The following is a 230686-nucleotide window of genomic DNA, read 5'->3' as shown; positions in this document are numbered from 1 at the left end:
CTTTAACATTTCTGCGACTCGATTGACGGGCATTTCTCTTTCAATCAGCGCCAATGCCATGGCTTCAAATAATAGAGTAAAACCACTCTCTGGGCGAGCTCACGGGACTTCTACAGTACGAACTTTTCCTTCGACTGTTGTTATCCTGGGAACAGCGCAGTGTAGATAGCAAGTATGCTCAAAGAAGTTCAAGTGCTGCCATTGTCGATCGACAGTATCATACACGGGACAGAGAGTGTCCGATTCATCGGTAAAACGTGCACCCGATTCAAAACTTATCTGCAAATGAAGCTCGTTTTGCTCTGAACTGTTGTCATTTGAAAAGGTGATTTCTTCAACTTTCCAAGGCGATTGTAGGCCTAAAGCCTGACTAAATAAAAATTCACTATTCATGCGACTATTATCGCATTACCCACTACAAATCACATAGAGCCGATAAAATAGATGAAATCATCACTCTGATGCCAACAAAAGCGCGCCAGAGAGAGATCAAAAAAGAATTTCCTCAGATGATCTTTGTACCGCTAAAGATACGTCTCATCAAATATGTCATTGATGGCACGAGTTACTGTATTGGCACCACGCTAATGGATAAGCAATACACCATTGATGCGTTGAAATCGGTCTATCATGATCGCTGGGGCATTGAGGAGCTTTATAAAGTGAGTAAAAACCTGATTGAGGTTGATGATTTTCATGGGCGCAGTGAGCGCACGGTCAAACAAGAACTGTACGCTCACTTTGTGTTGATCACCATGAGTCGACTCTGCGCGAGGGCCTCTGAGCATTTACTGGCGAGTTTGCTGAATCTTCCTGTCGATGAAGAATCAGAGGCAGAGCAAACCATTCAGGTGAACTTTAAAAATACATTAACGACCGTAGCCCGACATCTTGAGGAGATTTTGTATGCACCCAGTATTTACATCAATCAGGTGATGACTGAGTTGGTTTGTTCAATTTCACGTTACTATCACAAGAAAAGGAAGGGGCGTCATTACGCAAGAGAATCGAAACAGTCAGCACAGCAATGGAATACGCGGAGAAATAGCGCTTGATTTTTTAACATAAGAATGTGGGTTGGGTTGAAGTTTATCTGATTCTTAACCGAATAGGAGTGTTTCTTAAACGAATGACATTGAACACATTACCTGGCAAGAGTTGAGAGACGAAGATAAGTTCGAACAGCTTCTGCCAGGGAAAAAGCGGCTGATAGATACTGTCAACATGATCGCTTATCGGGCAGAAACAGCAATGGCCGCTCTGCTAACCTCACCGACAATCGACTTTCCGATGGCAAGGCAACTATTACAAACGCTGTTTGTGACAGAAGCAGATATATTACCCGATAAAGTAAAAAAACAACTTCGGATACGTGTGCATAGTACTTCCCGACCTGCAAGTAATAAAGCAATAGAAAAGTTATTTGAACAACTTAATCAAACGGAACTCAATTATCCAGGAACCGATCTGCGCTTAATTTATGAGCTGACTTCATCCGCAAAAAATTAGGAAATGGTCTCAAATTAGTTTCGTCTGAATCAAGATGTCTGAGGCTACGCAGTTCAGTCCACCCCTTCCCCCTGTACGTAGCTTTCCCACGCTCCGAGTACTATGAGTGAATCTGACTCCCACACCGTCGTCAACCATCCTTCTTTTGGTTGGGTAGGCTTACCTGATATGAATAACTCAGGAACGGAATGGATCTCGCAAGTTCTCTGTCACTTCTCTCTGCACATGTCACGCCTATAGACACCGACAAATCCTCCAGAATCTCACCTTTACGATTCTTTTGTGTTGGCTTCCGTTTTCCCGAAAACGTCGCCATTTGCTTTTTATCGTCTAACGATACTAAAATAGCTTCAGGGATATGCGGATCCCCTGTGACCTATGCAGTTCTCTGTGTACGCTTCGTCTTCTTTGTTCGCTTTTTTGTAGCAGTCGTAACTGCTAACAACGCTCCGCCGAAGACGCAACACTCGATACTGGTGGTTGGTTAAACCTTATGAAACTAATACAATAGCTTCTCCAGACAAGGACTTTCACCTTGCAAGAAATGACAAGCTTCGCTTGCCGCACCGGGAATGACGAGTTTTTCAATATACTGTTTTTAATGTTTTATTCTCTTATGGCTGAGAGTTGTACGTAATCAGGTAGTTATATGCAAATTAAAAATATAGACTAAAATACACCTTCATTTATTTGATAGCACTAAGGAAAAAGCACCCGGATGTCAGAAACCAGATCTAGCGATAGCCTTATCGCCATACAACATTTAAAAACCTATGTCAGTGAGCAAATTATTGGTCAAGATGTTCTAGTCGAACGCATGTTAATAGCCTTGCTAGCAGATGGACATATATTAGTGGAAGGCGCGCCTGGTCTGGCAAAAACTCGCGCGATAATCGCGCTAAGCAAAGGCATACAGGCAGATTTTCATCGTGTGCAATTTACGCCTGATTTATTACCTGCAGATTTGACCGGTACAGAAATTTATCGTCCGGAGCAGGGTAGCTTTGAATTTCAGAAAGGCCCCTTGTTTCACAACCTGGTATTAGCAGATGAAATAAACCGTTCCCCCGCAAAAGTTCAGGCTGCTTTATTAGAAGCCATGGCGGAACGACAAATTACCGTGGGCGGGGAGACCTATCCATTACCCCCGTTGTTTCTGGTTATGGCAACGCAAAACCCGATTGAACAAGAAGGAACCTACCCTTTACCCGAAGCTCAGCTGGATCGCTTTTTATTACATGTAAAAATTGGCTATCCACAGGCTGAACATGAAAAGCTGATTCTAAATCTGGCACGCAATGAGGCCATGCAAATAAGCCCATCCAGCAAACAGAGCAGCAAACCGATCAGCCAGGACAGCCTTTTTGCAGCACGCCAGGAAGTGCTAAACACCTATATGGCAGATAATCTGCAAGATTATTTATTACAAATCATACTGGCCACCCGCAACCCGGCCGCCTATGGTGAAGATTTAGCCAGTTGGGTGCAATATGGTGCCAGCCCACGAGCGAGTATTGCGCTAGATCGTTGCGCCCGCGCCAAAGCCTGGTTAAATGGTAAAGATTTTGTCGCACCCGAAGATATACAGGATATCGCCTTTGATGTGTTGCGCCATCGAGTGATTTTATCTTATGAAGCCGAAGCTGAAGGCATTAGCAGTGATGATTTTATCCAAGAATTAATTGCCAGGATTGCGGTTCCCTAGACCTAGAAACCGCAGGTGACCGCTATAAAACACTCTTAAGTGACGGAATATTACATAATGAACGCAAAGACTTGTTACCTGTTGGGTGAAAATACCCCGCTACACGGTTTTGTGAATAAATCTGAGCACCAAATACTGCGATACAACTCTTGCCAAGGGCTACGGCCATTGCCTGCGAGCTCTGCCTTGTCTTGCGCACGCAGATTTCCCACAATCCGTGCTCCACTTCGGTTTCTAAGTTAATGGAAAAACAAACCAACAGCGAATTGGTTAGCGTGAATCTGGATATGCTAATTAAGCTTGCCAAGCCAGCAGCTTCCTTAAAACTGTTTCGCTCACGCATACGTGCGCCGCAAAGCGGTGGCTATTTATCCCGTACCAAGGGGCGAGGTATGGAGTTTGATGAAGTGCGCATGTATCAGCCGGGTGATGATATACGCAGTATCGACTGGCGGGTTACGGCGCGTACCGGTAAAACACATACCAAATTATTTCGCGAGGAGCGGGAGCGGCCGGTATTTATCTCGGTTGATTATCGCGCCTCAATGCAATTTGCTACGCGCGGGGTTTTTAAATCAGTACAGGCGGCAAAGCTGGCAGGTTTATTAGCCTGGATAGCAGAACGCCATGGCGACCGGATCGGTGGACAAATTTTTAGCGATACAGCCTGTCGTGAATTAAAACCGCAAAATGGGCGTCAGGCAGTATTACATTTTTTTAATGCGCTGGTTAAAACAGAAACTCAACAAACAGCCATTAGTTTAGAGCAGGTTATCGGACGCTTAACGCATCATGTAAAACCCGGCAGTCTGGTTTATATCATCAGTGATTTTCGCGGCATTAACCCCGCGATTGAAAATTACCTGGCTAAAATAGCCAAGCATTGCGAAGTCATTATGATTCTGGTTTATGATCCCTTAGAAAGTCATTTACCCACAAAAGGCCGCTATCGATTTACCGATAATACGAGTGATATCGTCGTTGATACCGGTGATAAAAAAAGGATGCTGAATTATCAGCAGAAATTTCAACAGCACTGTGCATACCTACAAACGCTGGCGAAAAAGCTTAATATTCGTTTATTGCGCTGTGCGAGCAATGAAAAACCAGCAGAAGCATTAAGGTAAGGTAACGCGCAATTACTAACCCACCCATATTGCGTACGATTTTTGTTTGTCTTCAAAGCCTGCCCCGTACTTGATGCGGGGCGTAGAAATAGGCGCATAGCTAGCTACGTAACTATTTCTACAACGCAGAAGACGGACAAAAAGACCAGCAAGGTGGGTGGGGTATTTATTGCGAGTTGCCTAAGAGCAAGTAAGAGCATAGCCAGTCATATGATTTACTGTTAATATCGCAATAGAGTTTTTTTAACAAGGAGAATCATTGTGAAATTACTAAAGCTTATTACACTTGTATTTCTAACTAACGTCTTTATAAGTGCTAACGCTAACCCTAACCCTCCGGAAATGCGATGCCAAACAGACTCATACGGCAATAAAACCTGTCAGGATAATAGAGGCAATGCCTGGTTTGGGCGTACAGATTCCTCGGGTAATGAAACTTGGCGTGACAATAAAGGCAACACCATGACCGGTGTTAGAGATTCCTTTGGCAATATCACTTATAGAGATAGTGCGGGTAAAATTCGGGGCAGAGAGGACTCTTTTGGAAATAAAGCCTGGCAAGGAAAAGGTGGTAACGTTATTAAAGGTAGAACTGATTCCTTTGGCAATACTGATTACCGGGATAGCTCAGGTAATCTAATTAAATGTTACAAAGATTCATTTGACAATGAAACCTGTAGGTGAACTGATCGCCAGGCAAAAAAAATGCCTGATGCAAAGAGCATTAGGCATTATAAGGACATACAAATCACAAAGAGGAATTAATGTAACATTACTTAAAAGCGTTTAACTTTCTATAGGTTGAGGGTTACGTGCATAGCAAGTGTAAATAATACCTGCAACAGAGATTACCGTAAGAAGAAAAACACCGGTCACGGTAAATAAAATACTCGCAACGAATAAAGTCCCTACTAAAATATCTTTTTGGTAATTAGTCATTATCTTGGCCTGCCTATAAGAAAAATTAATCAACAACTGGATCTCACTATACAGCAGGCATAAAAGTACACAACACCCTAAATAATTGTTAGTTTGTTTCTTAAAAGGAAATAATTGACGAGACAGGGGATTTGAATTGACTTTTGCTGCTTATGGGCAAGACTCTAGCGTAAGGTGTTAATAGGTTTTGCCTGAAATACAGGCTAATATCAACTTATCAGGGAAAATTGACCTGATATTTAAAAAGACAGGCAAATGTGCCTGATGTGTACGGTAATATCAGGTTATCAGGGTGAATGTGCCTGATAAGCATATGTTATGTTTTCTGGTGGGATAGGGAAGGTGTTCAGAATACAAACTTAAATTGTACTGCATTATTGAGTACAATTGATTATATGTATGACGTATCCATTAAAAGAAAAGTACTGAAGAAGCTGAATAAACTTCCATTCTGGACTCAGAAAAAGATGGCGTTGCTTGCTAAGGATTTGCGAGATTTAGGTCCAGAACAACCAAGATGGCAGAATTATAGTAAGTTAAGTTCTATTGAATATCATTGCCACTTGAGTACATCATGGGTCGCGTGCCGGAAGCATGAGACAGATACAATCGAAATAGAGGTTTACTATGTTGGCAGTCGTGAAAAAGCACCATACTGATAGCCCATTATTTGAGGTCAAGGGTGAGATACCAAAGGACATCCTGAATTACTTAAAAGACAAATATCCCGAAGATATTGAAATTACAGAGGGGAAAGATGAATCCGTAAATCTATTTGATTCGGACTGGTTTTTAAATATAGGTGCCTCAATTACAACAGGTGAAACAGTAAAAATATACAGAGAAAATAATAACCTTACTCAAGCACAATTAGGCGAAAAACTCGGAAATTTCACTAGGCAAAACGTATCAGATATAGAACGTGGCACTCGTGGTATCAGCAAAGATATAGCTCGTAAACTATCAGCTATTTTCGATGTTAATATAGAGCGATTCATTGCATAAAAACATAACGAACAAGGTTAGATTGTGATCGCGAAGCGAGCCACAATTTGAACCGTTTGTTGAAAAAGAAAAAGGGTCAAAACCAATGGGGTGTGCGGCTGAGCAAGGTCGATAATTCCAGCAGGTGAAAGTCCCGCTCTGGCAAGGTAGGTCAACCGCCAGATAGTAAACATCGGGCAGGCGGAGGTAACTCCAAACGTCAAGCACGGTGGGCGGAAACGACGGGGTTAGGTCTTTGATTTATGATAAAAGGCATACAGTTTTTAAAAAAACCATAAACCAAAGCCCCTTTATGAAAATTTTGCGAGTGAAGATATGAAGATCCATTTAATTAGAGTATTCATCGAGCAAAACAATTTAAGGTTTGAAGAAGAAATAATTACAATATAAATAATAATGTATTTGACATGACAATGAGCCAAAAGACTACTCTAAGCTGGGAGATTCAAATCGTTGTTAGTATGTGTGTTGGCTATGGCATGTTGATGCTATGCCGTACTGTCATGGGTGTGGTGGGCCCAGCTATGTTACTGGACCCTGACCTGCAACTGGATACCGCAAGCTTTGGTGCAATATTAGGTTGGGGTACGGCCGGAAACCTGATGGGTAAGCTTACCAACGGTGTACTGGCTGATAGGTTGGGCGGAAGCAAAGTATTTATAGCCTCAGTTGGGTTCGCCGCGATTGCAACCTTTGCATTAGGCACCCTGTCGACTAATTCTGCATTTTTCGCACTTTATTTTCTCACCATATTTGCTAAGTCTGCTGGCTGGCCTTCGATGGCAAACATCATTCGTAGCTGGTTTACTCAGGACAAACATGGTCGTGTTTGGGGACTCATCGCAACAAGCTCACGCATCAGTTCCGTTGCAACAACTTTATTACTCAGTAGTTTGCTACTGGTGATGTCGTGGAGGGGCCTCTTTTTTATTGCAGGTGCTCTTGCACTTGTCATTGCGGTTATATTGCCGAAATTTTTGAAAAACGTGAGAAGTGATTTTAGTGAAGCTGATCCAGAATCTGACGAAGCATCCTTAAGATTATCGAAGTCGGCGGATGAGCATCCACTCAAGGAATCAGAGACATTAGCTGCCATTATATTCTTCGTAAAAAGCCCACGTTTCTGGTTGATCAGCCTTGGGGTTTCCTCCTTGGCGGTTCTGTTTGAATTCCAGGTATTTATTCCGATATACCTCAGTCAGACTTTTGCATTAATGCCTGCCCAGGCGGGTATGGCATCTGCCGCATTTCCGGCGGGTTGTCTGATTGCGGTGTTTTCAGGTGGTTTTATCTATGACAAATTGTCAAAGAAAAACATCGTTGTTGTGATGAGCGGTACACTGCTCGTCGCGATTCTATGCCTTCTTAGTTTGCGGTTTCTTGGTGCGAATGACTTTGGTGATCAATTTGAACTGATCATCACCATTGGTTTGATTTTTGTATTTGGTTTTGCCATATCACCCGCCTACTATATTCCAATGAGTGTATTCTCTATCAGCTTTGGAGGGCGGCACTGTGGTTTATTGGTTGGTTTGATTGATGCTTTAGCTTATTTTGGTGCAATGATATTCGATTTTGTTGGAGGAGCTGTTGCCAACAAAGAAGGTGGTTGGCAAGATTTTCTTCTTATTTTAATGGTGACTTCCATTTTGGCCACAATCATTATGACCACGTTTCTCTATCTAGATTACAGGGATGGAAAAGACGCTGCAGCTTAAGCAGCTTGTCCAATCCGTTAGAGATTAAACTCTTTATCGCAAGCACAGCACCTTACTGATTATGACTGCCGTCACATAGAGGCTGGTTTTTTGTCTCTTTACATCCACAAAAGAACAAGGTTTTTGGGCATCCTTCATTCCCCGCTTTAAGAACCAAAAGGGTCAGACTCGATTGATATCATCTATTTTCTTAAATAACTCTGAATGCCTATCTCCGCCACGTGACTTTGGTTGAACTTGCCTGGCAATTAAACGCTCTACTTTAGCCTTAAACCGGTCATCGCCAAGAACCCAGGCTTTATTTGTTGCGGCACGAATTTCCCCTATTACAGCTTCAGGGATATGCTGTAGAAATAATGCCTGATAACTTAGCCTGCAACCTTTAGGATTCTTTCCCAAAGCTTGATAAGTAGCATGGGGAGTTATCAACTCATTCTTCTCTCCCAAGGCATTAAACCGATAACTAGACCAAGAATACTCAGAAGGGTCTTTTACCATGTCTGCACGCACAGGATTTAATTCAATATACCGACTGCAGGTTAGCAAATAGCTTTCACTATCAATCAAAGTGGCCTTATAACGCCCTTCCCATAATGTGCCTGTTCGTTGGTACTGGAAGTTAAAATATTGGACATAATATCGACCGATATATTGCATCACTTTACTGATAGAATTTTCTGCATGTGGCGTTATCAATAAATGTACATGGTTTGTCATTAAGACATAAGCATGCAAATCACAGTCATATTTTTTACAAGCATCACCTAATTTTTGTAGATAATATTCATAGTCTTCATTCGATACAAAAATGTTATCGCGATTATTGCCTCGCTGAATTACATGCTGGGGTTGACCTTGAATAACAAACCGAGGGAGTCGTGCCATGTTTTCCAATTCCTGAATATTTTTAGTCTAGATTATAGTGGAGTATAGCACTTAAAGGACTTTCTATCGAGTCTGACCCTATAGAAAGGCGCGTTCTCATTTACTTATTTATAGGCTACTATAGCTCTCAATTAGCTCACCCCATTAAACCGTTAACTTTAGAAATATAAGTCCTTTATGAGATTGAAAGTTATTTTTTTGCTCCTTTATCTATGCTTTTTTATATCAGAACCTAGTCTTGCAAATGAGCAGCAAGGGTTTATTACAATTAAAGTTGATTTACAATCCCCCAAATCTCCACAAGCAGCGAAGATATGGCTACCGTATCCAGTCTCAGGGGAATATCAAGTAATAGAAGATATGGGTATTAAAGGTAATTTTGTAAACTCTAGCGTTTATAAAGAACCTAAAAGTGGAGTATTGTACTTATTTGCAGAATGGCCAAAAGAAGTCCACGAAAAAAATTTACAGCTAGGCTTTAAAGTAAGTACCAAAGAACGCCTAAATCGAAATTTACAAGATATCGGTGCGCCTGTCCCTGTTGAAATACAAAAATATTTGCAGACAGATTGGTGGATTCCCAGCGACGGGCGGGTTGTAGACATTGCTAATAGCATTAAAAAAGATAAAGCGGGTATTCTTGAAAAGGCACACGCTGTTTATGACTGGGTGGTTGAAAACACTTCGAGAGATCCCTCTGTTAGAGGCTGCGGCCTTGGTATTGTTGAAGTCACGTTAAGCAAATTAAGTGGAAAATGTGCAGATATTAGCTCTGTCTATGTGGCTTTAGCAAGAAATGTAGGTGTTCCTGCCAGAGAAGTTTTTGGTCTTAGGCTTGGTACAAAACCAGAGCAAGACATTACTGCTGATTATCATTGTTGGGCAGAATTTTACCTACCAGGTACAGGCTGGGTAGCTGTTGACCCCGCTGACGTAAGAAAAAAAATGCTGGTTGATGGCTTAGCATTAGCCGATGTAAAAGAGCTAAGAGAGTATTTCTTTGGTGCTGTCGATGCATACCGGATGGTTCTTGAAAGAGGAGGTAGAGGAATTACACTGCAGCCGGCCCAGCAATCTAAACCTGTTAATTATCTTATGTACCCGTATGCGGAAATTAATGGCAAAGAACTAGATTATTTTGACCCGGAAAGCTTTCGGTATTCGGTGCAATTTAAGCAACTATAGCAGGAAGAGATAGTCTAACACTTAAGTTTGACCGCGAGAGTTAGCTATTTTATTTTGATAAAAGTGTCGAAACCAACTCCATAAGAGGTGTATTCTGTTGATATTTTCTTTTTCTTGAATAATTCTGAATGCATATCCCCCACCCGGTTTCAATGCTGTTGGCTTAAGCCCTCTCTTGCTGGAGAGGGTTGGGTGAGGAGGATAAAATCAAGCATTTATAATCCCCTCATCCCAACCTTCTCCCTCTGGAGAAGGAGCCTATTCTTAAGTCAACATCATTGCCATCCGATTTTGGCTGAACTTGCTTAGTTATTAATCTCGCGACTTTTTTAAATATACTGATTTAGGAGAAAAATATGTCCGATATGATTTCAGGTAGTGGAACTTGCCTTTGTGATGCTGTTCGTATTACTGCCAAAACCATTAGCACAAGCGTAGGTGCGTGCCATTGTAATATATGTAGAAAATGGGGCGGCGGGCCTTTTCTATCTGTTGATTGTGGTACAGAAGTCTTGTTTGAAGGTGAGCAGAACATCTCTGTATTTAGTTCATCTGAATGGGCAGAGCGGGGCTTTTGCACTCAATGCGGAACTCACCTTTTTTACAGATTAAAAGAAACTAATCAGCACATAATGCCTGTAGGATTATTTTCTAATGGTGACCAGGCTTTCACTTTCGACCACCAAGTATTTATTGAGGAAAGGCCAGCATTTTACTGTTTTGCAAATAAAACAAATGATATGACGGGCGCTGAATTATTTGCTAAATACTTACCTATACCAGAGTAAACCATTAGCCTACTTAGGAACGCGCACGGAATAAGTTGAGCATCTGGCGCAGGATTTTTATTCGTATTCAAGATGTAGAAACAGGCGCATAGCCAGCTACGTAACAGTTTCTACAACGCAGAAGACGGATAAAAGGACAAGTCAGTTGCTTAAGTTATTTCGTGCGCGTTCCTTAGGAGCGAGAATTCAATAATACCCGAGTCTGACTTGTTCCTGCCTACGCAGGAATGACGTTTATTTTGACTCTACAAGCGTACTAGAAAAACAGTTTCGTAGCCTCACGGCGCCAGTTTTCCTAGTACGCTTGTGATGCCAAAATTCTGCGTCATACTTGCGGATATTATTTAATCCTCGCTCCTTAGTCTTAGGGAGATGGAAAGAAATAATCATCCAAACGAAGTAAGCTTGTGTCTCAATAATTTATAATAATGAATTCTGAATTTATTCTCACACTAGGCAGATAAGCTTGTTGATATTAACAGATAGCATTATAGGTTGGATTATAAATACAGCCCATCGTTTAAAAGGCTCGGTACGTCGTATATTCATGGCTGAAACGGTGGAGCTACTAGGCTCAGGTGGTGCAAGTATTGCTGAAGAAAAACTAGGATGGAATAGAGGCACTATCCGAAAAGGACAATATGAACTTGAAACTCAGCCCATAGAAGATAATTTTTCAGCGAGAGGGCGTAATAAAAGTGAAGAGCATTTTCCTCATCTACTTGATGACATAAAAAAAATTGCTGAACCGGAGTGTCAAACGGATCCCTCTTTTAATTCCTGTCGATTATATACCCGGCTAACGGCTAAAGAAGTTAGAAAACGTTTACTGGAGATTGATTATTACGATGAAAAAACATTACCTTGCTCAAAAACTATCAATACAAAATTAAATGACCTGAGTTACCATCCAAAAAAGGTACAAAAAACAAAGCCTCATAAGAAAATCAAGGAAACGGATGCAATTTTTGAACAAGTTCATTCAGTCAATGGAATGGCAGATATCAACCCAAAAGAGATTCGTATATCAATTGATGCCAAAGCAAGAATGAATATAGGAAATTTTTCACGGGGAGGACGAAATCGGGTTTTAACAAAAGCAGAGGATCATGATTTAGATGTTAAGGAAAAGTTAACTCCTTTTGGTTTTTATCTGCCTGAACATGATGATTTTTTCCTTTTCTTTACAGCAGGCTATGCCAGCAGTGATTTCATCGTTGACCGATTGGAAGAAATTTGGCCAGAAATTCAAGAAAAATATGGAGTAGATATTCTGACAATTAACGCTGACAATGGTATGGAGAACAGTAGCTCCAGAACTCAGTTTATAAAAAGGCTTGTGGAGTTTGCTGAAAAAAGCAACATAAAGATAAAACTGGCCTACTACCCTCCTTATCATAGTAAATATAACCCAATTGAACGAGTATGGGGAGCCTATGAAAATCATATTAGTGGCGACATAATGGATACAGTTGAAACAACTTTAAAATTTGCCAAAAGTATGACCTACAATGGCAAAGCACCTATTGTTAAATTAACAGAAAAAATATATGAAACAGGAGTAAAGGTAGGTAAAAAAGCAATGAAGACGTATTATCAGTTTGTTGACCGAATGCCATCGTTGGAGAAATGGTTTTTGACCATTTCTCCTGGTTGTTCTGGATGATTATTTCTTTCCATCTCCCTTAGCATTGGATAAACGAATGCATTAAATTGCTTAAACATTATTAAAAACAGCATCATTCGTTTAAAATAGATCAATTAAATAATCTACGCTGTTTATAATCAGGTACGGCTTTAAAAGCCCCGTGTTGCCATCATAAAATAAACCTCATGACACCAGAACAATTTCAATCTTATGCCGATCAAGGCTACAATCGCATTCCTATTGCACGTGAAGTGTTGGCTGATCTGGATACTCCGCTGAGTGCGTATCTTAAGTTAGCAGATGGTGCTTATTCCTATCTTTTTGAGTCGGTACATGGTGGAGAGCAGTGGGGGCGCTATTCTATTATCGGGCTACCGTGTCAATCAGTGATAAAAATTTTCGCTAATGAAATTCGTATCGAAGAATCAGGCGAGCTAGTAGAAAGCTTTGAGCACGATAACCCACTGGTCTGGATTGAAGAATTCAAGCAGCGGTTTAAAGTGCCAGATATCGATACACTGCCTCGTTTTAACGGCGGTCTGGTCGGCTATTTTGGCTATGAAACCATAGGTTATATTGAGCCACGACTCAAATCAAAGGGCAAGGAAGACCCGATAGGCAGCCCGGACATTTTATTGATGATCTCTGAAGAAATATTAGTCTTCGATAACTTATCTGGCAAAATGATGCTCTTAACGCATGCCGATCCAGCACAGGAAGATGCTTATCAGAATGCACAGGCGCGTCTTGATGATTTGATTATCAAGTTACGTGAAATCAAAGCAAAAACTAATAATGAGCACTCTCCCAAACACGTCAATGAAGCTGATTTTATCTCTGGCTTTACTGAACAAGGCTTTAAAGATGCGGTATTAAAAGCGAAAGAATATATTATTGCCGGGGATGTGATGCAGGTGGCTTTATCACAGCGTCTGTCGATTCCATTTGCGGCTGCGCCGATAGATTTATATCGTGCGTTACGCTGCCTGAATCCATCGCCTTATATGTATTACCTCAACTTGGAGGATTTTTATATTGTCGGCTCCTCGCCTGAAATTCTGGTTCGTCTAGAAGATGATATGGTTACCGTTCGACCGATTGCTGGTACTCGCCCACGCGGTAAGACGCCTGCTGAAGATATCGCTTTGGAAAAAGATTTATTATCCGACCCTAAAGAATTAGCAGAACACCTGATGTTAATTGACTTAGGGCGTAACGATGCAGGGCGTGTGTCCAAAATTGGTAGCGTAACACTCACCGATAAAATGATGATAGAGCGTTACTCACATGTCATGCACATCGTGTCCAATGTCACCGGGGATTTACAAGCTGATAAAGATGCCTTTGATGTGCTGGGGGCTACCTTCCCTGCCGGGACGGTAAGCGGAGCGCCTAAAATTAGGGCAATGGAAATTATTGAAGAGCTGGAGCCGGTAAAGCGCGGCGTATACTCAGGCGCGGTAGGCTATATATCCTGGTCGGGCAATATGGATACGGCAATCGCCATCAGGACGGCAGTGATAAAAGATAAAACCTTACATATACAAGCTGGAGCAGGGATCGTTTATGACTCAGTACCCCAGAATGAATGGGATGAAACAATGAACAAAGGGCGGGCAATTTTTCGTGCAGTTACCATGGCTGAAGCTGGATTAAACGGGGGCGGCTCATGAGTGCGTGTAAAGTTGTAATGGTCGATAATTATGACTCTTTTACCTACAATCTGGTGCAATATTTTGGCGAATTAGGTGCCGATGTCACGGTGGTACGTAATGATGAAGTCAGTATTGATGATATACGCGTCTTAAATCCGGATAAAATTGTTATTTCCCCGGGGCCTTGTACACCGAAAGAAGCTGGTATTTCTGTTGAAACTATTCTCGGTTTTGCCGGAAAATTACCGATTCTTGGTGTTTGTCTTGGGCATCAAAGTATTGGTCATGCTTTTGGCGGCAAAATAGTACATGCTAAAAGTATTATGCACGGTAAAGTTTCACCTGTTTACCATAATAATTGCGGTGTGTTTAAGGACTTGAATAATCCTTTTACGGCAACGCGCTATCATTCGCTGGTGATTGATCAGAATACATTACCAGACTGCCTTGAAGTCACTGCATGGACCCAGGATGCACAAGGAAATATTGATGAAATCATGGGCGTGCGCCATAAAGAGCTAGATATCGAAGGGGTGCAATTTCATCCCGAATCAATCTTGACTGAGCATGGTCACGATATGTTGCGTAATTTTCTGGAAAAATAAATCTAGGGTGCATGTTTTGCACCTTTTCGTTTGCGAAAAAAAACGGTGCGTAAAATGCACCCTACTAAAACAATGAATATACAAACGGCCTTACAAACAGCCCTGAATAAACAGGACCTTACTCGCGCTGAAATGCGTGATGTTATGCGTAGTATCATGAGCGGTGAGGCTAGCGCTTCCCAAATAGCAGGTTTTTTAATTGCCTTGCACTGCAAGGGCGAAACGATTGAGGAAATTATTGCTGCTACCGAAGTAATGCGTGAGCTGGCATCCAAAGTTACCATCCAGGGTGAGCATATTATTGATACCTGCGGAACAGGTGGCGATGGCGCGAATACTTTTAATATCTCAACGACCTGTGCATTTGTCGTTGCTGCGGCTGGAGGGACCGTTGCCAAACATGGTAATCGTTCGGTTTCCAGTCGCTCAGGTAGTGCAGATGTACTGGAAGCGGCTGGAGTTAATCTGGAACTATCTGCCGAGCAGGTTGCGCAATGTGTGAATAGCATCGGCGTAGGTTTCTTATTTGCGCAAAAGCACCATGGGGCAATGCGCCATGTCGCTGCTCCGCGTAAAGAAATGGGTGTGCGCACATTATTCAATTTACTGGGCCCATTGGCAAACCCAGCAGGTGCTCCCAACCAACTGATTGGCGTTTTTGACCAGCACTGGGTAGAGCCGCTAGCACATGTATTAAAAGTATTAGGAAGTGAACATGTATTGGTAGTCAATGCTGATGATGGTTTAGATGAAATCAGTATAGCGAGCAATACTTCGGTTGCTGAATTAAAGGCTGGAGAAATTAGCCGTTATTCCATTAGCCCAGAACAATTTGGCTTGCAACGGGCTGATTTATCAACACTTGCAGTCAATAGCGTAGAAGAAAGTTTGTCCGTGCTGCAGGCTGTGCTAGATAACCAGCCCGGCCCTGCACTAGATATTGTCGTGTTAAATGCCGGTGCCGCTATTTATGCCGCAAACCTGGTAGATTCACTCTCGGCAGGTATAACTAAAGCTCAGCAAGTGATCGCTTCAGGTGCCGCAAAAGCAAAGCTAAATGCATTAGTCAATTTTAAACCGGCCTAATTTTACTATTTCCTTAACCCTAGAAAAATCAGTTGCTCACGGTTTCTAGCACAAGTTATTGATTCCACTGCACTTCCAAAAAATTCCCGATTAACCTACGGGTGAATCTAAGATTTTTTGAAAGTATTATATTAATTCAATATCTTGCACTATAATTTTGCGCCCAACTGATTTTTCTAGGTTAATATACAAGGGCGTGGATTAGCCCGCTGTTACATAATTTGAAAAAATTGGCGGGCTAAAGCCACGCCCTACAACACAAATATACCTATGTCTGATACCCCCGATATTTTAAAAAAGATACTTGCAACTAAAGCAGAAGAAGTGGCAAAACGTAAAGCACGTATGTCCATTGCGAATCTAGCTGACATTATCAGCGATACTGAATTGCCACGTGGTTTTGCCCGGGCGCTGCAGGATAAGGCGGCGAATAAAAAGCCTGCGATTATTGCTGAAGTCAAGAAAGCTTCTCCGAGCAAAGGGGTGATCAGGGAGAATTTTAAGCCTATCGAAATTGCCCAGGATTATGCAATGAATGGAGCAACCTGTCTGTCCGTATTGACGGATAAAGAATATTTTCAAGGTGGCGAGGTTAATTTACAACTGGCTAGACAGGCCTGCCCTTTACCTGTATTGCGTAAGGACTTTATGATTGATCCTTATCAGATTCACGAGTCCCGGGCGTTAGGCGCTGATTGTATTTTATTAATTGTGGCGGCTTTGGCTGATGATCAAATGCATGAGTTAGCGGAAATGACAACGCAATTGGGCATGGATATACTGGTTGAGGTTCATGACCAGGTAGAAATGGAGCGAGCATTAAAACTGGATACGCCTTTGATGGGTATTAATAACCGTAATTTAAGAACCTTCGAAACGTCACTACAGACTACTCTTGAATTACAGGCGATGGTGCCTGAAGATCGTATGGTAATTACCGAAAGTGGTATTCACACGCCAGAAGACGTACGTTTAATGATAGATAATGGTATATACACATTCCTGGTTGGCGAAGCTTTTATGCGCGCCGAGCAACCTGGCGCAAAAATGCGCGAGCTTTTTTCTTTGTAGGTTGGGTAGAGGTACGAAACCCAACAATCTAGGCCCCCTTAAGCCCTCTCTTGCTGGAGGGTTGGGTGAGGAGAATAAAATCTACATTTATAATCCCCTCATCCCAACCTTCTCCCCCTGGAGAAGGAGCTTACTATTAAGTCAACAGCATTGGGCAAAAGACCCCGCTTCCGAATGGTCGATTTTCTGCCAATGATAAGTCGAAGGTATTTATTCCCCAGCAATACCTTGCTTAAAAAATTAGGCTTTGTATTTATCCATAGCTTTAATAATCGAAAGTGCTTCGGCGACAACAAGCTTGGCAGCGTCATCCAGTTCGTTATTTTTATAGATCTTCTCGAGTAATCCTTCTTCAACCAGGGCTTCTTTTATCCAGCGTTTGACCATTCTATAATTACCCGCAACTTTTGCTTCTTCGCCCGTTGCCGGGTTCTTCATCATAACGGTACGTAATTCAATTTTGGGCGCTGCTAATTTATTTGTTTTAGGTTCAGCTTTAGCTTTCGGCTTGGGTTGGGCTTTAGCTGGTTGGGGTTTTTCTGAAGGAGTAGGTTTTGCAGCTGTGACAATTTCTTCAACAGCTTTCGATTCATTGTTTGTTGATTCAGGCTCAATCGGCTTATCTACTTCTTCAGTGTTACTCTGGACTTCACTGTCAGGGCTTTTAAACATAAGGTACCCTACATACACTATAACTAAAACAAATATGATCTCAAACATGCCTCTTCTCCCAAGTTTATTATTATTTTGAATGTGTAAAGTTGGAGTATAGGTCAAACTTACTAATTACACCAGAATCTATTGTATATAGACCCAGACAGAAAGATTCCCGGCTCAATAATTAATTTCAACTCCAGAATTAATCTTCGGTTTTATGGCAATAGAATCCTAGAAAAATCAGTTGCTCACGTTTTCTAGGACAAGCTCTTGATTCCACCGCACTTCCAAAAAATGTCCGCTTAACCTCAGACCACCTGAACTCTAGGATAATAACTTGATACCAATGATTAACAGGTAGGTTGGCGCTGAGTATACGAAGCCCAACAATCACTGTGCAATATCATGTTGGGCTTCGTATACTCAGCGCCAACCTTGTATTTTAGTGTCATCTAATTATCTTGTGAAAACGGTAAGTTTTTGATTTATTTATGTCGAGATCAGGTGTTCTGAACCCACGGCTAATTTGTTCTAGCTATAAAGGGTAAGCATGGTAATGAGTTACACCCCAAGATGAACAAACCCATGAAAAGCATGTATAGTTTCTATCCAGTTTCTTGAGATAAAACGATGCAACTCAACCAAATATCAGTCAGGCCCATTTTAAAGCAAGAAGAACCAAAATATCAGGATTTGATGGAGGCCCAGCATTACTTAGGTGCTATTCCAAAAATTGGTGAAACCCTTTGGTATGTGGCCTATTCTGAAACAGAATGGATTGCACTGATCAGCTTTTCGGCCGCCGCATTAAAGTGTGCGGCTCGTGATAGCTGGATAGGATCAGACATCTTGATTCGCTATCCTGAAAGAAATCCATTAAAACTTAAACTAGGCAATATAATTAAAGGGTTAGGGAATTATTGTCAAATGATTGATATTTTCAGCTAAAGAAATGAAAACGGTACTCATTTAGGTTAAACTAAGCCCTCATATCATACGAGGTATTCAATTAATGCAGCAACTCATGCTCCCAATAATTCCTCAGGGTACGACTATTATAAATGGTCAGGTCAGTGTTGATAACCGAAATGATGAGTGGTTTTATTTCCTCGGCGGTATCCCGATCTATTCTCACCAGGCTGACAATAAGAGATTATTTAGACTTCACACCTCTCAACTCATCAATACCGGCTCCTGTCGTTCAATCGATATTATTACAACCTTTGGTGTCTCTAAAAGTAGTGTTATGCGCTCATTAAGGCAACTACGAGAAAAAGGGGCTGATTCGTTTTTTGAACCTCGCCCGACTCGCAAGGGAGGACCACTCTTTACGCTTGAGGTTTTGCAGCAAGCTCAGGAATATCTGGATCAAGGTATGACGCCTAACGAAGCCGCTAAAGAATTAGGCATCCGGGCAGATACCTTTCGCAAGGCGATCAGTGATGGACGTTTAAAAAAAAGTCTGCCGTATCAATAGACCCCAATGATGGCAGTACCAAATCAGCCCGTGATATTATTGATGCCAGTGCAGCCGAGTCACTCGGTACGGCCTGCACTCGAGTAGAAGAGCGAATCCAGGCGGCTTTGGGTGAGCAGGAAAAGGGAGCCTCAATCGAATTCGAATCCTGTTTAGATGTTCCTAAAGGCGGTGTGTTATGTGCATTGCCCGCGTTACTTAGCAATGGCTTATTAAATGACATTGAGCACCACCTTGGCAAACTGACAGGTTATTATCAAACCTTTCATATCCTATTGCTACTCGCCTTTATGGGACTATGTCGCATCAAAAATGCCGAACAACTTCGCGAGCATGCACCGGGTGAATTCGGCAAACTACTTGGCCTGGATCGGGTTCCCGAAGTGCGCTGTTTAAGAACCAAAGTAAAAGGACTGTCTGATCCAGAATCAGTTGAAAGCTGGGCGGCCGACCTCAGTCGACAATGGATGGAAAATGAACCAGAGGCAGCAGGAACACTCTACATAGATGGTCATGTCCGTGTCTATCATGGACACTTGACTAAACTTCCCAAACGGCATGTTTCACGCGAAAAACTCTGCTTACGGGGTATCACCGACTACTGGGTTAATGATGGTACGGGGCGTCCCTTCTTTGTCGTTGAAAAAACGGTGGATCCGGGCTTACTAAAAACGCTGGAAGAAGATATCGTCCCCCGATTACTCAAAGACATTCCGAATCAACCGAGTGCACAAGCATTACAGCAAAACAAACAAGCCTGTCGTTTTATCCTGGTGTTTGATAGAGAAGGCTATAGCCCCGCATTCTTTAGAAAGATGTGGGACAAGCATCGTGTCGCTTGCATGACCTATCATAAATTTCCCACCGAAAATTGGCCACTGGACAATTTTTCCAGTCAGGAGATCACCCTACCGAGTGGTGAAAAAGTCATCATGAAACTCGCCGAACGAGGCAGTCTGGTTGGAACCAAAAAACAGGCGATGTGGATGAGAGAAGTGCGCAAGTTGACTGATTCTGGTCACCAAACCAGTATTATTACCACAGCCTATGAACTAGAGTTGACGGCTGTTTCTGGGCGAATGTTTAGCCGGTGGTGCCAAGAGAACTTTTTTAGATATATGAAGCACCACTATGGGCTAGATATGCTACAGGAGTATGGAATAGAGCCACTATCCGATACCCAAAAGGTGGTCAACCCTGATAGGCGCCAACAGGAAGGACAGCGTAATTCGATACAATCCAAACTCAATTACCGTCTATCTCGATTTGCAGCGATGGAACTTCATCCGGTGATTAAAAAAGATGAAACGGAAGATGTGAAATACAAGAAATGGGAAAGAAAACGAGCAGAATTACTCGAAGAAATAGAGCATTATGAAAATGAACTAAAAACCATCAAGGAAAAACTAAGCCAAACGCCCAAACACATTACCTGGCAAGAGTTGAGAGACGAAGATAAGTTCGAACAGCTTCTGCCAGGGAAAAAGCGGCTGATAGATACTGTCAACATGATCGCTTATCGGGCAGAAACAGCAATGGCCGCTCTGCTAACCTCACCGACAATCGATTTTCCGATGGCAAGGCAACTATTACAAACGCTGTTTGTGACAGAAGCAGATATATTACCCGATGAAGTAAAAAAACAACTTCGGATACGTGTGCATAGTACTTCCCGACCTGCAAGTAATAAAGCAATAGAAAAGTTATTTGAACAACTCAATCAAACGGAACTCAATTATCCAGGAACCGATCTGCGCTTAATTTATGAGCTGACTTCATCCGCAAAAAATTAGGAAATGGTCTCAAATTAGTTTCGTCTGAATCAAGATGTCTGAGGATGGAGTTATCGCCACCAAACGGGCCGCTTAAAACTGATTGCCAACAACAGCCGTTTTTTGATATTACCGACGAGGCATGATAAAAACCTAGGATCACGCCTCCTTTCACTGTGCCTTAAACGCTTATCCAATGATTGGGTTGAAAAGTATGGACACCCTATTTTGTTGGTCGAGACCTTTGTCGATCCAAAGCGATTTCATGGAGGTGTTTATCGAGCCAGTAACTGGCAGGCTATTGGTTACACGAAAGGGTTTCGCAGGGTAACAGACGGTTACTCTGCTCAAACAGAGCACAAAAAGCTGATTTTCGTTAAGCCACTTCATCGTCGAGCACAATCTGTTTTATCTCACACTATATTAAGTCATCATTTTTTATTAGGTGAGGTAAAAATGAAAATAACGCGTCATCAAATGCGTTCATTACCGGATTTCTTCAAGGAAATTAATGATCCCCGTAGAGCCCAAGGGCGACGCCATAGAATACAGACTGTTCTGGGAATAGCCGCTGGAGCTGTGTTATGCGGCATGAGGAGCTATGAATCTATTTTTGACTGGGCTGAAAGCTTATCTCAAAAGTCCAGAGCGCATTTTCGTTGCCGTTATGATAAAGGCCGTTATGTGATTCCAAGCCTAAGCATTTTTAGAAATATCTTAGTAAGAGTAGACCCGAATGAACTTGACGCAGCCTTTAATGCCTGGAACAAAGCCTATGCCCAGGATGACAACTCACTCGCAATAGATGGCAAAGTCATGTGTAATGCGATTGATGAATCAGGGTGCCAAACACAAATAATGAGTGCTGTTGGGCATACCACAGGAATTTGCTACGCCCAAAAAAAGTAGGTACTTTGCCTGTTGGAGATGGGTCGGATGAAGTTAAGCAAACCAATGAAATAACATTTGCTCCGAAATTATTAGATACACTACCGATTGAAAATAAAGATATCACCAGCGATGCTTTGCACACCCAGATTGAATTCGCGCGTTATTTAGTAGAACAACGAAAAGCGCATTATTATTTTAGTGTCAAAGGAAACCAGCCGACACTGCTTGATGATATTACCACCTACTTTTCAAATGATAGCCGTTTGGCAGATTATGAAGACAAAGTGTCTGTCGGGCACGGACGAATTGAGATTCGTAGAATCTGGGTCACATCGGAATTAAGTGAGTATGTATTATTCCCTCATGTTGCCCAGGTTTATCGCATAGAACGAGAAATAACGGACAAGAAAAGTGGAAAAACATCACTTGCGACCGCTTACGGTGTGACCAGCAGAACAAAAAAAGACGCAGATCCGAAAACCATCTTATATAAAGTTCGAGGTCACTGGTCTATTGAAGTCAGTCATTATATTATTGACTGGGTTTTTGATGAAGATCGCTCAACAATTCGTACCGGTTATGGCCCTGAGAACATGACCCGTCTTAGGCGCTTTGCTATCGGATTAATAAAATCAAAAGTTGAGAAAGGGATTTCAAAGAAAATGAGGCAACTCAATAAGAATACCAGAGCTGTTTTAGACTATTTGAAAATTACAAAAAATACCAGGAGGCCTTGTGCCGCATAAGGTTTAGAATATGAACAAATTAACCCTGGTTCTGAACCTATGGGTGAAGCTAAAATTTATTGAAAGTGTTACATTAATTCCATATCTTGCACTATAAATTCGCGCTCAACTGATTTTTTCTAGGATAATGTAGTAGAAGCCCTGAGCAGAAGTGAATAATGATTGGCTATCACGAGCTGGATGTGGAACATGCTTGTGTAGCAAGTTGATTATTGAACTGTGAATAGGAAACATAGTTCCTTATCAATCAGTTGCATAAAATGGCGCGCCCGAGACGATTCGAACGTCCGACCCCTGCCTTCGGAGGGCAGTACTCTATCCAGCTGAGCTACGGGCGCTTATTTTGAAGTCAGTATTTTAACGTATCAGCGAGTTTTACGATAGCATCGATTTCAAATGTGCCAGATTCGCTTTGCCGCGTACTTTCTGCTCGGCTTCATCAACCGGTTTTTTACTCGGCCACTCTAAATCTTCTTCTGGCAATTCGGCTAGAAAACGACTGGGTTCGCTTTCTGTAATATCGCCGTAACGCTTACGATGGGTACAATAACTAAAGGTACAGGTGTGTTGTGCACGGGTTATTCCTACATAAGCCAGGCGGCGTTCTTCTTCTATATTGTCAGTATCGATACTGTTTTGATGAGGCAGAATATTTTCTTCGATACCAATTAAAAATACATGCGGAAACTCCAGACCTTTAGCCGCATGCAACGTCATTAAACTAACCTGATTATCCGCCTGCTCATCCTGATTACGATCCAGTATATCCATTAATTGTATTTTAGCAACAATTTCATCCAAGCCTTTTTCCGCTCCATTTTCAGTATCACTTTTTGCAATTCGCTCAAGCCATTCAACCAGTTCAGTGACATTTTTAATTTTACGTTCTGCAGCCTGCGGCGTATTGCTGTTTTCATGTAACCATTGGTGGTAATTAATCTGCTGTATAAAACTGTTCATTTCAGCAAATGTATCACCGGATTGCATGGCTGCTGCAGTCCGGTTTGTCCATTCACAGAATTTTTGTAAGCGAGCGAGTGCTGCCTGGGGGAGCTTTTCTCTAACGCCCATTTCTGCGCAGGCACTGAACAGGCTGATTTGACGTTCATTAGCATAAGCACCCAGCTTTTCTAATGTGGTCGGGCCAATTTCACGACGCGGGGTGTTAACTATGCGTAGAAAAGCGGCATCATCATCTGGATTGACAAATAATTTTAGATAACTGAGGATGTCTTTAATTTCTGCATAGGCAAAAAAGGAAGTGCTACCATTAATAAAATACGGCACATCAAACTCACGTAAGCTTCGTTCAAATAACCGTGATTGGTGATTACCTCTATATAGAATGGCGTAATCGCCAAACTCTGCGCCAGTTTTAAATTTATGATGCACGATTTCCGAGACGATTTGCTTGGCTTCTTCATTATCATTTTTATGCGTTAATACGCGCAGTGGCTCGCCAAAGCCCATATCGCTCCAGAGTTTCTTTTCAAACGCATGTGGGTTATTGGCAATTAGCTGGTTAGCTACTTTTAATATACGGCCAAAGGAGCGGTAATTTTGCTCCAGTTTAATCACCGTTAAGCGTGCATAATCTTTTTGCAGTTGTGCCAGGTTTTCTGGCTGCGCACCCCGCCATGCATAGATAGACTGGTCATCATCACCGACGACTGTAAATTTCCCTAGCTTGCCAACCAATAATTTCACCAGTTGGTATTGGGTGATATTGGTATCCTGATATTCATCAACCAATAAGTAACGAATTTTATTTTGCCATTTCTCCAGAATCTCGGCGTGGTTTTGCAATAGTAAGACCGGCAATAAGATTAAATCATCAAAATCCACAGCGTTGTATGCTTTTAAACTGCGAGTATAGTCAGCATAGATTTGTGCTGCGACACTCTCTTCACCACTAGCCTGACTGAAAGCTTGTTCGGGAGTGATAAAAGCATTTTTCCACTGGCCTATTTTGGCGCAATACATATCCACGCTATCACTATCGTAATTTGCATTGCCATGGGTAATCAGGTTTTTCAGTAGAGTGATTTTATCCTGTTCGTCAAATAAAGAAATGCCTGCCTTATATTGCAAAGTTTTATGTTCTTTGCGCAATATATCCAGACCCAGTGAATGGAAGGTTGAGACCCGCAGGCCGCGCAGTTGTTTATCATCTAATAATTCACTCACCCGTTGTTTCATTTCCCGCGCGGCTTTATTGGTGAAAGTTAAGGCAGCAATATGCCTTGCAGGCAAACCTTGCTTAATCAGGTAAGCTATTTTTTCGGTGATTACGCGGGTTTTACCACTACCGGCACCTGCCAGGACGAGTAAAGGATGATCGATGGTTTTTACGGCACGTTGTTGTTCGGGGTTGAGTTTTGGCATTAAGGTTGGCGGTCTAGTTTGCGGTAGCCGATGGCTTCACTTAAATGGGGGATTTCTATTTGTGCTGAGCCTGCTAAATCGGCGATAGTACGCGCCAGTTTTAATATTCGGTGGTAAGCGCGATGAGACAAGCCAAAGCGGTTCATTGCCTGTTCGAGTAATTGATGTCCTTTCTCGGACAATGTACAAATCTGCTTTACTTCTGCTGCTGTGAGTTTACTATTCGCTTTGCCCGAGCGTGCCATAGCAATATTACGCGCCTGGATTACCCGCTGGCGTATGCTTGCACTGCTTTCTTCGCCTTCAGGCGAGCCTTTGCGTAGCACTTCATGCGATACACGGGGAACTTCAAGGTGCATATCAATTCGGTCTAATAAGGGGCCGGAGATTTTACCACGGTAGCGGGAAACTTGTTCCGAAGTACAATGACAACGACCTGAAGAGTCACCCAGATAACCACAAGGGCAAGGATTCATTGCGGCAATCAGCTGGAATCGTGCCGGAAAATCTGCTTGTCGAGCCGCACGGGAAATAGTGATATGCCCAGTTTCTAAAGGCTCGCGCAAGACTTCCAGTACTTTGCGATCAAATTCTGGTAGCTCATCGAGAAATAATAAACCATTATGCGCCAGAGATATTTCTCCAGGCTGAGGATTACTGCCACCACCGACTAAAGCGGGCGCAGAAGCCGTATGATGAGGCGCTCTGTACGGAGGTTTCAGCCAGTTATGTGCATCAAAACGGGTATCACTAATTGAAACAATCGCGGCGCTTTCCAGGGCCTGTGCTTCGGTTAACTGCGGTAAAATACTGGGTAAGCGAGATGCCAGCATGGATTTTCCCGTACCTGGTGGACCTAGCATCAAGATGTTATGTAAACCTGTTGCAGCAATTTCTAACGCACGTTTCACGTGGAACTGTCCTTGAACATCGGCAAAGTCCAGATCGAGACTATGTATTGCACTGTCGGGTATTTGAGCTGCTTGAGTAGGGAGCCTTTGCTGGCCATTTAGATGCGCGCAAATTTCTAATAAATGTTGTGCAGGGAAGAGTTCTGCATTTTGTACCAATGCAGCTTCTGATACATTTTCTAATGGTAAAAACAAGGCTCTCTCGGCATCTCGCGCTTGCAGTGCAACAGGCAATACACCATTGACACTACGCAGTTCACCTCCCAGGGATAGCTCGCCTATGCTTTCATATTTGGCAAGCTCCATAGTCGAAATTTGCCCTGATGCGGCGAGAATGCCGAGTGCAATCGGTAAATCAAAGCGTCCGCCTTCTTTGGGTACATCTGCAGGGGCCAGATTGATAGTAATGCGTTGCATAGGAAACTGGAAATGCGAGTTAATAATTGCACCCCGTACGCGATCTTTACTTTCCTTAACGGCTGTTTCTGGCAAACCCACCAGATTTAGCGCTGGCAAGCCATTGGAGATGTGCACTTCCACTGTTACCAAAGGCGCATTAATTCCCGATCGACCTCGACTATAGGCAATGGCAAGTGACATCCTGAATTCCTTGACGGTTGATTAAAGTGTAAAGTATAAACTCTTATTCAGTGGGTTCACACACCTTTTATTCTGCTGCTTTTATAAACCTAAAAACCGCAGTTGAACGCTAAAAAACACTCTAAGTATTTGAATGTAAATCATAATTACCGTAACAACTTATCACCTGCAGGGTGAACAGACTCCGCTTCACGGTTTTGTGAATAAATCTGAGCGCGAAATACTGCGTTACAGCTATTGCCAAGGACTACGGCCATTGCCTGCTAGCTGTGCCTTGTCTTTCGCACTCAGATTTTCCACAAAATCCTTGCTCAACTGTGGTTTCCAGGATAAAGAAGTATAGTATTAATCAACGAGAAGTTGTCCATTCGGCAAGGATAATAGGCACGATCGAAACTAATAGTAAGGTTGTACCCATAGTCGCCAAGGGTAGCAATATTTTTTCATGCCGATACCAGAAATTATCTTCTGCCACTTCCAGGGCTGCTTTTGCTTCCTCCTCGTGCCCCACCATCTGTCGGGTTAATAAATGGTTAAGCGCAACAGGTGGGGTAAGATAGCCCAGCTCAAAAGAAACCAGCGTAATCATCCAGAAATGTACTGGATTGATGCCGTTGTTATAGGCGATTTGTGCAATCGTACCAGAGACCAGAACCACGGCCCCAAAGGGATCCATAATCATTCCGATAGCAACTAATACCACAATCAGAAACCCCAGCGTCATCCAGATTGAAGCAAACGTAGTCGGAATGTTACTTAGCACTCCGGAGCGCTCAATGACTCCTCCCAGCGCAAAAGAAAGCCCCATTAATAATAGTAAGGCACCGATATGAATGCTCGCCTCGGATGAAGCCATTCTTATCGTATATTCAAATTTATGCGCATCTTTTTCCGGGGAGGCAATTAATACTAGCCGCACAAAAAATTTTTCGTAAATAATCAGGCCAAGAATAATGACTGGCAATATGACGGGTGCAGTAAATTCGTCCATGCTGACATTTAAAAGATAGATATAAGCCAGAGAAATAAATAGCACAATCAGAGCATAAGGGAATAAAGGTACGAGTGCGCGCAGAAAAGGTTTAAATGCTTCTCGAGCCGGAGCGAGGTGCAGTCTTTCACGCTTGGTAATAAGCACAAACACTAGAAAAACGACGGCAGTCGTCATAAAGGTTTTAAATCCCCAGCTAAACAGCTGGTCGGTAACCACCTCTTTATTTAAAGCAGCGATCAATACGACTAACAGGCACGGGCGCAGCACCACTCCGGCACTTCCCGTCATGGCCGTTGCCGCTAAGGCGAGTTGCCTGCGCGCGCCAACTCGCCGCAACTCTTCATACACAATTGCACCCATGGCGATGATAATGATCCCCGATGCACCGGTATAAGCAGTCGGTACAGCCATTACAATCAAGGCGACAAAAGCGAGTAATTCGGGGGACATGCGCCAGGGTATAAAGATTTTAAAAACCAGGTCGCCTAATTGTGTGCGTTTTAATAACATCCCCACCCAGATATACAGGCCGATATTCAGGAATAAACCTGCTTGATCAAATAACAAGCTAAAAAATATGGCCGCGCCAGCCCAGTGATTTTCCAGCAGAAAAAAATATCCGCCAACAAAAAAGCTCATATAGATATACAAGGGAATCGATAGCATGGCATGTAACAAACTATCGCTACTTTTAGGCACATTTTTAAATTGCCGGGGTTTAATGATCTGGTATAAATTGACTGCACTTAAGCCCGCAAAGCCGGCAATTAGCAACAGGTATATTTCCGGATGATCAACCGTGGTTGCCGATTGATAAACACTGCTTCTATACCAGTAGGCAGAGAGTAGCAAAGTGAGATTACCGAGTAACTGAGCGAGGGTCGAAACTGTATGTTCTTGTTTCGATATGATGGGTCTAAAAGCAATGTGATGTTGCTTGATAGTACAAGTAACCGCACAAATAAAAATAGTCAGTATCAAGATAAGCCGCTGTTTTTCCGAGGCAAACAGGCTGATTGCTGCAACACTGGTTTCCAGAGTGCGAAAAATGATAACTGGGAGGGTAACTCTATGCTGATTTTTCTCTGCTATAGCGTGTTTTTTTTGGCACAACAGACGAGATTTTTGTAAGGAAGTGAGGGTTGCCTGGCGATTAAAAGGTTCTGCTTCAAAAAGATCCTCTAATTCGCCCTCGGCGCCCGTTTCAGATTCCAGTTTATTGAGTTCAGCTTGGATATCTGGATCTGGGTTGCAATCGGGAGTGGAAATATCCGTTCTAAGGGTAAAATAATCCTGCCATAGGGTTTCGCCTACATTCAGTAGGCGCGCATGCATTAGCTCACTATTGCCGGCGATAATAACCGCTATTAATAGCAAAAAAACGGGCAGGGTAGATAGCCATTCTCGACAGCTACGTAATTTGATAATTTCCAGCATAATCTTTAGGAAAGCATACGGCTTAGCTATTCTTTGTCTGCCGCTGTACATTCAGATTGCTGCGGGTCTTTTTTGCAGCGTAGCATGCGCATTAGTTTTAACATTTTAGCGTTATAAATGCCTTTATCCCGCAGCCTGATACGTGATTGCCTGAAGACTTCCAGATATCCGATGGCATCTGCCTCTGGCACAGATATCCACATTCTGGCGGGAATAGTTGCTTCGTATTTTTTTATCAAATCGACAGCTAAATCGAACTGGCTAAGAGAAAACTCACGGGATTTTTGCCCATAGCCTTGCGGAAAAGCAGCTTTGCGTATCACTACTTGCATCGTCAGTTGCACCAGAGAAAAATTGATAATACCGCCATTTGGCTCGAGCCCTTTATACAGCTCCATCGCTTCATAAACGATGGCAGGACCATAAGTAATGTCCACCGATCCATTATTAAATTTGCTATACATATTAGCGATTGAAGTACTTACCGGTGAGCCACCAATAAAATTCACCATTTCAACTTGAGTCGGATCGGAATCTAAAATAGCAATGCGTTTACCGGCTAGTTCTCCGACCGTATCAATAGTGCGGTCATTAACAAACATATAACCGGCCCCTGCAGGGAAAATAGCGACCACCTCATAAGGATCATTGAACATTAGTTTGGCCGCTTTTGGGCCGCTGATAGTGGTAACCACTGACTTTAAGTGATCATAGGTTGGCATGGCACCTATGGCATCCAGGCTACCGGTAAATGAATTAAACTGACGCGCGCGAATGCCGGTAAAACTTACCGCATCACACAAGCCTGCTTTAAAGTCTTCTGCGGCTACGCGCTCGCTGGTATAAGGTTTAAGTTCTAGTTCTACTCCCCAGGCCAGGGCAGCGGTTTTATAATCTTTCATCTGGGAAAAAAAAGGCCCGTTTGCACCTAATAAATCAAATACGCACATTTTTTTAGGTACGGCCTGGGCGGTAGCCATGCTGATTAGCAATAACAAAAAAGTGAATGATCGGTAGGTGAAAAATTTATTTATTATCATTATTATATTTTCCTGATTTCGGGCTTAAACCGCCAACAAGTTGAACATGGATACCGGAAAAAATCAAAGTATATCAATTATATCCACGGTGTCCGTTGTATCATTCGGGTCATCCCAGAAAGTACCTAATCCAGCAATCGGCGTACGCTTTCCGGTAGCCTCAGTCCATAGAGTATCGGAGATAGCTTGCAGTTGCAGAGTAGCAACTTTATCTAGAAATAAATAATCGGGATTCGCAGGCATACTGCTTCTGGTCGCAACATTTTCGCGGATAATGGCTTTAACGCGCTCAGTATCACCCAGCCCTGTGTAAATTTTTGCCGCGATTACCTGAACAATACGCACACCCTGCTGTAAGCCAATTTGCATGGCCTGATCCAATACCATTGATGGCTTAATGCCCGCAGGTCGATGGCTGGGAAAACTGATCCAGATAGCCGATTGAATAGCGTCGGGTATGCCCCACCATCGCGCGTTGTCCAAGCAGCCTGCTCCTCGCCCCACTTTCAGGCTTATATCTAGAGGTACTTTAGCATTGCCTTCGGAGGCAAGATCATTCAAGACAGCCTGCAAACCATCCATTAACCCAACCAGCCAGTAAAACTCATCATTCCAGTTAGCAAACTGAGGGCACTTATTTCCCGGCATTTCAGGATAGGCCAATTCTAGATTAAGATAGCCCTTTAGCTGCCTTTGTGCAGCGAGATTGAGATACCTTTTTTGCAGGATTCGGGCATCCTGCGCCTCGGTGACATTTTTAACATGTAGGGCACGAATATATCTAAGGGAGATGGAAAGAAATAATCATCCAGAACAACCAGGAGAAATGGTCAAAAACCATTTCTCCAACGATGGCATTCGGTCAACAAACTGATAATACGTCTTCATTGCTTTTTTACCTACCTTTACTCCTGTTTCATATATTTTTTCTGTTAATTTAACAATAGGTGCTTTGCCATTGTAGGTCATACTTTTGGCAAATTTTAAAGTTGTTTCAACTGTATCCATTATGTCGCCACTAATATGATTTTCATAGGCTCCCCATACTCGTTCAATTGGGTTATATTTACTATGATAAGGAGGGTAGTAGGCCAGTTTTATCTTTATGTTGCTTTTTTCAGCAAACTCCACAAGCCTTTTTATAAACTGAGTTCTGGAGCTACTGTTCTCCATACCATTGTCAGCGTTAATTGTCAGAATATCTACTCCATATTTTTCTTGAATTTCTGGCCAAATTTCTTCCAATCGGTCAACGATGAAATCACTGCTGGCATAGCCTGCTGTAAAGAAAAGGAAAAAATCATCATGTTCAGGCAGATAAAAACCAAAAGGAGTTAACTTTTCCTTAACATCTAAATCATGATCCTCTGCTTTTGTTAAAACCCGATTTCGTCCTCCCCGTGAAAAATTTCCTATATTCATTCTTGCTTTGGCATCAATTGATATACGAATCTCTTTTGGGTTGATATCTGCCATTCCATTGACTGAATGAACTTGTTCAAAAATTGCATCCGTTTCCTTGATTTTCTTATGAGGCTTTGTTTTTTGTACCTTTTTTGGATGGTAACTCAGGTCATTTAATTTTGTATTGATAGTTTTTGAGCAAGGTAATGTTTTTTCATCGTAATAATCAATCTCCAGTAAACGTTTTCTAACTTCTTTAGCCGTTAGCCGGGTATATAATCGACAGGAATTAAAAGAGGGATCCGTTTGACACTCCGGTTCAGCAATTTTTTTTATGTCATCAAGTAGATGAGGAAAATGCTCTTCACTTTTATTACGCCCTCTCGCTGAAAAATTATCTTCTATGGGCTGAGTTTCAAGTTCATATTGTCCTTTTCGGATAGTGCCTCTATTCCATCCTAGTTTTTCTTCAGCAATACTTGCACCACCTGAGCCTAGTAGCTCCACCGTTTCAGCCATGAATATACGACGTACCGAGCCTTTTAAACGATGGGCTGTATTTATAATCCAACCTATAATGCTATCTGTTAATATCAACAAGCTTATCTGCCTAGTGTGAGAATAAATTCAGAATTCATTATTATAAATTATTGAGACACAAGCTTACTTCGTTTGGATGATTATTTCTTTCCATCTCCCTAAGCTCTTCTTCGTTGGCCTTAAATTCCGCACAACTACCGGATAAAAAATCAAACATTACCGCTAGTTTATAGGGAGAGGCGTTGATCTGGGAAAGGCTGGGAACTAATAAAGTTAACGCTTCTGCCATGACGCAGCCCATTGCTACATCATCAGTTTTTAACACATAGGGTACGGCTTGATCTTCGATAAATCCGACTAACAGTTTCCCCGAGTTGTTAATCACCAGCATCGAGGTGGCATACAATAGCAGCAGGGTCAGCACTAGCCATTCCAGCCTATGATACAACTTTTGTCGAGTCTGTATTTTCATCATTATTACTCGCTAGGCTTGCATTCAGCATTGTTCATTTGATTATACTTCGCGCGGTCACGGATGCGGAAAATATAGTGAGCTGATTTTTGTCGATAGCAAGACGCTGAAACTGACGTATGGCTAGCTACGTAACGGTTTCAGAAGCGTAGCTATCGGCAAAAACTCAGCCGCTAGAAATCTGCATCCGTAACTGCGCAAAGTATAGCTCAGCGTAAGCTATTTATTCTCTATTTTTAGCGCTACATTCAGCCAACTGAGGGTCTTGCTGACAACGTGCCAGGCGCATAACCCGCAACATTCTTGCATCATAAACCCCTTTATCTCGCAGTGAGATACGGGTTTTTCTATAAATATCGTGATATCGCTCCTTATTATCTGCAGAAATACTTAACCAGCGCTGTGCTGGAATTCTATCTTCATAGCCTTGCGCAAGTAACACGGCTTTATCAAATTGACTCAGTGCGTATTCACGTGATTTTTGGCCAAAGGTATGCGGAAAAGCGGCTCTGCGAATAATGATTTGTAAACTGAGCTGTGCAACCGGGAAGCGAATAACACCGCCATTTTCCTGCAAGCCCTTATGTAGCTCCATTGCTTGATACACAACAGCAGGGCCATAGCTAACATCAACCTGCCCGGTATTAAATTTAGTATACATTTCTGCAATTGACGAGCTTAGGGAGGGCGTGCCCAGCAAACTAACTAATTCAGTCTGTGCCGGGTCATTATCCATCACTGCAATACGTATGTCGCTATGGCTACCCTGAGCATCAGCATATAGCCTGAGTAAAGATCGATCATTAACAAAGAGATATGCCGCACCCATAGGGATAATTCCTGCCACTTCATAGGGCTCGTGAATCATTAATGGCGCAGCGCGTGGGGTACTAATCGTGCTGATAATTGTTTTTAAATGGGTATATGAAGGAAGTGCCCCCATCGCATCTAGAGTCCCGGTAAAGTAGTTGAAATGGCGCGCCTGAATGCCGGTAAAGCTAGCCGCATCACACAACCCGGTGCTTAAATCTTTTGCTGCCTGTACTTCACTGATATAAGGCTTAAGTTGTAACTCAACTCCCCAATCCAATGCAGCAATCTGGTAATCTTTCATCTGCGCGTAGATCGGGCCATTTGCGCCTAATAAATCAAATACGCACAGGTTTTTTTTATCAGCCAGCACAACAAAGTTACTGGAAATTAAAAGGGCAAACAGCAACACCCTGGAAAAGTAATCAATTCTTCTTTTCATACCTGTCAGTCCTCATTTGATATGTCGCTCAAAGTAATTCGTCGATATCAATGGTCTCCACAACCGTACCTGTATCATCCCAAAAAGTCCCGAGTCGACCCAGAGGCGTACGTTTTCCAGTGGCCTGTGTCCATAGGCGATCAGAAATTGCCTGAATTTGCACTCGGGCAACCTGGTTGAGAACTTCAAACTCAGGATTTTCCGGGGCTGATTCGCTTAACGCGGCATAACGACTAATAATCTGCTTTACTTCTGCAATGTTCCCTTGCCCCAGATAAACCTGCGCCGCTAAGACATGGGCAACTCCCATTCCTTGCTCTGCGCCCACTTGCATGGCTTGTTGCAAAACTTCTTTAGGTGATTTATTCAGAGGTTCATTACCCGGAATTGCTATCCATATAGCCGCCTGAATAGCGTCGGGCACTCCCCACCATTGCTGGTTATCTATACAAGCAGCTCCGCGACCTACTTTTGCGGCAATATCCATAGGCACTTCAACACTGCCTCCAGAAGCTATATCATTAATAATCGCCTGTATGCCATCTAATAGGCCAAGCATCCAGTAGAGCTCCTCATTGTCAGATGCAAACTCAGGGCATTCACCGCCGGGTTCAGAGATAGCTGTTACCAGAGCACGATATCCGGTTAATTGCCTGCGTGCAGCCAGCCCCAAAAGCCTTTGCTGAGCAATACGCGCATCCTGAGCTTCAATAGAATTCTTAGCATAAATCGCGCGCAAATAGCGCAACTCTTCGTCCTGTGCCTTGAATTCAGCGCAGCTACCCGCGACTAGATAAAACAGAATGGCAAGCTGGTCAGGAGGCGTCGTAACTCTGGAAAAACTTAATAGAAAGGGTGTGAAAGCTTCAGCCATTGAACATCCCAGAGCGACATCATTACTCGCCAGCATATAAGGCACGCCCTGATCTTCGGCATAACTCAGGAGAATATCCCCAGTGGTTTTATACGCCATAGTACAGGCGTTTAGAAACAAGGATGAAGCAAGTAACAAGAATAAAGGATATTTTTTTTTCAAAGCGATAGCCCAATCTATTATAGGAATAAGATGTCTTTCTTGAATTTCATTCTAACTCATAAAGCGCTCGCATAGATAAAATGTATTTTACTTTCGCCTAACACTCTTTTCAGGGATAATGGGGGATTTTGTAAAGCTAGTTTAATTCCCTAAGCGCATGAAACAAAAGTTAGAAGCTCTCTTATCACAGGCTGTTGAGGCTCTGAAAACAGACGGAATTTTAGAGCAAGAACTCAAGCCACAAATCAATATTGAGCGAGCGCGTGATCAGCAGCATGGCGATTTTGCAACTAATCTGGCAATGATGCTGGCAAAACCGGCGAAAATGAATCCACGTCTGTTAGCGGAAAAAATTATAGCAGTTCTGGCTCCAGATGCGGCAGTAAGCAAGGTTGAAATTGCAGGTCCCGGATTTATTAATTTTTTTATAGATCCTAAAGCGCAGTACCAGGTTATTACCAGCATTCACGAGCAAGGGAATAAGTTTGGCCTAAGTCAGATTGGTGCCGGTAAAAAGGTACAAGTCGAGTTTGTTTCCGCTAACCCTACCGGCCCTTTACATGTCGGTCATGGTCGAGGTGCGGCTTATGGGTCGGCTGTTGCTGATTTATTAGCTGCGGTTGGTTTTGACGTAGAACGTGAATACTATGTGAATGATGCGGGCCGGCAAATGGATATTTTGGCGGCAAGTATTTGGTTGCGCTACCTGGAAGAATGTGGCGAAGTGCTGACTTTTCCGAGCAATGGTTATCGGGGCGATTATGTACGCGAGATTGCAGCCAACTTGCACCGCGAATCAAATAATGAATATCGTCATCCGGTCAATCTGGTTTTTGAAGATATTCCGGCTGATGAACCGCAAGGCGGCGATAAAGACACACATATTGATGCCTTGATTGCACGTGCTAAAACCCTATTGGGTGACAAGCAATATCGCAATGTTTTTCAGGCCGGTTTAAATGAAATATTAGCCGATATACGCCATGATTTAAGCGAGTTTGGAGTTTCTTTCCAGAAGTGGTTTTCAGAACGTCAGTTGATGGACGATGGCTCTATAGATGAAGCGCTTAAACGCCTGGGCGAAGCCGGATATTTATACGAAAAAGAAGGCGCTACCTGGTTTGCTTCCAGCAAACTAGGTGATGAAAAAGACCGCGTCGTGGTGCGTGAGAATGGCCAAAGCACCTATTTCGCTTCGGATATAGCCTACCATATGAATAAGCTGGATCGGGGCTTTGAGCAAATAATCAATATCTGGGGAGCTGATCATCATGGCTATATTCCTCGTGTGAAAGCAGCCATGCAGGCGCTGGGCGCAGATACCGAAAAGCTAAAAGTGTTGCTAGTGCAATTTGCAGTATTATACCGGGGTGGAGAGCAAGTGCAGATGTCTACCCGTTCAGGCTCATTTGTTACGCTGCGCCAATTGCGCAATGAAGTAGGCCAGGATGCAGCACGCTTTTTCTATATAATGCGTAAATCCGAGCAACATATGGACTTTGATTTAAAACTAGCTACGTCTAAAACCAATGAAAATCCAGTTTTTTATGTGCAATATGCGCATGCGCGTGTTTGTAGTGTACTCAAGCAATTAGCTGAAAAAGGCTTGCAGCGTGATATTCAGTTAGGCGAAGAAAACCTGGACAAGCTCACTGCCGAGCAAGAAATTTCCCTGGTAAGTAGCCTAAGTCGATATCCAGAAGTATTAGAGAAGGCAGCTCTACAATACGAGCCGCATTTACTGATTAACTATTTACGTGAATTAGCGGCTGAGTTCCATACTTATTATAATGCCCATCAATTTATTGTAGATGATATCGTATTGCGTAATGCGCGACTGAATCTAATCTATTCTGTAAAACAGGTGTTAGCAAATGGCTTAAACCTGCTCAGGATTAATACGCCGGAAGCAATGTAATGGCAAGAGACTATAAGCATAGAGCAAATAAAACAGGTCAGGCAGCAAAGCGCCAGCCAGCCAATAGCAACAAACGAACACCCATTAGAACCAGAGCAAAATCGGCTAATTACCAACCTGGAGTACCACTATGGCGCTGGGTTCTAGTGCTTGGACTGGTGGGTTTATTTGCTTATTTTCTTTATAGTCTGTCTTTAACATCCACCTCTGAGCAACCGACGAGAGTCACTAAGCCACTGGCGCGGCAAGTAACAAAAATAGCGCCTAAACCAAAACCCAAGCCGGTCAAAAGTGCAAAAAAAGCAGCCGTAAAACAAGAAATTCAGTACGACTTTTACACCATTCTTCCTGAAGCGGAATTCGTGATTCCCGACCATGAAGTGAAAACTCGTAAACGCGAAGAGCGCGTAGGCAAGGCAAAACCAGGCGTGCAGTATTCTGTACAAGCCGGTGCTTTTCGTCACTATAAAGATGCAGACAGCTTAAAAGCCAAATTAATCATGATGGGCTTTACTCCCAAGATAGAAAAAGCCATTATAGGATCTGTTACCTGGTATAGGGTCAAGATGGGCCCATATAATCAACTGGCCTCAGTTGATGCCATCCAATCCCGACTTAAGTCCAATAATATGGATGCGCTGGTGATTGAAGTAAAAAAACAATAGCGTTTTCTGTCACGTTATATTCCGTAGAGCGGACTTCAGTCCGCAATTTATGCTATACCCTTTCTAATATTTCCTGAGTAAAAATGCTTGGGCTTTTTTCTTGCTATAAAAAGCTATTACTCTGCTGTTTTTATATATATTTTCAGGTAAAACCTGGGGGATATCATCCAATAAGGTGTCGTTTCTTTGTGTTGACATAGCATACCCTAGTGTCTAGACTGATGTTTGCTAATAGCGGCAAGTTTGCCTGATTTATAGGCTAATATCTATTTATCAGGGGAAATTGACGTGGTATTTAAAAAGACAGGTGAATGTGCCTGATAAGTATATAGTTAGCGTATAAAAAATGAGCAATATGGATATAAATACAGTTTTTGTTATTGGTGCTGGTGCTGGTGCAAGTAAGGAAGCGAACTTGCCGACGGGTCGTGAACTTAAGGACAAAATATCTCGCCTACTTGATATACGTTTCGACTTTCATCAGCAAGAGCATGGTGACTACCAAATAGTTAATGCACTGAGAGAGCTTGTGAAAGGTGAAGACGGAAAGAACGGTGACATAAACCCTTACATACATGAAGCGTGGCATATCAGAGATGCCCTTCCGCAAGCCATATCAATTGATAACTTTATTGATTCTCAGCGCGGTAATGAAAAAATTGCGATATGCGGAAAACTAGCAATTGTACGATCAATATTGGACGCTGAAAAAAATAGCATTCTTTTTTTTGAAAAGCATGGAAGAGAATCAGCAACCAAAAGCAACCAATAACCAAAAGGGGCAGACTCGATTGAAAAGCGAACATGTATAGAGTCTTTCCATGCAATATTACTCTGTCAACTATAATATAATTAGGAGTTTACTACGTGCTTGACCGAATGATAAGAGCCGTATGAGTCGAGAGATTCGTGAGACGCTTGGAGGAGGGTGCCCCTTGCTTACTCGACCAAGGCACTCCACTCGGACAAATTTACCGGTGAGTGCGGCGTTATGCAAAAAAGAACCGCTTCCAAAAACTTGAATACAATTTCTTTAAAGTATATACTTGGATAAACAAAATTAAAAGTATTGTGCTTGAGGTTTATTATGTTATCTAAGGTTCAAAAATGGGGAAATAGCCAAGGAATTAGAATTCCTAAAAATCTTCTTGAAAATTCCCATATAAAAATAGGTGAAGAAGTTACTATTTCAGCAAAAAATGGAAAAATTATTGTAGAGCCTACTCACAAGGTACGGGGCAAATATGATATCAAAGATTTGATTAGTAAAATGCCAAAGAATTATGAGGTAGAAGAGGAAAACTGGGGAACTCCTTTTGGCCGAGAGGTTTGGTAAATGCCGAATTATGCCCCCGAGAAAGGTGACTTTATTGTAGCAACTTTCGATCCACAATCTGGGCATGAACAAAAAGGGAGAAGGCCTGCATTAGTTATTAGCAATAGCTTGTTCAATGAAGCAACGGGACTTACTATTGTTTGTCCAATTACACATACAAATCGTAATATTCCTTTTCATATTGATGTTTCAGAAAAATCATCATTAACGGGTTTTATTATGGTTGAGCAGGTAAAATCAATTGATTATATAAGTCGTCGAGTAAAATTTATTGAAAAAGCAGATGATGAAATTTTAAATGAAGTTTTAAGTGTATTGGATGCTTGTATATATCAAAATACATAACGAACAAGGTTAGATTGTGATCGCGAAGCGAGCCACAATCTGAACCGTTTGTTGGACAAGCCCGGTAATGATAGTAGAAATTAAAGGAAACCAAAAGGGTCAGACTCGATTGAAAGCAAACCAGAACCAAAAGAAGCAAACCATGGGTCACAAAGTATGGGGTCTTTCCATGCGGCATCGTTCGGTCAATTATAATATAAATAGTCTGCCATAGGATAGGTTTAGCCTTCTCCAATACGAAATGAGTCTGAAAGTAACCTCGTATTCTAATATAGAATGAGTCTAAACTGACAAAACCAGATAATCTGTTCATGATGAAGGAATGAAAGCCATCATGAATCTTAAAGCACTAAAAAATACGGAAGAATTACAATCATTTTTGGAGGGATCACAAGCGGTTGCCTTTAGCCTGCCAGGTAAAAAGGAAGAGCGCTATGCCTTTATTCAATCTACCTTAAAACAGTTTCACTACCGAGCCATCACTAAACGGCAAAAAGGGGTTGTGATTCGGTTTTTACTGCAAGTAACCGATTATTCTCGGCAGCAACTAACACGACTGATTAACCAATACCTAAAGACAGGTGTTGTGCAGCTCAATAAAGTACATAAGCCCCCAGGATTCAAACAGAAATACGGCGCAACCGATGTCGCGTTATTAGCAGAAATGGATGAGCGATATGACACACCAAGCGGCGCCGTTATTAAAAAGCTTTGTGAACGAGCCTACTGCATTTTTAATGAAGATGACTATCAAAATATTGCCAATATTTCAGTCTCACATCTCTATAATTTACGGCACTCTGCGGGCTATCAGAAGCAACGAAGAACCTTTGATAAAACCAAGTCTAGGAAGGTTGACATTGGCGAAAGACGTAAACCAAAAGCAGAAGGTAAGCCTGGCTATATCCGTATAGATACGGTACATCAGGGCGATCAGGATGGTATAAAAGGCGTGTACCATATTAATGCCGTCGATGAAGTAACTCAATATGAAGTCGTCTTATCTTGCGAGCGGATTAGTGAACAATTTTTGCTACCCATTTTGACCGAAATGCTTGAAACTTTTCCCTTTAATATGAGGGGTTTTCATGCGGATAATGGCTCCGAATACATCAATCACAAAGTGGCTGAACTGCTTAACAAGCTCAATATTGAGCACACTAAGTCACGGTCAAGGCACAGCAATGACAATGCATTAGCGGAAAGTAAAAATGCCTCAGTCGTGCGTAAAATCTTTGGTTATAGTCATATAGAGAAAAAAAATAGGGGTCAAATAAAAAAATAGGGGTCAGGTCTTTCCATGCAACATCACTCTGTCAACTATAATATAAATAGTCTGCCATAGGGTATGGTTTAGCATATACAAATATGTTGTAGAAAGACCCTGATTTTCTACGCAATTTATGCTCTACCCCTTCTAATATTTCCTGAGTAAAAACACTTGAGCTTTTTTCTTTCTATAAAAAGCTAAAGCTAATACTCTGCTGTTTTTATAGATATTTTCAGGTAAAACTTTGAGAACATAATCCAACAAGGTGTCGTTTCTTTGTGTTGACATAGCATGCCCTGGTGGCTAGACTGATGTTTGCTAATAGCGGCAACTTTGCCCGGTTTATAGGCTAATATCTATTTATCAGGGAAAATTGACGTGGTATTTAAAAATGCAGGCAAATGTGTTTGATTTGTAGGGTAATATTAGGTTATCAGGGTGAATGTGCCTGATAAGTATATAGTTATAGGCTATGTACTCATTAAGTGTTGGTAATCACCTAAGTTATTGTTTTTATCTGATTCATAGTAATAGGTAAATGCCCGCAATCATTGGCCTTTAAGTCTTACCAACAGCTAATGCAGACATAGCCTAGTTATAACTACTAACTTCTTTACTCTTTGACGGCTATACGTTAATTGCGTATAGTTTGTATATGAGAGGAATATTTGTTGAATCAAGTTTGTTTGAGAAGTATCGAAGTGATTACTTATCTGATGAAGAATATAGAGAGTTACAAAATGAATTATTATCCAATTCTAAGAAAGGGGATGTAATTCAAGCTACTGGGGGATTAAGAAAAATTAGGGTAGCTTCAAAAAATAAAGGTAAACGAGGAGGTGCGCGAGTAATTTATTTTTATTTGCCTAGCTTTAAGCGTTTCTACCTATTAACAATTTATGCAAAGAATGAGGTCACAGATTTAACACCTCAAGAAAAAAAGCAACTTAAATTATTTGTAGAGGAATGGGTTAATGAGCAAACGTAATTTATTTTCAGAGTTATCTGTGTCACTATCTGAGGCTAAAAAGCATTCAGAGGGAAAATTAACTTTAAAAACAGTTCAAATTGAGGGTAAAGAGGATTTTATTATTCTACCTAGTGAAATAATAAATATTCGTAAACAATTCAATATGTCACGTGGGTTGTTTGCAACGTATTTACACACTTCATCAAGAACTTTAGAAAATTGGGAGCAAGGTAGAAGCAGTCCAAATGGACAGGCAACTACTCTTTTACGCTTAGTGCAAAGGCATCCAGAAACTTTGTCACAAATAGCCGCACTTTAAAAAAAAAGTTATAACCATCGCATCCACTTGACGCTTTTTACGTCAAGTGAAAGTTATGGGGGGCAGGTCTTTCCATGCAATATCACTCTGTCAACTGTAATATAAATAGTCTGCCATAGGGTAGGTTTAGCATATACAAATATGTTATAGAAAGCCCCCCCCCCCCCCCCGATTTTTTTCGGTAAATCGTAATAACTGGAGCTAGGAAAATCAAGTGATGAAATGAAAATATGGAAATAAAAGGAAAAAGCGAGGGTCATGTTAAAATCAAAAAAGATTTGAGTAGCTGTTAGAGAGGCCTACTTTAGAGGTTTTCTACAGCCTCGTTATGTGTTTAATAGTGATAACGTAGTTGCGCGATCAAAATATTGCCCTCAATCACTTTGTATACAATTCTGTGCTCATCATTGATACGTCTTGACCAAAAACCTGACAATGCATGCTTTAAAGGTTCAGGCTTACCAATTCCGTTAAAAGGACTACGTTGAATATCTGTAATCAACGAGTTATTCCTTTTTAATATAGCTTTATTAGTTTTTTGCCAGTAGAGGTATCTATCCCATGCTTTTGGTGCAAAAGTAAGGTTCATTCAATTAATTCTTGTTTCATACCTTTACCTGCTTCAAGCGCAGCAATTGACTCAAGTAAATCCCGAGTATTAGCAGGCGAACGGAGCAAATATGTTATTTCTTCCATAGCTTGATAGTCTTCTAAGGAAAGCATAACGACAGGAGATTCACGTTTTCTGGTTATAATTATAGGAGCATGGTCATTACATGCAAACCTGTTCCATAATTTTAGACAAATTAGCTCGGGCGGCTGTATAGCTTATAGCATCCATAAGAACCTCAGTTAATGATGTGTACAGAATAAAGTACGTATAGTATGGTGACACATGATAAAAAAATCCAGCTGATCGTTTAAAGCGTCATTTTTTTTGCAAAAAACCGAGCCTTTAAACGGCATTTGATTTAGGCGTTATAAGGCACAAGAATAAAAAGCATATGACAATCCCAAAGCACGATGACATCAGGGTTCCTGCGCTTCAGTTGCTCACAGAGCATGACTCTATTAAATTAAACGAATTTGAAGCTCCTCTGGCAAAACGATTCGGACTAAGTGAGGATGAACTTTCTCAAGAGTATGATTCAGGAAATGGCAAGATATTCTATGACAGAATATCTTGGGCTTTAAGCTATATGAATATGGCAGGTTTGGTTCAAAAACCAAAACGTGGAACTTATCAAATTAGTGACATTGGTAAAGTTCAATTAAGAACACCTGAAAAGATTAATTATTTTATTGAAACTCAAATAAAGCAAAGAGAACCTGTAAAAAAAGAAAAAACCTCTAGTGTTAAAATTATTAATGCAGCCCTCACGCCCCAAGAAGAACTTTACGGTTCATTCTCAAAAATACAATTATCTGTTTATAACGAAATAATTGATGTTATTTTAGATAAATCTCCACGAGAATTCGAAAAATTAGTTGTTACTTTATTGCAAAAAATGGGTTATGGAGGTGAAGTAAAAGCTGCTGGGATGGTTACACAATATTCAAATGATAAAGGTATTGATGGAATCATAAAAGAAGATGGTAAGCGCTCAACGAAGCACGTACTTGCCCTATTCAGGCGTATCTGATTTTTTAATATTCCAGGGCAACAAAGCCTCCACTTTATCAACCGTATCAGCATAAGGTAAAGCAGTGAGAACCTGCTTAAGATATGCATAAGGCTCCAGCCCATTTGCTTTAGCTGTTTCTATCAGGCTGTAATGTATTGCACTGGCACGAGCACCCGCAGGGGTAAGTACCCATGCAAAATTAATTTAACCTTTTATGCAAACTCTACTTTGTAATTCTTTCCAATATTAGACAGCACCTTAAATAATTCTTCCTGAAGAGAGGCATAGGATTCATAAGCTGAAAAAGGAAGCCATTCGTATTTTATTTTACGCCATATAATCTCGATAATATTTAACTCGGGTGAGTATGGCGGTATACGGTAAATGGATAGGTTTTTTTCTTTCCACCTTTCAAGGTTTTCATTAAATTCATTACTCGTATGAGTCGATGCATTATCAATAATAAGAGTTGTTGGTTTTTTAATCTGTTTAGCAAATTCATCAATACAAGCCACAACAACCGAAGTGTTTACACTCCCTTCAAAAACAAAAGAATCAAACCTGCAATCTCTGTTAACAAAACCTAATACATTAAGACGCTTGCTGTTTGAGCTTGGTATTTCAATCGTCTCACCTGACTGTTGCCAAGCATAAGGAACACAGGGTTCTAGTGTAAACCCCGACTCATCAAAGTAGCACAAATCAAGTTCATTCTCTTTATGTTGTTGTATTAATTCTTTTATTTCATCGGTTGCCAAATCAAATTTATCTTGATTACGCTTTATCCTTAAGGATTTTCTAACTCGTTTCCAAACAAGATCAGCTTGTTTACAAATACGTTTTATAGTATCAATGCTAACTGAAATGCCTAGATCTTCTTCAAATTTTGCTAGTACTGATTTTAATGATCTAGGAGATTTTTCAACTCTCTGGACTAAGCTTATTTGTTGTTTTTCAGTTAAAATACCTCGCCGTCCTCTTCCCTGACAGTCAACCAATCCATCGATTCCATTCTTTTCCCAGTTAGAAAACCAAGTGGAAACAGTTTGGCGGCATACGTTATAAATAGAACAAATCATGGGAACAGAATGCTCTTTGAAACTTAATAAAATAGCATGAGCTCGACTTCTACTTAAATGAAGTGGATGGTTTTTATGCATCACATTTAAAGCAGTAATTTCTTCTGGGAGTAGGTGTTTTATATAGAGCACAAACATTTAGAGTCAGCAAAATAATTGTTTATTATGACACCTTTTTTCGTTAAATTAATTTTGCGTAAGTACTTATCAGAAAATAACCAGGCTTTGCGCCCTATCACAAACGGGCGAATCGCATTTTCTGCCAGGATGTTGCTAATATTGAGTTCACCATGGGTGCAATACACATTGAGTTTTTCCCACTGGTTACTCAGGTAAGTCATTGCCTTTCCTGTCAGGCTATCTTTAGGTACTTTATGCTGGTTTTCTTCCAGATAGGCTTTGAGCTGGCTCAATACAGGAATGCTCTTCTCCTGGCGCTGCTGATATTTTTCATCCACTGACAGGTCTTTAATTTCTCGCTCAATGACATACAGTTTATTGATCAGGCTCAGCGCTTTACCTGCTTTTGAGGGTTTGTTATTTTGTCCCTTTTTGCGTTTAGGCTGTGCATTCTGGGCATCTTTAAAATAACGACGCGCATGATCCCAGCACCCCAGCTGGGTGATGCTGTTTTTTTGGCACACGGCATTGTACCCCGCATAGCCATCGGTTTGCAGATAGCCACTAAAGCCGTCAAGCAGGCGCATGGGGACGTCTCCACTACGAGAGGGATCGTATTCAAACAGGATGCTTTTTTCACCCGGTGGCCCGCCAAGCGTCACCCACATATATTTATCTGAGGTCGCTGGCCGCCCCGGTTCTTTTAATACCTGAACCCGCGTTTCATCAGCGAGTATGACTGCCCCTGTGTGTTGATGCTCTCGCATCAGGTTAATCAGGGGCTGAAGTTGTTTAGCCAGTGCGATCATCCAGTTTGCTAATGTCGCTCTGGAGATGTCACCCCCATAACGAGACAAGATGCCTTCTTGCCGATATAAAGGTAAGCCGTCAGCATACTTGGCGATAATAACAAAGCACATTAAACTGATGCTTCCCATTGCTCTGGCAATAGGGTGTCTGGGCATTTGTGCGGCTTTAACCTGGCGTTGTTTTTCGCCTTCAATCTGTTCGACAAAGACCGCTTTTTCCTGCATGTATTCAAGAACACGTACTTTAGCAGGAATAATATCCAGCTCTTCTTTCACTTTCGTGAAGAAAGTATCAATAGCGCCTTCTTTTTCTTCATCCGTTAAATGAATAAAAATTTGCTCGCGGGGTAACTTATCCGAAAAGGGTTTGCGTCCCGGCTTTTTCTTTGTGCCAGTAGAACTTGTCTGCTTATCGCCCTCAGGTGCTTCATCAGCTTCCTGGTCTAATTCCTCGCTGCTATCTGCTTCATTCTCTGCTTCATCAAACAAAGAGGATTGATGAGATTGTTCACTCGATGACCCAAAGCGTTTTATTTTAGATAAGCGTAGTACCTCTTCCAGAATAAGGATGCGTTTTTTCTGTTCGGAAATCACCCCAGACTTAACTTCAATCACACGCGTCAGTTCATCAATAGCCTCTTCTTTTTCAAGCAACAAAGCAACACTCTCCGACAGCAAAGAACCGGCTTTATCTTGTTGTTTTATATTTGAAATATCGGCTAAAATCATGGCTTTATTATAGCATTTATAGTGGCAATAATGAACACAAAAACAGCTAAAAAACAGACTCATATTGAAGTTTTTTATGACCCTTCATCGCGCTAATATCAAAGCCATCCAGCAACCAGTTTAACGGCTGTCCTGTTAAGGTTAATGTCTCTTCATCACCTTTAGGCCACTTAAATTTGTCTTCTACCAATGACTTGTAATAAAGGACAAAACCATTATCTTCCCAGAACAGACATTTAATCTTATTCCGCTGTTTATTCGTAAAGGCATAGAGAGCCCCCTCAAAAGGATTATGCCCTAACTCACATTCAACAATCGCCGATAGCCCTCGGTGTGACTTACGAAAATCAATGGGACGCCGATACAGATACACCTCCGTTAAAGACAGGGATGGACGCATAACAACCGTCACCGCAACAGCTCAAGCAGTGGTTGAATACACGACATAGTGTCCTGCGTAATACCTTCCAGACGTGTGCCATCATTAAATCGTAAGGATAATCCAATAGCTAGATCCGGTGAGATACCCTCGTCAACCCGAATGCGCGTAAATCCTGTAGGGGAAGTAGTAGGCTTTACAGTCGATTTACGTTTCCAGTAGCCGAACTTTTGCGGGCATAAATCATGTTGCCGACAATAAGCTGCCTGTGATTGGCCTGATGCCTGCCAGTGCTCTATGTGAATAGGCCAGAAAGTCTTTTCCTGTATTTTTTCTAACGCTGCCATTTAAAATTCCCCGTGGTATTTAACAATGGGGATAGTTTGGCATTAATCTGAGTTGCCGTGAAGTACGCTGACTATTGAGCGCTTACAGAAGATGTATTGGGTCTTGGTCGAATTCATATACAAGCTAAGCGCTATGCAAGAGAAAATACCATTGGAAGAGAGGAAGTTCAAAAATTCGTTGGTGCGCTAGCAGTTGCACAGTCAAACAAAGGTGTTTTTATCACAACCTCATTTTATTCAAAAGGTGCAATTGAATACTCTGAAAACCTCAATGGCACCACAACACTTGTACTGATTGATGGTAATCAATTAGCTGAATATATTTATCAATACAGCTTAGGCATGCAAACAGAGCAAACTATTGAGATCAAAAAACTTGATAGTGACTTCTGGGATTCCATAGACAATGCAGATAAAAGCGCCTTCTAACAATTGCATGAAAAAGCGGGGTTAGGTTTTGCAGTCAATCATTTTCTATTGTGATGCTCAAAAATGGCAAGACCGTTACGAATTGAATATACAGGAGCTTTGTACCATGTCACATCGCGTGGGGACAGGCGTGAGAATATTTCTCACTAAGATGATGATCGTGCACTGTGGCTAGAAGAGTTTCTCATAAGTCTGTCTGCGCTATAATTGGCGTGTCATGCTTGGTGATTAATGGATATGTAATGGTCAACAAAAACAGGACACTTTCCTATAACTACTCGCTCAAATTGTAATGGTGATTGATAACCAAGTTTTGAGTGAGTACGTTTACCGTTATAAAAAGCTACACATCAATAATGCTATCGATTGCTGCTTCTTTGGTTCTAAAGTTTTCGTAATTTAACGCCTCATGCTTAAGACTACGGAAAAAACGTTCTGTTGGTGCATTGTCCTAACAGTTGCCTTTTCGACTCATATTCTGCTGCATTTGCATGATATCCAGGTGTTGACGATACTCGTAGCTTGCATACTACAGGCTTAAGCCAAGGTGAAGCCTGTGATCGGCTTGATTGACATGAATAATACCCAACATCATGTTACCCAGAGTAACGACTACGCAAAAAAACGGGCCAAGTCTTTCAATGATACCTAAATCCTGCAAGCCCATATTTTGACTCTCATTAACCTGTCTAGCTAAGTGGTTATTAGGTTTTTACTGCCGCTTTGCCAGCCCTCTTTGTCCAACCGATCAAAATATCCAGATTTAAATCATAAATAGAGGAAATTTTTTGTATCGTATGGATATCCCCCGAGCCCAAGGCAATAAACACCCTGCCAACGTGCCATGACCTTTTAATCAAAGTGACTTAACTTCGGTTAATGTTAAGCGAGTAACCCCACCTTAACCCAATCATCCCATTCCTGTGGATAGAGCGGATCTGCAGGTGTTCTGACTCTCAGCTGATTATTGCCTGTGAGTAATTTTCCAGCCACCCGAATCAGATAAGTACGAAGTGTATCCGGCTCCCATTGGCACAACGTTTTGTTGCCACTCAATTGAGCCATCCAGCGCACGGTATTGTAGGCAAGAACGGCGCAATGAAATAATGCGGCATTAGCCAGAAATTGATTCGTTCTGATTTTACCTAAACCCATTTGTGATTTTGCTTCTTCAATCCATGTTTCGCACGTCGCTCGTTCACCATACTTCTTATGTGTTTGCCAAGGCGATAGAGGTTCAGTTGTTACATAACAAAAATAGTCATATTCTGCCGTATCCCAAAGCTCGGACTGAGGTCCTGTCACTTGTTTAGGGAGATGGAAAGAAATAATCATCCAGAACAACCAGGAGAAATGGTCAAAAACCATTTCTCCAACGATGGCATTCGGTCAACAAACTGATAATACGTCTTCATTGCTTTTTTACCTACCTTTACTCCTGTTTCATATATTTTTTCTGTTAATTTAACAATAGGTGCTTTGCCATTGTAGGTCATACTTTTGGCAAATTTTAAAGTTGTTTCAACTGTATCCATTATGTCGCCACTAATATGATTTTCATAGGCTCCCCATACTCGTTCAATTGGGTTATATTTACTATGATAAGGAGGGTAGTAGGCCAGTTTTATCTTTATGTTGCTTTTTTCAGCAAACTCCACAAGCCTTTTTATAAACTGAGTTCTGGAGCTACTGTTCTCCATACCATTGTCAGCGTTAATTGTCAGAATATCTACTCCATATTTTTCTTGAATTTCTGGCCAAATTTCTTCCAATCGGTCAACGATGAAATCACTGCTGGCATAGCCTGCTGTAAAGAAAAGGAAAAAATCATCATGTTCAGGCAGATAAAAACCAAAAGGAGTTAACTTTTCCTTAACATCTAAATCATGATCCTCTGCTTTTGTTAAAACCCGATTTCGTCCTCCCCGTGAAAAATTTCCTATATTCATTCTTGCTTTGGCATCAATTGATATACGAATCTCTTTTGGGTTGATATCTGCCATTCCATTGACTGAATGAACTTGTTCAAAAATTGCATCCGTTTCCTTGATTTTCTTATGAGGCTTTGTTTTTTGTACCTTTTTTGGATGGTAACTCAGGTCATTTAATTTTGTATTGATAGTTTTTGAGCAAGGTAATGTTTTTTCATCGTAATAATCAATCTCCAGTAAACGTTTTCTAACTTCTTTAGCCGTTAGCCGGGTATATAATCGACAGGAATTAAAAGAGGGATCCGTTTGACACTCCGGTTCAGCAATTTTTTTTATGTCATCAAGTAGATGAGGAAAATGCTCTTCACTTTTATTACGCCCTCTCGCTGAAAAATTATCTTCTATGGGCTGAGTTTCAAGTTCATATTGTCCTTTTCGGATAGTGCCTCTATTCCATCCTAGTTTTTCTTCAGCAATACTTGCACCACCTGAGCCTAGTAGCTCCACCGTTTCAGCCATGAATATACGACGTACCGAGCCTTTTAAACGATGGGCTGTATTTATAATCCAACCTATAATGCTATCTGTTAATATCAACAAGCTTATCTGCCTAGTGTGAGAATAAATTCAGAATTCATTATTATAAATTATTGAGACACAAGCTTACTTCGTTTGGATGATTATTTCTTTCCATCTCCCTTAGGTTGCTTTATCCTGACCGCGACAAACTGACGAGAGCGAGACCAGCCACCACAACGATATTGAAACTCGCTCTGCTCCCAACCGGGTCGGCCTTGTATGGCTGTCCAGGCCTGTTTGGCCAGCAATGCGTTCAAATTCTTAAGTTTAACCTTTATTAGATACCCATGCCCTCTGGTATCGAGAAATTCAAGCAAATCACCGACAAAATAACCACTGTCACCGCGAAAAATAATGCGCATCCGATTGGGCAAGTGTGCAAGTAACTGTTTGGTAAATTCTACAACACCATTGCTTGTAAAGGCATTGCCTGTCCGGAACCAGGCTTGTAAAATTTCTTTTGTTTCCGCTAGAAAAGCGAGTTGTGGATGGTATGAACGGGCACCTTTCTTTTTGGGGTTGAAGCCTTTGGCACTTCCTTCTTGTCGACCACAAACGGTGTCCACAGTTGAATCGACATCGACCCACTGGACGGATTGTATGCCAGTTTTCGATTTTCCGGAACGAAGCAATCGCCGCCAGTGTTGACCACGCAAAGTATGCGTGAGCGTTTCAAACTGGCTTATCTGCCTATCACTTACTTCTTTAAAGATCCGTAAAATTGTGGTTTCAACAGGAATCTTTATCCAGCCAGCTACTTTGCGCAGTACGCTATCTGCCCATACGGTCGTCACCTTTGCCATTGATGTTGCTCCCCCCATCATGCCAACCAACGTCAATAGAACCACATCAGATAAGTGATGGTCTGCATTTTCACCCCGCCGATGTGGAACGCTTTGTTTTACGGTTTTTTCAAAACCTATCCTGTCTAAATATTTCACGACGGGAATCAGTCCCGCCTGGCTTGTCAATCCATGTGCTGTAGATGTCATTTTTACCGTTCGGGTACGGTTTCTTACGTGAGATGAGGATTTTGATACTTTAGAGGGCTTCATTAAAACAATGAGATAGTGAAATCAGGAAAATGATATTATATCATTGTTTAATAAGGAGTTTTGTGGATTATTATGTATAATGCTTGCAGGATTTAGGTAGTAATAATAAAATATATATCTATATATAAACTATTATTACTATTAGCAGGTTATAGAGCTGTGGATAAGTAGTTTTTATATTTTAAAATCATATGGTTATCTTATTCATAACATTGTTATAAAGTTTAGATTAAGCTGTTGTAAAAGTGTTGCTTACTAAGGCCTTAATTTTTAAGTACAATTTAGCAACAGGCTTGTATAAGGCTAACTAACAGACTTATACACAATAAATAAGTAACAAATTTGTGCGTTAGTCTATTTTTAGTAAATAAGCTAACGTTAATACTCTTCCTTACAAACATCCTCAGATCAATGATATGCCTGCGTAGAGAATAAGTGCTACGAATATTGCGTATTCCGCAAGCTTTATATCGTGCTGCAAAATAATTTTCCGCTTAAATAGAGGTAGACCTGTTTGCCAAGAGATTTTCCTGAAAGAAGAATTAAGACTCTAGTCAAGAAAAAATAACGATAGTGTGTATTTATTTGTTCATTTTGCAGTATTCGCTACAAATTTCTTATCTAGCTTTTAAGTTGATTAAGCTACTAATATGATTTATAAGTAATTATAAGATATATATCTATATAAAACCTATTACTATTATTAGTCATCCGTAATCTTGTGGATAAGCTATTATAATAGTTTGTAATCAATTTCTTAGCTTGTCAGTAAAACTGTTCAAAAGGTTTGTTTAATTTGTATTAAAGCTGTTCACAAAAAACCTTGTAAAATTTCACTACAGATTAATAACACCTTTAGTAGTAGGCAACTAACAGATTTATGCACAAGCCAGTGTTACAGCATGGGTAATAAATAAGGTGCTATATGCTTTGCTATGACGGGTTGAGCTTTAGCATTAGGATGCAGTCCATCGTTTTGCATTTGAGATTTATCTAAAGCGACGTCTTCCAGAATAAAAGGGATGACGACTATATTATTAGTTGCTGCCACTTTGGCATAGCTGTTATAAAACATATCGGTATAGCGTTTGCCATAATTACTTGGGATACGCATACTTAAGAGTAAAGCTTGCGCACCCGATTTTTTTGCCTGTACTATCATGGCCGATAAATTCTGTTGCATGATTTTTAAAGACATACCGCGTAATCCATCATTAGCACCCAGTTCAAGTAGTACAATCTCGGGCTGATATTGTGCTAATAATTGCGCTAAACGTGCCAGTCCACCTGCCGTAGTATCTCCACTGATACTTGCATTATGTACTGAGTATTCTGGATGGCTGGATTGTAATTGTTTGGCCAGTATAGCGACCCAGCCATGTTGTGCTTCAAATCCATAGCTAGCACTGATACTATCTCCTAGAACTACAATTGACTTTGCCTGTATCAGCGTCGAATAAAACAACATAATTCCGATTAATATAATTTTAAGCATAATGAACTCCCAAATAGATAAAAATACATCAAGTATCATTCATGTCGATAACTTGTGTAAAACAGTGACGAGTAATAATAGCCCATTGACAATCTTGTCATCAGTAAGTTTTACAATCAAAGCTGCAGAAAGTGTTGCAATAATCGGCGCTTCGGGTTCCGGGAAATCGACTTTACTGAGTTTACTGGCTGGATTGGATGTAGCAAGTTCCGGAGCTATACAAATACTAGGCCAATCACTGGGTGAATTAAATGAAGATGGTCGTGCAGCATTGCGTAACCAGGTCATCGGTTTTGTATTTCAATCCTTTCAGTTATTAACTAATCTCAATGCGCTGGAAAATGTTATGTTGCCACTGGAATTAACCGGTAATAAACAGGCGAAAAAATTAGCAACAGAGTTACTGGATCGGGTAGGCTTAAGTCAGCGCTTAACGCATACGCCAAATCAATTATCGGGTGGAGAACAACAACGTGTTGCTTTAGCTCGCGCGTTTGTTACTCAGCCAAAAATCCTATTTGCAGATGAACCGACCGGAAATCTGGATAGTACTACGGGTGATTATATTATCGATTTATTGTTTGAATTAAATACAGAACATCAGACCACTCTGGTATTAGTCACTCATGACCAGCGTCTAGCAGATCGCTGTGAACGTACGATCGAATTACAAGCTGGGTGTATTGTATGAATGGTTTGCTATTGGCACTGCGGTTTTTACGCAGAGATAGTCGATCCGGTGAATTAAATTTATTGATGCTGGCTTTAATTATTGCAGTAGGAAGCTCTACAGCCATTAGTCTATTTGCTGATCGAATTAACCGCACCATGAATTATCAGGCAGCTGAATTTTTGGCTGCAGATTTAGTATTAACAAGTCCGGATCTCATAAATGAGGGTATTTTAAAAAAAGCTCAGGGCCTGGGTTTAAAACAATCTCAGGGGACAGGTTTTTCTAGTATGTTAATGGAAAATGATGAGTTTCTATTAGCAGCTGTAAAAGCCGTCAGTAAAAATTATCCTTTATATGGTTACTTAAAAATCAGGCAAGATAGTTATACTCAAGAACAAACGGTTTATCACGGCCCGGAAAAAGGAGAGGCGTGGGTAGAAGCACGAATTTTATCTGCCTTGAAACTCAAATTAGGGGAGCAATTACGGGTCGGTGAAAAGTCATTATTAATTAGCCAGATTCTTACGTATGAACCAGATAAGCAGGGTGATTTATATAGTTTAAATCCGCGAGTGATGATTAATGCAGAAGATTTATCTGCAACCCGGATTTTACAGCCGGGCAGTCACGTACATCATTTTTATCAATTTGCTGGTGATGAAACAAGTATTCTGGGTTTTAAGCGCTGGTTAAAACCGCACTTAGGTGTTTCGCAACGTATTATGGATGTATATGAGGATAGACCCAATCTTGGATCGGCTCTGAAAAAGGCGGAACGGTACCTGGGGTTATCCAGTATTGTGGTTATCTTAATTTCTGGTGTCGCGATTGCGATGGCAACACGGCGCTATACGGAAAGACATTTTAATAGTGCGGCCATTTTGCGTTGCTTAGGTTATCAACAAAATGCAGTGCTGCGATTATTTGTATGGCAATTTGTTTTTATTGGCTTGTGTGCAAGTGGTATTGGATGCCTGCTGGGCTGGGTAACTCAGGAATTATTATTGCATACCCTGCGTGAATTATTGCCGGCTCAAATTGCAGCTCCAGGTTTGCTGGCTGTGTTTTTTGGTTTAGTTATGGGGATAACGGTGCTGTTCGGTTTTGCTCTACCGCCTTTATTACGTTTAAAACAGGTATCGCCCTTGCGTATTTTACGCCGCGATCTGGAACCTTTGCCAAGTAGTGCATGGTTGGTTTATGGATTAGCAATAGCCTTGTTATGTATATTATTAACGCAATATACTGAAGATATGCAAATGACATTTAGTATTATCGGCGCATGCACATTGAGTTTATTGATAATTGCTGCTTTGGTATACCTTATATTAGGTGCAAGCCGCTTCTTGCTTAAGCATTTGAATTTAACCTGGCGTTTTGGTTTGCAAGGTTTGTCAAAAAACAGGCAGTCCAATATCGTACAGATTTTAGCATTCAGTATGACCTTGCTGGCAATCATACTCAGCTTCACAGTACGCTCGGACTTGATTAATGACTGGCAAAAGCAATTAGCAGATAATGCACCCAACCATTTTGCGTTAAATATTTTTGCAGAACAAAAGGACAGTCTGAAATTAGAATTAAATCAGCAGGGCGTAAGGGTTAGTGAATTTTATCCTGTAGTCCGTGGACGCCTGGTGGAAATAAATGCGGTACCGGTACAACAAATCGTGACTAAAGAATCTCAGGGTGAACGTGCAATTCATCGTGATCTAAGTTTAACCTGGTCGCAGGCTGCAGCAAAAGATAATAAAATTATGGCAGGCCAGTGGCCTGCTGAGCGTAAGCCTGGTCTGGTTTCTATAGAATTAAAACTGGCAGAGAGCCTTAAGGTTAAGATAGGTGACATGCTTACATTTTCTATTGGTAGCCAGCAAATGCATGCGGAGGTTGATAGTATTCGCAAAGTCGATTGGGACACTATGAAGCCTAATTTTTATATGATGTTTTCACCCGGTAGTATCGATCAGTTTGCACATACTTATATAACCAGTTTTTATTTACCTTCCGAAAATAAAGATATTTTAAATCAATTGCTTAAAAAATATCCGGCGATGACAGTATTAGATGTTGATCAATTATTACAGCAGATTAATCGCATTTTGACTCAACTGACCGCCGCAATTAATTATTTACTGTATTTTGCTTTGCTAGCTGGCTTTCTGGTGTTATTCGCTGCAGTTCAGGCTAGTCTGGATAGTCGAATCTATAGCGGTGTGTTAATGCGTACCTTAGGGGCGAAACGTAGTTTTTTACAAACAATACAGTGGATTGAGTTTAGTGCGCTGGGCTTCATAGCAGGAGTATTGGCAGTATTTATGTCACAACTGGTTATCTATGCTTTATATCATTGGGTATTGAAAATGGATTTTCATCTTAACCTGATTTTATGTTTAATATTTCCAATTGCTTCAGCTGTTTTTATTGGCCTAGCTGGTTTCTGGGGAACCCGATCCGTGGTTAACCAGTCTCCGATGCAAGTGTTGAGAGAGCTGTAGTTATACTTCGGGCGGTCACGCTACGGATTTCAAGCGGATTAGTTTTTTTGCGACTCGTAAGAGCTCGAAGAGAAACCCATCATTTTACGTGGGATTGATGGGTTTCTCTGCGCACCTAAAAGACAGGTGCTACGTTCTACCCATCCTACAGAATTGTGTGTACGCAGGTACTTAGCTAGCTATGCGCAAGTTTCAGCGCTTGGCTATCAAAAAAAATCAGTTCACTATACAACCGGATTGGTAACCGCGCGAAGTATATTTGCACAGCAATGTTGTGATTATTAATCACAAGATGCACTTCGTAACTTAATACCCTCTGGGCTGTAACGAAAAAGAAAATGTCCTTATTGATAAACAGGTAAAATGTCCTCATCTTAATATAAGTTATGCCTGAACTTAATTTGTACTCTTAAATTTATTGTACGAATTATTTGAACCCATGGAAATAATAGAGATTACACAATAATGAAAACAATGAAAATAGGCTTTATCGGTGGCGGTAATATGGCGAATAGTCTGATTAGCGGGTTAATTTCCAGTGGTCATTCAGCTCAACAAATTTGGGTTGCCGATGCGGATCAGGAAAAATCATCTAGCCTTGCCACTCGTATGCATATAAATACTTCGCCTACAAACGATGCATTAATCGCTGAAGTCGATGTCGTCGTGTTAGCTGTAAAGCCACAAGTGATTGCAACAGTCATTAAAAATTCCAGATCGAGCTTTGAAAAACAAAATTTATTAGTCGTTTCAATTGCAGCTGGTATCAATCAGTCTAGTTTAAGTAACTGGCTGGGCGTTGATAAAGCAATTGTGCGTTGTATGCCTAACACTCCTGCTTTAGTCCAAACCGGAGCAACCGGATTGCATGCAAATCAAAATGTAAGCGAAGAGCAGCATGATTTAGCAGAAAATATTATGCGCTCAGTAGGCATTTCAGTCTGGGTTACAAATGAATCAGAATTGGATGCGGTAACTGCAGTTTCGGGTAGTGGCCCTGCCTATTTCTTTTTATTAATGGAAGCAATGGAAAAATCGGCAATAGAGCTGGGTTTATCACAACATACGGCTCAGTTACTGATAGAGCAAACGGCTTTAGGTGCGGCTCGAATTGCACTGGAATCATCTGAATCACCAGGCGAACTTAGGAATCGGGTAACATCTCCTGGTGGAACTACAGAGCAAGCGATTAAAATATTTACACAAGGTGGATTATCAGAGTTGGTTAAAAATGCAATGCAAGCAGCCAATGACCGATCTATATCATTATCTAAAGAATTGGGAGCAGATTAATGGGTTCGACATATTTGAGTGATCCGATCATATTTGTACTGGATACGGTTTTTTCTTTTTATATTTTAGCGGTAGTATTACGCTTTCTTTTACAGTGGGTCGGGGGGGATTTTTATAATCCTATTTCACAGTTTTTAGTTAAAATTACTCATCCGCCATTACGGTTGCTGCGCCGTTATATTCCGGCCGTAGGTAAAGTAGATACTTCTTCTATTGTATTTGTTATTGCCTTGCAGATGTTTTCTGATCTGATTACTCTGACTTTAAAAGGCATCCCATTTAGCTTTGCTGCCTTGACTTTACTGTCAGTCAGTCAATTAATTTCTCTGGTTATTAATGTGTTTGTGTTTGCTGTTTTTGCACGTGCACTATTAAGCTGGGTTAACCCAGGTACTTTTAATGCAGCGTCTAATTTACTGTACAGTATTACGGAGCCATTACTGGCTTCTTGTCGACGCATGGTTCCTGATATTGGTGGTATTGATTTATCGCCACTTATTGTACTTGTTGGTTTACAGCTGGCCAAAATGTTAATTATTCCACCGCTACAAGAGTTAATTACTCTAGTTGGGTAAATAGGTTTGGCAGCATTTTTCTAGGTTTATTTTGTTGAGCCCATAGTATGGCTAAACATATACTTCGCATAGCCACGGTTGCGGTTTTCTAGCGGCCGATTTTTGCCGAGAGCAAAGCTTGACTGGTTATAAAATCCGCAACTGTCACCGCGCGAAGCATAACAGCTAATTATTAAGTGAAGAGGTTTGTAGTTTCTATCCGATGAAAAATTTCCGTATTTTTATAGGTTTAATATTAATTGCAGGCATGACTGTATGGCAACCTGTTGTGCATGCAAAAATGTATCGCTGGGTTGATGCTGAAGGTCATATTTATTATTCTGACAAAGTCCCTCCCAATAAATCAAAGCTAGAACGTAATGTATTAAGTGACAGTGGCAGAGTTGTTGAAACTCTGAGAGCTGCAAAAACTAAGGAACAGATTGCTTTGGAGAAAAGGCTGGCGATTTTAAGAGCAGAGCAAGAAAAGATTATAGCCAGGCAAAAATCAAACGATAAAGTCTTACTGAGTACTTTTCGTAATGTTGATGATTTACGTTTAACACTTAATAACAAGTTACTTTCGGTAGATGCGCAGAAACGTGTGTATGAAAAAAATCAGGAGAATTTAAGAGATAATTTAGCCAGGGCACGAAAAAAAGCTGCGCAGGCCGAACGAAGTGGTAAAAAAGTGCCGTCCACGATCTTAAATGAAATTGCCGAAATAGAAAAAAATATCGATGCAACTTATCTGGATATCAGTCAGGTTTTAGAAAAGCGCAAGGGAATAGAAAAAAAGTTTGATAAAGAAATTGAGCGATTTTTGTTTTTAACCAAAACCAATAAATCTAATGCAAAAAAAGTCAGTGATGAGATGGCTGAATTAAAGGCTGCCAACACACTGGGTTTATATAATTGTAAAGATGATAAAAACTGTCAACTCGCCTGGGAAGAAGCCAAGCAGTTTATTGTACTGAATTCTACCACGGGCATTAGTTTTTCTACCGATACCCTGATTATGGGTAACGAGCCCTTGAAGGAAACAGATATAAGTCTTTCGGTATCAAGGTCAACACGGAAAAATAATAAAGTCAGCATATTTTTAGATATACGCTGCCATATTTCCACTATGGGTACTGAACTCTGTTTAAGCAAGCAAGTAGATTTAATACGCCGTTCTTTCAGACCCTATGTAGAAAGTGCCGTAAAAAAAGTTAACCTATAATCCTAAAAACCGCAGTTGAACGCTAAAAAACACTCTAAGTATTTGTATAAAGCATAATGAACGTAACAACTTATCCCCTGCAAGGTGAACAGACTCCGCTTCACGGTTTTGTGAATAAATCTGAGCGTGAAATACTGCGTTACAGCTATTGCCAAGGGCTACGGCCATTGCCTGCTAGCTGTGGCTTGTCTTTCGCACGCAGATTTTCCACAAAATCCCTGCTCAACTGCGGTTTCTAGGATAAAGTTTTCAATGCAACACTTGTTCCTTAATAGCTCAGAGTTCTGGGCAATGCTGCTGACTTAAGCCCTCTCTTGCTGGAGGGGTGGGAGAGGATAATCGCCTCATCCCAACCTTCTCCCTCTGGAGAAGGAGATTATCAACAGCATTGAGAGTTCTGGGGAGTCAGGGAAATTTTCTGTAGCCTGTATGCAGCATGTGGAATACAGGATATTCGTGGCTCTTATTTCTCGCATTTTGTAAACTCTATGCGGGCTACGTCGGCTGAAGCTTATAGGTAATCAAGAATCAAACAATACTTCATTGTGTGTTCAAAGATGCAAAAGGTATAATAGTCGCTCATTTTTCTGACTATTGTTTTTTATGCATTCTATTCCAGATATAACATTTGTAGGCGGTGGCATAACTGCGCTATTAAGTGCGCGTTTGTTTGCTATCGCCGGAGCCAATGTCACTATTATAGAAAAGAGTCGGATCGGGCAAGAATCGTCCTGGGCTGGAGGTGGGATTTTATTGCCTCTGTATCCTTGGCGTCAGAAGGATGCGATTAGTCAATTGACCATACCCAGCATACAAGCCTACCCAGAATTAGCACAAACATTACATGAATCCACAGGCATCGATCCTGAATATACAGTAAGTGGTTTGTTAATGACTGAGCTTGCTGATCTAGATAAAGCCCGTGATTGGTGTGCTAAGTATGCTATAGACGGGTGTACTGCAAACCCTGCGCAACAGAAAATATTTCCTCAGTGTAAGGGTCGATCCTTATACCTGAAAGATATTGCACAGGTGAGAAATCCACGATTGCTTAAATCAATCAAACAAGACTTACTCCAGCGTGGTGTCAAAATTGTTGAAAACTGTAGCATTAATAAAATACAGATAAGTCATAACAGAATTACCAGTATTGCGAGCGCAGCGGAAAATTTTTCAGTTAACCATGTAGTCATAGCAGCGGGTGCCTGGACAGGAGACTTATGCAGGCAGTTATTTGCGCAGACAAAACAAGTTCAGGCGGACATTTTTCCGGTTAAAGGACAAATGTTGATCTTAGATGCTGCTGAAAATACGCTGGATACGATAGTACTGGAAGATGACCGCTATTTAATTCCGCGCCGTGATGGAAAAATTTTATGTGGTAGTACTGTCGAATATACTGATTTTGATAAATCGACATCGGAACAGGCAAAACAATCACTGGTTGATTTTGCCAGAAAATTATTTCCAGCCTTAGAATCAGCCCCGATTATTCATCACTGGGCTGGCTTACGTCCGGGTACTCAACTTGGTATCCCTTTTATAGATAAACATCCGGAAATTAGTAATCTTGCGATTAATGCAGGACACTTTAGAAATGGTTTTGCTATGGGTCCCGCTGCTGCGCAATTATTGTATGAAATAATAACTAACCAACCGACGTCAATCGATGCCGGATTGTATCAATTTTCAGCCAGTCATTAAAAGCTATGAATTACTACCCCTTAATAAAGCCCTTATTGTTCAAATTAGACCCAGAAGTAGCTCATTCGCTGACCCTAAAAGGTTTAAAATTTTCTCATACTGCTGGGCTAGATAAGATCTTAAATCCAGCTTTTATAGCAAAGCCGGTAACAGTCATGGGCTTAGACTTTGTGAATCCAGTGGGTCTGGCTGCAGGCTTAGATAAAAATGGCGATTATATAGATGCACTAGCCGGGCTTGGCTTTGGCTCTCTTGAGATTGGTACAGTGACGCCACTTCCGCAACCTGGAAACCCTAAACCACGATTATTCAGATTAGTGGAACACCAGGCGATTATCAATCGTATGGGCTTTAATAATCAGGGAGTTGATTATCTGATAGAACAGGTGAAAAAAAGTCAGTATAAAGGTGTGTTGGGGATAAATATAGGCAAAAATTTTGCTACGCCGATTGAAAAAGCGACAGACGATTATTTGATTTGTTTACGTAAAGCTTACCTTCTTGCAAGCTATATCACTATCAATATTTCATCGCCGAATACTAAAAACCTACGTCAATTACAACAGGGCGATGAAATTAAACAGCTACTCTCTGCTTTAAAGCAAGAGCAACTGCAGTTAGAACAGCAACACAATAAATATACGCCTATTGTGGTTAAAATTGCGCCCGATTTAAGTGATGAAGAAATTCAACATATAGCTGGACTGTTAGTAGAATTTTCGATAGATGGTGTCATAGCAACGAATACAACGCTAGAACGTAGTGCGGTTGAGGGTCATCCCCTGGCGGATGAAATGGGTGGATTGAGTGGCTCTCCAGTTAAACAGCAAGCAACGTATGTGGTAAGGCGACTAGCAGATGAATTGCAAGGGCGGTTACCCATTATTGCAGTGGGTGGCATTATGAACTCTACGGATGCTCAAGAGAAGCTTGATGCGGGTGCAAGTTTAGTTCAGTTGTATAGTGGTCTAATTTATCAAGGGCCGAACTTAGTAAATGATATTATGCGTGGCTTATCTTCAGAGCACCTGATCTCGGGGAATTTACTTTGAACCCAGTTTAAAGATCATCCTTAAATTAGTTCGCGGAAATCTGGTTTCTGTGCTATTAAGTTCATCACATAATTTATGTATCGCCACGTCATAACTCCGATTGGCCAAATGGTGTAGTCGTACCGTTAATGTACCTTGATCATGATCTGGAATCAGGTCTGCCTCGCTACTATAAATTGCCCGTAACAGACTGCGTACTTCATCAGGGCGTGAGAGCGTTTCGCGTAACAAATTGGCCATTGCCGTTTCAGCACGATAAGCAATCATTTTGATGGTATCGATGAAATGTTTACTTTTGGTGCTGAGTTGCTGAAATTGCTCCTCTTCGGGTAAATCTTTCACTTTAAGGTAATGTGGCGCTTGTTTTCGCTTTTCTTTGAGTGTCTTGATTTTCACCTGAAAGGCTTCAATGTCTTCCTGGCAGGCGGTCTTTTTTTGCAAGAAGGGCTCGACTTTGTCTGGCTCAATAGGCGTATCCAGCGTTAATGTCGCAAACCTGGCAAGCAGACGATTTAGTTTTCCCTGGCTGGATCTTATTTGGCTATCCAGTCGACGATATTCTGGATTAACCACCTTGACGGTATCGGAAACTGGTTCAATACAATAGTCAACAAGCTTATCTAATCCAAAGTGTTCACGGCAATACTTGAAGAAATTCTCCTGAGACCATCGGGCAAACATGGCAACAGCTAGCGGGATCATTTCTGAGCGATAGTCGGTTCCAATAATGCTGGTCTGGTGTCCCTTTTGAGAGAGTTTGCGTATTTCCCGTACCCAGAGACCATTACTTAAGCAGTGGCCTCGTTCTGCGAGCTTGAGTTGTGCTTGCTCTCCAGAAGATAAAGTGACCTGATAGGGTAAAAATTCTTCTTCCGGCCAGTTTTCTCCCGGGTATTTATGATAGGTTAAACAGGCAACACGCTGTGCTTTCATGCGTTTAAAAAAAGGCGGGCTGTAAGACTCTCTGTCACACACCAGTGTAAATCGATGCAATAGCGGATCGGACTCCAGCTCTTGGGCATTAACAAAAGTGGGAAGCCTTTTTTCGAGTTGCGGAAGGATGTCATTTTCAATGACCTTGATCATGCCCGGATCGACTGCTTTGTTAATGACCATAAAGGGTTGACCATCCATTGCATTAACCCAGTAATCCGTGGTTGCCCGCAAACAGAGTTTTTGTCGGGCTACGTGATGACGTGGAAGTTTGGTTTGATGTCCATTATAAACCCGGACATGACCATCAATATAAAGGATACTGGCTTGTTCAGGAGCACTCTGCATCCATTCTTTGCACAGTGCTTCACTCCATTGCAGAGGACCTTCATCTTGTGTGAGTTGTTTGATTTTACTCCGCAGGGTGCGGACTTCTGGAATACGGTCCAGTCCAATCAGTTTACCCCATTCTCCTGGCGCACTATAGCGCAAGGACTCAATGGACTTTACCCGGACAAGTGCGATAAAGGCCAGTATGATTAGCAGACTGTCTAATCCATAATAGCCTTTGCTGAGTTTAAAAAAGTTTTCACTGTATTTTAATAGCCCAGTGACTAATAAAGCGGGCAGTGCAAACAAAACACCGCCTTTGGGAACATCTTGCAGGGCTTGAAAATCAGGGGCAGCCGGTTCCTCTAATTGCCCAATACTGGCAGCCAGACGAGCATCGATATTCTGAGCCCCCATCCCCATGGGTGCCGCATTATCTTGCCCACTGCGCTCACTCTTAGTGCTTAATGTTTCTTTTTTTTTATTTTGTGCAAACGACCCGCACGAATTGATTTATTGAAGGTATCCCGCTTAATACCTAATTGATCGGCCACATCGCAAGGTTCTTGTCCTTCGTTTAATAATTGTTGGGCGTTTAGCAACACATCATCAGTCAAAACAGCCGCTCCTCGTGTTTTTTTCTCAGCATAAAAGCCTTGCACACCCTTTTCTTGATAGAGCTTAACGGCACGTTTAACACTAATGGGCGTTACACCAAAAGCACGAACGATATCCATTTGTTTGACATAACCGTTGGTATAGAATTGTGCGGTAATCATTTTGAACGAAGCATCATCATTCGCATCGTGAGTAAAAACGGGCAGAGTACCATAGAAATAGGTCACGCGGCCGTCTCGCTTTTCAACGGCCAAATCATGAGTTACTTCTGTAGAACCTTCTGGAAACATAGGAAGTTGTCGCTGAACCATGAGTTTTTTCCCGGCAGATGTGGACAGCGGTAGTCCAAGGATAATGTAAAAGGGGTATCATTACAAAATCTCATGTATGTGAAAAGTATTATCTGGTCTTTTAGAGCAAAAAGTTTGTTATTGATTGATTTTAAATATATTTATTTATTAAATAGGGCAATTTATCTAAAAATAGAGGTCAGGTGCTCTGATCTTAGGCCACTTGGAAACAAACAAAAATCCTGCGCCAGATGCTCAACTTATTCCGTGCGCGTTCCTAAGTGGATTGGAGCTGCAATAGTCTGGAAAAAAAAGGCTGCTAGAGTTAGAAACTTTAGCAGCCTTTTTTGTTGAATTTGGGGGAAGGGTTAAGGATTTAATTCAACTGAATAATCACCGAGTGGGCGGCGGAAAGCGAAATAATACGGAGTAACTACAAAGTTATCCCAGGTCGTTTTAAAAGCATCATGCGGTTCAGGGATACTCGCTAGTCCGGAGAACGGTGATGCAACAACAAAAAGTGCAAATCCTGTAATACTGCCTAGGACAGCGAAAGGGCGAATCACAATCTCGGAAAGAATCCCTTTTGTGGTAGAAGAGCCATCATCCATAGTAATTTCTGTAGCATTATCTTCATCTTCAGACTGCTCTAAGCTTGGATCAAAATCCTTTGCCGTAGCTGGCGTATTTTGCTCAGCTGCCTGCTCTATAGTTTGTGGCGTAATAGATTCGTATTGCTGTTCAGCAACAGCTGTCTGTTGGCTCAGACTAATAAAAGCTGCAATAAAAAAATAAGTCCTATATTTTTGCATAGTGTTCTCCTGATTTTGCTGAATATCAATTTAAATTGCTGTAGGTATTACAAGCTTCAAGTCAATTGCGCTTAGGAGCGAGAATTCAATAATACCCGCGTCATATTTGCGGATATTATTGAATTCTCGCTCCTTACTATAAAAAATTGAACAGTGATAGCAGAGTATATCTAGCGCTTCATGGATTCAAAAAATTCAGCATTCGTTTTGAAGTCTTTTAGTTTGCCAAGTATAAATTCAGAAGCAGCCATTTCATCCATGGGTTGCAGTATTTTGCGTAAAATCCAGGTTTTTTGCAGGGCTTCTGGATCAACCAGATAATCTTCACGACGCGTTCCAGAGCGGTTAATATTAATCGCAGGATAAATACGTTTTTCTGCGATTTTACGTTCCAGATGCAGCTCCATATTACCGGTACCTTTGAATTCTTCGTAAATCACTTCATCCATACGTGAGCCAGTATCTACCAGAGCGGTTGCGATAATTGTCAAGCTTCCGCCTTCTTCAATATTACGTGCTGCTCCAAAAAAACGTTTAGGTTTTTCTAATGCATTGGCATCCACACCACCAGAAAGTATCTTTCCAGATGAGGGAGCGACCATATTATAAGCTCGCGCCAAACGTGTTAAAGAGTCTAACAAGATAACTACATCGTGTTTATGTTCAACTAGGCGACGCGCCTTCTCAATAACCATTTCAGCCACTTGAACATGGCGTGTTGCAGGTTCATCAAAGGTACTGGAAATAACTTCCCCACGTACACAGCGTTGCATTTCGGTGACTTCTTCAGGGCGCTCATCAATAAGCAGAACGATCATATAGCATTCGGGATTATTTTCTGCAATGGCGTGAGCCAGGCTCTGCAGAATCATAGTTTTACCCGCTTTAGGTGGTGATACGATAAGACCACGCTGGCCTTTACCTATAGGGGAAATTAAATCAATGACTCGTCCGGTCAGGTCTTCACTACTGCCATCACCGCGTTCCATAATAAAACGTTTATTAGGAAATAAAGGGGTTAGGTTAGTAAAGAGGATTTTGTGTTTGGCATTTTCGGGGGCTTCAAAATTGATTTTTTCAACTTTGAGCATAGCAAAATAGCGCTCGTTGTCTTTCGGGGGTCTGATTTTACCACTGATGGTATCCCCTGTGCGTAAGCTAAAGCGCCGTATCTGGCTGGGTGAAACATAAATATCATCAGGACCCGCGAGATAAGAACTGCCAGGTGTGCGTAAGAAGCCAAAACCATCTTGTAATATTTCTATAACACCATCGCCATAGATATCTTCGCCGCTTTTGGCTTGTTTTTTTAGAATGGAGAAAATAACTTCTTGTTTTCTCGTTCGAGAAACATTTTCGATACCTAGGCTTTCAGCAAGTTCAATAATTTCAGTGATTGGTTTTAATTTTAATTCGGTAAGATTCATACAAGGATTGTTTAAAAAGAAGATATAGCATGGTTACTAACAGATAAAGTTAGCTTGGTATGTAAGATGCGGTTATTTTGATATGCAGAAGGCGCTTAGGAGGTTAGCACCAGATTTGTAGTATACGCATAAAAAAGGGAAGTAACAAATATTTATTGTTACTTCCCTTTAAAAATCTAATAATTGTAAACTCTAAATGTTGCCGTCGATGAACTGAGTTAGTTGTGATTTTGTCAGTGCACCCACTTTAGTTGCTTCAACATCGCCATCTTTAAATAGCATTAGCGTTGGTATTCCACGTACACCATAATGTGATGGTGTGGCAGGATTGTCATCAATATTCAATTTTGCAACAGTAATCTTACCTGAATACTCTTCAGAAATTTCATCTAAAACAGGGGCGATCATTTTACAAGGACCACACCATTCAGCCCAGTAGTCAACCAAAACAGGCGAACCGGCTTTTAAAACAAGTTCATCAAAATTACTATCCGTTACATGAAGGACCGAGTCACTCACGCTATTCTCCAAATTATTTTACGAGTGAGTAATATCGCTGTATCGCCCTAATTTGTCAATCTATTTTTTGGAAAATAACTATTTCAAATTTATATATATTTAGTATGGAAAAATATGGGTCAGTATTCTGCTGGAGCAATAGTATGAGTCTATAAAAAATCATAAGTTGCTGCTTTTACGGTTATTTTAAAAATTGTTAGCTGTAAAGGTAGTTTAGGTCAGTGTGTTTAAAGAATATGGGACAGCTTTAAAATTATCTGTAATTTACAGGTTTTAAGTCTTTGTATAATCCTAGAAAAATCAGTTGAGCGCGAATTGATAGTGCAAGATATTGAATTAATGTAACACTTTCAGAAAAATTTAGCTTCACCTATAGCTTAAGCGGATATTTTTTAGAAGTGCGGTGGAATTAAGAATTTGTGCTAGAAATCGTGAGCAACTGATTTTTCTAGGATAATTCGCGCGGTGACGGTTGCGGATTTTATAGCGAGTTGATTTTGGTTGAGAGCAAAGCTTGCCCCGTACTTGATACGGGGGCTCTGAAACAGCCCCATAGCAAGCTGAGCAACTGTTTCAGCTACACAGCTATTGGCAAAAATCGGCCGCCAGAAAATCGCAACCGTGGCCGTGTGAAGTATATATAAACTGGACAGTGCAAACTAGCGGCTATTGATGTATTCTATTCAAATGAAGACAACACATTTAACGGACACACGTTTCATCAACCTGGAACTTTCCAGCAGCATATTAAAGGGCTTGAAAGAAGCAGGTTTTGATCAATGCTCACCTATCCAAGACCAGTCCTTGCCAATCGCTCTAAGAGATAGAGATGTAGCAGGGCAAGCGCAAACAGGAACAGGTAAGACGGCGAGTTTTTTACTGGCCGCTTTCCAGCGCTTACTCAATGATAACAGCGAAAAAAAGAAATATCCTCGAGCGATTATTTTAGCGCCAACTCGTGAACTTGCGATACAAATTCACAAAGATGCACTGTTATTAGGTAAGCATCTGGATTTTAATTTAGCGCTTATCTATGGTGGAACAGACTATCAGAAGCAGTTAAAAGCAGTGCAGGGCAATGTCGATATCATCATTGCAACGCCTGGCAGAATTATTGATTTTTACCGACAAAAAGCATTTTCTCTAGATAATATTCAGGTGATGGTGCTGGATGAAGCCGATAGAATGTTTGATTTAGGCTTTATCAAAGACATACGTTATTTACTTAATCGTATGCCAAACCCTGAAAAACGTCTTAATATGTTGTTTTCTGCAACTTTGTCGTTCAAAGTTTCCGAGCTGGCTTATGAGCATATGTATCAGCCGGTCATGGTTAAGATAGAGTCGGAAGAGGTGACTTCAGAGTCAATTAATCAATTTGCATTTTGCCCTGCGAATGAGCAGAAAATACCTTTATTAATTGGCTTGCTTAATTCTCATACCCCATTGCGGAGTATTGTTTTTGTAAATACCAAACGTAGTGCGGAAAATTTAGCTGATTATCTTGCGGCTAATGGGCACAAAACGGCTCTGTTAAGTGGAGATGTACCCCAGGAAAAACGCCAGCGCCTCTTGGCTGATTTTCAGGAAAGCAAAGTGACCATTATGATAGCCACCGATGTTGCGGCACGGGGTCTACATATACCCGATGTTTCACATGTATTTAATTTTGATTTACCTCAGGATGCCGAAGATTACGTACACAGAATAGGTAGAACAGCTCGCTTTGGTGCAAAGGGAGAAGCGATCAGCTTTATCTGTGAAGAATACGCTTATTCTATGCCCGATATCGAAGACTATATCAGCCAGAAAGTACCTGTGCATAAAGTTACCGAAGATTTATTACCCGAACTAATCAAGCCAGCGCCTAGAGTTAGAACGCCACGTAAACAATATTCACCGAAAAAGTCTGCACCAAGAGCAAGAGTTCAGACAAAAGCGTAGGTTTTACTGAGCTGTCTTTTTTTATAGGGAAGATGCCATATAACATAACTTGTTAATTTTGATTCTTCTTTTTTCATTCATTCTCTTTATTTCCTTCATGGAAAAAAATATTAACCATCAAGCTACGAGCATGAGTTCTCTGAAATCATTAATAGCAGGAAACTCACTAATGGATCGAGGCTGCTTTTTAGAATCGGGCTGCTTAATGGAAATTAAATACTTAATACCAAAAGTTTGCGCAGAGCGTAATACTGCAAGGCTATCATCTACCATTAAAGTCGATCGTCTATCCCAGCCTTGTTGCTGTTGAAATGCTTGCCAGAATGCCTGATGCTCCTTGGCAAAACCGAAATAATGCGAACAAATAATTCCATCAAAAAAAGGCTGTAAACAGGTTTTCTCCATTTTTAGCGACAAACTATCGCGGTGGGCATTAGTAACTAAAAGCACTTGTTTGTCGCTTTGCTGTAAGGCACTTAAAAAATCTGTGACATGAGGAAAAACACTAATTAAGCCTGAAATTTCAGCTTTCAAACCGGCGATATCGAGTTTTAAAATTTCACTCCAGTAATCCAGGCAATACCATTCGAGCTTGCCTTCCATGCTCTTAAATAAAGGCAGTAGCACATCAGTGGCTTCCTCAATAGTAAGTTGGTTTTGAAGTGCATAGCGTTCTGGTATAAACTCTAGCCAGAAATGATTATCAAAATTCAAATCCAGCAAGGTACCATCCATATCCAGTAAAACTGTATTAATTTTGTTCCAATCGAGCATAACGAATAAGGTTAGATTGTGATCGCGAAGCGAGCCACAATCTGAACCGTTTGTTGGACAAGCCCGGCACGATAGTAGGAATTCATTTAATGCGCTCTATGAAAATAGCTTTTTGTTGATCAGCCCGACTGATGAATCGAACCTCTGTTTTTACCTGTTTAACTGAACTTTGAGCGTTGTCCATTGCAGTCAACTCTCAAAGTCCAAGTATCGGAGCAAAATTCTGCCTTAATCTCCGATTTTAGCCCAAGCAACTCCCTCAGCATTTAATCCGCTGATAGCCTGGGTCGAAGTGTTTAAATTTACATAAGCGCTAGTGATTCCAATTGTTAAGTTGGCAAAGGCTGAAACATTATTTCCACCCTGGGTATTTGCCGACGCCCAACAACCATCGCCCCGCCACAACATTTGCAACTGAATGCCGGCCGTACTTTGAGTGCACGCAATATCTTCGTCGGGTCAAACTTTAGCAGGGAGTGAATCAACTTAATAACACCCTTGCTATTCGGATGTAAAAAGCCATAATTGCGCGCACGACGAAAGCCTTTAGGCAAAACATGTTGCAGCACCAGCCACAGAAATTTAGCCCCCGATACCGTTTTGGTTTGATAGCGTTTGGTTTTGCTGTCTTGATAACGGTAGGTTACTTTGCCATTTTGGCAGGATAAGATATCCTGTTCACGAATCACACCACGATACAGGTATCGACCCAGATATATCAATGCTTTATCGCCTGCACCGACAAACTTACAATCGACCACCCATTTTTCCGGAATAGCTGTGGGAAATGGCAACTTTTCTTCGTTCATACGCGCTAGCATCTTTGCACGAAATACTTTTGCTAGTGCTTTATGATGAAACAGGTATTTGCCTTCCTTAGTGCGCCAGAGCTTCTTGATTTTATCCACGATTGCCGCAGGCATAATGACATGAATATGCGGATGATAATTTAATTCGCGTGAGTGTGTATGTAAGACAGCAATCGCCCCGGCATCGCCTTGCAACTGCTTATCATTTTTACTAAAACTCTGTAAAGTCGCCCAGGCACAGTCAAACATCATACTGTAAAGTAACCGCGGATGCTGCCTGGCTAACGACCTTAACTGCGCAGGTAAGGTAAAGGTATTCATAAAATAATCAGCAGGGACTTGTTTTTGTACCTGTCGTTCAATCCATTGTTGACTCTCATGATGTTGACAATGCGGGCAGTTACGCTGGCCACAGGAATGAGGCACAAAGGTTTGATAGTCACAGTCTGCACAGTTAACCTGCATCACAGGACTCAGCTGTGTCCGACAGCTCTTCATGGCATGTAATGCACTGATCTGATTGGAGCGTAAACGAGATTGATACTCGCTTAAAAAGTCAGACTGAAATTGATCAATCACTGCAGCTAGGGTTATCATGAAATCTGCCCCCAGTGAATAGAAAAGTCATTGACTAACTGATTAATGTGCAGCTCTGCATTCTCATCGGTAATATCGGTCAAATGCGTATAGCGAGCCGTGGTTACTAAACTGGTATGGCCCAGAATCTTCTGCAACTCAACTAAATCAACCCCGGCTTCTAACAGGTGAGTGGCGTAACTGTGGCGCAGCGAGTGGCAGGAAATCTTTTTTTTAGTCCCATTTCTTGCGTCACAAGACGGATTGTCTTCTGGATGCCACCGCGATCAAGGGGGGATTCAGCAAGATGTGCACCTTTTAGACCCCGGGCACGGTTGGGAAATACCAGCACTGGATTTTTATGCACAGCCCAAAACTTACGCAACACCTTCAAGGTATTCACAGGCAAAGGCACAAGCCGATCCTTATTGCCTTTGGCATTGCGAATATGTACCCGCATGCGTGTCGCATCAATATCACCTACTTTCAGGCTTAAGCCCTCGCCCAAACGTAAACCTAGACTGTAAATCGTAAAATAAAAAACTCGATAGCTTAGATTACGGGTCGACATAAACAGTTGTTGTGCTTCAACCACAGTGACAATATCGGGTATACGCGTACATCGTGGTGGTTTAATCATTAGCACATCAACCCACGGCTTTTGTAGCACATGTGTATAGAAAAACTTGAGACCATAGAGATCTAGTTTCACGGCACTCCAGGAAAGGCGGCTTAAAAGAGCATGAAAATAATCCACCAGTTGATCTTGCGTTAAGTTATCCAGATGCCCCTGAAAGTGTTCCCCGATACGGCGAATAGCGCGTGAATAAGCGTCAATGGTTTTGGGTTGCAGTCCCTTAAGCTTTAAATGCTTACAGTGCTGGATATAATAATGGTTGAATTTAAGCTCTATCGATGGTGTCATAACAGTGTAACCTCATTATTGTTAGTTGGATGAGCTTACAAGTTACCTGTTATGCATATAACAGGCAATGAGGTTACACTTTAAATTTAAGGGATGCGCTGTTTTTCTCCGCGATAGCGGCTTCGTCCAACAAAGGCTATAGTGATATTAAATAAATATTCACCACCATAACAAAAATGTCCGAAAAACCGAAGATACATAACAGAAAAATTGTCGCACAATCTAAATTATTCAGAATTGAATCCCTGGATTTAGAATTTAGCAACGGTGCGACTAGGCAATACGAACGTCTGATACGTGGCAGTGGAAGTAATGGTGCGGTGCTGATTGTTCCCATGGTTGATAATGAAACGGTTTTGCTGGTGCGCGAATATTCAGGTGGTGTTGAACGTTATGAACTGGGTCTGGCCAAGGGAAAAATAGATCCTGGCGAAAGCGCCTTACAAGCTGCAAATCGCGAACTCAAGGAAGAAGTAGGATATGGGGCGCATAAAATACAGCAAATTAGCTCCTTTTCAATCGCTCCTAGTTATATGGAACATATGACCGAGATAATTCTTGCTCAGGACCTATACCCTGAAAAGTTGCCGGGAGATGAACCGGAAGAGTTAGAAGTTATCCCCTGGAAACTGAATAATCTCACTCAATTAGTCAACAGTGGTCAGTGTACAGAAGCGCGGAGTATTGCGGCTTTATATATGGTTAGAGATTATTTGCTGCAATAACTCTGAATTAACCTAGAAAAATCAATTGCTCACGTTTTCTAGCACAAGCTCTTGATTCCACCGAACTTGTAAAAATGCCCGCTTAACCTATGGGTGAAGCTAAGATTTTTTGAAAGTAATACATTGATTCAATCTTAGAATTTGTTTGCGCTGTTTTAGCCTATAGATGGAAAAGCTGAATTTTGGGCAAAAAAAAATGCGTCATAACTGAGTTAAGGCGCATTCTAAGAGGAGGGTAAACTCTAAATCTCGTTTGGGAGTGCATTTAAGAGTTGCGTATATCATATCTAAGTTAAATGCAAATTAAAATGTGACAAATTGTCGCAGGGCCATTTTTTTCAAAAAATCAAGCATTATTTTTCCTGATTACCCATAACTCTCAGCTATAATTCGTCATTCCTGCATGCTTCTAGCAGGAATCTAGTTGGTTAAGCTAGATCCCCGATAAAAGACTTCGGGAGTGACTAGTTTGTTTGCATACTGATTATTCATGTTTTATTTTACTATGCTGAGAGTCATACGTAATCAGGTTATTTTTTGAACTGGATCACATTATTTGCCGGGTTTAGGTTGATTTCATCGATAATAATTCCAGGACGGGCATTGATAATATAACTGACAGCGTCTGCAACATCCTCTGCGACTAAGTGCTGGCTGTGATGTTCTCCGGGTTCAAAACTCAAAGGCTGGAAAAAATCTGTTTTTACCATACCGGGATTAATTAAAGAGACACGTACACTACTTTTTGCACATTCGTCTCTGAGTGCTTGACTAAATCCACGTAGGGCAAATTTACTGGCACAGTAAATCGAACCTTTGCGGCTCCCTGCCAATGCGGCCTCCGAGCCGATAAATATCAAATCTGCCAGAGGTTTTCTTTTTAAAGCAGGTAACAAGCCTTTGGCTAGAAAGCTCTGGCTGATAAAGTTTAGGTTCATTAATTCCTGTATCTGGGCAAATGAAAATTCTTCCAGACTGCTGAATTGTCCTTTACCGGCACTGAAAATAATGCTGTCAATAGCAGGATATTGTTTGCTTATTCGTTTGATATTATCAGCTAAGGCCGTTAAATTACTTAAGTCACACTCCACGCTAGAAAAACGAGGGTGCGCATGAACAAACTGCTGACAGTTTCTGGATAGGCCAATAACAGTATGTCCCTGATTTAATAAGGCCACTGCACAGGCACGCCCTATTCCTGAACTCGCGCCTGTTACCAAGATTGTGCGTTTTACATGCTGCATGGGAAAAATTTTTCTTCAGGAACATAACGCAGAAGTTCCTTGCTACAAAAATCCATCATTTCATCTTCGAGTGTGCTCTTATAAGACATCATTCCCTGGTTTGATTCCAGTGGACTGGCAAACAGTTTTTCGTCTGGATAGAGTTTATGTATTTTTTTAAAGTATTGATCGGGCAGGCGAAATACGCCTAAGCTTACTGAATGCAAGGTATCGGGGTTAATTTTCGCGAAAACAGTTTTAAATAACATTTGATAATGCTGCTGATAGTTGTCTTCATATACAATCGGGTCGAATCGGAGTCCGATCGGCCAGCCTTGTTGCTGTAATTTATTGAGTGCGTCTAGGCGTTTGGAAATAGTAGGGGCTTTATGCTCTAAAGCACGGGCAATTTCATCCGGGGTAAAACTAAAGGCAACGATACAGCGCTCAAATGCTGGAGTATCCAGAAGGTGCCGCACCTGGGTGCTTTTAGTACGCAGTTCCATCCAGGCATTCGGGATGGATCGGATAAGCGGTAAAAACTCTTGAGCAAAATCGGTGACTGGTTCTAAAGCAAGACTGTCGCAATCATAACCTGAAAAAAAGTGCACTGCTTCATCAGGTGTTGCGGCACAGATCCGCTCTATATCAGCAAAATAATCTTCGTAATTTACAAATAAAACATAATTCGCCGATTGATACATGCCCTGTAGAAAGCAATAACGGCAATCATAAAGGCAATTCAGCATATGTGAAAAATAGTAATTATGCTTGGCACCAATACCATAATTTGGTGGGGATTTGAGCATAAATCCACGGTATTTTTCAGCAAGAATTAAAGCGGGTTGCTGTTTTTGCAAACGGAAATTCTGTGCTTTAGGATTAAATACTTCGCCATAGCGCTCACAGGTGATTTTTCTCGCTTTGGGAAAGCGCGCACAAATAGCCAGTACTCTTGGGTGCTGTGCAATATTTTCTTCGATATAAATTGTTTCAATCATTTAAATAATTCATCCAGCGTTAATTCGTAGCTAGAAGAAAAGGTCTCTAAAAAGTAGCTAACTTCGGGTAAGTGAACCATGGCTTTTAATCGAGCTTCTACGTCTTTTTCAGCAATTGAAAACTCCTGATTGCCTGATGCCACTTCCATTTTGCATTTTAAAAAGGCAGCAATGGTATCAGCGGCTTTAATAACCTCTTTATGCTCTTTAGGTAACTCGTCCTCAATCATTGATATTCGGTAATCTTCTTTAAGGCCCTCAGGAAGTAGATTTAACAATTCATGCTCCGCTTTCTTTTCAATGGATTTATATGCTTTGGTTATTTCAGGCGAATGATATTTGATCGGCGAAGGCATATCCCCGGTAAGCACTTCGCTACAATCATGATACAGTGCTGCAACAGCAATTGCATTTACATCAAGATTGCCATCGAAATAGCGGTTTTTTATTAAGGCTAAAGCATGAGAAATAACAGAGACTTCCCAGCTGTGCTCCATGACATTCTCAGTAACGACATTACGCTTTAAGCCCCAGCGTTGCAGCCAGCGGATTTTACTTATGTAGGCGAAAAAATGGCTTTTCATAATTTTGGTCTATTTAACGTGGTCAAATAATTAATTGTTAATAATGATAACGACACGGAACAATAATCAAGGATTCATTCATTACTTTATAAGCGATTCTATGTTCACGATTAACACGTCTTGACCAATACCCAGTCCAATTAAGTTGATCACCTATTCCCTCAAAGGGCGTGCGTTGCATTTCTTTAATTAAGCTATATATATCACTATTCCATCACTTTCCTCTTAAAACTGTTTTGACCTGTGTAGGTAACATGATACCCCATAGCTTTATATCCTTTTTCGCGCTTTTGAAACATCCGCTGTAGCATCGGTAACGATGAATCCACATAATCAAATATCGTCACTAATGCTTTGCCTTCTGATTCACGGTGTATTCTTCCTGCATATTGGACTAATGTACCTTTCCAGGAAATAGGCATCGCAAGAAAAAGCGTATCGAGTCTAGGGAGATCAAAACCCTCTCCTATATATTTTCCTGTAGCGACAATCACCTGCGCTTCACCAAGTCGCTCAGTGGCTTCTTTGCGCTCTTTTATACGCATGGCACCTCTGAGGATAACTGTTTTAAAACCTTTATCGATTAGCTTCTGATTAAGTAGTTCTGCATGTCCACGCCGTTCTGTCAGCACCAATGGGCATTTTCCTTCTTTTACTTGCCCCGCTACATCATTAGTAATTTGCTTATTTCGCTCGCTATTCTCTGCAATCCAGCTATAAACATCAGCAATATGAAGTCTATTATCAAGTTGAGTAAGATGACTGGGGGGTTGGTGATATAACTGTTGCACAACAACCCGTTGTTCAAACTTCTCTTTGTGATCCGTTTTGACTTTATGTCGAATAGGGCCTGCCAACATAAAAATGATCTTTTGATGACCATCCTGCCTATCTGGAGTTGCCGTCAGCCCGAATACATATTTTGCCCGTACTTCATTCAGCACCATTTCAAAGCGCGGAGCTGAAACATGATGACATTCATCAATAATAACCAGCCCATACTCTTGAATTAATGGATCAACCGAGTTATCTTTCTTGTTGATGAAACTTTGATACGTCGCAATATCAATCTGACCGGATGGTTTTTTCTTGCCACCACCGATTATGCCGATGTCAGCACCCGTTAAAAATGACGCTAAACGCACCTGCCACTGATCAAGAAGCTGTCGACTGTGTGTCAGGATTAAGGTATTTACTTTTCTTTTTGCAATCATTCCGATTGCGGTGACTGTTTTTCCAAAGGCAGTAGGCGCATGTAAAACACCCGTCTGATGTTGCATCATTACATTAACAGCTTTGGCCTGTTCTTTCCTTAGTTTGCCTAGAAACGTTAACGCAATCAACTTCACCCCTTCCTGTCGTTTATCATCAAATTCTATCTGAATAGCTTGTTGCTCAAGTAAAGCAATAGTCTCATCAAGGCAACCTCTCGGTAATGATAAATAACCTTGCTCAATTCGCGCACAAGTAATATATCTAGGTATACCGTGAGTCGAAAACCGTAAGGCCTGGGTTTTAAAGAATACAGGATTAGAAAAGCTCGCCGAGCGTTTTAGCCTGGCAATCAAAACTGAAGGGAGCGCATCCAGTTTGATATATAAGTGATTAGCTAAGGTAATGCTTACAACTTCAGGGCAGTTATCGATTTGTGCGGGTATGATTGCCGCACCTTGATCCCAGGGCGTGGTTTCATCTATTACAGTTGTATTAGTTGCACTAATGCTGTTAATTATTTTATGTAACGTTACTTCTGAAACACGTTCTAAGTACTTACGCAAAATTAATTTAACGAAAAAAGGTGTCATAATAAACAATTATTTTGCTGACTCTAAATGTTTGTGCTCTATATAAAACACCTACTCCCAGAAGAAATTACTGCTTTAAATGTGATGCATAAAAACCATCCACTTCATTTAAGTAGAAGTCGAGCTCATGCTATTTTATTAAGTTTCAAAGAGCATTCTGTTCCCATGATTTGTTCTATTTATAACGTATGCCGCCAAACTGTTTCCACTTGGTTTTCTAACTGGGAAAAGAATGGAATCGATGGATTGGTTGACTGTCAGGGAAGAGGACGGCGAGGTATTTTAACTGAAAAACAACAAATAAGCTTAGTCCAGAGAGTTGAAAAATCTCCTAGATCATTAAAATCAGTACTAGCAAAATTTGAAGAAGATCTAGGCATTTCAGTTAGCATTGATACTATAAAACGTATTTGTAAACAAGCTGATCTTGTTTGGAAACGAGTTAGAAAATCCTTAAGGATAAAGCGTAATCAAGATAAATTTGATTTGGCAACCGATGAAATAAAAGAATTAATACAACAACATAAAGAGAATGAACTTGATTTGTGCTACTTTGATGAGTCGGGGTTTACACTAGAACCCTGTGTTCCTTATGCTTGGCAACAGTCAGGTGAGACGATTGAAATACCAAGCTCAAACAGCAAGCGTCTTAATGTATTAGGTTTTGTTAACAGAGATTGCAGGTTTGATTCTTTTGTTTTTGAAGGGAGTGTAAACACTTCGGTTGTTGTGGCTTGTATTGATGAATTTGCTAAACAGATTAAAAAACCAACAACTCTTATTATTGATAATGCATCGACTCATACGAGTAATGAATTTAATGAAAACCTTGAAAGGTGGAAAGAAAAAAACCTATCCATTTACCGTATACCGCCATACTCACCCGAGTTAAATATTATCGAGATTATATGGCGTAAAATAAAATACGAATGGCTTCCTTTTTCAGCTTATGAATCCTATGCCTCTCTTCAGGAAGAATTATTTAAGGTGCTGTCTAATATTGGAAAGAATTACAAAGTAGAGTTTGCATAAAAGGTTAAATTAATTTTGCATGGGTACTTAACTGAGATAGAAATCCCCACTGATCGGAATAAGGCTGCAATTGTTCATTTACAAATAGACTATTGCTCTGTTGTCTGGCTTGATATTGCAATGGCAATGCGATTAAATTTCCAAAACCACCTTCTGGCATCATATCCTGATTAGGAAATAAGCGATCATAGGACTCAAATGAGATACCGGGGTGAATTTCCATCGCTTTATCAAGCAGGCAAAAGCCTAAAGCTCGCGCCTCTTTAGCTAGTACAGGTTCAGAAAAAAAGATCCAAAGGTGTGCGCCATTCCCCGAGCGCGATATTTCTAGGGCATAGGGAATACTGAACGCCGCACAGGCTTGCGCCATCGCCTTAACTGCGGCTTGCCAGCCCGTTTTGTCAAAATCTGCCGCCAACAGATAACAGCGGTTGTTCTCAAGTAACGGATACAAGCCAACAACCTGCTTACCAGTGAGGTGATCATAAATAGCCTGCTCATCAAGTGCTTTGAAGCGTTGATAAGCACACTCACTACATTTAATTTTAGGCTTATTACATTTACCTGACACCCACTCGTTATAACAGGCAACAGAATAACCACTTCTCCCTTTCGAGTTTTGCCAGCGATTAGCAAATATATCGGTACGCCCTTTAAACAACTCTTTAAACAGGTGTACTTTTTGATCCGTGCTGAGCTGATTGGCCTCTGGTTTATCATGCTTACTTAAGTTATTAAGCGCATCCTGCCTTTGTAATAGCTGCTGCTTTTCATCTTCAAGCTGTTGAAGACGCAATTTTATAGAGTGCAGCTCTTTCTCTGTATTATTGTGTTTTAATTTCAAAGAATTAAATTCATTCATTGTTACTTAGACAAGCAATAATACTCTTGAAATATTGCAGCTTAATGTTGTACTGATTGGAGGTTCTGTTATTGAGGCGTTCTGAATACACAATATTTCATTTTTATCTTTGTTACTATCTTTTCCGAAATCTTATGATTAGAAGGGCATGTTAAAAACAGCATCCGGCTCCTAAATTCAATGAATACTATTATTATAAGACACCTTTGATGTTCGAATTTGAAAAAGGCCTAGGAACAGGTCATAATGACCATAAGAAAATACTAGGAGTTACCTATGACAACCACCTCTATATCTGTAGCAAAAGCCAAATCACATTTTTCAGAATTAATCGCCAAAAATCAGTATTCTGATGAACGATTTATTATTACTAAACGAAATAAAGCTGTTGCAGCATTGGTCAGCCTTGATGACCTTAAAATATTAGAACAATATACAGAAAAACAAGGCTTAGCAGCAATTGCAGGAAAATGGCAAGGTTTTGATGAGGTAGCTGATGCAATGGGAGAGATAGAAACTTTACGTGCGAATGGTGGAAAAGGGCGCGATGTTTCTCTTTGATACGGATACAATTACTAATATTGTAAAGCCGCGTCCGTCACAAAACTTATTACAAAAATTAGAAAAAATACCAAAAAATCAACAATACGTTTCTACGATCACCATTTCCGAGATTGTTTATGGAGCGGAAAAAAGCCAACGCTCTGAGTTTCACTTAAACAACCTGGAAACTATCTTCAGACATCTTGATTCAGACGAAACTAATTTGAGACCATTTCCTAATTTTTTGCGGATGAAGTCAGCTCATAAATTAAGCGCAGATCGGTTCCTGGATAATTGAGTTCCGTTTGATTGAGTTGTTCAAATAACTTTTCTATTGCTTTATTACTTGCAGGTCGGGAAGTACTATGCACACGTATCCGAAGTTGTTTTTTTACTTCATCGGGTAATATATCTGCTTCTGTCACAAACAGCGTTTGTAATAGTTGCCTTGCCATCGGAAAGTCGATTGTCGGTGAGGTTAGCAGAGCGGCCATTGCTGTTTCTGCCCGATAAGCGATCATGTTGACAGTATCTATCAGCCGCTTTTTCCCTGGCAGAAGCTGTTCGAACTTATCTTCGTCTCTCAACTCTTGCCAGGTAATGTGTTTGGGCGTTTGGCTTAGTTTTTCCTTGATGGTTTTTAGTTCATTTTCATAATGCTCTATTTCTTCGAGTAATTCTGCTCGTTTTCTTTCCCATTTCTTGTATTTCACATCTTCCGTTTCATCTTTTTTAATCACCGGATGAAGTTCCATCGCTGCAAATCGAGATAGACGGTAATTGAGTTTGGATTGTATCGAATTACGCTGTCCTTCCTGTTGGCGCCTATCAGGGTTGACCACCTTTTGGGTATCGGATAGTGGCTCTATTCCATACTCCTGTAGCATATCTAGCCCATAGTGGTGCTTCATATATCTAAAAAAGTTCTCTTGGCACCACCGGCTAAACATTCGCCCAGAAACAGCCGTCAACTCTAGTTCATAGGCTGTGGTAATAATACTGGTTTGGTGACCAGAATCAGTCAACTTGCGCACTTCTCTCATCCACATCGCCTGTTTTTTGGTTCCAACCAGACTGCCTCGTTCGGCGAGTTTCATGATGACTTTTTCACCACTCGGTAGTGTGATCTCCTGACTGGAAAAATTGTCCAGTGGCCAATTTTCGGTGGGAAATTTATGATAGGTCATGCAAGCGACACGATGCTTGTCCCACATCTTTCTAAAGAATGCGGGGCTATAGCCTTCTCTATCAAACACCAGGATAAAACGACAGGCTTGTTTGTTTTGCTGTAATGCTTGTGCACTCGGTTGATTCGGAATGTCTTTGAGTAATCGGGGGACGATATCTTCTTCCAGCGTTTTTAGTAAGCCCGGATCCACCGTTTTTTCAACGACAAAGAAGGGACGCCCCGTACCATCATTAACCCAGTAGTCGGTGATACCCCGTAAGCAGAGTTTTTCGCGTGAAACATGCCGTTTGGGAAGTTTAGTCAAGTGTCCATGATAGACACGGACATGACCATCTATGTAGAGTGTTCCTGCTGCCTCTGGTTCATTTTCCATCCATTGTCGACTGAGGTCGGCCGCCCAGCTTTCAACTGATTCTGGATCAGACAGTCCTTTTACTTTGGTTCTTAAACAGCGCACTTCGGGAACCCGATCCAGGCCAAGTAGTTTGCCGAATTCACCCGGTGCATGCTCGCGAAGTTGTTCGGCATTTTTGATGCGACATAGTCCCATAAAGGCGAGTAGCAATAGGATATGAAAGGTTTGATAATAACCTGTCAGTTTGCCAAGGTGGTGCTCAATGTCATTTAATAAGCCATTGCTAAGTAACGCGGGCAATGCACATAACACACCGCCTTTAGGAACATCTAAACAGGATTCGAATTCGATTGAGGCTCCCTTTTCCTGCTCACCCAAAGCCGCCTGGATTCGCTCTTCTACTCGAGTGCAGGCCGTACCGAGTGACTCGGCTGCACTGGCATCAATAATATCACGGGCTGATTTGGTACTGCCATCATTGGGGTCTATTGATACGGCAGACTTTTTTTTAAACGTCCATCACTGATCGCCTTGCGAAAGGTATCTGCCCGGATGCCTAATTCTTTAGCGGCTTCGTTAGGCGTCATACCTTGATCCAGATATTCCTGAGCTTGCTGCAAAACCTCAAGCGTAAAGAGTGGTCCTCCCTTGCGAGTCGGGCGAGGTTCAAAAAACGAATCAGCCCCTTTTTCTCGTAGTTGCCTTAATGAGCGCATAACACTACTTTTAGAGACACCAAAGGTTGTAATAATATCGATTGAACGACAGGAGCCGGTATTGATGAGTTGAGAGGTGTGAAGTCTAAATAATCTCTTATTGTCAGCCTGGTGAGAATAGATCGGGATACCGCCGAGGAAATAAAACCACTCATCATTTCGGTTATCAACACTGACCTGACCATTTATAATAGTCGTACCCTGAGGAATTATTGGGAGCATGAGTTGCTGCATTAATTGAATACCTCGTATGATATGAGGGCTTAGTTTAACCTAAATGAGTACCGTTTTCATTTCTTTAGCTGAAAATATCAATCATTTGACAATAATTCCCTAACCCTTTAATTATATTGCCTAGTTTAAGTTTTAATGGATTTCTTTCAGGATAGCGAATCAAGATGTCTGATCTTACTACCTGCAGTGAATATTATCGGCTTTGATACAAAAGCAGCTTATGTTTGCGGTCGTATCCGTGCAGAACTAGAGAAACGCGGCACACCCTTAGATTTAGCTGACCTTGAAATTGCATCTATTGCGATTGCACATAATTTAACCTTAATTACCAATAATGTACGGCATTTTGAGCGTGTGCCGTTGCTTCAATACGAGAATTGGTTGTGACAGAAAATTACTTGATAACTATACTTCACCCAACCAGAGAAGATAGAGAATTTCCGAGCGCGGTTAAATAATTTTTCTGTAGCGAGCTCTTAGGTTTTTCTTGCAGTGCCTCAGAGTGCCTCAGGAGTGCCTGGAGTGCCTCAGGGGTCTTTGGTTTATGGTTCTTGGCAATATCACTGTCTGAGGTGTAGTCATAAACCAAAGACCTCCCCTGGCGTTTCTAGCGTTTAAACCGACGTATTCGCCTTACGGGTTCAACTTACGATACACCGTACATTGTAGGTTGGATGAGATTTTTTATTGCGGAGCATTAAAAAACGAAATCTGACATCTATAAGGTACACGAAAATGTCGGATTTCGTTATCTACGCTCCGCTTGATAAGCCTACGTATTCGTCTTACGGGTTAAACCTCACTATCCGACAATCAGTGGTATTGTTAAGAATCATAAATCAAAGACCCCGGCGTTTTGACCCCGGCGTTTCAACGTAAGCGCTCAATAGTCAGCGTACTTCACGGCAACTCAGATTAATGCCAAACTATCCCCATTGTTAAATACCACGGGGAATTTTAAATGGCAGCGTTAGAAAAAATACAGGAAAAGACTTTCTGGCCTATTCACATAGAGCACTGGCAGGCATCAGGCCAATCACAGGCAGCTTATTGTCGGCAACATGATTTATGCCCGCAAAAGTTCGGCTACTGGAAACGTAAATCGACTGTAAAGCCTACTACTTCCCCTACAGGATTTACGCGCATTCGGGTTGACGAGGGTATCTCACCGGATCTAGCTATTGGATTATCCTTACGATTTAATGATGGCACACGTCTGGAAGGTATTACGCAGGACACTATGTCGTGTATTCAACCACTGCTTGAGCTGTTGCGGTGACGGTTGTTATGCGTCCATCCCTGTCTTTAACGGAGGTGTATCTGTATCGGCGTCCCATTGATTTTCGTAAGTCACACCGAGGGCTATCGGCGATTGTTGAATGTGAGTTAGGGCATAATCCTTTTGAGGGGGCTCTCTATGCCTTTACGAATAAACAGCGGAATAAGATTAAATGTCTGTTCTGGGAAGATAATGGTTTTGTCCTTTATTACAAGTCATTGGTAGAAGACAAATTTAAGTGGCCTAAAGGTGATGAAGAGACATTAACCTTAACAGGACAGCCGTTAAACTGGTTGCTGGATGGCTTTGATATTAGCGCGATGAAAGGTCATAAAAAACTTCAATATGAGTCTGTTTTTTAGCTGTTTTTGTGTTCATTATTGCCACTATAAATGCTATAATAAAGCCATGATTTTAGCCGATATTTCAAATATAAAACAACAAGATAAAGCCGGTTCTTTGCTGTCGGAGAGTGTTGCTTTGTTGCTTTGTTGCTTGAAAAAGAAGAGGCTATTGATGAACTGACGCGTGTGATTGAAGTTAAGTCTGGGGTGATTTCCGAACAGAAAAAACGCATCCTTATTCTGGAAGAGGTACTACGCTTATCTAAAATAAAACGCTTTGGGTCATCGAGTGAACAATCTCATCAATCCTCTTTGTTTGATGAAGCAGAGAATGAAGCAGAGAATGAAGCAGATAGCAGCGAGGAATTAGACCAGGAAGCTGATGAAGCACCTGAGGGCGATAAGCAGACAAGTTCTACTGGCACGAAGAAAAAGCCGGGACGCAAACCCTTCTCAGATAAGTTACCTCGCGAGCAAATTTTTATTTATTTAACCGATGAAGAAAAAGAAGGTGCTATTGATACTTTCTTTACTAAAGTGAAAGAAGAGCTGGATATTATTCCTGCTAAAGTACGTGTTCTTGAATACATGCAGGAAAAAGCGGTCTTTATCAAACAGATTGAAGGCGAAAAACAACGCCAGGTTAAAGCCGCACAAATGCCCAGACACCCTATTGCCAGAGCAATGGGAAGCATCAGTTTAATGTGCTTTGTTATTATCGCCAAGTATGCTGACGGCTTACCTTTATATCGGCAAGAAGGCATCTTGTCTCGTTATGGGGGTGACATCTCCAGAGCGACATTAGCAAACTGGATGATCGCACTGGCTAAACAACTTCAGCCCCTGATTAACCTGATGCGAGAGCATCAACACACAGGGGCAGTCATACTCGCTGATGAAACGCGGGTTCAGGTATTAAAAGAACCGGGGCGGCCAGCGACCTCAGATAAATATATGTGGGTGACGCTTGGCGGGCCACCGGGTGAAAAAAGCATCCTGTTTGAATACGATCCCTCTCGTAGTGGAGACGTCCCCATGCGCCTGCTTGACGGCTTTAGTGGCTATCTGCAAACCGATGGCTATGCGGGGTACAATGCCGTGTGCCAAAAAAACAGCATCACCCAGCTGGGGTGCTGGGATCATGCGCGTCGTTATTTTAAAGATGCCCAGAATGCACAGCCTAAACGCAAAAAGGGACAAAATAACAAACCCTCAAAAGCAGGTAAAGCGCTGAGCCTGATCAATAAACTGTATGTCATTGAGCGAGAAATTAAAGACCTGTCAGTGGATGAAAAATATCAGCAGCGCCAGGAGAAGAGCATTCCTGTATTGAACCAGCTCAAAGCCTATCTGGAAGAAAACCAGCATAAAGTACCTAAAGATAGCCTGACAGGAAAGGCAATGACTTACCTGAGTAACCAGTGGGAAAAACTCAATGTGTATTGCACCCATGGTGAACTCAATATTAGCAACATCCTGGCAGAAAATGCGATTCGCCCGTTTGTGATAGGGCGCAAAGCCTGGTTATTTTCTGATACCCCTGCGGGTGCTCGTGCCAGTGCAATACATTACAGCCTGATAGAAACAGCTAAAGCAAATGGGCTGGAGCCTTATGCATATCTTAAGCAGGTTCTCACTGCTTTACCTTATGCTGATACGGTTGATAAAGTGGAGGCTTTGTTGCCCTGGAATATTAAAAAATCAGATACGCCTGAATAGGGCAAGTACGTGCTTCGTTGAGCGCTTACCCAGATTCTTTAATATGATCCATGGTACAGGCTAAAAATCCGCCCGTACCGCAAGCAGGATCCATCACTTTTTCTCCTAATTTGGGGTTGACCATATCGACCATAAAACGGGTGACCGCTCTTGGTGTGTAAAACTCGCCTGAGTTACCTGATGATTGCAGGTCTTTTAAAATGGTTTCATAAATATCACCAAAGGTATGGCGTTCACTGGAAGAGTTAAAATCAATTTCATCGACCTTATTAACCACTTGGCGCAGTAGTGTGCCGTTTTTCATGTAGTTAAAGGCATCGCTAAAGGCTTATTTTGCAACAAAGCCACGCGGATTGCTGATGGATGTAGCATGTAGGTTTTTTATCCCTGGGAACAGCTTGCCGTTGATAAAGTCCAGCATGCCTTCTCCAGTAATGCCTTCTTTGTTACTCGCCCAATTACGCCAAAGTAATTCTTCTGGAATGGGGGGCTCGTAATTATCATCCATCATTTCTAATTCTTCTTCCTGCGCATCATAGATTTTCAGGAATAACAGCCATGCCATTTGGCCTATGCGCTGGGCATCGCCATCAACGCCTGCGTCTTTACGCATAATGTCTTGGATGGATTTTACGATATTAGAGACGGACATTCTGTTCCTGGTTTTTAGATTAAAAGATTTAGTCCACGAAAATCACGAACGACACGAAAGTTAAAACCACTTATCTTTTTATTGTTCGTGCTTTCCGTGTCTTTCGTGGACATATTATGTTCTTGGTTTTTTAGATTAAAAGATATTGTTCACGAAAAGCACGAAAGACACGAAAGTTAAAAGAAAAATATTTAATTCTTTTTTCGTGCTTTTCGTGTATTTCGTGGACAAATAGTTTTATAGCACAAGCCTCTGCACTGTTGCTTTTGGGTAACTGCCAAAGTTTACCAGTAATCCTAAGCGTATTTTTGTCGCTTTTAAATAATTCAATACTTGTGCTTCATGTTGCGGTGTTATTTTAGATAATGCTTTTATTTCAACAATAATAGATTCATGGCATATAAAATCAGGCACATATATTTGTTTTAATACTTCGCCTTTGTAAAATAAATTCAATTTTCTCTGCGCAACAAAAGGAATTGATTTGCTTGAGAATTCTTTTTCCAAACATTCTTGATAAACCGCTTCAAGAAAGCCACAGCCCATTTCCCGATAAACTTCAAATATCGCACCTTGTATTTGGTAGCATTCATCTTTAAACAAAATATCAGTAGCCATAAAGCTCACCTATAAAATTTAAACGTAAAAGATATTGTCCACGAAAAACACGAACGGCACGAAAGTTAAAAGACAAAGAAACATTTAATTCTTTTTTAGTGCTTTTCGTGTGTTTCGTGGACATGTTCCTGGCTTTAGATTAAAAGATATTGTCCACGAAAAGCACAAAAGACACGAAAGTTAACAGAAAATAAACATTTAATTCTTTTGTCGTGCTTTTCGTATATTTCGTGGACATCCCGTTTTTTTCTGGTGGTAAATAAAGTTATGCTGGCATGGGGAATTTGGCGTCAGCTAGAAACGCTTCTAGTTTAAAGCTTGTTATTGCGTTGGAACCGAGCTGTTTAAATAGCACTTCATTGGCAGCTGTTTCACATAACCATTGGCTCATATTTTTAGGCTGTTTATGCCTAAAGGCACGCGCTGTAAACAAGCCAACGCAGGTTCCTTTTTGTGGGTCACGAGCTGATGGATATACAAATGCTTCTACAGCTGATGCTCTCATGGCTGAACCTAACTGTTGAGACTCGGTGTACTGAGTGGGGCTAGATATTTCATGTTCATAATGATCAAAGGGAGGTTGATGCAAGCTAACGCCATGCTGTGATTGATAATCGACAGAAAATAGGGAATGCTCAGATCTGATTTGTTTTTTAATCGGCAAACCAGCCATTGAATTCCAAAACACAAACCGATAATAAGCTGATTCAGCCAGTGTGACATGGACACTTGAACCACCATAAAAAATACTGGGCTCATGAAGTCCACCAAAACGCGAACCCCATTTTAACGGTGGGTAACGAAAAGGCGTGGAGAGTAAGTAGTGATAAGCTGTTAAATCGTCCTTGTAGACGGGTTTAGTGTGCTCTAACATTTCTTCAAGCATGGCTTGTTCATCCAGCGTATCAACATAGCCTAAGGTGGCAACTTGCTCCTGACTTTCAACAAGCCGATAGAGAGTTCCTGTCAAACGCCTTATCTGCTGCACTCCGTTGCAGACATCCCATACCATCAGACTTTTCCCCGAATGGCATCAACAAACTGCAAAACCATCATTAGACCTTGAATACTTTCTATTTGTTTTGCTGGAATATCGCCGGTGACATGATTGTGAGTGTGCATAAAGTGTTTGATCCATTCTAAATCACCCCCTGTTAACGCAAACAAGGCTCTGGCTATTCGTACAACGAGAAGAGCGATCTCCCCTTGCTTGGACAAAGGATCAAGTGATTGATTTTGTTTTAGCCGGCTAATAGCGGTTCGATGCACACCTAATACTGCGGCTAACTCCGCTTGCTTTAAGCCTAATTGTTCGGCGGCGTTCAACACCGCTTTAGCCAGCACGGTTTCTTGTGTAGGACTAAGCTGTTCTAATGCAGACATAACGCACCTTTCTTATGTTCTATTTGCACATATTGTAGTTTAAATGTGCTTAGCTAACAATAATAAGGCAGTCATCTGTAAATAGATACAGATTTAAAATTAATGTCCACGAAATACACAAAAAACACGAACGTTAAAAGAAAACTTGATTACGTATAAGCTTCAGCCAATACTTAATCATACAAGGGTTGCTTTAAACCCTCCCCTGCATGGGAGGGCTAAGAGCAAAAGCCGTGTATTCTCCAAATTTAGCTGAAACTCATGGGTAATAAGGAAAGATAAAGAAAAAACATTTAATTCTTTTTTCGTGCTTTTCGTGTCTTTCGTGGACATGTTCCTGGCTTTTAGATTAAAAGGTATTGTCCACGAAAAGCACGAAAGACACGAAAGTTAACAGAAAAAAACATTTAATTCTTTTTTCGTGCTTTTCGTGGACACCTTTCTTATCTTTTTAGTGTATTTCGTGGACAAAAATACCGGATCAGGAATAAAGCACTTGCTCCAAGTCTTTAACCGCTTGTTGATATTGTGCTTTGCCACCGAAGCCTTTAATTAACTCTATAGGGCGACCCATTTCACTGAAGGGTTGTACTTTAAGGACGGCTAAATTTTCAATGGGGGTAATGCCTTCATCGGCATATTTTTCTAATAAGGCTTCCAATACTTTTTGTGCTTGCTCGCCATATTTGGTGAATATATCCCGTTTACGCACTTGATCTGCACGCTCTTTACGGGTTAAAGGCGGTTGACCATAAACGATATGGCAGATAAGATCAAAAGCGCCATAATCTTTACCTATCTCATCTTCTAAGGCTTGCCAGATAACACCCTGCTCTTCCAATTCCTCAATAACTGCTTGTTTCTGATCAGCATCATTCCATTTGCGCAAAAAGTCATTAAGGGTGGCGTATTCTTGTTTAACGGTTTTACTGGTGTAATCTTTAAGTGATTCGGTAATGAGTTTGCCGTCAGGTCCTATATATTGCACTCGCTCTGAGATAACTTTTACCGATACGCCTTTAACAATGTATTTTTTAGGGGGTTCACCTGCTCCTTCACCGCCATCATCTAAGCCGCCAAAGTCACCAGGATAACCATCATCAGAACCTTGTCCATTATTGGTATCGGTATCACCATTATCTTGCTCATCTTCAGGAGGAACGGTCGAGTCACCGCCTTTAGGTTTGTATATTACTTCTGCTTCGCCATCAAAGTCTTTATCTGCAAACAGTTCAGTGGCTTTTTTGAAATCCATAATGGTAAACCAGAGTTTGCCATAGTCTTCATCAATACGGGTTCCCCGTCCAATCACCTGTTTAAATTTGGTCATGGATTTGATACGCTGATCAAGCACAATTAATTTGCAGGTTTTGGCATCAACCCCTGTACTCATTAATTCAGAGGTGGTGGCAATAACAGGATAGGATTGTTCTGGACCGATAAAGTTATACAGCTCATCTTTTCCATCACTATCATCCCCCGTAATTTTCATTATATATTTACGGTTTTTAGCTACCTGTTCTGGATTTTCATTAATTAAAGCCTGACGCATACGATTGGCATGATCAATATCTTGGCAGAAGACGATGGTCTTGGCCATGGGATCTGTGGCTTTAAGATGGTCACTGATAATTTTAGCCACCAGCTGTGTTCTTTCTTCAATCACCAGTGTTCGGTCAAAATCTTTCTGGTTATAAATGCGGTCTACAATCAATTCACCATTTTTATCATATTGACCTTTTGTGGGTCGCCAACCCTGTAAGTCTTTATCCAGATCAATCCGCACCACTTTATAAGGTGCTAAAAAACCATCATCGATGCCCTGTTTGAGGGAGTAGGTATAAACAGGATCTCCAAAATAGGTCGAGTTAGAGATTTCTTCTGTTTCTTTGGGCGTTGCGGTTAAACCAATATGGGTGGCTGCTTTAAAATATTCAAGGATTTCACGCCAAGCTGAATCTTCTGCTGCACTGCCGCGATGACACTCGTCTATTACAATCAGGTCAAAAAATTCTGGGGAAAATCGTTTGTAGGCTTTCTGGTCTTCTTCAGGGCCTGTTATGGCTTGATAAAGTGACAGGAAAATTTCATAAGAGGTATCGACTTTGCGCCCTGTGATTTTGGTCATCGCTGACCCAAAGGGCTTAAAGTCATTGGTTTTGGTTTGATCAACCAGAATATTACGATCTGCTAAAAACAGGATGCGTTTTTTGATGCCTGCTTTCCATAGTCGCCAGATAATTTGAAACGCGGTGTAGGTTTTACCTGTTCCTGTAGCCATTACTAGCAATGCGCGATTTTCGCCTTTTACAACGGCTTCAATCGTTTTATTAATGGCATGCATTTGGTAGTAACGAGGAGATTTACCACTACCATCTTCATAATAATCTTGGGTAATCGTCTCTAACTCATGAGCTTGGTAGCCTTTCCATTGCTGATATTTTTGCCAAAGTTCGGTATGACTGGGAAATTCATCTAGGCTGAGTTCTTGTTCAACTTGAGGGTATAGGCCCGTTTTATCATGAAAGATAAAGCCATCACCATTGGAGCTGAAGATAAAAGGCACTTCAAGTAGGTCAGCATAAGACAGGCCTTGTTGCATACCTGCTGCTATCGGTAAGGTATTCTTTTTAGCCTCGATAATCGCCAAGGGCATATTAGGCTTATGGTAAAGCACGAAGTCGGCACGCTTGCCTTTACTGCGCAGTCCCATTTGTCCACGGACAATCACACGACCTGCGGTCAGGGTTACTTCTTCACGGATTTGAGAGTGAATGTCCCAGCCAGCTTTTTTTATAGCAGGGAGAATATACTTGGTGCAAATATCTCGTTCCGTAAGCTGTTTTTTGTCCATAAGTAAAAAGCATTGTGATTTATTAAAAAACCAACGTGGATTGGCTATCACTAACTATAGCACTGACAGTATTTTTGGGAAATAAAGCATTGAATATTTAGTGCCTGAACGAAAAGTCAGTTTTTTAAAAAAACATCACACCCAATCTACCATAATATTTTCCGATTTGGCTTAGTTGAGATAACAATCCACCCATTATTACGAATTTGCTCAGCACAATGCTATTGTGCCACTTTTCAGACATACTAATCCCTCAGTAAGGCCACTTTCTTTAAAAACTTAAGCGGCTTTCTTTTTTTCTTTGGCCAATCGTTGTCGTTCCATATCTCGTTTAATTGCGCCCACTTTTTGTATGTTCCTTGATAATACAGCCAGTGCGGTATAGCGTTCAAAACCATCAATTCCATGGTCCCGACATTGACTCAATCCATGAACCTGCAATGCATTAATGGCCGACTCAACAGCTGAGTGTTTCTTTTTGGCCTGTTTAAATTGATCGGCATATTCACGTTCCTTGTCCTTGACCGATAATTTCCCTTTTTTCGGCAAAGTCACTTCATCAAGTATCTCTTTCAGCCCACTTTGATTGCTCTTGCTATGAAAGCCTTTGTCAAAACTACACGCATTGAACGCTGGAAATTTCGCTTGTGTCGCTTCAACCATACCTATGGCTATTTTATCATCCGTTTCTTTTTGCATGACCTTATGATGCAGTATGAATCCGTGGTAGTCTTCAACTATACAGACGCGTATACCTAATTCAACGGGAACCCCTGCCTTGCCTTTGCTAATCCATTCGGTATGTGGCTGAAACAGGGAAAATACTTTTTCATCATGAGGGATGGTTTCTCCCTCAATCACGCGTCGTCTGATCTGATCGACTTGTCGATCGCCATGCTGGAGAAAGGTTTGCATCTTAAGCAATAGGACTTCTGGAACCTTATAGGTGCTTATTAATAACGCATAACTTTGAGTGACTCGGTTCAGGTACTTTTGAGCTAAATCAATATAAACCTGATGTGCGTTACAAATCAAATCGGCCTGAGCCCGTTTTTTCTTTTCGTCCTTCGAGGTGGAATGACGCAGCTTTTGAATCCGTCTATATTGTCGTTTGAATTCAGTGAGGTTATGTTTATGCTGCCGCCAATCGGGAAGGTCGTGTTCCTGGCACCAGTAAACACACTGACGGAATAAGACCCTCATCACATCGTAAAGCAAGTTAATGTCGGTTGGAAAGTGAACATCGGTTTTTAAGACAAATGAATCGCAACGCCCCTGAATGGATGCAGTGGACTCTAAATTAAGCAACTGATAACCCGAGCGAATGACTTCAGTATTAATGCGATCCATGATCTCAGGTGTAAATAACTTTAGATTATCTCTTAGGGTTTGTAAGCGATAGTTTTTGTCATCAAAAGTACCGTGCCCTAGCATCATTCTGAGCGTTCGATGTTCGTTGGCGAGTTCCTGGATACGATCGAAGTCAGCACCGAGTGCTACCCGTAAGGTGCCTAATACCAGAATACGCCACTGTTCCATGCCGGGACGACCTTTATTTGATGAGACGGCAGCTGTTTCATCACTGCCTTTTTTGTTCTTGCGCGGGATGACTTCTTGAAGAATTTTGAAAACAGCTTCTTTTAAAGGGCCAGTTGTATAGATGTGTTGCAAGCCCAGCAGGATGAGTGGAATATCATCGCGTGATGTGACATCAATGACGATGTTGGCAATATCGACTTGTCCTATTTCCAGTTGTGATGATATGACATTTCTCATGGTTTTTTTGCGGCGAAGTTTTGCTAATAGAGGGCTGATATTGAAGGCTCAGTATTTGCTAATGCACTTTTTGGATAACAAGACCTATTTAAAAACAGTGACTTATGTGTTTTGTATGAAAAATACTAAAATGGCGATTTTTTAATCTTCAATCGTTTTATTAGCTGTTATTATAGCATAGTTATCTGATTTTAAAGGGAATTTAGTTATTTCCGTTCAAGCACTATTTAAACTGTAATTACATCACCGTTCTATGCACCTAATTTGAATCTAAATATTATGGGTTAAATATCGTCACTTTGCCATAATGCCACGTCTTAAGCTTATAGCCATATATTCATTAAGAAAACCTAATCTGGCTACAAACTTAAAGCGGGGCAGCCCCTCATGCAAAAAAGTAGGGTGGACATTTTTTTGCCCACCCTACCTGGCTTTGAAGTTAAAAATAACATCAAGATTCCCTTCAATATGTAGTGCTACTAATGCGTTAATAAGGTTTTCTTGGGTACTTGCTCCACCTGATGATTTTTCTTCGATAAATTTGAGAAAGTCACAGCCTTTGAGGGCTTTTAAAAGGTCTTTTTTTAAATCACTCATTAGCCTATTTCCCTCCCTAATTTTTTCATTACTTTTAGTCTTCTTGAGTTTATATAAAATTCTATATAAACTAGGCCTAAATAAACAAGGAGATCAGCAGTGGCACTAAAATTTTATGAAAGCCCTTTTCATGCAACCGAAACAGCTGAATTAGCAAGCAATATGGTTTTGCGTACTGATATTACTATTATGATTAGAGATATTATTCAGCATCAAGGCTGGACACAGCAACAAGCCGCTGATGAGCTCTGCATAAGTCAGCCACGTATTTCAGATATTATAAATGGTAAAATAGAAAAATTTACTTTGGATTTCTTAGTGACCATTCTTGATGCTCTTGGGTTTAAAGCTCGCTTTACTTTTGGCGATATTGATAGTGCAAATATTGATATCAGGCGTGTTAAAAGCGAATCCATTTAGCTTTTTAACTCACTCTTAAGTTCTTTATACCTTGCTTTTGCAGTTTTTATGGCTTGCTGATCTACCCCATTCGCTGTTTTTTCAAATGAATGGAGTACGATGACAGTGTTTAAAAATTTAGCTATATAGATACACCTAAAAGCAGGATGCCCATTTATCTTCAACTCAATAACACCTGCTCCTATACTGCTTAGTGGCCGGATATTTAAAAAGGGCCTCTTGTTTTCCTGAATAGCTCTCAAACTTATTCCAAACTTAAGCTGTATTTTTTTTGGAAGGTCTTTATATTCTCTTTCAGCGGCATCATTAACAAATGCAAATTTCTTTTCAGTCACTATTCAGTCCTTAAAAAATAAATTCATTAATTGATGTAACGCATTGTTCATCAAGACTCAATGCATTTAGTAATGGACAGGGTTAAAGCCCTTTGCCCATTATGCTTTATATATCACTAGCCACACTTACTCTCCCCGCAATTCAAGCAGGTCATACAGCCATCCATCATAACTAATGCCTTAGTCTGGCACTTGGTACATAACTGCGCCTGTTCGGGAAAGTTGTCGCTTTCATCAGCTTGCTCACCATGTTTTGCTTCAAACTCTTTGCGTTTTTCGGCAAGAAACTGTTTCTGGTGCGCTTCCAGCTCTATGTCTTTTAACATGCCGATCTGCTTCATATGTTGCTCGATGGCATGGCCAATTTCGGCAACTAGAGAAGGCATATAAACACCGCCTTTTTTGAAATAACCACCTTTGGGGTCAAACACGGCTTTCAGCTCTTCGACCATAAAAGTGATATCTCCGCCTTTACGGAAAACCGCTGAAATAACCCGGGTTAATGCCAACACCCATTGAAAGTGCTCCATATTCTTGGAGTTAATAAAGACTTCATAGGGGCGGCGTTCTTCATGCTCGGTGCCCATATTTAGAATCATGTCGTTAACGGTTATATACAGCGCATGCTCGGATTGCGGGGTTTTGATTTTGTAGGTTGAGCCAAATAACATTTCCGGACGCAAAACATGTTCATCCATGCTAACGACATCCAGTGTCGCTTGCTCTTTTTCTGCTGCTTGCTTGTCTTCCTGGGTAACGACTTTATAGCCGACAATTTTTTTATCTATTTTTATGGTCATTGTTTTTTCCGCCTTAGAATTTTCCGTAATAGCCTTCTTTTAAGGCATCAAACAAGTTAGCTGCGCTATGCATTTCACCATCGTATTCAATTTCTTCATTGCCTTTCACTTCCAAAACATGACCATCTTCCAGAGTGAATTGATAGGTAGTGTTTTCCAGATCGGATTCTTTTACCAGTACGCCTTGAAAAGCTTCAGGATTAAAACGGAAAGTGGTACAACCTTTTAAGCCTTGGTCATAAGCATACATGTAGATATCTTTAAAATCCTCATAGGGATAATCGGTAGGCACATTGGCTGTTTTGGAAATGGATGAATCAATCCATACTTGCGCAGCCGCCTGTACGTCTACATGTTGTTTAGGGGTAACGGCATCGGCTGTTATAAAATAGTCAGGTAATTGCTCATCGTCTTTTTCGCTGTAGGGCATGGCCTTATCATTAACCAGGGCGCGATACGCGAGCAACTCAAAGGAAAATACATCGATTTTTTCTTTGCTTTTCTTACCTTCGCGAATGACATTGCGAGAATAATGATGCGCAAAGCTGGGTTCGATCCCATTACTGGCATTATTCGCCAGAGAGAGTGAAATAGTGCCGGTTGGTGCGATAGAACTATGATGCGTAAAGCGTGCGCCATATTCAGCTAATGCGGCTGCTAGCTCAGGTTCTTCCTGTGCAATTTGCTGCATATAACGGCTGTATTTTGCGTGTAATATTTTACCAGCGATTTGATCGCCGACTTTATAACCATCCCTCACCATTTCCGGTCGTTTATGCAGCATTGCCCCGGTGACTGTATACATTTTTTCTAATGCGGGAGCTACGCCTTTTTCTTTAGCCAGATCGAGAGCTTCTTTCCAGCCTTCTACTGCCAGGATTTTAGTGACTTCACTGGTAAAATCCAGCGACTTAGCATCGCCATATTGCATACCTAACATAGTGAGTGTTGAACCTAAGCCCAGATAACCCATGCCATGACGACGTTTTGAAATGATCTCTTCACGTTGTTTCTCTAAAGGTAAACCATTAATTTCGACCACGTTATCCAGCATACGGGTAAAAATGCGGATGGTTTTACGGTAATCATTCCAGTTAAAAGAGGCTTTATCAGTAAACGGGTTTTTTATAAACCGGGTTAGATTGATTGATCCTAGAAGGCACGAACCATAAGGTGGTAACGGCTGTTCACCGCAATTGTGTGCATGTAAGCCATTGGCATCAAAAGTATTGATGCCCGGGACCTGTATATCAAATACATCCTCAATACCATCATCAATAATGGCTTCAACTGTTGCGGTATAGCGTTCTCGGTTTAATTTACGCTTATAGTTAGATAAGGCGCTTTTAAGTTTTAATGATTTATTTATATCTGTAAAATCAACTAACTCCTGGAAGCTTACAAGATTTTCACCGCTTATAAGCAATTCATGTTGTGCTTTGATTTGATAGTCAGCATGCCCCCCTTTACCATCAGGCATTTGTTTGATACCCGCCGGGCGGCGATTACGATGGATGCTCGATTTAATTCCCAGACGCAATAACATACGTTGAACAGCCTCTAAACGATCTAAGTCTGACTGCGCTAAGCGAACACTAATACCTTTTTCTTGAGTGCCTTGAACACTTCCATCGGCATCAAAAAAACCTTGTAAAAATCCTTTGTAAAAATCACTGGATGCTGTTTCTATAGCGGGTGTAATTGATTTATTTCCTACTGACATGCCTAGCTCTTCAGCGAAATGTTTAAGCCCGGCAAAGCTCAGTCTGTATTCATTTCTACCGGTAATCTCTGACCATCCTTTAAAGTCACTACGTGTTTTAAACTCCTGGCTTGCGACAAGCACTTTATCCATAATCGCATTTACGCCCGAATTTATGCTATCAAAACCTGCATTAACCACCTGCGCATTTTTCCACACAGACAACACCGCTTTATCTTCTTTTAAAGTGCCATCACCCATTAATAAGCCAATTAAATAGCCTTGGTTTTCGCTATACACTCCCTGCCATGCACTGGGTCCCCGATGATCATTTAACAGCACTTGATCGCCTGTTTCTAAATCGCTAGCCGCACACCACTGTGTTTCTTGTTTATATCGAGTTTGGTATGTGACTTTACGCACTTGATGGTCTTCTGTTAAGCGTAAATTAAAACCTTCTTTAGTCATTAATTTGACAACTTTTTTTGTTGCCGTTTTAAAGAATCCTTCTGTGCCAGACTGATGTAAATTACCATCAACGAGTACATTTATTTGTTTCCCTAATAGGGAGCCTACTTGTCTTGCACCCTGTTCAGTTTGTACCCATGTATCAGCTGTAACGCATGGATTGGTCGCACGAATATCCTCACAGAACCAGTTATTATTCATTTCATTGACTTTATCAATCAAAATAAATCCAGGCTCAGCATAGTCGTAGGTTGAGGACATAATAATGTCCCATAGTCGACGAGCGGGCATGGTTTTGGCAATTTTACAGGCAACCAGGCCGTCTTCATTTTCAACATAACCTTCAGTATGCGGCAGGTCGCGCCAAATAATGACGGAATCATCCGCTTTATCCAGGCTTTCTTCTTCCCATTCTCTTTGCATAACGGGGAAAGATAACCGCCAGGCTTTATCTTCTTTAACTGCTTGGACAAATTCAGCTGTGATCAATAAAGACAAGTTAAATTGACGTAAACGACCGTCTTCACGTTTGGCGCGGATAAAATCGACTACATCGGGATGACCGATGTCAAAGGTCGCCATCTGAGCACCACGCCGTCCACCCGCAGAGGAAACGGTAAAACACATCTTGTCGTAGATATCCATAAACGATAGCGGACCAGAAGTATAGGCACCTGCCCCTGAGACATAGGCATCTTTAGGTCTTAGTGTAGAAAATTCATATCCGATTCCACAACCTGCTTTTAAGGTAAGTCCTGCCTCATGCACTTTACCAAGGATGTCGTCCATTGAATCGATGATCGATCCTGAAACAGTGCAGTTAATAGTGGAAGTCGCTGGTTTATGTTCGCGCGCACCTGCATTAGAAATAATACGCCCTGCTGGAATAACGCCCTGGCGTAAAGCCCATAGGAATTCTTTATAGTATTTATCCTGCTTGGCTTTACCTTTTTCGACACTGGACAAAGCCGTGGCAACGCGCTGATAGGTTTCATCTATACTGCCATCTATGGCGACACCGGATTTAGTTTTTAAGCGATATTTGGTATCCCATATATCTGCCGATGCATCCTGTAAGGGAATATCGGTAAAGGCATCCAAATCAGTGGCTAACTTTGTCGTCATATCTGTTCCTTGTCTTTGAGTGTTTTGTATCGACCTATTACTAAGGGTCACTACCTGTTGTTAATAGATATGCAATGAGCCCTTTTTACACCACAGCAGGTATGGATGTAATTTATTTGAGACTGCAGTATAGCACAATATGTAGTGCTAAAAAATACAATAAGCACTATATAAGGGATATTCTATGTGAAGTTGTCTATTAGACGTGGTTACGCGGTATTAACTATAAAACTCAGGGGAGGCGTAAAAAATCTTGAGTTTTTTCTGGTAATATCTCATTTGCAACGAACACAAGACTATTGGGCAAATAGAAAATAACAAAACATGAGAATCCAAAATCATTAAGTTAGGGGCGTTATGCAGGATGCGTTAAGGAAGGAAACGCATCTTTGTGTGTGATGCGCTTCGTTCCTCAGCACATCCTACAACTTTTAAGAAAATAACGTATCTTGAATATTCAACGATGAATGCAAAAGAACGTGCAAATGTTGCCGAGAAACTACTTTTTAGCCTTGATAGCCCAAACTCAAAAATTGATGCTCTTTGGGCAAAAGAAGCTAATTCTCGTGTTGAGGCATACAAAAAAGGTGAAATTGAAGCTATACCAGCTGAAGAAGTTTTTGCTAAGTACTAAAGTGAAGTAACTAGGGGACAGGTCTCCCATTGCACAAATTTATAATGATTCCGCTTTATTGATTGATCTGCTAACGGGCATCCTACCAACAGAAAAAATGCAGATAAGGCGGTCTTGCAATGCCATATTTATCAATTAACTATTACCTAACCTGCTGAGCGCAAACATTTTGCTTCTTTTATGGGTTCGTGGTTTACTCCAACTTAGACATTTTTTTCCAGTACTGCGAAATGTGTGCGCCTGGTTAGGCTAAAAAGAGTGTACTTATATGTAATGATGTATGGCAAAATAAGAGCAAGAATTAGAATGTCGAGAATTTATTAATGCCTGTAATTAGCCAATTTCTTGGAATAATCATTGTCATGTATTGGGATGACCATGCACCCCCTCATTTTCATGCGAAGTATGCAGAATATGAAATAACTGTAAATATTCGTACTGGTGTAATCGAAGGCAAATTTCTAAAACGGGCACTGCGTCATGTTATTGAATGGTATGAGATACACAGAGAAGAGTTAATTGAAAACTGGGAGCTTTGTCAAAATGATGAATCTCCAAAACCAATTGAACCATTGGAGTGATAGCTATGTTTCTTCATGTTACAAGTGCAAAATATTTGGAAGATTACAAAGTAGAAGTATCCTTCAATAATGGTCGGAAAGGCATAGCTGATTTATCAGATGCTTTGAATGGAAAGATGTTTGAACCTTTAAAAAATAAAACCGAGTTTTCAAAGTTAGTTATTGATAAAGAATTAGATACTATAGTTTGGTCTAATGGAGCCGATTTAGCACCCGAGTATATTTTCTTTAAAGCATTCAGAAATGAGCCAGAGTTACAAAATAAATTTAAAGAGTGGGGCTATCTAAGCTGAAAATAATAGGGCTAGGTTGCGAATTTTGGGGTTCCCACATTTTAACGGGTACTTTAAATTAGCTGACAAGATGAAAGCAAAAGATATATACTTATGGAATATATCTTTTATCAGGAATTAGGTTTATGCAAACAGCTAAATTATTTCAAAATGGTCGCTCACAAGCAGTACGCTTACCTAAAGCCTTTAGGATGGAAGGCAAAGAAGTTAAAATCTCTAAACAAGGTAATAAAATTATTTTAGAGCCTATAGAAACTTCTTGGAGTTCTTGGTTTAGTGCGCTGAATGAATTTTCAGATGACTTTATGTCCAACGGGCGTGAGCAGCCTGAGATGCAAGAACGTGATTGGAGTGACCTTGAATGAAAGCGTACTTGTTAGATACTAACATCTGTATTTATTTAATAAAGCAACATCCACCAGAAGTCTTGCAACGTTTTCAACAAATTCAGATTCAGCAATTACATATCCCTACCATTAGCATCTTTGAGTTGTATTACGGCATTGCAAAAAATAATTCACAGCAACGAAACTTAAAGGCTTTAGAAAACTTTATTGCACCACTAACGGTGGTAGACTTTAGTATTGAGGCAGCGAAAAAAGCCGCTTCAATTCGCGCTACGTTAGAAAAGCAAGGTAACACGATTGGCGCGTATGATATTCAGATAGCAGCTGTTGCCTCGTCTTTAAATATGACTTTACTGACTAATAATACCCGTGAATTTGAACGTGTTGAGGGGCTAAAGTTAGAGAATTGGGTTAATTAAGACGAACACCTTGTTCTTTGACTATTACAGACAGCACAAACTACATATTAAAGTAGCCTGTATCTTTAACACCTACGGCTTTGACCCAAGCTATGGATATATAATACGCAGTTATTAAAAATTACCCCAACACACGAGCCAGCTGACTTAGAAAATATGGCTCTATAAAGGCTAAAAGATGGGAGTAAAAAAGCTTTAGCTTTTTCCGCAATGCTGTTGTTTTAAATCCTCTCTTGCTGGAGAGGGTTGGGTTGGGTGAGGAGAATAAAATCATGCATTGATAATCCCCTCATCCCAACCTTCTCCCTCTGGAGAAGGAGTTTATTGTTATGTCAACGACGCGGGTATTTTTTGAAGTGCTGTGGAATCAGGAGCTTGTGCTAGAAATCATGAGCAGCTGATTTTTCTATAGGGTGCCTCTAATAATTAGGCTTGTTGTTCGAGTTCAAGGCGAATGTTTTTCGAGAGCCGCAGTGTATATGAAATACATGAGGATCGCAGAAAACCATTCAACGCTGAAATCGGGCAAAAAGACTATTATTAGAGGTGTCCTATATTTAATGGCACAAAATATACAGCAGACTAATCGCTACTAACGAATAAGGTTAGATTGTGATCGCGAAGCGAGCCACAATCTGAACCGTTTGTTGGACAAGCCCGGCACGATAGTAGGAATTCATTTAATGCGCTCTATGAAAATAGCTTTTTGTTGATCAGCCCGACTGATGAATCGAACCTCTGTTTTTACCTGTTTAACTGAACTTTGAGCGTTGTCCATTGCAGTCAACTCTCAAAGTCCAAGTATCGGAGCAAAATTCTGCCTTAATCTCCGATTTTAGCCCAAGCAACTCCCTCAGCATTTAATCCGCTGATAGCCTGGGTCGAAGTGTTTAAATTTACATAAGCGCTAGTGATTCCAATTGTTAAGTTGGCAAAGGCTGAAACATTATTTCCACCCTGGGTATTTGCCGACGCCCAACAACCATCGCCCCGCCACAACATTTGCAACTGAATGCCGGCCGTACTTTGAGTGCACGCAATATCTTCGTCGGGTCAAACTTTAGCAGGGAGTGAATCAACTTAATAACACCCTTGCTATTCGGATGTAAAAAGCCATAATTGCGCGCACGACGAAAGCCTTTAGGCAAAACATGTTGCAGCACCAGCCACAGAAATTTAGCCCCCGATACCGTTTTGGTTTGATAGCGTTTGGTTTTGCTGTCTTGATAACGGTAGGTTACTTTGCCATTTTGGCAGGATAAGATATCCTGTTCACGAATCACACCACGATACAGGTATCGACCCAGATATATCAATGCTTTATCGCCTGCACCGACAAACTTACAATCGACCACCCATTTTTCCGGAATAGCTGTGGGAAATGGCAACTTTTCTTCGTTCATACGCGCTAGCATCTTTGCACGAAATACTTTTGCTAGTGCTTTATGATGAAACAGGTATTTGCCTTCCTTAGTGCGCCAGAGCTTCTTGATTTTATCCACGATTGCCGCAGGCATAATGACATGAATATGCGGATGATAATTTAATTCGCGTGAGTGTGTATGTAAGACAGCAATCGCCCCGGCATCGCCTTGCAACTGCTTATCATTTTTACTAAAACTCTGTAAAGTCGCCCAGGCACAGTCAAACATCATACTGTAAAGTAACCGCGGATGCTGCCTGGCTAACGACCTTAACTGCGCAGGTAAGGTAAAGGTATTCATAAAATAATCAGCAGGGACTTGTTTTTGTACCTGTCGTTCAATCCATTGTTGACTCTCATGATGTTGACAATGCGGGCAGTTACGCTGGCCACAGGAATGAGGCACAAAGGTTTGATAGTCACAGTCTGCACAGTTAACCTGCATCACAGGACTCAGCTGTGTCCGACAGCTCTTCATGGCATGTAATGCACTGATCTGATTGGAGCGTAAACGAGATTGATACTCGCTTAAAAAGTCAGACTGAAATTGATCAATCACTGCAGCTAGGGTTATCATGAAATCTGCCCCCAGTGAATAGAAAAGTCATTGACTAACTGATTAATGTGCAGCTCTGCATTCTCATCGGTAATATCGGTCAAATGCGTATAGCGAGCCGTGGTTACTAAACTGGTATGGCCCAGAATCTTCTGCAACTCAACTAAATCAACCCCGGCTTCTAACAGGTGAGTGGCGTAACTGTGGCGCAGCGAGTGGCAGGAAATCTTTTTTTTAGTCCCATTTCTTGCGTCACAAGACGGATTGTCTTCTGGATGCCACCGCGATCAAGGGGGGATTCAGCAAGATGTGCACCTTTTAGACCCCGGGCACGGTTGGGAAATACCAGCACTGGATTTTTATGCACAGCCCAAAACTTACGCAACACCTTCAAGGTATTCACAGGCAAAGGCACAAGCCGATCCTTATTGCCTTTGGCATTGCGAATATGTACCCGCATGCGTGTCGCATCAATATCACCTACTTTCAGGCTTAAGCCCTCGCCCAAACGTAAACCTAGACTGTAAATCGTAAAATAAAAAACTCGATAGCTTAGATTACGGGTCGACATAAACAGTTGTTGTGCTTCAACCACAGTGACAATATCGGGTATACGCGTACATCGTGGTGGTTTAATCATTAGCACATCAACCCACGGCTTTTGTAGCACATGTGTATAGAAAAACTTGAGACCATAGAGATCTAGTTTCACGGCACTCCAGGAAAGGCGGCTTAAAAGAGCATGAAAATAATCCACCAGTTGATCTTGCGTTAAGTTATCCAGATGCCCCTGAAAGTGTTCCCCGATACGGCGAATAGCGCGTGAATAAGCGTCAATGGTTTTGGGTTGCAGTCCCTTAAGCTTTAAATGCTTACAGTGCTGGATATAATAATGGTTGAATTTAAGCTCTATCGATGGTGTCATAACAGTGTAACCTCATTATTGTTAGTTGGATGAGCTTACAAGTTACCTGTTATGCATATAACAGGCAATGAGGTTACACTTTAAATTTAAGGGATGCGCTGTTTTTCTCCGCGATAGCGGCTTCGTCCAACAAACGGGCCAATATCAACCTCATCAATTTGCTCAGGATCAAGGTATTGTTCAGCATATTGCCTATAAACCCCACTGCTTAAAAATAAGCGGAATATATCCGGGTCGATATGCTTGTCTTTTACCATAAAGCTCATGATGCGTATGGCTTCACTCAGCGTTTTAGCTTTTTTATAAGGACGGTCAGAAGCGGTCAGTGCTTCGAAAATATCGGCAACCGCCATGATTCTTGCGGTGAGTGGCATATCGCCACTATTTAGACGTTTAGGATATCCCGTGCCGTCCATTTTTTCATGATGCCCCCCTGCGATAGCAGGTACATCGGCTAAATGTTTCGGATAGGGTAGTTCCTCCAGCATAATGATGGTTTGCACGATATGATCATTGATCTTAAAGCGCTCTTCGGCTGTGAGTGTCCCGCGCTCTATTCCCAGGTTATACAGTTCACCACGATTGTATTTGTATTCAGGCGTATCGAGACGAAAGCCCCAGGGATTATCTTCTGCTATTTTGTCATTTTCCTCGCGCTCAATAATATGTTCTACTTTGTCTGCGAGTAATTTTTCTTCAACTGGCAAGTCTTGTTCCGGCGCTCTTTGCTTACGCAGCTTTTCTTCCCAGGAAATACCAATAGTATTATCTAAGGTTCTTAGCCATGTTGTACCGGCAATTTCAGTCAGCCGCTCAATTTTTTCAGCGGCCATAAATTCACCGCCTTCATTACACTCGGCAATAAATGCAAAATCCTCATCCAGCTTGTTTAATTCCTTGTCCAGGCCAGCACGCAGGGTACTTGCATCCCCGCCTTTGGCAACTTGTTGCCAATAACGAATTTCTGCATCGCGCTTTAAGACTTCGACGCGCATTCTGATTTCGTGAATCCGGTCATAGATAGTTTCTAACTTTGTGGCTTTGTCGACCACATATTCAGGTGTAGTGACTTTGCCACAATCATGTAACCAGCTAGCGATATGCAGAGACTCCCATTGCTCTTCGTCTAATTGAAAATCCTTAAAGGGCGCTTCATTACTAGCACAAGCAACTTGGGTAATCATTTTGGTTATTTCTGGTACCCGGGCGCAATGTCCACCGGTATACGGTGATTTTGAATCGATAGCGCTGGCGATCAGTTTAATAAAGGATTCCAGCAAGGCTTTCTGTAGCATAAGTAATTGGCGGCTTTCTATCGATACGGCAGCAAAGCCTGAGAGTGCCTGAACAAAGGAAAGGTGCTTATGATTGTGTTGGGTATCAGTCTGTTCTTTATATAATAGACACAGTAATCCGATACTCTCTTCCTGTCTATTGCGTAAAGGAAGTACAATCATCGTAGCGGCGCGAGTAGATAATTTGAGTAGCAATACATTCAGTCCACTGGGTAGTTCTGACGACAATTGAATCACGCTGCTTTGTTTATTATTTAGTGCACTGCCAAGTTCATTGAATTTATCAAGAAATTCAACAGGAATATCTTCCAGGTTTTTGATTTTATCAGCACCCATTTGCATAAAGCTGGGTTTTAACGTGTTTTCTTTATCGTTATATAAATAAGTAAGAGCGCCATCTGCTGCGCTGATCTGCATTGTTTGCTGGGTAATTCTCTGCAATAAAGCGTCCAGGTTTTTTTCATCCGCTAAAGAATGAATTAAAGATAAAAACTGGCTGATAGTCTCTTTCATCATATTCATTGCAGTAGCAAGCGCCGCAACTTCAGCTATCATGGAGCTGTTTTTTACGGGACTGGTAAAATCAAATTGACTGATTAATTCTGCTTCTGTTGCCAGCCGGCGCAAGGGTCTGGATATCTTGCGCGCAAATAACCAGACGATCGGGATAGTAAGCAAAATAATAACAGTTGTTATAAATAATGATTGCTGGCGAATTTTGATGGCTGAACTTAACAGTTCTTTTTCAGGAGAAACCATTAACACATAAAAGCTACTGCCTTCTGTCACCTGCATTTCCCGAATTCCACCTAACCAGGTTTCGCCATTAAAATCGAAGTTAAGCGATTGGGTCTCCAGGCTTAAATCCTGGCTTATAAAGGCCAGCACATCACTGCCTAATTCGGATAATTTAGCCATTTTGAATTGACCGTTATCGAATTTCATAAGTAGGCGATTGATATCTGTATAGATTAAAGCGTCACCGTTTTTCTGGAAAACTACCGTTTCAGATCGGGGTGTGGAATTTTGATGAACCAGAGTGCTGGAAAGTTGGTCGAGTGATATATCAGCTGCTACAACTATACCTTCATGTGCTGTCCGGGTAGTTAAGGTAACCCCGACTTTGCCTGAAAAATAAAATAAATAAGGTTGTGTGGTCGCTGCATCTTCATACTTGAATGCGAGTTTATACCAGGGCCGTTCGCGTGGGTCATAGTTTGTCTCAATGGCAGCATTGCGCGAAATTTCATTTAATGCGTCATCATAGAACAGGCGCAATAAAGAACGCTTGCCTTGTTCATCCGTATCAATAACATCGATGATATAACTTGATCCCTCAGGGGTAGAGAACGTGGTTTGTATATAAGTTGAACTAATCGGCCGGATAATAAAGAAATCACCATCAGGGTAGCCAACCTGAATCGCGGAGAGATTTGTATCATTTTTCAATACGCTCCTGAGAAGGTTTAAGGATTTCGGATCCAGCAGTGAATTTACCTGATCGATAGGGGTCTGAGCGACAAAGTTTATCGCCTGCTTAACTGACTTGCGCGTAGCGCTAAATTCCAGCGCAATGCGGGTGTTAATCTGGTCGAATACCTGGTCACCGGAAGCGATAAGAATCTCGGACGTTTTATGGTAGTTTTGCCAGGTAAGAATGCCCCCAAAAACGATAATCAGGGTAATAAATAAGGAGCTGGTGGTAAAATGCAGCGAGTAAGTAGAGTGTTTTTTTGAGTCTTGCATATGAGTCATCTCCCTGGGTTTAGGCTTGACTTCAATTCTAGTGATAGGGTGTAGCTTGCGCTGTAATCTTATTTAGAGCAAAACTAATTAACAATCTACACTAACCAGCAGGAGTAAAAAAGCTTTAGCTTTTTTACTCCTGACGGAATAGTTAAAGCTGTTCCCCTTAAGTTAGCGAGATCATCTTTCCCTTGATGAGGCTAACTACTAGCCTCCGGGGTTATATATTTCAGCCATTGTTGTGCAGATTTTCTGGTTTTACTGTAATTCAGAGCATGCGTAAATGCTTTATTTGCAGGTGTTATTTGCTCTGTTTCATAATAGCTAATGCCGAGTAAAATATAAGCTTCACCCGCACGCTTTAATCCGCCTTTTTTAAGTGCTTTTTTTAGCGCGTTAATAGCTTCTTGCCACAGTTCTTGTTCGATGTGGATTCGCCCCAGTTGCAGATATAGCTCTCCTTTTGCATGTAATGCAGACGCTTTTTCCAAAGCCTTAACCGCTTGATTATATTCTCTGGCACTGGTCCAGGCATTAGCAAGTAATTCCCAGTTTGCCGAGTTAGCATTTACGCTTTTGGCATCTAGCTCCCTGGCTAATAACGCAGCGGCCTGATAAGGTTGGTTGTTATAAAGAAATAAATTGAATAACTGTTTTATTTCACCTTCAGAATCGAGGAAGCCCTTTTTATACGCTAGATTTTTTATCGCTAATGCGTTATCAAATTGTTTTAATTGCTGAAAAATGGCTGCCAGCTGCTGCCAGTATTCCTTTTTATCCGGAAACAGAGCAATTAAGCGACGTAAAATGCTGGCCGCTTTAGGGTAATCTTCCAGCTCATAGTACAAAGCCAGATTCAGTTGTAACCAGCTTGCCTTGGGTTTTTTGGAATGTTTAATAACATGCTCTATGTATGGCAAGGCTTTACGGTATTGCTGTAATTGCGCATAGGCATTCGCTAATAGAATTCTAACCTGCGTGTCAGTTGTCTGAGGGTGTTTTTTTAACCAGGGAGCTAAGGTATCAACCGCTTTTTGATATTGTTCGGTTGCCATATACAGCTGCCCTAGGTTGAACAAGGTTTCCTGTTGTTGCTCTTCGGTCAATGCATTGCTTGCCAGAGCCTGCTCTAAATAGCTAGCGGCTGGCTTATACTTATTTTCCAGCGCATATACTGATGCCAGGCTGCGCAGGGTAATCGCTTGTTCATAACTATTTTTATCGGCCTCGGCCAGAATTTTTTGTAGTTTCTGTCGCGCTTTAGCGTATTCCTGTTTGGCAATTAACTTCTCAGCTTTATTAAGTTGCTTATAGGCCCAGGGAGAAACCGTTGTGGATTTTTTCTGTTCGGCACAAATTGTAGGTGCTGTGTTTAATAGACTGAGGCTGAGCAGAGCTATTGTCAGGCTATTCCTTATCAAGTTATTCATCGGGATAAGTTAAATTTTAAAGTTTGCGCTGCCCGCTGTTCATAGGCTTCACCGGCGATAATATGTGGCTTAAATTTCCAGCGTTTAATTGCTTTTAAAGCCGCACTATTAAAAATAGAGCTAGGTTGAGCAGCAACGACGACCGCATCTTTAACAGTACCTTCTTTGGTAATGGTAAATTCAACTTTTACCCAGCCTTCAATACGTCGATTAGCAGCGCGCATTGGATAGGTAGGTGGAATTCTTACCAGTGGAATTACATTGGTGCTGATTTCCCCCTTGCCTACTTGCAGCCCAGTCAATACCGAACCACCAAAGCTACTGCTCTGGATAGGGATATCCAGATTGGGCATATCCATATCGGGTATCTCGGTTTGCTTTACCTGGGCGCTGTGTAATTTTAGTTTGGGCTGTACCGGACGCTCTTTAGGTTTGGGTTTTTCAGGTACTAGACGATCTTTGCTTTGAGTTTTAGTATCACGCTTGCTCATTACGAATTCGGTCATGCGCAAGTTACTGGTATTATCCAGACTTTGCTGGTTATTGCTAATCATATAGTACATAGCCCAGAACAAAACGAGGGCAATGGCAGTTCCAGACAATAGCGCAAGTGTAAAACGAATCACTTTGATTCCGACTCTGTTGCAATGGCAGGGTTCATAATGCCAGCTAAACGTATTTGATCTATTACTTGAACCAGAGCTTGGGTCCTGGTGTCTTTATCCGCAGCAATAATGACTGAACCCAGAGGATTTTCCAGGCGTAAACGCGCGACATTGGCTCGTACGGCGCGAAAATCGACCAAGCGTTTATCGATCCACACATCGCCATTGGCTTTAATGCCGACAATAATATTTCCCTGTGGTTTGCTTACGCCCGTTGAGGCGCTGGGACGATTGACATCTATCCCGGATTCTTTGACGAATGAGGTCGTCACTATAAAGAAAATAAGCATGATAAAGACAATATCCAGCATGGGAGTCATATCTATATCGGCATTTTGTTCTGATGAAGAACGATTAGCTCTGCGACGCATAGTTTTATTTCTATATTATCTGTAGAGCGGACTTTAGTCCGCTAGTTATATAAATAGTGCAATGGAATGACGGACTCAAGTCCGCTCTATAGGGACTATTATGTTTTAATTAATGATATTTTAATAAATCAGCGAGGTGATGTGATTCATCACTGACTCGCTCTTCTATCAGCTTACTAAAATACAAGCCGGCGATAGCGATCACCATACCTGCCATTGTTGGAATGGTCGCCTGCGATACACCGCTGGCCATTGCCCGTGCATTACCTGTACCGGTTACAGCCATCACATCAAAAACATGAATCATGCCGGTGACAGTACCTAACAAACCCAGTAAAGGGCATAAAGTAATTAGCACTTTAATGGTGGAAACACTACGGTTCATCTGCATAAAAACTTCAGAAATCAATGCCTGGCGTATAAAAATAGCGTAGGTTGATTTTTTGTCCTCGCGCGCCTCCCAACGTTCCAGACAACTATCTCTCAGAGCAGGGTAATTTTGTCTAAAAAACAATAGCCGCTCGATAATCAGACACCATAAACAGATCGCGACTATTAAAATTAGCCATAAAACATCCCCCCCTGAATAGAGGAAATTACGCAGATCTTCAAAAAATGCGAGTTGCCTAGGCATTATTTACCTGCACGACGGCTCAATATGCCGGCACTTTGTTCATCTAAAATTTGCACTAATGCTTTACTGCGTGAAGCCAGCAAGTTGTGCAGGAACAGTAATGGAATGGCAACGCATAAGCCGAGCATAGTGGTCACCAACGCCTGAGAAATACCATCGGCCATAAGTTTAGGGTCGCCAGTTCCGAATAAACTAATTGATTGAAAAGTTGCGATCATACCTGTGACTGTACCGAGTAAACCTAGTAGAGGAGCAACAGCGGCGAATAGCTTAATCATTGATAGGCCTTTCTCCAGACTGGGTACTTCGCGGGTAATGGCTTCATCAAGAATCAGTTCCAGGGTTGCGGTATCGTCTGAAGAGCTTTGTTCAGTGGCGAATAGTACACGGCCCAGTGGATTATCATCTGAGACAGTTTCATTATGCATTTGCTGATGCATTTTTTTACCGGTAATAGACAGAATAACCAAGCGCAATATGGCATATAGAAAACCTAGCGCACCTAAGGCCAGAATAATATAACCCACAGCGCCACCCTGTTGAATACGCTCCATGGAATTCGGTGTCTGAATCAGCATACTCAGCATTACCCCCCGGGTTGGATCGATACCTAGGGGCTCGGATCCGGAATCAGCATGACTAAAAGTATCAATCAAATCGAGATACCTGCTGGCAGGCTGACGAGCCAGGCTAGTAAGCATATTTGTTTCTGGCGAATAATGTAAATACTCCCCGTTTGCAACAGCATTAAATGCACCGATACGTGTCACATCCGCTTCCTGCCTATTGCCACGAACTTGAATTTCATGTTTAAAGCGTACCACTTTCCCTGATTCGGTCATTTCCTGTTGCAAGGTGAACCACAGCGTTTCCAATTGGTCTATGGTTGGTAGCGCTTTACTTTCGATCATCTCGATCAATGGCCCAGTACGATCGGGGTATTGAGCTGAAACCATTGAGCTAATTAAATTTGCCGTCAAATCACCAGCCGCCTGGCGGGCAACACCAAATAGCTCACCCAATTCACCACTACGCTCTTTTAATTGTGCCTCAAATTTAGCCAGTAATTCTTCATTACTTTCTAGCTGAGTTTTTAATTCCCCGCTGAGTCGCTTTTGTTTGGCGAGTGCGGCTTCAGCTGCTTGCAAAAGTTGTTGCTGATTTTGTTTTTCAGCCAGAAACTCTGCTTCGCGGGTATGGTTGATCTTGCGCTCAACCATTTGTCTTTGTTTTACATCATGCAGCAGCTGATCCAGATCGTTAGAGGCGGCCCAAGTAGTCGTAGAGACCAAATAGCAAAGCAATAAGCTGATAACTAATTTCATTGCTTAGCCTCCTTTGCAGTGGGTATAGGTAAGGTTAATAAGTCCGGGGCAGCTTCTTTACGCGCCATACGTAATCCCTGGCGGATTGAATTGCGGTATTCATTAGATAGTGGTTTCCAGCTTTTTTCTGCATTATTCCAGACCCCTGTTTCACTACCATCAAGACGCTGATAATAGAGAGCAACGCGACCCAGGCGTAAAAAGTCCACCGAACTGATTTTACCCTCTAATTCAATATTGGCGCGGTAAGCCTCTATGGTATTGCCATAATCATTTTCTATTTGGTAGGCTTCAATAATACGCCGGAACTTTTCAGCATTGGTCACATCAGCACGCGTCATCATTGCTTTTAAACTGCTAACACGCTGTTTGCGCTCTTCGGGTAAAAAGGGAATATCGAGCTGTACAAATTGTTCCAGACTTGCTTGCATATTCAGAATCAGTGGAACGATTTCTTGCTGAGTCGTTTCGATTTCTGTCAGCTGTTGCTCAAACGAGGCTTTCTCGATTTCTTGGGAATCCAGTAAGGCCTGTAAATGCTCATTATAGGTTAATAAAGTTCGAGTTTGCCGCGTAACAGAGCGGTATTTCTCTAACATTTTGCGAGTTTGATCATCTAAACCATCGATATGTTTTTGCGATTTTACAGCACTCTTCTGAATTGCATTTTCAGTCTGGATTGTTTTAGAAAGTGTATCGGCAGAAACAGTAACGAAGCTTAGACTGAAAATTGAGGATGCCAGCAGTATCTGACATTTAGGAGATAAAAAAGGCATATAAATAAGGGTTTACTTCTATTAAGAAAAATTATAAAAACTTTACCACAACTAGCATAAAACTCAATGGGTTATATCACTTGTTTTTCCCAAGATAAAGCAAGTGCATAGCCAGGCTGGGAAGGGCTGGCTATGCTAAGGAGCGAGAATTCAATAATACCCGAGTCTGACTTGTTCCTGCCTACGCAGGAATGACGTTTCTTTTGACTGTGATGCCAAAATCCTGCGTCATACTTTCGGATATTATTAAATCCTCGCTCCTAAGCCTCTATTTTAAAGGAATTATAAAGAATCGCTGATGGTACGATTATAAAAAGGCCAGGTTTTAACATGTAAATATTTTCTGATAGGCGTTTTAATGACCGAGACGCATAAGACGATAGAAAATAAACACCAGACAGCCGCATATTCATTAGGGTCATCTGTGGTGACGTCTGAAATCCACGGGCCGACGACATAATGAAACGCGACAAAGCGCCAGGAACCATAGATAACCGGCATAACGAATGCAGCCAGAATATAGGTAAACACATGTAAACCCCAGTCAAAACCAAATAGCCATGATACTGGGCCAGACATTATACCGTTTAAAGGCATCTGCCAGGCGATGTGCCAGGCACCTGAAACAGAGCAAATTTGATCGCCACAAAACCCTTCTGTACCAATAACACACAGACCCGCCCAGGCAAATGGAAACATCTTAACAATCATTGCAACGGCAGCAACTGCGCATAAGGTATAAACAGTCGTTCTGATTTTTAATTTAACACTCTCGGGGATAAAATACATCGCCACCATATTGACGAAAAATGGCTGAAAGGCAACATGCAGGTAGCCAAATAGCGTGAGCATCTGATTCATCGGTGAGCTACATTCATCTATATAGACGTAGGTTGCAGCTTGTAACAACTCCATTAATGCGAAATAAGTTAATGGAATCCATAATTCTTTTGACTCCCCTTTTACTGCAATATAAGCAGCCGTTCCCAGCCCGGCAACTGCTAAGACTGCCGATGCTTCTCCACTCCAACACATACCTAGATTCCTCTGATTGTTACCACCTGAAATCTTCGTCTCAGGTTTTATTATTATTATAAAAAAGTTGCTAATTATACATTATCTCTCACTTATATAACCCATTAATATTGTGTGTTTAATCGCAGTTTAAAAAAATAATGACCGCATTAAACTAAATGCTCACTGAATTGCTTTTACAATGAGCATTGAAATTTTTCATTTCGTCCCGCATAGTTATACTTGATTACCCATAACTCTCAGCTAGACTCCGTCATTCCAGTTACCATTTTAAAACGGGACAAAGCAATGTAGGCTGGGTTAGCTTATCTAGCGAAGCGCAGATAACGTAACCCAGTATTTTAGGTATACGGGGCTTTGCTGGGTTACGTTTTTTTACTTCGTTAAAAAAATCTAACCCAGCCTACGGTGTCCCGTCTTAAGTGCGTAGCCGTCATTCCTGGATGCTTGTAGCAGGGATCTCGTAGGTTAAGCATAGATTCCCGATAAAAGACTTATCAAGGTAGAACAGCCAGTTACCCAACTGCCCCCTCACAGATCCAATGTCATTCGTTTAAGAAACACTCCTATTCGGTTAAGAATCAGATAAACTTCAACCCAACCCACATTCTTATGTTAAAAAATCAAGCGCTATTTCTCCGCGTATTCCATTGCTGTGCTGACTGTTTCGATTCTCTTGCGTAATGACGCCCCTTCCTTTTCTTCAGACATCTTGATTCAGACGAAACTAATTTGAGACCATTTCCTAATTTTTTGCGGATGAAGTCAGCTCATAAATTAAGCGCAGATCGGTTCCTGGATAATTGAGTTCCGTTTGATTGAGTTGTTCAAATAACTTTTCTATTGCTTTATTACTTGCAGGTCGGGAAGTACTATGCACACGTATCCGAAGTTGTTTTTTTACTTCATCGGGTAATATATCTGCTTCTGTCACAAACAGCGTTTGTAATAGTTGCCTTGCCATCGGAAAGTCGATTGTCGGTGAGGTTAGCAGAGCGGCCATTGCTGTTTCTGCCCGATAAGCGATCATGTTGACAGTATCTATCAGCCGCTTTTTCCCTGGCAGAAGCTGTTCGAACTTATCTTCGTCTCTCAACTCTTGCCAGGTAATGTGTTTGGGCGTTTGGCTTAGTTTTTCCTTGATGGTTTTTAGTTCATTTTCATAATGCTCTATTTCTTCGAGTAATTCTGCTCGTTTTCTTTCCCATTTCTTGTATTTCACATCTTCCGTTTCATCTTTTTTAATCACCGGATGAAGTTCCATCGCTGCAAATCGAGATAGACGGTAATTGAGTTTGGATTGTATCGAATTACGCTGTCCTTCCTGTTGGCGCCTATCAGGGTTGACCACCTTTTGGGTATCGGATAGTGGCTCTATTCCATACTCCTGTAGCATATCTAGCCCATAGTGGTGCTTCATATATCTAAAAAAGTTCTCTTGGCACCACCGGCTAAACATTCGCCCAGAAACAGCCGTCAATTCTAGTTCATAGGCTGTGGTAATAATACTGGTTTGGTGACCAGAATCAGTCAACTTGCGCACTTCTCTCATCCACATCGCCTGTTTTTTGGTTCCAACCAGACTGCCTCGTTCGGCGAGTTTCATGATGACTTTTTCACCACTCGGTAGGGTGATCTCCTGACTGGAAAAATTGTCCAGTGGCCAATTTTCGGTGGGAAATTTATGATAGGTCATGCAAGCGACACGATGCTTGTCCCACATCTTTCTAAAGAATGCGGGGCTATAGCCTTCTCTATCAAACACCAGGATAAAACGACAGGCTTGTTTGTTTTGCTGTAATGCTTGTGCACTCGGTTGATTCGGAATGTCTTTGAGTAATCGGGGGACGATATCTTCTTCCAGCGTTTTTAGTAAGCCCGGATCCACCGTTTTTTCAACGACAAAGAAGGGACGCCCCGTACCATCATTAACCCAGTAGTCGGTGATACCCCGTAAGCAGAGTTTTTCGCGTGAAACATGCCGTTTGGGAAGTTTAGTCAAGTGTCCATGATAGACACGGACATGACCATCTATGTAGAGTGTTCCTGCTGCCTCTGGTTCATTTTCCATCCATTGTCGACTGAGGTCGGCCGCCCAGCTTTCAACTGATTCTGGATCAGACAGTCCTTTTACTTTGGTTCTTAAACAGCGCACTTCGGGAACCCGATCCAGGCCAAGTAGTTTGCCGAATTCACCCGGTGCATGCTCGCGAAGTTGTTCGGCATTTTTGATGCGACATAGTCCCATAAAGGCGAGTAGCAATAGGATATGAAAGGTTTGATAATAACCTGTCAGTTTGCCAAGGTGGTGCTCAATGTCATTTAATAAGCCATTGCTAAGTAACGCGGGCAATGCACATAACACACCGCCTTTAGGAACATCTAAACAGGATTCGAATTCGATTGAGGCTCCCTTTTCCTGCTCACCCAAAGCCGCCTGGATTCGCTCTTCTACTCGAGTGCAGGCCGTACCGAGTGACTCGGCTGCACTGGCATCAATAATATCACGGGCTGATTTGGTACTGCCATCATTGGGGTCTATTGATACGGCAGACTTTTTTTTAAACGTCCATCACTGATCGCCTTGCGAAAGGTATCTGCCCGGATGCCTAATTCTTTAGCGGCTTCGTTAGGCGTCATACCTTGATCCAGATATTCCTGAGCTTGCTGCAAAACCTCAAGCGTAAAGAGTGGTCCTCCCTTGCGAGTCGGGCGAGGTTCAAAAAACGAATCAGCCCCTTTTTCTCGTAGTTGCCTTAATGAGCGCATAACACTACTTTTAGAGACACCAAAGGTTGTAATAATATCGATTGAACGACAGGAGCCGGTATTGATGAGTTGAGAGGTGTGAAGTCTAAATAATCTCTTATTGTCAGCCTGGTGAGAATAGATCGGGATACCGCCGAGGAAATAAAACCACTCATCATTTCGGTTATCAACACTGACCTGACCATTTATAATAGTCGTACCCTGAGGAATTATTGGGAGCATGAGTTGCTGCATTAATTGAATACCTCGTATGATATGAGGGCTTAGTTTAACCTAAATGAGTACCGTTTTCATTTCTTTAGCTGAAAATATCAATCATTTGACAATAATTCCCTAACCCTTTAATTATATTGCCTAGTTTAAGTTTTAATGGATTTCTTTCAGGATAGCGAATCAAGATGTCTGTTCTTGTGATAGTAACGTGAAATTGAACAAACCAACTCAGTCATCACCTGATTGATGTAAATACTGGGTGCATACAAAATCTCCTCAAGATGTCGGGCTACGGTCGTTAATGTATTTTTAAAGTTGACCTGAATCGTTTGCTCTGTCTCTGATTCTTCATCGATAGGAAGATTCAGTAAACTCGCCAGCAAATGCTCAGAGGCCCTCGCGCAGAGTCGGCTCATGGTGATTAACACAAAGTGAGCGTACAGTTCTTGTTTGACCGTGCGCTCACTGCGTCCATGAAAATCATCAACCTCAACTAGCTTTTTGCTCACTTTATAAAGCTCCTCAATGCCCCAGCGATCATGATAGACCGATTTCAACGCATCAATGGTGTATTGCTTATCCATTAGCGTGGTGCCAATACAGTAACTCGTGCCATCAATGACATATTTGATGAGACGTATCTTTAGCGGTACAAAGATCATCTAAGGAAATTCTTTTTTGATCTCTCTCTGGCGCGCTTTTGTTGGCATCAGGGTAATGATCTCATCTGTTTTATCACTGTCGATAAATTCATCAATCGCTTTTCCTGCGTGTCTCTTCATTCGAAAGACAGGGTGTACGTCCGCTTGAATGTGCTGGAATAAAGAGGCGTAAGAAAAATAACCGCGATCATAGACGCAAACGTCATTTGGCTCTAGTATTTGTAAATGCGCCAAAGCACACTTGCGTTCATTGCCATGACTGACCAGATCAAAATCATAGGGGATTTTTGATTTAAGTTGATAGCAGCAACTGAGCAGGCCTTGTGGGTAATGGCTGTTTTGTTGTGGTGTGGCATAACCTGCTTTGATTAATTCTCGGGGCAGATTGATCTTGCTACCATCCACTCCAAACAGGCGATGTCCCAACCAGCGTTCTGATGTTTTCTCAGGACAGGCCTGGATAATGCGCTGGTTCAACTCGATAAAAATGGATTCATTCAGTTTTTTACGTGCCTCGGTAAAGGATGAGGCTGAAATGGCTTGTTTTTGGGGCAAGGGAAACTTCATCCGATGGCAATTGTGCCAGAATTCGGTAATGGTGGTGCCATAGCTCTGTGTGTTTTTTGAAAAAACCAGGCGAAAAATAAGAAAAACCAGTAATAATGAGTCTATCACCCGTTTGCGTTTTTGCCAGGTGGCATCGTAGGCAAGAGCCACCTCAGAGATGATATTGACAACCTTGCCCCATAAGTTTAAAAAGTCGTCATCAATGATCGATTTTTTTTGGCTGACAGGTTCATTTTTCAATACGGCTCTAAAGTGTGGATTAAGCGGAAAAACAAACAACTTCTTAATGGTGCCCTCTTTATTATCCGTCGCCTTTTGCCAGTCTTTGCCACTGGTTTCACCGATATGTGACCAATTAGCAGCGAGATAACAGGTGCCGTGGTATTGCGTGGTGTCCACAAAGGTTTCAATCAAGACGGGACGGTAAGCGTGCGTTTTATCCCAATCATCTGCAATTTGACGAGTCACGATAGATAAGGCGTGACTGGCTAAATTTTAAGGCCGCACCGATAGGATGACGATAACCCAGGTAATGATGCCGATCAACGAGCTCATTCCAAAGCGCGACATCCGCCTTATCTGTGACAACCTCTAATTCTATAGGCCCCAAGGAACTGAGCTCACATTCAATAGGTACACCAGGAACCGATTGTGATGTCCAGATGATCGGTTTTGATTCGCGTTTCTTTTGAACGCGTTTTACCGGTAAGCTGATATAGCCCAATTTTTCCAGCTTAGCTAAGGCGCTTAGGCAGGCATTAATTTTATTGCGTTTTTTTGCCGTGACCCAGTGCAAATGTTCGCATAGCGTTTCGGCAAGTTCGGTCAGGCTTAAATTGGGGAACGTGTTAACGGTTTGCTGAACGTAGGCGAGTTCTTTTTTAGAAAAATAACGAGCAGAAAGTGTAAGGGGTTGGGTAATAGCTGTTGTCATTATGTTGCCTGCCTGCAAAAATTAAATTATCCATGCTTATGTTGGCAGATTAGATGGATATAGTTAAGGCAAAAAGTAACTGAGGAAAGTGTTGCTTAAGCTTATGAGTTTTAATCACTTTATTTTTTTTTGTTATTTTTGTATTTAAGTGAATGACATTGCTCACAGATCCCAGCGTGCGAAATTACCGCACTGGGCTCTTCTGAACTGCTCGCTTCGCACTTCGCTACACGTCTATTCTTAGAAATCATGACATATCCTTGGTTTCGCAATTCCAAAGTCTTTTACCAGTCCTTTAAATCCTTTTACATTATAGCTCCTACGCTGACTGCGCCTATTAAGCCATTTGTAAAGAAGTTGCCAGACTCGGTAAACAAAACTGTTTAAGCTTTGATAGTTTCCTCGAACACCGTAGTAATTATAATAACCTTGTAATTTCCTATTCAGTTTCATAAATAGTGCTTGAACGGAAATAACTAAATTCCCTTTAAAATCAGATAACTATGCTATAATAACAGCTAATAAAACGATTGAAGATTAAAAATCGCCATTTTAGTGTTTTTCATACAAAACACATAAGTCACTGTTTTTAAATAGGTCTTGTTATCCAAAAAGTGCATTAGCAAATACTGAGCCTTCAATATCAGCCCTCTATTAGCAAAACTTCGCCGCAAAAAAAACCATGAGAAATGTCATATCATCACAACTGGAAATAGGACAAGTCGATATTGCCAACATCGTCATTGATGTCACATCACGCGATGATATTCCACTCATCCTGCTGGGCTTGCAACACATCTATACAACTGGCCCTTTAAAAGAAGCTGTTTTCAAAATTCTTCAAGAAGTCATCCCGCGCAAGAACAAAAAAGGCAGTGATGAAACAGCTGCCGTCTCATCAAATAAAGGTCGTCCCGGCATGGAACAGTGGCGTATTCTGGTATTAGGCACCTTACGGGTAGCACTCGGTGCTGACTTCGATCGTATCCAGGAACTCGCCAACGAACATCGAACGCTCAGAATGATGCTAGGGCACGGTACTTTTGATGACAAAAACTATCGCTTACAAACCCTAAGAGATAATCTAAAGTTATTTACACCTGAGATCATGGATCGCATTAATACTGAAGTCATTCGCTCGGGTTATCAGTTGCTTAATTTAGAGTCCACTGCATCCATTCAGGGGCGTTGCGATTCATTTGTCTTAAAAACCGATGTTCACTTTCCAACCGACATTAACTTGCTTTACGATGTGATGAGGGTCTTATTCCGTCAGTGTGTTTACTGGTGCCAGGAACACGACCTTCCCGATTGGCGGCAGCATAAACATAACCTCACTGAATTCAAACGACAATATAGACGGATTCAAAAGCTGCGTCATTCCACCTCGAAGGACGAAAAGAAAAAACGGGCTCAGGCCGATTTGATTTGTAACGCACATCAGGTTTATATTGATTTAGCTCAAAAGTACCTGAACCGAGTCACTCAAAGTTATGCGTTATTAATAAGCACCTATAAGGTTCCAGAAGTCCTATTGCTTAAGATGCAAACCTTTCTCCAGCATGGCGATCGACAAGTCGATCAGATCAGACGACGCGTGATTGAGGGAGAAACCATCCCTCATGATGAAAAAGTATTTTCCCTGTTTCAGCCACATACCGAATGGATTAGCAAAGGCAAGGCAGGGGTTCCCGTTGAATTAGGTATACGCGTCTGTATAGTTGAAGACTACCACGGATTCATACTGCATCATAAGGTCATGCAAAAAGAAACGGATGATAAAATAGCCATAGGTATGGTTGAAGCGACACAAGCGAAATTTCCAGCGTTCAATGCGTGTAGTTTTGACAAAGGCTTTCATAGCAAGAGCAATCAAAGTGGGCTGAAAGAGATACTTGATGAAGTGACTTTGCCGAAAAAAGGGAAATTATCGGTCAAGGACAAGGAACGTGAATATGCCGATCAATTTAAACAGGCCAAAAAGAAACACTCAGCTGTTGAGTCGGCCATTAATGCATTGCAGGTTCATGGATTGAGTCAATGTCGGGACCATGGAATTGATGGTTTTGAACGCTATACCGCACTGGCTGTATTATCAAGGAACATACAAAAAGTGGGCGCAATTAAACGAGATATGGAACGACAACGATTGGCCAAAGAAAAAAAGAAAGCCGCTTAAGTTTTTAAAGAAAGTGGCCTTACTGAGGGATTAGTATGTCTGAAAAGTGGCACAATAGCATTGTGCTGAGCAAATTCGTAATAATGGGTGGATTGTTATCTCAACTAAGCCAAATCGGAAAATATTATGGTAGATTGGGTGTGATGTTTTTTTAAAAAACTGACTTTTCGTTCAGGCACTAAATAGAATCTTCTTCGGTAAGCTACTGTATTTCTTGAACCAGACTTTAAACTTCGCTAAAGATGCTTGAAGTTTATCTCGTGAGGTACGACGTTTCAAGATAGGCTTACCCCATCTATTAACACCCCAGAAAAACTCAAAGCCTAGAAAGTCAAACTTAGGCTTAAGTCGCACTTTGCAGTGACTAAACTCAATAATTCGAGTCTTGTCTTCTGCAACTTGCAAACCAAAACCCTCTAAACGTTGACCCAAAGCTTTGTAAAATCGCTCAGCATCTTTTGAATTTTCAAAGGCACAGACGAAATCATCCGCATAACGGCAAACATAAACTTGCCCTCTGCTGTGTTTCCGTACTGTTTCTTCAAACCATTCATCTATGACATGATGGAGGTAGATGTTAGCCAATATCGGTGAAACGACCCCGCCTTGCGGCGTTCCCGTCACTGGATGCGTGACTTGCCCATCTATTTCCATTATCCCAGCTTTTAACCATTTACGGATAAGATTCAGGAAGCGTTTGTCATCTATTCTTTTCGCTAACATTTCTAACAGCAGATCATGATTAATGTTCGTGAAGAAGCTTTTAATATCAGCTTCAACCACACTGTGATACTTTCTTGAATTAAGCTCACTGCTTAAGTCTTTTACGGCTTTGAGTGCTCCAATTCTTGGTCGGTATCCATAACTGCAGCTTAGAAAGTCCTGCTCGTAGATGGCTTCCAGTATCTTGGCTACGCCCCTTTGCAGGAGTTTGTCCGCGATGACCGGGATCCCTAGTGGACGTAACTTGCCGTTCGTTTTGGGAATGTATTTTCTAAGAACCAACTTAGCCCGATAAGTATTTTCTTTGACTTGCTTTACCAGTTGCTCAATATTCGGTAGTAGATTTTCTTCGTATGCTTGCGCATCAATTCTATCCACTCCCGCGCTTGCTTTTCGGTTGATAAAATCCCAACACCAAAACAAGTAACCAACGGTTAACATTCCAAATAAATTCCGAAATCGGTAAGTTATATCCTGTGTCGCTTTGTTTGCTATCCCCTGCAGGGAGGTTTGCTTCATTAGTCCAGTCCTTCATGTCTGGGTAAAGTTGCCTTTGCAGGCTCAGACATCTTGATTCGCTATCCTGAAAGAAATCCATTAAAACTTAAACTAGGCAATATAATTAAAGGGTTAGGGAATTATTGTCCAATGATTGATATTTTCAGCTAAAGAAATGAAAATGGTACTCATTTAGGTTAAACTAAGCCCTCATATCATACGAGGTATTCAATTAATGCAGCAACTCATGCTCCCAATAATTCCTCAGGGTACGACTATTATAAATGGTCAGGTCAGTGTTGATAACCGAAATGATGAGTGGTTTTATTTCCTCGGCGGTATCCCGATCTATTCTCACCAGGGACAATAAGAGATTATTTAGACTTCACACCTCTCAACTCACCAATACCGGTTCCTGTCGTTCAATCGATATTATTACAACCTTTGGTGTCTCTAAAAGTAGTGTTATGCGCTCATTAAGGCAACTACGAGAAAAAGGGGCTGATTCGTTTTTTGAACCTCGCCCGACTCGCAAGGGAGGACCACTCTTTACGCTTGAGGTTTTGCAGCAAGCTCAGGAATATCTGGATCAAGGTATGACGCCTAACGAAGCCGCTAAAGAATTAGGCATCCGGGCAGATACCTTTCGCAAGGCGATCAGTGATGGACGTTTAAAAAAAAGTCTGCCGCATCAATAGACCCCAATGATGGCAGTACCAAATCAGCCCGTGATATTATAGATGCCAATGCAGCCGATGTGCTTGGTACGGCCTGCACTCGAGTAGAAGAGCGAATCCAGGCTGCTTTGGGTGAGCAGGAAAAGGGAGCCTCAATCGAATTCGAATCCTGTTTAGATGTTCCTAAAGGCGGTGTGTTATGTGCATTGCCCGCGTTACTTGGCAATGGCTTATTAAATGACATTGAGCGCCACCTGGGCAAACTGACAGGTTACTATCAAACCTTTCATATTCTATTGCTACTCGCCTTTATGGGGCTATGTCGCATCAAAAATGCCGAACAACTTCGCGAGCATGCACCGGGTGAATTCGGAAAACTACTTGGCCTGGATCGGGCTCCCGAAGTGCGTTGTTTAAGAACCAAAGTAAAAGGACTGTCTGATCCAGAATCAGTTGAAAGCTGGGCGGCCGACCTCAGTCGACAATGGATGGAAAATGAACCAGAGGCAGCAGGAACACTCTACATAGATGGTCATGTCCGTGTCTATCATGGACACTTGACTAAACTTCCCAAACGGCATGTTTCACGCGAAAAACTCTGCTTACGGGGTATCACCGACTACTGGGTTAATGATGGTACGGGGCGTCCCTTCTTTGTCGTTGAAAAAACGGTGGATCCGGGCTTACTAAAAACGCTGGAAGAAGATATCGTCCCCCGATTACTCAAAGACATTCCGAATCAACCGAGTGCACAAGCATTACAGCAAAACAAACAAGCCTGTCGTTTTATCCTGGTGTTTGATAGAGAAGGCTATAGCCCCGCATTCTTTAGAAAGATGTGGAACAAGCATCGTGTCGCTTGCATGACCTATCATAAATTTCCCACCGAAAATTGGCCACTGGACAATTTTTCCGGCCAGGAGATCACCCTACCGAGTGGTGAAAAAGTCATCATGAAACTCGCCGAACGAGGCAGTCTGGTTGGAACCAAAAAACAGGCGATGTGGATGAGAGAAGTGCGCAAGTTGACTGATTCTGGTCACCAAACCAGTATTATTACCACAGCCTATGAACTAGAATTGACGGCTGTTTCTGGGCGAATGTTTAGCCGGTGGTGCCAAGATAACTTTTTTAGATATATGAAGCACCACTATGGGCTAGATATGCTACAGGAGTATGGAATAGAGCCACTATCCGATACCCAAAAGGTGGTCAACCCTGATAGGCGCCAACAGGAAGGACAGCGTAATTCGATACAATCCAAACTCAATTACCGTCTATCTCGATTTGCAGCGATGGAACTTCATCCGGTGATTAAAAAAGATGAAACGGAAGATGTGAAATACAAGAAATGGGAAAGAAAACGAGCAGAATTACTCGAAGAAATAGAGCATTATGAAAATGAACTAAAAACCATCAAGGAAAAACTAAGCCAAACGCCCAAACACATTACCTGGCAAGAGTTGAGAGACGAAGATAAGTTCGAACAGCTTCTGCCAGGGAAAAAGCGGCTGATAGATAATGTCAACATGATCGCTTATCGGGCAGAAACAGCAATGGCCGCTCTGCTAACCTCACCGACAATCGACTTTCCGATGGCAAGGCAACTATTACAAACGCTGTTTGTGACAGAAGCAGATATATTACCCGATAAAGTAAAAAAACAACTTCGGATACGTGTGCATAGTACTTCCCGACCTGCAAGTAATAAAGCAATAGAAAAGTTATTTGAACAACTTAATCAAACGGAACTCAATTATCCAGGAACCGATCTGCGCTTAATTTATGAGCTGACTTCATCCGCAAAAAATTAGGAAATGGTCTCAAATTAGTTTCGTCTGAATCAAGATGTCTGATTATATTGAATATAAATAAGTATTAGTTGTTTTTAGTTTCTCTATTTACGTAATAAAAAATGGGTTGGTGCGTTAATTTTCCATATATTGTCATTATATTGATAATAATATGGAAAATATCAATAGATTTTTTTATACGATCTCAGTAAGGTTCTACTTATGGATATGTAAAATAAATTCAAGCCGAATCCCGATCTAAAACTTATCGAACAGGTGCGTGAGGTCATGCGCTATCACCACTATCAATATCGCATAAAGCAAAGAGTCTTTGATTTATGATTTTTAACAATACCGCTGACTGGGTCATAGTTATAAATAAAGGTTCTGTCTCCGGTAAGTGTGAAAAATACAATCCAATTTCTTAGTACCCAAAGCAAAAGTTTTGAGGCAGGATCGTGCAATGTATAATTAAGCTTATTTTATATATCCGTGTTCCAGTATTTTTCCAATTAACAAATGAGTCTCAAGATCTTATGTGATGTACTGATTGACTGATATACGCAGCTAGTAAGACACAAATAAGTAAAATTAAACATCCACGTTCTTAGAACGTGGTTTTATTACATCCTAGAAAGGTGTTTTTAGCATCGTTGGTGCTCAAAAAATAGGTGGGAGTGCAATAGCTTTAGCTATTGCCGTTGCGGAAAAAGCTAAAGCTTTTTTTACTCCCATTTTTAAGCCTTGTTAAAAAGGTAGCCCTAGTTTATACCGCTTTTCTTAACACTCTATAATAGTGTCAGGCTGAGCCTACGAACCTACCCACGCCCACAGGACGTGGTTATTGTTTTTAATATCACCTAAATCCTGCAAGCATTATACATAATAATCCACAAAACTCCTTATTAAACAATGATATAATATCATTTTCCTGATTTCACTATCTCATTGTTTTAATGAAGCCCTCTAAAGTATCAAAATCCTCATCTCACGTAAGAAACCGTACCCGAACGGTAAAAATGACATCTACAGCACATGGATTGACAAGCCAGGCGGGACTGATTCCCGTCGTGAAATATTTAGACAGGATAGGTTTTGAAAAAACCGTAAAACAAAGCGTTCCACATCGGCGGGGTGAAAATGCAGACCATCACTTATCTGATGTGGTTCTATTGACGTTGGTTGGCATGATGGGGGGAGCAACATCAATGGCAAAGGTGACGACCGTATGGGCAGATAGCGTACTGCGCAAAGTAGCTGGCTGGATAAAGATTCCTGTTGAAACCACAATTTTACGGATCTTTAAAGAAGTAAGTGATAGGCAGATAAGCCAGTTTGAAACGCTCACGCATACTTTGCGTGGTCAACACTGGCGGCGATTGCTTCGTTCCGGAAAATCGAAAACTGGCATACAATCCGTCCAGTGGGTCGATGTCGATTCAACTGTGGACACCGTTTGTGGTCGACAAGAAGGAAGTGCCAAAGGCTTCAACCCCAAAAAGAAAGGTGCCCGTTCATACCATCCACAACTCGCTTTTCTAGCGGAAACAAAAGAAATTTTACAAGCCTGGTTCCGGACAGGCAATGCCTTTACAAGCAATGGTGTTGTAGAATTTACCAAACAGTTACTTGCACACTTGCCCAATCGGATGCGCATTATTTTTCGCGGTGACAGTGGTTATTTTGTCGGTGATTTGCTTGAATTTCTCGATACCAGAGGGCATGGGTATCTAATAAAGGTTAAACTTAAGAATTTGAACGCATTGCTGGCCAAACAGGCCTGGACAGCCATACAAGGCCGACCCGGTTGGGAGCAGAGCGAGTTTCAATATCGTTGTGGTGGCTGGTCTCGCTCTCGTCAGTTTGTCGCGGTCAGGATAAAGCAACCTAAACAAGTGACAGGACCTCAGTCCGAGCTTTGGGATACGGCAGAATATGACTATTTTTGTTATGTAACAACTGAACCTCTATCGCCTTGGCAAACACATAAGAAGTATGGTGAACGAGCGACGTGCGAAACATGGATTGAAGAAGCAAAATCACAAATGGGTTTAGGTAAAATCAGAACGAATCAATTTCTGGCTAATGCCGCATTATTTCATTGCGCCGTTCTTGCCTACAATACCGTGCGCTGGATGGCTCAATTGAGTGGCAACAAAACGTTGTGCCAATGGGAGCCGGATACACTTCGTACTTATCTGATTCGGGTGGCTGGAAAATTACTCACAGGCAATAATCAGCTGAGAGTCAGAACACCTGCAGATCCGCTCTATCCACAGGAATGGGATGATTGGGTTAAGGTGGGGTTACTCGCTTAACATTAACCGAAGTTAAGTCACTTTGATTAAAAGGTCATGGCACGTTGGCAGGGTGTTTATTGCCTTGGGCTCGGGGGATATCCATACGATACAAAAAATTTCCTCTATTTATGATTTAAATCTGGATATTTTGATCGGTTGGACAAAGAGGGCTGGCAAAGCGGCAGTAAAAACCTAATAACCACTTAGCTAGACAGGTTAATGAGAGTCAAAATATGGGCTTGCAGGATTTAGGTATCAATGTTAAAATAATTATGCGTATCTACTTAATACACTTGTATAAGTAGACTGCAGAGGACTAAACTTAATGGAATTAGATCAAGATTAAGCTACTACAGTTTATCCTAGAAAAATTAGTTGGGAGCGGAATTATAGTGCAAGATATTGAATTAATATAACACTTTCAAAAAATCTTAGATTCACCCGTAGGTTAATCGGGCATTTTTTGGAAGTGCTGTGGAATCAAGAGCGTGTGCTAGAAACCGTGAGCAACTAATTTTTCTAGGATTATTTCCTTAAAAATTTATCCAGCTCATTCGCAAACGCTTGTCGGTCACTTTGACTTAATGCCGCCGGGCCACCTGTTTGTATTCCACTGGAGCGCAGAGTATCCATAAAGTCGCGCATATTCAGGCATTCGCGTATATTGTTAGCGGTATACAGTTCACCGCGATGATTCAATGCATAGGCTCCTTTTTCAATGACCTCGGCAGCCAACGGAATATCGCCCGTAATCACCAGGTCACCCGTGTTTACCCGGAGTACTATTTCATTATCCGCAACATCAAAACCACGGCCCACTTGAATAAATTTTATATGGCGCGAGGGTGGCAGGCGTAAATACTGATTGGCAACAAAAGTAATCATCACTTCAGTACGCTCGGCAGCACGGCATAACATGTCTTTAATGACCACCGGGCATGCATCGGCATCGATCCATATTTTCATATTATAAAATACCTTAAATAATAAAAAAGTGGTAGCCCGTATGGAGCTTGCGGAATACGGGAAAGGGGCTGCGTAGCATGGTTGGTTTTTTAATGATGGGGCTTGTGCTGGATAGGCTTAAGCCCGGGGAACTTTTCTGTAGCAAATTCAGTATGGCACTCAACACAGGCAGAGTTTAGCTTATAAAAATAGAAATTAACCAGTTCAGCATTTTGCTCTTGTGCGACGTGAGCTAACATGCCAGCTGAGTGGTGGAATGCCTGATCTTGTTTAATAAATTGCACAGGTAAGGATTTATGCAGGGCGTGGCGCTGAGCAGTTGTTAGCTGTTGTTTAAACAGATAACTGCCTTCTATATTTTTACCAATTTCGGCAACTTTATCCCAATCCCCACTGGCGATAGCCGGAACCAATGCCATCATACCTGTCTGGATCGCTTGCATTTCCTGTTGTAACAGTTTGCGAGTTTGTGTATCCAATTGTAACTGTGTCGTTTGTACGCTGGGTTCAGTTGCTTTTTCTTTATGGGTCAGATGAAAGTCAGTACAAGCCGTGATAAGTAAACTCAGAGAAATAATGCCAAGCTTTAGATAGGGATTCATGTTGCGTAGGGAGTGATTTTTGGGGTGATGAAAGGGCGGGCAATGCCCACCCCATTTTGTGATATTGCTATAAAGTTTATACGGAATACTTTATTCGCTGAGCTGAATGCTTACTCCGCTGATACAGCTATTTTCTGCTTCCAAAACTTTGGTCATAACCACATAGGTAATTGCGCTGGCAACAATCGCCGTGATCAGCACTGTTAAAAAAGTATTGCAGCTTCCGGATGTATCATGGAATGGTTCGACACCTTCGATAATTGCATTGCTGGCTTTTGTTTTGCCGTTTTCTTCAATTATATCGTAATGAATAATATCTCCGACCCGTGGGCGGCGGCTCATATTATTTAATGATGAGATATGAATAAAGACATCGTCTTCTTTGTTGTCACTTTCGGTTCTGATAAAACCGAATCCTCTATCATCTTTCCAGGCTGCGATAGCCCCTGTATACTCTTGTGTAGCCATATAAACCTCGTTCCTCGTTTCTTATGTCGTCGCGCCTGGCCCCTGATGATAAATGTAATCGGCAACGGGCGCACCACCCAGCAGATGTTCTTTTATGATTCGATCTAGTTTTTCGCTGGTAACATCATAATACCAGACTCCGTCCGGTTGTACGCAAATAAGAGGGCCGGATTTACAAGTTCCAAAACAGGTTGCTCTACTGCGCTTGACTCTAAGAGCCCCTTCATTGAGTCCAGACTGCTTGAATTTGTCTTTCAATTGATCGTACAGGGCTTGCCCAGCACTGTTTTCAGAACACCGCTCGCCGACACAAACCAGCAGGTGTCGAGTGTAGTCCATCATTTTAGGTTGGATTACTTCAGTCATCATTTTTCTCCGCTAGCGCTTGCCATGCCTGGGCATAGGCCTCCAGTTTATCGGTACTGAATGCGCCGTCTTGTTTGGTTATTAACAGTCTGAAAACTAGGTGACCTTTGTTGTCAATAAAGTTGACTCCATAAGACTTATCTTTACGACACGCCAGATAAGCTGAATCGACCTTGCTCCAGTTCACATGACAGTGGAACGCCTCAGTTTCAATATTCAACCAGTCACCGCGCAATTGAAAATCTTGCGCCTGGAGAAATAATTCAGTCACCGCACCTGCTTCGGCGCGCACGATACCGCGTAAGCGTCCCCATTGTTCACAGGATTTAACGACGTCATTAAGTTTTTCGCTTTGAATACGCACTGCTTTATGTTCGCCTGCGCTTTCTCCAGCGGCTATTGCATTCAGTACTTCGCCGATGACTACGCCAAAATACTCGGCAATTTTCTCTAAGGTTAAACCGGGATTATCCTCTACATACTGACGTAAACAAGCGTACCAGCCGTCCAGTCCCATGCTTAAAGAAATACCCGCCTGCTCACCATCTTTGGTCGCTCCGGTCAGACTGCTATATTTATTAGCATAACCGCGCGGGGTAATCATCAAGCCTTCTTTGATAAAGGTTGATGAATTACCAATGAGCACTGTGGTTAACATGCCTATATCACAATCGGACATTTCATCTAGGCGTACCAGCTGTATATTTTGTCTACGTCGATAAGCGGATTTAACAATGGCCACCGGAGTATCGGGGCGGCGATACCGTAACAAAATTTTCTGTGCTTCGACAATCTGCTGGGTACGGCGGCCACTTTTTGGATTGTATAAGGCAATGACGAAATCAGCATGTCCTGCCGCGTCGACTCGTCTGGCAATCACCGGCCAGGGCGTTAATAAATCCGATAAGGAAATTGAACAGAAATCATGTGTTAATGGCGCGCCGACCAATGAAGCACAAGTAGATAGTGCTGTACTCCCGGGCACTATTTCTACCTGGATGTCATCACTGGGTTTCCAACCTGCCTGTAACAAGACTTCATAAGTAGGCCCAGCCATACCATATACGCCAATATCACCCGAAGAAATCAAGGCGACAATTTTACCCTGTTGCGCTTGTTCATACGCTTCTACACAGCGATCAATTTCCTCGGTCATACCTTTTCTGACCACTTCTTTGCCATCAAGTAAGTCTTTAACTAATTTGATATAGGTGGTGTAACCAATCACTACATCGGACTCAGCTATGGCAGCCTTGGCTTTAAAGGACATATGTTCTTCAGCACCCGGGCCAAAACCGACTAAATATATTTTTCCGTTCATTTCTTTGTTCTCATTCTTACGATGGATACCGTTGCATTTTTACCATCTGCACCACGGTATTTATATTTTTCGACCAGCAAATCTTTCATATCCGATTCTGCTGCTAAAATCGCTGCTGCTTCAGAGACTGAGGGAGTTCCTACATATTTCATTACCACTGCTGACGGACTAGGAACTGGTACTTTGGCTAGCTGTTCCGCAGGATAAAAATGCAGCGGTAAATTGAGTTTCTCAGCTAATTGCAAAAATGCAATTTCATCCTGCTTTTTATCAATACTGGCCAGCGCCACAACTTGCCCAAGATCCAGACTAGCTGAATCCAGTGCTTGAGAGATTGCTGTTTCTATCGTGTTAAGAGGAGTGCCTCTATCACAGCCTAAGCCTAACGCTAATTTCATTCGGGCACTCTGTAAACCACCAGACTTTCATTCAATTGCTGCCAGAGGCTATCAGAAATTCCTTGATTCGTTACCCATAACACGGCTTTGAATTGGCCTAAGTCGACATCAGTAAAGCGATCAAATAAGTGGATATTTTTTGGTAAGGGCGTGCTACGCGTCCACCAATTTTTACTACCCGCTTCCTGGATAAAGGCAATCGGTTCTTCATTGACCACATGGGCAGAAACCCGAGTGATATTAATTTTAGGTGCTTCGACTTGCCAACCCAATTCACGACCTAAAATATCTACCGGAATGGTTTTACCTACATCCGAAGCAGTCGTTAATACCGGAGTTGCATCCAATAAACCAGCTAGCATTTCAGCACAGGCATTCGCGCCACCCACATGACCCGATAGCACTGGAATCACAAACTGTGCTGCATCATCAACGACGATAATGCCCGGGTCTTCATCTTTAGATTTTAAATATGGCGCAACTAAACGTACGACTGCACCCAGAGATACAAAGAATACCAGCTGGTCATAGTTATTGAATAAATTGGCAATTTGTTCACGAAACGGGCCACTATAAAACTGAGCTGGCTTTTTGCAGGTTTGCAGTAATTCACGGAACTTTTCCGAAACTAATACATCTGCATCAGGGAGTTTATTGGCAAGCTGGGCAACTTGATTTGCGCCATGTTTGGTGATGGCAACCAGAACGATTTTAGGAGAAGACATAATTTTACTGGATTATAAAACTGATTATTATAACCTAGTAAAACAGTAGGAAAAGGCCGGCAATGATAATTATTTATCACTTAGGAGCGAGGATTTAATAATACCCGAAAGTATGACGCAGGATTTTGGCATCACAGGCGTGCTAGGAAAACAGACGCATAGCAGACTACGCAACTGTTTTTCTAGTGCGACTGTGGAGTCAAAAGACAAGTCAGACTCGGGTATTATTAAATCCTCGCTCCTTAAGGCGAGTCGCCTAAATCTGCGACTTCCAAAAGTACTGCCTTTCCCCTATGGATTGGCAGTCTTTTGCATTGCAATATTTGAAGGGTTAGCGTTTTACTTCTTTTTCAATAAAAGTCTCGCCATCAATCACTAACTTGGAAATCCCGCCTACGGTTTCGTGTACAGTACACTCGGCTAATTTAAAGCTGTATTTATCATCTGATTTAGAAGCATCCCAGATCATAGTTACATAAGTTTGATGATCAGAAGGAGTAGAAGTAGGGAAATAAGTTTGATCACCGGTGAATTTTTTGACCGCTTTTGGGCATTTTAAATTCGCCATACGCTGCATTTGGGCAACCGTTCTAACCATCGCTGCATCTTCTTGTTGTTTAGGCGTTTGATCTTTATTTGATCCAACCATTAAAAAACCTATCGCAAACACAGCAATCACTGCAGCCATTAATTTCTGAGTACCATTCATAAATATCCTCTATTTTTGTTTTTAAGTGGAGTTTACTTTTTCCGGCAACCGCGGATAAGTTCCCCTCTTATTCTATGGGAATTATGTACCATTAGCAATGATAGATAATTGACTTTTTGCCCTCTTAAGCTTAATACATCATGGACAATTCGCTCTTCACTAGACCCAGCCTTTTCTATGAAACAAGACTGAGTTAATAAATTCTTATGTTCTAATAAGTCGAGTATATCATCAAGTAAGGGCTTTACCTTTAATAATATTAAGGTATCAAAATCACTTAACATACTCTCGATCATTGCTATGCCATATCCTGCTGGAATTATAGCGACAGTATCATCCGTATCGGCCAGGGGCATCTTCGCGCGTGCCGCAGCGGCATTAAACGAGCTGACACCTGCAATTGTCTGGATAGCAATATTTTCATCCAGCCCAGCGACCGTTTTTGCCAAATGCTGGAAAGTCGAATAAGTTGAGGCATCACCTTCGACTAAAAAAACCACATCATTTCCGGATTTTAATTTTTGTAAAACCTGCTCTGCCGCTTGTAACCAGTACTTAGCCAGAATTTTTCGGTCATGGGTCATCGGAAAAACCAGTTCAGTATGATTATCTGGCGGTATTAACCCAGCTTCCAGCACGATATTGAGCGCATAGCTCTTGCCCTTTTTTTTTCTCACCGGATAAGTCCAGTCTGCACCTGAATGCAATAAATCCCATGCTTTTCGAGTGATTAATCCGGGATCGCCCGGTCCTAAAGAAACGCCATATAAAGTAGCAGTCATCTATTTTTCACCATGAAGAGCATGAAGGACTTGAAGTTAGTGTTACTTTCACTTCATAGCAGTAATTGAAAAAAAGTACTGACGCAAAATTTATTGATGCTGACTTTAGGTATCTTGTAATACGAATTCCCTCCTTCATTATCTTCATTTCCTTCATGGTAAGAAAAATAATAGACATTAAGCGCTCACTCCATTCTCTTCTATTTTTTTCGCGCAAACTATCCACACTGGATTCTCGGCGCGCATTCTATTCATATGTAAAATTGGCTGGCTACGAGAGGCTTGTAATTGGGTAATATCCCAGTTTGCTCTGCTTTGTTTTAACACCTCTAGCGCCGTGCTTAAATTTTCTAAAGTTACAAAGTTCATTACCAAACAACCATTATTCTGCAACTTACCCAGGCAAAGCTTAATAAGCTCAGCCAGTTCGCCCCCTGATCCGCCGATAAACACAGCGTCGGGTGCTGGCCAGTCAGCCATTCCTTCCGGGGCTTTATTCTCGATCAAGGTGTAATTATGCAGCGCAAAAACACGCGCATTTTCATTTGCAATAGCGAAATCTGCAACATTTTTTTCCACGGCATAGACATGACCTTCGGAACACAGCTTAGCAGCTTCAATACCCACCGAGCCAGACCCGGCGCCAATGTCCCAAACGGTGCTCTGCGCTGTTAATTGCATTCTTGCCAGCGAAACAGCGCGCACTTCTCGCTTGGTGATCAAGCCTTTGTCTGGTTTACGCTGCTTAAATGCATCATCAGCATAACCAAAAATCAGTTCCGGCTGCCTCGCTTGAATCCGAGTCAAGATAACCACATCATTACCATTAAAAGGCTGCTCTGCTAATGCTGCGATACTTATATCCTGAAATATTTTTTCATCCGCACATAGCAGGTTTTCTGCAACCACCATGCTGAATAAATCTGCCATATTCTCCATTAGTAACATGCGAGCAATACGCGCGGGATTATTTTCCGGGCTAGTCAGAATCGCTAATTTATCGTGCTGGTTTATTGCTTGCAATAAAGCATAAAAGCCATGCTCAGTACCTGCCCCAGTTTGCCACTCACCCGCATCCTTATTATGTACCGAGCAGATTTTAGCATCTTGCCAAGCCAGACCTATGCTGGCAAAGGCTAATTGAACTGAAGAAATATTGGGTAGGATATCTAATTTCTCAGTACCCAGCTTTTTGCTTAAAAAACTGGCAATGCCATGACAAAGCGGGTCGCCAGTTGCTAACACCAACACCTTTTGTTGTTTCGCTAATGCGCTATTTATCCATTCAGGTACCTGGCTTAACTGCCCCGTTAAATCCTTGCTTTCCGCTGCGTGGATGGAGTCAGCAAATAATTCTAATACCCGTGTTGCGCCGATCACTAAATCAGCATTTTTTAAAGCATCTAATGCTGTAGAGGATAGGCCCTCAAGCCCATTATCCAAAACCCCTATAACCTGACACTTATTGCTTATAATCAACTAACTTCTCTCCGTCAAAATCACACATTAATATTCGATAGCTAAACACTTCGGGGTACCTTCCTTCAAGAATAGCGACTACGCGGGCGCATAATGCTTTATAAAAAGCCTCGGACAGGCCTAATTCATGCATCCGTTCTCCGGCAAACCTGGCCGTTTCACCCGCCGCTATTTCTGCACAAACTGATGCATCAGCACCAACACTCGCTGCAAGATCAGCTAATAACTGCGTATTCACTGGATTGCGCCGCGCATGAGTAATCACTTCTCCTTGCGCAATTTTAGTGACTTTGCCCACCATGCCGCCAATAATAATTTGTTTAATTCCCGCTTGTTGCGCGCTATCCAGAGCAGGGCCTAAAAAGTCGCCCATCTGCACAAAACAGGCAGGGTCCAATTCAGATAATTCACGGATAGTAAATTTCTCAGTACGCCCGCCCGTAGTTAGCACCACTGCTTGCTGGCCTTGATTGGCTGCAACTTCTACTCCTTGAACCACACTGGCGCGAAAAGCGGCTGTAGAATAAGGATGCACGATACCCGTGGTACCTAAAATGGAAATACCATCAATAATACCTAGCCGATCATTCAAGGTTTTCTTAGCCATATCCCGGCCACCAGGTACTGAAATAGTGACTTCTAGGCTGTTGGTTTGTAGCAATTCGCTGGCGACCTCGCGGATATTAGCTTCAATATTTTTGCGTGGAATCGGGTTAATGGCCGGCCCACCAACCTCTAAACCGAGTCCGCGCATGGTAATGGTTCCCACGCCATCACCTCCCTTTAACAGCACCTGATCAGTCAAATCACTTAATGGGCGCACATCGGCGGTCATATGCGCCTTATGCGTACAATCGGGATCATCTCCGGCATCTTTTATAACCACCGCTTGGGCATGGTCTGCAGCAACCGAACTTGCATGTACGGCAAATAAAACTCTCTGCCCATTCGGCAATAAAGATTCGATCTCGCTGGGCACTTTTCCTGTTATTAGACCTATAGCTGCCGCCCTGGCAGCCGCTGCAGAGCAGGCGCCTGTGGTATAACCTTTGCGTGTACCTTTGGGTTTTTTAGGTGTCATTAGCGCTTATGGATAGTAGAGCGGACTTGAGTCCGCTAATACAGACACAGAGACTGCATGAGTCTGAACTATTTATGGAGCCTTATTTTTATAGCAGACTATAGCATAATTAGTCTAAGTGCTACTCTCAAACTCAGGTATACTTTTCACAAATTTTTAACGGCAAGGAAAGATCATGACTGCAAAATTACTGACTAGCGCCTTAGCAGCGAGTTTACTACTCAGCTGCGCGACATCTCCGACAGGGAGAAGCCAATTGCTATTAATGTCTGAGGTTGAAATGGAACAAATGGGTGCGCAATCCTTTGCCGCCTTAAAAAAGGATATGCCGATTGAGCAGGATGCAACCATCAATGCCTATGTGCGCTGCGTGGCTACCGCTATTACTAATGAAGTAGGTGGCGACTGGGAAGTGGTCGTTTTTAAAGAGCCTTCGGCAAATGCTTTTGCTCTGCCTGGCCGAAAAATTGGTGTGCATACTGGGCTTTTAGCCGTTGCGCAAAACCAGGACCAATTAGCGGCGGTGCTAGGCCATGAAGTTGCTCATGTTTTAGCTAACCATGGAAATGAGCGTGTTTCGCAAAAAACAGCGGTGAATCAAAGTTTATCGATTTCTCAGGCAGTCATTAACCCACAATCTGAATTAGGCCAGACAGGTATGGGCTTATTAGGGCTGGGAGCGGAATATGGCATTATCATGCCCTTTAGTAGAGCGCATGAATCTGAGGCGGATATATATGGTTTAAATTTAATGGCATCAGCAGGCTTTAATCCCCAGGAAAGCGTGACACTTTGGCAGAATATGGGCAAGGCTGGAGGAGAAACGCCGCCTGAATTTATGTCGACACATCCAGCGCATGAAACCCGCATTACTGATTTGCAAAAGCAGATGCCGAAGGCATTGAAAATACGCCAGCAGGCGCAAGCTAAAGGCAAAAATCCGCAGTGCCAATAATCCTAAAAACCGCCGTTGAACGCTATAAAACACTCTAAGTATTTGAATGTAACACGAATGATCGAATCTATTTATCACCTGATAGGTGAACAGACCCCGCTTCACGGTTTTGTGAATAAATCTGAGCACGAAATACTGCGTTACAAGTCAGTCCAAGGGCTTCGGCCATTGCCTGCGAGTTGCGCCTTGTCTTTCGCACTCAGGTTTTCCACAAAACTGTGCTCAACTGCGGTTTCTAGGATAATGCTTTTTACTAAGGCAACTCGCAATATGGGTGGGTTATTTATTGCGCGTTACCTTATTGGCTTGCTCGGCAAGTGCTAATAGGGCATGAATAGCTGCGACAACGAGTGTTGATCCGCCTTTTCGCCCCTGGGTAATAATCCAGGGGATATCCTGTAATAATGCGGTTGCTTCCTTAGATTCCGCTGCAGAGACAAAACCAACTGGCATACCAACAATTAAGGCAGGGCGCAGATTTTCTTCTTTGATCATACGAATGACTTCGAGTAATGCGGTCGGTGCATTACCCACAGCAACGATACTATTGCCCAGTAAATCCAGGCGTTGCGCCTTGCGCATTGCCTGTACCGCACGCGTGCTGTTCTCTGCTTTTGCCTGAGTAATGACATCCGCATCGGAAATAAAGTGATGCGTGCTTACGCCAAAATGGCTTAAGCGTGGCTTGGACAAACCCACACAGATCATTTCTACATCGGCAACAATATTAGCGCCTTGATTAATGGCATTTAATCCAGCAGAAACTGCATTTGGGTGAAATTTGGCGAGGCCATTAAACTCAAAGTCTGCCGTTGCATGAATCATTCTACGCACGATATTCCATTCAGACACAGAGTAGTTATGATTGCCTACTTCTTGGTCTACAATAGCAAATGAATCATGCTCAATTTTTTGACCGGCCTGGGTCATTTGTTCTGTTATGGTGTTCTGTTGCATTTTTTTTCCGATAGTTCACTATGCAAATATCATAGCAGTTATGGATAAATCAATGCACTAAAAATGGCTGTAGAACATCACTGGCTTGTTCACAGGAAATCGTTGTTTGCTCATGTTCCAGTAAATATTGTGCAAACGATTGAATACACTTCCAGTTATTTGGTTCATTAATAAAGTGAAAGGCTTTGTTATAGAGTTCGCTGATTTTTAATTCACGCTCAGTCGCATCTGGAATAAAGTATTCTAAATAACGATACGCTTGTTCCAGGTCGAGATGCCCACCGTAATTTTTTAAAGCTCCAATGTTCACCAAGTGAGGGTTAAAAATTTCACCATCGCGTAGAGCGACATATTTAGCCTCTGCCAGAGGGCCCGTTAATAGATTGATAACATCCGCTTCATAAGCTTTTTGTAAGCTTTGCTGCTCAGCTTCGGAACCCAGTTGATTATTTTCTATTTCAGCGACCGGTAAATTATCAATTAAGCGCCCGCCCAGCACCTGGGCAAAATAGGAATGATGGTCTTGCTGTTCCTTGTTGATAACAATCTCAAAATAAACGGGCGGCAAATTTTGTTGTTGATTACGCAAAAATATTGCAACTACATGTCCTGCTTCATGAAATACAATATGTTTAAGCAATTCTTTAGGGCAGGTAGGGGTATTGGGGAGTAAGTGATTAGTTCGCTTCATAATGGGTAAACCCTTTAGAAAAAAAATGCGGCCATTACAGCCGCATTAGAGGAAGGAGATAGCTCTGATATCCAGAAAGGATCGCATTCAAGAGTTGGACATAGTTTATGTGAACTATTTCTCTTTGCAAATGTGGCATTTTGACGCGCGACAATTTGTCGCCAAGTTTGGCATAATAGCTGCTTTATATATCTAATTGCCAATAGAAAACTCTTTAATATAGCTATCTCTCTGCACATTTCCGCAAATCAACAAGTTAAATCACTTGAAACTTTGTGGCATTTAACTTAATCACCCTGATTTAATAAAAAATTCTGTTTTAAGGGGGTTGCAAAAAAATCCTTTATATTATTTTTCGCTGCAATCCTTGCGGTAAAATTACTGACAATTTTCCATTTGTAGCTATACTTCGCGCGGTCACGGATGCGTATTTCTAGCGGCTGAGTTTTTGCCGATAGCTAGTTGCTGAAACCGTTACGTAACTATCGACAAAAATCAGCTCACTATATAACCGCATCCGTAACCGCGCGAAGTATAGTAGCGGACATAACTCCAGAAAAGTCATTTCATGAAAATCTCCCTGATCATCCCGACTTATAACCGTTGCTTACTACTTAAGCGTGCGCTGCTTTCGGTATTCCAACAGAGCAGGCCTCCCGATGAAATCATTATTGTCGATGATGGCTCCACAGATAATACGCTGCAGATGCTTAATGACGAGTTCCCGCAAGTCAGCATTATTACGCAAACAAATAAAGGCGTAAGTGCCGCTAGAAATATTGGCATTCAGCAAGCTAAAGGTGATTGGGTCGCTTTTCTGGATTCTGATGATACCTGGCTGGCAGAGAAACTAACAGTTCAAGTCAGGGCTTTGCAACAGGCCTCTGAATTAAAAATCTGTCATAGTGAAGAAATCTGGATTCGCAATGGCGTTAGAGTGAACGCTATGCACAAACATAAAAAAACAGGTGGCTGGATTTTTGCTGAATGCCTGCCCTTATGTGCCATGTCACCATCATCTATCATCATTCATCGCTCGGTTTTTGAAGATGTCGGGCTGTTTGATGAAGACCTGCCTGCTTGCGAAGACTACGATCTATGGTTACGGATTAGCGCAAAATACCCAGTCTTGTTTATAAAGCAACCACTGATAAAAAAATACGGTGGACATGAGGACCAGCTTTCTCATAAGCACTGGGGCATGGATAGATTCAGAATCCAGGCTTTAGAAAAAATCATTTCCCAACCTGATTTAAGCGAAGAGAATAAACATCTTGCGATACAAATGCTGCTAAAAAAGGCAGCTATTTTTAGAAATGGGGCATTAAAGCGCGGCAAAATCGACTCTGCACATCACTACCAGCAATTGCTTGATAAATATCTGACTAGAAAAATCAGTTGAGCACTATAAATTCACGCTCAACTGATTTTTCTAGGGTAAACCTAACTCTAGTTAGTCTTAATAACGCGAGCAATGACGTGTTAGCGAGGAACTATTTTTTCGTAAACTGATAAATATCGCCATATTTCGCTTTGAGCGTCATATTTTTATCATCCTTATTGATCAAAGTAAATTTATCAAACCTACCTGCTCTACCCAAAATAGCAATGTTTAATGTACTCTCTGAAAGTTCATAATTTACCGGTAATTGATCATAATAGCTTCCATTGCGTGGAATATGCGTAATAGTGACCTTACCATTTTTAAATATCCAAGTGTCTTCCCGCGTTAATGTTTCCAGTGTTTTTTCAGATCTTTTAGTGTAATCCAGCACCCACGATCCCTGAATATTCTGCTCAGTTAATGGCATACTTTCAGCATATACATTGCTGCTCATTAATAAAAAACCTGCTAAAGCCATACCTAAATTTATTTGTTTCATTTTATTTTATTTTATTTTTCAATTTAATTCATATCGAAAAACGATTGTACGCGCTCAATTTAAAAAAAGTATTTTATATTCTAATTTGCATTGCAAATTGGGAATAACGGGAGATAAATGATCTTGTTTTTGTTATGCATCCAGCTCAGCAAATACATCTTTGGCACCCATTAAAGCGTTGGTTGCAGCTGGAAATCCGCAATACGCTATCATTTGAGTAATCACCTCAACCACTTCTTTACGGGAGGCGCCACAATTGAGTGCAGCATGCACATGAATTTTTAGCTGAGGTGTCGCGAAGCCTTGCACTGTGAGGGCCGCAACGGTACATAATTCACGCGTTTTATCGTCCAGAACATCTCGTGTATAAAGCTCACCAAAAGGAAATTCAACATTGACTTTTGCAAATTCCGGTGAAATTTCCTTTATATTTTCTATATAGTGATCTGCTTCAGGTCCCAGATGCTTACGCATCTCTTGCATACCTTTGCGATAAAGTTCATTAGCCATTTTTTTCTCCGTATGATTCAGGTGATATATTCTTCAGGGCAGCCTATAGACTCAATGCTGTTGACTTAAGCCCTCTCTTGCTGGAGAGAAACTGTGTTTAAAATCAAGCGTTTATGCCCCCCCTCATCGTAAATATTCGACCAACACATACTACCTGGAATCAGCGAGTTAGGTGGCTTCTAAACTGACGACACAGCGGATAAAGCCATAAGTCTTTGATGGGTACGCTTTGTTTACCAGCAGGTCCCAACTTGCCGCGCCCTTTGGTTTTACCTACGTAGATCCAGTTGGCGGCTTTGTAACAAGTCCCTGCAAATCGCTCGGTATCAACAAAAGTTTCCAGTAACACCGGACGGATGCCATAACGCTCTTCCCATTGTGTAGGAAGGCGACGAGCTATCATGGATAAAATAGTGGAAGCAAGATTTTTGGATTTCACCCAGGGCATAATCAGAAAACGGGCATTGTTCACGACTAACGGCAGGTTTTTTTGCCGCTGTTCGTGGCTCCAGCCAATAAACTGATCACGTGGTGCCGTTTGCCAGGCGGCCGCACTAAAACCGAGCGCTGCAATAATTTGCTCGTCGAGGATGACGAAGTAGCGAAGCTGTGCGCCGGGTAGCGGCTTGTGCCCCAGGTAGTGGTAGCGATGTATGTACTCATTCCATAGTCGTGAATGATCACGGGTGATGACTGGACAAAGCTGGATGGCCGCAAGTTCATGAACAGGCCGGAGGATCGCTGGTTGCGGGTCCGTCTGTTCAGTAAAGTTGAGTTTCTGTCGCGGGGGTGGTTTGCGCCGTGGTGGCGGCAGAGCGATAAGTCCATCTTCTGCCATGCGCAGCATGGCAACACGGCATGACATATCCTTGAGCCCCCCATCAGGCTTGTACCAATCAAGCATCCTGCAGGTCAGGCGCGAAAGTTCGGCACGCGTGCGCCCAGCATCCTCGGCAATCAATTTCCGCATCTGTTCCAGTTCCTGCTCGCTAAAGTTTCGTCCACAATACCGTGTCATGGTGATTGGGGCTGTTCTGACTCGAGTGGAGTCGCAGTCAGTTCAGGCAAGGGTTTGCTCAACTGCTGTTTGCGCGACTCGCTCATCATCCAGGGAATAAACGGGCGGATGTCTGAGGGAGGCTGCCCACCATTATTCGCACAGGCATCTAGATAGTCGTGAAGCCAGTGATGTGGGTTCAATCCCCATAACAGGATTGTCTGAAACAGTGAAAACATCATGGCTGCCAGTCTGGCACTCCATTGACTCTCCCTGAACCATAATAGTTTTTACGCCCCATACCGGGATTACGCATACGCCGCTCGGCGATATTGTTGTCCATGGGCACCTGGGGATTAGCCACAAATACCATCAATCCTTTCCCGTGGTTATTCAGGCTGTTTAGGATCTTGCATTGAATGCGCTCTAGGTTTTTGTTCTCTTTCTCCGCTTCCAGTAAATGCGCGTAGCGCTCTTTCATCTTTTGGCTTGCCTGTGCAAGGGCTTGATGGTGTTGCTTGAAGTCTTGATTCTGGGTTTCCAGGCTTTTTGTTTCGTCCCACTCTTTCAGGCGTTGCTTGTTAAGATGATAGAGTTCGGCAATGAGTTCGACCCAATCAAGCATCCATGCTTCAAGTTTCGGATAGCTTCTGGCGGCATCCAGAAAGTCACGGCGGACATGTGCCCAGCAGAAAGCCAGTATGATCTGTGGAATTTCCCGTGCCAGCCGAATGTAACCTTTATAACGATCACAGACCACAATGACCTGTTCCAGGTGTTTATCCAGTCCGGAAAAATACTTGATGGGTATATCACCACTACGGCTAGGTGCCAGTATGTAATAGACTACCGAACGGGACTGAGTGACCCACAACCACCAGCGGTAGCCCGTTTTTCCCTCTATGATTTCAAACACTTTCCAGCCGGTTTCATCATTATGGAATAGATCTTCGGTGAGTTGTTTTTTAACCAGTTCATTGACGAGCGGTTCGAATAGCGGAGCTATCTTCTGTAATCCACCCGTGAGTGTGCCAGGGGCAATGCATAGACCTCGATGTGTGTAATCTGTACACAAATTATTGAGTGCTCGTGAGAACAGAAACTTGTTAAGCAGAACTTCTCTCCATACCGAGATGCCAATACCACTTTTGGGGATAAGACGTGGTGCAGGAGGAGCCGTAATCAATCCGGTGACTCCCTCGCATTGACAGCCCTGAACAGTCACCTTTCGTTTGACACGACGAATATAGCTGTTAACCTTTATTTCAACAATATTTGAATCCTCTGTCTGTGACAGAAGCTTGTAGGGTTTTGTACAAACTAGGCACAACGTGTTTTCAGCAGCAATGTCATGCTCTTCTTCAATAATCGGCAAATCAGGACGGGGAGTGCGCCCGTGTCCCTTGCTACCTTTTTGCTGGCCACGAGGCCGAGGTGTATCAGTATGATTATGTCTTCCAGAACTATTTCTCTTGGCAACGCCTTTTTCAGTTTTTTTGCCAAATAGGCGTTGTTTCAAGTCTCGAATGCGTGCCTGTGCAGATTCAAGCTCTAGCTTAAGATCTTCATTTTTCTGTTTGACCTGGTGATACTGTCCTTTCCAATAGTTTGCATCCCATTTAAGCTGTATATACTCTGCTTGTGTCAGTTCAATGACAATTTGAGCAAAGGGAGACTTTGTGATTTCTCCTGTCTCTATGCGTTGCGGACACGCTGCTGAATGTTGGGAGGCACTTTCCATGAACACCTTTATACAGGGTTTTGGATGATGTGTCCCGTACTCTTTTTATTTATTGCTGTATAGATGGGTTAGTCGAATATTTACAACTTAATGACATTGGGGTATTACCGCTTAGCGAAAGCCGCAAGGTTTAGTCTCGATTGAAGAGCAATGGGTTAAGTGCCATTATTCATAATGGCGATGAGCCGCACGTAGGGAGGGCCGGAGAAAAACTAGCCCTTACCCGATTTAGCCTTGTTAATTATACAAATCAACGCTCAAGACCTGATTCAATAAACGAAAATGTTTATCTAAAGAGTAGACCTTACTACCATTCTGCTTTGCATTTTGGGCAATAATTAAATCAGGAATTCCTACCCCATTTGCGCCACCCTCCAAATATTTTACTTGAAATTCAATGAGTTAATGTCTAGTGGAGTTTTATTGATTTCATGCAGTAATTCGATTACTTACAGTTGCTTTTTTATCTTTAGATAGGGCAGTAACTCTGCCAACACAATCTCGTTGATAACAATGAGATTTTCATCTATTAGTAAATCTAAGTTTTTAGAATCACCATTAATCCGAAAATAATCAATTCAGACTGATGTGTCTACTAATACTTGCACTAATGACGATCTCTGAGCTCATCAAGATTAAGGTCTATATCAATTTTCCCTTGATAATTTTTGAGATCAGAAATTTTCGATTTTTTAACCCATTCTTCTAATGCCCGAATAATGACCCCTGTTTTTGTCTTTACATGGGTTACTTTCATTGCCTCAATAAGTAAATTCTCTGGTAAATCAGAGTAGTTCTCATATGCCCTCCGTAATATAGATGCATACAATATTACGACATCATGCATAACTTTTCAAGAGACTGAGACCATGAATTAACCAGCTTGTTTCACATCAAAAACTTGGCAAACTACTGGCTTATTTTCTCCGCAATAAACTACACATAAGAAGAGCTTGGCGGGTTGAATGCCAAGTTATAAAAAATTGAAAAAGCATCGCATTCAACTTACAAACCAGAATTTAATTTTACTCTAACTTCAGTTATTAGGAATAAACTCTATGCTTTGGGATATACAAACCAATAGATTTAGGCTAGATAAAAAATCTTATTTTGTTAAAAGTCATATAGATACATTGAAACTTACATCAATCGATACCGGCCCATTGGTTTTCTCATTTTTTCAAGTGAGCTTGATCTGAATAAAATATTGGAAGTAGAGCGGCGCTTTAGCCCGCCGGTATCGCATAATAGTGTCAGCCTAAATTCGCAATTCGGGACCCCGCGCTCTTTTTTGCACATTTTGTATTGATCACCATGAGCAGACTCTGTACGAACGAATCTGAAAATTTGTTGAATAGCCTGTTAAATTTGCAACCCGACGAAATGGATCCGAAACAAACAATACAAGCGAACTATTAAAAATAGCCTGGCGACAATGTCGAGGCATCTGGAAGATATTATGTTTGTTCCAGCGCGCTGCATTAAAAAAGTGATGGATGACATTGTCAGCTCTATTTCACGAAATCATCAAAAAGTGAGGCCGGGTCGATCCTATGTGAGAAAATCGAAAAAGCCAGTGAATAAATGGCGGGGGTGTGAATCGACAGCTTAATGTAGACCTGAAGTGGGAGTGGGCAAAGTGATTTCTCATACTATCGTATTCGTGCGGACTCTTAACCGAATGGGGTAATGGCTTAAGCGAATGCCATTGCCGTATACGGCGCTGTGGGAAGGGGCTACTTGAGTAGCTCCCTATCCCGATTAGTTTTTAATTTTCACTACACTTCTTAAATAGCAGAATGTTTATTAATTTTTTCTTGTTTCAAAAAATTTTCTACCGCTTCTACTACCCATGAGTTTATGCTTGTTTTTGTTAATGCAGCCGATTCAGCAATATTACTATGTAGCTCTGGGGTTAAACGTAAACTAAATTTACCTGAGAAAGGTTTATCAGGGGATTTTTTTTCTTGCTCACACATTTCAAGATAATCATCTACAGAATCGTGTAATGCTAATTTTAACTCATCTATACTTCTCCCCTGAAAAGTAACAATATCTTTAATCCCAATGACTTGACCATGAAAAATATCTGAATCGTCATCATACTCAAAACACCCTTTATAGCCTTTATGTTGCATCATTTTGTACTCCAATTTTTGTTAAAAATTCTCTTACAGAAATTACAGCACCTTTATTTGTCTCTTTTTCTGGGTGTGGTCTATGAAATACAGCAAAAACACCATTTTTCATCACCCGTACTCGTGAACCTCGACCTTCAGTTATTTTACAGCTTGAAGTAATAAATAATTTTTCAATATCACTCCAAATAATTGATGATGCTACAGGACTTGAAAATATTGCTCTTAATGTTTTAAGGTGCTTATTATTCATAGGACTAAGAATAGCACCTACCCTATTCAGTGTCAAAATATGGTATCAAAACGACTGAATCAGCCGGCGCTGGAAGGTATATGATAAATTTCAACAACGTCACTGAAATTCGATATAAAACTGACCTAAAAAAACGAACTGCGCTTCCAGCGGTCGGCTGGGTGACCGTGTTGGACGAAGCCGCTATCGCGGAGAAAAACAGCGCATCCCTTAAATTTAAAGTGTAACCTCATTGCCTGTTATATGCATAACAGGTAACTTGTAAGCTCATCCAACTAACAATAATGAGGTTACACTGTTATGACACCATCGATAGAGCTTAAATTCAACCATTATTATATCCAGCACTGTAAGCATTTAAAGCTTAAGGGACTGCAACCCAAAACCATTGACGCTTATTCACGCGCTATTCGCCGTATCGGGGAACACTTTCAGGGGCATCTGGATAACTTAACGCAAGATCAACTGGTGGATTATTTTCATGCTCTTTTAAGCCGCCTTTCCTGGAGTGCCGTGAAACTAGATCTCTATGGTCTCAAGTTTTTCTATACACATGTGCTACAAAAGCCGTGGGTTGATGTGCTAATGATTAAACCACCACGATGTACGCGTATACCCGATATTGTCACTGTGGTTGAAGCACAACAACTGTTTATGTCGACCCGTAATCTAAGCTATCGAGTTTTTTATTTTACGATTTACAGTCTAGGTTTACGTTTGGGCGAGGGCTTAAGCCTGAAAGTAGGTGATATTGATGCGACACGCATGCGGGTACATATTCGCAATGCCAAAGGCAATAAGGATCGGCTTGTGCCTTTGCCTGTGAATACCTTGAAGGTGTTGCGTAAGTTTTGGGCTGTGCATAAAAATCCAGTGCTGGTATTTCCCAACCGTGCCCGGGGTCTAAAAGGTGCACATCTTGCTGAATCCCCCCTTGATCGCGGTGGCATCCAGAAGACAATCCGTCTTGTGACGCAAGAAATGGGACTAAAAAAAAGATTTCCTGCCACTCGCTGCGCCACAGTTACGCCACTCACCTGTTAGAAGCCGGGGTTGATTTAGTTGAGTTGCAGAAGATTCTGGGCCATACCAGTTTAGTAACCACGGCTCGCTATACGCATTTGACCGATATTACCGATGAGAATGCAGAGCTGCACATTAATCAGTTAGTCAATGACTTTTCTATTCACTGGGGGCAGATTTCATGATAACCCTAGCTGCAGTGATTGATCAATTTCAGTCTGACTTTTTAAGCGAGTATCAATCTCGTTTACGCTCCAATCAGATCAGTGCATTACATGCCATGAAGAGCTGTCGGACACAGCTGAGTCCTGTGATGCAGGTTAACTGTGCAGACTGTGACTATCAAACCTTTGTGCCTCATTCCTGTGGCCAGCGTAACTGCCCGCATTGTCAACATCATGAGAGTCAACAATGGATTGAACGACAGGTACAAAAACAAGTCCCTGCTGATTATTTTATGAATACCTTTACCTTACCTGCGCAGTTAAGGTCGTTAGCCAGGCAGCATCCGCGGTTACTTTACAGTATGATGTTTGACTGTGCCTGGGCGACTTTACAGAGTTTTAGTAAAAATGATAAGCAGTTGCAAGGCGATGCCGGGGCGATTGCTGTCTTACATACACACTCACGCGAATTAAATTATCATCCGCATATTCATGTCATTATGCCTGCGGCAATCGTGGATAAAATCAAGAAGCTCTGGCGCACTAAGGAAGGCAAATACCTGTTTCATCATAAAGCACTAGCAAAAGTATTTCGTGCAAAGATGCTAGCGCGTATGAACGAAGAAAAGTTGCCATTTCCCACAGCTATTCCGGAAAAATGGGTGGTCGATTGTAAGTTTGTCGGTGCAGGCGATAAAGCATTGATATATCTGGGTCGATACCTGTATCGTGGTGTGATTCGTGAACAGGATATCTTATCCTGCCAAAATGGCAAAGTAACCTACCGTTATCAAGACAGCAAAACCAAACGCTATCAAACCAAAACGGTATCGGGGGCTAAATTTCTGTGGCTGGTGCTGCAACATGTTTTGCCTAAAGGCTTTCGTCGTGCGCGCAATTATGGCTTTTTACATCCGAATAGCAAGGGTGTTATTAAGTTGATTCACTCCCTGCTAAAGTTTGACCCGACGAAGATATTGCGTGCACTCAAAGTACGGCCGGCATTCAGTTGCAAATGTTGTGGCGGGGCGATGGTTGTTGGGCGTCGGCAAATACCCAGGGTGGAAATAATGTTTCAGCCTTTGCCAACTTAACAATTGGAATCACTAGCGCTTATGTAAATTTAAACACTTCGACCCAGGCTATCAGCGGATTAAATGCTGAGGGAGTTGCTTGGGCTAAAATCGGAGATTAAGGCAGAATTTTGCTCCGATACTTGGACTTTGAGAGTTGACTGCAATGGACAACGCTCAAAGTTCAGTTAAACAGGTAAAAACAGAGGTTCGATTCATCAGTCGGGCTGATCAACAAAAAGCTATTTTCATAGAGCGCATTAAATGAATTCCTACTATCGTGCCGGGCTTGTCCAACAAACGGTTCAGATTGTGGCTCGCTTCGCGATCACAATCTAACCTTATTCGTTAGAAAGTTATAGACCATAGTTTTAACATTTTCAATTTGTAAACTGATTTTTCTGCTTTTCAATCGAGTCTGGTCGAGTAGACGGGTTCTTCCGACAAGCTAGTCAATGAGTCGATAATACTTTTATTGTACACTTCGCTGCACGCAGCTACTGTGTGATTTCTAACCATTGCTAATTCTCATCAGTTGTTACCACGCCCCTCACAGAACCGTGCTGGCGCTATTTACGCACACGGCTCCTCGACAACACGCTTTACCATGAAGTAGATAATAAATTCACCGTAATTCGTGGATTCGGTAATGGATACAACTTGAGAAGTTTAATAAACTTTTCCCATGTGTAGCAACCCCGTTTTCCACGACGATTTAACCATTTATACAACGTTTTCCTTACCCAATAGGCAAAGCTTTGTAGACTTTTACTATTATCGGTCACACCGTAATAGGCAAAATGTCCGCGTAGTTTCGCGGCTGTCGTTTTCATAATTTGAGCGGTGGGCAGTGTTCGATGTGCCTTCAACCATTCTTTATATCCAACAACTTTGGCGATCAATCTTTTGCTAACCGTTTTCCTTTTCATCCGATAACGCTTGCCATCTCGACTACGTGCGTGAACCCTAGAAAATCGAACGTGGATGGTCTTTCGCCTCTGGCTTTTGCTTTTGACTGCGCAAAGACTCCAAATTCAAACAGCTTGGTTTTCTTAGGCGCGACTTCAAGGTTAAATTGCTTAAGCCGTGTTTCCATGGCTTTCTTGAAGTGCTTGGCTTCAGCTTCTATTTGAAAACAAACAACATAGTCATCCGCATAGCGGATGAGCTTTGCATAGCCTTGACACTTTTCCTTTATACACTTTTCAAACCAGAAGTCTAATGTGTAGTGTAGGTAAATGTTGGCTAACAGTGGTGAGATGACTCCACCTTGCGGTGTGCCTGTTTCACTGGCTTTGTGCTGTCCGTCTTCTTGTATCCCTGCTTTTAGAAACCGTTGGATGAGTCTGAGGATCCGTTTGTCCGCTATTCGATGACTGATAAAGCGTATCAGTTGCTCTTGATTTACATTCAGACATCTTGATTCGCTATCCTGAAAGAAATCCATTAAAACTTAAACTAGGCAATATAATTAAAGGGTTAGGGAATTATTGTCCAATGATTGATATTTTCAGCTAAAGAAATGAAAATGGTACTCATTTAGGTTAAACTAAGCCCTCATATCATACGAGGTATTCAATTAATGCAGCAACTCATGCTCCCAATAATTCCTCAGGGTACGACTATTATAAATGGTCAGGTCAGTGTTGATAACCGAAATGATGAGTGGTTTTATTTCCTCGGCGGTATCCCGATCTATTCTCACCAGGGACAATAAGAGATTATTTAGACTTCACACCTCTCAACTCACCAATACCGGTTCCTGTCGTTCAATCGATATTATTACAACCTTTGGTGTCTCTAAAAGTAGTGTTATGCGCTCATTAAGGCAACTACGAGAAAAAGGGGCTGATTCGTTTTTTGAACCTCGCCCGACTCGCAAGGGAGGACCACTCTTTACGCTTGAGGTTTTGCAGCAAGCTCAGGAATATCTGGATCAAGGTATGACGCCTAACGAAGCCGCTAAAGAATTAGGCATCCGGGCAGATACCTTTCGCAAGGCGATCAGTGATGGACGTTTAAAAAAAAGTCTGCCGCATCAATAGACCCCAATGATGGCAGTACCAAATCAGCCCGTGATATTATAGATGCCAATGCAGCCGATGTGCTTGGTACGGCCTGCACTCGAGTAGAAGAGCGAATCCAGGCTGCTTTGGGTGAGCAGGAAAAGGGAGCCTCAATCGAATTCGAATCCTGTTTAGATGTTCCTAAAGGCGGTGTGTTATGTGCATTGCCCGCGTTACTTGGCAATGGCTTATTAAATGACATTGAGCGCCACCTGGGCAAACTGACAGGTTACTATCAAACCTTTCATATTCTATTGCTACTCGCCTTTATGGGGCTATGTCGCATCAAAAATGCCGAACAACTTCGCGAGCATGCACCGGGTGAATTCGGAAAACTACTTGGCCTGGATCGGGCTCCCGAAGTGCGTTGTTTAAGAACCAAAGTAAAAGGACTGTCTGATCCAGAATCAGTTGAAAGCTGGGCGGCCGACCTCAGTCGACAATGGATGGAAAATGAACCAGAGGCAGCAGGAACACTCTACATAGATGGTCATGTCCGTGTCTATCATGGACACTTGACTAAACTTCCCAAACGGCATGTTTCACGCGAAAAACTCTGCTTACGGGGTATCACCGACTACTGGGTTAATGATGGTACGGGGCGTCCCTTCTTTGTCGTTGAAAAAACGGTGGATCCGGGCTTACTAAAAACGCTGGAAGAAGATATCGTCCCCCGATTACTCAAAGACATTCCGAATCAACCGAGTGCACAAGCATTACAGCAAAACAAACAAGCCTGTCGTTTTATCCTGGTGTTTGATAGAGAAGGCTATAGCCCCGCATTCTTTAGAAAGATGTGGAACAAGCATCGTGTCGCTTGCATGACCTATCATAAATTTCCCACCGAAAATTGGCCACTGGACAATTTTTCCGGCCAGGAGATCACCCTACCGAGTGGTGAAAAAGTCATCATGAAACTCGCCGAACGAGGCAGTCTGGTTGGAACCAAAAAACAGGCGATGTGGATGAGAGAAGTGCGCAAGTTGACTGATTCTGGTCACCAAACCAGTATTATTACCACAGCCTATGAACTAGAATTGACGGCTGTTTCTGGGCGAATGTTTAGCCGGTGGTGCCAAGATAACTTTTTTAGATATATGAAGCACCACTATGGGCTAGATATGCTACAGGAGTATGGAATAGAGCCACTATCCGATACCCAAAAGGTGGTCAACCCTGATAGGCGCCAACAGGAAGGACAGCGTAATTCGATACAATCCAAACTCAATTACCGTCTATCTCGATTTGCAGCGATGGAACTTCATCCGGTGATTAAAAAAGATGAAACGGAAGATGTGAAATACAAGAAATGGGAAAGAAAACGAGCAGAATTACTCGAAGAAATAGAGCATTATGAAAATGAACTAAAAACCATCAAGGAAAAACTAAGGGAGATGGAAAGAAATAATCATCCAGAACAACCAGGAGAAATGGTCAAAAACCATTTCTCCAACGATGGCATTCGGTCAACAAACTGATAATACGTCTTCATTGCTTTTTTACCTACCTTTACTCCTGTTTCATATATTTTTTCTGTTAATTTAACAATAGGTGCTTTGCCATTGTAGGTCATACTTTTGGCAAATTTTAAAGTTGTTTCAACTGTATCCATTATGTCGCCACTAATATGATTTTCATAGGCTCCCCATACTCGTTCAATTGGGTTATATTTACTATGATAAGGAGGGTAGTAGGCCAGTTTTATCTTTATGTTGCTTTTTTCAGCAAACTCCACAAGCCTTTTTATAAACTGAGTTCTGGAGCTACTGTTCTCCATACCATTGTCAGCGTTAATTGTCAGAATATCTACTCCATATTTTTCTTGAATTTCTGGCCAAATTTCTTCCAATCGGTCAACGATGAAATCACTGCTGGCATAGCCTGCTGTAAAGAAAAGGAAAAAATCATCATGTTCAGGCAGATAAAAACCAAAAGGAGTTAACTTTTCCTTAACATCTAAATCATGATCCTCTGCTTTTGTTAAAACCCGATTTCGTCCTCCCCGTGAAAAATTTCCTATATTCATTCTTGCTTTGGCATCAATTGATATACGAATCTCTTTTGGGTTGATATCTGCCATTCCATTGACTGAATGAACTTGTTCAAAAATTGCATCCGTTTCCTTGATTTTCTTATGAGGCTTTGTTTTTTGTACCTTTTTTGGATGGTAACTCAGGTCATTTAATTTTGTATTGATAGTTTTTGAGCAAGGTAATGTTTTTTCATCGTAATAATCAATCTCCAGTAAACGTTTTCTAACTTCTTTAGCCGTTAGCCGGGTATATAATCGACAGGAATTAAAAGAGGGATCCGTTTGACACTCCGGTTCAGCAATTTTTTTTATGTCATCAAGTAGATGAGGAAAATGCTCTTCACTTTTATTACGCCCTCTCGCTGAAAAATTATCTTCTATGGGCTGAGTTTCAAGTTCATATTGTCCTTTTCGGATAGTGCCTCTATTCCATCCTAGTTTTTCTTCAGCAATACTTGCACCACCTGAGCCTAGTAGCTCCACCGTTTCAGCCATGAATATACGACGTACCGAGCCTTTTAAACGATGGGCTGTATTTATAATCCAACCTATAATGCTATCTGTTAATATCAACAAGCTTATCTGCCTAGTGTGAGAATAAATTCAGAATTCATTATTATAAATTATTGAGACACAAGCTTACTTCGTTTGGATGATTAGGGAGATGGAAAGAAATAATCATCCAGAACAACCAGGAGAAATGGTCAAAAACCATTTCTCCAACGATGGCATTCGGTCAACAAACTGATAATACGTCTTCATTGCTTTTTTACCTACCTTTACTCCTGTTTCATATATTTTTTCTGTTAATTTAACAATAGGTGCTTTGCCATTGTAGGTCATACTTTTGGCAAATTTTAAAGTTGTTTCAACTGTATCCATTATGTCGCCACTAATATGATTTTCATAGGCTCCCCATACTCGTTCAATTGGGTTATATTTACTATGATAAGGAGGGTAGTAGGCCAGTTTTATCTTTATGTTGCTTTTTTCAGCAAACTCCACAAGCCTTTTTATAAACTGAGTTCTGGAGCTACTGTTCTCCATACCATTGTCAGCGTTAATTGTCAGAATATCTACTCCATATTTTTCTTGAATTTCTGGCCAAATTTCTTCCAATCGGTCAACGATGAAATCACTGCTGGCATAGCCTGCTGTAAAGAAAAGGAAAAAATCATCATGTTCAGGCAGATAAAAACCAAAAGGAGTTAACTTTTCCTTAACATCTAAATCATGATCCTCTGCTTTTGTTAAAACCCGATTTCGTCCTCCCCGTGAAAAATTTCCTATATTCATTCTTGCTTTGGCATCAATTGATATACGAATCTCTTTTGGGTTGATATCTGCCATTCCATTGACTGAATGAACTTGTTCAAAAATTGCATCCGTTTCCTTGATTTTCTTATGAGGCTTTGTTTTTTGTACCTTTTTTGGATGGTAACTCAGGTCATTTAATTTTGTATTGATAGTTTTTGAGCAAGGTAATGTTTTTTCATCGTAATAATCAATCTCCAGTAAACGTTTTCTAACTTCTTTAGCCGTTAGCCGGGTATATAATCGACAGGAATTAAAAGAGGGATCCGTTTGACACTCCGGTTCAGCAATTTTTTTTATGTCATCAAGTAGATGAGGAAAATGCTCTTCACTTTTATTACGCCCTCTCGCTGAAAAATTATCTTCTATGGGCTGAGTTTCAAGTTCATATTGTCCTTTTCGGATAGTGCCTCTATTCCATCCTAGTTTTTCTTCAGCAATACTTGCACCACCTGAGCCTAGTAGCTCCACCGTTTCAGCCATGAATATACGACGTACCGAGCCTTTTAAACGATGGGCTGTATTTATAATCCAACCTATAATGCTATCTGTTAATATCAACAAGCTTATCTGCCTAGTGTGAGAATAAATTCAGAATTCATTATTATAAATTATTGAGACACAAGCTTACTTCGTTTGGATGATTATTTCTTTCCATCTCCCTAAGCCAAACGCCCAAACACATTACCTGGCAAGAGTTGAGAGACGAAGATAAGTTCGAACAGCTTCTGCCAGGGAAAAAGCGGCTGATAGATAATGTCAACATGATCGCTTATCGGGCAGAAACAGCAATGGCCGCTCTGCTAACCTCACCGACAATCGACTTTCCGATGGCAAGGCAACTATTACAAACGCTGTTTGTGACAGAAGCAGATATATTACCCGATAAAGTAAAAAAACAACTTCGGATACGTGTGCATAGTACTTCCCGACCTGCAAGTAATAAAGCAATAGAAAAGTTATTTGAACAACTTAATCAAACGGAACTCAATTATCCAGGAACCGATCTGCGCTTAATTTATGAGCTGACTTCATCCGCAAAAAATTAGGAAATGGTCTCAAATTAGTTTCGTCTGAATCAAGATGTCTGACGATGGCAATTGATGGACGTAAATTCGATCCCACAGATATTCATCCGCAAATGTGGTTAGGGAGTTCAGAAGAATGGACGGTGTATAATAATTCGCAAAGCTTATGGTTCGACAGAATCAACTCTATATGGCCGCCTCACTAAGAAGGCAAGGCTGTCACTCGTGCAGAGGCAGAAGCCGAAAACTTAACGGCTATCAGTACCACAACGGTTGATCATCCATTTCATATACATGTCAATCCATTCTGGTTAAGTCGTCAGGACGTGCCAATTGCAGATGGATCGCTGGTTAATGTACTGACGGAACCGCGCTGGCAGGATGTTGTCTGGCTGCCACGTGGGCGTGGACGTGCGATATTTCGCTCACGATTTCCTGATTATGTCGGTCAATATGTTAATCATTGCCATATATTGTTACATGAAGATAACGGCATGATGCAACTAGTGGAAGTTGTAGCCAGTGTTGCAGATAGTAATTATGAGGCACGCTTTAAGGTCACTCAGGAGAATATGAGTGCTGCTCAGGTGAGCGCTATTTATCCGCGTGTAAGTTTAGCCGAGGCATTTGAACAGAGCGGGTCCTTTGTTGATGCGAATACAGGTACTGGGCAAGTATTCCCTGGATTTGATATTCAATACAAGGAGGAAAAGAAGTAGGCTTCAAATGGATATTAGAATATACTTCGCGCAGTCACGACTGCGAATTTCTAGCGGCTGAGTTTTTGCCGATAGCTACGTTGCTGAAACCGATACGTAACCAGCCATGTGCCAGTTTCAACGCCTTACTACCGACAAAAATCAGCCCACTATATAGCCGCATCCGTGACCGTGCGAAGTATAAATCACACTAAAGGAAGCGAGGTCTTTAAAAGCTGTAAAAGTATTCAATAATACGCCTAAAAAGGCAAGATTGATAACTAAAAGTAAGCTTTCGAATCTCAATAATCAATAGCTTAGGAGGTATTAATTGTTGGGTTTCGTACCTCTACCTAACCTATAAAAACGCTTTTACAGTCTTTTTAGTTCCGTATTTTAGCGCTGAGGCTCAAGCAACCGACTCTTGATATTCCACGGAAAAATCATCCATAGATTGTATGACTTGCTGCGCATTGTCCTGATCATTTAATACAAAACTACTTATTCCAACCCGGTTTAGATAATAAACCTGGTCGCGCATAAAGTCACCACTGACACGAATATCCCCCGTGAATCCATATCGACTGCGTAATAAACAGGCATGAGTAAAAGCACGACCATCGGTAAACACCGGGATAAATAGCTCTATCAATTGGAAGTTAGCAATATCATCCGTTATGTTTTCTATGCTGCTATCAGATTCCAGCCTTAGTCCTAAATGCTTGCCTTGCTGAAGAAGCGCATCCCGCTCAGTTTCCCAGCGCGCTAGAGAAACTATATTGTAATCAGACTTTAGTGTTGTATCATCTGCAACAAACGCCCAATCGTCCCGAGTAAGGACTTTATCTTTAATAAGTTGCATAAACTTTCTCCTTAAATGGGCCAACGCCAACACGCCTTACTGTAGCAAGAAAAGACTCTTCATCATGTTTTCGTTGCTCTAGATATACTTCAAGTATGGTTTTAATGACCGGGGTAATATTCTGTTTACTGACGGCGGGCCCCAGCCTTAGACCTATAGCGGCATCATTTTCCGAGCTACCGCCCAAGGTTACCTGATACCATTCGGCACCTTTTTTATCAACACCCAGAATACCGATATGGCCAACACTTTGATGCGCGCAACCATTCATACAGCCGGAAATATTGATTTTCAAGTCACCTAGATCATGCACATAATCCATGGAATCCAGTGTTTCATTGATTTCTTTGGCGACCCCAATCGAGCCCGCATTCGCTAGCGAACAATAATCCAGGCCGGGACAACAAATCATATCTGTTGCCTTGCCAATATTAGGTGTTGCACACCTTAATGCATCCAGCTTTTGCCATACATCGAATAAATCAGCTTGCTGTACATCAGCCAATACTAAGTTCTGACGATGCGTGGTGCGCGCCATACCAAAGCTGTATTGGTCAGCCAGGTCGGCAATTGCATCCAGCTGGCTGTCAGTACAATCCCCCGGAGGACTTTCAGGTGCTTTTAAAGAGATATAAACGGCGCGATAACCTGCAACTTTATGATCGGCCGTATTATGTTTTACCCAAGTTGCAAAATCCGGGTTATTTGCCAACTTATTGCCATAACTACTGTCTTCTGACGCGGAAGGAAGATATGCAGGTGGTGTAAATTGCTCCCGCATTTCCGCAACCCGCTGGGCACTAAGTTCCAGTTTATCTTTAATTAAAGCCCACTCAGCTTCAACTTTTTTACTAATCTCTGCAAGCCCGGTTTCTCTCACCAGAATTTTTATTCTGGCTTTATATTTATTATCACGGCGACCATACAGGTTATAAACTCTTAATATCGCTTCCAGATATGAAAGCAGATGTTTTTTCTCTAGAAAGGGTCGAATCACCTTAGCAATGACAGGTGTACGCCCCAGACCACCACCGACAAAAACCTTAAAGCCGATTTCACCCTGATCGTTTTTTACTAAATGCAGGCCTATATCATGAAATTGCGTGGCGGCGCGGTCTTGTGTAGAACCGCTCACAGCAATCTTGAATTTACGTGGTAAATAGGCAAATTCAGGATGCAAGATTGTCCATTGGCGAATAATCTCGCAATACGGACGCGGGTCTTCTAGCTCGTCTGTAGCAACGCCAGCCAATTGATCGGTCGTCGTATTTCTAAGACAATTACCACTGGTTTGAATGGCATGCATTTGTACACTCGCTAATTCGTCGAGAATATCTGGCACGCTTTCCAGCGCAGGCCAGTTAAACTGGATATTTTGTCGGGTTGTAAAATGACAAAAACCCTTGTCATAATCCCGGGCAATTGATGCGAGCTTTCTAATTTGTTTACTAGAAAGTAAACCATAAGGCCCGGCAACACGTAATAGAGGAGCGTATGTCTGAACATATAACCCATTCATTAAACGCAAAGCGCGGTATTTATCGTCAGGAATTTCACCTTTTAAAAAACGTTCGGTTTGATCGCGAAACTGAGTGACGCGTTCGTCGATGAGGGTTTGATCTTTATTGCTATATTGATACATTTGAATGCGCTTATACGAGCGAGTTGCACAGAATTATTAATCATATACCGCCAGTGATTAAATGACAATTTAAATATAAAATGCTACGATAAGCGGTTGAATTTTTTGTATTGTTTCTCAATAAAAATAACTTATAATAATAATCTTAGGGGGTTGATGTGTTTCGCTTATTTTTAATTTTTGCTGCGCTGCTTTGTATGCCGCAGATGGCAATGGCTGAAGAGCAAATTGTTAATTTAGGTCTTACCGGGACTGAGCGTGGTATTTATACCGTGCTGATCTTTATCATCGCCTATGGCTTTGTTATGGCCGAAGAATTTACCGGCTTACGTAAATCCAAGCCTGTTATTATTGCTGCTGCCGTCATCTGGGCACATGCAGCGGTTTTGGCCGCAGAGGCTGGCGTTTCTACTGAAGCCTTACATGAAGCATTTGAGTTTAATCTGAAAGAATATGCGGCACTAATGCTGTTCTTACTGGTAGCGATGACTTATATCAATGCCATGGCTGAGCGTAATGTCTTTGAAGCCTTACGCTCATGGATGATTAGAAAAGAATTTGGCTATAAAAAATTGTTCTGGATTACCGGAATTATTACCTTCTTCTTATCAGCGGTTGCAGATAACCTGACTTCAGCCTTATTGGTGGGTGCTGTTGTTTTAGCCGTAGGTAAAGGTAACGAAAAATTTGTTGCCATTGGCTTTGTTAACATTGTGGTTGCTGCTAATGCCGGAGGCGCGTTTAGCCCCTTTGGTGATATTACTACATTGATGGTATGGCAAGCAGGCTATGCTGAATTTTTTGATTTCTTTCAATTATTTATCCCTTCGGTTATTAACTATATTATCCCTGCTTACTTTATGTATCTCGCAGTACCCGATGAGCAACCCGAAGCGACCAACGAGTCAGCAGTACAATTAAAACCAGGAGCTATCCAGGTCTGTGTACTATTTTTATTAACTATTGTCACGGCAGTAAGCTTCAAACAAGTACTCCATTTGCCGCCTTTTATGGGTATGATGGCAGGTCTTGGGGTATTAATGGTTTATGGCTTTAGGGTTAAAACTTTATATAGCTCAGGTGAAGGTGAAGAGCACGATGAGTTTGATATCTTTGATAGAGTACGTGATGCTGAGTGGGATACCTTATTCTTCTTCTTTGGGGTTGTCTTTGCTGTCGGTGGTTTAGGCTACATTGGTTATCTGGAACTCATTGCATCAGGTATGTATGATGGCTTAGGTCAAACACCTGCCAATATTTTAGTGGGGATGATCTCAGCGATTGTGGATAATATTCCGGTCATGTTTGCGGTCTTAAGCATGAATCTGGATATGGACTTATATCAATGGCTATTAGTGACATTAACGGCGGGTACTGGTGGATCATTGTTATCAGTAGGATCTGCGGCCGGGGTTGCTTTAATGGGTTCATCTAACCATAAGTATACTTTCTTCAGCCATATTAAATGGACACCGGTCATTGCTATAGGTTATTTCGCCAGTATTTTTGCCCATTATTTAATAAATGGCTGATTGCTGCACCCATCAGGTAAATTATTCTTGTCATAGGATATAAGATGTAGGACGCGGCTTTAGCCCGCCTTCCATTATATACAAGGCGGACTAAAGCCGCGTCCTACGAAATGATTGTCCTTAAATAAAGGGAGTGGATGTTGTATTCTGCTCCCTTTTTTTATTTCTGAAACATTATCTACCACTCCAATATGACCAAGCACAGCTGGAAACAATCGTTTGCTGCTTATATACGCCCACAAGTACTGGGCATGTCTTTTCTTGGCTTTTCTGCCGGGCTCCCTTTTTTACTGGTTTTCTCTACTCTGTCAGCCTGGCTACGCGATTCGGGGGTCACTTTATCCGTTATTGGTTTTTTTAGCTGGGTAGGCCTAACCTATTCGATCAAGGTTATATGGGCGCCCGTTGTGGATAGATTGCCTTTACCTTTTTTAACCAAGCTACTTGGTAAAAGGCGTAGTTGGATGCTACTGGCCCAAGTAGGCATTTCAGCAGGTTTAATGGCTTTAGCCGAATTAAACCCGCAGCTACAAATTGAATTAATTGCCGCAACAGCCGTATGGATCGCTTTTTGTTCGGCAACACAAGATATCGTAATCGATGCTTATCGTATTGAAGCCATCGAGCCTGAATACCAAGCTGCCATGGCTGCCATGTATGTATTTGGCTATCGAGTTGCATTGCTGGTGTCCGGCGCAGGGGCTTTTTATCTCGCCGAATATATAGGCTGGAATGCGGCCTATTCAGCGATGGCGTTATGCATGTTTGTTGGCATAGTAACCACGTTGCTAAGCTCTGAACCCAGACATAAGCAAGACAAGCAAACAGCAGAACTGGAAAATAAAATTGAAGCAGCGCTGGGAGTACAGCGAAATCAAGGCCGACTACAACGCTTAAGCGCGTGGTTTTCAGATGCCGTTATTAGCCCTTTTGCCGATTTCTTTATACGTAACGGCAAGCTAGGCATCTGGATTCTAGCCCTGATAGCGCTTTATAAAATGAGCGATATCACCATGGGTGTGATGGCCAACCCTTTTTATCTAGACTTAGGGTTTAGTAAAAAAGAAATTGCCGATGTCAGCAAGATTTTTGGTTTTTTTATGACCATCTTTGGCGCAGTACTCGGCGGTGTACTGGTAATCCGTTATGGCTTGATGAAACCGTTGCTATTGGGTGCCGTATTAGTCGCTACCACCAATTTATTATTTGTACTGCTTGCTCTTTCAGAACCAAACCTTAGTTTATTAGCCATTGTTATCAGTGCCGATAATTTAAGTGGCGGTATAGCAACTTCGGTGTTTATCGCCTATTTATCTAGCTTAACCAATAGCGCCTATACTGCTACGCAATACGCTTTATTTAGCTCCTTAATGACTTTACCAGCAAAGTTAATGGGGGGATTTTCGGGGCTGATTGTAGATGCTTATGGATATGCCATGTTCTTTTTATATGCTTCTTCAGTAGGCTTGCCAGCAATCATTCTGGTGCTGGTACTAATGCGGTTGCAACAACCTGCTGATAAAGCCTTATAAACTCAAGCAGGGGCTCCCGCATGTTTAGTTTTAAAATTCATTTTTTCAAGTTGGCTTTGGCTTGACCTGATAAATATTGCCCCGAAGTAGGGCGGCGCTTTAGCCCGCCGTTATCGCACAATAGTCTCAGATAACTTGATTTCTCTGAAAACAATAGGATACTTATTACGGTTCGTAGGATGCTGCTGAGGAACGAAGCAGCATCCTACCTATTTTAGTCTCACCTTATTATCTTTGATGAATTGCTATGCTTTTGATTTTATTAGGCTGGGGTGTTCTTAGTCCCAGCCTAAATTCGCAATTCGGGACTTGGCTCCATTTTTTCTCTTCTTTATTGTGAAATTGACGTGTGTTAAGAAAGGTTGAAATTAGCGCGATTTTGCAATCCAACGAGTGGTAGAATTAGCCGCGTTGACGGGGTCACCGGGCCAGCGGGCATTAACGGCCGATTTCGCTATTGGATTAATAGATACGACAGCACATCAGGATGTGCTATTTAGTGCTTGAACGGAAATAACTAAATTCCCTTTAAAATCAGATAACTATGCTATAATAACAGCTAATAAAACGATTGAAGATTAAAAAATCGCCATTTTAGTATTTTTCATACAAAACACATAAGTCACTGTTTTTAAATAGGTCTTTTTACCCAGAAAGTGCATTGGCAAATACCGAACCTTTAATTCCAGCCCTCTATTAGCAAAACTTCGCCGCAAAAAAAACCATGAGAAATGTCATATCATCACAACTGGAAATAGGACAAGTCGATATTGCCAACATCGTCATTGATGTCACATCACGCGATGATATTCCACTCATCCTGCTGGGCTTGCAACACATCTATACAACTGGCCCTTTAAAAGAAGCTGTTTTCAAAATTCTTCAAGAAGTCATCCCGCGCAAGAACAAAAAAGGCAGTGATGAAACAGCTGCCGTCTCATCAAATAAAGGTCGTCCCGGCATGGAACAGTGGCGTATTCTGGTATTAGGCACCTTACGGGTAGCACTCGGTGCTGACTTCGATCGTATCCAGGAACTCGCCAACGAACATCGAACGCTCAGAATGATGCTAGGGCACGGTACTTTTGATGACAAAAACTATCGCTTACAAACCCTAAGAGATAATCTAAAGTTATTTACACCTGAGATCATGGATCGCATTAATACTGAAGTCATTCGCTCGGGTTATCAGTTGCTTAATTTAGAGTCCACTGCATCCATTCAGGGGCGTTGCGATTCATTTGTCTTAAAAACCGATGTTCACTTTCCAACCGACATTAACTTGCTTTACGATGTGATGAGGGTCTTATTCCGTCAGTGTGTTTACTGGTGCCAGGAACACGACCTTCCCGATTGGCGGCAGCATAAACATAACCTCACTGAATTCAAACGACAATATAGACGGATTCAAAAGCTGCGTCATTCCACCTCGAAGGACGAAAAGAAAAAACGGGCTCAGGCCGATTTGATTTGTAACGCACATCAGGTTTATATTGATTTAGCTCAAAAGTACCTGAACCGAGTCACTCAAAGTTATGCGTTATTAATAAGCACCTATAAGGTTCCAGAAGTCCTATTGCTTAAGATGCAAACCTTTCTCCAGCATGGCGATCGACAAGTCGATCAGATCAGACGACGCGTGATTGAGGGAGAAACCATCCCTCATGATGAAAAAGTATTTTCCCTGTTTCAGCCACATACCGAATGGATTAGCAAAGGCAAGGCAGGGGTTCCCGTTGAATTAGGTATACGCGTCTGTATAGTTGAAGACTACCACGGATTCATACTGCATCATAAGGTCATGCAAAAAGAAACGGATGATAAAATAGCCATAGGTATGGTTGAAGCGACACAAGCGAAATTTCCAGCGTTCAATGCGTGTAGTTTTGACAAAGGCTTTCATAGCAAGAGCAATCAAAGTGGGCTGAAAGAGATACTTGATGAAGTGACTTTGCCGAAAAAAGGGAAATTATCGGTCAAGGACAAGGAACGTGAATATGCCGATCAATTTAAACAGGCCAAAAAGAAACACTCAGCTGTTGAGTCGGCCATTAATGCATTGCAGGTTCATGGATTGAGTCAATGTCGGGACCATGGAATTGATGGTTTTGAACGCTATACCGCACTGGCTGTATTATCAAGGAACATACAAAAAGTGGGCGCAATTAAACGAGATATGGAACGACAACGATTGGCCAAAGAAAAAAAGAAAGCCGCTTAAGTTTTTAAAGAAAGTGGCCTTACTGAGGGATTAGTATGTCTGAAAAGTGGCACAATAGCATTGTGCTGAGCAAATTCGTAATAATGGGTGGATTGTTATCTCAACTAAGCCAAATCGGAAAATATTATGGTAGATTGGGTGTGATGTTTTTTTAAAAAACTGACTTTTCGTTCAGGCACTATTTAAAACAATGACGCAGGGTACGGACACGTATTCGTAAACTGATGCTACTAGGCGTTTCCAAGTCAGCGGTAATTAGTTTAGCTATGAGTTCAAAGGGGTATTACCCAATGTCATTAAGTTAGTAAATATTCGACCAACACATACTACCTAGAATCAGCGAGTTAGGTGGCTTCTAAACTGACGACACAGCGGATAAAGCCATAAGTCTTTGATGGGTACGCTTTGTTTACCAGCAGGTCCCAACTTGCCGCGCCCTTTGGTTTTACCTACGTAGATCCAGTTGGCGGCTTTGTAACAAGTCCCTGCAAATCGCTCGGTATCAACAAAAGTTTCCAGTAACACCGGACGGATGCCATAACGCTCTTCCCATTGTGTAGGAAGGCGACGAGCTATCATGGATAAAATAGTGGAAGCAAGATTTTTGGATTTCACCCAGGGCATAATCAGAAAACGGGCATTGTTCACGACTAACGGCAGGTTTTTTTGCCGCTGTTCGTGGCTCCAGCCAATAAACTGATCACGTGGTGCCGTTTGCCAGGCGGCCGCACTAAAACCGAGCGCTGCAATAATTTGCTCGTCGAGGATGACGAAGTAGCGAAGCTGTGCGCCGGGTAGCGGCTTGTGCCCCAGGTAGTGGTAGCGATGTATGTACTCATTCCATAGTCGTGAATGATCACGGGTGATGACTGGACAAAGCTGGATGGCCGCAAGTTCATGAACAGGCCGGAGGATCGCTGGTTGCGGGTCCGTCTGTTCAGTAAAGTTGAGTTTCTGTCGCGGGGGTGGTTTGCGCCGTGGTGGCGGCAGAGCGATAAGTCCATCTTCTGCCATGCGCAGCATGGCAACACGGCATGACATATCCTTGAGCCCCCCATCAGGCTTGTACCAATCAAGCATCCTGCAGGTCAGGCGCGAAAGTTCGGCACGCGTGCGCCCAGCATCCTCGGCAATCAATTTCCGCATCTGTTCCAGTTCCTGCTCGCTAAAGTTTCGTCCACAATACCGTGTCATGGTGATTGGGGCTGTTCTGACTCGAGTGGAGTCGCAGTCAGTTCAGGCAAGGGTTTGCTCAACTGCTGTTTGCGCGACTCGCTCATCATCCAGGGAATAAACGGGCGGATGTCTGAGGGAGGCTGCCCACCATTATTCGCACAGGCATCTAGATAGTCGTGAAGCCAGTGATGTGGGTTCAATCCCCATAACAGGATTGTCTGAAACAGTGAAAACATCATGGCTGCCAGTCTGGCACTCCATTGACTCCCTGAACCATAATGGTTTTTACGCCCCATACCGGGATTACGCATGCGCCGCTCAGCAGTATTGTTGTCCATGGGTACCTGGGGATTGAGTACGAATACCATCAATCCTTTCCAGTGGTTATTCAGGCTGTTTAGGATCTTGCATTGAATGCGCTCTAGGTTTTTGTTCTCTTTCTCCGCTTCCAGTAAATGCTCGTAACGCTCTTTCATCTTTTGGCTTGCCTGTTCAAGGGCTTGATGATGTTGCTTGAAGTCTTGATTCTGGGTTTCCAGGCTTTTTGTTTCGTCCCACTCTTTCAGGCGTTGCTTGTTAAGATGATAGAGTTCGGCAATGAGTTCGACCCAATCAAGCATCCATGCTTCAAGTTTCGGATAGCTTCTGGCGGCATCCAGAAAGTCACGGCGGACATGTGCCCAGCAGAAAGCCAGTATGATCTGTGGAATTTCCCGTGCCAGCCGAATGTAACCTTTATAACGATCACAGACCACAATGACCTGTTCCAGGTGTTTATCCAGTCCGGAAAAATACTTGATGGGTATATCACCACTACGGCTAGGTGCCAGTATGTAATAGACTACCGAACGGGACTGAGTGACCCACAACCACCAGCGGTAGCCCGTTTTTCCCTCTATGATTTCAAACACTTTCCAGCCGGTTTCATCATTATGGAATAGATCTTCGGTGAGTTGTTTTTTAACCAGTTCATTGACGAGCGGTTCGAATAGCGGAGCTATCTTCTGTAATCCACCCGTGAGTGTGCCAGGGGCAATGCATAGACCTCGATGTGTGTAATCTGTACACAAATTATTGAGTGCTCGTGAGAACAGAAACTTGTTAAGCAGAACTTCTCTCCATACCGAGATGCCAATACCACTTTTGGGGATAAGACGTGGTGCAGGAGGAGCCGTAATCAATCCGGTGACTCCCTCGCATTGACATATAGCAGCCCTGAACATACATCTTTCGTTTGACACGACGAATATAGCTGTTAACCTTTATATTCAACAATATTTGAATCCTCTGTCTGTGACAGAAGCTTGTAGGGTTTTGTACAAACTAGGCACAACGTGTTTTCAGCAGCAATGTCATGCTCTTCTTCAATAATCGGCAAATCAGGACGGGGAGTGCGGCCGTGTCCCTTGCTACCTTTTTGCTGGCCACGAGGCCGAGGTGTATCAGTATGATTATGTCTTCCAGAACTATTTCTCTTGGCAACGCCTTTTTCAGTTTTTTTGCCAAATAGGCGTTGTTTCAAGTCTCGAATGCGTGCCTGTGCAGATTCAAGGTAAGCGCTCAACGAAGCACGTACTTGCCCTATTCAGGCGTATCTGATTTTTTAATATTCCAGGGCAACAAAGCCTCCACTTTATCAACCGTATCAGCATAAGGTAAAGCAGTGAGAACCTGCTTAAGATATGCATAAGGCTCCAGCCCATTTGCTTTAGCTGTTTCTATCAGGCTGTAATGTATTGCACTGGCACGAGCACCCGCAGGGGTATCAGAAAATAACCAGGCTTTGCGCCCTATCACAAACGGGCGAATCGCATTTTCTGCCAGGATGTTGCTAATATTGAGTTCACCATGGGTGCAATACACATTGAGTTTTTCCCACTGGTTACTCAGGTAAGTCATTGCCTTTCCTGTCAGGCTATCTTTAGGTACTTTATGCTGGTTTTCTTCCAGATAGGCTTTGAGCTGGTTCAATACAGGAATGCTCTTCTCCTGGCGCTGCTGATATTTTTCATCCACTGACAGGTCTTTAATTTCTCGCTCAATGACATACAGTTTATTGATCAGGCTCAGCGCTTTACCTGCTTTTGAGGGTTTGTTATTTTGTCCCTTTTTGCGTTTAGGCTGTGCATTCTGGGCATCTTTAAAATAACGACGCGCATGATCCCAGCACCCCAGCTGGGTGATGCTGTTTTTTTGGCACACGGCATTGTACCCCGCATAGCCATCGGTTTGCAGATAGCCACTAAAGCCGTCAAGCAGGCGCATGGGGACGTCTCCACTACGAGAGGGATCGTATTCAAACAGGATGCTTTTTTCACCCGGTGGCCCGCCAAGCGTCACCCACATATATTTATCTGAGGTCGCTGGCCGCCCCGGTTCTTTTAATACCTGAACCCGCGTTTCATCAGCGAGTATGACTGCCCCTGTGTGTTGATGCTCTCGCATCAGGTTAATCAGGGGCTGAAGTTGTTTAGCCAGTGCGATCATCCAGTTTGCTAATGTCGCTCTGGAGATGTCACCCCCATAACGAGACAAGATGCCTTCTTGCCGATATAAAGGTAAGCCGTCAGCATACTTGGCGATAATAACAAAGCACATTAAACTGATGCTTCCCATTGCTCTGGCAATAGGGTGTCTGGGCATTTGTGCGGCTTTAACCTGGCGTTGTTTTTCGCCTTCAATCTGTTCGACAAAGACCGCTTTTTCCTGCATGTATTCAAGAACACGTACTTTAGCAGGAATAATATCCAGCTCTTCTTTCACTTTCGTGAAGAAAGTATCAATAGCGCCTTCTTTTTCTTCATCCGTTAAATGAATAAAAATTTGCTCGCGGGGTAACTTATCCGAAAAGGGTTTGCGTCCCGGCTTTTTCTTCGTGCCAGTAGAACTTGTCTGCTTATCGCCCTCAGGTGCTTCATCAGCTTCCTGGTCTAATTCCTCGCTGCTATCTGCTTCATTCTCTGCTTCATCAAACAAAGAGGATTGATGAGATTGTTCACTCGATGACCCAAAGCGTTTTATTTTAGATAAGCGTAGTACCTCTTCCAGAATAAGGATGCGTTTTTTCTGTTCGGAAATCACCCCAGACTTAACTTCAATCACACGCGTCAGTTCATCAATAGCCTCTTCTTTTTCAAGCAACAAAGCAACACTCTCCGACAGCAAAGAACCGGCTTTATCTTGTTGTTTTATATTTGAAACATCGGCTAAAATCATGGCTTTATTATAGCATTTATAGTGGCAATAATGAACACAAAAACAGCTAAAAAACAGACTCATATTGAAGTTTTTTATGACCCTTCATCGCGCTAATATCAAAGCCATCCAGCAACCAGTTTAACGGCTGTCCTGTTAAGGTTAATGTCTCTTCATCACCTTTAGGCCACTTAAATTTGTCTTCTACCAATGACTTGTAATAAAGGACAAAACCATTATCTTCCCAGAACAGACATTTAATCTTATTCCGCTGTTTATTCGTAAAGGCATAGAGAGCCCCCTCAAAAGGATTATGCCCTAACTCACATTCAACAATCGCCGATAGCCCTCGGTGTGACTTACGAAAATCAATGGGACGCCGATACAGATACACCTCCGTTAAAGACAGGGATGGACGCATAACAACCGTCACCGCAACAGCTCAAGCAGTGGTTGAATACACGACATAGTGTCCTGCGTAATACCTTCCAGACGTGTGCCATCATTAAATCGTAAGGATAATCCAATAGCTAGATCCGGTGAGATACCCTCGTCAACCCGAATGCGCGTAAATCCTGTAGGGGAAGTAGTAGGCTTTACAGTCGATTTACGTTTCCAGTAGCCGAACTTTTGCGGGCATAAATCATGTTGCCGACAATAAGCTGCCTGTGATTGGCCTGATGCCTGCCAGTGCTCTATGTGAATAGGCCAGAAAGTCTTTTCCTGTATTTTTTCTAACGCTGCCATTTAAAATTCCCCGTGGTATTTAACAATGGGGATAGTTTGGCATTAATCTGAGTTGCCGTGAAGTACGCTGACTATTGAGCGCTTACGATTCAAGCTCTAGCTTAAGATCTTCATTTTTCTGTTTGACCTGGTGATACTGTCCTTTCCAATAGTTTGCATCCCATTTAAGCTGTATATACTCTGCTTGTGTCAGTTCAATGACAATTTGAGCAAAGGGAGACTTTGTGATTTCTCCTGTCTCTATGCGTTGCGGACACGCTGCTGAATGTTGGGAGGCACTTTCCATGAACACCTTTATACAGGGTTTTGGATGATGTGTCCCGTACTCTTTTTATTTATTGCTGTATAGATGGGTTAGTCGAATATTTACCATCGATCAATACCGGGCCATTGATTTTGAATGCTTTTTGTAGCGTAGGTAGAAGCTCATCTACACTCTCCAGCGAAAAACCAGTGGCACCAAAGCTTTCAGCAAACTTCACTAAATCTATTTTACCAAACTCGACAGCTGTTCTACGCCCGTATTTCATTTGCTGTTGGCTACCCACCATGTCATAGCTGCCATCACGCCAGACGCAATGCACTATATTGCATTTATGTCGGACAGCAGTTTCTAGTTCCATAGCTGAAAACAGAAAGCCTCCATCACCAGAAATTGAAATTATTTTTTCCTCAGGGCGCACCATACTGGCAGCCATTGCCCAGGGCAGTGCCACTCCCAGAGTTTGCTGGCCGTTGCTAAACAGTAAATGATGTGGACGATAACAGTATAAGTGTCGTGCCAGCCACATATAATGCGAACCAACGTCACTGATGACAGTCGTATTGTCATCCACAAGGCTCTGAAGGTCAGCAATGAAGCGTAGTGGGTGAATGGGGAACCCGGTTAATTGCGAACCTTTTTTAATTCCCGCATTCAATGTATTGCGTAATTCTGAAATTAGCGCTGGGTTTTTTAGGGGGCCAGCTTGTAAGTGCTTGGATAACTGGATTAGAGTAGCTGCAATATCACCTACTAACTCATATTCCGGCCTGTAGCAACGCCCAATATCAGCGTAATTAGCATCAAGGTGGATAATCTTTAGTTTTTGCTCTGCGTTCCAGGATTCTGGATCATATTCTACTGAATCAAAACCTATGCATAACACTAGATCCGCATCTTCCAGCAAAATATCTCCAGGCTGATTACGAAACAAGCCTACTCTACCAACAAAACATGTAACCAGCTCTCGGGAAAGTACACCTGCTGCTTCAAAAGTCTCTACAGTTGCAATTTGAGTTTGACTTAATAAGGATCGAATTGCTTTCGTGTTTTCTGGTTTACTGGCTTCCAGCCCTAATAGTAATACAGGCTGTCTGGTGCCGCTCCCAATCGGGGTGCCTGTACACGGGGCATCGCCTCACAGTTAACAGTGTCACTTAATATGTCCTGAGGTAAGCTGATAAATGTTGCACCGCTGCGTGGTTCACAAGCTAAACGAAAAGCGTTACTTACAACTTCGGGAATGCTTTCCGGCATAACAATTTCAACACTACTTTTACAGACCGGCTGCATAACACGGACATTATTCATGCTTTGATGCGTTTGTTTTAATTGCATCGAGCGGGACACAGCCCCACCTAAAGCAACCACCGGGTCACCTTCTGTAGTTGCAGTTGCTAGCCCCGTAGTAAGGTTTGATACGCCGGGCCCTGAAGTCACTAGAACAACGCCAGGCGAGCCGGTAAGTCGCCCAACACAGGCAGCCATGAAACTTGCATTTTGCTCATGACGACATAAAATTAATTCAGGTCCACTATCGACGAGCGCATCAAAAACTGCATCTACTTTGGCTCCAGGAATACCGAAAATATATTTAACATTTTCTTTTTGCAAGCATTCCACTAGAAGTTGCGCACCATTTTTCATATATACTCCGCCGATATGTTATTGATTGCCAAAGGGATGCGTAACAAGCAAAGTTGTAGAGCGGGCTTCAGTCCGCAATTCATGCTGAAATATAGCGGATTGAAGTCCGCTCTACAATAATGCAATTCATTTTTACTTCACTTCACTTTTAAGCACACCTGTTGACCAACAATTATTTCTAGGGAATGCTGATAACAACTTTATTAACATATCCCGTAAACTTAGAATCAGCGACATTTTTAAAAACTATGTCCGCCACCTGAGTCGCATCATCCTTACCTACATCTGCTGTCTCATCAGCGGAAAAAACGGCGGGTTCGGTTTTTTCGACACGCCCTTCAGCCACTTTTTCTCCGTCGACATAAAGGGTCGCTAATCCCCCTTTACCCGTACCGTTGCCATCGTAAACAAAATCTAGCTTTATGACTGCATTTTCTTTAGTCAGCTTTGTAGGTGACGCGATGGTATAATTTTCTAAGCCAAAATAATTGTAGGTGTAAGCCGGTTTCCCATCATCCATATAAAGAGCCCAACCGCCAAACTTCCCACCTTGGGTAAGAATAACGCCACGATCATTTCCTTTAAGTGTAACGTTAGCCGTAATTGTTTTGGAGCTGTTTTTAACGTTTAAAAAAGTATTTTCAAGAATGCCGTCCATACCTTGCGCTAAGGTTAAGGTCTTTCTATCACCCATTAAGTCAGGACGACCGGCAATTTTTGCATTAAATCTTTCGTATAAACGATCGTCTAATGGGTACACATTATTGGCAATGGCCTCTTTTTCAAAAAGGGCTTGCATCTCCTTCTGTTTTTCTTATGTAACACCAAGACGAAAATAATGGATTAAATCGTAAATTTCATCAAGTTTATCATTGGGAATTTGTTTGATTTCTTCAATAATCTGCTCTTGTAACAACATTATTATTTCCTTTTGTATAGTCAAATGAATTATAGCTTTAAAAAGGTATACCCGTGTCCTTAAAAATATGTTCTGTACTCAATTCGAGGCAGCATTTCCAACTAGATTGATGTGGACGTGGGGGTAGCTCGGCTCACGTTTTTGAAACGACAGAATAGAGGAATTCTGAATCACGCCACCATCAACATTGATCGCGCGTCGAATAGCCCCATTTTTCTGCCAACTATCACGGCCCGCCAGTACAATCGGTAAATAAACTATAAGTGCGGCAGAAATTGACCGTGTGGCACTTTCCCAGAGATAGCTAGGTGTATGATCCACAGCGTAATAATCAATGGATTCATACTTAAACATCGGCTCCTTGAATGTGGTTGGTTTGGCAAAAAAGAATCCCATTCCCTCGTCGCAACTGACATCAATAACCAGACTATTGGGCTTGAGGCATGTGCTTTCTGCTTCGGTCACAAAGTCGGTAGGATTTTCTGTATCTTGGAAGGTTCCGTTTACGATGATATCTGCTTCACTGATCAAGTCAGTCAGTGGCCGCGAGCTTCCATCGTATTTCACCGTCACCATGCGTACCTCGCCTTCGCTACCTGCTCGAATTCTGACGTAGTTACAATCGAACACCTCTTCACGCACTTCGGGCGCACGGCAAGCAACACGAGCAGTGTACTAGTCTTCGAAGCCTATGATGAACCGGCAAAGTCTCCAACACACCCGGACAACGCAGAAAACTACTATGGTATTTTTGATAGCAATTGCTTGCTGAAAGACCTGAATACACGATTACTCCCAAATACGAGTTTCGATCCCAGTATTAACCTCGGGTGTCAGGGCTTCAATGCGGGTTCCACGTTTTCTATCACGGGGACACAACCGGGCAATGCAACCAATCAGCCATCTTTTCTAGTCGAAATTCAACAAACCAACCCAGCCACATCTAAGGAAGTATCGATGGATGTTCAGACATCTTGATTCGCTATCCTGAAAGAAATCCATTAAAACTTAAACTAGGCAATATAATTAAAGGGTTAGGGAATTATTGTCAAATGATTGATATTTTCAGCTAAAGAAATGAAAACGGTACTCATTTAGGTTAAACTAAGCCCTCATATCATACGAGGTATTCAATTAATGCAGCAACTCATGCTCCCAATAATTCCTCAGGGTACGACTATTATAAATGGTCAGGTCAGTGTTGATAACCGAAATGATGAGTGGTTTTATTTCCTCGGCGGTATCCCGATCTATTCTCACCAGGCTGACAATAAGAGATTATTTAGACTTCACACCTCTCAACTCATCAATACCGGCTCCTGTCGTTCAATCGATATTATTACAACCTTTGGTGTCTCTAAAAGTAGTGTTATGCGCTCATTAAGGCAACTACGAGAAAAAGGGGCTGATTCGTTTTTTGAACCTCGCCCGACTCGCAAGGGAGGACCACTCTTTACGCTTGAGGTTTTGCAGCAAGCTCAGGAATATCTGGATCAAGGTATGACGCCTAACGAAGCCGCTAAAGAATTAGGCATCCGGGCAGATACCTTTCGCAAGGCGATCAGTGATGGACGTTTAAAAAAAAGTCTGCCGTATCAATAGACCCCAATGATGGCAGTACCAAATCAGCCCGTGATATTATTGATGCCAGTGCAGCCGAGTCACTCGGTACGGCCTGCACTCGAGTAGAAGAGCGAATCCAGGCGGCTTTGGGTGAGCAGGAAAAGGGAGCCTCAATCGAATTCGAATCCTGTTTAGATGTTCCTAAAGGCGGTGTGTTATGTGCATTGCCCGCGTTACTTAGCAATGGCTTATTAAATGACATTGAGCACCACCTTGGCAAACTGACAGGTTATTATCAAACCTTTCATATCCTATTGCTACTCGCCTTTATGGGACTATGTCGCATCAAAAATGCCGAACAACTTCGCGAGCATGCACCGGGTGAATTCGGCAAACTACTTGGCCTGGATCGGGTTCCCGAAGTGCGCTGTTTAAGAACCAAAGTAAAAGGACTGTCTGATCCAGAATCAGTTGAAAGCTGGGCGGCCGACCTCAGTCGACAATGGATGGAAAATGAACCAGAGGCAGCAGGAACACTCTACATAGATGGTCATGTCCGTGTCTATCATGGACACTTGACTAAACTTCCCAAACGGCATGTTTCACGCGAAAAACTCTGCTTACGGGGTATCACCGACTACTGGGTTAATGATGGTACGGGGCGTCCCTTCTTTGTCGTTGAAAAAACGGTGGATCCGGGCTTACTAAAAACGCTGGAAGAAGATATCGTCCCCCGATTACTCAAAGACATTCCGAATCAACCGAGTGCACAAGCATTACAGCAAAACAAACAAGCCTGTCGTTTTATCCTGGTGTTTGATAGAGAAGGCTATAGCCCCGCATTCTTTAGAAAGATGTGGGACAAGCATCGTGTCGCTTGCATGACCTATCATAAATTTCCCACCGAAAATTGGCCACTGGACAATTTTTCCAGTCAGGAGATCACACTACCGAGTGGTGAAAAAGTCATCATGAAACTCGCCGAACGAGGCAGTCTGGTTGGAACTGGAAAACAGGCGATGTGGATGAGAGAAGTGCGCAAGTTGACTGATTCTGGTCACCAAACCAGTATTATTACCACAGCCTATGAACTAGAATTGACGGCTGTTTCTGGGCGAATGTTTAGCCGGTGGTGCCAAGAGAACTTTTTTAGATATATGAAGCACCACTATGGGCTAGATATGCTGCAGGAGTATGGGATAGAGCCACTATCCGATACCCAAAAGGTGGTCAACCCTGATAGGCGCCAACAGGAAGGACAGCGTAATTCGATACAATCCAAACTCAATTACCGTCTATCTCGATTTGCAGCGATGGAACTTCATCCGGTGATTAAAAAAGATGAAACGGAAGATGTGAAATACAAGAAATGGGAAAGAAAACGAGCAGAATTACTCGAAGAAATAGAGCATTATGAAAATGAACTAAAAACCATCAAGGAAAAACTAAGCCAAACGCCCAAACACATTACCTGGCAAGAGTTGAGAGACGAAGATAAGTTCGAACAGCTTCTGCCAGGGAAAAAGCGGCTGATAGATACTGTCAACATGATCGCTTATCGGGCAGAAACAGCAATGGCCGCTCTGCTAACCTCACCGACAATCGACTTTCCGATGGCAAGGCAACTATTACAAACGCTGTTTGTGACAGAAGCAGATATATTACCCGATGAAGTAAAAAAACAACTTCGGATACGTGTGCATAGTACTTCCCGACCTGCAAGTAATAAAGCAATAGAAAAGTTATTTGAACAACTCAATCAAACGGAACTCAATTATCCAGGAACCGATCTGCGCTTAATTTATGAGCTGACTTCATCCGCAAAAAATTAGGAAATGGTCTCAAATTAGTTTCGTCTGAATCAAGATGTCTGATGTTACCATTCCGGCATTGAACCGGACAAACACGGACGTTCACCCCTGGCCATATTTTTTACTGTTCGACGGCGCCAGTGTCAAGATCTCCGGGAACAATTCCGGCGCATCTTGCACTTTTAATGCGCAGATCCTTGCAGGAACCATCACCTGGGATACCCTCAACTGTACTAATCCGAGTTATCCAATACACTGTACGGGGAACAACTGTTACCTCCCCTGGGATAACTTTTAGAGCTTGGCGAGTTATTTTATTTTTGCGAAAAATTTGAGGATCAGGTTTTTCTATACAACTGCATTGATTATCTGAATATATTGTAATGTGTCTTATGGAAAGACCTGGCTCCGAGCCCGGTCCCGATCCTCGTGCACTTTTAAATTCAGAAATTGGGTCTTTTGACACTTTTACCTTGAGTTCCCCCTGAGTGTGGACTACACTTGTTATTTTTAGGAAGATATTTTTATGTATGCAACTAATGTCAGGAATTTAAAAAAGAACCCATCAGAAGCACTAAGGCAAGCTGAGGAATCACCTGTACTGGTACTTAAAGGCAATACACCCAATGCCTTAATCGTGCATCTGGATACCTCTTTAGATAAAACTAAAAACATGCTCAATCCAGCGTTAGCCAGCAGTTTATTCAAAGATAAAGTGTTATCCCTAGGGGCGGCTGCAAAAATAAGTGGCTTATGCCTATCTGACTTTATAGATCATTTAGCTGAATTAGATATTGATATAGTGACTGCTGATCAACAGACTAAAAATGAAGCAGATACATTGAAAGTATGGCTGTCGTAATTGCCGATGCCGGACCTTTAATAGCCTTTGCAAAAGTCAATCAGTTAAATGTATTAGCACAGTTCTTTTCTTGTGTTTCGATTACCCAGTCGATTAAAGAAGAAGTGCTTGCGATTGAATCAAATGATGCTCTTTTGATTCAAGCAGCAATTGATGAAGGTTGGTTACAGTGTGTTGATGATCCTGAATTAAAAACAGTCACGTCTAGAAGTTTGGGTTTAGGTGAAATAACCGCCATTGAATATGCATTGCAATCTAAAGAAGCTGTTTTATTGATTATGGATGATGCTTTAGCTCGTAAAAAAGCATTACGCTATCAACTCCATATTGTCGGTACAGCTATGCTTATTTATACAGCAGAGAACCAACAGCTGATTAATAATGCTGATGAGCTTATTGAAGAATTGAGGATTAAAGATTATCGGATTTCTAAAAGTGTCATTGCGCTGGTTAAAGCACAAATATCGTCATAACCGGTATTGAAATTATTTAAACGTAAAAATACAGTAACGACTCAGTTTGTAAAATCGGACAATGGAGGCTTTGGTTTTATGGTTCTAACAAGAATGGTATATCTTGAAATTTAAGGTCTTCACTTTTATGCCCTGTTATCATAAATCAAAGCCCCCGTTGTTGTAATCATAAGCGTGTGCAATGGGAGGCATGTTTCCTCGCCCCCTATTCAACTGTTAGCAGGGCTATCAAGAAAGTTGAGAATGCTTGGTTGACCCCAAGGTTCTCTGTGCATCGATTCGAAATGGATTCGTGTAAATCTGGGTCTAGGATTTTGACTTTGCGCAAGACTTCAGCGAATGAAAGGATTGCGGAATGTTTTCTCGGAAGAATACAAAAAAGTACCTGATTACCCATGACTCTCAGCCATTCTCCGTCATTCCTGCAAGCTTTTAGCAGGAATCTCATGGGTTTAGTACAGATTCCCGATAAAAGACTTCGGGAATGACGAGGTTTTTAACATGCTGATTTTCTAGGTTTATTCTACTGTAGCTGAGAGTTGTACGTAATCAGCAAAAAGTATGTGACGAGATACTTGAGTTTCTTCCCAGCGAGGGCCACTCCAAGGGAAAGAATGTTAAATTTGTGGCGGCAAAAAAAATCTAACGTGGCAGTTATGTGGTCACAGTTATGTGGTCAGGTCTTTCCATGCAGCATCACTCTGTCAACTATAATATAAATAGTCTGCCATAGGATAGGTTTAGCATATACAAATATGTTATAGAAAGACCTGCCCCCTCTCTTCTGTCTCAGCGGTGTTTAGCGACCAAAGCTTCATGCTCTTCTTCCGCCTGAATCTTTTTCAAATCATTCAACGAATAGGTGCCATCACCAATGCGAAAGTGCTCGATCCGACTGGTTAGGTGCGCGTTCTCGGCTGTATTCAACAATTCGCGCATAATGTCGATCTCCGCCATCCCTTCATCAATGAAACGCTCCATCATTTTGGTCATATCAAAAATTACTTGCTCATTCATAGGTTTATCTTCCTTTCCTTTATGTCTTAAATGGATAAGAATTTTAACGTATTTTTCCAGCCAAAGAAAACGATTTAAGGAGTACAGTCCTATTTGCTAGGTGGGAGTTCAAAATGCTACCAGCAAGAATTGGCGAAGTAAAACAAAGTAATAAAAGATCTCCCATCTGCGAATCACACATTTAAGCTCAAACACGCTTATTTTCCAGTGTTTATTAAATAAACTAATAGAGCCTTGCCATCCTTCTGAGATAAATTTTTTGCCAATAAAGCTGTTTAATATGCTGTGTCCGACAAAAAGAACGGTCTTATTACCTAGGGCTTTACTCTGTAAAAAGCTGTAGGGTCATGTGTTTTCATACAATATCACTTTGTCAACTATAATATAAATAGTCTGCCATAGGATATGGTTTGGCATATACAAATATGTTATAGAAAACCCCCTATTTTTTTGTTAATAGGTTTTGCCTGAAATACAAGTTAATATCAACTTATCAGAGGAAATTGACCTGATACCTAAATCCTGCAAGCATTATACATAATAATCCACAAAACTCCTTATTAAACAATGATATAATATCATTTTCCTGATTTCACTATCTCATTGTTTTAATGAAGCCCTCTAAAGTATCAAAATCCTCATCTCACGTAAGAAACCGTACCCGAACGGTAAAAATGACATCTACAGCACATGGATTGACAAGCCAGGCGGGACTGATTCCCGTCGTGAAATATTTAGACAGGATAGGTTTTGAAAAAACCGTAAAACAAAGCGTTCCACATCGGCGGGGTGAAAATGCAGACCATCACTTATCTGATGTGGTTCTATTGACGTTGGTTGGCATGATGGGGGGAGCAACATCAATGGCAAAGGTGACGACCGTATGGGCAGATAGCGTACTGCGCAAAGTAGCTGGCTGGATAAAGATTCCTGTTGAAACCACAATTTTACGGATCTTTAAAGAAGTAAGTGATAGGCAGATAAGCCAGTTTGAAACGCTCACGCATACTTTGCGTGGTCAACACTGGCGGCGATTGCTTCGTTCCGGAAAATCGAAAACTGGCATACAATCCGTCCAGTGGGTCGATGTCGATTCAACTGTGGACACCGTTTGTGGTCGACAAGAAGGAAGTGCCAAAGGCTTCAACCCCAAAAAGAAAGGTGCCCGTTCATACCATCCACAACTCGCTTTTCTAGCGGAAACAAAAGAAATTTTACAAGCCTGGTTCCGGACAGGCAATGCCTTTACAAGCAATGGTGTTGTAGAATTTACCAAACAGTTACTTGCACACTTGCCCAATCGGATGCGCATTATTTTTCGCGGTGACAGTGGTTATTTTGTCGGTGATTTGCTTGAATTTCTCGATACCAGAGGGCATGGGTATCTAATAAAGGTTAAACTTAAGAATTTGAACGCATTGCTGGCCAAACAGGCCTGGACAGCCATACAAGGCCGACCCGGTTGGGAGCAGAGCGAGTTTCAATATCGTTGTGGTGGCTGGTCTCGCTCTCGTCAGTTTGTCGCGGTCAGGATAAAGCAACCTAAACAAGTGACAGGACCTCAGTCCGAGCTTTGGGATACGGCAGAATATGACTATTTTTGTTATGTAACAACTGAACCTCTATCGCCTTGGCAAACACATAAGAAGTATGGTGAACGAGCGACGTGCGAAACATGGATTGAAGAAGCAAAATCACAAATGGGTTTAGGTAAAATCAGAACGAATCAATTTCTGGCTAATGCCGCATTATTTCATTGCGCCGTTCTTGCCTACAATACCGTGCGCTGGATGGCTCAATTGAGTGGCAACAAAACGTTGTGCCAATGGGAGCCGGATACACTTCGTACTTATCTGATTCGGGTGGCTGGAAAATTACTCACAGGCAATAATCAGCTGAGAGTCAGAACACCTGCAGATCCGCTCTATCCACAGGAATGGGATGATTGGGTTAAGGTGGGGTTACTCGCTTAACATTAACCGAAGTTAAGTCACTTTGATTAAAAGGTCATGGCACGTTGGCAGGGTGTTTATTGCCTTGGGCTCGGGGGATATCCATACGATACAAAAAATTTCCTCTATTTATGATTTAAATCTGGATATTTTGATCGGTTGGACAAAGAGGGCTGGCAAAGCGGCAGTAAAAACCTAATAACCACTTAGCTAGACAGGTTAATGAGAGTCAAAATATGGGCTTGCAGGATTTAGGTGATATTTAAAAAGACAGGCAAATATGCCTGATTTGTACGGTAATATCAGGTTATCATGGCAAATGTGCCATAAGTATATAGTTAGCTTTAAAACCACAGAAATGTTAGAGAATGAATGATTTTGAAAAACATTTGGAACCGAATCGTAAAGATTTTGAAAGCGCCCCCTTTGGTTATAAAGCTATATTAAGATTATTAACACACTTTTTTTATTGGGCTGGTCGTTATCCTGACCCTGGCTCTGGTAAAGAAAGTAAGGCTGAAGAAATTTTTACTTTGTCAGAAAAATACAAAATTTCAGCTAAAGACTTATTTACCTTATCTTCTAAAATCATGAGGCATTCGCAAAATATAACGAATAAGGTTAGATTGTGATCGCGAAGCGAGCCACAATCTGAACCGTTTGTTGGACAAGCCCGGCACGATAGTAGGAATTCATTTAATGCGCTCTATGAAAATAGCTTTTTGTTGATCAGCCCGACTGATGAATCGAACCTCTGTTTTTACCTGTTTAACTGAACTTTGAGCGTTGTCCATTGCAGTCAACTCTCAAAGTCCAAGTATCGGAGCAAAATTCTGCCTTAATCTCCGATTTTAGCCCAAGCAACTCCCTCAGCATTTAATCCGCTGATAGCCTGGGTCGAAGTGTTTAAATTTACATAAGCGCTAGTGATTCCAATTGTTAAGTTGGCAAAGGCTGAAACATTATTTCCACCCTGGGTATTTGCCGACGCCCAACAACCATCGCCCCGCCACAACATTTGCAACTGAATGCCGGCCGTACTTTGAGTGCACGCAATATCTTCGTCGGGTCAAACTTTAGCAGGGAGTGAATCAACTTAATAACACCCTTGCTATTCGGATGTAAAAAGCCATAATTGCGCGCACGACGAAAGCCTTTAGGCAAAACATGTTGCAGCACCAGCCACAGAAATTTAGCCCCCGATACCGTTTTGGTTTGATAGCGTTTGGTTTTGCTGTCTTGATAACGGTAGGTTACTTTGCCATTTTGGCAGGATAAGATATCCTGTTCACGAATCACACCACGATACAGGTATCGACCCAGATATATCAATGCTTTATCGCCTGCACCGACAAACTTACAATCGACCACCCATTTTTCCGGAATAGCTGTGGGAAATGGCAACTTTTCTTCGTTCATACGCGCTAGCATCTTTGCACGAAATACTTTTGCTAGTGCTTTATGATGAAACAGGTATTTGCCTTCCTTAGTGCGCCAGAGCTTCTTGATTTTATCCACGATTGCCGCAGGCATAATGACATGAATATGCGGATGATAATTTAATTCGCGTGAGTGTGTATGTAAGACAGCAATCGCCCCGGCATCGCCTTGCAACTGCTTATCATTTTTACTAAAACTCTGTAAAGTCGCCCAGGCACAGTCAAACATCATACTGTAAAGTAACCGCGGATGCTGCCTGGCTAACGACCTTAACTGCGCAGGTAAGGTAAAGGTATTCATAAAATAATCAGCAGGGACTTGTTTTTGTACCTGTCGTTCAATCCATTGTTGACTCTCATGATGTTGACAATGCGGGCAGTTACGCTGGCCACAGGAATGAGACACAAAGGTTTGATAGTCACAGTCTGCACAGTTAACCTGCATCACAGGACTCAGCTGTGTCCGACAGCTCTTCATGGCATGTAATGCACTGATCTGATTGGAGCGTAAACGAGATTGATACTCGCTTAAAAAGTCAGACTGAAATTGATCAATCACTGCAGCTAGGGTTATCATGAAATCTGCCCCCAGTGAATAGAAAAGTCATTGACTAACTGATTAATGTGCAGCTCTGCATTCTCATCGGTAATATCGGTCAAATGCGTATAGCGAGCCGTGGTTACTAAACTGGTATGGCCCAGAATCTTCTGCAACTCAACTAAATCAACCCCGGCTTCTAACAGGTGAGTGGCGTAACTGTGGCGCAGCGAGTGGCAGGAAATCTTTTTTTTAGTCCCATTTCTTGCGTCACAAGACGGATTGTCTTCTGGATGCCACCGCGATCAAGGGGGGATTCAGCAAGATGTGCACCTTTTAGACCCCGGGCACGGTTGGGAAATACCAGCACTGGATTTTTATGCACAGCCCAAAACTTACGCAACACCTTCAAGGTATTCACAGGCAAAGGCACAAGCCGATCCTTATTGCCTTTGGCATTGCGAATATGTACCCGCATGCGTGTCGCATCAATATCACCTACTTTCAGGCTTAAGCCCTCGCCCAAACGTAAACCTAGACTGTAAATCGTAAAATAAAAAACTCGATAGCTTAGATTACGGGTCGACATAAACAGTTGTTGTGCTTCAACCACAGTGACAATATCGGGTATACGCGTACATCGTGGTGGTTTAATCATTAGCACATCAACCCACGGCTTTTGTAGCACATGTGTATAGAAAAACTTGAGACCATAGAGATCTAGTTTCACGGCACTCCAGGAAAGGCGGCTTAAAAGAGCATGAAAATAATCCACCAGTTGATCTTGCGTTAAGTTATCCAGATGCCCCTGAAAGTGTTCCCCGATACGGCGAATAGCGCGTGAATAAGCGTCAATGGTTTTGGGTTGCAGTCCCTTAAGCTTTAAATGCTTACAGTGCTGGATATAATAATGGTTGAATTTAAGCTCTATCGATGGTGTCATAACAGTGTAACCTCATTATTGTTAGTTGGATGAGCTTACAAGTTACCTGTTATGCATATAACAGGCAATGAGGTTACACTTTAAATTTAAGGGATGCGCTGTTTTTCTCCGCGATAGCGGCTTCGTCCAACTAGTGAATTATGAGGATAATTAAAGCTAACAATCACATCATTTGACGTTATACGCAGGCAGAGTGATTAGCTTTTAAAATAAGTCACTGTGAGTTCCAATTCTAGCTAACTGTAGTTCAGAGGGATTTCTCTTATAAATTAGTAGTAAATCGGGTTTTATATGACATTCACGAAAGCTGCACCAATTGCCAATTAATTCGTGATCTTTATATTTCGCATCAAGAGTAGCCTCCTGTTCTAAAACCGAAATCACATCAAATATAATCTTCAAATCAGGTAATGGTAACTTTCTTGCTTTTTTAAAATCTTTCTTGAATTGGCTCGAGTATACGATTTCAAGCATTTTCTTACTTAACTTGAAGCTCGCTAAATAGCTCTGAAGTGCCACTAGACTTATGGCCTTTTCCTTCTTCTAGTTCTTGTATGGCTTGTACCGTAAATTTATTTGGTTGTTTGGTCTTGAGTTCAAATGGAATTCCACCATAGTTGATAACTGCTTTTGTAAATAATTTAATAGCTTGTGAAGGACTTAATCCAATTTCTTCACAAACAAGAGTAAATTCAGTTTTCGTACCATGATCAATTCGTATGCTAATTGTATCTGTCTTCATAATTTAGTGTTCTTTAATATTGCAAACAGATGAAATTGTAATACAAATACGATCATACGCAAGCAAATAGTTGTAAAAAATCATATAATAATTGCTTGCACACGGACTGCCGTAAGCGTCACGACTCATGCAAAAAAACGCAAAAGTCGCGCTACTCACGGCAGCAGGTGAAGCAGGCGTTAGGTTTCAATAAAATCTGTTACAGTATTTGAAATAGAAGGAAATTCTCGTAAAACTTTTTTGTCTTGTGTAACGAGTAGAATATTGAGATGCTGAGCTAAGGCAATAAACTCACAATCATAAGATGAACAATTACTTTTATCAACTAGTGCTAGAACTTGAGCTGATGAATTGTCATGCTTATTGTTAGCCATATTAGATTCTGCTGTATCTTGAAGTTGTAATGCTTTTTCAAAAGCAATGATTTCTTTCTGAAGATACGAAGATAACGAGCTAAAACAAGCAGTTATGGGGAGGGTCTTTCCATGCGATATCACTCTGTCAGCTATAATATAAATAGCCTTCCATAGGATAGGTTTAGCATATACAAATATGTTATAGAAAGACCTGAATCCCGATTTGTGTGACTACAATTCGTGCTTTGAGTGTGCGTAATATTTGCGTCGGATCAAACTTTAGCAGGGTGTGAATCAGCTTAATAACACCCTTGCTATTAGGGTGTAAAAAAATCGAGCGATTTGGTTTAAACAAGGCTGGTAACAGTAGTGTTTTTTATTAGATACAAACCTTACCTAATAAAGAAAGAGTAAAAAACAGCATAAGTTGTTAATCCTAGAAAAATCAGTTGCTCACGTTTTCTAGCACAAGCTCTTGATTCCACCGCACTTCCAAAAAATGTCCGCTTAACCTATGGGTGAAGCTAAAATTTTTTGAAAAGTGTTATATTAATTCAATATCTTGCACTATAAATTCGCGCTCAACTGATTTTTCTAGGTTGATGCAAGGATGGTTTTTCTATTACTACCATCCTTACCCTCTAATTAATATAAAACTGCTTATTCACCCGCTGCTTTTTCAGGTGAAACCATCGCGCCACAGCTTGCTTCTCCGCCTTTCATGTCCATTCCCTGCATATCACCCTTGCCTTTCATTCCCATACCACAGGTACCTTCTTTGCCTTTCATCATGTCACCGCATGAGCCTTCCATGCCTTTTTTCATTTTGTCACCTTGCATCATGCCGCCGCACGTACCTTCGCCGCATTTGCCTTCCTTGCCTTTTTGCAAATCATCAGACGCAGATTTTTTATTGCCCCAGCCGGTTTTGCTGACAGAATAACCTTTATTTTTTTCTTTTTTAGCGGCAGCCTTTTCCTGCATTCCACAAGCACCTTCTTTGCCTTTCATCATGGCTCCACAAGCACTTTCCATGCCTTTTTTCATTTTGCCATCTTCCATCATGCTGCCACATGAACCTTCACCACAAGCGGCTTCCTTTTGCTTGTTCATTTTCATTTTAGAACCACATTTCATTTCACCTGCTTTGTCGGACTGCGCAAGTTGCATATAGCCACTGTTAAGCTGACTCATGGCAAATGGGTTGCTTTCCGCGTTAGCTACATTAGCCGCAAATGTTGAAGCAACGGCTGAGCCGATAGTTGTTAATGTTTTAGCTGTCTTTTTCATGATATCCTCGATATATTTTAATTTGATGATGTATCTTTAATTACACTGTAAGTTTGAGTTATTTTATAGTGCTAGCCATGGTCAATAAGTTTTTTCATCGCTATACCCATATTTGAAGGTGAATTAACCACCTCAACTCCTGCTGCTTTTAGCGCAGCAACTTTCCCCTCTGCCGTTCCTTTGCCACCGGTAACTATAGCACCGGCATGTCCCATGCGCTTACCTTCTGGCGCTGTTAAACCGGTAATATAGGCAACTACTGGTTTAGTTACATGGTTTTTAATATATTCAGCGGCCTCTTCCTCTTCACCGCCGCCAATTTCACCGACCATAATTATACCCCGAGTTTGTTCATCCTCTTGAAAGCGGCTAATGACATCAATAAAATTCATACCGTGGATAGGGTCACCACCGATACCCACGCAAGTACTTTGCCCAAGACCTTGTTGAGTAGTCTGATGAACTGCTTCGTAGGTCAGCGTGCCTGAACGGGAGACAATGCCTATTGACCCTGGAAGGTGGATACTACCCGGCATAATACCTATTTTGCAGGCTTCGGGTGTAATAATACCTGGGCAGTTAGGGCCTATGAGTAAGGCATTAGTTTCTGCCATCGCGGCTTTAACGCGCAACATCTGTAATACTGGAATGCCTTCGGTGATACAAATGATTAATTTTATGCCTGCATCAACCGCTTCCAGGATTGCATCAGCGGCAAAAAAAGGCGGTACATAAATAACACTGGCATCGGCCTTGGTGCTTGCATAAGCTTGTTGCACAGTATTAAAAACAGGCAAACCTAGATGCTCCAAACCACCTCGCCCCGGAGTAACACCAGCGACCAGTTTAGTGCCATAAGCCAACGCATGCTGGGAGTGAAAAGTGCCTTGTTTGCCGGTAAAGCCCTGGCAAATAACTTTGGTTTCCTGATTAATCAAAATGCTCATAGTCTGGCTCCTGCAAGACTTACCGCTTGTTCGGCTGCATGATCCAGATCATCTGCAGAAAAAATATTGGGCGCTGCTCCCTGCAATAATGCACGACCTTCTTCTGCATGCGTTCCTTCTAGCCGGACAATAACTGGCAAATCAGTATGAACTTGCTTTAGCGCCCCTAGAATACCTTGTGCAATCACATCGCAATGTACAATGCCGCCAAATATGTTCACTAGTACTGCCTGAACATTTTGATCTGAGACTATCAGCTTAAATGCTTCAGTAACTTTTTCTGTTGTTGTGCCCCCACCTACATCTAAGAAGTTAGCAGGAGTACCACCTTTAAGCTTAACCAGATCCATAGTGGCCATTGCTAGTCCCGCACCATTCACCATACAGCCTATATTGCCATCCAGTGTAATATAGCTAAGATCAAATTGCTTCGCTTTGTTTTCTTTTTCATCTTCTTGTGCTGTATCGCGTAATGCTATGATGTCCTTATGCAAGGCAAGGGCATTATCATCAAAGTTGATTTTTGCATCCAGCGCCAAAAGACTTCCGTCGCCTACTTCCACTAAAGGATTAATTTCTATTTGACTCGCATCTTTATCCTGCAAAAGCTTTAACATGCCGGACATAATACCTTGTAAGGCTTTTACTTGTGCGCCTACTAAAGATAACGCAAAGGCTATTTGCCTGCACTGATAAGGCTGTAGACCGGCAGCCGGATTCATAAATAAACTGATGATTTTTTCCGGGTTCTCCTCAGCAACGGCTTCAATATCCATTCCACCCGCTTCAGAAGCTATAAAACAGAGCTTTTCCTGTTGTCGGTCAATCAGTAGGCTAAGATAAAATTCGCGTTTAATGACCGAGGTTTTTTCAACTAAAACTGAATTAATAGGCAGGCCTGCCGCGCCGGTTTGCTTAGTAACCAGATTCTGCCCCAGCATTGCTCCCGTTAACTGGCTTGCCTCTTCAGTCGTTTGAGCGATTTTAACACCGCCAACTTTTCCGCGCCCACCAGCATGTACTTGGGCTTTTATTGCCCAGCTATCGCCTGCCAGAGATTTTGCAGCCTCAGATGCTGCGTTTGCAGTTGTTGCAACGATACTTTCGGGAACAGGTATCTGATAATCTCTAAACAGTTGTTTAGCCTGAAATTCATGAATATTCATGGTGAACCTTGTTTTGTTGATTAAGAATGAACAGAAACTTTGCAGTATATACGTTGAACTGTAACATTTCAGTATTTTTTCTTTAACGTAGTGAGGAATAAAACCTTTGCGAATTTACCTAGCAACTATTGTTATTCCCTTAGGGACGAGCATGGAATAAGTTAGACAATGGGCGTTGATTTTTTATTTGTCTTCAAGGCGCAGAAACAGACACATAGCAAGTTATGCAACTGTTGCTGCAACGCGAAAGACGGATAAAAAGCCAAGCTAGTTGTCGAAGTGTGTCGTGTACGTTCCTTAGGAACGAGAATTCAATAATACCCGAGTCTGACTTGTTCCAGCCTATGCAGGAATGACGTTTCTTTCGACTCCACAGTCGCACTAGAAAAACAGTTGCGTAGCCTGCTTGCGCCTGTTTTCCTAGCACGCCTGTGATGCCAAAATCCTGCGTCATACTTGCGGATATTATTAAATCCTCGCTTAGTCTAAAGCATAAAAAAAGGGCGGAACCTCCGAAGAGATTCCGCCCTTTTAAAGCCTACATTGTATTAATGTAAACGAATAAACCGTGAGCTCGTAATTACAGCGCTACGATGTCTTCTGCCTGAGGGCCTTTGTCGCCCTGAGTTACAGTAAATTCAACTTTCTGACCTTCAGCCAGAGTTTTGAAGCCTGAACCTGAGATTGCGCTGAAATGAGCGAAAACGTCAGGACCAGATTCTTGCTCAATAAAGCCAAAACCTTTTGCTTCGTTGAACCATTTTACTGTACCAGTTGTAGTAGACATATTAATATCCTATTTATTTCAAGAGTAATTGAAGCCTTATAAAAAGGCCGATTTGCTAGAAGTGATGCTATTACTTATAAAAACAGGACGAGCTACTAAAGATATAACACTAAAGATAAAACATCGAAATGGTGTGCATAAATATAAGACGTACTTTCAAGCACCTTGAATTATATACAGCTTTTCGCAGTAGTCAACCAATATTCCCTATAACTTAAAGGTCGTTTTAGAAAAATTAAGCTATTAATAGTGAATGACCTGCTGATAGACGGAAGGGCATGCGAAGCATTCCCTTCCGTCTATCAATGCCAGAGGTTAGCGCAGGATAGCGATGCCTTTTAATAAGTTCAACGCTTCTTTCAAAGGATAATCACGCATATCTACACCTTTGCTATCTTTATCCTTGTCATTTTCCTTGGTTTTTTCTGATTTTTCGGTTTTCTTGCCATCGCCATTCGTTAAATGGCGAGATAAATCAGCTTCTTTAATAGGCTTAAATTTGCTAGCCCCTAAGGATTCCAGTTTAAGGCGCTCAAGCTCTATATCAGGCTCTATGCCAGTCGCTTGTATAGAACGACCCGACGGTGTGAAATAACGCGCGGTTGTGATTTTTACAGCCCCGCCATTACCAGTCGGCATAATCGTTTGTACCGAACCTTTACCAAACGATTTAGTACCCATAATGATAGCGCGTTTATGATCCTGTAATGCACCGGCAACAATTTCTGAAGCAGAAGCAGAGCCCGCATTAATCAACACAACAATAGGCGCTCCGTCTAATAAATCACCTGGCGTTGCATTAAAATCCATTTGAGAATCTTTAATACGGCCTTCGGTATAAACGATTTTTCCTGAGTCCAAAAAGGTATCACTGACCGACACGGCTCCGTCTAATACACCACCAGGGTTATTACGTAGATCTAGTACTAAACCCTCAAGCGGGCCACCATTTTCTTTTTTAAGCGTGTTCAAGGCTTCTTTAACAGCAGCACCGGTAGGTGATTGAAAGCTGCTAATACGCAAATAGCCAAAACCATCTTCTAAAATACGGCTACGTACACTTTTGACTTTAATAATATCTCTGACTAGAGTGACATTAAATGGCGCGTCCTTACCTTTACGTACAATGGTTAGCACAATTTCGCTTCCGACATCACCACGCATGATTCTAACGGCATTAGTCAGAGTCATACCTTTTACCGGCTGCTCATCCAGTTTGATAATTAAATCACCTGACTCAATACCGGCACGCTGTGCAGGAGTATCGTCTATAGGTGAGATGACCTTTACAAAGCCATCTTCCATCGTGACCTGTATGCCTAGCCCGCCAAATCGACCTGTGGTACCTACTTTTAACTCTTTGTACTCTTCAGTATTTAAATAGCTAGAGTGAGGATCGAGGCCAACCAGCATGCCGCGAATTGCACTTTCCAAGAGCTGTTTATCAGTCACAGGCTCAACATAATCCTGTTTAATACGGCCAAATATTTCAGTAAATGTGCGCAACTCCTCAAAGGGTAGAGTGACTACCTGACCGTCCTGTCCGGTACTTTTGTCTGCTAGAGCCGATCCAGCCGTAGAAATTAAAACACCTAGGCAACAACCTACAAATAAGATAAAAATATTTTTTTGTTTAAACACCTTGTACAAACTCCATTCCAGTCTTCTTGATAAATTCCATCTGCCCCCATGTTTCAGTCCGGTTACAGATTCTTGTTAAAATGTATTCTATATCAATATACAAATAAATAATCTAATTCAATTCAAAAAGCGCGAATTACAACACATAATATATTCGCCCCTTCTCCCCCTGATACAATCTAGATCAGTAAAAAATTAACGCCTTTTTTTACACCATTTTTTGGGGTTAAGCGGCTTATTTTTCTTGCGAATTTCAAAATACAACCCGGCCTTTTCTCGACCCCCGCTGTTACCCAGTGTAGCAATCATGTCTCCTGCATTTACCCAGTCACCAACCTCACCATACAGGCTTTGATTAAAGGCATACAGGCTCATATAGTTTTTATCATGCTTAATGATGACTAATAAGCCGTACCCTTTAAACCAGTCTGAGAAAATTATTTGCCCATGAGCAATGGCTGTTATTTTGCTTCCTTCTCTAGCCTTTATTAATACCCCGTTCCATTTGCCACCGGCACGGTGATTACCGAAACTTTTGATGATTTTTCCCCGCACTGGCCAGGATAGCTTGCCTTTTGATTTACTAAAAGACTGCGCAGTAATTTTAGTAGCGACTTCAGCTTGGGTGACTTGATCCAGTTTTGAAATTAGCTGCTTTAATTGTTTTTCGTTTTCTTTTAGCCTGGAAAGCTGCTTCCTATTATCTTTATAATCCTGTTTAATTTGCAACAGGATGTGCTTGCGCTCGGCTTTACTCAAAACCAATTGTTTTTGCAATAATTTATTTTCGGCTATTAATTTAGCGAGACCCTGCTTTTCCTGCAGCTTCTCTTGCTCTAAAGTTGTTAATAATTGCAGGCTAGCATTAATGTACTGTAATTGCTCTAGTCTTGCCTGATTAAAATATCGGTAATAAGTCATGATGCGACTACTACGATTGATATCCTGCTGATTGAGCAATAGTTTTAATTGTTCTTGCCGCCCTAGTGCATGCGCTGTTTTAACTTGTTCTGCCAGTTGAGTCTGTTGCGTGAGTAACCAGCCATTTTGCAACTGTATTTCTTGTTGTATTTCATCAATACGCTGCTGCTTCACGTTTACCTGCTCATCTAGGTTTTGCATCGTACGTGAGGTTTCACCATACTGTTGTTCAATACGCTTTAATTCAGCGTTTGCCTGGTTTTTTTGCTGGTTTAAGCTGGATATATTTTCAGCCAGGGCCTTGATTTTATTCTGAAGTTGACGCAGTTCTTGGTCTTTGCTGGCTGCAGCCATAGATATAGAAACACCATGGCTACAGAGTAAAAAAAATAGCAGAAGAAATCTCACTTAAATTTAAGACCCGACTAGTAAGGATGTGCCATCCATTTCCACAGGTTGCTGTATGCCTAAAATAGCCAGCATCGTTGGCGCTAAATCTTTTAAACTTCCGCCGTCAGTTAAAGCTTGCTGGCCGCCAACATAAAGCAGCGGAACTGGGTTAGTCGTATGCGAGGTTAAAGGGCCGCCCCCAGCATCACGCATTTGTTCTATATTACCGTGATCGGCAGTAAGCAGCATTTGCCCACCAACCTTTTCCAGTGCTTCAACAATCTGTGCCAAAGATGCATCAATGGCTTCTACCGCTTGCAGGGCAGCATCCCATTTACCGGTATGACCGACCATATCGCAGTTGGCATAATTACAAATAATAACGTCATATTTTTGTTCGGAAATCGCATTCACCAAATGCTCAGTTACTTTCGCCGCATGCATTTCTGGCTGCATATCATAAGTTTTGACTTTCGGAGAAGGCACTAGAATACGATCTTCGCCTATATTTGGCTCCTCAACACCACCGTTCATAAAGAAGGTCACGTGAGCATACTTCTCTGTTTCTGCTAAACGTAATTGCAATAAACCTTGCTGCGCCAATACTTCTCCCAGGCTATTTTTAATCTCCATAGAAGGATATGCTTTGGGGTAGGTGAATTTTTCATGATATTCAGTCAAGGTCACAAAGCAGCCTTGAAATCCGGGATGATTGCGTTCAAAACCTGAAAAATCAGTTTCCGTGATCGCCTGACTGATTTCACGCGTGCGATCAGCACGGAAGTTCATAAATACTACGGAATCATTATCATTCAGGCTTGTCGTCTCGCTCTGAGCATTTAATATAGCGGTCGCTGCGACAAACTCATCCGTTTCTTCGCGCAGATAGGCAGCTTTTAATCCAGCGATTGCTGAGTCAGCCGTGAACTCACCTTTACCCAGTACAATCAGTTGGTGCGCTTGTTGGACGCGTTCCCAACGGTTATCTCTGTCCATCGCATAAAATCGACCAACGATGGATGCAATATATCCAGCACCTAAATGATCAATTTTATCTTGTAGGGTTTGTAGCGCTGATTCAGCACTGCTTGGCGCTACATCACGGCCGTCCAGAATGGCGTGAATTGCTATTTTCTTTAAACCTTTATTAACCGCCAGTTCCAGCATTGCAAGTATATGGTCGATATGGCTGTGCACACCACCTGTGGAGAGCAAGCCAAGAATATGCAATGTACCATCATTGCTTAATGCCTGATCCACCGCCTCACATAAAGCCGGGTTGGTAAAAAAACTGCCGGATTTAATGGCATCACTGACCCTTGAGAAATCCTGCGGCACATAACGGCCAGTACCGATATGCATATGCCCGACCTCAGAATTGCCCATTTGCTTATCTGGCAAACCTACGATACGCCCGGAACAGTCTAGCTGGGTCATAGGGAATTTTGTTTGCAGGTTGTCCCAGCATGGCGTATTTGCTTGAGCGATTGCATTAAAGCTAGTTTCCGCTCTAACGCCAAAGCCATCAAGAATTAATAATACTAAAGGTTTAGGTTTGGTCATGGTTGATCTCGTAGATGCTAAAATATAAACAAGGTTTTGTTTTGATACGCGCTATTTTATAACAATATGAGACTTTTGTACGCGGTGCGCGTCTCAAAACACCAGGAAACTATAAAATTTGCTTAGGAACGAGAATTCAATAGTACCCGAGTCTGACTTGTTCCTGCCTACGCAGGAATGACGTTTCTTTTGACCCCACAGGCGTGTTAGAAAAACAGTTGCGTAGCCTGCTATGCGCCTGTTTTTCTAACACGCCTGTGATGCCAAAATCCTGCGTCATACTTTCGGGTATTATTAAACCCTCGCTCCTTATCAATGCGCCAGTGCTTGCATTTTTATGCTGCTAATTGCTATAAGGCACCTGGAAACAAATAATCATCCACCCTTGCTGGTCTTTTTGTCCGTCATCAGCACTGTAGCAATAGTTGCGTAGCCAGCTATGGGAGCGGCCGACAAGGCTGCAAATCTTGGAGGGTGAAAGTCCTTTCACCGTCAGTTGCCCGATAACGGACGGTTAGTATATCCCCTGTTCAGCGAGGTAACAGACTGAAATATGCGGGGAAGTAAAAGCCCTGACTGCCTGGAGTTGAGAAATTCTGCGGTAGGAGCAATTTGGGGGGCGAGCAAATCTGCGGGCTGGAACATTAGAGAATGACTGCAGCCTCGAAAACTACGCCACACAGAAGTTGCAGTGTGGGTTATTGCCAAGCGCCGACCAGTTCATAGCGCTGGGAAGGCCGTTGTCTTGTGGGAAGAAACGGGTAAATGCACCATGAGAGCAGCCGGGGTAGGGGTCCTTGCACGCAGAGAAAGGTTTGTAGAGATAACGTCGGGAAGATCCTACTTCCAGCAGGGGTTGACAGCAACCTGCAAAGACCTTATGTTCAAGGTTAATTCCGTAGGCATAAGGAGGATTTAGGATTGTCGCATGAGTTCGTATGAGCGATGAAGGCAGGGTAACTCCTGCTGACGGGGTGCTGGATGCCTCGGTGTGAAAGATAACGCCTTGAACATGCAAAGGGACTCTGGGCGCTTGATAGCCTCTTGAGTACTCGGACAATGTAAGGCCGAGGAACATATTAGAGGTAACCTTGGAAGTAAATCAAGGAGCAGAGGGGTGTATGTGAGTCAACACTTAAGCTTCATGCTCTTTGGGAAGGCGACTGAAGGTATTAATCAAGGTCAGAACCGGACTCGGGAAAACCGACCGTCCGGGATCGTAGGGGGGCTTGCGGAAACGTGATGTATGGTCAATAGCTATTTGCTACTAATCTGGAAACAGAGGATACCATGGATAAACTATTGGCCTAAGCCTGCGCGCGCCGTATTTCTACCCCGACCGCCTATTGCTACAGCACCAATGACAAACAAAAATCCTGCCCAAATATTGGACGATTATTTATTTCCAGGTGCCTAATTTCATACAAAAAAACCTCCTCAAGTTTTTTAATTAAATCTACTTAAGAAGATAATATGATAATAAATATGCTCTTGATTTGCTGAAAATACTTGTTTTTGATATATTTAAGCATTTTCTAATAAGCCGTTAATAGGCTAAACTAGGCATCAGTTTCTACAAACTTCAAATAAAAATCCAGCCTCAGCACTGTTGCATGCTTAATTAAAGCTGGACAAGTATGCGCAACGACTTGTTTGGATGTTATAATTTGCGCCTTGAAATTAAAATAGACCCATGGAAATCCAAGATAATCAACCCTTATACGCAGATGCCGATATAGAAAGGGCGGCGCGCTGTTTAAAAGCAATGTCTCATCCTTTGCGCTTAAAAATCCTTTGTGTACTGGGTACAGAAGCGATTAGCGTGCAAGATATCGTCGAAAAAGTGGGCACCAGTCAAAGTAATATCTCGCAACATCTCGCGATTTTACGCGAAAAAGATATTCTAAATTTTAAAAAAGATGCAAACCGTGTTTTTTACTATATTGACGATCCGCGCATGCTCAAACTAATCGAGATGATGCGTGAGATTTTTTGTAATCAATGCTAACTTTTAACCAATAAATATAACTAAAAATGGATCAATATATCGAATTTGCCTCCGCTCACTGGATGCTGGTGACTGCATTTCTAGCAGTTTCCTATTTTTTAATTCAGGATGTAGTCGAAGCGGGCATACGCAAATATAATACGATTTCGCCTATGCTTACCGTTACCAAATTAAATACCGGTCACCCGATTATCCTTGATGTGCGCGAAGCAGGTGAATATAACAAAGGTCATATCTCTGATGCGATTCATATACCTGTTGCTGATATAGAAGGGCAACTTAATAAAATTGACCTATACAAAAAAGATGAGCTTATCGTCGTTTGTCACACCGGTACTCGCTCTGCCCCTGCTTGTTCAACCTTGCAAAAGCTAGGCTTTGAGAATGTTTTCCTGATGACTGGTGGCATGCAGGCTTGGGAAGAAAATAAGCTTCCTATTGTTAAAAGCAAATAATAAATACCCATAACCCTAGAAAATCAGTTGCTCCCAGTTTCTAGCACAAGCCTTTGATTCCACCGCACTTGCAAAAAATGTCCGCTTAACCTTTGGGTGAAGCTAAAAATTTTTGAAAGCACTGTGAAACCCATATCTTGCACTATAAATTCGCGCTCAACTGATTTTTTAGGATAACACTTACATTTAAATTATAGACACAGATAGTCATGGCCGAAGAAAAACAGGTACAAGAAAAACAATTTTCCATCCAGAAGATCTACACAAAAGATATTTCCTTTGAATCACCCGGCTCGCCAAAGATCTTTACAGAAAAATGGGAGCCTTCAGTAGATTTTAACCTAGGAACACATGCGACACCTTTAGAAGATTCTATGTATGACGTTGCCATTACAGTCACTGTTACGGTAAAAACAAACGAAGAAACTGCTTATCTAGTAGAAGTAAAACAAGCGGGTATATTTTCTTTAGCCGGCTTTTCAGATGAAGAAATGGGCCCCATGTTAGGCAGTTTCTGCCCAAATATATTATTTCCTTATGCACGCGAAGTAGTCTCCGACCTAGTCGCAAAAGGGGGCTTTCCTCAGCTACTATTGGCGCCGGTTAATTTTGATGCCTTATATGCTCAACATGTTCAGCAAACGCAACAAAAATCAGCTAGCACTAGCACATTAAATTAAACTCTATAATGCCAGGCAAGATTAGTGTTTTGGGGGCAGGTTCCTGGGGAACAGCCCTCGCAATTCAGGCGGCAAGAAATGGTAATCAAACCCTGCTCTGGGGCCACCTGCCAGAACATATCGAAAATCTGGCTAAAGACCGACAAAACAAACGCTACCTTGCTGGCCTGCCTTTCCCCGATACTTTAGACGTTACGAATGATATAAGACAAGCAGCTCAATTCAGTGACATACTATTAATTTCGGTACCCAGTCACGTTTTTAAAGAAACCCTGCTTAAAATAAAACCTTTTGTCGGCAAGCAAGTAAAAATCGCCTGGGCAAGTAAAGGTTTTAACCCAGAAACGGGTGAATTACTGCATCAGATTGTTGCGCAAGTATTTTCAGCCGAAACTCCCGCTGCAGTTTTATCCGGCCCATCCTTTGCCAAAGAAGTTGCTGCCGACTTGCCAACAGCAGTGACCATCGGTGCTACCCAGCAAGACTTTGCAGATCAGCTCGCATATATTATGCACAGTCCACGTTTTAGAACCTACACAACCAACGATATCATTAGTGTGCAAGTCGGTGGTGCAGTTAAAAATGTGCTGGCGATAGCTGCAGGTATTGCTGATGGCATTGGTTTTGGCGCAAATACCCGGGCAGCTCTGGTTACCCGGGGTATTGCGGAAATGATGCGCCTGAATAACGCTTTAGGCGGTCAACAGGAAACTTTAATGGGACTGGCCGGTTTAGGTGATTTGATTCTGACCTGTACCGATAATCAATCACGCAACCGCCGCTTTGGCATGGCCTTAGGCCAGGGAAAAGATAAAGAGCAAGCAATACAGGAAATTGGTCAGGAAGTAGAAGGCATTTCTGCGGCAAAAGAAACTTATATGCTGGCTAAAAAATACGGCCTGGATATGCCCATTAGCGAACAAACCTACCGGGTGTTATATGAAGGGCTTGCACCGTTAAGTGCTGTACAGAATCTGCTACAACGCGACCAAAAATCGGAAACCGTTTAACCTAGAAACCGCAGTTGAGCAGGGATTTTGTGGAAAATCTGAGTGCGAAAGACAAGGCACAGCTAGCAGGCAATGGCCGTAACGCAGTATTTCGCACTCAGATTTATTCACAAAACCGTGAAGCGAAGTCTGTTCACCCTGCAGGTAATGGTGTCCGTTATTAATCAGAGGTAAGCCGTCAAAGCAGGGCGTAGCTTGCATTCAAAGAGCCGCTGAGAGCTTCGCTTAAGAAAATTGTTCTTTAAGAAGCGCCAAGCCTGTTTGGTGATTTTAGAGAGCTTTTTAAAAAATGCGCGATTATAGATACCCTCCCAGTTAATACAGTATGCTGTTTCTTTTTGTTCGTGGCGTTTCTGTTGCGTTTGGTGATCTTCTTCCAGGTCTAGTTCTTGCCCTTTTTGATGTAAAAATAATCGCATGAGTACGTGAGTTACTAACCCTAATAAGGCTTGCTGCTCAATGGCAATAGGTGATTTTGCCCACGCTTTAGAATTTGCCATATCCGTTTTGTAATTATCAAAATATTTTTCTTCATCCCAGCGTCGATGATAGAGAAAGGCAATCATTCCCGGTGATAATGTAAAATCATTAGTGAGGTACTCATATGTTTTGCCATCGGGCGAAATAAACTGTATTAACCGCCACTCTTGTTTTGAGCTATTTAGCTGGATCCTTTTATCCCAAAGTACACCCTCGTTAACGGGGTCAGAAATGACAATAATATCATCAAGAACCTGATATTTGAATACCGTCTTCATTCGGGTAATAACAGTGGCACTGTATTTTGTTTTACGCAAGTCCCAGTAGCGAGCGTCAATAAAAGCCCGGTCAATCACGTAAAGCGCATTTTTCTGGCAAGTCCAGTGTGGGGCTATCCAGCCTTCTTTGATAAAACGCATTTCGTCAATGGATGTCGTTTCAGTATTACTATCCACAGCAATACCAGCACGCATATCATAAGTTGTCATGGCCATATGGCCTTTTTTATTGTCTGAGCCACCCTCGCCAGGGTATACAGGCTGATAATGGCTAGACTCTTTCTGATAAGTGGCATCTATTGCATAAATAGGACGACTTCCTAGTTCATCTATATTAGCAAACCTATCCGGTAATTCATTTCTGGCAGTGGCGACTAAACCCTGTACGGCCTCTCTTAGAAGAACCAATGGGGTGTGCGGCCGAGCAAGGTCGATAATTCCAGCAGGTGAAAGTCCCGCTCTGGCAAGGTAGGTCAACCACCAGATAGTCAACATCGGGCAGGCGGAGGTAACTCCAAACGTCAAGCACGATGGGCGCAAGCCAGCAGGCCGTAAGCGCAAGTTGAAGTGATTTAGCCTCGAAATGGTTTTACGTAAGCAGGACGACAGAGTACCCTTTCTGGAAGTCCCTATTCTATGACGCGCATGACAAGTATCATAGGGCTGCTTCGGGGTTGTAAAGCATGGCATGTTGGACATTGGGAATAATCGGCAACTCGGGAGATCCTGAATCGTCTTTCAAGAAGAGAGTAGGTTGAACAAGTGATAATAAAACAAGAACAGCCGAAGCGGTTCAGGAAGTCGGATGGTGGCATAGTACCGATGAAAGTGTGTAATGCATCTGGAGGGAAGGCCATCACGACAACAACAGCGGAGCAGGGACACATGTATCATGCACAGTAATGTAGAAAGCGTGCCAACAAAACTGCAACGCATAGCCAAGAAAGCCAGCACAGACAAGGACTGTCAATTCACCAGCTTATATCACCTGATGAATAAAGAGTTACTGCTGGAATGTTTTACGGGGCTCAAAGGAAAAGCCGCGTCAGGCATAGATAATATCACCAAAGAGAAATACGCCATTAATCTGGAAGCAAACCTAGATAATCTAGTCGAGCGACTGCATAAAATGGCGTATAAGCCACAGCCTGTCTTAAGGATTTACATTCCCAAAGCAGGCAGTCAACGGAAACGACCACTGGGTATCCCGACGCTAGAAGATAAATTGGTACAGGCTGGCTTAGTCAAAATCCTGCAAGCAATCTATGAGCAAGATTTTCTTAACGATTCTTATGGATTCAGACCGCTACGAAGTTGTCATGATGCGCTACGCGCATTAAGCGAAACAGTAGAAAACCAGCCTGTTCATTATATAGTAGAAGCCGATATAAAAGGTTTCTTCGATAATGTAAACCAAGATCAATTGATACAATTTATCAGTCATCGTATAGCGGACAAACGGATCCTCAGACTCATCCAACGGTTTCTCAAAGCAGGGATACAAGAAGATGGACAACACAAAGCCAGTGAAACAGGCACACCGCAAGGTGGAGTTATTTCGCCACTGCTAGCCAACGCTCAACGAAGCACGTACTTGCCCTATTCAGGCGTATCTGATTTTTTAATATTCCAGGGCAACAAAGCCTCCACTTTATCAACCGTATCAGCATAAGGTAAAGCAGTGAGAACCTGCTTAAGATATGCATAAGGCTCCAGCCCATTTGCTTTAGCTGTTTCTATCAGGCTGTAATGTATTGCACTGGCACGAGCACCCGCAGGGGTATCAGAAAATAACCAGGCTTTGCGCCCTATCACAAACGGGCGAATCGCATTTTCTGCCAGGATGTTGCTAATATTGAGTTCACCATGGGTGCAATACACATTGAGTTTTTCCCACTGGTTACTCAGGTAAGTCATTGCCTTTCCTGTCAGGCTATCTTTAGGTACTTTATGCTGGTTTTCTTCCAGATAGGCTTTGAGCTGGTTCAATACAGGAATGCTCTTCTCCTGGCGCTGCTGATATTTTTCATCCACTGACAGGTCTTTAATTTCCCGCTCAATGACATACAGTTTATTGATCAGGCTCAGCGCTTTACCTGCTTTTGAGGGTTTGTTATTTTGTCCCTTTTTGCGTTTAGGCTGTGCATTCTGGGCATCTTTAAAATAACGACGCGCATGATCCCAGCACCCCAGCTGGGTGATGCTGTTTTTTTGGCACACGGCATTGTACCCCGCATAGCCATCGGTTTGCAGATAGCCACTAAAGCCGTCAAGCAGGCGCATGGGGACGTCTCCACTACGAGAGGGATCGTATTCAAACAGGATGCTTTTTTCACCCGGTGGCCCGCCAAGCGTCACCCACATATATTTATCTGAGGTCGCTGGCCGCCCCGGTTCTTTTAATACCTGAACCCGCGTTTCATCAGCGAGTATGACTGCCCCTGTGTGTTGATGCTCTCGCATCAGGTTAATCAGGGGCTGAAGTTGTTTAGCCAGTGCGATCATCCAGTTTGCTAATGTCGCTCTGGAGATGTCACCCCCATAACGAGACAAGATGCCTTCTTGCCGGTATAAAGGTAAGCCGTCAGCATACTTGGCGATAATAACAAAGCACATTAAACTGATGCTTCCCATTGCTCTGGCAATAGGGTGTCTGGGCATTTGTGCGGCTTTAACCTGGCGTTGTTTTTCGCCTTCAATCTGTTTGATAAAGACCGCTTTTTCCTGCATGTATTCAAGAACACGTACTTTAGCAGGAATAATATCCAGCTCTTCTTTCACTTTAGTAAAGAAAGTATCAATAGCACCTTCTTTTTCTTCATCGGTTAAATAAATAAAAATTTGCTCGCGAGGTAACTTATCTGAGAAGGGTTTGCGTCCCGGCTTTTTCTTGGTGCCAGTAGAACTTGTTTGTTTTTCGTCCTCAGGTGCTTCATCAGCCTCCAGGTCTAGCTCCTCATCGCTATCCGCTTCATTCTCTGCTTCATCAAACAAAGAGGATTGATGAGATTGTTCACTGGATGATCCAAAGCGTTTTATTTTAGATAAGCGTAGTACCTCTTCCAGAATAAGGATGCGTTTTTTCTGTTCGGAAATCACCCCAGACTTAACTTCAATCACACGCGTCAGTTCATCAATAGCCTGTTTTTTTTCAAGCAACAAAGCAACACTCTCCGACAGCAAAGAACCGGCTTTATCTTGTTGTTTTATATTTGAAATATCGGCTAAAATCATGGCTTTATTATAGCATTTATAGTGGCAATAATGAACACAAAAACAGCTAAAAAACAGACTCATATTGAAGTTTTTTATGACCTTTCATCGCGCTAATATCAAAGCCATCCAGCAGCCAGTTTAACGGCTGGCCTGTTAAGGTTAATGTCTCTTCCTCACCCTTAGGCCACTTAAATGTTTCTTCTACCAATGACTTGTAATAAAGGACAAAACCATTATCTTCCCAAAACAGGCATTTAATCTTATTCCGCCGTTTATTCGTAAAGGCATAGAGAGCCCCCTCAAAAGGATTATGCCCTAACTCACATTCAACAATCGCCGATAAGCCCCGATGTGACTTACGAAAATCAATGGGCTGCCGATACAGATACACTTCTGTCAAAGACAGAGAGGGACGCATAACAACCGTCATCGCAACAGCTCAAGCAGTGGTTGAATACACGGCATAGTATCCTGCGTAATACCTTCCAACCGAATACCATCATTAAATTGCAAAGATAATCCTGGGACTGGCGCAGATGAACGATCCCCGTCAACCCGAATACGTGTAAACCCTGTAGGGGAAGTAGTCGGCTTTACAGTCGATTTACGTTTCCAGTAGCCTAACTTTTGCGGACATAAATCATGCTGTCGACAATAAGCTACCTGTGATTGGCCTGATGCCTGCCAGTGCTCTATGTGAATAGGCCAGAAAGTCTTTGCCTGTATTTTTTCTAACGCTGCCATTTAAAATTCCCCGTGGTATTTAACAATGGGGATAGTTTGGCATTAATCTGAGTTGCCGTGAAGTACGCTGACTATTGAGCGCTTACTTATCATCTCGAAAATATCTGACTGGAGCTATTTGTTATCGGTTCTCCGATAATAAATAGTATTGGTCAGTTCTACTGAGCGTCGGGTTATCGGGCGCGCCTTGTGGCGCGCCCGATAACAAATAATTATATGATTTTAGTATATCACCCTGGTTAGCTGCATTCTAGGCAGAAAACTGGCATATTTCATCAGAATGCTAGCTGTAAATCGTCTCATATTGGATGATATACGGTTTCATTTTATCTTGATGAATGACTGCTCTTGGCTGTTTTGAGTCAGTCAAAAAGGAATTTATTTCTCCCACGTTAACTCTCCCTACCCATTATAAAGATAATGGTATGGCCTACTATTTTTTTAAAAAACAACACGCTTTCAGAGGGGCTTGGTATTATTCTCCGTTTTTTTTAAGCCATGCTAGCCACGACCGCTGTCCAGGTTTGTGCAATATTCTGATGATTATATCCACCACCGCCCATTGCTATAAGCCTGCCCTGACATAGCTGATTGGCAAGCATACAAAGCCTTTTGGCTGCATGGGCATGAGCCTTTTCAGTGTATTCCATATGCGTAATCGGGTCGCCTTTAATGCTATCGGCACCGCATTGTAAAAGGATAAAGTCAGCTCCGTGCTTTAATAGAAATTCTTCTACAGACTCCCAGGCTTGCATAAAAGCATCATCATCCGAGTGTGGTGGCATGGGAATATTGAGTTTTGTACCTATTGCACTACCTTCCCCTGTTTCCGAGGCAGAACCTGTACCAGGGTATAGAAAATGACCGTCTTCATGCAGATCAGCAAAGATAAGGTCAGGGTCATCTTCAAAGCTATATAACACGCCATCACCATGGTGAGCGTCTATATCAATATAGGCAATACGCTGAATATTATGTTTATGGCGTAAATATTCGATGGCGACACCACAATCATTAAATACGCAAAAGCCTGCTGCGATATTGCGGCGCGCATGGTGCAAACCTGCTATCGGGATAAAAGCGCGTTGATATTCATTGTTTACAATGCGATCCACAGCATCACAGACTGAGCCCACGACGCTCGATGCGGCTTCATACATACCGGTAAATGCGGGAGTATCACCCTGGTCCAGATAGCCGTTACCCAATATTGATTGTTGCTTTACCTGCTCAACATAAGGGAGATGGAAAGAAATAATCATCCAAACGAAGTAAGCTTGTGTCTCAATAATTTATAATAATGAATTCTGAATTTATTCTCACACTAGGCAGATAAGCTTGTTGATATTAACAGATAGCATTATAGGTTGGATTATAAATACAGCCCATCGTTTAAAAGGCTCGGTACGTCGTATATTCATGGCTGAAACGGCGGAGCTACTAGGCTCAGGTGGTGCAAGTATTGCTGAAGAAAAACTAGGATGGAATAGAGGCACTATCCGAAAAGGACAATATGAACTTGAAACTCAGCCCATAGAAGATAATTTTTCAGCGAGAGGGCGTAATAAAAGTGAAGAGCATTTTCCTCATCTACTTGATGACATAAAAAAAATTGCTGAACCGGAGTGTCAAACGGATCCCTCTTTTAATTCCTGTCGATTATATACCCGGCTAACGGCTAAAGAAGTTAGAAAACGTTTACTGGAGATTGATTATTATGATGAAAAAACATTACCTTGCTCAAAAACTATCAATACAAAATTAAATGACCTGAGTTACCATCCAAAAAAGGTACAAAAAACAAAGCCTCATAAGAAAATCAAGGAAACGGATGCAATTTTTGAACAAGTTCATTCAGTCAATGGAATGGCAGATATCAACCCAAAAGAGATTCGTATATCAATTGATGCCAAAGCAAGAATGAATATAGGAAATTTTTCACGGGGAGGACGAAATCGGGTTTTAACAAAAGCAGAGGATCATGATTTAGATGTTAAGGAAAAGTTAACTCCTTTTGGTTTTTATCTGCCTGAACATGATGATTTTTTCCTTTTCTTTACAGCAGGCTATGCCAGCAGTGATTTCATCGTTGACCGATTGGAAGAAATTTGGCCAGAAATTCAAGAAAAATATGGAGTAGATATTCTGACAATTAACGCTGACAATGGTATGGAGAACAGTAGCTCCAGAACTCAGTTTATAAAAAGGCTTGTGGAGTTTGCTGAAAAAAGCAACATAAAGATAAAACTGGCCTACTACCCTCCTTATCATAGTAAATATAACCCAATTGAACGAGTATGGGGAGCCTATGAAAATCATATTAGTGGCGACATAATGGATACAGTTGAAACGGGTGGAGCCTTTACTTGATGTTTCTTATAGATATATGCTATAACTCACTGATAATAAATCAGGAGAGTTGTTTAATTCATGGCACACTTAATTTCACGAACTGGAAACGAACTTACAATACAAGTTAAAGTTGGCTCTATGTGATTTGTAGTGGGTAATGCGATAATAGTCGCATGAATAGTGAATTTTTATTTAGTCAGGCTTTAGGCCTACAATCGCCTTGGAAAGTTGAAGAAATCACCTTTTCAAATGACAACAGTTCAGAGCAAAACGAGCTTCATTTGCAGATAAGTTTTGAATCGGGTGCACGTTTTACCGATGAATCGGACACTCTCTGTCCCGTGTATGATACTGTCGATCGACAATGGCAGCACTTGAACTTCTTTGAGCATACTTGCTATCTACACTGCGCTGTTCCCAGGATAACAACAGTCGAAGGAAAAGTTCGTACTGTAGAAGTCCCGTGAGCTCGCCCAGAGAGTGGTTTTACTCTATTATTTGAAGCCATGGCATTGGCGCTGATTGAAAGAGAAATGCCCGTCAATCGAGTCGCAGAAATGTTAAAGGTGAATCCTCAGCGGATCTGGACTGTCTTTAATCATTGGATCGGCAAAGCAAAAATAGCCGATGACGTTTCATCAATAACTCAGCTTGGGATTGATGAAACATCATCAAAAAAAGGCCATAAATATGTCACTTTAGCGGTTGATTTAGAAGAGTCTCGGGTGGTTTTTGTGACTGAGGGTAAAGGCAAAGCGACGTTGCATAATCTTCAGCAACACCTTAAGGATAAAGGGGTAGAGAAAGAACAAATTGAACAAATAAGTATGGATTTATCCCCCTCCTTTATTGCTGGAGCCGCAGAAGCCTTTCCCGAAGCTGAGATAACCTTCGATAGATTTCATGTCGTCAAATTATTAAATGAAGCAATGAATCAAGTACGGATTGATGAGCGAAAAGAGCATGCTGCACTCAAAGGACATAAATACACATTTTTAAGGAACCGAGAGAATCTAACCAACAAGCAAGAGGCTTCATTAGCTGAAATGATTGAACTTTACCCTAAGTTAGGGCAGGCATACCGTCTTAAAGAGCTTTTTAATGACTTGTGGTCAATGCCTGGCAAATCATCGGCTGAAGCCTTTTTAAAGCAGTGGTGCGCGGAAGTGGAAAGTTCAAAAATACCCGCATTTATGAAGTTTGTTAAGACCGTTCGGAGCCACTGGTCTGGTATTATTCATTTCGTTGAAACGAGGATTACAAATGGAATTCTTGAAGGAATTAATAGTAAGGTTCAACTGGCCAAACGACGAGCGAGAGGCTATCGCAATATTGATGATTTTATCAATATGATTTACTTTCTTTGTGGCAAGTTAAAATTCGATTACCCACTGTATTTCACATAGAGCCTTAAAGTTAATATAGATGGTTCTCTTTTGGAAGCAGAAGATACCATTCAAAATGCCTGCAACGAAGTAGGATTGCTAGCGACCGAAAAAGCATTGAAAAACTTTGATACAGATGGGAGGGCACTCCAGACTGGAAGTATAAAATGGACAGCCAAGGAAGCCAGTGAAAAAAAGTATCAAACGCCTTATGGTGTAGTAGAGATTAAGCGTTATACCTACCAAACCTCAAAAGGCGGTAAAGTATGGTGTCCACTGGAAGAGCAAGCGCGTATCATCCGAGGGGGAACTCCTCGGTTAGCCAAACAGGTTTCACATAAATATGTTCATATGAACGCACAAGCAGTTCGCCACGATTTTCAAGCCAACCATAATCGCAAACTCGCCAAATCCTACATCCAGAATATGGCGGACTGGGTGGGAGGAATTGCCCAGACAAAAGAAGAAGACTGGACATATACTTTGCCTGAATTAGATGAGGCTGTCTCGACCATTGTCTTCAGTATGGATGGTGCTTATATTCTGATGCAAGAAGACGGGTGGCGTGAGGCGATGGTGGGAGCAGTGTCTTTCTATGATACTGAAGGCAGTCGGCTTCATTCACTTTATCTGGGAGCGCCGCCAGAATATGGTAAGGACATCTTCAAGCAACGGTACGAGAAAGAAATCCGGCACATCAAAGCCCTTTACCCAGATGCTCTTTATCTAGGCATAGCTGATGGAGCTAAAGATAACTGGTCATTTTTGACACCCCACACGAGTCGTCAATTACTCGATTTCTATCATGTGACAGAATATCTCGGCAAAGTGGCTTATGCCGCCTTCCCTCAAAAAACAGGAAAGCCAAAAAGAAAAGAGTGGCTATCGGATCGATGTCAACAACTAAAACATGATTCTGAAGCCGCTAAAAAGTTAATTAAGGAAATGGAAACACTAACACGAAAAAAAGGATTAACTAAATCAGTTAAAGAAGATCTAGCTCAGGCGTTGACCTATTTTAACAATCATCAGCACCAAATGAATTATGCAGAACATATCGCCGCTCATTTGCCGATTGGATCGGGTGTGACGGAAGCAGCCTGTAAAACGTTAGTTAAGCAACGCTTATGTTGTTCGGGTATGCGTTGGAAAAACCAGGGGGCAGGGATTATTTTAAGTCTTAGAAGTCTTGTTCAATCCGGCGATCGGTGGGAACAATTCTGGAATAAAATTAATCAATATGGCGCGCAATGCTACTCTTAAAACATCATATTAAGGCTTCACCCGTTGAAACAACTTTAAAATTTGCCAAAAGTATGACCTACAATGGCAAAGCACCTATTGTTAAATTAACAGAAAAAATATATGAAACAGGAGTAAAGGTAGGTAAAAAAGCAATGAAGACGTATTATCAGTTTGTTGACCGAATGCCATCGTTGGAGAAATGGTTTTTGACCATTTCTCCTGGTTGTTCTGGATGATTATTTCTTTCCATCTCCCTAAGCATGCGTGTGGAACAATTCCAGCACCTGCTGATTTGTCGTTTGGGGAGGCATTATATCGACTTTTTCTTGCAAGCCTTGTTGATAGAATTCTCGCTCAAATACATGATGCCGTTGCGGGCCAAAAGGGTGATCATCACCAAAGCCATAGCGAGCTAGATCATCGCCCAGGTAGACACAACATGGATGCTGGTTCATTTGAGCGATGAGGTTTTAGTAGAGGGGCCGTTATTCATCTGCATTATTAAATTCCGGTACTAATTGTTTTAATTGCTCGTGAATATCACTAGCTGAACGATTTTTACATGCGACGAGTAAATTTTCCATTTGTTGCTCCCAAACATTCTGTTCATAACGTCGGGCTTTTGCTAAAAAGAGTTTCTCAAACCCGGTGCCTAATAATTGCTCCTGCTCATGAAATAACTCTTCATGCAATTTCTCGCCTGCACGTAGACCGATATATTCAATTTTGATATCTGTGCCGACACTTAAGCCGCTGAGTTGAATCATTTGTTCAGCCAGATAGCTAATTTTGATAGCCTTGCCCATATCTAGCACATAGATTTCACCACCCGCACCTACCGCCTCAGCATTCATAATCAGCCGACATGCTTCAGGGATAGTCATAAAAAAACGCGTCACATCAGGATGTGTAACAGTAACAGGGCCACCCGATTTAATTTGCTCTCTAAACAACGGCACCACGCTGCCTGCTGAATCCAGCACATTACCAAAGCGCACGGTTATAAAAGAGGTATGTTCTGCCAGGGTGTTCAGATTCTGGCATAAAATTTCGGCTGCGCGTTTAGTCGCACCCATAATATTACTGGGATTTACGGCTTTATCTGTAGAGATTAAAACAAAGCGTTCAACATTTTCAGCCAATGCAACTTCCGCTACATTTTTTGTCCCTATTAAGTTATTAGTCACGGCTGCCAATACCTGTTCTTCTAGTAGTGGTACATGCTTATATGCGGCGGCATGAAAAATTATCTCTGGTTTTTCATGACGAATAAGTTCTTCTACCGCAGTTCTATCGACGACATCGCCCAAAATGGCACTAAGTTTTAAATTAGGGAAGCTTCTTTTTAAGGTTGAATGGATTTGATACAGGTTATATTCAGAGTGCTCATAAATAATTAAAGCTTCAGGTGTAACCCGCGCGAGTTGGCGACAAAGTTCTGAGCCGATGGATCCGCCACCGCCGGTAATTAAAATTCTTTTGCCGGATAGGCTGGATTTGATCTGCGTCCAATTCAGATTAACCGGTTCACGTCCCAAAATATCATCAATGGCTACATCTCTTAAATTACCTCTAGAAACCGTATTGGAGAGTAGCTCCTTAACTGAAGGTAAGGTTTTAAAAGGAACCTGCGCTTTCTCACAAGCCTCAACCATGCCGCGCATTTCCATATCAGATGCAGATGGGACGGCAATTAAAATAATATCAGCATTAAGTTTAGCGGTATATTCGGCAATTAAATTAGTATCAAACAATACTTGTAAGCCACGAATTGAGCGTCCTTTTTTTCTTTTATCGTCATCCACAAAGGCTATAGGCAGTAAAGAGACTTCATCCTGCAATAGGTCTCTAGCGAGCATTTCTCCAGCAGCTCCAGCGCCTACAATTAATGCACGTTGTGCAGCAGACTCATGCTTTACCCAGTCTTTATAGTAACGATAAAATAAGCGCGGAATACTTAAAAAGAGTAATAAAAAACTGGTATATAAGGGGAGTACCGAGCGTGGCATAAATGCCAGGCGATTATAAACAAATAGGCTGCCTGCGATAAAGAACACGCCCAAAAAGACCGCCTTAAAAATTCTGATTAAATCGGGTAGTGAAGAAAAACGCCATACACCTTTGTATAAACCTATATACCAGAAAATGACCGATTGACTAATAATGACATAAGGTAAATAAACTAGAGCATTGTGCAGATATTCGCTAGGGATAAGGTTTAAATCAAAACGAAACCAGAAGGCGAGTAGCCAGGCACACGCGACCATAAAAGCATCGTGGGTGACGATGGTTAAACGTGATCTAAATGCAAAATTAGTTTTGAACACTTATTGCCTCGGTAGTGGGGAATATTATATTTTTTTGAGTGGTTCGCTTCTGCGCAGTAAGAGAAATTCCAGAGCAAGTTCCTGCTTGTTCTAAGTATGGGGGCATAATTATTTTAACATTTTTGTGTTAAGGTTTTGCGTAGGATGGGTAGAGCGTCTTTTTGCGACTCGTAAGAGCTCGAAGAGAAACCCATCATTTTACGTGGGATTGATGGGTTTCACTGCGTACCTAAAAAACCGATGCTACGTTCTAGCCATCCTACAGAATTGTTAAATGTGTTTACGCAGGTACTTATACTGGCATTGAAAAGGTCGATAATCAACCAACTCCGTTTGATTCATAATCTTGTATTGTACCCTGAATACATTACAAGCTGATAAACCTGGAAGTATATATTTACCAGCTTTGAGTATAAATGGCCTTATAAAAGTGTCGTAATAGTATGCTACAATTTTCCGCTCATTCAGACATATAACTTTAATTTTACGTAAATAAAGTTTCAATAGCATTACACAATGGTATTCAAGGGATTTAATCTATGATTTTTGTAACAGGCGGGGCTGGTTTTATAGGTGCGAACTTCGTACTGGATTGGTTGGGCGAAAATGATGAGTCAGTGGTAAATATAGATAAACTCACCTATGCAGGAAATCTTGAGAGTCTGGCTTCATTGCAGGGAAATAAACGGCATATTTTTGTGCAAGGAGATATTGGTGATGCCAGTTTAATGGCTGAATTGCTGGAAAAGCATCGACCGCGTGCTATCGTCAATTTTGCAGCTGAGTCTCATGTGGACCGTTCTATCCATGGCCCCGAAGCTTTTGTACAAACCAATATAGTCGGTACATTCCATTTACTAGAAGCGATTCGTGCCTACTGGAATAAACTGGAGGGAGATAATAAAGCTGATTTCCGTTTGTTACATGTCTCCACCGACGAGGTGTATGGTTCGTTGGCAAAGGATGATCCTGCCTTCAGCGAGACCCATCGATATGAGCCTAATAGCCCGTATTCCGCTAGTAAGGCAGCCAGCGATCATTTAGTGCGCTCGTATCACCATACTTATGGCTTACCGGTATTAACCACTAATTGCTCGAATAATTATGGTCCTTATCATTTTCCTGAAAAGCTAATTCCCTTGATTATCGTTAATGCGTTAGCCGGAAAGACATTGCCTATCTATGGTGATGGCCAGCAAATTCGTGACTGGTTGTATGTCAAAGATCACTGTAGTGCGATTCGTCGCGTACTAGAAGCGGGAATAACCGGTGAAACTTATAATGTTGGCGGCTGGAATGAAAAGCCTAATTTAGACATTGTACATACTGTTTGCGCCTTGCTGGATGAACTAAAGCCGCGTGCTGATAAGCAAAGCTATATAGGGCAAATTATCTTTGTTACTGACCGCCTGGGTCATGACCGCCGCTATGCCATTGACGCTAGAAAGATAGAACGTGAATTAGGCTGGAAACCAGCAGAAACGTTTACCACCGGGATTCGAAAAACAGTGCAGTGGTATTTAGATAATCAGTCATGGGTGGCAAATGTGCAATCAGGTGCGTATCGTGACTGGCTGGAAACAAACTATCAGGGTTAGGCTAAGTGAAAATACTTTTATTAGGAAAAAATGGTCAGGTAGGCTGGGAGTTGCAGCGTAGCCTGGCGCCTCTGGGTGAAGTGCTTGCTTTAGATAGACACAGCCAAGAGTATTGTGGTGATCTTGCTAACCTCTCCGGGTTAGCAGACACAGTGAGGCAGTTCAAGCCTACTATTATAGTCAATGCAGCAGCCTATACTGGCGTAGATAAAGCAGAAAGTGAAATAGAGTTAGCTCAGACTATTAATGCAGATGCTCTGGCTATTCTGGCGCAAGAAGCCAAATCATTAGATGCCTGGTTGGTGCATTACTCCACAGATTATGTTTTTGCTGGCGATGGTACCATCCCTTGGCTGGAAGATGATGCAACGGGCCCCTTAGGGGTTTATGGCGCGACTAAACTAGCGGGTGAGCAAGCCATACAACAGTCAGCATGTAAGCATTTAATTTTTCGCACTAGTTGGGTGTATGGGGCGCGTGGTAATAACTTCGCCAAGACTATGCTACGCCTCGCAGCAGAGCGTGATAGCCTGACGGTTATTAGCGACCAGATTGGCGCACCGACTGGCGCAGATTTACTGGCTGATGTAACCGCTCATGCCTTACGTACGGTTCAGCAGCAAGCTGAATTAAGTGGCCTGTATCATTTGGTAGCACGTGGAGAAACGTCATGGCACGGCTATGCGAGCTATGTGATCAAAACAGCACAAAGCATGGGACAAGATTTAAAAACTAGCCCAGGCTCTATTGCTCCTGTCCCTACCAATGCTTTCCCTACGCCAGCGAAACGGCCCAATAATTCGCGCATGAATACTAAAAAACTGCGTACTAATTTTAACCTGACTCTTCCGCATTGGCAGTCAGGGGTAGAAAGAATGCTGATTGAGTTTTTAGAAAAATAAGCGCTAAATCAAGATTGCTACAACGGAATATAAAACCAGGAACAGTTAAAATGAAAGCTGAAAAAATTTTAGTCACAGGTGGAGCGGGATATATTGGCAGTCATGCCTGCGTTGAGTTATTACAGGCAGGATATGATGTTATCGTTATTGATAACTTATCTAATAGTAAGCCTGAGTCTCTATTGCGCGTGGAACAAATTACCGGTAGAGCCTTGAGTTTTGTCGAAGCTGATATTCGTGATAAACAGGCTTTGAGTGATATTTTTACTCAGCATGATATTTATGCTGTTCTGCATTTTGCAGGTTTGAAGGCCGTAGGTGAGTCATGCGTTCAGCCCATAAAGTACTATTATAACAATGTGTATGGCACGCTAGTATTAACCGAAATGATGCAGCAGCATGGCGTAAAAAATATCATTTTTAGCTCATCCGCTACAGTTTACGGAGAACCGGATACGGTTAAATATACTGAGGACTTGCCTGTGTATGGTGCAACGAATCCTTATGGTAAGTCGAAAGCGATGGTGGAAGACATTCTTCAGGATCTTGTTATTGCAGATGATTTATCCAGTCAGCCGCTCCACTGGAAAGTCATTTTATTACGCTACTTTAATCCGATTGGTGCGCATATCAGTGGCTTGATTGGTGAAGATCCTAATGGTATTCCCAATAACTTAGTACCTTATGTTTCGCAGGTAGCGGTGGGTAAGCTGGAGCAGTTATCGGTATATGGTGATGATTATCCGACTATAGATGGGACCGGGGTGCGCGATTATATCCATGTGGTTGATCTGGTAAAAGGTCATTTAAATGCCCTGCAGGCTTTAAAAAATTCTTCTGGCTGTAAGGCCTATAATTTAGGTGCAGGTAAAGGCTATAGCGTATTGGAAATTATTGCTGCTTTTGAGCGTATCACTGGAAAATCCATTAATTATAAAATTGTTGCCCGCCGTACTGGGGATGTTGCTGAAAATTATGCAGATCCAGGTCTGGCTTTACGTGAGCTTAACTGGCAAACAGAAAAAAGTCTGGATGATATGGTGGCAGATACCTGGCGTTGGCAAAGTTCAAACCCAAATGGATACGAATAGAAAACATGGCTATTGAAATAGAACGTAAATTTTTGCTCGCGAATGATAACTGGCGCCCTTTAGTATCAAAATCAATTGTCTACAGACAAGGCTATTTAAATAGTGATGAACACAGCTCGGTCAGGGTCAGAGTGAGTGATGATACCGCGAAGTTAAATATTAAAAGTGCGACCATCGGTGCAACACGTCAGGAATATGAATATGATATACCTGCAGAAGATGCGCATGAACTGCTGAGTACCTTATGCCAGAAACCTCTGGTTGAAAAAACAAGACATATTGTTGTAATTAAGCAACATACATGGGAGATTGATGAGTTTTCTGGTGAAAATCAAGGCCTGATCGTCGCAGAAATAGAGTTATCTCAGGAAGACGAGGCGTTTGAGAAGTTTGACTGGGTAGGGCAAGAGGTCACAGAAGACGTACGTTATTATAATAACCAGTTAGCAAAACAGCCCTATACGAGCTGGTAGTCGTATCTTTTTTGCAACAAATGTTGCAAAAAAGTGAATTAGCAATTATATTGTCACTATGAAACAAATAATTGCTATTTTTCTTTTTACCGTATTGAATTTAATGCCTGCTGTTGTTAGCGCGGATACATTAAGGCTTGCTGTGCAAAAAATTGAGTCTGAATGGGCAAATATTCACTACAATGTTGCAAAAGAGCAACAGGAAGCGGCTTATCAGCTTTTGCTTGCAGAAGTTAAAGACTTAAACAAACAATATCCAGATCAGGCTGAGTTAATTATCCAGCAGGCTATTATTGTTGCCAGTAATGCAGATAATATCGATGCATTTAGTGCGCTGGAAGCTATCAATCAGGCCCGAGAATTATTATTGCTTGCAATACAGCTAGACCCCAATGCCTCCGAAGGTGCTGCCTTTGTTACATTAGGTTCGCTGTATTATATGGTCCCTGGCTGGCCTATCGCTTTTGGTGATAATGATAAGGCTAATGCTTTGCTTAAGAAGGCTTTAGCTATTAACCCAAACACTATTGATGCTAACTTTTACTACGGTGATTTTCTCGCGACCTTGGGTAAACGGCAACAAGCACTAACCTATTTTAAGCGGGCTGTGGCAATTCCTGTCAGAAAAAATCAGGTGTTTGCTGATACACAATTACTTAAGCAGGCAGAATTAGCCGTGCTAGAAAACAGTCAGGTTATCGCGGCTAAATAAAATTAGCTTGCTACCTGGCATCCGAAATATATTCACACTCATAGCGAAAACTTTCAAAGATATTGCACAGTGATTGTTGGGCTTCGCAAGCTCAGCGCCAACCTACATATTAAGCATTGGCATCAAATTATTATCCTAGAGTTCAGGTGGCCTGAGCTTGCTACCTGGCTTCCGAAATACATTCACATTCATATCGCAAAACTTTCAAAGATATTGCACAGTGATTGTTGGGCTTCGCAAGCTCAGCGTCAACCTACATATTAAGCATTGGCATCAAGTTATTATCCTAGAGTTCAGGTGGTCTGAGCTTGCTACCTGGCTTCCGAAATATATTCACATTCATATCGCAAAACTTTCAAAGTGTCTGACCAGTAATCACTGGTCAGTCCGGATTTTAGTTTAAGCTCTGATAAAAACTCTTCTGGCTGTGTTAATGACGCCCATACCGAAGGTAAAAAAGTCCCCCGTTTATTGCCTTCCTGCATAATCAAGCCGTCGGTTCCCGGGCGCAACTGCCGAATTAAATCTTCCTCTGAATAAAAGCTTATAGCTTCTGCAGGGCTTAGAATAGATATATGAATGTCTAAGCGTGGATATTCCGATGCTGTAAGCGGTGCAAAACGCGGATCTTTAAAGGCAGCTGCAAAAGCATTTTCAGCAATATCTACTACCAGTGGGCGCATAGCCTCTAACATTCCTATACACCCTCTTAGCTGCTGATTAATTTCGAGTGTCACAAAGCTTGCGCGTTGTGCCTGTATATCTGGCGCGTAGTCTTCGCTGTTAATGGCTAATGCGTGGCCCCGTTGCAGGCCGTAAGCAATAGAGTCTTTGGCAACGTGCAATAATTGCTGTTGCAGCGATTTAGTTAATGACATAAGCACCATACCCCACTACGCGTTTTTTATCACCTGCAGTATCGCCTGAATTTCTAAGGTCGATGGTTTCAATCTGCAAGGACTTCTTTTTTGCTAGAGCCATAAGCCCACTGATGGGCAAGCGTCCACAGGCACTGTCATCGTCTAAATGCTGATAATCGAGTTGCTCGATTTGTTGGCTGGTTTGCCGATCCAGGTCTTGCGCAGTCGCATAATCATGAAAATGACTGAGGTCTGAACTAATCACGATTAGGGAGATGGAAAGAAATAATCATCCAAACGAAGTAAGCTTGTGTCTCAATAATTTATAATAATGAATTCTGAATTTATTCTCACACTAGGCAGATAAGCTTGTTGATATTAACAGATAGCATTATAGGTTGGATTATAAATACAGCCCATCGTTTAAAAGGCTCGGTACGTCGTATATTCATGGCTGAAACGGTGGAGCTACTAGGCTCAGGTGGTGCAAGTATTGCTGAAGAAAAACTAGGATGGAATAGAGGCACTATCCGAAAAGGACAATATGAACTTGAAACTCAGCCCATAGAAGATAATTTTTCAGCGAGAGGGCGTAATAAAAGTGAAGAGCATTTTCCTCATCTACTTGATGACATAAAAAAAATTGCTGAACCGGAGTGTCAAACGGATCCCTCTTTTAATTCCTGTCGATTATATACCCGGCTAACGGCTAAAGAAGTTAGAAAACGTTTACTGGAGATTGATTATTACGATGAAAAAACATTACCTTGCTCAAAAACTATCAATACAAAATTAAATGACCTGAGTTACCATCCAAAAAAGGTACAAAAAACAAAGCCTCATAAGAAAATCAAGGAAACGGATGCAATTTTTGAACAAGTTCATTCAGTCAATGGAATGGCAGATATCAACCCAAAAGAGATTCGTATATCAATTGATGCCAAAGCAAGAATGAATATAGGAAATTTTTCACGGGGAGGACGAAATCGGGTTTTAACAAAAGCAGAGGATCATGATTTAGATGTTAAGGAAAAGTTAACTCCTTTTGGTTTTTATCTGCCTGAACATGATGATTTTTTCCTTTTCTTTACAGCAGGCTATGCCAGCAGTGATTTCATCGTTGACCGATTGGAAGAAATTTGGCCAGAAATTCAAGAAAAATATGGAGTAGATATTCTGACAATTAACGCTGACAATGGTATGGAGAACAGTAGCTCCAGAACTCAGTTTATAAAAAGGCTTGTGGAGTTTGCTGAAAAAAGCAACATAAAGATAAAACTGGCCTACTACCCTCCTTATCATAGTAAATATAACCCAATTGAACGAGTATGGGGAGCCTATGAAAATCATATTAGTGGCGACATAATGGATACAGTTGAAACAACTTTAAAATTTGCCAAAAGTATGACCTACAATGGCAAAGCACCTATTGTTAAATTAACAGAAAAAATATATGAAACAGGAGTAAAGGTAGGTAAAAAAGCAATGAAGACGTATTATCAGTTTGTTGACCGAATGCCATCGTTGGAGAAATGGTTTTTGACCATTTCTCCTGGTTGTTCTGGATGATTATTTCTTTCCATCTCCCTTAAGGTATCATTGAGACCATAAAATAGTTCAAGTACCTGACTGATTTGTTCGGGTTGACACTCGCCTGCCACTACTGGAATCAACTGAAATGAATCCAGAGTTGTTTGTAAAAAAGGTAATTGTACTTCCAGGCTATGTTCCAATTCATGCGCCTGATCCAGGTAGTGAATAAAGTCATAACTATCTAAAGAACTGATTGCTTCAGTGTCTAATGGAATCTCGCCTAAAGGCGTTTTAAATGCAGTAGCACTTGAAAGAGCCAGGCCAGTAACGCGTACTCTGTGAGAAGGGCCTAATAAAACCACGCGTTTGATAACATTACGCCTGGACTGTAGGCGAGCATAGGCACTTGCCGCTATTTCTCCTGAATAAATATAGCCAGCATGCGGAACGATAATAGCTAGTGGTACTTTATCTACAGGGGGTACCTGTTGCAGGTAAGCAGAAATAATGGATTTTAATTGTTTAGGGTTGTCCGGATAAAACGAGCCGGCAACTGCTGGTTGGCGTATCATGATTCTCCTTCTTGTTATGCTTATTTTACTCACTGTATAAGCCAATTAGTGATAAATTACAAGTTCCTGAACAGAGATTTTTAACAAACAGTGTTGGGAGGCGTTATGCAGACTAAAGACGAAACAGGAACTGTAGTGGCCACTCGCTACTGGCATGACCGGGGTGATGGCCGTATACAATGTGATTTATGTCCCAGGTTTTGTAAACTACATGCCGATCAGCGCGGCTTATGTTTTGTGCGCAAAAACCAGGATGGGCAAGTTGTCATGACCAGCTATGGTAGATCTAGTGGTTTTGCCATAGATCCGATTGAAAAAAAGCCGCTTAATCATTTTTACCCGGGGTCTTCGGTATTTTCCTTTGGTACCGCAGGCTGCAACCTTGCGTGTAAATTTTGTCAAAACTGGGATATTAGTAAATCTCGTGAAATGGACTCAATCATGAGTGTCGCAGGGCCTGAACAAATTGCTCTGAAAGCATCCGAACTTGGATGTAAAAGCGTAGCCTACACCTATAATGACCCGGTGATTTTTCATGAATATGCCATTGATACAGCGATAGCTTGTCGTGAATTAGGTATCAAATCAGTCTCAGTTTCAGCGGGCTACGTATGCTCTGAACCCAGAGCTGAGTTTTATCAAGTGATGGATGCAGCTAATATAGATTTAAAGGCGTTTACCGAGCATTTTTATCACAAGATTACCGGTTCTCATCTAGCGCCCGTGCTAGATACCTTGCTTTATTTAAAACATGAAACATCGGTCTGGCTAGAATTGATGACGCTGATCATTCCTGGCGAAAACGATTCGATACAAGAGCTGGAGAAAATGACCCAATGGGTGGCAGGCAATCTGGGCAGTGAGGTGCCTATGCACTTTACAGCGTTCCACCCTGATTGGAAAATGCTGGATAAGCCACCTACGCCGATCGCTTCATTATTAACAGCTCGAGAAATCGCATTAAAAAATGGCGTGCATTATGCCTATGTAGGTAATGTTCATGACAAGGAAGCAGGTAGCACTTATTGCCATAACTGTGGGCAGTTATTAATAGGGCGCGACTGGTATCAGTTATCTGAATGGAATTTGTCTGAAACGGGCGCGTGTATATCTTGCGGAGCTCAATGTGCAGGACATTTTGCAGCTATGCTTGGTGACTGGGGTGCTAAGCGCCGAGCTGTTCATATATAGGGCGGAAGTTTACAAGGTTATGACAGGATCATGGTTTGTCTAGCGAAGATAATTTACTCTCGGCAAAGGTTCAAGATCCAAGTCTTTTTCCAGCATTTATCAGATTAGGCCTATTTACTGTCGTTAACTATTCGCTGGCTCAAAACAGCTATAAGCGGGCATTCAACAACTTTTAGCCAAGATAAAAATACGCGTTTAAAGATATTTTTGATAAGATTAAACCGTTGCGTTTAGCTAGAGCCATGCTTGAAAACTCAAACGCTGAATATTATTCGTATCTGTTTATCTTGTATTAAACGCATGTTATCTCGTTTAGAGTTACTAGGCTTAAGCCTGTTTCTTGATTGATAACGACTGTTGAAGTACAAGATAACTAGACCGAGACAATCACTTGTTGGACGAAGCCGCTATCGCGGCAGAAAAACCCATTTACGGATACACTCCAATATGTACTCATTGTCGAGTATGATAATTGGAGTTTACCATGAATACGATAGAACAAACTCATTTTGAAAAGCTATATAACCGTCACCTTCGTGCTTTAAAATTACGCGGCATGAGTGATGCAACCATTGATAGCTATGCTCGTGCTGTGCGCAGAGTCACTGAGCACTTTGATTGCTCACCGGAAAGACTCAGTACTGAACAGCTTGAAGTCTATTTTGCTGAATTGGTTGAATCTCATTCCTGGAGTACCGTTAAAATCGATCGTAATGGTCTCCAGTTTTTCTGGCAATATGTCCTTAAAAAGGATTGGCAATGGATTAAAATCATCAAAGCCCCCAAGATACAGACACTGCCTGATATTCTGGCGGTTTCCGAGGTAGAGCAACTGATTGCGGTGACCTACAAACTACGTTACAAAGTCTTTTTATTAGCAACCTACTCAATGGGCTTGCGCCTGGGTGAAACGCTTTCTTTGCAAGTCGGTGATATTGATGCAGAGCGCAAACAGGTACATATTCGCCGGGGCAAAGGGCATAAAGACCGCTTTGTGCCATTACCTGATTTAACATGTTATGCATTGCGTGACTTATGGCGTAAACACCGTAATCCAGTCTGGTTATTTCCGAGTGGAACCGGCTCAATGGAGACCCTTCAAAATGCCACAACACCAATGGATCGAGGCGGCGCTCAAGCCGCGATGAAAGCGGCTCTTAAAGACTGCGGGATTAAAAAAAAGCCTCCATTCACACGCTGCGTCATAGCATAGCCACGCATCTTCTGGAACAAGGGTAAAGCCTGATTCATATTCAGCACTTGCTCGGCCATGCTAGCCCGACCACGACAGCTCGCTATGCTCATTCCACGGAACTGACAGAAAAGGATACTATCTCAGCCATTAATCAACTGACTAATACCTTATCAACAGGTTTCAGGAGTCAGTCATGATCCCCCTTGTCACGATTATTGAGCATTATGAAAGCAGTTTTCACAAAAAATACTCGACAAAATTATTGCCTGGCCATTTAAAAGCTATCTCTGCGATAAAGCGTTGCCGCACGGCACTCTCAGGTGAGTTCCATGTGCAATATACAGGATGCGGTCACTCTGAATGGCACCCTAAATCCTGTGGATATCGTAGCTGTCCCCAGTGTCAAAACCATGAAGCGTCGGAATGGCTGATGCGTCAGCAAAAGAAACAACTTCCGGTTGACTATTATATGGTGACCTTTACGCTCCCTGCTCAATTGAGAGCGTTGACATGGCATCACCAGACAATCATTTATCAGCTGATGTTTCTCTGTGTCAGTAGCACATTAAAGGATTTTGGGCTCAACCCCAAAAACCTCGGGGCTGAAATAGGCATGACGGCCGTATTGCACACGCACAGCCGCAGACTGGATTATCATCCGCATATTCATGTCATTATTCCGGGCGGCGGGATCAACAAAGCTAAAAGGCAATGGATAAAAACCAAAGGCAAATACCTGTTCAATGAGTTTGCCCTGGCTAAAGTCTTCCGTGCCCGGATTCTGGACGGACTGAATGCAGCAAAGCTACCGATTCCCTGCTCAATGCCAGAAGAGTGGGTCGTCGATTGTAAACGTGTCGGTAATGGTGAACCTGCTTTAAAATATTTATCGCGTTATTTATATCGCGGGGTGATCAGTGAGAAGAACATCATTGCAGATAACAATGGCAGGGTCACCTTTCGGTACACAGATGGCGACACAGGCAAGACCTTAACCCGATCTCTGAAAGGAGAGGATTTTTTATGGCTGGTTCTGCAGCATGTCCTGCCTAAAGGATTTCATCGTGTCAGAGATTATGGTTTTTTACACAGCAATGCAAAGACATTACTGAAACTAGTACAGCTAGTCCTGCGTGTTGTTATTCAGTTACTGGCACCTAAACCAAGGCTCGTTGTTAAATGCCCTCATTGCCAGGTTCCCATGCAGGTCATCAGCTTTAGGCCACCAGAGCCAGGATAAATAAAATGGATCATAAACCCCCAATTCACAAACAGAGAGAATAATTTATAACATAATGATATAGCCGTATTTTTTTTTGCAGTATAGAATGCAAAGGCGGGAGCTTGCCTGAAGGAAAGTGATGATCCGTATTAAGGCCAGGAGCCAAAAAGATATTTGCTTATTATAAAGCGTTTACCTCATCCCGGGCTTGTCCAACACGGGATAAGATTGTGGTGCGCTTCGCTTACACAATCTATCCTTATTCGTTATATTTTAAAGAGGGAGCTATGACTCAGTGGTTACTACAAAGGCTTTTTGAAGCTAAAGAACAACCAAAACCAACCTTTGCGATTCAAGGTACAATTAATTGGATGAGAGCATTATCTGAAATAATCAACAGTGATGAATTCTCAAACGAGAAAATAAGTAATGTTTATAACAAAGTTCAGCGTCGCCCAAAAAATGAAAAAGCTGACACCCTCGCTTTTGAAAATATGCTCATGGCATATCATAATTTAGCTTCCTTAAGTTCTTTGGATAAAGAAATTTCACATAAGTACGATGTGGTTCGTTCAGCTATAGTCTCATGGTATTACGCTACATATTTTGCAGCGAGTGCTATGGTTGCTGCTTCATCAGGTTCAAAACAAGAAACCCACTCTGCAACGGCTAAAGTATGGCATTCTGATTTCGCAGAAAGAGGATTGTTGCCATACCCATTCAATTTATGTCTTTCAACTCTTGTGCTGAAAGAAGTAAAAACCAAAATAAAAGACCTTCGGAATGGTAATAGTTATGACTTGAGTATCTATTCTAGTAATGTAGAGGAAGCCAAAGGTGCATGTATTAGTTATTTAAATGGAACTGCTGATTATAAAAAATGGGAAGTTGAAGAGCGAGTTAAGGCTTCAAAAGATTTTAAAAAACTAGGTGTTGATAATTTTAGAACTAAAGCAGCTCAAATATTACGTGATGAAGCTTTAAGTAAAGGACAAGTGAACTTTCTATTTCAAGCGTTTAGGTATCGGGGTAAAGCTAACTATAGAGATTCAATATTTTTATCGTATGGAAACAGCTATGAAGAGAAAATTGGACCTTTCATTCATGATTTACGAGATGTGACAAAAGCATTTATTCAAATGGCTGCTTTTTATTGCAAAAAACGAGTTGTAAAGGAAGACTGGGAATTGTTTATTAAAGATCTAGAAGAAAATACACGTTTATCTTTACCAGTCAATGAAATCGAAATATAATCGGGTAAGAGCTGGTTTCTCTCCAGCTCTCCCCACACCACTCTGCATGCGGATCCGCACAGGGCGGTTCATTAGCCATTTGGATAATGGAACTTTACCCACTGATCTTTAACAGACACTAACCCTTGTGCTTTTAGCCAGTCATTATTAAGACCCATTTGCACAGCCTTGGTTTTCGCTAACCGATAATACCCTTTTGAACTCAAGCCAATATAAATCGCCAGTTTGGTAGAGACTCAGACCACCTGATCTCGCGGAAATTACTTTGACCCGAGTTTAAAAATCATCCTTAAATTAGTTCGCGGAAATTGGGTTTCTGTGGTATTGAGCTCATTACATAGTTTTAGTATTGCCTCATCATAACTTCGATTAGCCAAATGATGTAACCGTATCGTTAATGTCCCTTGTTCATGGTCTGTAATCAGATCTGCCTCACTACAATAAATTGCACGCAATAGGCTGCGCACTTCATCAGGGGGCGAGTGAGCGTTTCTCTTAACAGATTGGCCATGGCCGTTTCAGAGCGATAAGCAATCATTTTGATAGTGTCTATGAAATGTTTGCTTTGGGTGCTGAGTTGTTCAAATTGATCTTTCTCAGGTAAATCTTTCACTTTAATGTGATGGGCTACCCGTTTGCGCTGTTCTTTAAGCGTCTTGATCTGTTCCTGAAAGGCTTCAATCTCTTCCTAGCACTGCCTATTACCCATAAATCATGACACACAATATCACCCGCCTTCCAGCAGCAAGAACCCTGCACACAAAAGCTGCAAAGCTGCGTACCCTCGCCACATGATTTGATGACCGGGCGGGGGATCTTTTTTCCGCCCCAGATGTCCTCCAATTCTTGCTACCAATTGTACAGCTTCACCTAGTAACAAAGGGGGTTTTAATCTTTTTTTTTGCGTAGGCGTGCAGGGTACGCAATTCAACATCAGAAAATAATATTTCAGCAGGAAGCTCAGGCGTTTCTCTACCCAGAAGCGTCATGAGCATGATCCGCCAGGCGATAACCAGATTGATACCAATCGCCCGACGCAACCGCTCAGCCGTTTCATGAGCAAGATCGTCAATTTTACAGCCTGATTTTAGCACACGATGCCAGTCTTCAATTCGCCAGCGCAACGTATACCAACGCAAACACTTTTCAATGTCCTTTGCGGATTCAATTTTAATCGTTGTCAGTAAAAACCACTCGACGGCCTTTGTGCCTTGAGGCGGGTTTTCTTCTAGCGCATGGATAAGCTGTATTTCAACCGGCTCTTTGTCATGATAATAGCTGGGAGCAGGGAGTTGTATGGCTAAGTGACGCAATGCCAGTTCTGCCCGCCTTCCTGGTCTTGCTGCTTTGGCTTTTTGCTTGCTTTTTTTAGGCCGGGCACTTTGCTGGGGAACATTGACGCTAACTCGACTTTGTACTCTGGTTTCACGAATGGCTGCGAACAGCTTGAAGGGGGATTCATTAATATTACGGTCGTGCTGAGCACGAATAAGCAGTTCAACACAGGGATTTTTTCTTTGTTCATCAAACAATTCAAAAAAATCAGCTTCCCGGTCACAGACATTAATCAGTTGTGTTTGCGGCATGGTGGCCGCTAATTCAACCAGGTCACGGTGGTGCTCTATCCAGACAAAGGTCTTTTTTTCTTCAATCGGTATTTTTGATGGTTTACGTTTGTCATCGGGCAATCGGGGGTGCGGAGCAATACACTGTGCTTTTAGGACGCCCAATGGCAATCCGTTTGGCGCAATGGCGAAGCTTGAGTGTAAAGTCAGTCCTTTGGTTTTTGCACCGGTCTGGTTGGCTTTCAACTCCCCTAAACCACTGCATTTATCCAGGTTTGTGTAGTTGAGTTCACTGCCATCTTGCAGGCATAGCACCGTTTTTTGCCCCATCATCCGTCGCGCTGTCCGTTCGCGGTGAGGTTGCAAGATATTTTCCAGATTAACGGCTGAGCCTTCTGGCTGGTCAATCATGCGATAGTAGGCCTTGGTGGCGGGCCAGTCACCTTCAACTGTCCCTGAGAAGGCACTGCCAGGGTTCTGGGCTTTTGCATGAGCGACGTTGACGAGTCTTTTGCTTAATCGTTTATCACCCAGTGGCGCACCGCCAAATTCATGTTCGGCCCATTGCGCAGCATCCAGTCCTTCACTGATAGTCAGTGCGCCCAGACCTGCATTGGCTGATAATCCCAATTGTTTCCTGAAAGAGGTGTCGAGTGGGTACATATAAATCGTTTTTTGACTTAATGTCGAGTCATTATGCCGGTCCTGGCGTCCCCGCCCTTTGGTTTTTCCGATGGCCAACCAGTTTGAAGCCTTATAGCAGGTGCCCGAATAGTGCTCGGTATCAACAAAGCTTTCAATGAGCAAGGGTGAGTATCCATACTGCCGGTTAAAATCTTTTGCTATCGTTGCCATGCTCATGCCTAGTACTTTCGATGCCAGGTTTTTGCAGTTGACACTGGGACGGATCAAAAAACGACTCATCCCGACGATCATATGGAGCTGTGCTTGATGCTCTTCTTGATTCCAGCCTATCCATTGATCGCGGGCGGATAATTGCAAAGCCGGCGCGGCATACCCAATCCCTCCTAACCAGCCATGCTCGGAACGAATCAGGTAGCGCATTTGCCTGCCCACCAATATTGCTGCTTTCAGGTAGTGTTCTGTAAGCATCAGTTCATTCCAGGTTCGCATCTGATCTGCCTCTTGTACTAGTACCAATTCAAGCGCTGCAATGTGCCTGACTTCATCGGGTACATCAACAGGATGTGGTACGGAGTCCGTTAAACGGCGGGGTGATTTTGTGCCCGTTTTGTGTTGCACCCTGGGTAGCTCAAAATGCCCCGATGATTCTAGATCACGGAGTGCTTTCAGGCAGCCACTGGTTTGCATTTCCCCACGTGCATCGTGAAATTCAAAGTGTGTACAGACTTGTTTGGCTAAATCGCTTCTATGTGCAACCCCCCCCTTGCCTTCCAGTAATTGTTTGATGTATTCTATATTGCTTGATAAGGAGAGTGTTCGTTTGATTTGGTTTTGTTTATTCATGCCTTATAGCATGCAATAATTATTCTTGATTGTCCAGCTGTAATTTATGGGTAATAGGCAGCGCTAGCTACCTGATTATGTGTTGCGCCATGCGAGTGGGGATGATACCAGTGGGTGCCTGATGCACCAATATCCCCTAAGCGAAATTCATAATTGGCATCTCCCACCTGCTCATTAACACGCAAAAAACGACAATCTGCATCGGCATCATTTTCTCTGGCTTTAAAATCCGCCTGCGGCATAATTCTGAGGATGATATTGTCTGAAATAGAGCCGTCTGGGTTGGAGCCAGGACGTACATGTAAACCATGCGTATGCATGTTGGTCGTATGCACTGAATGCACGCCATTGGTATGCTCACCTAGACACCAGTCATCTTGAGGGTCTTGCGGAATATCATCTGTACTAACGCCTTTGGGTAAAGCGGCAGGGTCAGGGTAGGGGCCTACAAAGCTTTGTCCTGCATCCAGACCTAGTAAATTACGCAGCTCCAGATAATATGTTGAATCTCCGGGCATACGGATAGTAGGGCCTGGAGTAATACCGCCATAGCTGAATAATAAAGGCCGCACATTTTCAAAGCCGGTCCCCGTGATTGCAATAGGCGATGCATTTTCGACTACGGTTAAGTTCAGTTGCTTACCAGGCCAGTCATCAGGTCGCCATACCCAAGGCTCTGACCAGGTATCAACTGCGCTATCCGGATCGAAAGCGTTTAGACTAGATACGCGGGGCATCGGTCGCATGCCAGACTCTGAGTCTGCGTCGCCAGCTTCGGCAGATACTTTCGCGCTCTCGCTAAGGCTTGTAGCTGCAAAGGCCGTTACGCCTAGAGCGGTTACACCTACGCCTTTGGCCGAGGTAAGAATAAACTCACGCCGACTATACTGGCTTAGTTCAGGTGTAAGGTCGAGGTCTTTTTCTTGTTGTTCGGAGATGGTTTTTTTAGTCATTATAATAACTCCTCTGCTATTTCTAGCATGATGCACTTAAGTTTGGAAATGTTGACCAAATTCTCTGTTTTAAACTGAGTATTTGTAACCGCTTCCATTTCGGCATATTTTGACTTTAGGGAGATGGAAAGAAATAATCATCCAGAACAACCAGGAGAAATGGTCAAAAACCATTTCTCCAACGATGGCATTCGGTCAACAAACTGATAATACGTCTTCATTGCTTTTTTACCTACCTTTACTCCTGTTTCATATATTTTTTCTGTTAATTTAACAAGAGGTGCTTTGCCATTGTAGGTCATACTTTCGGCAAATTTTAAAGTTGTTTCAACTGTATCCATTATGTCGCCACTAATATGATTTTCATAGGCTCCCCATACTCGTTCAATTGGGTTATATTTACTATGATAAGGAGGGTAGTAGGCCAGTTTTATCTTTATGTTGCTTTTTTCAGCAAACTCCACAAGCCTTTTTATAAACTGAGTTCTGGAGCTACTGTTCTCCATACCATTGTCAGCGTGTGTGTCAGAATATCTACTCCATATTTTTCTTGAATTTCTGGCCAAATTTCTTCCAATCGGTCAACGATGAAATCACTGCTGGCATAGCCTGCTGTAAAGAAAAGGAAAAAATCATCATGTTCAGGCAGATAAAAACCAAAAGGAGTTAACTTTTCCTTAACATCTAAATCATGATCCTCTGCTTTTGTTAAAACCCGATTTCGTCCTCCCCGTGAAAAATTTCCTATATTCATTCTTGCTTTGGCATCAATTGATATACGAATCTCTTTTGGGTTGATATCTGCCATTCCATTGACTGAATGAACTTGTTCAAAAATTGCATCCGTTTCCTTGATTTTCTTATGAGGCTTTGTTTTTTGTACCTTTTTTGGATGGTAACTCAGGTCATTTAATGTTGTATTGATAGTTTTTGAGCAAGGTAATGTTTTTTCATCATAATAATCAATCTCCAGTAAACGTTTTCTAACTTCTTTAGCCGTTAGCCGGGTATATAATCGACAGGAATTAAAAGAGGGATCCGTTTGACACTCCGGTTCAGCAATTTTTTTTATGTCATCAAGTAGATGAGGAAAATGCTCTTCACTTTTATTACGCCCTCTCGCTGAAAAATTATCTTCTATGGGCTGAGTTTCAAGTTCATATTGTCCTTTTCGGATAGTGCCTCTATTCCATCCTAGTTTTTCTTCAGCAATACTTGCACCACCTGAGCCTAGTAGCTCCACCGTTTCAGCCATGAATATACGACGTACCGAGCCTTTTAAACGATGGGCTGTATTTATAATCCAACCTATAATGCTATCTGTTAATATCAACAAGCTTATCTGCCTAGTGTGAGAATAAATTCAGAATTGATTATTATAAATTATTGAGACACAAGCTTACTTCGTTTGGATGATTATTTCTTTCCATCTCCCTTAGTCCTAATTTTTGTATTTTTCAAGTTTGGCGTAGATAGGCAGCATAGAGCTATGGTGAATATGGATCTTTACCTGGTTGTTAACGCGCTTTAAACTAGAAAAATCAGTTGAATGCGGATTTATATTGCAAGTTATTAAATTAATAAAATATTTTCAAAAAATCTTAGATTCACCCGTAGGTTAAGACCACCTGAACTCTAGGATAATAACTTGATACCAATGATTGACATGTAGGTTGGCGCTGAGCTGGCGAAGCACAACAATCACTGTGCAATATCATGTTGGGCTTCGTATACTCAGCGCCAACCTACGCACTTTAGTATCATCTAATTATCTTGTGAAAGCGGTAAGCTTTTGATTTCTTTATGTCGAGATCAGGTGCTCTGAGGTTAATCGAGCATTTTTTGGAAGTGCTGTGGAATCAAGAGCGTGTGCTAGAAACCGTGAGCAACTGATTTTTCCAGGTTTAACGTATTCATTAGCCAATTTCGAACCTTCAAATTGTACCTTCGGTTACCAGGCGGTGTTTAAACATGATACTCTTGCAGATACCGTGAATTTACTGAAAAAAGCGCTTTAGGCACACCCATTATGAAACAACTACATAAAAAAGACTTATTTGGCTGGTCTGAATTCAATCAAGAACGCAACTTGGACTTTCATAGCGTGCTTTGGGTACGTGAACAGGGAAATGTGCTGATAGATCCACTTCCTCTGTCAGATCATGATCTAAAGCACCTGCAAGCATTAGGCGGTGCGAGTATTATTGTGATTACCAATAGTGATCATAGTCGTGATGCAGCAAATATTGCCGCACAAACTGGGGCTAAAATTTTCGGCCCAGCGGGTGAGCAGGATAATTTTCCAGTAAGTTGTGAGCACTGGATATCTGATAATGAGGAAATTGTTCCGGGGCTTATTGCTTATCAGCTTGAAGGCTCTAAAACTCCCGGTGAACTTGCTTTAATATTAGAAAATACTACGCTAATAACTGGCGATTTGATCCGTGCGCATATTGCGGGGGAATTATGTCTGCTGCCTGATGCAAAGCTGGCAGATAGAGATCTGGCTCTGCAATCAGTAGCGCGTCTTGCCAATCTATCGGCTATAGAAACGGTATTAACCGGTGATGGCTGGCCTGTGTTTAAAGGCGGGAGTAAAGCATTAAAGTCTATGCTTGAAGCCTAAAGCCCTAACCCTGTCCACCAGTAAACAATTGATAAGCAGGGTTTTCAGTTTCTTCTGTATACACAAAACCCAGAGCATCAAAGCATGATCGTAAAGTTGCCTGCTCGGATTTTTCGATTTGCACACCCAGTAATACCCTGCCAAAAGCAGCGCCGTGGTTGCGATAATGAAATAGGCTGATATTCCATTGACTGCCTAAAGCACTTAAAAAGCGCAGTAAAGCACCGGGCCGTTCGGGGAATTGCAAACTATAGACCACTTCATTTAACGCGCAGGGGGCATGCCCTCCCACCATATAACGTATATGCTCTTTTGCCAGTTCATTATGCGTCATATCGGTGACAGAAAAGCCTTTATCTTGCAGTTGTTTCATTATTTCAGGTTTATCAGCATCAATACCATTACTGGAAATACCGGCAAATATTTGCGCCGACCCCGAGTCAAAATAGCGGTAGTTAAATTCGGTAATGCTGCGCTTGCCTAATAATTTACAAAACGCTAGAAAACTACCAGGCTGCTCAGGAATGCTGACCGCCAATAGTATTTCCCTATGCTCACCAACCTGGGTTCGTTCAGCGACATAGCGCAAGCGGTCAAAATTAATATTTGCTCCGCTTTCAATCGCAACCAGGCTTTGGCCACTGACTTTTTCTCTTTCTATATATTTTTTTAAACCCGCGACAGCCAATGCGCCTGCGGGTTCTGATACTGAACGGGTATCATCGAAAATATCCTTGATGGCTGCACAGATTTCATCGGTATTAACCGTCACCACTTCATCAACGAAATTCTTGGCGAGACGAAAGGGTTCTTTGCCAATCTGCTTCACGGCCACGCCATCGGCAAACAATCCTACCTGTTTTAAGGTGACACGTTTATTCGCTTTTAAAGCCTGGTTTAAACAATCCGCATCATCCGGTTCGACTCCGATTATTTTAATTTCCGGACGTACAAATTTAGCATAAACAGCGATACCAGAAATTAAACCACCGCCGCCAACCGGCACGAAAATGGCTTCAATGGCATCCGTTTTCTGACGCAGTATTTCCATTGCCACTGTACCTTGCCCAGCAATAACGTCAGGATCATCATAAGGGTGCACAAAAGTCAGCTGTTTTTGTTCTGCTAATTCAAGGGCATGCTCATAGGCATCATCAAATGAGTCGCCAAACAGAACCACTTTTGCCCCCCATGAGCGCACTGAATTTACTTTAATTTCAGGCGTGGTTTCGGGCATAACAATCAAAGCTTTAATGCCGAGTTTACTGGCAGATAAGGCCACGCCTTGCGCATGATTGCCCGCTGATGCGGCAATGATACCCTGCTGTTTTTCCTGCTCACTTAAATGGACAATTTTATTATACGCACCGCGAAGTTTAAAAGAGAAAACGGCTTGCAGGTCTTCGCGTTTTAAATAGATCTGATTATTAAAGCGTTTCGATAAAGCCGGTGCGTAGTCAAGTGGGCTTTCAGTGGCCACATCATAAACTTTGGCGCGTAATATTTTTTCTATGTATTTTTGGGTCATGGGCTAAGATGCTATAATCCGAACTCAAATATTATCCCATACTCTTTGCTCTGTAATGCTATTATCCTGCCCGGCCCGAATCCCCCTATTATTAGCCATGAATATTGGTTTTCTGCCACCCCGCAACGGAATGAATCGCTAACGCTATGGATACCTCAGTCATACAAAATATCTCCTGTGTGATCATCGCAAAAAATGCGGCTACGACACTCAAAAATACGCTGGATTCATTGAACAACTTTAATGATGTTGTGCTCTACAATAATGGTTCTACAGATAGCACAGAAGACATTGCACTAAGCTACCCTAATGTAAACCTGGTTCAGGGTGAGTTTATCGGTTTTGGCCCAAGTAAGAACAAAGCAGCCACTTATGCAAAAAATGACTGGGTACTTTCGCTGGATGCAGATGAAGTATTATCCAGTGAGTTCATTGGAAATCTAAGGCAGACTACATTAGATGAAAGCTGTGTTTATACAATTTTGCGTGAGAACTACTACCAATCGACTAATATAAAACATTGCTGGGGTAAGGATATTCTCGCCAGAATTTACCCTAAGCATAAAACGGCATTTACTGATAAAGAAGTACATGAAAGTATTAAGACCGAAGGTTTTAATACTCAAGCGGTTAATGGCACGATCAAACACTATCCTTATGCCACTATTTCCGATTTTATTATCAAGCTGGATCGGTACTCAAGCCTCTACGCTAAAGACAATATCGGTAAAAAATCATCCAGCCCATTAAAAGCAATTTGCAATGCCCACTTTGCATTTTTTAAAACCTATGTTTTAAAACGGGGTTTTCTCGATGGATACCCGGGATTACTCATCGCTTTTTCGCATATGGCCACGACTTTTTATAAGCAGTTGAAGCTCTATGAAATTAATAAAAAGCATCCGTCATGAATATATTAGTCACTAGACACGACAAAATTGGTGATTTTATAACCACCTTGTCGATGTTAAAGATTTTGAAGGCTAATACCGACCATCGGGTGATCGTATTGGTTGCTAACATTAACTATGAGCTGGCAAAGTCAATAGACTATATAGATGATGTTATTCTTTACACTCAGGATTCCTGGAAGCTTAGCAAAGAAATTCGCCAACAGAATATTGAAGTCAGTATTTCCTGTTTTATTGATAATCATCTAGGATGGCTGTTATTTTTATCGGGCATAAAAACCCGAATTGCGCCGGCAACAAAATTAGCTCAAGTCTATTTCAATAAAACCCTTAAACAAAAGCGCAGCCAGGTAACAAAAACCGAATGGCAATATAATATTGATTTACTTAAGGTATTATTGCCAGATATTACGGAGCAACTGGAAAGGCCATTTTTAGTTTTTGATCAGCAGTTAACCGATTCGCCGCACAAAACAATCGCATTCCATCCGGGCTTTGGTGGAAGTAGCGAAGGTAATTTAACACTGGACGATTACTTAAGGCTTGCAAAATTTATTGCGAATAAACAGGATGTCCAGGTAGTTTTTACTTTTGGGCCAGATGATGGCGACAGTAAGGCTTATATCGAAACGCATATAGATTTCCCTGCCGAGTTAATCGACTCAAAAATGCCATTAGTGGATTTTTGCAAGTTGATCGCTACATTTGATGTATTTGTCAGTACCTCAACAGGGCCTATGCATCTGGCCGGTGCTTTAAATATAAAAACCTTATCATTTTTTGGCGATAGCTTGTTTGCCAGTTCTAAACGATGGGCAACCATCAGCGACCCTGAAAAACAGGCCAACTTTGAAGTGCCGCTTAACTATGCGGAAGAATTTTACCGCTGCGTCGAAAATAAGTTACAGGAACTTTGTGCTGAAATCTAAAATGATACAAATTCGTCTCAAACTAAACAATCAGGATTCAAATGTCGACAGTAGCAAATGATTTTACTGATGTTCTACAAGAACACCAGCAGCTTATTAACCAGTTAACTGGCTATAAGCCACTAATTACCGCCGCGTCCAAGCTGATTATCAGTACCTTGATATCCGGCCATAAAATCCTGCTCTGTGGTAATGGCGGGAGTGCTGCTGATTGTCAGCATTTTGCTGCCGAACTGGTGATTCGTTATCATAAAAATCGCCGCGCCTATCCAGCCATTGCTTTGACAACAGATACTTCAATTCTGACCGCACATCCTAATGACTTTAGCTTTGATAGCCTGTTTTCTCGTCAGGTCGAAGCGCTGGGCGCTGAGGGCGATTGCTTAATTGCCTTTTCGACTTCTGGCAATAGTGAGAATATTATTCAGGCGAGCATCACTGCAAAACAGCAAGGTATGTCAGTGATTGGTTTGATGGGCGGTGACGGTGGGCACTTAAAAGCACAGGTTGATATGCCGATTGTTATTCCATCGACAACCACGGCGCGTATTCAGGAAGCACATTTGATTATTTACCACTGGTGGTGCGAAATGGTAGATGAAATCGAAAATGATTGAGGTCGATAATGATTAGTGAAATCCCTAGCTTTAAAGGCTTAAACATATTAGTGGTCGGCGACCTGATGTTGGATTACTATTGGTTCGGGCAAACTACGCGCGTATCACCCGAGGCACCTGTGCCCATAGTTAAAGTCGGCAAAAAAGAAGCACGTGCGGGTGGTGCTGGAAATGTTGCCTTAAATATTGCCTCGTTAGCCGCCAATGTCACGCTATTAGGTATCGTTGGGGATGATTCCGAAGCCGGCGAACTAGAAGACTTACTAGCAGTAAAAGGGGTTTCTTGTGATTTTATTACCAGTGCTCATGCGCCAACTGCGTGTAAATTTCGTATTGTTGCCCAGCATCAACAGCTAATACGCCTGGACTTTGAAGAGTCCTTAATCGATTTTGACTATTCAGAACTGCTAGAACACTATACAAAAGCATTGGCAACAGCCGATGTGGTTATCTTCTCAGATTATGCCAAAGGCGTTTTAGAGCATATTCCTCAGCTGCTAGAGTTGGCTAATAAGCAAGGCGTGAAAAGCTTTGTCGACCCAAAAGGCACTGATTTTTCCCGCTATCAAGGAGCTACTTTAATCACTCCAAACCGAGCTGAGTTTCAGGCCGTTGTCGGAGTCTGCCAGGATAATGATCAGATTATCAGCAAAGGTCAGGCCTTACTAGCGCAACATAATATAGATGCTTTACTGGTCACCTTAAGTGAGCATGGCATGGCCTTAATTAAAAAATCGGAAGCGCATTTTTTACCCACCCATGCACGCGAAGTCTTCGATGTCACAGGTGCTGGGGATACTGTGATTGCCAGTATGGCTCTGGGCGTTGCTTCTGGGTTGGGCTTACAGCACGCCATGCATCTGGCTAATATGGCTGCGGGTATAGTCGTCGGTAAATTCGGCACGTCGACTGTTTCCAGCCATGAGCTTAATCGTGCCCTGCATGGGGATAAGGAAAATATTAGCGGCGTGGTCACTGAAGATGAGCTATCAAATGAAATCGACTTTGCCCAGAAAAGTGGTGAAAAAGTGGTCATGACCAATGGCTGTTTTGATATTTTACATGCAGGGCATGTCGCCTATCTTGAACAAGCCAGGCTACTAGGCGACCGTCTGGTCGTCGCCATTAATTCCGACGCATCGGTACAACAATTAAAAGGAGAGTCGCGCCCGATTAATAAATTAGCCGACCGGATGACTATTATCGCTGCGCTAGGTTGTGTAGATTGGGTGATTCCGTTTTTTGAAGAAACGCCCGAACGTATTTATAATAAATTTTTGCCGGATGTATTAGTGAAAGGTGGGGATTATAAGCCCGAAGAAGTTGTTGGTGCAGAGGCTGTAATTAAAGCGGGCGGCAAAGTACAGATTCTTGATTTTGTAGCTGGTAAATCGACGACGACTACGATTGAGCGTATTAAAAATCAGGTCGAGATTCAACGGGCTTGAATAGGGCATCCAGCTTGATGTAACTACATTGAGTAGCTACAATATCAATTATGGAGTTTACATGGGATGAAAATAAAAGACTGGTTAATCTACAGAAGCATAAAATTGATTTTGTTGGTTCTGAAGCAATATTTGATGGCTACACTGTTACATTTGAAGACGATCGTATAGGTTATGATGAGCAAAGGTTTGTTTCTTTTGGTCAATTTAAAAAATGAGTAGTAGCAGTTGTTCACACTGAAAGAAATGAGGATATACGGATTATTTCTATTCGTA

224 protein-coding genes, 1 tRNA gene and 11 pseudogenes (1 of these 236 running past the window's edge) are annotated in these 230686 nt (G+C 41.9%); 99 read left to right on the top strand and 137 right to left on the bottom strand.

The genetic code is table 11. From position 1 onward, the window contains the following. Positions 1–393: pseudogene (locus ACQY3F_RS22090) on the bottom strand (ISL3 family transposase); it reaches 840 nt to the left of the window's first position. A 68-nt stretch (positions 394–461) separates the two neighbouring features. On the opposite strand from ACQY3F_RS22090, the gene ACQY3F_RS22085 reads away from it, so the two are divergent. From ACQY3F_RS22085 to ACQY3F_RS22065, 5 genes are all read left to right on the top strand, one after another. Beyond that, the gene (locus tag ACQY3F_RS22085) at positions 462–1055 is read left to right on the top strand and encodes a hypothetical protein (RefSeq protein WP_428357268.1); all 594 of its coding nucleotides are present in this window, start codon (positions 462–464) and stop codon (positions 1053–1055) included. A gap of 79 nt (positions 1056–1134) precedes the next feature. Beyond that, positions 1135–1509 carry a putative transposase gene (locus tag ACQY3F_RS22080; protein ID WP_428357788.1) on the top strand — a complete coding sequence of 125 codons (375 nt, stop codon included), beginning with the start codon at positions 1135–1137 and terminating at the stop codon, positions 1507–1509. Positions 1510–2227: 718 nt separating this feature from the next. Next, positions 2228–3214, top strand: a complete 987-nt coding sequence (locus ACQY3F_RS22075; RefSeq protein WP_428357267.1) for an AAA family ATPase — start codon at positions 2228–2230, stop codon at positions 3212–3214. 242 nt (positions 3215–3456) lie between these two features. After that, the gene (locus ACQY3F_RS22070) at positions 3457–4341 is read left to right on the top strand and encodes a DUF58 domain-containing protein (protein WP_428357266.1); all 885 of its coding nucleotides are present in this window, start codon (positions 3457–3459) and stop codon (positions 4339–4341) included. Between the two features lie 261 nt (positions 4342–4602). After that, positions 4603–5025 (top strand): hypothetical protein, encoded by a 423-nt coding sequence (locus ACQY3F_RS22065; RefSeq protein WP_428357264.1) that lies wholly within the window; start codon positions 4603–4605, stop codon positions 5023–5025. 102 nt (positions 5026–5127) lie between these two features. Here ACQY3F_RS22065 and ACQY3F_RS22060 read toward each other — a convergent pair whose 3' ends face one another. Then, a complete protein-coding gene (locus tag ACQY3F_RS22060; protein WP_428357262.1) occupies positions 5128–5280 on the bottom strand; it encodes a hypothetical protein in 153 nt (50 codons plus the stop codon). A gap of 627 nt (positions 5281–5907) precedes the next feature. On the opposite strand from ACQY3F_RS22060, the gene ACQY3F_RS22055 reads away from it, so the two are divergent. Both ACQY3F_RS22055 and ACQY3F_RS22050 read left to right on the top strand, forming a co-directional pair. Next, a complete protein-coding gene (locus ACQY3F_RS22055) occupies positions 5908–6285 on the top strand; it encodes a helix-turn-helix transcriptional regulator (protein WP_428357261.1) in 378 nt (125 codons plus the stop codon). Between the two features lie 407 nt (positions 6286–6692). Beyond that, positions 6693–8003, top strand: coding sequence for an MFS transporter (locus ACQY3F_RS22050; protein ID WP_428357260.1), 1311 nt, complete (start codon positions 6693–6695; stop codon positions 8001–8003). A gap of 52 nt (positions 8004–8055) precedes the next feature. On the opposite strand, the gene ACQY3F_RS22045 is transcribed toward ACQY3F_RS22050, so the two are convergent. Continuing rightward, positions 8056–8121, bottom strand: a complete 66-nt coding sequence (locus tag ACQY3F_RS22045) for a CDGSH iron-sulfur domain-containing protein (RefSeq protein WP_428357786.1) — start codon at positions 8119–8121, stop codon at positions 8056–8058. A 44-nt stretch (positions 8122–8165) separates the two neighbouring features. After that, positions 8166–8888 (bottom strand): transposase, encoded by a 723-nt coding sequence (locus tag ACQY3F_RS22040; RefSeq protein ID WP_428357258.1) that lies wholly within the window; start codon positions 8886–8888, stop codon positions 8166–8168. Between the two features lie 183 nt (positions 8889–9071). Here ACQY3F_RS22040 and ACQY3F_RS22035 point away from each other — a divergent pair, with 183 nt between their 5' ends. From ACQY3F_RS22035 to trpC, 7 genes are all read left to right on the top strand, one after another. Next, positions 9072–10073, top strand: coding sequence for a transglutaminase-like domain-containing protein (locus tag ACQY3F_RS22035; RefSeq protein ID WP_428357256.1), 1002 nt, complete (start codon positions 9072–9074; stop codon positions 10071–10073). Between the two features lie 356 nt (positions 10074–10429). Then, positions 10430–10861: a GFA family protein gene (locus ACQY3F_RS22030; RefSeq protein ID WP_428357254.1), complete on the top strand. Its 432-nt coding sequence runs from the start codon at positions 10430–10432 to the stop codon at positions 10859–10861. A gap of 469 nt (positions 10862–11330) precedes the next feature. After that, positions 11331–12527: an ISAzo13 family transposase gene (locus tag ACQY3F_RS22025; protein WP_428352931.1), complete on the top strand. Its 1197-nt coding sequence runs from the start codon at positions 11331–11333 to the stop codon at positions 12525–12527. A gap of 167 nt (positions 12528–12694) precedes the next feature. Continuing rightward, positions 12695–14182, top strand: a complete 1488-nt coding sequence (gene trpE, locus ACQY3F_RS22020) for an anthranilate synthase component I (protein WP_428357253.1) — start codon at positions 12695–12697, stop codon at positions 14180–14182. Beyond that, on the top strand, positions 14179–14769 hold the full coding sequence (locus ACQY3F_RS22015; RefSeq protein ID WP_428357252.1) for an anthranilate synthase component II: 591 nt from the start codon (positions 14179–14181) through the stop codon (positions 14767–14769). Before trpE ends, ACQY3F_RS22015 begins: the two co-directional genes overlap by 4 nt. A 72-nt stretch (positions 14770–14841) precedes the next feature. After that, the gene (trpD, locus tag ACQY3F_RS22010; RefSeq protein WP_428357785.1) at positions 14842–15855 is read left to right on the top strand and encodes an anthranilate phosphoribosyltransferase; all 1014 of its coding nucleotides are present in this window, start codon (positions 14842–14844) and stop codon (positions 15853–15855) included. A 270-nt stretch (positions 15856–16125) separates the two neighbouring features. Next, entirely contained in the window at positions 16126–16926 is an 801-nt protein-coding gene (trpC, locus tag ACQY3F_RS22005; RefSeq protein WP_428357250.1) for an indole-3-glycerol phosphate synthase TrpC, read from the top strand. Between the two features lie 240 nt (positions 16927–17166). On the opposite strand, the gene ACQY3F_RS22000 is transcribed toward trpC, so the two are convergent. Continuing rightward, a complete protein-coding gene (locus tag ACQY3F_RS22000; RefSeq protein WP_428357249.1) occupies positions 17167–17646 on the bottom strand; it encodes a hypothetical protein in 480 nt (159 codons plus the stop codon). Positions 17647–18213: 567 nt separating this feature from the next. On the opposite strand from ACQY3F_RS22000, the gene ACQY3F_RS21995 reads away from it, so the two are divergent. The 6 genes and pseudogenes from ACQY3F_RS21995 (at position 18214) to ACQY3F_RS21970 (ending at position 22469) form a co-directional block, all read left to right on the top strand. Then, positions 18214–18531 (top strand): Druantia anti-phage system protein DruA, encoded by a 318-nt coding sequence (locus tag ACQY3F_RS21995; RefSeq protein WP_428357247.1) that lies wholly within the window; start codon positions 18214–18216, stop codon positions 18529–18531. 64 nt (positions 18532–18595) lie between these two features. After that, on the top strand, positions 18596–19060 hold the full coding sequence (locus ACQY3F_RS21990; protein WP_428353676.1) for a hypothetical protein: 465 nt from the start codon (positions 18596–18598) through the stop codon (positions 19058–19060). Continuing rightward, positions 19057–20853, top strand: coding sequence for a putative transposase (locus ACQY3F_RS21985; RefSeq protein ID WP_428357611.1), 1797 nt, complete (start codon positions 19057–19059; stop codon positions 20851–20853). Before ACQY3F_RS21990 ends, ACQY3F_RS21985 begins: the two co-directional genes overlap by 4 nt. Positions 20854–20907: 54 nt before the next feature. Continuing rightward, a pseudogene (locus ACQY3F_RS21980) lies at positions 20908–21141 on the top strand (Druantia anti-phage system protein DruA); the annotation flags it as partial. 147 nt (positions 21142–21288) lie between these two features. Further along, positions 21289–21741 carry a transposase family protein gene (locus ACQY3F_RS21975; protein WP_428352932.1) on the top strand — a complete coding sequence of 151 codons (453 nt, stop codon included), beginning with the start codon at positions 21289–21291 and terminating at the stop codon, positions 21739–21741. After that, positions 21720–22469, top strand: a complete 750-nt coding sequence (locus ACQY3F_RS21970) for an ISAs1 family transposase (protein WP_428357245.1) — start codon at positions 21720–21722, stop codon at positions 22467–22469. Before ACQY3F_RS21975 ends, ACQY3F_RS21970 begins: the two co-directional genes overlap by 22 nt. 261 nt (positions 22470–22730) lie before the next feature. Here the strand turns inward: ACQY3F_RS21970 and ACQY3F_RS21965 are convergent. The 10 genes from ACQY3F_RS21965 to ACQY3F_RS21920 form a co-directional block, all read right to left on the bottom strand. Further along, positions 22731–22807, bottom strand: a tRNA-Arg gene (locus tag ACQY3F_RS21965). Between the two features lie 37 nt (positions 22808–22844). After that, on the bottom strand, positions 22845–24854 hold the full coding sequence (gene rep / locus ACQY3F_RS21960; protein ID WP_428357244.1) for a DNA helicase Rep: 2010 nt from the start codon (positions 24852–24854) through the stop codon (positions 22845–22847). Then, entirely contained in the window at positions 24854–26365 is a 1512-nt protein-coding gene (locus ACQY3F_RS21955; protein ID WP_428357243.1) for a YifB family Mg chelatase-like AAA ATPase, read from the bottom strand. Before ACQY3F_RS21955 ends, rep begins: the two co-directional genes overlap by 1 nt. 349 nt (positions 26366–26714) lie before the next feature. Beyond that, positions 26715–28847 (bottom strand): TRAP transporter large permease subunit, encoded by a 2133-nt coding sequence (locus ACQY3F_RS21950; protein WP_428357241.1) that lies wholly within the window; start codon positions 28845–28847, stop codon positions 26715–26717. Further along, positions 28823–29836, bottom strand: coding sequence for a putative solute-binding protein (locus ACQY3F_RS21945; RefSeq protein ID WP_428357239.1), 1014 nt, complete (start codon positions 29834–29836; stop codon positions 28823–28825). The genes ACQY3F_RS21950 and ACQY3F_RS21945 overlap by 25 nt, the downstream gene beginning before the upstream one ends. 63 nt (positions 29837–29899) lie before the next feature. Beyond that, a complete protein-coding gene (locus ACQY3F_RS21940; RefSeq protein WP_428357237.1) occupies positions 29900–30484 on the bottom strand; it encodes a hypothetical protein in 585 nt (194 codons plus the stop codon). A gap of 156 nt (positions 30485–30640) precedes the next feature. Beyond that, positions 30641–31837, bottom strand: coding sequence for an ISAzo13 family transposase (locus tag ACQY3F_RS21935; RefSeq protein WP_428352931.1), 1197 nt, complete (start codon positions 31835–31837; stop codon positions 30641–30643). 43 nt (positions 31838–31880) lie between these two features. Continuing rightward, a complete protein-coding gene (locus tag ACQY3F_RS21930) occupies positions 31881–32255 on the bottom strand; it encodes a hypothetical protein (protein WP_428357236.1) in 375 nt (124 codons plus the stop codon). Between the two features lie 220 nt (positions 32256–32475). Beyond that, positions 32476–33504 (bottom strand): putative solute-binding protein, encoded by a 1029-nt coding sequence (locus ACQY3F_RS21925; RefSeq protein ID WP_428357234.1) that lies wholly within the window; start codon positions 33502–33504, stop codon positions 32476–32478. A gap of 28 nt (positions 33505–33532) precedes the next feature. Next, positions 33533–34540, bottom strand: coding sequence for a hypothetical protein (locus ACQY3F_RS21920; RefSeq protein ID WP_428357233.1), 1008 nt, complete (start codon positions 34538–34540; stop codon positions 33533–33535). Positions 34541–34697: 157 nt separating this feature from the next. Here ACQY3F_RS21920 and argS point away from each other — a divergent pair, with 157 nt between their 5' ends. The 8 genes from argS to ACQY3F_RS21880 all read left to right on the top strand — a co-directional run bounded on the left by argS (position 34698) and on the right by ACQY3F_RS21880 (position 41363). Then, complete coding sequence (argS, locus tag ACQY3F_RS21915; RefSeq protein ID WP_428357231.1) at positions 34698–36458, top strand: arginine--tRNA ligase; 1761 nt, start codon at positions 34698–34700, stop codon at positions 36456–36458. Next, positions 36458–37123 (top strand): SPOR domain-containing protein, encoded by a 666-nt coding sequence (locus ACQY3F_RS21910; protein WP_428357230.1) that lies wholly within the window; start codon positions 36458–36460, stop codon positions 37121–37123. The genes argS and ACQY3F_RS21910 overlap by 1 nt, the downstream gene beginning before the upstream one ends. Positions 37124–37478: 355 nt before the next feature. Next, positions 37479–37895 carry a hypothetical protein gene (locus ACQY3F_RS21905; protein WP_428357229.1) on the top strand — a complete coding sequence of 139 codons (417 nt, stop codon included), beginning with the start codon at positions 37479–37481 and terminating at the stop codon, positions 37893–37895. A 315-nt stretch (positions 37896–38210) separates the two neighbouring features. Beyond that, a complete protein-coding gene (locus tag ACQY3F_RS21900; RefSeq protein ID WP_428357228.1) occupies positions 38211–38459 on the top strand; it encodes an AbrB/MazE/SpoVT family DNA-binding domain-containing protein in 249 nt (82 codons plus the stop codon). Continuing rightward, positions 38460–38804, top strand: a complete 345-nt coding sequence (locus ACQY3F_RS21895) for a type II toxin-antitoxin system PemK/MazF family toxin (RefSeq protein WP_428357226.1) — start codon at positions 38460–38462, stop codon at positions 38802–38804. A gap of 334 nt (positions 38805–39138) precedes the next feature. Then, positions 39139–40089 (top strand): hypothetical protein, encoded by a 951-nt coding sequence (locus tag ACQY3F_RS21890; protein WP_428357224.1) that lies wholly within the window; start codon positions 39139–39141, stop codon positions 40087–40089. Positions 40090–40756: 667 nt separating this feature from the next. Continuing rightward, complete coding sequence (locus ACQY3F_RS21885) at positions 40757–41062, top strand: type II toxin-antitoxin system RelE/ParE family toxin (RefSeq protein ID WP_428357223.1); 306 nt, start codon at positions 40757–40759, stop codon at positions 41060–41062. Then, positions 41049–41363, top strand: coding sequence for a helix-turn-helix domain-containing protein (locus ACQY3F_RS21880; protein ID WP_428357221.1), 315 nt, complete (start codon positions 41049–41051; stop codon positions 41361–41363). Before ACQY3F_RS21885 ends, ACQY3F_RS21880 begins: the two co-directional genes overlap by 14 nt. 334 nt (positions 41364–41697) lie before the next feature. On the opposite strand, the gene ACQY3F_RS21875 is transcribed toward ACQY3F_RS21880, so the two are convergent. Both ACQY3F_RS21875 and ACQY3F_RS21870 read right to left on the bottom strand, forming a co-directional pair. Continuing rightward, on the bottom strand, positions 41698–41952 hold the full coding sequence (locus ACQY3F_RS21875; protein WP_428357219.1) for a Txe/YoeB family addiction module toxin: 255 nt from the start codon (positions 41950–41952) through the stop codon (positions 41698–41700). Then, on the bottom strand, positions 41949–42086 hold the full coding sequence (locus tag ACQY3F_RS21870; protein ID WP_428357217.1) for a hypothetical protein: 138 nt from the start codon (positions 42084–42086) through the stop codon (positions 41949–41951). Before ACQY3F_RS21870 ends, ACQY3F_RS21875 begins: the two co-directional genes overlap by 4 nt. A gap of 281 nt (positions 42087–42367) precedes the next feature. Between ACQY3F_RS21870 and ACQY3F_RS21865 the strand changes: the two genes are divergently transcribed. Next, the gene (locus ACQY3F_RS21865; protein ID WP_428357216.1) at positions 42368–43006 is read left to right on the top strand and encodes a winged helix-turn-helix domain-containing protein; all 639 of its coding nucleotides are present in this window, start codon (positions 42368–42370) and stop codon (positions 43004–43006) included. On the opposite strand, the pseudogene ACQY3F_RS21860 reads toward ACQY3F_RS21865, so the two are convergent. The 5 genes and pseudogenes from ACQY3F_RS21860 to tnpA (ACQY3F_RS21840) all read right to left on the bottom strand — a co-directional run. After that, positions 42989–43171, bottom strand: a pseudogene (locus tag ACQY3F_RS21860) (transposase domain-containing protein); the annotation flags it as partial. The gene ACQY3F_RS21865 and the pseudogene ACQY3F_RS21860 sit on opposite strands and share 18 nt — an antisense overlap. Before the next feature lie 29 nt (positions 43172–43200). Next, entirely contained in the window at positions 43201–44205 is a 1005-nt protein-coding gene (locus tag ACQY3F_RS21855) for an IS630 family transposase (RefSeq protein WP_428353111.1), read from the bottom strand. Next, on the bottom strand, positions 44187–45725 hold the full coding sequence (gene tnpC / locus ACQY3F_RS21850) for an IS66 family transposase (protein WP_428357214.1): 1539 nt from the start codon (positions 45723–45725) through the stop codon (positions 44187–44189). The genes ACQY3F_RS21855 and tnpC (ACQY3F_RS21850) overlap by 19 nt, the downstream gene beginning before the upstream one ends. A gap of 46 nt (positions 45726–45771) precedes the next feature. After that, a complete protein-coding gene (gene tnpB / locus ACQY3F_RS21845; RefSeq protein ID WP_428353775.1) occupies positions 45772–46125 on the bottom strand; it encodes an IS66 family insertion sequence element accessory protein TnpB in 354 nt (117 codons plus the stop codon). 8 nt (positions 46126–46133) lie between these two features. Continuing rightward, the gene (tnpA, locus tag ACQY3F_RS21840) at positions 46134–46451 is read right to left on the bottom strand and encodes an IS66 family insertion sequence element accessory protein TnpA (RefSeq protein ID WP_428353774.1); all 318 of its coding nucleotides are present in this window, start codon (positions 46449–46451) and stop codon (positions 46134–46136) included. Between the two features lie 96 nt (positions 46452–46547). Here tnpA (ACQY3F_RS21840) and ACQY3F_RS21835 point away from each other — a divergent pair, with 96 nt between their 5' ends. Continuing rightward, positions 46548–46880, top strand: a complete 333-nt coding sequence (locus ACQY3F_RS21835; RefSeq protein WP_428357213.1) for a restriction endonuclease — start codon at positions 46548–46550, stop codon at positions 46878–46880. 882 nt (positions 46881–47762) lie between these two features. Here ACQY3F_RS21835 and ACQY3F_RS21830 read toward each other — a convergent pair. The 4 genes and pseudogenes from ACQY3F_RS21830 to ACQY3F_RS21815 form a co-directional block, all read right to left on the bottom strand. After that, positions 47763–48179: pseudogene (locus ACQY3F_RS21830) on the bottom strand (transposase); the annotation flags it as partial. 32 nt (positions 48180–48211) lie between these two features. Continuing rightward, the gene (locus tag ACQY3F_RS21825; protein ID WP_428352931.1) at positions 48212–49408 is read right to left on the bottom strand and encodes an ISAzo13 family transposase; all 1197 of its coding nucleotides are present in this window, start codon (positions 49406–49408) and stop codon (positions 48212–48214) included. A gap of 83 nt (positions 49409–49491) precedes the next feature. Next, positions 49492–50445, bottom strand: coding sequence for an IS1380 family transposase (locus ACQY3F_RS21820; RefSeq protein WP_428353297.1), 954 nt, complete (start codon positions 50443–50445; stop codon positions 49492–49494). Positions 50446–51340: 895 nt separating this feature from the next. Continuing rightward, complete coding sequence (locus tag ACQY3F_RS21815; protein WP_428357212.1) at positions 51341–51940, bottom strand: arylesterase; 600 nt, start codon at positions 51938–51940, stop codon at positions 51341–51343. 1 nt (position 51941) lies between these two features. On the opposite strand from ACQY3F_RS21815, the gene ACQY3F_RS21810 reads away from it, so the two are divergent. The 7 genes from ACQY3F_RS21810 to ACQY3F_RS21780 all read left to right on the top strand — a co-directional run bounded on the left by ACQY3F_RS21810 (position 51942) and on the right by ACQY3F_RS21780 (position 60939). Beyond that, on the top strand, positions 51942–52631 hold the full coding sequence (locus ACQY3F_RS21810) for an ABC transporter ATP-binding protein (protein WP_428357211.1): 690 nt from the start codon (positions 51942–51944) through the stop codon (positions 52629–52631). Beyond that, on the top strand, positions 52628–55111 hold the full coding sequence (locus ACQY3F_RS21805) for an ABC transporter permease (protein WP_428357209.1): 2484 nt from the start codon (positions 52628–52630) through the stop codon (positions 55109–55111). The genes ACQY3F_RS21810 and ACQY3F_RS21805 overlap by 4 nt, the downstream gene beginning before the upstream one ends. A 465-nt stretch (positions 55112–55576) precedes the next feature. Beyond that, a complete protein-coding gene (proC, locus tag ACQY3F_RS21800) occupies positions 55577–56404 on the top strand; it encodes a pyrroline-5-carboxylate reductase (RefSeq protein WP_428357207.1) in 828 nt (275 codons plus the stop codon). Next, complete coding sequence (locus tag ACQY3F_RS21795) at positions 56404–56979, top strand: YggT family protein (RefSeq protein ID WP_428357206.1); 576 nt, start codon at positions 56404–56406, stop codon at positions 56977–56979. Before proC ends, ACQY3F_RS21795 begins: the two co-directional genes overlap by 1 nt. Before the next feature lie 247 nt (positions 56980–57226). Next, complete coding sequence (locus ACQY3F_RS21790; protein WP_428357204.1) at positions 57227–58183, top strand: DUF4124 domain-containing protein; 957 nt, start codon at positions 57227–57229, stop codon at positions 58181–58183. A 603-nt stretch (positions 58184–58786) separates the two neighbouring features. Next, the gene (locus ACQY3F_RS21785; protein WP_428357202.1) at positions 58787–59887 is read left to right on the top strand and encodes an NAD(P)/FAD-dependent oxidoreductase; all 1101 of its coding nucleotides are present in this window, start codon (positions 58787–58789) and stop codon (positions 59885–59887) included. A gap of 5 nt (positions 59888–59892) precedes the next feature. After that, positions 59893–60939: a quinone-dependent dihydroorotate dehydrogenase gene (locus tag ACQY3F_RS21780; protein ID WP_428357200.1), complete on the top strand. Its 1047-nt coding sequence runs from the start codon at positions 59893–59895 to the stop codon at positions 60937–60939. Here ACQY3F_RS21780 and ACQY3F_RS21775 read toward each other — a convergent pair. The 5 genes from ACQY3F_RS21775 to trxA all read right to left on the bottom strand — a co-directional run bounded on the left by ACQY3F_RS21775 (position 60931) and on the right by trxA (position 65868). After that, on the bottom strand, positions 60931–62625 hold the full coding sequence (locus ACQY3F_RS21775) for a putative transposase (RefSeq protein ID WP_428353306.1): 1695 nt from the start codon (positions 62623–62625) through the stop codon (positions 60931–60933). The two genes, ACQY3F_RS21780 and ACQY3F_RS21775, sit on opposite strands and share 9 nt — an antisense overlap. Positions 62626–62666: 41 nt before the next feature. Beyond that, positions 62667–63131: a hypothetical protein gene (locus tag ACQY3F_RS21770; RefSeq protein ID WP_428353305.1), complete on the bottom strand. Its 465-nt coding sequence runs from the start codon at positions 63129–63131 to the stop codon at positions 62667–62669. 347 nt (positions 63132–63478) lie between these two features. After that, the gene (locus ACQY3F_RS21765; protein ID WP_428357198.1) at positions 63479–63922 is read right to left on the bottom strand and encodes a hypothetical protein; all 444 of its coding nucleotides are present in this window, start codon (positions 63920–63922) and stop codon (positions 63479–63481) included. 170 nt (positions 63923–64092) lie between these two features. Next, positions 64093–65349, bottom strand: a complete 1257-nt coding sequence (rho, locus tag ACQY3F_RS21760; RefSeq protein WP_428357196.1) for a transcription termination factor Rho — start codon at positions 65347–65349, stop codon at positions 64093–64095. A 192-nt stretch (positions 65350–65541) separates the two neighbouring features. Continuing rightward, on the bottom strand, positions 65542–65868 hold the full coding sequence (gene trxA, locus ACQY3F_RS21755) for a thioredoxin TrxA (protein WP_428357194.1): 327 nt from the start codon (positions 65866–65868) through the stop codon (positions 65542–65544). Between the two features lie 687 nt (positions 65869–66555). Here trxA and ACQY3F_RS21750 point away from each other — a divergent pair. Next, positions 66556–67812, top strand: a complete 1257-nt coding sequence (locus ACQY3F_RS21750; protein ID WP_428357783.1) for a DEAD/DEAH box helicase — start codon at positions 66556–66558, stop codon at positions 67810–67812. A 117-nt stretch (positions 67813–67929) separates the two neighbouring features. Here the strand turns inward: ACQY3F_RS21750 and yrfG are convergent, their stop codons facing one another. From yrfG to ACQY3F_RS21735, 3 genes and pseudogenes are all read right to left on the bottom strand, one after another. Continuing rightward, complete coding sequence (gene yrfG, locus ACQY3F_RS21745) at positions 67930–68586, bottom strand: GMP/IMP nucleotidase (protein ID WP_428357193.1); 657 nt, start codon at positions 68584–68586, stop codon at positions 67930–67932. Between the two features lie 329 nt (positions 68587–68915). Continuing rightward, positions 68916–69992: an IS91 family transposase gene (locus ACQY3F_RS21740; protein WP_428352924.1), complete on the bottom strand. Its 1077-nt coding sequence runs from the start codon at positions 69990–69992 to the stop codon at positions 68916–68918. Further along, positions 69989–70896: pseudogene (locus ACQY3F_RS21735) on the bottom strand (tyrosine-type recombinase/integrase). Before ACQY3F_RS21735 ends, ACQY3F_RS21740 begins: the two are co-directional and overlap by 4 nt. Positions 70897–71072: 176 nt before the next feature. Here ACQY3F_RS21735 and nudE point away from each other — a divergent pair. Then, positions 71073–71621 (top strand): ADP compounds hydrolase NudE, encoded by a 549-nt coding sequence (gene nudE / locus ACQY3F_RS21730; protein ID WP_428357192.1) that lies wholly within the window; start codon positions 71073–71075, stop codon positions 71619–71621. A gap of 530 nt (positions 71622–72151) precedes the next feature. Here the strand turns inward: nudE and ACQY3F_RS21725 are convergent. Genes ACQY3F_RS21725 through ACQY3F_RS21705 form a run of 5 tightly spaced genes read right to left on the bottom strand, consistent with a single transcriptional unit; the run spans position 72152 to position 76234 of the window. Then, positions 72152–72865 (bottom strand): SDR family oxidoreductase, encoded by a 714-nt coding sequence (locus ACQY3F_RS21725; RefSeq protein ID WP_428357190.1) that lies wholly within the window; start codon positions 72863–72865, stop codon positions 72152–72154. Then, positions 72853–73845, bottom strand: a complete 993-nt coding sequence (locus ACQY3F_RS21720; RefSeq protein ID WP_428357188.1) for an SPL family radical SAM protein — start codon at positions 73843–73845, stop codon at positions 72853–72855. The genes ACQY3F_RS21725 and ACQY3F_RS21720 overlap by 13 nt, the downstream gene beginning before the upstream one ends. Further along, positions 73842–74429 carry a 5'-deoxynucleotidase gene (gene yfbR, locus ACQY3F_RS21715; protein WP_428357187.1) on the bottom strand — a complete coding sequence of 196 codons (588 nt, stop codon included), beginning with the start codon at positions 74427–74429 and terminating at the stop codon, positions 73842–73844. The genes ACQY3F_RS21720 and yfbR overlap by 4 nt, the downstream gene beginning before the upstream one ends. 37 nt (positions 74430–74466) lie before the next feature. Then, entirely contained in the window at positions 74467–74631 is a 165-nt protein-coding gene (locus ACQY3F_RS21710) for a Txe/YoeB family addiction module toxin (RefSeq protein ID WP_428357782.1), read from the bottom strand. 4 nt (positions 74632–74635) lie between these two features. Then, positions 74636–76234: a DEAD/DEAH box helicase family protein gene (locus ACQY3F_RS21705; RefSeq protein WP_428357186.1), complete on the bottom strand. Its 1599-nt coding sequence runs from the start codon at positions 76232–76234 to the stop codon at positions 74636–74638. 27 nt (positions 76235–76261) lie between these two features. Between ACQY3F_RS21705 and ACQY3F_RS21700 the strand changes: the two genes are divergently transcribed. Next, complete coding sequence (locus ACQY3F_RS21700) at positions 76262–77266, top strand: IS630 family transposase (protein ID WP_428353111.1); 1005 nt, start codon at positions 76262–76264, stop codon at positions 77264–77266. 4 nt (positions 77267–77270) lie between these two features. Here the strand turns inward: ACQY3F_RS21700 and ACQY3F_RS21695 are convergent, their stop codons facing one another. Continuing rightward, positions 77271–78128: a TOTE conflict system archaeo-eukaryotic primase domain-containing protein gene (locus ACQY3F_RS21695; RefSeq protein ID WP_428357184.1), complete on the bottom strand. Its 858-nt coding sequence runs from the start codon at positions 78126–78128 to the stop codon at positions 77271–77273. Positions 78129–78404: 276 nt separating this feature from the next. Between ACQY3F_RS21695 and ACQY3F_RS21690 the strand changes: the two genes are divergently transcribed. Continuing rightward, complete coding sequence (locus tag ACQY3F_RS21690; protein ID WP_428357182.1) at positions 78405–78689, top strand: type II toxin-antitoxin system Phd/YefM family antitoxin; 285 nt, start codon at positions 78405–78407, stop codon at positions 78687–78689. A gap of 218 nt (positions 78690–78907) precedes the next feature. Here the strand turns inward: ACQY3F_RS21690 and ACQY3F_RS21685 are convergent, their stop codons facing one another. Both ACQY3F_RS21685 and ACQY3F_RS21680 read right to left on the bottom strand, forming a co-directional pair. After that, the gene (locus ACQY3F_RS21685) at positions 78908–80662 is read right to left on the bottom strand and encodes a putative transposase (RefSeq protein WP_428357615.1); all 1755 of its coding nucleotides are present in this window, start codon (positions 80660–80662) and stop codon (positions 78908–78910) included. Positions 80663–80700: 38 nt separating this feature from the next. Beyond that, the gene (locus tag ACQY3F_RS21680) at positions 80701–81165 is read right to left on the bottom strand and encodes a hypothetical protein (protein ID WP_428353676.1); all 465 of its coding nucleotides are present in this window, start codon (positions 81163–81165) and stop codon (positions 80701–80703) included. A gap of 135 nt (positions 81166–81300) precedes the next feature. Between ACQY3F_RS21680 and ACQY3F_RS21675 the strand changes: the two genes are divergently transcribed. The 4 genes from ACQY3F_RS21675 to tnpC (ACQY3F_RS21660) all read left to right on the top strand — a co-directional run bounded on the left by ACQY3F_RS21675 (position 81301) and on the right by tnpC (ACQY3F_RS21660) (position 84507). After that, the gene (locus tag ACQY3F_RS21675) at positions 81301–81552 is read left to right on the top strand and encodes a PIN domain-containing protein (RefSeq protein ID WP_428357181.1); all 252 of its coding nucleotides are present in this window, start codon (positions 81301–81303) and stop codon (positions 81550–81552) included. Positions 81553–82126: 574 nt separating this feature from the next. Continuing rightward, positions 82127–82444, top strand: coding sequence for an IS66 family insertion sequence element accessory protein TnpA (tnpA, locus tag ACQY3F_RS21670; RefSeq protein ID WP_428353774.1), 318 nt, complete (start codon positions 82127–82129; stop codon positions 82442–82444). An 8-nt stretch (positions 82445–82452) separates the two neighbouring features. After that, positions 82453–82806: an IS66 family insertion sequence element accessory protein TnpB gene (gene tnpB / locus ACQY3F_RS21665; RefSeq protein WP_428353775.1), complete on the top strand. Its 354-nt coding sequence runs from the start codon at positions 82453–82455 to the stop codon at positions 82804–82806. A gap of 129 nt (positions 82807–82935) precedes the next feature. After that, positions 82936–84507 carry an IS66 family transposase gene (gene tnpC / locus ACQY3F_RS21660; protein ID WP_428357179.1) on the top strand — a complete coding sequence of 524 codons (1572 nt, stop codon included), beginning with the start codon at positions 82936–82938 and terminating at the stop codon, positions 84505–84507. Between the two features lie 25 nt (positions 84508–84532). On the opposite strand, the gene ACQY3F_RS21655 is transcribed toward tnpC (ACQY3F_RS21660), so the two are convergent. The 8 genes from ACQY3F_RS21655 to ACQY3F_RS21620 all read right to left on the bottom strand — a co-directional run bounded on the left by ACQY3F_RS21655 (position 84533) and on the right by ACQY3F_RS21620 (position 92387). Then, the gene (locus ACQY3F_RS21655; protein ID WP_428357177.1) at positions 84533–84811 is read right to left on the bottom strand and encodes an HsdM family class I SAM-dependent methyltransferase; all 279 of its coding nucleotides are present in this window, start codon (positions 84809–84811) and stop codon (positions 84533–84535) included. Between the two features lie 24 nt (positions 84812–84835). Next, positions 84836–85159 (bottom strand): type I restriction-modification system subunit M N-terminal domain-containing protein, encoded by a 324-nt coding sequence (locus ACQY3F_RS21650; RefSeq protein ID WP_428357175.1) that lies wholly within the window; start codon positions 85157–85159, stop codon positions 84836–84838. A 237-nt stretch (positions 85160–85396) separates the two neighbouring features. Next, a complete protein-coding gene (locus tag ACQY3F_RS21645; RefSeq protein WP_428357174.1) occupies positions 85397–85777 on the bottom strand; it encodes a GxxExxY protein in 381 nt (126 codons plus the stop codon). A 265-nt stretch (positions 85778–86042) separates the two neighbouring features. Then, positions 86043–86789: an RES family NAD+ phosphorylase gene (locus ACQY3F_RS21640; RefSeq protein ID WP_428357173.1), complete on the bottom strand. Its 747-nt coding sequence runs from the start codon at positions 86787–86789 to the stop codon at positions 86043–86045. After that, positions 86789–87160: an MbcA/ParS/Xre antitoxin family protein gene (locus ACQY3F_RS21635; protein ID WP_428357172.1), complete on the bottom strand. Its 372-nt coding sequence runs from the start codon at positions 87158–87160 to the stop codon at positions 86789–86791. Before ACQY3F_RS21635 ends, ACQY3F_RS21640 begins: the two co-directional genes overlap by 1 nt. A 481-nt stretch (positions 87161–87641) precedes the next feature. Next, positions 87642–90014 (bottom strand): EcoAI/FtnUII family type I restriction enzme subunit R, encoded by a 2373-nt coding sequence (hsdR, locus tag ACQY3F_RS21630; RefSeq protein WP_428357170.1) that lies wholly within the window; start codon positions 90012–90014, stop codon positions 87642–87644. A gap of 279 nt (positions 90015–90293) precedes the next feature. After that, positions 90294–91790, bottom strand: a complete 1497-nt coding sequence (locus ACQY3F_RS21625; RefSeq protein ID WP_428354718.1) for an ISNCY family transposase — start codon at positions 91788–91790, stop codon at positions 90294–90296. Between the two features lie 423 nt (positions 91791–92213). Continuing rightward, positions 92214–92387, bottom strand: coding sequence for a hypothetical protein (locus tag ACQY3F_RS21620; RefSeq protein WP_428357169.1), 174 nt, complete (start codon positions 92385–92387; stop codon positions 92214–92216). 99 nt (positions 92388–92486) lie between these two features. On the opposite strand from ACQY3F_RS21620, the gene ACQY3F_RS21615 reads away from it, so the two are divergent. After that, positions 92487–92807 carry a helix-turn-helix domain-containing protein gene (locus ACQY3F_RS21615; RefSeq protein WP_428357167.1) on the top strand — a complete coding sequence of 107 codons (321 nt, stop codon included), beginning with the start codon at positions 92487–92489 and terminating at the stop codon, positions 92805–92807. Here the strand turns inward: ACQY3F_RS21615 and ACQY3F_RS21610 are convergent. From ACQY3F_RS21610 to ACQY3F_RS21600, 3 genes are all read right to left on the bottom strand, one after another. Next, positions 92804–93142: a type II toxin-antitoxin system RelE/ParE family toxin gene (locus ACQY3F_RS21610; protein ID WP_428357165.1), complete on the bottom strand. Its 339-nt coding sequence runs from the start codon at positions 93140–93142 to the stop codon at positions 92804–92806. The two genes, ACQY3F_RS21615 and ACQY3F_RS21610, sit on opposite strands and share 4 nt — an antisense overlap. 116 nt (positions 93143–93258) lie before the next feature. Continuing rightward, on the bottom strand, positions 93259–93942 hold the full coding sequence (locus ACQY3F_RS21605) for an NrdJb (RefSeq protein ID WP_428357164.1): 684 nt from the start codon (positions 93940–93942) through the stop codon (positions 93259–93261). A gap of 13 nt (positions 93943–93955) precedes the next feature. After that, positions 93956–97237: an LAGLIDADG family homing endonuclease gene (locus tag ACQY3F_RS21600; RefSeq protein WP_428357162.1), complete on the bottom strand. Its 3282-nt coding sequence runs from the start codon at positions 97235–97237 to the stop codon at positions 93956–93958. A 463-nt stretch (positions 97238–97700) separates the two neighbouring features. Here ACQY3F_RS21600 and ACQY3F_RS21595 point away from each other — a divergent pair, with 463 nt between their 5' ends. From ACQY3F_RS21595 to vapC, 5 genes are all read left to right on the top strand, one after another. Next, positions 97701–97871, top strand: a complete 171-nt coding sequence (locus ACQY3F_RS21595; RefSeq protein ID WP_428357160.1) for an addiction module protein — start codon at positions 97701–97703, stop codon at positions 97869–97871. Positions 97872–98194: 323 nt separating this feature from the next. Then, on the top strand, positions 98195–98452 hold the full coding sequence (locus tag ACQY3F_RS21590; protein ID WP_428357158.1) for a DUF4160 domain-containing protein: 258 nt from the start codon (positions 98195–98197) through the stop codon (positions 98450–98452). Between the two features lie 5 nt (positions 98453–98457). Continuing rightward, positions 98458–98745: a DUF2442 domain-containing protein gene (locus tag ACQY3F_RS21585; protein WP_428357780.1), complete on the top strand. Its 288-nt coding sequence runs from the start codon at positions 98458–98460 to the stop codon at positions 98743–98745. Between the two features lie 125 nt (positions 98746–98870). Further along, positions 98871–99110, top strand: coding sequence for a type II toxin-antitoxin system antitoxin VapB (gene vapB, locus ACQY3F_RS21580; RefSeq protein WP_428357156.1), 240 nt, complete (start codon positions 98871–98873; stop codon positions 99108–99110). Beyond that, positions 99107–99511 (top strand): type II toxin-antitoxin system tRNA(fMet)-specific endonuclease VapC, encoded by a 405-nt coding sequence (vapC, locus tag ACQY3F_RS21575; RefSeq protein WP_428357155.1) that lies wholly within the window; start codon positions 99107–99109, stop codon positions 99509–99511. Before vapB ends, vapC begins: the two co-directional genes overlap by 4 nt. Positions 99512–100434: 923 nt before the next feature. Here the strand turns inward: vapC and ACQY3F_RS21570 are convergent. The 16 genes and pseudogenes from ACQY3F_RS21570 to ACQY3F_RS21495 form a co-directional block, all read right to left on the bottom strand. Continuing rightward, positions 100435–101511, bottom strand: coding sequence for an IS91 family transposase (locus ACQY3F_RS21570; RefSeq protein WP_428352924.1), 1077 nt, complete (start codon positions 101509–101511; stop codon positions 100435–100437). Further along, positions 101508–102415, bottom strand: a pseudogene (locus ACQY3F_RS21565) (tyrosine-type recombinase/integrase). The gene ACQY3F_RS21570 and the pseudogene ACQY3F_RS21565 overlap by 4 nt, the downstream one beginning before the upstream one ends. 86 nt (positions 102416–102501) lie before the next feature. Further along, positions 102502–105456 (bottom strand): HD domain-containing phosphohydrolase, encoded by a 2955-nt coding sequence (locus ACQY3F_RS21560; protein ID WP_428357154.1) that lies wholly within the window; start codon positions 105454–105456, stop codon positions 102502–102504. A gap of 200 nt (positions 105457–105656) precedes the next feature. Then, positions 105657–106886 (bottom strand): tetratricopeptide repeat protein, encoded by a 1230-nt coding sequence (locus tag ACQY3F_RS21555; protein ID WP_428357152.1) that lies wholly within the window; start codon positions 106884–106886, stop codon positions 105657–105659. After that, on the bottom strand, positions 106883–107440 hold the full coding sequence (locus ACQY3F_RS21550) for a TonB family protein (protein WP_428357150.1): 558 nt from the start codon (positions 107438–107440) through the stop codon (positions 106883–106885). Before ACQY3F_RS21550 ends, ACQY3F_RS21555 begins: the two co-directional genes overlap by 4 nt. 68 nt (positions 107441–107508) lie before the next feature. Further along, on the bottom strand, positions 107509–107922 hold the full coding sequence (locus ACQY3F_RS21545; protein WP_428357149.1) for an ExbD/TolR family protein: 414 nt from the start codon (positions 107920–107922) through the stop codon (positions 107509–107511). Positions 107923–108031: 109 nt separating this feature from the next. After that, positions 108032–108556, bottom strand: coding sequence for a MotA/TolQ/ExbB proton channel family protein (locus ACQY3F_RS21540; protein ID WP_428357147.1), 525 nt, complete (start codon positions 108554–108556; stop codon positions 108032–108034). Next, the gene (locus tag ACQY3F_RS21535) at positions 108556–109881 is read right to left on the bottom strand and encodes a MotA/TolQ/ExbB proton channel family protein (RefSeq protein WP_428357145.1); all 1326 of its coding nucleotides are present in this window, start codon (positions 109879–109881) and stop codon (positions 108556–108558) included. Before ACQY3F_RS21535 ends, ACQY3F_RS21540 begins: the two co-directional genes overlap by 1 nt. Beyond that, a complete protein-coding gene (locus ACQY3F_RS21530) occupies positions 109878–110657 on the bottom strand; it encodes a DUF3450 domain-containing protein (protein WP_428357143.1) in 780 nt (259 codons plus the stop codon). The genes ACQY3F_RS21535 and ACQY3F_RS21530 overlap by 4 nt, the downstream gene beginning before the upstream one ends. 282 nt (positions 110658–110939) lie before the next feature. Beyond that, entirely contained in the window at positions 110940–111692 is a 753-nt protein-coding gene (locus ACQY3F_RS21525; protein ID WP_428357142.1) for a DUF5765 domain-containing protein, read from the bottom strand. A 745-nt stretch (positions 111693–112437) separates the two neighbouring features. Next, positions 112438–114192, bottom strand: coding sequence for a putative transposase (locus tag ACQY3F_RS21520; RefSeq protein WP_428357615.1), 1755 nt, complete (start codon positions 114190–114192; stop codon positions 112438–112440). A 38-nt stretch (positions 114193–114230) separates the two neighbouring features. Further along, a complete protein-coding gene (locus ACQY3F_RS21515; RefSeq protein WP_428353676.1) occupies positions 114231–114695 on the bottom strand; it encodes a hypothetical protein in 465 nt (154 codons plus the stop codon). A gap of 146 nt (positions 114696–114841) precedes the next feature. Then, positions 114842–115336: a hypothetical protein gene (locus ACQY3F_RS21510; RefSeq protein ID WP_428357140.1), complete on the bottom strand. Its 495-nt coding sequence runs from the start codon at positions 115334–115336 to the stop codon at positions 114842–114844. Beyond that, complete coding sequence (locus ACQY3F_RS21505) at positions 115337–116371, bottom strand: transposase (RefSeq protein WP_428357138.1); 1035 nt, start codon at positions 116369–116371, stop codon at positions 115337–115339. Beyond that, entirely contained in the window at positions 116349–116837 is a 489-nt protein-coding gene (locus ACQY3F_RS21500; RefSeq protein WP_428357137.1) for a hypothetical protein, read from the bottom strand. Before ACQY3F_RS21500 ends, ACQY3F_RS21505 begins: the two co-directional genes overlap by 23 nt. Positions 116838–117077: 240 nt before the next feature. Continuing rightward, complete coding sequence (locus ACQY3F_RS21495; RefSeq protein ID WP_428357778.1) at positions 117078–117311, bottom strand: group II intron maturase-specific domain-containing protein; 234 nt, start codon at positions 117309–117311, stop codon at positions 117078–117080. A gap of 208 nt (positions 117312–117519) precedes the next feature. On the opposite strand from ACQY3F_RS21495, the gene ACQY3F_RS21490 reads away from it, so the two are divergent. Further along, positions 117520–119016: an ISNCY family transposase gene (locus ACQY3F_RS21490; protein ID WP_428354718.1), complete on the top strand. Its 1497-nt coding sequence runs from the start codon at positions 117520–117522 to the stop codon at positions 119014–119016. A 171-nt stretch (positions 119017–119187) separates the two neighbouring features. On the opposite strand, the gene ltrA is transcribed toward ACQY3F_RS21490, so the two are convergent. Beyond that, complete coding sequence (gene ltrA / locus ACQY3F_RS21485; RefSeq protein ID WP_428357136.1) at positions 119188–120258, bottom strand: group II intron reverse transcriptase/maturase; 1071 nt, start codon at positions 120256–120258, stop codon at positions 119188–119190. A gap of 214 nt (positions 120259–120472) precedes the next feature. Here ltrA and ACQY3F_RS21480 point away from each other — a divergent pair, with 214 nt between their 5' ends. The 4 genes from ACQY3F_RS21480 (at position 120473) to ACQY3F_RS21465 (ending at position 125025) form a co-directional block, all read left to right on the top strand. Continuing rightward, positions 120473–120607 carry a hypothetical protein gene (locus ACQY3F_RS21480; protein WP_428354266.1) on the top strand — a complete coding sequence of 45 codons (135 nt, stop codon included), beginning with the start codon at positions 120473–120475 and terminating at the stop codon, positions 120605–120607. Continuing rightward, on the top strand, positions 120552–120935 hold the full coding sequence (locus tag ACQY3F_RS21475; protein WP_428354267.1) for a hypothetical protein: 384 nt from the start codon (positions 120552–120554) through the stop codon (positions 120933–120935). The genes ACQY3F_RS21480 and ACQY3F_RS21475 overlap by 56 nt, the downstream gene beginning before the upstream one ends. A 59-nt stretch (positions 120936–120994) precedes the next feature. Beyond that, complete coding sequence (locus ACQY3F_RS21470; protein ID WP_428357134.1) at positions 120995–122728, top strand: putative transposase; 1734 nt, start codon at positions 120995–120997, stop codon at positions 122726–122728. Positions 122729–123663: 935 nt separating this feature from the next. Beyond that, positions 123664–125025 carry an IS1380 family transposase gene (locus ACQY3F_RS21465; RefSeq protein WP_428352972.1) on the top strand — a complete coding sequence of 454 codons (1362 nt, stop codon included), beginning with the start codon at positions 123664–123666 and terminating at the stop codon, positions 125023–125025. Positions 125026–125532: 507 nt separating this feature from the next. Here the strand turns inward: ACQY3F_RS21465 and ACQY3F_RS21460 are convergent. The 11 genes from ACQY3F_RS21460 to ACQY3F_RS21410 form a co-directional block, all read right to left on the bottom strand. Then, a complete protein-coding gene (locus ACQY3F_RS21460) occupies positions 125533–125973 on the bottom strand; it encodes a YaiI/YqxD family protein (protein WP_428357133.1) in 441 nt (146 codons plus the stop codon). An 89-nt stretch (positions 125974–126062) separates the two neighbouring features. After that, positions 126063–126575: a hypothetical protein gene (locus ACQY3F_RS21455; RefSeq protein ID WP_428357131.1), complete on the bottom strand. Its 513-nt coding sequence runs from the start codon at positions 126573–126575 to the stop codon at positions 126063–126065. Between the two features lie 90 nt (positions 126576–126665). Then, positions 126666–127043 carry a cold shock domain-containing protein gene (locus ACQY3F_RS21450; protein WP_428357129.1) on the bottom strand — a complete coding sequence of 126 codons (378 nt, stop codon included), beginning with the start codon at positions 127041–127043 and terminating at the stop codon, positions 126666–126668. A gap of 21 nt (positions 127044–127064) precedes the next feature. Next, positions 127065–127412 carry a (2Fe-2S) ferredoxin domain-containing protein gene (locus tag ACQY3F_RS21445; protein WP_428357127.1) on the bottom strand — a complete coding sequence of 116 codons (348 nt, stop codon included), beginning with the start codon at positions 127410–127412 and terminating at the stop codon, positions 127065–127067. After that, the gene (gene cobJ, locus ACQY3F_RS21440) at positions 127402–128730 is read right to left on the bottom strand and encodes a precorrin-3B C(17)-methyltransferase (protein WP_428357126.1); all 1329 of its coding nucleotides are present in this window, start codon (positions 128728–128730) and stop codon (positions 127402–127404) included. The genes ACQY3F_RS21445 and cobJ overlap by 11 nt, the downstream gene beginning before the upstream one ends. Then, entirely contained in the window at positions 128727–129128 is a 402-nt protein-coding gene (locus ACQY3F_RS21435) for a cobalamin biosynthesis protein (RefSeq protein ID WP_428357125.1), read from the bottom strand. Before ACQY3F_RS21435 ends, cobJ begins: the two co-directional genes overlap by 4 nt. Then, positions 129125–129853, bottom strand: coding sequence for a cobalamin biosynthesis central domain-containing protein (locus tag ACQY3F_RS21430; protein WP_428357123.1), 729 nt, complete (start codon positions 129851–129853; stop codon positions 129125–129127). The genes ACQY3F_RS21435 and ACQY3F_RS21430 overlap by 4 nt, the downstream gene beginning before the upstream one ends. A 331-nt stretch (positions 129854–130184) precedes the next feature. Next, positions 130185–130562, bottom strand: coding sequence for a hypothetical protein (locus ACQY3F_RS21425; RefSeq protein WP_428357121.1), 378 nt, complete (start codon positions 130560–130562; stop codon positions 130185–130187). Between the two features lie 32 nt (positions 130563–130594). Further along, on the bottom strand, positions 130595–131344 hold the full coding sequence (cobI, locus tag ACQY3F_RS21420) for a precorrin-2 C(20)-methyltransferase (RefSeq protein WP_428357120.1): 750 nt from the start codon (positions 131342–131344) through the stop codon (positions 130595–130597). Between the two features lie 177 nt (positions 131345–131521). Then, positions 131522–132787, bottom strand: a complete 1266-nt coding sequence (gene cbiE / locus ACQY3F_RS21415) for a precorrin-6y C5,15-methyltransferase (decarboxylating) subunit CbiE (RefSeq protein ID WP_428357118.1) — start codon at positions 132785–132787, stop codon at positions 131522–131524. A gap of 19 nt (positions 132788–132806) precedes the next feature. Next, the gene (locus tag ACQY3F_RS21410) at positions 132807–133904 is read right to left on the bottom strand and encodes a cobalt-precorrin-5B (C(1))-methyltransferase (protein ID WP_428357117.1); all 1098 of its coding nucleotides are present in this window, start codon (positions 133902–133904) and stop codon (positions 132807–132809) included. A gap of 175 nt (positions 133905–134079) precedes the next feature. On the opposite strand from ACQY3F_RS21410, the gene ACQY3F_RS21405 reads away from it, so the two are divergent. Further along, complete coding sequence (locus ACQY3F_RS21405) at positions 134080–134859, top strand: M48 family metallopeptidase (RefSeq protein ID WP_428357116.1); 780 nt, start codon at positions 134080–134082, stop codon at positions 134857–134859. Positions 134860–135138: 279 nt separating this feature from the next. Here the strand turns inward: ACQY3F_RS21405 and ACQY3F_RS21400 are convergent, their stop codons facing one another. Together ACQY3F_RS21400 and ACQY3F_RS21395 are read right to left on the bottom strand one after the other, a co-directional pair. Next, positions 135139–135789: a precorrin-8X methylmutase gene (locus ACQY3F_RS21400; protein WP_428357115.1), complete on the bottom strand. Its 651-nt coding sequence runs from the start codon at positions 135787–135789 to the stop codon at positions 135139–135141. A 76-nt stretch (positions 135790–135865) separates the two neighbouring features. Then, complete coding sequence (locus tag ACQY3F_RS21395) at positions 135866–136507, bottom strand: hypothetical protein (protein ID WP_428357114.1); 642 nt, start codon at positions 136505–136507, stop codon at positions 135866–135868. 568 nt (positions 136508–137075) lie between these two features. Here ACQY3F_RS21395 and ACQY3F_RS21390 point away from each other — a divergent pair. After that, positions 137076–137909 (top strand): glycosyltransferase family 2 protein, encoded by an 834-nt coding sequence (locus ACQY3F_RS21390; protein WP_428357113.1) that lies wholly within the window; start codon positions 137076–137078, stop codon positions 137907–137909. Positions 137910–138000: 91 nt separating this feature from the next. Here the strand turns inward: ACQY3F_RS21390 and ACQY3F_RS21385 are convergent, their stop codons facing one another. The 8 genes from ACQY3F_RS21385 to ACQY3F_RS21350 all read right to left on the bottom strand — a co-directional run bounded on the left by ACQY3F_RS21385 (position 138001) and on the right by ACQY3F_RS21350 (position 144029). Next, a complete protein-coding gene (locus tag ACQY3F_RS21385) occupies positions 138001–138390 on the bottom strand; it encodes a hypothetical protein (protein WP_428357112.1) in 390 nt (129 codons plus the stop codon). A 132-nt stretch (positions 138391–138522) separates the two neighbouring features. Continuing rightward, positions 138523–138900, bottom strand: a complete 378-nt coding sequence (locus ACQY3F_RS21380; RefSeq protein WP_428357110.1) for a carboxymuconolactone decarboxylase family protein — start codon at positions 138898–138900, stop codon at positions 138523–138525. A 160-nt stretch (positions 138901–139060) separates the two neighbouring features. Then, entirely contained in the window at positions 139061–139918 is an 858-nt protein-coding gene (locus tag ACQY3F_RS21375) for a Druantia anti-phage system protein DruA (RefSeq protein ID WP_428353163.1), read from the bottom strand. Continuing rightward, the gene (locus tag ACQY3F_RS21370) at positions 139915–140139 is read right to left on the bottom strand and encodes a hypothetical protein (protein WP_428357109.1); all 225 of its coding nucleotides are present in this window, start codon (positions 140137–140139) and stop codon (positions 139915–139917) included. The genes ACQY3F_RS21375 and ACQY3F_RS21370 overlap by 4 nt, the downstream gene beginning before the upstream one ends. Further along, entirely contained in the window at positions 140136–141638 is a 1503-nt protein-coding gene (gene tnpC / locus ACQY3F_RS21365) for an IS66 family transposase (protein WP_428357108.1), read from the bottom strand. The genes ACQY3F_RS21370 and tnpC (ACQY3F_RS21365) overlap by 4 nt, the downstream gene beginning before the upstream one ends. A gap of 607 nt (positions 141639–142245) precedes the next feature. Further along, positions 142246–142485 (bottom strand): type II toxin-antitoxin system VapB family antitoxin, encoded by a 240-nt coding sequence (locus tag ACQY3F_RS21360; RefSeq protein ID WP_428357107.1) that lies wholly within the window; start codon positions 142483–142485, stop codon positions 142246–142248. A 940-nt stretch (positions 142486–143425) separates the two neighbouring features. Then, the gene (locus ACQY3F_RS21355) at positions 143426–143779 is read right to left on the bottom strand and encodes a type II toxin-antitoxin system HicB family antitoxin (protein ID WP_428357106.1); all 354 of its coding nucleotides are present in this window, start codon (positions 143777–143779) and stop codon (positions 143426–143428) included. Next, positions 143766–144029, bottom strand: a complete 264-nt coding sequence (locus ACQY3F_RS21350) for a type II toxin-antitoxin system HicA family toxin (RefSeq protein WP_428357104.1) — start codon at positions 144027–144029, stop codon at positions 143766–143768. Before ACQY3F_RS21350 ends, ACQY3F_RS21355 begins: the two co-directional genes overlap by 14 nt. 300 nt (positions 144030–144329) lie before the next feature. On the opposite strand from ACQY3F_RS21350, the pseudogene ACQY3F_RS21345 reads away from it, so the two are divergent. Both ACQY3F_RS21345 and ACQY3F_RS21340 read left to right on the top strand, forming a co-directional pair. Further along, a pseudogene (locus ACQY3F_RS21345) lies at positions 144330–145237 on the top strand (tyrosine-type recombinase/integrase). Further along, positions 145234–146310, top strand: coding sequence for an IS91 family transposase (locus ACQY3F_RS21340; RefSeq protein WP_428352924.1), 1077 nt, complete (start codon positions 145234–145236; stop codon positions 146308–146310). Before ACQY3F_RS21345 ends, ACQY3F_RS21340 begins: the two are co-directional and overlap by 4 nt. Positions 146311–146891: 581 nt before the next feature. Here the strand turns inward: ACQY3F_RS21340 and ACQY3F_RS21335 are convergent. Both ACQY3F_RS21335 and ACQY3F_RS21330 read right to left on the bottom strand, forming a co-directional pair. Then, a complete protein-coding gene (locus tag ACQY3F_RS21335) occupies positions 146892–147122 on the bottom strand; it encodes a group II intron maturase-specific domain-containing protein (protein WP_428356510.1) in 231 nt (76 codons plus the stop codon). A gap of 92 nt (positions 147123–147214) precedes the next feature. Continuing rightward, positions 147215–147736 carry a reverse transcriptase domain-containing protein gene (locus ACQY3F_RS21330; RefSeq protein ID WP_428357103.1) on the bottom strand — a complete coding sequence of 174 codons (522 nt, stop codon included), beginning with the start codon at positions 147734–147736 and terminating at the stop codon, positions 147215–147217. 135 nt (positions 147737–147871) lie between these two features. On the opposite strand from ACQY3F_RS21330, the gene ACQY3F_RS21325 reads away from it, so the two are divergent. From ACQY3F_RS21325 to ACQY3F_RS21315, 3 genes are read left to right on the top strand one after another with little or no spacing between them, the layout of a single operon-like run. After that, the gene (locus ACQY3F_RS21325; protein WP_428354266.1) at positions 147872–148006 is read left to right on the top strand and encodes a hypothetical protein; all 135 of its coding nucleotides are present in this window, start codon (positions 147872–147874) and stop codon (positions 148004–148006) included. Then, positions 147951–148334: a hypothetical protein gene (locus ACQY3F_RS21320; protein ID WP_428354267.1), complete on the top strand. Its 384-nt coding sequence runs from the start codon at positions 147951–147953 to the stop codon at positions 148332–148334. The genes ACQY3F_RS21325 and ACQY3F_RS21320 overlap by 56 nt, the downstream gene beginning before the upstream one ends. 59 nt (positions 148335–148393) lie before the next feature. Next, entirely contained in the window at positions 148394–149833 is a 1440-nt protein-coding gene (locus ACQY3F_RS21315) for a putative transposase (protein ID WP_428357102.1), read from the top strand. On the opposite strand, the gene ACQY3F_RS21310 is transcribed toward ACQY3F_RS21315, so the two are convergent. Both ACQY3F_RS21310 and ACQY3F_RS21305 read right to left on the bottom strand, forming a co-directional pair. Further along, entirely contained in the window at positions 149764–150960 is a 1197-nt protein-coding gene (locus ACQY3F_RS21310; RefSeq protein ID WP_428352931.1) for an ISAzo13 family transposase, read from the bottom strand. The genes ACQY3F_RS21315 and ACQY3F_RS21310 overlap by 70 nt on opposite strands. A 105-nt stretch (positions 150961–151065) precedes the next feature. Further along, positions 151066–152262, bottom strand: coding sequence for an ISAzo13 family transposase (locus ACQY3F_RS21305; RefSeq protein ID WP_428352931.1), 1197 nt, complete (start codon positions 152260–152262; stop codon positions 151066–151068). Positions 152263–152357: 95 nt separating this feature from the next. Between ACQY3F_RS21305 and ACQY3F_RS21300 the strand changes: the two genes are divergently transcribed. Beyond that, positions 152358–152750 (top strand): putative transposase, encoded by a 393-nt coding sequence (locus tag ACQY3F_RS21300; protein ID WP_428357776.1) that lies wholly within the window; start codon positions 152358–152360, stop codon positions 152748–152750. A gap of 230 nt (positions 152751–152980) precedes the next feature. Next, positions 152981–153448 (top strand): annotated as a pseudogene (locus ACQY3F_RS21295) (multicopper oxidase domain-containing protein); the annotation flags it as partial. Between the two features lie 388 nt (positions 153449–153836). Here ACQY3F_RS21295 and ACQY3F_RS21290 read toward each other — a convergent pair. Both ACQY3F_RS21290 and ACQY3F_RS21285 read right to left on the bottom strand, forming a co-directional pair. Beyond that, positions 153837–154289, bottom strand: a complete 453-nt coding sequence (locus tag ACQY3F_RS21290; RefSeq protein WP_428357100.1) for a DUF934 domain-containing protein — start codon at positions 154287–154289, stop codon at positions 153837–153839. Beyond that, entirely contained in the window at positions 154276–155931 is a 1656-nt protein-coding gene (locus ACQY3F_RS21285; RefSeq protein WP_428357099.1) for a nitrite/sulfite reductase, read from the bottom strand. The genes ACQY3F_RS21290 and ACQY3F_RS21285 overlap by 14 nt, the downstream gene beginning before the upstream one ends. A gap of 197 nt (positions 155932–156128) precedes the next feature. On the opposite strand from ACQY3F_RS21285, the gene nhaD reads away from it, so the two are divergent. The 3 genes from nhaD (at position 156129) to ACQY3F_RS21270 (ending at position 161216) form a co-directional block, all read left to right on the top strand. After that, positions 156129–157463: a sodium:proton antiporter NhaD gene (gene nhaD, locus ACQY3F_RS21280; RefSeq protein WP_428357098.1), complete on the top strand. Its 1335-nt coding sequence runs from the start codon at positions 156129–156131 to the stop codon at positions 157461–157463. Positions 157464–157654: 191 nt separating this feature from the next. Then, positions 157655–158995 carry an AmpG family muropeptide MFS transporter gene (locus ACQY3F_RS21275; protein ID WP_428357097.1) on the top strand — a complete coding sequence of 447 codons (1341 nt, stop codon included), beginning with the start codon at positions 157655–157657 and terminating at the stop codon, positions 158993–158995. Between the two features lie 724 nt (positions 158996–159719). Further along, on the top strand, positions 159720–161216 hold the full coding sequence (locus ACQY3F_RS21270; protein ID WP_428354718.1) for an ISNCY family transposase: 1497 nt from the start codon (positions 159720–159722) through the stop codon (positions 161214–161216). 336 nt (positions 161217–161552) lie between these two features. Here ACQY3F_RS21270 and ACQY3F_RS21265 read toward each other — a convergent pair whose 3' ends face one another. The 11 genes from ACQY3F_RS21265 to ACQY3F_RS21215 all read right to left on the bottom strand — a co-directional run bounded on the left by ACQY3F_RS21265 (position 161553) and on the right by ACQY3F_RS21215 (position 169804). Continuing rightward, a complete protein-coding gene (locus tag ACQY3F_RS21265; protein WP_428353163.1) occupies positions 161553–162410 on the bottom strand; it encodes a Druantia anti-phage system protein DruA in 858 nt (285 codons plus the stop codon). After that, a complete protein-coding gene (gene tnpC / locus ACQY3F_RS21260; protein ID WP_428357774.1) occupies positions 162407–163615 on the bottom strand; it encodes an IS66 family transposase in 1209 nt (402 codons plus the stop codon). Before tnpC (ACQY3F_RS21260) ends, ACQY3F_RS21265 begins: the two co-directional genes overlap by 4 nt. A gap of 32 nt (positions 163616–163647) precedes the next feature. Then, positions 163648–163956, bottom strand: coding sequence for a hypothetical protein (locus ACQY3F_RS21255; protein WP_428357095.1), 309 nt, complete (start codon positions 163954–163956; stop codon positions 163648–163650). A 17-nt stretch (positions 163957–163973) separates the two neighbouring features. Continuing rightward, entirely contained in the window at positions 163974–165608 is a 1635-nt protein-coding gene (gene tnpC / locus ACQY3F_RS21250) for an IS66 family transposase (protein WP_428357093.1), read from the bottom strand. Positions 165609–165654: 46 nt separating this feature from the next. Next, entirely contained in the window at positions 165655–166008 is a 354-nt protein-coding gene (gene tnpB / locus ACQY3F_RS21245) for an IS66 family insertion sequence element accessory protein TnpB (protein WP_428353775.1), read from the bottom strand. A gap of 8 nt (positions 166009–166016) precedes the next feature. Continuing rightward, positions 166017–166334 (bottom strand): IS66 family insertion sequence element accessory protein TnpA, encoded by a 318-nt coding sequence (gene tnpA, locus ACQY3F_RS21240; protein WP_428353774.1) that lies wholly within the window; start codon positions 166332–166334, stop codon positions 166017–166019. 82 nt (positions 166335–166416) lie between these two features. Continuing rightward, on the bottom strand, positions 166417–166620 hold the full coding sequence (locus ACQY3F_RS21235) for a hypothetical protein (RefSeq protein ID WP_428357091.1): 204 nt from the start codon (positions 166618–166620) through the stop codon (positions 166417–166419). Positions 166621–166669: 49 nt separating this feature from the next. Beyond that, complete coding sequence (locus ACQY3F_RS21230) at positions 166670–167635, bottom strand: thiamine pyrophosphate-dependent enzyme (RefSeq protein WP_428357773.1); 966 nt, start codon at positions 167633–167635, stop codon at positions 166670–166672. A gap of 35 nt (positions 167636–167670) precedes the next feature. After that, positions 167671–168243, bottom strand: coding sequence for a thiamine pyrophosphate-binding protein (locus tag ACQY3F_RS21225; protein ID WP_428357090.1), 573 nt, complete (start codon positions 168241–168243; stop codon positions 167671–167673). Positions 168244–168421: 178 nt separating this feature from the next. Continuing rightward, entirely contained in the window at positions 168422–169042 is a 621-nt protein-coding gene (locus ACQY3F_RS21220) for a hypothetical protein (protein WP_428357089.1), read from the bottom strand. A gap of 198 nt (positions 169043–169240) precedes the next feature. Then, a complete protein-coding gene (locus tag ACQY3F_RS21215) occupies positions 169241–169804 on the bottom strand; it encodes a hypothetical protein (protein ID WP_428357087.1) in 564 nt (187 codons plus the stop codon). 495 nt (positions 169805–170299) lie between these two features. Between ACQY3F_RS21215 and ACQY3F_RS21210 the strand changes: the two genes are divergently transcribed. The 4 genes from ACQY3F_RS21210 to ACQY3F_RS21195 all read left to right on the top strand — a co-directional run bounded on the left by ACQY3F_RS21210 (position 170300) and on the right by ACQY3F_RS21195 (position 173871). Then, positions 170300–170764, top strand: a complete 465-nt coding sequence (locus ACQY3F_RS21210; RefSeq protein ID WP_428353676.1) for a hypothetical protein — start codon at positions 170300–170302, stop codon at positions 170762–170764. After that, positions 170761–172557 carry a putative transposase gene (locus ACQY3F_RS21205; RefSeq protein WP_428357771.1) on the top strand — a complete coding sequence of 599 codons (1797 nt, stop codon included), beginning with the start codon at positions 170761–170763 and terminating at the stop codon, positions 172555–172557. Before ACQY3F_RS21210 ends, ACQY3F_RS21205 begins: the two co-directional genes overlap by 4 nt. 505 nt (positions 172558–173062) lie before the next feature. After that, positions 173063–173398, top strand: a complete 336-nt coding sequence (locus ACQY3F_RS21200; protein ID WP_428357086.1) for a UPF0175 family protein — start codon at positions 173063–173065, stop codon at positions 173396–173398. After that, entirely contained in the window at positions 173386–173871 is a 486-nt protein-coding gene (locus tag ACQY3F_RS21195) for a DUF3368 domain-containing protein (protein WP_428357085.1), read from the top strand. The genes ACQY3F_RS21200 and ACQY3F_RS21195 overlap by 13 nt, the downstream gene beginning before the upstream one ends. 789 nt (positions 173872–174660) lie before the next feature. Here ACQY3F_RS21195 and ACQY3F_RS21190 read toward each other — a convergent pair. Beyond that, entirely contained in the window at positions 174661–174888 is a 228-nt protein-coding gene (locus tag ACQY3F_RS21190; protein ID WP_428357084.1) for a hypothetical protein, read from the bottom strand. A 611-nt stretch (positions 174889–175499) separates the two neighbouring features. Here ACQY3F_RS21190 and ACQY3F_RS21185 point away from each other — a divergent pair. Beyond that, positions 175500–176861 carry an IS1380 family transposase gene (locus ACQY3F_RS21185; protein WP_428352972.1) on the top strand — a complete coding sequence of 454 codons (1362 nt, stop codon included), beginning with the start codon at positions 175500–175502 and terminating at the stop codon, positions 176859–176861. A gap of 347 nt (positions 176862–177208) precedes the next feature. Then, positions 177209–177472 carry a hypothetical protein gene (locus tag ACQY3F_RS21180; protein ID WP_428357083.1) on the top strand — a complete coding sequence of 88 codons (264 nt, stop codon included), beginning with the start codon at positions 177209–177211 and terminating at the stop codon, positions 177470–177472. A 307-nt stretch (positions 177473–177779) separates the two neighbouring features. Here the strand turns inward: ACQY3F_RS21180 and ACQY3F_RS21175 are convergent, their stop codons facing one another. The 12 genes and pseudogenes from ACQY3F_RS21175 to gpmI form a co-directional block, all read right to left on the bottom strand. Further along, positions 177780–178856 carry an IS91 family transposase gene (locus tag ACQY3F_RS21175; RefSeq protein ID WP_428357082.1) on the bottom strand — a complete coding sequence of 359 codons (1077 nt, stop codon included), beginning with the start codon at positions 178854–178856 and terminating at the stop codon, positions 177780–177782. Then, a pseudogene (locus ACQY3F_RS21170) lies at positions 178853–179760 on the bottom strand (tyrosine-type recombinase/integrase). The gene ACQY3F_RS21175 and the pseudogene ACQY3F_RS21170 overlap by 4 nt, the downstream one beginning before the upstream one ends. A gap of 204 nt (positions 179761–179964) precedes the next feature. Then, the gene (locus tag ACQY3F_RS21165) at positions 179965–180234 is read right to left on the bottom strand and encodes a type II toxin-antitoxin system YafQ family toxin (protein WP_428357081.1); all 270 of its coding nucleotides are present in this window, start codon (positions 180232–180234) and stop codon (positions 179965–179967) included. Positions 180235–180238: 4 nt separating this feature from the next. Continuing rightward, on the bottom strand, positions 180239–180502 hold the full coding sequence (locus ACQY3F_RS21160; RefSeq protein ID WP_428357079.1) for a type II toxin-antitoxin system RelB/DinJ family antitoxin: 264 nt from the start codon (positions 180500–180502) through the stop codon (positions 180239–180241). A gap of 179 nt (positions 180503–180681) precedes the next feature. Then, on the bottom strand, positions 180682–180999 hold the full coding sequence (locus tag ACQY3F_RS21155) for a hypothetical protein (RefSeq protein ID WP_428357077.1): 318 nt from the start codon (positions 180997–180999) through the stop codon (positions 180682–180684). A gap of 519 nt (positions 181000–181518) precedes the next feature. Then, a complete protein-coding gene (locus ACQY3F_RS21150; RefSeq protein ID WP_428357076.1) occupies positions 181519–182148 on the bottom strand; it encodes a copper-binding oxazolone/thioamide-containing RiPP in 630 nt (209 codons plus the stop codon). A gap of 71 nt (positions 182149–182219) precedes the next feature. Further along, on the bottom strand, positions 182220–183095 hold the full coding sequence (gene sucD, locus ACQY3F_RS21145) for a succinate--CoA ligase subunit alpha (protein WP_428357075.1): 876 nt from the start codon (positions 183093–183095) through the stop codon (positions 182220–182222). Continuing rightward, positions 183092–184261, bottom strand: coding sequence for an ADP-forming succinate--CoA ligase subunit beta (sucC, locus tag ACQY3F_RS21140; protein ID WP_428357074.1), 1170 nt, complete (start codon positions 184259–184261; stop codon positions 183092–183094). The genes sucD and sucC overlap by 4 nt, the downstream gene beginning before the upstream one ends. Before the next feature lie 580 nt (positions 184262–184841). Then, positions 184842–185048, bottom strand: a complete 207-nt coding sequence (locus ACQY3F_RS21135) for a cold-shock protein (protein WP_221895533.1) — start codon at positions 185046–185048, stop codon at positions 184842–184844. A 315-nt stretch (positions 185049–185363) separates the two neighbouring features. Further along, positions 185364–186689: a S41 family peptidase gene (locus ACQY3F_RS21130; protein ID WP_428357072.1), complete on the bottom strand. Its 1326-nt coding sequence runs from the start codon at positions 186687–186689 to the stop codon at positions 185364–185366. Between the two features lie 195 nt (positions 186690–186884). Next, the gene (locus tag ACQY3F_RS21125; RefSeq protein ID WP_428357070.1) at positions 186885–187964 is read right to left on the bottom strand and encodes a murein hydrolase activator EnvC family protein; all 1080 of its coding nucleotides are present in this window, start codon (positions 187962–187964) and stop codon (positions 186885–186887) included. Between the two features lie 60 nt (positions 187965–188024). Next, positions 188025–189563 (bottom strand): 2,3-bisphosphoglycerate-independent phosphoglycerate mutase, encoded by a 1539-nt coding sequence (gene gpmI / locus ACQY3F_RS21120; protein WP_428357069.1) that lies wholly within the window; start codon positions 189561–189563, stop codon positions 188025–188027. Between the two features lie 1693 nt (positions 189564–191256). Between gpmI and ACQY3F_RS21115 the strand changes: the two genes are divergently transcribed. The 4 genes from ACQY3F_RS21115 (at position 191257) to ACQY3F_RS21100 (ending at position 193716) form a co-directional block, all read left to right on the top strand. Beyond that, positions 191257–191571, top strand: a complete 315-nt coding sequence (locus ACQY3F_RS21115) for an ArsR/SmtB family transcription factor (RefSeq protein WP_428357067.1) — start codon at positions 191257–191259, stop codon at positions 191569–191571. Between the two features lie 26 nt (positions 191572–191597). Further along, on the top strand, positions 191598–192026 hold the full coding sequence (locus ACQY3F_RS21110; protein WP_428357066.1) for a rhodanese-like domain-containing protein: 429 nt from the start codon (positions 191598–191600) through the stop codon (positions 192024–192026). A gap of 209 nt (positions 192027–192235) precedes the next feature. Beyond that, positions 192236–192706 (top strand): protein-export chaperone SecB, encoded by a 471-nt coding sequence (secB, locus tag ACQY3F_RS21105; protein ID WP_428357065.1) that lies wholly within the window; start codon positions 192236–192238, stop codon positions 192704–192706. Positions 192707–192714: 8 nt separating this feature from the next. Then, positions 192715–193716, top strand: a complete 1002-nt coding sequence (locus ACQY3F_RS21100; RefSeq protein ID WP_428357063.1) for an NAD(P)H-dependent glycerol-3-phosphate dehydrogenase — start codon at positions 192715–192717, stop codon at positions 193714–193716. A gap of 164 nt (positions 193717–193880) precedes the next feature. Here the strand turns inward: ACQY3F_RS21100 and ACQY3F_RS21095 are convergent, their stop codons facing one another. Further along, on the bottom strand, positions 193881–195014 hold the full coding sequence (locus tag ACQY3F_RS21095) for a transposase (protein ID WP_428357061.1): 1134 nt from the start codon (positions 195012–195014) through the stop codon (positions 193881–193883). 352 nt (positions 195015–195366) lie between these two features. Between ACQY3F_RS21095 and ACQY3F_RS21090 the strand changes: the two genes are divergently transcribed. Then, the gene (locus tag ACQY3F_RS21090; RefSeq protein WP_428357059.1) at positions 195367–196146 is read left to right on the top strand and encodes a reverse transcriptase domain-containing protein; all 780 of its coding nucleotides are present in this window, start codon (positions 195367–195369) and stop codon (positions 196144–196146) included. Here the strand turns inward: ACQY3F_RS21090 and tnpC (ACQY3F_RS21085) are convergent. From tnpC (ACQY3F_RS21085) to ACQY3F_RS21070, 4 genes are all read right to left on the bottom strand, one after another. Next, positions 196074–197708: an IS66 family transposase gene (gene tnpC, locus ACQY3F_RS21085; protein WP_428352934.1), complete on the bottom strand. Its 1635-nt coding sequence runs from the start codon at positions 197706–197708 to the stop codon at positions 196074–196076. The two genes, ACQY3F_RS21090 and tnpC (ACQY3F_RS21085), sit on opposite strands and share 73 nt — an antisense overlap. A gap of 46 nt (positions 197709–197754) precedes the next feature. Next, positions 197755–198120: an IS66 family insertion sequence element accessory protein TnpB gene (gene tnpB / locus ACQY3F_RS21080; protein WP_428353150.1), complete on the bottom strand. Its 366-nt coding sequence runs from the start codon at positions 198118–198120 to the stop codon at positions 197755–197757. After that, positions 198117–198434, bottom strand: a complete 318-nt coding sequence (gene tnpA / locus ACQY3F_RS21075; RefSeq protein WP_428352923.1) for an IS66 family insertion sequence element accessory protein TnpA — start codon at positions 198432–198434, stop codon at positions 198117–198119. Before tnpA (ACQY3F_RS21075) ends, tnpB (ACQY3F_RS21080) begins: the two co-directional genes overlap by 4 nt. Positions 198435–198925: 491 nt before the next feature. Continuing rightward, on the bottom strand, positions 198926–199696 hold the full coding sequence (locus tag ACQY3F_RS21070) for a hypothetical protein (RefSeq protein ID WP_428357058.1): 771 nt from the start codon (positions 199694–199696) through the stop codon (positions 198926–198928). Between the two features lie 79 nt (positions 199697–199775). Between ACQY3F_RS21070 and ACQY3F_RS21065 the strand changes: the two genes are divergently transcribed. The 4 genes and pseudogenes from ACQY3F_RS21065 to ACQY3F_RS21050 all read left to right on the top strand — a co-directional run bounded on the left by ACQY3F_RS21065 (position 199776) and on the right by ACQY3F_RS21050 (position 203652). After that, positions 199776–200804, top strand: coding sequence for an ISAzo13 family transposase (locus ACQY3F_RS21065; RefSeq protein WP_428357056.1), 1029 nt, complete (start codon positions 199776–199778; stop codon positions 200802–200804). A gap of 155 nt (positions 200805–200959) precedes the next feature. After that, a pseudogene (locus ACQY3F_RS21060) lies at positions 200960–202192 on the top strand (ISL3 family transposase). Positions 202193–202207: 15 nt separating this feature from the next. Next, the gene (locus ACQY3F_RS21055; protein WP_428357769.1) at positions 202208–203434 is read left to right on the top strand and encodes an ISKra4 family transposase; all 1227 of its coding nucleotides are present in this window, start codon (positions 202208–202210) and stop codon (positions 203432–203434) included. Then, positions 203422–203652 carry a hypothetical protein gene (locus ACQY3F_RS21050; protein WP_428357055.1) on the top strand — a complete coding sequence of 77 codons (231 nt, stop codon included), beginning with the start codon at positions 203422–203424 and terminating at the stop codon, positions 203650–203652. The genes ACQY3F_RS21055 and ACQY3F_RS21050 overlap by 13 nt, the downstream gene beginning before the upstream one ends. Positions 203653–203670: 18 nt before the next feature. Here the strand turns inward: ACQY3F_RS21050 and ACQY3F_RS21045 are convergent, their stop codons facing one another. Then, positions 203671–203871 (bottom strand): hypothetical protein, encoded by a 201-nt coding sequence (locus tag ACQY3F_RS21045; RefSeq protein ID WP_428357053.1) that lies wholly within the window; start codon positions 203869–203871, stop codon positions 203671–203673. A 30-nt stretch (positions 203872–203901) separates the two neighbouring features. Then, positions 203902–205683, bottom strand: a complete 1782-nt coding sequence (locus ACQY3F_RS21040; RefSeq protein WP_428357768.1) for a polysaccharide biosynthesis protein — start codon at positions 205681–205683, stop codon at positions 203902–203904. Positions 205684–206282: 599 nt separating this feature from the next. Here ACQY3F_RS21040 and rfbB point away from each other — a divergent pair. Genes rfbB through ACQY3F_RS21015 form a run of 5 tightly spaced genes read left to right on the top strand, consistent with a single transcriptional unit; the run spans position 206283 to position 210519 of the window. After that, complete coding sequence (rfbB, locus tag ACQY3F_RS21035) at positions 206283–207341, top strand: dTDP-glucose 4,6-dehydratase (RefSeq protein ID WP_428357051.1); 1059 nt, start codon at positions 206283–206285, stop codon at positions 207339–207341. Positions 207342–207346: 5 nt separating this feature from the next. Then, complete coding sequence (rfbD, locus tag ACQY3F_RS21030; protein ID WP_428357050.1) at positions 207347–208243, top strand: dTDP-4-dehydrorhamnose reductase; 897 nt, start codon at positions 207347–207349, stop codon at positions 208241–208243. 50 nt (positions 208244–208293) lie between these two features. Beyond that, positions 208294–209334 carry a UDP-glucose 4-epimerase GalE gene (gene galE, locus ACQY3F_RS21025; RefSeq protein ID WP_428357049.1) on the top strand — a complete coding sequence of 347 codons (1041 nt, stop codon included), beginning with the start codon at positions 208294–208296 and terminating at the stop codon, positions 209332–209334. Positions 209335–209339: 5 nt separating this feature from the next. Further along, entirely contained in the window at positions 209340–209807 is a 468-nt protein-coding gene (locus ACQY3F_RS21020) for a CYTH domain-containing protein (protein WP_428357048.1), read from the top strand. A 58-nt stretch (positions 209808–209865) separates the two neighbouring features. After that, positions 209866–210519, top strand: coding sequence for a tetratricopeptide repeat protein (locus tag ACQY3F_RS21015; protein ID WP_428357047.1), 654 nt, complete (start codon positions 209866–209868; stop codon positions 210517–210519). Positions 210520–210830: 311 nt separating this feature from the next. Here ACQY3F_RS21015 and amrA read toward each other — a convergent pair whose 3' ends face one another. Together amrA and amrB (ACQY3F_RS21005) are read right to left on the bottom strand one after the other, a co-directional pair. After that, complete coding sequence (gene amrA, locus ACQY3F_RS21010; protein WP_428357046.1) at positions 210831–211397, bottom strand: AmmeMemoRadiSam system protein A; 567 nt, start codon at positions 211395–211397, stop codon at positions 210831–210833. After that, positions 211384–211653, bottom strand: a pseudogene (gene amrB, locus ACQY3F_RS21005) (AmmeMemoRadiSam system protein B); the annotation flags it as partial. The gene amrA and the pseudogene amrB (ACQY3F_RS21005), both read right to left, overlap by 14 nt. A gap of 98 nt (positions 211654–211751) precedes the next feature. Between amrB (ACQY3F_RS21005) and ACQY3F_RS21000 the strand changes: the two are divergent. Beyond that, positions 211752–212948: an ISAzo13 family transposase gene (locus tag ACQY3F_RS21000; protein ID WP_428352931.1), complete on the top strand. Its 1197-nt coding sequence runs from the start codon at positions 211752–211754 to the stop codon at positions 212946–212948. Here the strand turns inward: ACQY3F_RS21000 and amrB (ACQY3F_RS20995) are convergent. Then, positions 212879–213484: an AmmeMemoRadiSam system protein B gene (gene amrB, locus ACQY3F_RS20995; protein WP_428357044.1), complete on the bottom strand. Its 606-nt coding sequence runs from the start codon at positions 213482–213484 to the stop codon at positions 212879–212881. The genes ACQY3F_RS21000 and amrB (ACQY3F_RS20995) overlap by 70 nt on opposite strands. 105 nt (positions 213485–213589) lie before the next feature. Between amrB (ACQY3F_RS20995) and amrS the strand changes: the two genes are divergently transcribed. From amrS to ACQY3F_RS20975, 4 genes are all read left to right on the top strand, one after another. Beyond that, on the top strand, positions 213590–214675 hold the full coding sequence (amrS, locus tag ACQY3F_RS20990) for an AmmeMemoRadiSam system radical SAM enzyme (protein WP_428357042.1): 1086 nt from the start codon (positions 213590–213592) through the stop codon (positions 214673–214675). Between the two features lie 484 nt (positions 214676–215159). Continuing rightward, positions 215160–215888, top strand: coding sequence for a tyrosine-type recombinase/integrase (locus ACQY3F_RS20985; protein WP_428357041.1), 729 nt, complete (start codon positions 215160–215162; stop codon positions 215886–215888). Between the two features lie 175 nt (positions 215889–216063). Then, positions 216064–217110 (top strand): IS91 family transposase, encoded by a 1047-nt coding sequence (locus tag ACQY3F_RS20980; RefSeq protein WP_428357040.1) that lies wholly within the window; start codon positions 216064–216066, stop codon positions 217108–217110. A 269-nt stretch (positions 217111–217379) separates the two neighbouring features. Beyond that, positions 217380–218345: a hypothetical protein gene (locus tag ACQY3F_RS20975; RefSeq protein WP_428357039.1), complete on the top strand. Its 966-nt coding sequence runs from the start codon at positions 217380–217382 to the stop codon at positions 218343–218345. Between the two features lie 260 nt (positions 218346–218605). Here the strand turns inward: ACQY3F_RS20975 and ACQY3F_RS20970 are convergent, their stop codons facing one another. The 5 genes from ACQY3F_RS20970 to ACQY3F_RS20950 form a co-directional block, all read right to left on the bottom strand. Beyond that, a complete protein-coding gene (locus ACQY3F_RS20970) occupies positions 218606–218812 on the bottom strand; it encodes a putative transposase (RefSeq protein ID WP_428357037.1) in 207 nt (68 codons plus the stop codon). Further along, positions 218767–219027 carry a putative transposase gene (locus tag ACQY3F_RS20965; protein WP_428357766.1) on the bottom strand — a complete coding sequence of 87 codons (261 nt, stop codon included), beginning with the start codon at positions 219025–219027 and terminating at the stop codon, positions 218767–218769. The genes ACQY3F_RS20970 and ACQY3F_RS20965 overlap by 46 nt, the downstream gene beginning before the upstream one ends. A 184-nt stretch (positions 219028–219211) precedes the next feature. After that, a complete protein-coding gene (locus ACQY3F_RS20960) occupies positions 219212–221398 on the bottom strand; it encodes an IS4 family transposase (RefSeq protein ID WP_428354400.1) in 2187 nt (728 codons plus the stop codon). 44 nt (positions 221399–221442) lie between these two features. Further along, entirely contained in the window at positions 221443–222351 is a 909-nt protein-coding gene (locus ACQY3F_RS20955) for a hypothetical protein (RefSeq protein WP_428357036.1), read from the bottom strand. 137 nt (positions 222352–222488) lie between these two features. Next, a protein-coding gene (locus tag ACQY3F_RS20950; RefSeq protein WP_428357035.1) for an ISAzo13 family transposase occupies positions 222489–223684 on the bottom strand; the annotation gives its coding sequence in 2 pieces (ribosomal slippage) (positions 222489–222877 and positions 222877–223684; 1197 coding nt in all). Positions 223685–224380: 696 nt separating this feature from the next. Between ACQY3F_RS20950 and ACQY3F_RS20945 the strand changes: the two genes are divergently transcribed. Next, a complete protein-coding gene (locus ACQY3F_RS20945; protein ID WP_428357034.1) occupies positions 224381–224977 on the top strand; it encodes an MBL fold metallo-hydrolase in 597 nt (198 codons plus the stop codon). Between the two features lie 4 nt (positions 224978–224981). Here ACQY3F_RS20945 and ilvA read toward each other — a convergent pair whose 3' ends face one another. After that, the gene (gene ilvA / locus ACQY3F_RS20940) at positions 224982–226505 is read right to left on the bottom strand and encodes a threonine ammonia-lyase, biosynthetic (RefSeq protein WP_428357032.1); all 1524 of its coding nucleotides are present in this window, start codon (positions 226503–226505) and stop codon (positions 224982–224984) included. A gap of 146 nt (positions 226506–226651) precedes the next feature. Here ilvA and ACQY3F_RS20935 point away from each other — a divergent pair, with 146 nt between their 5' ends. Genes ACQY3F_RS20935 through ACQY3F_RS20915 form a run of 5 tightly spaced genes read left to right on the top strand, consistent with a single transcriptional unit; the run spans position 226652 to position 230628 of the window. Continuing rightward, complete coding sequence (locus tag ACQY3F_RS20935; protein ID WP_428357031.1) at positions 226652–227416, top strand: glycosyltransferase family 2 protein; 765 nt, start codon at positions 226652–226654, stop codon at positions 227414–227416. Next, positions 227413–228345, top strand: a complete 933-nt coding sequence (locus ACQY3F_RS20930) for a glycosyltransferase family 9 protein (RefSeq protein WP_428357030.1) — start codon at positions 227413–227415, stop codon at positions 228343–228345. The genes ACQY3F_RS20935 and ACQY3F_RS20930 overlap by 4 nt, the downstream gene beginning before the upstream one ends. Positions 228346–228386: 41 nt before the next feature. After that, entirely contained in the window at positions 228387–228962 is a 576-nt protein-coding gene (locus ACQY3F_RS20925; protein WP_428357028.1) for a D-sedoheptulose-7-phosphate isomerase, read from the top strand. An 8-nt stretch (positions 228963–228970) separates the two neighbouring features. Next, positions 228971–230410, top strand: a complete 1440-nt coding sequence (hldE, locus tag ACQY3F_RS20920) for a bifunctional D-glycero-beta-D-manno-heptose-7-phosphate kinase/D-glycero-beta-D-manno-heptose 1-phosphate adenylyltransferase HldE (RefSeq protein WP_428357027.1) — start codon at positions 228971–228973, stop codon at positions 230408–230410. A 50-nt stretch (positions 230411–230460) separates the two neighbouring features. Further along, complete coding sequence (locus ACQY3F_RS20915; RefSeq protein ID WP_428357026.1) at positions 230461–230628, top strand: BrnT family toxin; 168 nt, start codon at positions 230461–230463, stop codon at positions 230626–230628. The last annotated feature ends 58 nt before the right edge of the window (positions 230629–230686 follow it).

This window comes from Methyloprofundus sp., from assembly GCF_965251085.1.
Taxonomy (GTDB): Bacteria; Pseudomonadota; Gammaproteobacteria; order Methylococcales; family Methylomonadaceae; genus Methyloprofundus.
Note: the sequence above shows the minus strand (reverse complement) of the source record. Positions and strands in the feature narration are given on the sequence as shown.

Excerpts from the sequence above, each read along its gene's own strand:
- ACQY3F_RS21435 (WP_428357125.1), bottom strand. The coding sequence starts at position 129,128 with ATGAAATTAGCGTTAGGCTTAGGCTGTGATAGAGGCACTCCTCTTAAC.
- rep (WP_428357244.1), bottom strand. The coding sequence starts at position 24,854 with ATGCCAAAACTCAACCCCGAACAACAACGTGCCGTAAAAACCATCGAT.
- ACQY3F_RS21500 (WP_428357137.1), bottom strand. The coding sequence starts at position 116,837 with ATGACAACAGCTATTACCCAACCCCTTACACTTTCTGCTCGTTATTTT.
- ACQY3F_RS21795 (WP_428357206.1), top strand. The coding sequence starts at position 56,404 with ATGGGTTCGACATATTTGAGTGATCCGATCATATTTGTACTGGATACG.
- ilvA (WP_428357032.1), bottom strand. The coding sequence starts at position 226,505 with ATGACCCAAAAATACATAGAAAAAATATTACGCGCCAAAGTTTATGAT.
- ACQY3F_RS21045 (WP_428357053.1), bottom strand. The coding sequence starts at position 203,871 with ATGAACCAGCATCCATGTTGTGTCTACCTGGGCGATGATCTAGCTCGC.
- ACQY3F_RS21820 (WP_428353297.1), bottom strand. The coding sequence starts at position 50,445 with ATGAAGCCCTCTAAAGTATCAAAATCCTCATCTCACGTAAGAAACCGT.
- ACQY3F_RS21465 (WP_428352972.1), top strand. The coding sequence starts at position 123,664 with ATGAAGCCCTCTAAAGTATCAAAATCCTCATCTCACGTAAGAAACCGT.
- ACQY3F_RS21225 (WP_428357090.1), bottom strand. The coding sequence starts at position 168,243 with ATGAAAAATGGTGCGCAACTTCTAGTGGAATGCTTGCAAAAAGAAAAT.
- nhaD (WP_428357098.1), top strand. The coding sequence starts at position 156,129 with ATGCCGCAGATGGCAATGGCTGAAGAGCAAATTGTTAATTTAGGTCTT.
- ACQY3F_RS21890 (WP_428357224.1), top strand. The coding sequence starts at position 39,139 with ATGAATCTTAAAGCACTAAAAAATACGGAAGAATTACAATCATTTTTG.
- sucC (WP_428357074.1), bottom strand. The coding sequence starts at position 184,261 with ATGAATATTCATGAATTTCAGGCTAAACAACTGTTTAGAGATTATCAG.
- ACQY3F_RS21115 (WP_428357067.1), top strand. The coding sequence starts at position 191,257 with ATGGAAATCCAAGATAATCAACCCTTATACGCAGATGCCGATATAGAA.
- amrB (WP_428357044.1), bottom strand. The coding sequence starts at position 213,484 with ATGATACGCCAACCAGCAGTTGCCGGCTCGTTTTATCCGGACAACCCT.
- ACQY3F_RS22015 (WP_428357252.1), top strand. The coding sequence starts at position 14,179 with ATGAGTGCGTGTAAAGTTGTAATGGTCGATAATTATGACTCTTTTACC.
- ACQY3F_RS21100 (WP_428357063.1), top strand. The coding sequence starts at position 192,715 with ATGCCAGGCAAGATTAGTGTTTTGGGGGCAGGTTCCTGGGGAACAGCC.
- vapC (WP_428357155.1), top strand. The coding sequence starts at position 99,107 with ATGAAAGCGTACTTGTTAGATACTAACATCTGTATTTATTTAATAAAG.
- ACQY3F_RS21765 (WP_428357198.1), bottom strand. The coding sequence starts at position 63,922 with ATGCAAAAATATAGGACTTATTTTTTTATTGCAGCTTTTATTAGTCTG.
- ACQY3F_RS22030 (WP_428357254.1), top strand. The coding sequence starts at position 10,430 with ATGTCCGATATGATTTCAGGTAGTGGAACTTGCCTTTGTGATGCTGTT.
- ACQY3F_RS21855 (WP_428353111.1), bottom strand. The coding sequence starts at position 44,205 with ATGTTTGTGCTCTATATAAAACACCTACTCCCAGAAGAAATTACTGCT.
- ACQY3F_RS21220 (WP_428357089.1), bottom strand. The coding sequence starts at position 169,042 with ATGCAAGCCCTTTTTGAAAAAGAGGCCATTGCCAATAATGTGTACCCA.
- ACQY3F_RS21210 (WP_428353676.1), top strand. The coding sequence starts at position 170,300 with ATGCAGCAACTCATGCTCCCAATAATTCCTCAGGGTACGACTATTATA.
- ACQY3F_RS21525 (WP_428357142.1), bottom strand. The coding sequence starts at position 111,692 with ATGTGTTGGAGTGGAGAAGCATCGGCAGTCTTAGCAGTTGCCGGGCTG.
- ACQY3F_RS21275 (WP_428357097.1), top strand. The coding sequence starts at position 157,655 with ATGACCAAGCACAGCTGGAAACAATCGTTTGCTGCTTATATACGCCCA.
- ACQY3F_RS21290 (WP_428357100.1), bottom strand. The coding sequence starts at position 154,289 with ATGCAACTTATTAAAGATAAAGTCCTTACTCGGGACGATTGGGCGTTT.
- tnpA (WP_428353774.1), bottom strand. The coding sequence starts at position 46,451 with ATGGCAGCGTTAGAAAAAATACAGGAAAAGACTTTCTGGCCTATTCAC.
- ACQY3F_RS21740 (WP_428352924.1), bottom strand. The coding sequence starts at position 69,992 with ATGATAACCCTAGCTGCAGTGATTGATCAATTTCAGTCTGACTTTTTA.
- ACQY3F_RS21560 (WP_428357154.1), bottom strand. The coding sequence starts at position 105,456 with ATGCAAGACTCAAAAAAACACTCTACTTACTCGCTGCATTTTACCACC.
- ACQY3F_RS21530 (WP_428357143.1), bottom strand. The coding sequence starts at position 110,657 with ATGCCTTTTTTATCTCCTAAATGTCAGATACTGCTGGCATCCTCAATT.
- galE (WP_428357049.1), top strand. The coding sequence starts at position 208,294 with ATGAAAGCTGAAAAAATTTTAGTCACAGGTGGAGCGGGATATATTGGC.
- ACQY3F_RS21640 (WP_428357173.1), bottom strand. The coding sequence starts at position 86,789 with ATGGTATGGGATGTCTGCAACGGAGTGCAGCAGATAAGGCGTTTGACA.
- yrfG (WP_428357193.1), bottom strand. The coding sequence starts at position 68,586 with ATGCTCGATTGGAACAAAATTAATACAGTTTTACTGGATATGGATGGT.
- ACQY3F_RS21535 (WP_428357145.1), bottom strand. The coding sequence starts at position 109,881 with ATGAAATTAGTTATCAGCTTATTGCTTTGCTATTTGGTCTCTACGACT.
- yfbR (WP_428357187.1), bottom strand. The coding sequence starts at position 74,429 with ATGAAAAGCCATTTTTTCGCCTACATAAGTAAAATCCGCTGGCTGCAA.
- ACQY3F_RS21555 (WP_428357152.1), bottom strand. The coding sequence starts at position 106,886 with ATGAATAACTTGATAAGGAATAGCCTGACAATAGCTCTGCTCAGCCTC.
- ACQY3F_RS21185 (WP_428352972.1), top strand. The coding sequence starts at position 175,500 with ATGAAGCCCTCTAAAGTATCAAAATCCTCATCTCACGTAAGAAACCGT.
- ACQY3F_RS21955 (WP_428357243.1), bottom strand. The coding sequence starts at position 26,365 with ATGTCACTTGCCATTGCCTATAGTCGAGGTCGATCGGGAATTAATGCG.
- ACQY3F_RS21070 (WP_428357058.1), bottom strand. The coding sequence starts at position 199,696 with ATGATTATTTCTTTCCATCTCCCTTATGTTGAGCAGGTAAAGCAACAA.
- ACQY3F_RS22000 (WP_428357249.1), bottom strand. The coding sequence starts at position 17,646 with ATGTTTGAGATCATATTTGTTTTAGTTATAGTGTATGTAGGGTACCTT.
- ACQY3F_RS22040 (WP_428357258.1), bottom strand. The coding sequence starts at position 8,888 with ATGGCACGACTCCCTCGGTTTGTTATTCAAGGTCAACCCCAGCATGTA.
- ACQY3F_RS21380 (WP_428357110.1), bottom strand. The coding sequence starts at position 138,900 with ATGGCTAATGAACTTTATCGCAAAGGTATGCAAGAGATGCGTAAGCAT.
- ACQY3F_RS21180 (WP_428357083.1), top strand. The coding sequence starts at position 177,209 with ATGAATGATTTTGAAAAACATTTGGAACCGAATCGTAAAGATTTTGAA.
- ACQY3F_RS21330 (WP_428357103.1), bottom strand. The coding sequence starts at position 147,736 with ATGGATTTCTTTCAGGATAGCGAATCAAGATGTCTGAATGTAAATCAA.
- ACQY3F_RS21050 (WP_428357055.1), top strand. The coding sequence starts at position 203,422 with ATGCTACTCTTAAAACATCATATTAAGGCTTCACCCGTTGAAACAACT.
- ACQY3F_RS21880 (WP_428357221.1), top strand. The coding sequence starts at position 41,049 with ATGAGCAAACGTAATTTATTTTCAGAGTTATCTGTGTCACTATCTGAG.
- ACQY3F_RS21450 (WP_428357129.1), bottom strand. The coding sequence starts at position 127,043 with ATGGCTACACAAGAGTATACAGGGGCTATCGCAGCCTGGAAAGATGAT.
- ACQY3F_RS21190 (WP_428357084.1), bottom strand. The coding sequence starts at position 174,888 with ATGAATGAGCAAGTAATTTTTGATATGACCAAAATGATGGAGCGTTTC.
- ACQY3F_RS21905 (WP_428357229.1), top strand. The coding sequence starts at position 37,479 with ATGGATATAAATACAGTTTTTGTTATTGGTGCTGGTGCTGGTGCAAGT.
- ACQY3F_RS21650 (WP_428357175.1), bottom strand. The coding sequence starts at position 85,159 with ATGTCCGTCTCTAATATCGTAAAATCCATCCAAGACATTATGCGTAAA.
- trpC (WP_428357250.1), top strand. The coding sequence starts at position 16,126 with ATGTCTGATACCCCCGATATTTTAAAAAAGATACTTGCAACTAAAGCA.
- cobJ (WP_428357126.1), bottom strand. The coding sequence starts at position 128,730 with ATGAACGGAAAAATATATTTAGTCGGTTTTGGCCCGGGTGCTGAAGAA.
- ACQY3F_RS21195 (WP_428357085.1), top strand. The coding sequence starts at position 173,386 with ATGGCTGTCGTAATTGCCGATGCCGGACCTTTAATAGCCTTTGCAAAA.
- ACQY3F_RS21405 (WP_428357116.1), top strand. The coding sequence starts at position 134,080 with ATGACTGCAAAATTACTGACTAGCGCCTTAGCAGCGAGTTTACTACTC.
- ACQY3F_RS22050 (WP_428357260.1), top strand. The coding sequence starts at position 6,693 with ATGACAATGAGCCAAAAGACTACTCTAAGCTGGGAGATTCAAATCGTT.
- ACQY3F_RS21585 (WP_428357780.1), top strand. The coding sequence starts at position 98,458 with ATGTTTCTTCATGTTACAAGTGCAAAATATTTGGAAGATTACAAAGTA.
- ACQY3F_RS21590 (WP_428357158.1), top strand. The coding sequence starts at position 98,195 with ATGCCTGTAATTAGCCAATTTCTTGGAATAATCATTGTCATGTATTGG.
- ACQY3F_RS21135 (WP_221895533.1), bottom strand. The coding sequence starts at position 185,048 with ATGTCTACTACAACTGGTACAGTAAAATGGTTCAACGAAGCAAAAGGT.
- ACQY3F_RS21655 (WP_428357177.1), bottom strand. The coding sequence starts at position 84,811 with ATGAAAAACGGCACACTACTGCGCCAAGTGGTTAATAAGGTCGATGAA.
- secB (WP_428357065.1), top strand. The coding sequence starts at position 192,236 with ATGGCCGAAGAAAAACAGGTACAAGAAAAACAATTTTCCATCCAGAAG.
- ACQY3F_RS21810 (WP_428357211.1), top strand. The coding sequence starts at position 51,942 with ATGAACTCCCAAATAGATAAAAATACATCAAGTATCATTCATGTCGAT.
- ACQY3F_RS21545 (WP_428357149.1), bottom strand. The coding sequence starts at position 107,922 with ATGCGTCGCAGAGCTAATCGTTCTTCATCAGAACAAAATGCCGATATA.
- ACQY3F_RS21595 (WP_428357160.1), top strand. The coding sequence starts at position 97,701 with ATGAATGCAAAAGAACGTGCAAATGTTGCCGAGAAACTACTTTTTAGC.
- tnpC (WP_428357774.1), bottom strand. The coding sequence starts at position 163,615 with ATGTTCAGGGCTGCTATATGTCAATGCGAGGGAGTCACCGGATTGATT.
- ACQY3F_RS21635 (WP_428357172.1), bottom strand. The coding sequence starts at position 87,160 with ATGTCTGCATTAGAACAGCTTAGTCCTACACAAGAAACCGTGCTGGCT.
- ACQY3F_RS21235 (WP_428357091.1), bottom strand. The coding sequence starts at position 166,620 with ATGGAAAGTGCCTCCCAACATTCAGCAGCGTGTCCGCAACGCATAGAG.
- ACQY3F_RS21480 (WP_428354266.1), top strand. The coding sequence starts at position 120,473 with ATGCAGCAACTCATGCTCCCAATAATTCCTCAGGGTACGACTATTATA.
- ACQY3F_RS21690 (WP_428357182.1), top strand. The coding sequence starts at position 78,405 with ATGACAACCACCTCTATATCTGTAGCAAAAGCCAAATCACATTTTTCA.
- tnpC (WP_428352934.1), bottom strand. The coding sequence starts at position 197,708 with ATGATTTTAGCCGATATTTCAAATATAAAACAACAAGATAAAGCCGGT.
- ACQY3F_RS21510 (WP_428357140.1), bottom strand. The coding sequence starts at position 115,336 with ATGATCTTTGTACCGCTAAAGATACGTCTCATCAAATATGTCATTGAT.
- ACQY3F_RS21150 (WP_428357076.1), bottom strand. The coding sequence starts at position 182,148 with ATGAAAAAGACAGCTAAAACATTAACAACTATCGGCTCAGCCGTTGCT.
- ACQY3F_RS21015 (WP_428357047.1), top strand. The coding sequence starts at position 209,866 with ATGAAACAAATAATTGCTATTTTTCTTTTTACCGTATTGAATTTAATG.
- ACQY3F_RS21400 (WP_428357115.1), bottom strand. The coding sequence starts at position 135,789 with ATGACCCAGGCCGGTCAAAAAATTGAGCATGATTCATTTGCTATTGTA.
- ACQY3F_RS21570 (WP_428352924.1), bottom strand. The coding sequence starts at position 101,511 with ATGATAACCCTAGCTGCAGTGATTGATCAATTTCAGTCTGACTTTTTA.
- nudE (WP_428357192.1), top strand. The coding sequence starts at position 71,073 with ATGTCCGAAAAACCGAAGATACATAACAGAAAAATTGTCGCACAATCT.
- tnpA (WP_428353774.1), bottom strand. The coding sequence starts at position 166,334 with ATGGCAGCGTTAGAAAAAATACAGGAAAAGACTTTCTGGCCTATTCAC.
- ACQY3F_RS21385 (WP_428357112.1), bottom strand. The coding sequence starts at position 138,390 with ATGAAACAAATAAATTTAGGTATGGCTTTAGCAGGTTTTTTATTAATG.
- ACQY3F_RS21425 (WP_428357121.1), bottom strand. The coding sequence starts at position 130,562 with ATGAATGGTACTCAGAAATTAATGGCTGCAGTGATTGCTGTGTTTGCG.
- ACQY3F_RS21335 (WP_428356510.1), bottom strand. The coding sequence starts at position 147,122 with ATGAAAACGACAGCCGCGAAACTACGCGGACATTTTGCCTATTACGGT.
- ACQY3F_RS21775 (WP_428353306.1), bottom strand. The coding sequence starts at position 62,625 with ATGGGGATGGGGGCTCAGAATATCGATGCTCGTCTGGCTGCCAGTATT.
- ACQY3F_RS20955 (WP_428357036.1), bottom strand. The coding sequence starts at position 222,351 with ATGACTAAAAAAACCATCTCCGAACAACAAGAAAAAGACCTCGACCTT.
- ACQY3F_RS21910 (WP_428357230.1), top strand. The coding sequence starts at position 36,458 with ATGGCAAGAGACTATAAGCATAGAGCAAATAAAACAGGTCAGGCAGCA.
- trpE (WP_428357253.1), top strand. The coding sequence starts at position 12,695 with ATGACACCAGAACAATTTCAATCTTATGCCGATCAAGGCTACAATCGC.
- ACQY3F_RS21750 (WP_428357783.1), top strand. The coding sequence starts at position 66,556 with ATGAAGACAACACATTTAACGGACACACGTTTCATCAACCTGGAACTT.
- vapB (WP_428357156.1), top strand. The coding sequence starts at position 98,871 with ATGCAAACAGCTAAATTATTTCAAAATGGTCGCTCACAAGCAGTACGC.
- ACQY3F_RS21395 (WP_428357114.1), bottom strand. The coding sequence starts at position 136,507 with ATGAAGCGAACTAATCACTTACTCCCCAATACCCCTACCTGCCCTAAA.
- rfbB (WP_428357051.1), top strand. The coding sequence starts at position 206,283 with ATGATTTTTGTAACAGGCGGGGCTGGTTTTATAGGTGCGAACTTCGTA.
- ACQY3F_RS21625 (WP_428354718.1), bottom strand. The coding sequence starts at position 91,790 with ATGAGAAATGTCATATCATCACAACTGGAAATAGGACAAGTCGATATT.
- ACQY3F_RS20985 (WP_428357041.1), top strand. The coding sequence starts at position 215,160 with ATGAATACGATAGAACAAACTCATTTTGAAAAGCTATATAACCGTCAC.
- ACQY3F_RS21995 (WP_428357247.1), top strand. The coding sequence starts at position 18,214 with ATGCAACTCAACCAAATATCAGTCAGGCCCATTTTAAAGCAAGAAGAA.
- ltrA (WP_428357136.1), bottom strand. The coding sequence starts at position 120,258 with ATGAAGCAAACCTCCCTGCAGGGGATAGCAAACAAAGCGACACAGGAT.
- ACQY3F_RS21680 (WP_428353676.1), bottom strand. The coding sequence starts at position 81,165 with ATGCAGCAACTCATGCTCCCAATAATTCCTCAGGGTACGACTATTATA.
- ACQY3F_RS21540 (WP_428357147.1), bottom strand. The coding sequence starts at position 108,556 with ATGCCTAGGCAACTCGCATTTTTTGAAGATCTGCGTAATTTCCTCTAT.
- ACQY3F_RS21175 (WP_428357082.1), bottom strand. The coding sequence starts at position 178,856 with ATGATAACCCTAGCTGCAGTGATTGATCAATTTCAGTCTGACTTTTTA.
- ACQY3F_RS21165 (WP_428357081.1), bottom strand. The coding sequence starts at position 180,234 with ATGCTTGAAATCGTATACTCGAGCCAATTCAAGAAAGATTTTAAAAAA.
- gpmI (WP_428357069.1), bottom strand. The coding sequence starts at position 189,563 with ATGACCAAACCTAAACCTTTAGTATTATTAATTCTTGATGGCTTTGGC.
- ACQY3F_RS20945 (WP_428357034.1), top strand. The coding sequence starts at position 224,381 with ATGAAACAACTACATAAAAAAGACTTATTTGGCTGGTCTGAATTCAAT.
- amrA (WP_428357046.1), bottom strand. The coding sequence starts at position 211,397 with ATGTCATTAACTAAATCGCTGCAACAGCAATTATTGCACGTTGCCAAA.
- amrS (WP_428357042.1), top strand. The coding sequence starts at position 213,590 with ATGCAGACTAAAGACGAAACAGGAACTGTAGTGGCCACTCGCTACTGG.
- argS (WP_428357231.1), top strand. The coding sequence starts at position 34,698 with ATGAAACAAAAGTTAGAAGCTCTCTTATCACAGGCTGTTGAGGCTCTG.
- ACQY3F_RS21675 (WP_428357181.1), top strand. The coding sequence starts at position 81,301 with ATGGATTTCTTTCAGGATAGCGAATCAAGATGTCTGATCTTACTACCT.
- ACQY3F_RS21805 (WP_428357209.1), top strand. The coding sequence starts at position 52,628 with ATGAATGGTTTGCTATTGGCACTGCGGTTTTTACGCAGAGATAGTCGA.
- ACQY3F_RS21940 (WP_428357237.1), bottom strand. The coding sequence starts at position 30,484 with ATGCCGGGAAATAAGTGCCCTCAGTTTGCTAACTGGAATGATGAGTTT.
- proC (WP_428357207.1), top strand. The coding sequence starts at position 55,577 with ATGAAAACAATGAAAATAGGCTTTATCGGTGGCGGTAATATGGCGAAT.
- tnpC (WP_428357093.1), bottom strand. The coding sequence starts at position 165,608 with ATGATTTTAGCCGATGTTTCAAATATAAAACAACAAGATAAAGCCGGT.
- ACQY3F_RS21975 (WP_428352932.1), top strand. The coding sequence starts at position 21,289 with ATGAAAATAACGCGTCATCAAATGCGTTCATTACCGGATTTCTTCAAG.
- ACQY3F_RS21490 (WP_428354718.1), top strand. The coding sequence starts at position 117,520 with ATGAGAAATGTCATATCATCACAACTGGAAATAGGACAAGTCGATATT.
- ACQY3F_RS21265 (WP_428353163.1), bottom strand. The coding sequence starts at position 162,410 with ATGACACGGTATTGTGGACGAAACTTTAGCGAGCAGGAACTGGAACAG.
- tnpB (WP_428353775.1), top strand. The coding sequence starts at position 82,453 with ATGCGTCCATCCCTGTCTTTAACGGAGGTGTATCTGTATCGGCGTCCC.
- ACQY3F_RS21720 (WP_428357188.1), bottom strand. The coding sequence starts at position 73,845 with ATGATTGAAACAATTTATATCGAAGAAAATATTGCACAGCACCCAAGA.
- ACQY3F_RS21895 (WP_428357226.1), top strand. The coding sequence starts at position 38,460 with ATGCCGAATTATGCCCCCGAGAAAGGTGACTTTATTGTAGCAACTTTC.
- ACQY3F_RS20930 (WP_428357030.1), top strand. The coding sequence starts at position 227,413 with ATGAATATATTAGTCACTAGACACGACAAAATTGGTGATTTTATAACC.
- ACQY3F_RS21515 (WP_428353676.1), bottom strand. The coding sequence starts at position 114,695 with ATGCAGCAACTCATGCTCCCAATAATTCCTCAGGGTACGACTATTATA.
- ACQY3F_RS21930 (WP_428357236.1), bottom strand. The coding sequence starts at position 32,255 with ATGATGAAAATACAGACTCGACAAAAGTTGTATCATAGGCTGGAATGG.
- ACQY3F_RS20975 (WP_428357039.1), top strand. The coding sequence starts at position 217,380 with ATGACTCAGTGGTTACTACAAAGGCTTTTTGAAGCTAAAGAACAACCA.
- ACQY3F_RS20925 (WP_428357028.1), top strand. The coding sequence starts at position 228,387 with ATGTCGACAGTAGCAAATGATTTTACTGATGTTCTACAAGAACACCAG.
- ACQY3F_RS22070 (WP_428357266.1), top strand. The coding sequence starts at position 3,457 with ATGGAAAAACAAACCAACAGCGAATTGGTTAGCGTGAATCTGGATATG.
- ACQY3F_RS21090 (WP_428357059.1), top strand. The coding sequence starts at position 195,367 with ATGCACAGTAATGTAGAAAGCGTGCCAACAAAACTGCAACGCATAGCC.
- ACQY3F_RS21790 (WP_428357204.1), top strand. The coding sequence starts at position 57,227 with ATGACTGTATGGCAACCTGTTGTGCATGCAAAAATGTATCGCTGGGTT.
- ACQY3F_RS20980 (WP_428357040.1), top strand. The coding sequence starts at position 216,064 with ATGATCCCCCTTGTCACGATTATTGAGCATTATGAAAGCAGTTTTCAC.
- ACQY3F_RS20935 (WP_428357031.1), top strand. The coding sequence starts at position 226,652 with ATGGATACCTCAGTCATACAAAATATCTCCTGTGTGATCATCGCAAAA.
- ACQY3F_RS21725 (WP_428357190.1), bottom strand. The coding sequence starts at position 72,865 with ATGCAGCATGTAAAACGCACAATCTTGGTAACAGGCGCGAGTTCAGGA.
- ACQY3F_RS21870 (WP_428357217.1), bottom strand. The coding sequence starts at position 42,086 with ATGCTTTCCTTAGAAGACTATCAAGCTATGGAAGAAATAACATATTTG.
- ACQY3F_RS21705 (WP_428357186.1), bottom strand. The coding sequence starts at position 76,234 with ATGACACCTTTTTTCGTTAAATTAATTTTGCGTAAGTACTTAGAACGT.
- tnpB (WP_428353775.1), bottom strand. The coding sequence starts at position 166,008 with ATGCGTCCATCCCTGTCTTTAACGGAGGTGTATCTGTATCGGCGTCCC.
- ACQY3F_RS21390 (WP_428357113.1), top strand. The coding sequence starts at position 137,076 with ATGAAAATCTCCCTGATCATCCCGACTTATAACCGTTGCTTACTACTT.
- ACQY3F_RS21600 (WP_428357162.1), bottom strand. The coding sequence starts at position 97,237 with ATGACGACAAAGTTAGCCACTGATTTGGATGCCTTTACCGATATTCCC.
- ACQY3F_RS21645 (WP_428357174.1), bottom strand. The coding sequence starts at position 85,777 with ATGGCTACTGATATTTTGTTTAAAGATGAATGCTACCAAATACAAGGT.
- ACQY3F_RS21325 (WP_428354266.1), top strand. The coding sequence starts at position 147,872 with ATGCAGCAACTCATGCTCCCAATAATTCCTCAGGGTACGACTATTATA.
- ACQY3F_RS21475 (WP_428354267.1), top strand. The coding sequence starts at position 120,552 with ATGAGTGGTTTTATTTCCTCGGCGGTATCCCGATCTATTCTCACCAGG.
- ACQY3F_RS21320 (WP_428354267.1), top strand. The coding sequence starts at position 147,951 with ATGAGTGGTTTTATTTCCTCGGCGGTATCCCGATCTATTCTCACCAGG.
- ACQY3F_RS21160 (WP_428357079.1), bottom strand. The coding sequence starts at position 180,502 with ATGAAGACAGATACAATTAGCATACGAATTGATCATGGTACGAAAACT.
- ACQY3F_RS21990 (WP_428353676.1), top strand. The coding sequence starts at position 18,596 with ATGCAGCAACTCATGCTCCCAATAATTCCTCAGGGTACGACTATTATA.
- ACQY3F_RS21875 (WP_428357219.1), bottom strand. The coding sequence starts at position 41,952 with ATGAACCTTACTTTTGCACCAAAAGCATGGGATAGATACCTCTACTGG.
- tnpB (WP_428353150.1), bottom strand. The coding sequence starts at position 198,120 with ATGACGGTTGTTATGCGTCCCTCTCTGTCTTTGACAGAAGTGTATCTG.
- ACQY3F_RS22075 (WP_428357267.1), top strand. The coding sequence starts at position 2,228 with ATGTCAGAAACCAGATCTAGCGATAGCCTTATCGCCATACAACATTTA.
- hldE (WP_428357027.1), top strand. The coding sequence starts at position 228,971 with ATGATTAGTGAAATCCCTAGCTTTAAAGGCTTAAACATATTAGTGGTC.
- ACQY3F_RS22055 (WP_428357261.1), top strand. The coding sequence starts at position 5,908 with ATGTTGGCAGTCGTGAAAAAGCACCATACTGATAGCCCATTATTTGAG.
- ACQY3F_RS21460 (WP_428357133.1), bottom strand. The coding sequence starts at position 125,973 with ATGAAAATATGGATCGATGCCGATGCATGCCCGGTGGTCATTAAAGAC.
- ACQY3F_RS21270 (WP_428354718.1), top strand. The coding sequence starts at position 159,720 with ATGAGAAATGTCATATCATCACAACTGGAAATAGGACAAGTCGATATT.
- hsdR (WP_428357170.1), bottom strand. The coding sequence starts at position 90,014 with ATGGACAAAAAACAGCTTACGGAACGAGATATTTGCACCAAGTATATT.
- trpD (WP_428357785.1), top strand. The coding sequence starts at position 14,842 with ATGAATATACAAACGGCCTTACAAACAGCCCTGAATAAACAGGACCTT.
- ACQY3F_RS22060 (WP_428357262.1), bottom strand. The coding sequence starts at position 5,280 with ATGACTAATTACCAAAAAGATATTTTAGTAGGGACTTTATTCGTTGCG.
- ACQY3F_RS21550 (WP_428357150.1), bottom strand. The coding sequence starts at position 107,440 with ATGATTAGCAATAACCAGCAAAGTCTGGATAATACCAGTAACTTGCGC.
- ACQY3F_RS20960 (WP_428354400.1), bottom strand. The coding sequence starts at position 221,398 with ATGAATAAACAAAACCAAATCAAACGAACACTCTCCTTATCAAGCAAT.
- ACQY3F_RS21370 (WP_428357109.1), bottom strand. The coding sequence starts at position 140,139 with ATGATGTTTTCACTGTTTCAGACAATCCTGTTATGGGGATTGAACCCA.
- cobI (WP_428357120.1), bottom strand. The coding sequence starts at position 131,344 with ATGACTGCTACTTTATATGGCGTTTCTTTAGGACCGGGCGATCCCGGA.
- sucD (WP_428357075.1), bottom strand. The coding sequence starts at position 183,095 with ATGAGCATTTTGATTAATCAGGAAACCAAAGTTATTTGCCAGGGCTTT.
- ACQY3F_RS21040 (WP_428357768.1), bottom strand. The coding sequence starts at position 205,683 with ATGGTCGCGTGTGCCTGGCTACTCGCCTTCTGGTTTCGTTTTGATTTA.
- tnpB (WP_428353775.1), bottom strand. The coding sequence starts at position 46,125 with ATGCGTCCATCCCTGTCTTTAACGGAGGTGTATCTGTATCGGCGTCCC.
- ACQY3F_RS21430 (WP_428357123.1), bottom strand. The coding sequence starts at position 129,853 with ATGTCTTCTCCTAAAATCGTTCTGGTTGCCATCACCAAACATGGCGCA.
- ACQY3F_RS21125 (WP_428357070.1), bottom strand. The coding sequence starts at position 187,964 with ATGGCTGCAGCCAGCAAAGACCAAGAACTGCGTCAACTTCAGAATAAA.
- ACQY3F_RS21815 (WP_428357212.1), bottom strand. The coding sequence starts at position 51,940 with ATGCTTAAAATTATATTAATCGGAATTATGTTGTTTTATTCGACGCTG.
- tnpA (WP_428353774.1), top strand. The coding sequence starts at position 82,127 with ATGGCAGCGTTAGAAAAAATACAGGAAAAGACTTTCTGGCCTATTCAC.
- rho (WP_428357196.1), bottom strand. The coding sequence starts at position 65,349 with ATGAATCTTACCGAATTAAAATTAAAACCAATCACTGAAATTATTGAA.
- ACQY3F_RS21350 (WP_428357104.1), bottom strand. The coding sequence starts at position 144,029 with ATGAATAATAAGCACCTTAAAACATTAAGAGCAATATTTTCAAGTCCT.
- ACQY3F_RS21605 (WP_428357164.1), bottom strand. The coding sequence starts at position 93,942 with ATGACCATAAAAATAGATAAAAAAATTGTCGGCTATAAAGTCGTTACC.
- ACQY3F_RS21900 (WP_428357228.1), top strand. The coding sequence starts at position 38,211 with ATGTTATCTAAGGTTCAAAAATGGGGAAATAGCCAAGGAATTAGAATT.
- ACQY3F_RS21355 (WP_428357106.1), bottom strand. The coding sequence starts at position 143,779 with ATGATGCAACATAAAGGCTATAAAGGGTGTTTTGAGTATGATGACGAT.
- ACQY3F_RS21925 (WP_428357234.1), bottom strand. The coding sequence starts at position 33,504 with ATGAAAAGAAGAATTGATTACTTTTCCAGGGTGTTGCTGTTTGCCCTT.
- ACQY3F_RS21455 (WP_428357131.1), bottom strand. The coding sequence starts at position 126,575 with ATGAATCCCTATCTAAAGCTTGGCATTATTTCTCTGAGTTTACTTATC.
- ACQY3F_RS21700 (WP_428353111.1), top strand. The coding sequence starts at position 76,262 with ATGTTTGTGCTCTATATAAAACACCTACTCCCAGAAGAAATTACTGCT.
- ACQY3F_RS21410 (WP_428357117.1), bottom strand. The coding sequence starts at position 133,904 with ATGACACCTAAAAAACCCAAAGGTACACGCAAAGGTTATACCACAGGC.
- ACQY3F_RS21770 (WP_428353305.1), bottom strand. The coding sequence starts at position 63,131 with ATGGTTCAGCGACAACTTCCTATGTTTCCAGAAGGTTCTACAGAAGTA.
- tnpC (WP_428357214.1), bottom strand. The coding sequence starts at position 45,725 with ATGATTTTAGCCGATATTTCAAATATAAAACAACAAGATAAAGCCGGT.
- tnpA (WP_428352923.1), bottom strand. The coding sequence starts at position 198,434 with ATGGCAGCGTTAGAAAAAATACAGGCAAAGACTTTCTGGCCTATTCAC.
- ACQY3F_RS21945 (WP_428357239.1), bottom strand. The coding sequence starts at position 29,836 with ATGATAATAAATAAATTTTTCACCTACCGATCATTCACTTTTTTGTTA.
- ACQY3F_RS21780 (WP_428357200.1), top strand. The coding sequence starts at position 59,893 with ATGAATTACTACCCCTTAATAAAGCCCTTATTGTTCAAATTAGACCCA.
- ACQY3F_RS21110 (WP_428357066.1), top strand. The coding sequence starts at position 191,598 with ATGGATCAATATATCGAATTTGCCTCCGCTCACTGGATGCTGGTGACT.
- ACQY3F_RS21695 (WP_428357184.1), bottom strand. The coding sequence starts at position 78,128 with ATGAATGAATTTAATTCTTTGAAATTAAAACACAATAATACAGAGAAA.
- ACQY3F_RS22085 (WP_428357268.1), top strand. The coding sequence starts at position 462 with ATGCCAACAAAAGCGCGCCAGAGAGAGATCAAAAAAGAATTTCCTCAG.
- ACQY3F_RS21375 (WP_428353163.1), bottom strand. The coding sequence starts at position 139,918 with ATGACACGGTATTGTGGACGAAACTTTAGCGAGCAGGAACTGGAACAG.
- ACQY3F_RS21020 (WP_428357048.1), top strand. The coding sequence starts at position 209,340 with ATGGCTATTGAAATAGAACGTAAATTTTTGCTCGCGAATGATAACTGG.
- ACQY3F_RS21200 (WP_428357086.1), top strand. The coding sequence starts at position 173,063 with ATGTATGCAACTAATGTCAGGAATTTAAAAAAGAACCCATCAGAAGCA.
- ACQY3F_RS21360 (WP_428357107.1), bottom strand. The coding sequence starts at position 142,485 with ATGCATGATGTCGTAATATTGTATGCATCTATATTACGGAGGGCATAT.
- ACQY3F_RS21340 (WP_428352924.1), top strand. The coding sequence starts at position 145,234 with ATGATAACCCTAGCTGCAGTGATTGATCAATTTCAGTCTGACTTTTTA.
- tnpC (WP_428357108.1), bottom strand. The coding sequence starts at position 141,638 with ATGGAAAGTGCCTCCCAACATTCAGCAGCGTGTCCGCAACGCATAGAG.
- ACQY3F_RS20915 (WP_428357026.1), top strand. The coding sequence starts at position 230,461 with ATGGAGTTTACATGGGATGAAAATAAAAGACTGGTTAATCTACAGAAG.
- ACQY3F_RS21865 (WP_428357216.1), top strand. The coding sequence starts at position 42,368 with ATGACAATCCCAAAGCACGATGACATCAGGGTTCCTGCGCTTCAGTTG.
- ACQY3F_RS21785 (WP_428357202.1), top strand. The coding sequence starts at position 58,787 with ATGCATTCTATTCCAGATATAACATTTGTAGGCGGTGGCATAACTGCG.
- ACQY3F_RS21445 (WP_428357127.1), bottom strand. The coding sequence starts at position 127,412 with ATGATGACTGAAGTAATCCAACCTAAAATGATGGACTACACTCGACAC.
- ACQY3F_RS21950 (WP_428357241.1), bottom strand. The coding sequence starts at position 28,847 with ATGTACAGCGGCAGACAAAGAATAGCTAAGCCGTATGCTTTCCTAAAG.
- ACQY3F_RS21285 (WP_428357099.1), bottom strand. The coding sequence starts at position 155,931 with ATGTATCAATATAGCAATAAAGATCAAACCCTCATCGACGAACGCGTC.
- ACQY3F_RS21620 (WP_428357169.1), bottom strand. The coding sequence starts at position 92,387 with ATGAGTGATTTAAAAAAAGACCTTTTAAAAGCCCTCAAAGGCTGTGAC.